197 protein-coding genes, 6 tRNA genes, 1 pseudogene and 2 riboswitches (2 of these 206 cut by a window edge) are annotated in these 230,686 nt (G+C 33.8%); of the genes and pseudogenes, 69 read left to right on the top strand and 135 right to left on the bottom strand.

Going from position 1 to position 230,686, the window contains the following annotated elements; all coding sequences use genetic code 11:
- The 12 genes from R6X41_RS01420 to R6X41_RS01365 form a co-directional block, all read right to left on the bottom strand.
- On the bottom strand, nucleotides 1-387 hold the 5' end (the start) of the coding sequence (locus R6X41_RS01420) for a homocysteine S-methyltransferase family protein (protein ID WP_318496873.1). 615 nt of this gene lie to the left of the window's left edge; the window shows 387 of its 1,002 coding nt (coding positions 1-387); the start codon lies at nucleotides 385-387; its stop codon lies beyond the left edge, outside the window.
- Between the two features lie 50 nt (nucleotides 388-437).
- Nucleotides 438-554: riboswitch (SAM riboswitch) on the bottom strand.
- Nucleotides 555-631: 77 nt separating this feature from the next.
- Nucleotides 632-1,525, bottom strand: coding sequence for a cysteine synthase CysM (gene cysM, locus R6X41_RS01415; RefSeq protein ID WP_318496872.1), 894 nt, complete (start codon nucleotides 1,523-1,525; stop codon nucleotides 632-634).
- Nucleotides 1,518-2,285: a serine O-acetyltransferase EpsC gene (gene epsC / locus R6X41_RS01410; RefSeq protein ID WP_318496871.1), complete on the bottom strand. Its 768-nt coding sequence runs from the start codon at nucleotides 2,283-2,285 to the stop codon at nucleotides 1,518-1,520. Before epsC ends, cysM begins: the two co-directional genes overlap by 8 nt.
- Before the next feature lie 91 nt (nucleotides 2,286-2,376).
- Complete coding sequence (locus R6X41_RS01405) at nucleotides 2,377-3,426, bottom strand: NAD(P)/FAD-dependent oxidoreductase (RefSeq protein ID WP_318496870.1); 1,050 nt, start codon at nucleotides 3,424-3,426, stop codon at nucleotides 2,377-2,379.
- A gap of 39 nt (nucleotides 3,427-3,465) precedes the next feature.
- Nucleotides 3,466-4,245: a uroporphyrinogen-III C-methyltransferase gene (gene cobA, locus R6X41_RS01400; protein WP_318496869.1), complete on the bottom strand. Its 780-nt coding sequence runs from the start codon at nucleotides 4,243-4,245 to the stop codon at nucleotides 3,466-3,468.
- On the bottom strand, nucleotides 4,232-6,340 hold the full coding sequence (locus tag R6X41_RS01395) for a HEPN domain-containing protein (RefSeq protein WP_318496868.1): 2,109 nt from the start codon (nucleotides 6,338-6,340) through the stop codon (nucleotides 4,232-4,234). The genes cobA and R6X41_RS01395 overlap by 14 nt, the downstream gene beginning before the upstream one ends.
- A 13-nt stretch (nucleotides 6,341-6,353) precedes the next feature.
- Nucleotides 6,354-6,980, bottom strand: coding sequence for a phosphoadenosine phosphosulfate reductase domain-containing protein (locus tag R6X41_RS01390; RefSeq protein WP_318496867.1), 627 nt, complete (start codon nucleotides 6,978-6,980; stop codon nucleotides 6,354-6,356).
- 111 nt (nucleotides 6,981-7,091) lie between these two features.
- The gene (locus R6X41_RS01385; protein WP_318496866.1) at nucleotides 7,092-7,499 is read right to left on the bottom strand and encodes an RrF2 family transcriptional regulator; all 408 of its coding nucleotides are present in this window, start codon (nucleotides 7,497-7,499) and stop codon (nucleotides 7,092-7,094) included.
- A gap of 26 nt (nucleotides 7,500-7,525) precedes the next feature.
- Nucleotides 7,526-8,692 carry a trans-sulfuration enzyme family protein gene (locus R6X41_RS01380; protein WP_318496865.1) on the bottom strand — a complete coding sequence of 389 codons (1,167 nt, stop codon included), beginning with the start codon at nucleotides 8,690-8,692 and terminating at the stop codon, nucleotides 7,526-7,528.
- A gap of 4 nt (nucleotides 8,693-8,696) precedes the next feature.
- Complete coding sequence (gene thrA, locus R6X41_RS01375) at nucleotides 8,697-12,098, bottom strand: bifunctional aspartate kinase/homoserine dehydrogenase I (RefSeq protein WP_318496864.1); 3,402 nt, start codon at nucleotides 12,096-12,098, stop codon at nucleotides 8,697-8,699.
- 58 nt (nucleotides 12,099-12,156) lie between these two features.
- On the bottom strand, nucleotides 12,157-13,434 hold the full coding sequence (locus tag R6X41_RS01370) for an O-acetylhomoserine aminocarboxypropyltransferase/cysteine synthase family protein (RefSeq protein WP_318496863.1): 1,278 nt from the start codon (nucleotides 13,432-13,434) through the stop codon (nucleotides 12,157-12,159).
- Nucleotides 13,435-13,552: 118 nt separating this feature from the next.
- Nucleotides 13,553-13,676: riboswitch (SAM riboswitch) on the bottom strand.
- A gap of 93 nt (nucleotides 13,677-13,769) precedes the next feature.
- Complete coding sequence (locus R6X41_RS01365) at nucleotides 13,770-15,317, bottom strand: hypothetical protein (protein ID WP_318496862.1); 1,548 nt, start codon at nucleotides 15,315-15,317, stop codon at nucleotides 13,770-13,772.
- Between the two features lie 147 nt (nucleotides 15,318-15,464).
- On the opposite strand from R6X41_RS01365, the gene R6X41_RS01360 reads away from it, so the two are divergent.
- The 4 genes from R6X41_RS01360 to leuB all read left to right on the top strand — a co-directional run bounded on the left by R6X41_RS01360 (nucleotide 15,465) and on the right by leuB (nucleotide 19,849).
- On the top strand, nucleotides 15,465-16,640 hold the full coding sequence (locus tag R6X41_RS01360) for a 2-isopropylmalate synthase (protein ID WP_318496861.1): 1,176 nt from the start codon (nucleotides 15,465-15,467) through the stop codon (nucleotides 16,638-16,640).
- A gap of 56 nt (nucleotides 16,641-16,696) precedes the next feature.
- Complete coding sequence (gene leuC, locus R6X41_RS01355; protein WP_318496860.1) at nucleotides 16,697-18,079, top strand: 3-isopropylmalate dehydratase large subunit; 1,383 nt, start codon at nucleotides 16,697-16,699, stop codon at nucleotides 18,077-18,079.
- Nucleotides 18,080-18,664, top strand: coding sequence for a 3-isopropylmalate dehydratase small subunit (gene leuD, locus R6X41_RS01350; RefSeq protein WP_318496859.1), 585 nt, complete (start codon nucleotides 18,080-18,082; stop codon nucleotides 18,662-18,664).
- Between the two features lie 66 nt (nucleotides 18,665-18,730).
- Entirely contained in the window at nucleotides 18,731-19,849 is a 1,119-nt protein-coding gene (leuB, locus tag R6X41_RS01345) for a 3-isopropylmalate dehydrogenase (protein WP_318496858.1), read from the top strand.
- A gap of 84 nt (nucleotides 19,850-19,933) precedes the next feature.
- Here the strand turns inward: leuB and azu are convergent, their stop codons facing one another.
- From azu to R6X41_RS01265, 16 genes are all read right to left on the bottom strand, one after another.
- Nucleotides 19,934-20,491 (bottom strand): azurin, encoded by a 558-nt coding sequence (azu, locus tag R6X41_RS01340; protein WP_318496857.1) that lies wholly within the window; start codon nucleotides 20,489-20,491, stop codon nucleotides 19,934-19,936.
- A 17-nt stretch (nucleotides 20,492-20,508) separates the two neighbouring features.
- Complete coding sequence (argH, locus tag R6X41_RS01335; RefSeq protein WP_318496856.1) at nucleotides 20,509-21,786, bottom strand: argininosuccinate lyase; 1,278 nt, start codon at nucleotides 21,784-21,786, stop codon at nucleotides 20,509-20,511.
- A gap of 44 nt (nucleotides 21,787-21,830) precedes the next feature.
- Nucleotides 21,831-22,895: a M20 family metallo-hydrolase gene (locus R6X41_RS01330; protein ID WP_318496855.1), complete on the bottom strand. Its 1,065-nt coding sequence runs from the start codon at nucleotides 22,893-22,895 to the stop codon at nucleotides 21,831-21,833.
- Nucleotides 22,895-23,671 carry an acetylglutamate kinase gene (gene argB / locus R6X41_RS01325; RefSeq protein WP_318496854.1) on the bottom strand — a complete coding sequence of 259 codons (777 nt, stop codon included), beginning with the start codon at nucleotides 23,669-23,671 and terminating at the stop codon, nucleotides 22,895-22,897. The genes R6X41_RS01330 and argB overlap by 1 nt, the downstream gene beginning before the upstream one ends.
- A 1-nt stretch (nucleotide 23,672) precedes the next feature.
- Nucleotides 23,673-24,608 carry an N-acetylornithine carbamoyltransferase gene (locus tag R6X41_RS01320; RefSeq protein ID WP_318496853.1) on the bottom strand — a complete coding sequence of 312 codons (936 nt, stop codon included), beginning with the start codon at nucleotides 24,606-24,608 and terminating at the stop codon, nucleotides 23,673-23,675.
- A 1-nt stretch (nucleotide 24,609) separates the two neighbouring features.
- A complete protein-coding gene (locus R6X41_RS01315) occupies nucleotides 24,610-25,737 on the bottom strand; it encodes an aspartate aminotransferase family protein (RefSeq protein ID WP_318496852.1) in 1,128 nt (375 codons plus the stop codon).
- Nucleotides 25,734-26,534: a pyrroline-5-carboxylate reductase gene (gene proC / locus R6X41_RS01310; protein WP_318496851.1), complete on the bottom strand. Its 801-nt coding sequence runs from the start codon at nucleotides 26,532-26,534 to the stop codon at nucleotides 25,734-25,736. The genes R6X41_RS01315 and proC overlap by 4 nt, the downstream gene beginning before the upstream one ends.
- A gap of 12 nt (nucleotides 26,535-26,546) precedes the next feature.
- Nucleotides 26,547-27,524 carry an N-acetyl-gamma-glutamyl-phosphate reductase gene (gene argC / locus R6X41_RS01305; RefSeq protein WP_318496850.1) on the bottom strand — a complete coding sequence of 326 codons (978 nt, stop codon included), beginning with the start codon at nucleotides 27,522-27,524 and terminating at the stop codon, nucleotides 26,547-26,549.
- Nucleotides 27,521-28,702 carry an argininosuccinate synthase gene (locus R6X41_RS01300; RefSeq protein WP_318496849.1) on the bottom strand — a complete coding sequence of 394 codons (1,182 nt, stop codon included), beginning with the start codon at nucleotides 28,700-28,702 and terminating at the stop codon, nucleotides 27,521-27,523. Before R6X41_RS01300 ends, argC begins: the two co-directional genes overlap by 4 nt.
- 32 nt (nucleotides 28,703-28,734) lie before the next feature.
- On the bottom strand, nucleotides 28,735-29,307 hold the full coding sequence (locus R6X41_RS01295) for a GNAT family N-acetyltransferase (RefSeq protein ID WP_318496848.1): 573 nt from the start codon (nucleotides 29,305-29,307) through the stop codon (nucleotides 28,735-28,737).
- 67 nt (nucleotides 29,308-29,374) lie between these two features.
- Nucleotides 29,375-29,992 carry a GNAT family N-acetyltransferase gene (locus R6X41_RS01290; protein WP_318496847.1) on the bottom strand — a complete coding sequence of 206 codons (618 nt, stop codon included), beginning with the start codon at nucleotides 29,990-29,992 and terminating at the stop codon, nucleotides 29,375-29,377.
- A gap of 513 nt (nucleotides 29,993-30,505) precedes the next feature.
- The gene (locus tag R6X41_RS01285; protein ID WP_318496846.1) at nucleotides 30,506-31,483 is read right to left on the bottom strand and encodes a ThuA domain-containing protein; all 978 of its coding nucleotides are present in this window, start codon (nucleotides 31,481-31,483) and stop codon (nucleotides 30,506-30,508) included.
- Nucleotides 31,484-31,498: 15 nt separating this feature from the next.
- Nucleotides 31,499-32,551 carry a sugar phosphate isomerase/epimerase family protein gene (locus tag R6X41_RS01280; RefSeq protein ID WP_318496845.1) on the bottom strand — a complete coding sequence of 351 codons (1,053 nt, stop codon included), beginning with the start codon at nucleotides 32,549-32,551 and terminating at the stop codon, nucleotides 31,499-31,501.
- A 130-nt stretch (nucleotides 32,552-32,681) separates the two neighbouring features.
- On the bottom strand, nucleotides 32,682-33,830 hold the full coding sequence (locus R6X41_RS01275) for a Gfo/Idh/MocA family protein (RefSeq protein WP_318496844.1): 1,149 nt from the start codon (nucleotides 33,828-33,830) through the stop codon (nucleotides 32,682-32,684).
- A 6-nt stretch (nucleotides 33,831-33,836) separates the two neighbouring features.
- Nucleotides 33,837-35,009, bottom strand: a complete 1,173-nt coding sequence (locus tag R6X41_RS01270) for an MFS transporter (RefSeq protein ID WP_318496843.1) — start codon at nucleotides 35,007-35,009, stop codon at nucleotides 33,837-33,839.
- A 189-nt stretch (nucleotides 35,010-35,198) separates the two neighbouring features.
- Nucleotides 35,199-36,230 (bottom strand): helix-turn-helix transcriptional regulator, encoded by a 1,032-nt coding sequence (locus R6X41_RS01265; protein WP_318496842.1) that lies wholly within the window; start codon nucleotides 36,228-36,230, stop codon nucleotides 35,199-35,201.
- Nucleotides 36,231-36,443: 213 nt separating this feature from the next.
- Between R6X41_RS01265 and R6X41_RS01260 the strand changes: the two genes are divergently transcribed.
- Complete coding sequence (locus R6X41_RS01260; protein ID WP_318496841.1) at nucleotides 36,444-39,266, top strand: TonB-dependent receptor; 2,823 nt, start codon at nucleotides 36,444-36,446, stop codon at nucleotides 39,264-39,266.
- A 414-nt stretch (nucleotides 39,267-39,680) separates the two neighbouring features.
- Here the strand turns inward: R6X41_RS01260 and R6X41_RS01255 are convergent, their stop codons facing one another.
- The 9 genes from R6X41_RS01255 to gltB form a co-directional block, all read right to left on the bottom strand.
- Nucleotides 39,681-41,912, bottom strand: a complete 2,232-nt coding sequence (locus R6X41_RS01255; RefSeq protein ID WP_318496840.1) for a DUF7133 domain-containing protein — start codon at nucleotides 41,910-41,912, stop codon at nucleotides 39,681-39,683.
- A gap of 445 nt (nucleotides 41,913-42,357) precedes the next feature.
- On the bottom strand, nucleotides 42,358-43,950 hold the full coding sequence (locus R6X41_RS01250) for an NADP-dependent glyceraldehyde-3-phosphate dehydrogenase (protein ID WP_318496839.1): 1,593 nt from the start codon (nucleotides 43,948-43,950) through the stop codon (nucleotides 42,358-42,360).
- Between the two features lie 77 nt (nucleotides 43,951-44,027).
- Nucleotides 44,028-45,293, bottom strand: coding sequence for a threonine ammonia-lyase IlvA (gene ilvA / locus R6X41_RS01245; RefSeq protein ID WP_318496838.1), 1,266 nt, complete (start codon nucleotides 45,291-45,293; stop codon nucleotides 44,028-44,030).
- Between the two features lie 31 nt (nucleotides 45,294-45,324).
- Nucleotides 45,325-46,803: a ketol-acid reductoisomerase gene (ilvC, locus tag R6X41_RS01240; RefSeq protein WP_318496837.1), complete on the bottom strand. Its 1,479-nt coding sequence runs from the start codon at nucleotides 46,801-46,803 to the stop codon at nucleotides 45,325-45,327.
- A 10-nt stretch (nucleotides 46,804-46,813) separates the two neighbouring features.
- A complete protein-coding gene (gene ilvN / locus R6X41_RS01235) occupies nucleotides 46,814-47,341 on the bottom strand; it encodes an acetolactate synthase small subunit (protein ID WP_318496836.1) in 528 nt (175 codons plus the stop codon).
- 2 nt (nucleotides 47,342-47,343) lie between these two features.
- On the bottom strand, nucleotides 47,344-49,077 hold the full coding sequence (ilvB, locus tag R6X41_RS01230) for a biosynthetic-type acetolactate synthase large subunit (protein ID WP_318496835.1): 1,734 nt from the start codon (nucleotides 49,075-49,077) through the stop codon (nucleotides 47,344-47,346).
- A gap of 9 nt (nucleotides 49,078-49,086) precedes the next feature.
- Nucleotides 49,087-50,772 (bottom strand): dihydroxy-acid dehydratase, encoded by a 1,686-nt coding sequence (gene ilvD / locus R6X41_RS01225; protein ID WP_318496834.1) that lies wholly within the window; start codon nucleotides 50,770-50,772, stop codon nucleotides 49,087-49,089.
- 515 nt (nucleotides 50,773-51,287) lie between these two features.
- Nucleotides 51,288-52,754 carry a glutamate synthase subunit beta gene (locus R6X41_RS01220; RefSeq protein ID WP_318496833.1) on the bottom strand — a complete coding sequence of 489 codons (1,467 nt, stop codon included), beginning with the start codon at nucleotides 52,752-52,754 and terminating at the stop codon, nucleotides 51,288-51,290.
- 5 nt (nucleotides 52,755-52,759) lie between these two features.
- Nucleotides 52,760-57,265, bottom strand: a complete 4,506-nt coding sequence (gene gltB / locus R6X41_RS01215) for a glutamate synthase large subunit (RefSeq protein ID WP_318496832.1) — start codon at nucleotides 57,263-57,265, stop codon at nucleotides 52,760-52,762.
- A gap of 452 nt (nucleotides 57,266-57,717) precedes the next feature.
- Here gltB and R6X41_RS01210 point away from each other — a divergent pair, with 452 nt between their 5' ends.
- The 6 genes from R6X41_RS01210 to R6X41_RS01185 all read left to right on the top strand — a co-directional run bounded on the left by R6X41_RS01210 (nucleotide 57,718) and on the right by R6X41_RS01185 (nucleotide 63,906).
- Nucleotides 57,718-58,776 carry an outer membrane beta-barrel protein gene (locus R6X41_RS01210; RefSeq protein ID WP_318496831.1) on the top strand — a complete coding sequence of 353 codons (1,059 nt, stop codon included), beginning with the start codon at nucleotides 57,718-57,720 and terminating at the stop codon, nucleotides 58,774-58,776.
- Nucleotides 58,777-58,848: 72 nt separating this feature from the next.
- Nucleotides 58,849-60,147, top strand: a complete 1,299-nt coding sequence (locus R6X41_RS01205) for an ammonium transporter (protein WP_412176249.1) — start codon at nucleotides 58,849-58,851, stop codon at nucleotides 60,145-60,147.
- A 123-nt stretch (nucleotides 60,148-60,270) separates the two neighbouring features.
- On the top strand, nucleotides 60,271-60,609 hold the full coding sequence (locus tag R6X41_RS01200; protein WP_318496830.1) for a P-II family nitrogen regulator: 339 nt from the start codon (nucleotides 60,271-60,273) through the stop codon (nucleotides 60,607-60,609).
- A gap of 20 nt (nucleotides 60,610-60,629) precedes the next feature.
- The gene (locus R6X41_RS01195; protein WP_318496829.1) at nucleotides 60,630-61,856 is read left to right on the top strand and encodes an ammonium transporter; all 1,227 of its coding nucleotides are present in this window, start codon (nucleotides 60,630-60,632) and stop codon (nucleotides 61,854-61,856) included.
- 238 nt (nucleotides 61,857-62,094) lie between these two features.
- Complete coding sequence (metK, locus tag R6X41_RS01190) at nucleotides 62,095-63,348, top strand: methionine adenosyltransferase (RefSeq protein WP_318496828.1); 1,254 nt, start codon at nucleotides 62,095-62,097, stop codon at nucleotides 63,346-63,348.
- A 111-nt stretch (nucleotides 63,349-63,459) separates the two neighbouring features.
- A complete protein-coding gene (locus R6X41_RS01185; RefSeq protein WP_318496827.1) occupies nucleotides 63,460-63,906 on the top strand; it encodes a hypothetical protein in 447 nt (148 codons plus the stop codon).
- A gap of 45 nt (nucleotides 63,907-63,951) precedes the next feature.
- Here the strand turns inward: R6X41_RS01185 and R6X41_RS01180 are convergent.
- The 3 genes from R6X41_RS01180 to R6X41_RS01170 all read right to left on the bottom strand — a co-directional run bounded on the left by R6X41_RS01180 (nucleotide 63,952) and on the right by R6X41_RS01170 (nucleotide 67,764).
- Nucleotides 63,952-64,033, bottom strand: a tRNA-Tyr gene (locus tag R6X41_RS01180).
- A 138-nt stretch (nucleotides 64,034-64,171) separates the two neighbouring features.
- On the bottom strand, nucleotides 64,172-66,877 hold the full coding sequence (locus tag R6X41_RS01175; RefSeq protein ID WP_318496826.1) for a carboxypeptidase-like regulatory domain-containing protein: 2,706 nt from the start codon (nucleotides 66,875-66,877) through the stop codon (nucleotides 64,172-64,174).
- A gap of 35 nt (nucleotides 66,878-66,912) precedes the next feature.
- A complete protein-coding gene (locus R6X41_RS01170; protein ID WP_318496825.1) occupies nucleotides 66,913-67,764 on the bottom strand; it encodes a GLPGLI family protein in 852 nt (283 codons plus the stop codon).
- A 168-nt stretch (nucleotides 67,765-67,932) separates the two neighbouring features.
- On the opposite strand from R6X41_RS01170, the gene R6X41_RS01165 reads away from it, so the two are divergent.
- Nucleotides 67,933-68,712, top strand: coding sequence for a ubiquitin-activating E1 family protein (locus R6X41_RS01165; RefSeq protein ID WP_318496824.1), 780 nt, complete (start codon nucleotides 67,933-67,935; stop codon nucleotides 68,710-68,712).
- Between the two features lie 3 nt (nucleotides 68,713-68,715).
- Nucleotides 68,716-69,333 carry a deoxynucleoside kinase gene (locus R6X41_RS01160; RefSeq protein WP_318496823.1) on the top strand — a complete coding sequence of 206 codons (618 nt, stop codon included), beginning with the start codon at nucleotides 68,716-68,718 and terminating at the stop codon, nucleotides 69,331-69,333.
- Between the two features lie 2 nt (nucleotides 69,334-69,335).
- Here R6X41_RS01160 and R6X41_RS01155 read toward each other — a convergent pair whose 3' ends face one another.
- From R6X41_RS01155 to R6X41_RS01135, 5 genes are all read right to left on the bottom strand, one after another.
- Complete coding sequence (locus R6X41_RS01155) at nucleotides 69,336-70,334, bottom strand: App1 family protein phosphatidate phosphatase (protein ID WP_318496822.1); 999 nt, start codon at nucleotides 70,332-70,334, stop codon at nucleotides 69,336-69,338.
- A 128-nt stretch (nucleotides 70,335-70,462) separates the two neighbouring features.
- Nucleotides 70,463-72,820, bottom strand: a complete 2,358-nt coding sequence (locus tag R6X41_RS01150; protein WP_318496821.1) for a sodium-translocating pyrophosphatase — start codon at nucleotides 72,818-72,820, stop codon at nucleotides 70,463-70,465.
- Between the two features lie 126 nt (nucleotides 72,821-72,946).
- Nucleotides 72,947-73,474, bottom strand: a complete 528-nt coding sequence (locus tag R6X41_RS01145; protein WP_318496820.1) for an inorganic diphosphatase — start codon at nucleotides 73,472-73,474, stop codon at nucleotides 72,947-72,949.
- A 109-nt stretch (nucleotides 73,475-73,583) separates the two neighbouring features.
- The gene (locus R6X41_RS01140; RefSeq protein WP_318496819.1) at nucleotides 73,584-76,076 is read right to left on the bottom strand and encodes a DUF5686 family protein; all 2,493 of its coding nucleotides are present in this window, start codon (nucleotides 76,074-76,076) and stop codon (nucleotides 73,584-73,586) included.
- Nucleotides 76,077-76,148: 72 nt separating this feature from the next.
- On the bottom strand, nucleotides 76,149-77,126 hold the full coding sequence (locus R6X41_RS01135) for a pyruvate dehydrogenase complex E1 component subunit beta (protein WP_318496818.1): 978 nt from the start codon (nucleotides 77,124-77,126) through the stop codon (nucleotides 76,149-76,151).
- 240 nt (nucleotides 77,127-77,366) lie between these two features.
- Between R6X41_RS01135 and R6X41_RS01130 the strand changes: the two genes are divergently transcribed.
- From R6X41_RS01130 to R6X41_RS01110, 5 genes are all read left to right on the top strand, one after another.
- Nucleotides 77,367-78,113 (top strand): electron transfer flavoprotein subunit beta/FixA family protein, encoded by a 747-nt coding sequence (locus R6X41_RS01130; RefSeq protein WP_318496817.1) that lies wholly within the window; start codon nucleotides 77,367-77,369, stop codon nucleotides 78,111-78,113.
- 128 nt (nucleotides 78,114-78,241) lie between these two features.
- Complete coding sequence (locus R6X41_RS01125; RefSeq protein ID WP_318496816.1) at nucleotides 78,242-79,204, top strand: electron transfer flavoprotein subunit alpha/FixB family protein; 963 nt, start codon at nucleotides 78,242-78,244, stop codon at nucleotides 79,202-79,204.
- Nucleotides 79,205-79,371: 167 nt separating this feature from the next.
- Complete coding sequence (locus R6X41_RS01120) at nucleotides 79,372-79,989, top strand: bifunctional nuclease family protein (protein ID WP_318496815.1); 618 nt, start codon at nucleotides 79,372-79,374, stop codon at nucleotides 79,987-79,989.
- Between the two features lie 16 nt (nucleotides 79,990-80,005).
- Nucleotides 80,006-81,721, top strand: coding sequence for a NupC/NupG family nucleoside CNT transporter (locus R6X41_RS01115; protein ID WP_318496814.1), 1,716 nt, complete (start codon nucleotides 80,006-80,008; stop codon nucleotides 81,719-81,721).
- Nucleotides 81,722-81,947: 226 nt separating this feature from the next.
- Nucleotides 81,948-82,772, top strand: a complete 825-nt coding sequence (locus R6X41_RS01110; protein WP_318496813.1) for a thymidylate synthase — start codon at nucleotides 81,948-81,950, stop codon at nucleotides 82,770-82,772.
- A 41-nt stretch (nucleotides 82,773-82,813) separates the two neighbouring features.
- Here R6X41_RS01110 and R6X41_RS01105 read toward each other — a convergent pair whose 3' ends face one another.
- Nucleotides 82,814-83,110 (bottom strand): isoamylase early set domain-containing protein, encoded by a 297-nt coding sequence (locus R6X41_RS01105; RefSeq protein WP_318496812.1) that lies wholly within the window; start codon nucleotides 83,108-83,110, stop codon nucleotides 82,814-82,816.
- Nucleotides 83,111-83,355: 245 nt separating this feature from the next.
- Here R6X41_RS01105 and R6X41_RS01100 point away from each other — a divergent pair, with 245 nt between their 5' ends.
- From R6X41_RS01100 to lspA, 5 genes are read left to right on the top strand one after another with little or no spacing between them, the layout of a single operon-like run.
- Nucleotides 83,356-84,270 (top strand): dihydrofolate reductase, encoded by a 915-nt coding sequence (locus tag R6X41_RS01100; RefSeq protein ID WP_318496811.1) that lies wholly within the window; start codon nucleotides 83,356-83,358, stop codon nucleotides 84,268-84,270.
- Nucleotides 84,271-84,316: 46 nt separating this feature from the next.
- Entirely contained in the window at nucleotides 84,317-85,876 is a 1,560-nt protein-coding gene (locus tag R6X41_RS01095; protein WP_318496810.1) for an NAD(P)/FAD-dependent oxidoreductase, read from the top strand.
- A gap of 13 nt (nucleotides 85,877-85,889) precedes the next feature.
- Complete coding sequence (locus R6X41_RS01090) at nucleotides 85,890-86,447, top strand: sugar O-acetyltransferase (RefSeq protein ID WP_318496809.1); 558 nt, start codon at nucleotides 85,890-85,892, stop codon at nucleotides 86,445-86,447.
- Nucleotides 86,448-86,506: 59 nt separating this feature from the next.
- A complete protein-coding gene (gene fabD / locus R6X41_RS01085) occupies nucleotides 86,507-87,403 on the top strand; it encodes an ACP S-malonyltransferase (protein WP_318496808.1) in 897 nt (298 codons plus the stop codon).
- Entirely contained in the window at nucleotides 87,403-87,903 is a 501-nt protein-coding gene (gene lspA, locus R6X41_RS01080; RefSeq protein WP_318496807.1) for a signal peptidase II, read from the top strand. Before fabD ends, lspA begins: the two co-directional genes overlap by 1 nt.
- Before the next feature lie 38 nt (nucleotides 87,904-87,941).
- Here lspA and R6X41_RS01075 read toward each other — a convergent pair whose 3' ends face one another.
- The 3 genes from R6X41_RS01075 to R6X41_RS01065 all read right to left on the bottom strand — a co-directional run bounded on the left by R6X41_RS01075 (nucleotide 87,942) and on the right by R6X41_RS01065 (nucleotide 90,524).
- The gene (locus R6X41_RS01075) at nucleotides 87,942-88,133 is read right to left on the bottom strand and encodes a hypothetical protein (protein ID WP_318496806.1); all 192 of its coding nucleotides are present in this window, start codon (nucleotides 88,131-88,133) and stop codon (nucleotides 87,942-87,944) included.
- A gap of 242 nt (nucleotides 88,134-88,375) precedes the next feature.
- Nucleotides 88,376-89,398: a UDP-glucose 4-epimerase GalE gene (gene galE, locus R6X41_RS01070; protein ID WP_318496805.1), complete on the bottom strand. Its 1,023-nt coding sequence runs from the start codon at nucleotides 89,396-89,398 to the stop codon at nucleotides 88,376-88,378.
- On the bottom strand, nucleotides 89,391-90,524 hold the full coding sequence (locus tag R6X41_RS01065; RefSeq protein ID WP_318496804.1) for a DegT/DnrJ/EryC1/StrS family aminotransferase: 1,134 nt from the start codon (nucleotides 90,522-90,524) through the stop codon (nucleotides 89,391-89,393). The genes galE and R6X41_RS01065 overlap by 8 nt, the downstream gene beginning before the upstream one ends.
- 156 nt (nucleotides 90,525-90,680) lie before the next feature.
- On the opposite strand from R6X41_RS01065, the gene R6X41_RS01060 reads away from it, so the two are divergent.
- Together R6X41_RS01060 and R6X41_RS01055 are read left to right on the top strand one after the other, a co-directional pair.
- A complete protein-coding gene (locus tag R6X41_RS01060) occupies nucleotides 90,681-91,916 on the top strand; it encodes a 3-deoxy-D-manno-octulosonic acid transferase (RefSeq protein ID WP_318496803.1) in 1,236 nt (411 codons plus the stop codon).
- Between the two features lie 115 nt (nucleotides 91,917-92,031).
- Nucleotides 92,032-92,424 (top strand): hypothetical protein, encoded by a 393-nt coding sequence (locus tag R6X41_RS01055; RefSeq protein WP_318496802.1) that lies wholly within the window; start codon nucleotides 92,032-92,034, stop codon nucleotides 92,422-92,424.
- 214 nt (nucleotides 92,425-92,638) lie between these two features.
- On the opposite strand, the gene R6X41_RS01050 is transcribed toward R6X41_RS01055, so the two are convergent.
- From R6X41_RS01050 to R6X41_RS01040, 3 genes are all read right to left on the bottom strand, one after another.
- A complete protein-coding gene (locus R6X41_RS01050) occupies nucleotides 92,639-93,091 on the bottom strand; it encodes a GNAT family N-acetyltransferase (protein WP_318496801.1) in 453 nt (150 codons plus the stop codon).
- 42 nt (nucleotides 93,092-93,133) lie between these two features.
- Nucleotides 93,134-94,123, bottom strand: a complete 990-nt coding sequence (mgrA, locus tag R6X41_RS01045; protein ID WP_318496800.1) for an L-glyceraldehyde 3-phosphate reductase — start codon at nucleotides 94,121-94,123, stop codon at nucleotides 93,134-93,136.
- A gap of 67 nt (nucleotides 94,124-94,190) precedes the next feature.
- Complete coding sequence (locus tag R6X41_RS01040) at nucleotides 94,191-96,440, bottom strand: transglycosylase domain-containing protein (RefSeq protein ID WP_318496799.1); 2,250 nt, start codon at nucleotides 96,438-96,440, stop codon at nucleotides 94,191-94,193.
- 591 nt (nucleotides 96,441-97,031) lie between these two features.
- On the opposite strand from R6X41_RS01040, the gene R6X41_RS01035 reads away from it, so the two are divergent.
- The 4 genes from R6X41_RS01035 (at nucleotide 97,032) to R6X41_RS01020 (ending at nucleotide 100,782) form a co-directional block, all read left to right on the top strand.
- Nucleotides 97,032-97,382 carry a DUF3302 domain-containing protein gene (locus tag R6X41_RS01035; protein WP_318496798.1) on the top strand — a complete coding sequence of 117 codons (351 nt, stop codon included), beginning with the start codon at nucleotides 97,032-97,034 and terminating at the stop codon, nucleotides 97,380-97,382.
- A gap of 2 nt (nucleotides 97,383-97,384) precedes the next feature.
- Nucleotides 97,385-98,515 carry an HlyD family secretion protein gene (locus R6X41_RS01030; RefSeq protein ID WP_318496797.1) on the top strand — a complete coding sequence of 377 codons (1,131 nt, stop codon included), beginning with the start codon at nucleotides 97,385-97,387 and terminating at the stop codon, nucleotides 98,513-98,515.
- Nucleotides 98,516-98,523: 8 nt separating this feature from the next.
- Nucleotides 98,524-100,020 carry a TolC family protein gene (locus R6X41_RS01025; RefSeq protein ID WP_318496796.1) on the top strand — a complete coding sequence of 499 codons (1,497 nt, stop codon included), beginning with the start codon at nucleotides 98,524-98,526 and terminating at the stop codon, nucleotides 100,018-100,020.
- Between the two features lie 276 nt (nucleotides 100,021-100,296).
- A complete protein-coding gene (locus R6X41_RS01020) occupies nucleotides 100,297-100,782 on the top strand; it encodes a YybH family protein (protein ID WP_318496795.1) in 486 nt (161 codons plus the stop codon).
- A 981-nt stretch (nucleotides 100,783-101,763) separates the two neighbouring features.
- Here the strand turns inward: R6X41_RS01020 and R6X41_RS01015 are convergent.
- Nucleotides 101,764-102,945 carry a hypothetical protein gene (locus tag R6X41_RS01015; protein ID WP_318496794.1) on the bottom strand — a complete coding sequence of 394 codons (1,182 nt, stop codon included), beginning with the start codon at nucleotides 102,943-102,945 and terminating at the stop codon, nucleotides 101,764-101,766.
- Between the two features lie 726 nt (nucleotides 102,946-103,671).
- Between R6X41_RS01015 and R6X41_RS01010 the strand changes: the two genes are divergently transcribed.
- Nucleotides 103,672-104,391, top strand: coding sequence for a 3-ketoacyl-ACP reductase (locus R6X41_RS01010; RefSeq protein ID WP_318496793.1), 720 nt, complete (start codon nucleotides 103,672-103,674; stop codon nucleotides 104,389-104,391).
- A gap of 249 nt (nucleotides 104,392-104,640) precedes the next feature.
- On the opposite strand, the gene R6X41_RS01005 is transcribed toward R6X41_RS01010, so the two are convergent.
- The 5 genes from R6X41_RS01005 to mutS form a co-directional block, all read right to left on the bottom strand.
- On the bottom strand, nucleotides 104,641-105,588 hold the full coding sequence (locus tag R6X41_RS01005) for a sugar phosphate isomerase/epimerase family protein (RefSeq protein WP_318496792.1): 948 nt from the start codon (nucleotides 105,586-105,588) through the stop codon (nucleotides 104,641-104,643).
- A 234-nt stretch (nucleotides 105,589-105,822) separates the two neighbouring features.
- Nucleotides 105,823-105,908 (bottom strand) — tRNA-Leu (locus R6X41_RS01000).
- Nucleotides 105,909-105,993: 85 nt separating this feature from the next.
- Nucleotides 105,994-106,079 (bottom strand) — tRNA-Leu (locus R6X41_RS00995).
- Nucleotides 106,080-106,116: 37 nt separating this feature from the next.
- Nucleotides 106,117-106,188 (bottom strand) — tRNA-Gly (locus R6X41_RS00990).
- Between the two features lie 131 nt (nucleotides 106,189-106,319).
- Nucleotides 106,320-108,941 (bottom strand): DNA mismatch repair protein MutS, encoded by a 2,622-nt coding sequence (gene mutS, locus R6X41_RS00985; protein WP_318496791.1) that lies wholly within the window; start codon nucleotides 108,939-108,941, stop codon nucleotides 106,320-106,322.
- Nucleotides 108,942-109,074: 133 nt separating this feature from the next.
- Here mutS and R6X41_RS00980 point away from each other — a divergent pair, with 133 nt between their 5' ends.
- Nucleotides 109,075-109,611 carry an RNA methyltransferase gene (locus tag R6X41_RS00980; protein WP_318496790.1) on the top strand — a complete coding sequence of 179 codons (537 nt, stop codon included), beginning with the start codon at nucleotides 109,075-109,077 and terminating at the stop codon, nucleotides 109,609-109,611.
- Here the strand turns inward: R6X41_RS00980 and folK are convergent.
- Entirely contained in the window at nucleotides 109,608-110,729 is a 1,122-nt protein-coding gene (gene folK / locus R6X41_RS00975) for a 2-amino-4-hydroxy-6-hydroxymethyldihydropteridine diphosphokinase (RefSeq protein ID WP_318496789.1), read from the bottom strand. The two genes, R6X41_RS00980 and folK, sit on opposite strands and share 4 nt — an antisense overlap.
- A 157-nt stretch (nucleotides 110,730-110,886) precedes the next feature.
- On the opposite strand from folK, the gene R6X41_RS00970 reads away from it, so the two are divergent.
- From R6X41_RS00970 to rpsU, 3 genes are all read left to right on the top strand, one after another.
- Entirely contained in the window at nucleotides 110,887-111,591 is a 705-nt protein-coding gene (locus tag R6X41_RS00970) for a queuosine precursor transporter (protein ID WP_318496788.1), read from the top strand.
- Nucleotides 111,592-111,730: 139 nt separating this feature from the next.
- On the top strand, nucleotides 111,731-112,594 hold the full coding sequence (locus tag R6X41_RS00965) for a sigma-70 family RNA polymerase sigma factor (protein WP_057777960.1): 864 nt from the start codon (nucleotides 111,731-111,733) through the stop codon (nucleotides 112,592-112,594).
- 41 nt (nucleotides 112,595-112,635) lie between these two features.
- Nucleotides 112,636-112,830, top strand: a complete 195-nt coding sequence (gene rpsU, locus R6X41_RS00960; RefSeq protein ID WP_318496787.1) for a 30S ribosomal protein S21 — start codon at nucleotides 112,636-112,638, stop codon at nucleotides 112,828-112,830.
- 66 nt (nucleotides 112,831-112,896) lie between these two features.
- On the opposite strand, the gene R6X41_RS00955 is transcribed toward rpsU, so the two are convergent.
- Nucleotides 112,897-113,691, bottom strand: a complete 795-nt coding sequence (locus R6X41_RS00955) for a DUF2797 domain-containing protein (RefSeq protein ID WP_318496786.1) — start codon at nucleotides 113,689-113,691, stop codon at nucleotides 112,897-112,899.
- Between the two features lie 41 nt (nucleotides 113,692-113,732).
- Here R6X41_RS00955 and R6X41_RS00950 point away from each other — a divergent pair, with 41 nt between their 5' ends.
- Nucleotides 113,733-115,250 (top strand): GH3 auxin-responsive promoter family protein, encoded by a 1,518-nt coding sequence (locus R6X41_RS00950; RefSeq protein ID WP_318496785.1) that lies wholly within the window; start codon nucleotides 113,733-113,735, stop codon nucleotides 115,248-115,250.
- Nucleotides 115,251-115,488: 238 nt separating this feature from the next.
- Here R6X41_RS00950 and clpX read toward each other — a convergent pair whose 3' ends face one another.
- From clpX to R6X41_RS00920, 6 genes are all read right to left on the bottom strand, one after another.
- The gene (gene clpX / locus R6X41_RS00945; RefSeq protein WP_318496784.1) at nucleotides 115,489-116,721 is read right to left on the bottom strand and encodes an ATP-dependent Clp protease ATP-binding subunit ClpX; all 1,233 of its coding nucleotides are present in this window, start codon (nucleotides 116,719-116,721) and stop codon (nucleotides 115,489-115,491) included.
- A 60-nt stretch (nucleotides 116,722-116,781) separates the two neighbouring features.
- On the bottom strand, nucleotides 116,782-117,456 hold the full coding sequence (gene clpP / locus R6X41_RS00940; protein WP_318496783.1) for an ATP-dependent Clp endopeptidase proteolytic subunit ClpP: 675 nt from the start codon (nucleotides 117,454-117,456) through the stop codon (nucleotides 116,782-116,784).
- A gap of 93 nt (nucleotides 117,457-117,549) precedes the next feature.
- Nucleotides 117,550-118,878, bottom strand: coding sequence for a trigger factor (gene tig, locus R6X41_RS00935; protein ID WP_318496782.1), 1,329 nt, complete (start codon nucleotides 118,876-118,878; stop codon nucleotides 117,550-117,552).
- Nucleotides 118,879-119,047: 169 nt separating this feature from the next.
- The gene (locus R6X41_RS00930; RefSeq protein WP_318496781.1) at nucleotides 119,048-119,389 is read right to left on the bottom strand and encodes a phage holin family protein; all 342 of its coding nucleotides are present in this window, start codon (nucleotides 119,387-119,389) and stop codon (nucleotides 119,048-119,050) included.
- 31 nt (nucleotides 119,390-119,420) lie between these two features.
- Nucleotides 119,421-120,185, bottom strand: a complete 765-nt coding sequence (locus R6X41_RS00925) for an alpha/beta fold hydrolase (RefSeq protein ID WP_318496780.1) — start codon at nucleotides 120,183-120,185, stop codon at nucleotides 119,421-119,423.
- A 21-nt stretch (nucleotides 120,186-120,206) separates the two neighbouring features.
- A complete protein-coding gene (locus tag R6X41_RS00920; RefSeq protein WP_318496779.1) occupies nucleotides 120,207-120,920 on the bottom strand; it encodes a pyridoxine 5'-phosphate synthase in 714 nt (237 codons plus the stop codon).
- 91 nt (nucleotides 120,921-121,011) lie between these two features.
- Here R6X41_RS00920 and R6X41_RS00915 point away from each other — a divergent pair, with 91 nt between their 5' ends.
- The 8 genes from R6X41_RS00915 to murI all read left to right on the top strand — a co-directional run bounded on the left by R6X41_RS00915 (nucleotide 121,012) and on the right by murI (nucleotide 129,272).
- Nucleotides 121,012-121,671, top strand: coding sequence for a CBS domain-containing protein (locus R6X41_RS00915; RefSeq protein ID WP_318496778.1), 660 nt, complete (start codon nucleotides 121,012-121,014; stop codon nucleotides 121,669-121,671).
- A gap of 2 nt (nucleotides 121,672-121,673) precedes the next feature.
- Nucleotides 121,674-122,558 (top strand): NAD kinase, encoded by an 885-nt coding sequence (locus tag R6X41_RS00910; protein ID WP_318496777.1) that lies wholly within the window; start codon nucleotides 121,674-121,676, stop codon nucleotides 122,556-122,558.
- 100 nt (nucleotides 122,559-122,658) lie between these two features.
- Entirely contained in the window at nucleotides 122,659-123,291 is a 633-nt protein-coding gene (gene porG, locus R6X41_RS00905; RefSeq protein WP_318496776.1) for a type IX secretion system protein PorG, read from the top strand.
- A gap of 59 nt (nucleotides 123,292-123,350) precedes the next feature.
- On the top strand, nucleotides 123,351-124,034 hold the full coding sequence (uppS, locus tag R6X41_RS00900) for an undecaprenyl pyrophosphate synthase (protein WP_318497032.1): 684 nt from the start codon (nucleotides 123,351-123,353) through the stop codon (nucleotides 124,032-124,034).
- Nucleotides 123,967-126,642, top strand: coding sequence for an outer membrane protein assembly factor BamA (bamA, locus tag R6X41_RS00895; protein WP_318496775.1), 2,676 nt, complete (start codon nucleotides 123,967-123,969; stop codon nucleotides 126,640-126,642). Before uppS ends, bamA begins: the two co-directional genes overlap by 68 nt.
- A gap of 169 nt (nucleotides 126,643-126,811) precedes the next feature.
- On the top strand, nucleotides 126,812-127,882 hold the full coding sequence (locus R6X41_RS00890; protein WP_318496774.1) for an OmpH/Skp family outer membrane protein: 1,071 nt from the start codon (nucleotides 126,812-126,814) through the stop codon (nucleotides 127,880-127,882).
- A gap of 34 nt (nucleotides 127,883-127,916) precedes the next feature.
- Nucleotides 127,917-128,426, top strand: a complete 510-nt coding sequence (locus R6X41_RS00885) for an OmpH/Skp family outer membrane protein (protein ID WP_318496773.1) — start codon at nucleotides 127,917-127,919, stop codon at nucleotides 128,424-128,426.
- Nucleotides 128,427-128,492: 66 nt separating this feature from the next.
- Nucleotides 128,493-129,272 carry a glutamate racemase gene (gene murI / locus R6X41_RS00880; protein ID WP_318496772.1) on the top strand — a complete coding sequence of 260 codons (780 nt, stop codon included), beginning with the start codon at nucleotides 128,493-128,495 and terminating at the stop codon, nucleotides 129,270-129,272.
- On the opposite strand, the gene R6X41_RS00875 is transcribed toward murI, so the two are convergent.
- Nucleotides 129,269-129,790 (bottom strand): gamma carbonic anhydrase family protein, encoded by a 522-nt coding sequence (locus tag R6X41_RS00875; protein WP_318497031.1) that lies wholly within the window; start codon nucleotides 129,788-129,790, stop codon nucleotides 129,269-129,271. The genes murI and R6X41_RS00875 overlap by 4 nt on opposite strands.
- Nucleotides 129,791-129,808: 18 nt before the next feature.
- Entirely contained in the window at nucleotides 129,809-130,810 is a 1,002-nt protein-coding gene (locus tag R6X41_RS00870; protein ID WP_318496771.1) for a PorP/SprF family type IX secretion system membrane protein, read from the bottom strand.
- Between the two features lie 292 nt (nucleotides 130,811-131,102).
- Here R6X41_RS00870 and R6X41_RS00865 point away from each other — a divergent pair, with 292 nt between their 5' ends.
- The 3 genes from R6X41_RS00865 to R6X41_RS00855 all read left to right on the top strand — a co-directional run bounded on the left by R6X41_RS00865 (nucleotide 131,103) and on the right by R6X41_RS00855 (nucleotide 133,256).
- Nucleotides 131,103-132,005, top strand: coding sequence for a NifU family protein (locus R6X41_RS00865; RefSeq protein WP_318496770.1), 903 nt, complete (start codon nucleotides 131,103-131,105; stop codon nucleotides 132,003-132,005).
- A gap of 75 nt (nucleotides 132,006-132,080) precedes the next feature.
- Nucleotides 132,081-132,281, top strand: coding sequence for a dodecin family protein (locus R6X41_RS00860; RefSeq protein ID WP_318496769.1), 201 nt, complete (start codon nucleotides 132,081-132,083; stop codon nucleotides 132,279-132,281).
- 159 nt (nucleotides 132,282-132,440) lie between these two features.
- Nucleotides 132,441-133,256, top strand: coding sequence for a mechanosensitive ion channel family protein (locus R6X41_RS00855; RefSeq protein WP_318496768.1), 816 nt, complete (start codon nucleotides 132,441-132,443; stop codon nucleotides 133,254-133,256).
- On the opposite strand, the gene tsaB is transcribed toward R6X41_RS00855, so the two are convergent.
- From tsaB to R6X41_RS00685, 34 genes and pseudogenes are all read right to left on the bottom strand, one after another.
- Nucleotides 133,257-133,931 carry a tRNA (adenosine(37)-N6)-threonylcarbamoyltransferase complex dimerization subunit type 1 TsaB gene (gene tsaB / locus R6X41_RS00850; RefSeq protein ID WP_318496767.1) on the bottom strand — a complete coding sequence of 225 codons (675 nt, stop codon included), beginning with the start codon at nucleotides 133,929-133,931 and terminating at the stop codon, nucleotides 133,257-133,259.
- A gap of 19 nt (nucleotides 133,932-133,950) precedes the next feature.
- Nucleotides 133,951-135,225, bottom strand: coding sequence for an efflux RND transporter periplasmic adaptor subunit (locus R6X41_RS00845; RefSeq protein WP_318496766.1), 1,275 nt, complete (start codon nucleotides 135,223-135,225; stop codon nucleotides 133,951-133,953).
- Between the two features lie 3 nt (nucleotides 135,226-135,228).
- Entirely contained in the window at nucleotides 135,229-136,581 is a 1,353-nt protein-coding gene (locus tag R6X41_RS00840; RefSeq protein ID WP_318496765.1) for a TolC family protein, read from the bottom strand.
- Between the two features lie 52 nt (nucleotides 136,582-136,633).
- Nucleotides 136,634-137,791, bottom strand: coding sequence for an efflux RND transporter periplasmic adaptor subunit (locus R6X41_RS00835; RefSeq protein ID WP_318496764.1), 1,158 nt, complete (start codon nucleotides 137,789-137,791; stop codon nucleotides 136,634-136,636).
- Between the two features lie 21 nt (nucleotides 137,792-137,812).
- Nucleotides 137,813-139,072 carry an ABC transporter permease gene (locus R6X41_RS00830; protein WP_318496763.1) on the bottom strand — a complete coding sequence of 420 codons (1,260 nt, stop codon included), beginning with the start codon at nucleotides 139,070-139,072 and terminating at the stop codon, nucleotides 137,813-137,815.
- 1 nt (nucleotide 139,073) lies between these two features.
- On the bottom strand, nucleotides 139,074-140,318 hold the full coding sequence (locus R6X41_RS00825) for an ABC transporter permease (RefSeq protein WP_318496762.1): 1,245 nt from the start codon (nucleotides 140,316-140,318) through the stop codon (nucleotides 139,074-139,076).
- Nucleotides 140,311-141,012 (bottom strand): ABC transporter ATP-binding protein, encoded by a 702-nt coding sequence (locus R6X41_RS00820; protein ID WP_318496761.1) that lies wholly within the window; start codon nucleotides 141,010-141,012, stop codon nucleotides 140,311-140,313. Before R6X41_RS00820 ends, R6X41_RS00825 begins: the two co-directional genes overlap by 8 nt.
- A gap of 131 nt (nucleotides 141,013-141,143) precedes the next feature.
- Entirely contained in the window at nucleotides 141,144-141,365 is a 222-nt protein-coding gene (locus R6X41_RS00815) for a hypothetical protein (RefSeq protein WP_318496760.1), read from the bottom strand.
- A complete protein-coding gene (locus R6X41_RS00810; RefSeq protein ID WP_318496759.1) occupies nucleotides 141,365-141,913 on the bottom strand; it encodes a DUF420 domain-containing protein in 549 nt (182 codons plus the stop codon). Before R6X41_RS00810 ends, R6X41_RS00815 begins: the two co-directional genes overlap by 1 nt.
- A complete protein-coding gene (locus R6X41_RS00805) occupies nucleotides 141,906-142,652 on the bottom strand; it encodes an SCO family protein (RefSeq protein ID WP_318496758.1) in 747 nt (248 codons plus the stop codon). Before R6X41_RS00805 ends, R6X41_RS00810 begins: the two co-directional genes overlap by 8 nt.
- Nucleotides 142,645-143,361, bottom strand: coding sequence for a hypothetical protein (locus R6X41_RS00800; RefSeq protein WP_318496757.1), 717 nt, complete (start codon nucleotides 143,359-143,361; stop codon nucleotides 142,645-142,647). Before R6X41_RS00800 ends, R6X41_RS00805 begins: the two co-directional genes overlap by 8 nt.
- 109 nt (nucleotides 143,362-143,470) lie before the next feature.
- Entirely contained in the window at nucleotides 143,471-143,851 is a 381-nt protein-coding gene (locus tag R6X41_RS00795) for a cytochrome C oxidase subunit IV family protein (RefSeq protein WP_318496756.1), read from the bottom strand.
- Nucleotides 143,852-143,875: 24 nt separating this feature from the next.
- Nucleotides 143,876-144,856 (bottom strand): cytochrome c oxidase subunit 3, encoded by a 981-nt coding sequence (locus R6X41_RS00790; RefSeq protein WP_318496755.1) that lies wholly within the window; start codon nucleotides 144,854-144,856, stop codon nucleotides 143,876-143,878.
- Nucleotides 144,857-144,900: 44 nt separating this feature from the next.
- Entirely contained in the window at nucleotides 144,901-145,482 is a 582-nt protein-coding gene (locus tag R6X41_RS00785) for a cytochrome c oxidase subunit 3 (protein ID WP_318496754.1), read from the bottom strand.
- Nucleotide 145,483: 1 nt separating this feature from the next.
- Entirely contained in the window at nucleotides 145,484-146,377 is an 894-nt protein-coding gene (cyoE, locus tag R6X41_RS00780) for a heme o synthase (protein WP_318496753.1), read from the bottom strand.
- 58 nt (nucleotides 146,378-146,435) lie between these two features.
- Nucleotides 146,436-148,547 carry a gliding motility protein RemB gene (locus tag R6X41_RS00775; RefSeq protein ID WP_318496752.1) on the bottom strand — a complete coding sequence of 704 codons (2,112 nt, stop codon included), beginning with the start codon at nucleotides 148,545-148,547 and terminating at the stop codon, nucleotides 146,436-146,438.
- 141 nt (nucleotides 148,548-148,688) lie between these two features.
- Entirely contained in the window at nucleotides 148,689-149,408 is a 720-nt protein-coding gene (locus R6X41_RS00770; RefSeq protein ID WP_318496751.1) for an energy transducer TonB, read from the bottom strand.
- 58 nt (nucleotides 149,409-149,466) lie between these two features.
- Entirely contained in the window at nucleotides 149,467-149,796 is a 330-nt protein-coding gene (locus tag R6X41_RS00765) for a VanZ family protein (protein ID WP_318496750.1), read from the bottom strand.
- A gap of 43 nt (nucleotides 149,797-149,839) precedes the next feature.
- A complete protein-coding gene (gcvH, locus tag R6X41_RS00760; protein WP_318496749.1) occupies nucleotides 149,840-150,220 on the bottom strand; it encodes a glycine cleavage system protein GcvH in 381 nt (126 codons plus the stop codon).
- Between the two features lie 66 nt (nucleotides 150,221-150,286).
- Nucleotides 150,287-157,468 carry a T9SS outer membrane translocon Sov/SprA gene (gene sov / locus R6X41_RS00755; protein ID WP_318496748.1) on the bottom strand — a complete coding sequence of 2,394 codons (7,182 nt, stop codon included), beginning with the start codon at nucleotides 157,466-157,468 and terminating at the stop codon, nucleotides 150,287-150,289.
- A gap of 6 nt (nucleotides 157,469-157,474) precedes the next feature.
- The gene (gene ruvA / locus R6X41_RS00750; protein ID WP_318496747.1) at nucleotides 157,475-158,056 is read right to left on the bottom strand and encodes a Holliday junction branch migration protein RuvA; all 582 of its coding nucleotides are present in this window, start codon (nucleotides 158,054-158,056) and stop codon (nucleotides 157,475-157,477) included.
- Between the two features lie 75 nt (nucleotides 158,057-158,131).
- Entirely contained in the window at nucleotides 158,132-160,405 is a 2,274-nt protein-coding gene (locus R6X41_RS00745) for an NADP-dependent malic enzyme (RefSeq protein WP_318496746.1), read from the bottom strand.
- Nucleotides 160,406-160,892: 487 nt separating this feature from the next.
- Nucleotides 160,893-161,798, bottom strand: a complete 906-nt coding sequence (locus tag R6X41_RS00740; RefSeq protein WP_318496745.1) for a hypothetical protein — start codon at nucleotides 161,796-161,798, stop codon at nucleotides 160,893-160,895.
- Nucleotides 161,799-161,861: 63 nt separating this feature from the next.
- Nucleotides 161,862-162,782 carry a tRNA epoxyqueuosine(34) reductase QueG gene (gene queG / locus R6X41_RS00735; protein WP_318496744.1) on the bottom strand — a complete coding sequence of 307 codons (921 nt, stop codon included), beginning with the start codon at nucleotides 162,780-162,782 and terminating at the stop codon, nucleotides 161,862-161,864.
- A 31-nt stretch (nucleotides 162,783-162,813) separates the two neighbouring features.
- The gene (gene ruvB / locus R6X41_RS00730; protein ID WP_318496743.1) at nucleotides 162,814-163,836 is read right to left on the bottom strand and encodes a Holliday junction branch migration DNA helicase RuvB; all 1,023 of its coding nucleotides are present in this window, start codon (nucleotides 163,834-163,836) and stop codon (nucleotides 162,814-162,816) included.
- 57 nt (nucleotides 163,837-163,893) lie between these two features.
- The gene (locus tag R6X41_RS00725; RefSeq protein WP_318496742.1) at nucleotides 163,894-164,709 is read right to left on the bottom strand and encodes a DNA/RNA non-specific endonuclease; all 816 of its coding nucleotides are present in this window, start codon (nucleotides 164,707-164,709) and stop codon (nucleotides 163,894-163,896) included.
- Between the two features lie 84 nt (nucleotides 164,710-164,793).
- A complete protein-coding gene (locus R6X41_RS00720) occupies nucleotides 164,794-166,587 on the bottom strand; it encodes a cytochrome c oxidase subunit I (protein ID WP_318496741.1) in 1,794 nt (597 codons plus the stop codon).
- Nucleotides 166,588-166,623: 36 nt separating this feature from the next.
- Nucleotides 166,624-167,697 (bottom strand): cytochrome c oxidase subunit II, encoded by a 1,074-nt coding sequence (locus R6X41_RS00715; RefSeq protein WP_318496740.1) that lies wholly within the window; start codon nucleotides 167,695-167,697, stop codon nucleotides 166,624-166,626.
- A gap of 46 nt (nucleotides 167,698-167,743) precedes the next feature.
- Nucleotides 167,744-169,099 carry a quinol:cytochrome C oxidoreductase gene (locus R6X41_RS00710; RefSeq protein WP_318496739.1) on the bottom strand — a complete coding sequence of 452 codons (1,356 nt, stop codon included), beginning with the start codon at nucleotides 169,097-169,099 and terminating at the stop codon, nucleotides 167,744-167,746.
- Between the two features lie 28 nt (nucleotides 169,100-169,127).
- The gene (locus R6X41_RS00705; RefSeq protein WP_318496738.1) at nucleotides 169,128-169,685 is read right to left on the bottom strand and encodes a c-type cytochrome; all 558 of its coding nucleotides are present in this window, start codon (nucleotides 169,683-169,685) and stop codon (nucleotides 169,128-169,130) included.
- A 9-nt stretch (nucleotides 169,686-169,694) separates the two neighbouring features.
- Complete coding sequence (locus R6X41_RS00700; RefSeq protein ID WP_318496737.1) at nucleotides 169,695-170,228, bottom strand: DUF3341 domain-containing protein; 534 nt, start codon at nucleotides 170,226-170,228, stop codon at nucleotides 169,695-169,697.
- 39 nt (nucleotides 170,229-170,267) lie between these two features.
- Nucleotides 170,268-171,689: pseudogene (nrfD, locus tag R6X41_RS00695) on the bottom strand (NrfD/PsrC family molybdoenzyme membrane anchor subunit); the annotation flags it as partial.
- A 30-nt stretch (nucleotides 171,690-171,719) separates the two neighbouring features.
- Entirely contained in the window at nucleotides 171,720-174,995 is a 3,276-nt protein-coding gene (locus R6X41_RS00690; protein ID WP_318496736.1) for a TAT-variant-translocated molybdopterin oxidoreductase, read from the bottom strand.
- 33 nt (nucleotides 174,996-175,028) lie between these two features.
- Entirely contained in the window at nucleotides 175,029-176,315 is a 1,287-nt protein-coding gene (locus tag R6X41_RS00685) for a c-type cytochrome (protein WP_318496735.1), read from the bottom strand.
- A 211-nt stretch (nucleotides 176,316-176,526) separates the two neighbouring features.
- On the opposite strand from R6X41_RS00685, the gene R6X41_RS00680 reads away from it, so the two are divergent.
- Nucleotides 176,527-176,922: an SPOR domain-containing protein gene (locus R6X41_RS00680; protein ID WP_318496734.1), complete on the top strand. Its 396-nt coding sequence runs from the start codon at nucleotides 176,527-176,529 to the stop codon at nucleotides 176,920-176,922.
- 59 nt (nucleotides 176,923-176,981) lie between these two features.
- On the opposite strand, the gene infB is transcribed toward R6X41_RS00680, so the two are convergent.
- The 3 genes from infB to rimP are packed head-to-tail and all read right to left on the bottom strand — an operon-like array spanning nucleotide 176,982 to nucleotide 181,685.
- Nucleotides 176,982-179,948 carry a translation initiation factor IF-2 gene (gene infB / locus R6X41_RS00675; protein ID WP_318496733.1) on the bottom strand — a complete coding sequence of 989 codons (2,967 nt, stop codon included), beginning with the start codon at nucleotides 179,946-179,948 and terminating at the stop codon, nucleotides 176,982-176,984.
- A 30-nt stretch (nucleotides 179,949-179,978) separates the two neighbouring features.
- Nucleotides 179,979-181,211 carry a transcription termination factor NusA gene (gene nusA, locus R6X41_RS00670; protein ID WP_318496732.1) on the bottom strand — a complete coding sequence of 411 codons (1,233 nt, stop codon included), beginning with the start codon at nucleotides 181,209-181,211 and terminating at the stop codon, nucleotides 179,979-179,981.
- Nucleotides 181,212-181,223: 12 nt separating this feature from the next.
- Nucleotides 181,224-181,685 (bottom strand): ribosome assembly cofactor RimP, encoded by a 462-nt coding sequence (gene rimP / locus R6X41_RS00665; protein WP_318496731.1) that lies wholly within the window; start codon nucleotides 181,683-181,685, stop codon nucleotides 181,224-181,226.
- Between the two features lie 155 nt (nucleotides 181,686-181,840).
- Between rimP and R6X41_RS00660 the strand changes: the two genes are divergently transcribed.
- On the top strand, nucleotides 181,841-182,668 hold the full coding sequence (locus R6X41_RS00660; protein ID WP_318496730.1) for a universal stress protein: 828 nt from the start codon (nucleotides 181,841-181,843) through the stop codon (nucleotides 182,666-182,668).
- A 222-nt stretch (nucleotides 182,669-182,890) separates the two neighbouring features.
- On the opposite strand, the gene R6X41_RS00655 is transcribed toward R6X41_RS00660, so the two are convergent.
- From R6X41_RS00655 to R6X41_RS00625, 7 genes are all read right to left on the bottom strand, one after another.
- Nucleotides 182,891-183,343, bottom strand: coding sequence for a hypothetical protein (locus tag R6X41_RS00655; RefSeq protein ID WP_318496729.1), 453 nt, complete (start codon nucleotides 183,341-183,343; stop codon nucleotides 182,891-182,893).
- Nucleotides 183,344-183,693: 350 nt separating this feature from the next.
- Nucleotides 183,694-183,767: transfer RNA gene (locus R6X41_RS00650), tRNA-Asp, on the bottom strand.
- A 460-nt stretch (nucleotides 183,768-184,227) separates the two neighbouring features.
- Nucleotides 184,228-184,301, bottom strand: a tRNA-Asp gene (locus R6X41_RS00645).
- Nucleotides 184,302-184,382: 81 nt separating this feature from the next.
- Nucleotides 184,383-185,312: a DUF58 domain-containing protein gene (locus tag R6X41_RS00640; RefSeq protein WP_318496728.1), complete on the bottom strand. Its 930-nt coding sequence runs from the start codon at nucleotides 185,310-185,312 to the stop codon at nucleotides 184,383-184,385.
- A gap of 245 nt (nucleotides 185,313-185,557) precedes the next feature.
- Nucleotides 185,558-185,875 carry a thioredoxin gene (trxA, locus tag R6X41_RS00635; protein WP_318496727.1) on the bottom strand — a complete coding sequence of 106 codons (318 nt, stop codon included), beginning with the start codon at nucleotides 185,873-185,875 and terminating at the stop codon, nucleotides 185,558-185,560.
- A gap of 131 nt (nucleotides 185,876-186,006) precedes the next feature.
- Nucleotides 186,007-190,395, bottom strand: coding sequence for a DNA polymerase III subunit alpha (dnaE, locus tag R6X41_RS00630; protein WP_318496726.1), 4,389 nt, complete (start codon nucleotides 190,393-190,395; stop codon nucleotides 186,007-186,009).
- Between the two features lie 138 nt (nucleotides 190,396-190,533).
- Nucleotides 190,534-191,028, bottom strand: coding sequence for a DUF6252 domain-containing protein (locus tag R6X41_RS00625; protein WP_318496725.1), 495 nt, complete (start codon nucleotides 191,026-191,028; stop codon nucleotides 190,534-190,536).
- A 150-nt stretch (nucleotides 191,029-191,178) separates the two neighbouring features.
- Here R6X41_RS00625 and R6X41_RS00620 point away from each other — a divergent pair, with 150 nt between their 5' ends.
- The 4 genes from R6X41_RS00620 (at nucleotide 191,179) to R6X41_RS00605 (ending at nucleotide 194,382) form a co-directional block, all read left to right on the top strand.
- Complete coding sequence (locus tag R6X41_RS00620; RefSeq protein WP_318496724.1) at nucleotides 191,179-191,703, top strand: 30S ribosomal protein S16; 525 nt, start codon at nucleotides 191,179-191,181, stop codon at nucleotides 191,701-191,703.
- A 65-nt stretch (nucleotides 191,704-191,768) separates the two neighbouring features.
- The gene (rimM, locus tag R6X41_RS00615; RefSeq protein WP_318496723.1) at nucleotides 191,769-192,299 is read left to right on the top strand and encodes a ribosome maturation factor RimM; all 531 of its coding nucleotides are present in this window, start codon (nucleotides 191,769-191,771) and stop codon (nucleotides 192,297-192,299) included.
- A 93-nt stretch (nucleotides 192,300-192,392) separates the two neighbouring features.
- Nucleotides 192,393-193,106, top strand: coding sequence for a tRNA1(Val) (adenine(37)-N6)-methyltransferase (locus R6X41_RS00610; protein ID WP_318496722.1), 714 nt, complete (start codon nucleotides 192,393-192,395; stop codon nucleotides 193,104-193,106).
- Between the two features lie 97 nt (nucleotides 193,107-193,203).
- Nucleotides 193,204-194,382 (top strand): acyl-CoA dehydrogenase family protein, encoded by a 1,179-nt coding sequence (locus R6X41_RS00605; RefSeq protein ID WP_318496721.1) that lies wholly within the window; start codon nucleotides 193,204-193,206, stop codon nucleotides 194,380-194,382.
- Nucleotides 194,383-194,644: 262 nt separating this feature from the next.
- Here R6X41_RS00605 and R6X41_RS00600 read toward each other — a convergent pair whose 3' ends face one another.
- From R6X41_RS00600 to trmB, 7 genes are all read right to left on the bottom strand, one after another.
- Nucleotides 194,645-194,980: a 2Fe-2S iron-sulfur cluster-binding family protein gene (locus tag R6X41_RS00600; protein WP_038532235.1), complete on the bottom strand. Its 336-nt coding sequence runs from the start codon at nucleotides 194,978-194,980 to the stop codon at nucleotides 194,645-194,647.
- A 62-nt stretch (nucleotides 194,981-195,042) separates the two neighbouring features.
- A complete protein-coding gene (locus R6X41_RS00595; RefSeq protein ID WP_318496720.1) occupies nucleotides 195,043-196,104 on the bottom strand; it encodes an NAD(P)/FAD-dependent oxidoreductase in 1,062 nt (353 codons plus the stop codon).
- Nucleotides 196,105-196,138: 34 nt separating this feature from the next.
- Nucleotides 196,139-196,378, bottom strand: a complete 240-nt coding sequence (locus tag R6X41_RS00590; protein WP_318496719.1) for a NifU family protein — start codon at nucleotides 196,376-196,378, stop codon at nucleotides 196,139-196,141.
- Nucleotides 196,379-196,381: 3 nt separating this feature from the next.
- On the bottom strand, nucleotides 196,382-197,518 hold the full coding sequence (locus R6X41_RS00585) for an Mrp/NBP35 family ATP-binding protein (protein ID WP_318496718.1): 1,137 nt from the start codon (nucleotides 197,516-197,518) through the stop codon (nucleotides 196,382-196,384).
- A 424-nt stretch (nucleotides 197,519-197,942) separates the two neighbouring features.
- The gene (locus R6X41_RS00580) at nucleotides 197,943-198,293 is read right to left on the bottom strand and encodes an MGMT family protein (protein WP_318496717.1); all 351 of its coding nucleotides are present in this window, start codon (nucleotides 198,291-198,293) and stop codon (nucleotides 197,943-197,945) included.
- Nucleotides 198,290-198,928: a LysE family translocator gene (locus R6X41_RS00575; RefSeq protein WP_318496716.1), complete on the bottom strand. Its 639-nt coding sequence runs from the start codon at nucleotides 198,926-198,928 to the stop codon at nucleotides 198,290-198,292. The genes R6X41_RS00580 and R6X41_RS00575 overlap by 4 nt, the downstream gene beginning before the upstream one ends.
- Nucleotides 198,929-198,931: 3 nt before the next feature.
- A complete protein-coding gene (gene trmB / locus R6X41_RS00570; protein ID WP_318496715.1) occupies nucleotides 198,932-199,606 on the bottom strand; it encodes a tRNA (guanosine(46)-N7)-methyltransferase TrmB in 675 nt (224 codons plus the stop codon).
- A 214-nt stretch (nucleotides 199,607-199,820) separates the two neighbouring features.
- Here trmB and R6X41_RS00565 point away from each other — a divergent pair, with 214 nt between their 5' ends.
- Nucleotides 199,821-200,867, top strand: coding sequence for a glycosyltransferase family protein (locus R6X41_RS00565; protein ID WP_318496714.1), 1,047 nt, complete (start codon nucleotides 199,821-199,823; stop codon nucleotides 200,865-200,867).
- Here R6X41_RS00565 and R6X41_RS00560 read toward each other — a convergent pair.
- Nucleotides 200,850-201,893: a sensor histidine kinase gene (locus R6X41_RS00560; RefSeq protein WP_318496713.1), complete on the bottom strand. Its 1,044-nt coding sequence runs from the start codon at nucleotides 201,891-201,893 to the stop codon at nucleotides 200,850-200,852. The two genes, R6X41_RS00565 and R6X41_RS00560, sit on opposite strands and share 18 nt — an antisense overlap.
- Nucleotides 201,893-202,567 carry a response regulator transcription factor gene (locus R6X41_RS00555; protein ID WP_318496712.1) on the bottom strand — a complete coding sequence of 225 codons (675 nt, stop codon included), beginning with the start codon at nucleotides 202,565-202,567 and terminating at the stop codon, nucleotides 201,893-201,895. Before R6X41_RS00555 ends, R6X41_RS00560 begins: the two co-directional genes overlap by 1 nt.
- 197 nt (nucleotides 202,568-202,764) lie before the next feature.
- On the opposite strand from R6X41_RS00555, the gene R6X41_RS00550 reads away from it, so the two are divergent.
- Entirely contained in the window at nucleotides 202,765-203,097 is a 333-nt protein-coding gene (locus R6X41_RS00550; RefSeq protein WP_318496711.1) for a T9SS type A sorting domain-containing protein, read from the top strand.
- Nucleotides 203,098-203,223: 126 nt separating this feature from the next.
- Nucleotides 203,224-204,204: a LuxE/PaaK family acyltransferase gene (locus R6X41_RS00545; protein WP_318496710.1), complete on the top strand. Its 981-nt coding sequence runs from the start codon at nucleotides 203,224-203,226 to the stop codon at nucleotides 204,202-204,204.
- Nucleotides 204,205-204,383: 179 nt separating this feature from the next.
- Here R6X41_RS00545 and tyrS read toward each other — a convergent pair whose 3' ends face one another.
- Complete coding sequence (gene tyrS, locus R6X41_RS00540; protein WP_318496709.1) at nucleotides 204,384-205,688, bottom strand: tyrosine--tRNA ligase; 1,305 nt, start codon at nucleotides 205,686-205,688, stop codon at nucleotides 204,384-204,386.
- A gap of 85 nt (nucleotides 205,689-205,773) precedes the next feature.
- Here tyrS and R6X41_RS00535 point away from each other — a divergent pair, with 85 nt between their 5' ends.
- Nucleotides 205,774-206,781, top strand: a complete 1,008-nt coding sequence (locus R6X41_RS00535) for an NAD-dependent epimerase/dehydratase family protein (protein WP_318496708.1) — start codon at nucleotides 205,774-205,776, stop codon at nucleotides 206,779-206,781.
- Here the strand turns inward: R6X41_RS00535 and R6X41_RS00530 are convergent.
- The 3 genes from R6X41_RS00530 to R6X41_RS00520 are packed head-to-tail and all read right to left on the bottom strand — an operon-like array spanning nucleotide 206,778 to nucleotide 209,327.
- Nucleotides 206,778-207,254, bottom strand: a complete 477-nt coding sequence (locus R6X41_RS00530) for a DUF4296 domain-containing protein (protein ID WP_318496707.1) — start codon at nucleotides 207,252-207,254, stop codon at nucleotides 206,778-206,780. The genes R6X41_RS00535 and R6X41_RS00530 overlap by 4 nt on opposite strands.
- Nucleotides 207,251-208,597: a dihydroorotase gene (locus R6X41_RS00525; RefSeq protein WP_318496706.1), complete on the bottom strand. Its 1,347-nt coding sequence runs from the start codon at nucleotides 208,595-208,597 to the stop codon at nucleotides 207,251-207,253. The genes R6X41_RS00530 and R6X41_RS00525 overlap by 4 nt, the downstream gene beginning before the upstream one ends.
- A gap of 13 nt (nucleotides 208,598-208,610) precedes the next feature.
- Nucleotides 208,611-209,327 (bottom strand): polyprenol monophosphomannose synthase, encoded by a 717-nt coding sequence (locus R6X41_RS00520; RefSeq protein ID WP_318496705.1) that lies wholly within the window; start codon nucleotides 209,325-209,327, stop codon nucleotides 208,611-208,613.
- 108 nt (nucleotides 209,328-209,435) lie between these two features.
- On the opposite strand from R6X41_RS00520, the gene R6X41_RS00515 reads away from it, so the two are divergent.
- Complete coding sequence (locus R6X41_RS00515) at nucleotides 209,436-210,083, top strand: DUF4271 domain-containing protein (protein WP_318496704.1); 648 nt, start codon at nucleotides 209,436-209,438, stop codon at nucleotides 210,081-210,083.
- A gap of 24 nt (nucleotides 210,084-210,107) precedes the next feature.
- Complete coding sequence (locus tag R6X41_RS00510) at nucleotides 210,108-210,857, top strand: uroporphyrinogen-III synthase (protein WP_318496703.1); 750 nt, start codon at nucleotides 210,108-210,110, stop codon at nucleotides 210,855-210,857.
- Nucleotides 210,858-210,941: 84 nt separating this feature from the next.
- Here the strand turns inward: R6X41_RS00510 and pckA are convergent, their stop codons facing one another.
- Both pckA and R6X41_RS00500 read right to left on the bottom strand, forming a co-directional pair.
- Nucleotides 210,942-212,558, bottom strand: coding sequence for a phosphoenolpyruvate carboxykinase (ATP) (gene pckA, locus R6X41_RS00505; RefSeq protein WP_318496702.1), 1,617 nt, complete (start codon nucleotides 212,556-212,558; stop codon nucleotides 210,942-210,944).
- A gap of 101 nt (nucleotides 212,559-212,659) precedes the next feature.
- Entirely contained in the window at nucleotides 212,660-213,055 is a 396-nt protein-coding gene (locus tag R6X41_RS00500) for a DUF423 domain-containing protein (RefSeq protein ID WP_318496701.1), read from the bottom strand.
- A 99-nt stretch (nucleotides 213,056-213,154) separates the two neighbouring features.
- Here R6X41_RS00500 and R6X41_RS00495 point away from each other — a divergent pair, with 99 nt between their 5' ends.
- The 3 genes from R6X41_RS00495 (at nucleotide 213,155) to R6X41_RS00485 (ending at nucleotide 215,761) form a co-directional block, all read left to right on the top strand.
- A complete protein-coding gene (locus tag R6X41_RS00495; RefSeq protein WP_318496700.1) occupies nucleotides 213,155-214,519 on the top strand; it encodes a saccharopine dehydrogenase family protein in 1,365 nt (454 codons plus the stop codon).
- A 64-nt stretch (nucleotides 214,520-214,583) separates the two neighbouring features.
- The gene (locus R6X41_RS00490) at nucleotides 214,584-215,054 is read left to right on the top strand and encodes an Lrp/AsnC ligand binding domain-containing protein (RefSeq protein ID WP_318496699.1); all 471 of its coding nucleotides are present in this window, start codon (nucleotides 214,584-214,586) and stop codon (nucleotides 215,052-215,054) included.
- A gap of 98 nt (nucleotides 215,055-215,152) precedes the next feature.
- Nucleotides 215,153-215,761, top strand: coding sequence for a superoxide dismutase family protein (locus tag R6X41_RS00485; protein WP_318496698.1), 609 nt, complete (start codon nucleotides 215,153-215,155; stop codon nucleotides 215,759-215,761).
- 211 nt (nucleotides 215,762-215,972) lie between these two features.
- Here R6X41_RS00485 and R6X41_RS00480 read toward each other — a convergent pair whose 3' ends face one another.
- The 3 genes from R6X41_RS00480 to R6X41_RS00470 all read right to left on the bottom strand — a co-directional run bounded on the left by R6X41_RS00480 (nucleotide 215,973) and on the right by R6X41_RS00470 (nucleotide 221,539).
- A complete protein-coding gene (locus R6X41_RS00480; RefSeq protein WP_318496697.1) occupies nucleotides 215,973-216,668 on the bottom strand; it encodes a zinc metallopeptidase in 696 nt (231 codons plus the stop codon).
- Nucleotides 216,669-216,749: 81 nt separating this feature from the next.
- Nucleotides 216,750-217,850: an alanine dehydrogenase gene (gene ald / locus R6X41_RS00475; RefSeq protein WP_318496696.1), complete on the bottom strand. Its 1,101-nt coding sequence runs from the start codon at nucleotides 217,848-217,850 to the stop codon at nucleotides 216,750-216,752.
- A gap of 176 nt (nucleotides 217,851-218,026) precedes the next feature.
- On the bottom strand, nucleotides 218,027-221,539 hold the full coding sequence (locus R6X41_RS00470; protein WP_318496695.1) for a DUF559 domain-containing protein: 3,513 nt from the start codon (nucleotides 221,537-221,539) through the stop codon (nucleotides 218,027-218,029).
- 126 nt (nucleotides 221,540-221,665) lie between these two features.
- Between R6X41_RS00470 and R6X41_RS00465 the strand changes: the two genes are divergently transcribed.
- From R6X41_RS00465 to R6X41_RS00440, 6 genes are all read left to right on the top strand, one after another.
- Nucleotides 221,666-222,544 (top strand): cell division protein FtsX, encoded by an 879-nt coding sequence (locus tag R6X41_RS00465; protein ID WP_318496694.1) that lies wholly within the window; start codon nucleotides 221,666-221,668, stop codon nucleotides 222,542-222,544.
- Nucleotides 222,545-222,548: 4 nt separating this feature from the next.
- Nucleotides 222,549-223,193 carry a hypothetical protein gene (locus R6X41_RS00460; protein ID WP_318496693.1) on the top strand — a complete coding sequence of 215 codons (645 nt, stop codon included), beginning with the start codon at nucleotides 222,549-222,551 and terminating at the stop codon, nucleotides 223,191-223,193.
- Nucleotides 223,194-223,275: 82 nt separating this feature from the next.
- Nucleotides 223,276-223,530, top strand: coding sequence for a DUF3098 domain-containing protein (locus R6X41_RS00455; RefSeq protein ID WP_318496692.1), 255 nt, complete (start codon nucleotides 223,276-223,278; stop codon nucleotides 223,528-223,530).
- Nucleotides 223,530-224,324, top strand: coding sequence for an undecaprenyl-diphosphate phosphatase (locus R6X41_RS00450; protein ID WP_318496691.1), 795 nt, complete (start codon nucleotides 223,530-223,532; stop codon nucleotides 224,322-224,324). Before R6X41_RS00455 ends, R6X41_RS00450 begins: the two co-directional genes overlap by 1 nt.
- A gap of 1 nt (nucleotide 224,325) precedes the next feature.
- Nucleotides 224,326-225,018 carry a tRNA pseudouridine(55) synthase TruB gene (gene truB / locus R6X41_RS00445; RefSeq protein ID WP_318496690.1) on the top strand — a complete coding sequence of 231 codons (693 nt, stop codon included), beginning with the start codon at nucleotides 224,326-224,328 and terminating at the stop codon, nucleotides 225,016-225,018.
- Between the two features lie 52 nt (nucleotides 225,019-225,070).
- A complete protein-coding gene (locus R6X41_RS00440; protein ID WP_318496689.1) occupies nucleotides 225,071-225,856 on the top strand; it encodes a hypothetical protein in 786 nt (261 codons plus the stop codon).
- Here the strand turns inward: R6X41_RS00440 and R6X41_RS00435 are convergent.
- Entirely contained in the window at nucleotides 225,853-226,473 is a 621-nt protein-coding gene (locus R6X41_RS00435; protein ID WP_318496688.1) for a thioredoxin family protein, read from the bottom strand. The two genes, R6X41_RS00440 and R6X41_RS00435, sit on opposite strands and share 4 nt — an antisense overlap.
- A 98-nt stretch (nucleotides 226,474-226,571) precedes the next feature.
- Here R6X41_RS00435 and R6X41_RS00430 point away from each other — a divergent pair, with 98 nt between their 5' ends.
- Nucleotides 226,572-227,135: a DNA-3-methyladenine glycosylase I gene (locus R6X41_RS00430; protein ID WP_318496687.1), complete on the top strand. Its 564-nt coding sequence runs from the start codon at nucleotides 226,572-226,574 to the stop codon at nucleotides 227,133-227,135.
- A 7-nt stretch (nucleotides 227,136-227,142) separates the two neighbouring features.
- On the opposite strand, the gene aat is transcribed toward R6X41_RS00430, so the two are convergent.
- From aat to R6X41_RS00415, 3 genes are all read right to left on the bottom strand, one after another.
- Nucleotides 227,143-227,766, bottom strand: a complete 624-nt coding sequence (aat, locus tag R6X41_RS00425) for a leucyl/phenylalanyl-tRNA--protein transferase (RefSeq protein WP_318496686.1) — start codon at nucleotides 227,764-227,766, stop codon at nucleotides 227,143-227,145.
- A gap of 103 nt (nucleotides 227,767-227,869) precedes the next feature.
- Complete coding sequence (locus tag R6X41_RS00420; protein WP_318496685.1) at nucleotides 227,870-228,244, bottom strand: DUF3127 domain-containing protein; 375 nt, start codon at nucleotides 228,242-228,244, stop codon at nucleotides 227,870-227,872.
- A gap of 45 nt (nucleotides 228,245-228,289) precedes the next feature.
- Complete coding sequence (locus R6X41_RS00415) at nucleotides 228,290-229,162, bottom strand: flavin reductase family protein (RefSeq protein WP_318496684.1); 873 nt, start codon at nucleotides 229,160-229,162, stop codon at nucleotides 228,290-228,292.
- 122 nt (nucleotides 229,163-229,284) lie between these two features.
- Here R6X41_RS00415 and R6X41_RS00410 point away from each other — a divergent pair, with 122 nt between their 5' ends.
- On the top strand, nucleotides 229,285-230,457 hold the full coding sequence (locus R6X41_RS00410; RefSeq protein ID WP_318496683.1) for a sensor histidine kinase: 1,173 nt from the start codon (nucleotides 229,285-229,287) through the stop codon (nucleotides 230,455-230,457).
- Here R6X41_RS00410 and R6X41_RS00405 read toward each other — a convergent pair whose 3' ends face one another.
- On the bottom strand, nucleotides 230,458-230,686 hold the 3' portion of the coding sequence (locus tag R6X41_RS00405; protein ID WP_318496682.1) for an HIT family protein. 161 nt of this gene lie beyond the right edge of the window; 229 of the gene's 390 nt are visible here — the last part of the coding sequence; the start codon falls outside the window, past its right edge — the gene reads right to left on this strand; its stop codon occupies nucleotides 230,458-230,460.

Genomic DNA, 230,686 nt, shown 5'->3' with positions numbered 1-230,686 from the left:
TATACTTCCAGCTACAAATCTTGGTTTATCTGGGTTTTCTTTCGTCATCTCTTCTGCAACTTGCTTTGCAATTCTAGCCGATTCGAAATTAAGTTCGTAAACTAAATCTTCCATGTTATAATCAGCCATTGCAATGGTTGTTCCCGAAAACGTATTGGTTTCAACAATATCTGCTCCTGCTTCGAAGTATTTACGATGAATATCTGCAATAGCTTGCGGTTGGGTTAACGACAATAAATCGTTATTTCCTTTTAAAGAAGACGGGTAATCTTTGAAGCGTTCACCTCTAAAATCGTCTTCAGAAAAATTATAACGTTGCAACATGGTACCCATAGCACCGTCGAGTACTAAAATACGTTCTTGTATGGCTTGATAAATATTTGACATTTTTGATGTTTTATATCAATATGTCATCAGGAAAGAAAGGGTTTTCTCTTGGGTTATCTGCCCCTTTGAAAATGGTTTCATTGAGTAGAATGTAGCACCTTCTTTAGTGTGGTAAAGGGTTGCTAAGGCTTCACCGGGTCTATCCCCTCTGCCTTTCGTGATAACGAATTAATATGGTTATGAACTAAGCTACAAATAAAAGTAATAAATCTTTATTATCCGCATTTTTGCAGCAAATATTATACTAATTCTCGAATAATGTAGACGATAAATAACGATCTCCACGATCGCAAATTATGGCGACTACAACTCCAGAATCTAAATTTTCTATAATTTTTAAAGCACTTGCTACAGAACCACCACTACTCATGCCTGCAAAAACGCCTTCTTCTTTGGCTAATCTTTGAGTCATCGTTTTGGCTTCTTCTTCACTAACCTCAACCACTTGGTCGACTTTAGTTTTATCGAAAATTTCTGGCAAATAGGCTTCTGGCCATTTACGTATGCCTGGTATTTTTGCACCATCAGTAGGCTGAGCACCTACGATCGTAATATTTTTATTTTTTTCTTTCAGAAATGTAGACATACCCATTATCGTTCCCGTTGTTCCCATTGCTGAGACAAAATGAGTGATTTCCCCATTTGTTGCTTCCCAAATTTCTGGTCCAGTGGTTTTATAATGTGCCTTCCAATTGTCCGGATTAGAAAACTGATTCAGCATAAAATAGCCTTTTTCTTCGTGTAACTTTATGGCGTAATCACGAGCACCTTCAATCCCAACGTCTTTAGAGGTTAAGATTAACTCAGCCCCATAAGCTCTCATCGTTTTTATACGTTCTTCAGTAGAATTTTCTGGCATTACAAGTACCATATTAACACCTAATAAAGGTGCTATAAATGCTAATGCAATTCCGGTATTTCCACTAGTCGCTTCAACTAAAGTATCTCCTTTTTTAATATCACCGCGTTTTAACGCTTCACTAATCATATTAAAAGCAGCTCTATCTTTTACACTCCCTCCTGGATTGTTACCTTCTAATTTAAGAAATAACTTAACCTTAAGATTATTATGTAAATGCGTAACTTCAACCAAAGGCGTATTTCCTATTTGATCTAAAATACCTCCTGATTTAATCATTTCTTCGCGGTCTAATATTAAATTCTTTTTGATATGTTACAATTGAACCTTGCGGCACTGAAACCGTAACACAAACATTAGCGCCAATTATACTATCTGCACCTATAACGACATCGCCCCCTAGAATAGTAGCGTTAGCATAAATAATAACATTATCTTCTATAGTTGGGTGACGTTTAGTGTTGAATAAACTCTTCTTAACCTGAACACCTCCTAAAGTTACCCCTTGATAAATCTTCACATTATTTTTAATTATAGATGTTTCTCCAATTACAATTCCGGTCGCATGATCTATAAAAAACGAATCGCCAATTTGAGCTCCAGGATGAATGTCTGTTCCCGTAATTCCGTGCGCATATTCACTCATCATTCTTGGGATAATTGGCACATTTAGTTCAGACAATTCATGACTTAAACGATAAATAGCGATAGCATAAAAACCTGGATAAGCTAAATACACTTCTTCCAAACTTTTTGCAGCAGGATCGTGTTGTTCTATAGCTACAGCATCTAAATCTAAACGACGTCTGATGCTTGGTAAATTAAACTTGAATGTTTCCCAAATTTCAAAAGCACTATCAATTTCTAGTTTTCTACCCATTTCTAAAAACAGGTTTTCTAAATGCTGTAATTCTGTGGCAGGCTCATCGTCGAACATCACATAAAACAAATGTTTTGTAAATGTTGCTATCGAATCTTTTAGTCTAACATTATATGTTTTTGAAACTAATTTATTTTGCAATTTTGTATCTTCAATCATAAAAAAAACGCCTTTATTTAAAATAAGAGTCGGAAAAATTTCAACTAATTTACAGTCTATTTTACAAAACGACTAATTTTAAAATCAGAATTTAAATAATAGCTTGAACAACTGCTTTTGGTGCTTCTTTTCGTGTCCCATCAAAACCATCAATACCACTTACAGTTGTATATTTAAGCACATACTTTTTCCCTGGATTAAGAATTTTATAAGCAGATTGACACATTAAAGTCGCTTCATGAAAACCACAAAGAATTAATTTTAATTTCCCTTCATACGTATTCACATCTCCAATAGCGAAGATTCCAGGTATATTGGTTTGATAATCTACAGTATTTACTTTAATTGCATTCTTTTCGATGTCTAATCCCCAGTTTCCGATAGGCCCTAATTTTGGAGACAATCCGAATAACGGAATAAAGAAATCTGTATCAATTTGAAACTCTTCTTCTCCTTTTTTAACGGTCACACCTTCGATGTGATTTTCTCCAACAACGCCAACAACTTCTGATGGTGTTACTAAGTTGATTTTTCCTAAAAGTTTTAATTCTTGAACTTTTTCTACTGAATCTAAAGCGCCACGGAATTCGTTACGTCTGTGAATAAGTGTTACTTCTGAAGCTATATCTGCTAAAAAGATACTCCAATCTAAAGCTGAATCTCCTCCGCCAGAAATCACGACACGTTTATTTCTATATTTTTCTGGATCTTTAATAAAGTAGTCTACACCGTAATCTTCATATTTTGTAATATTTTCAATCAATGGTTTTCTAGGTTCAAAAGACCCTAAACCACCAGCGATAGCTACAATTGGAGCTTGGTGACGCGTCCCTTTATTGGTCGTTACAATAAACGATCCATCTTCTTGTTTTTCGATAGTTTCAGCACGTTCACCTAAAGTAAATCCAGGTTTGAATTGTTTACCTTGTTCTAATAAGTTACCCGTTAAATCTCCAGCTAAAATTTCTGGAAATCCTGGAATATCGTATATCGGTTTTTTAGGATAAAGTTCTGAACATTGCCCACCAGCTTGTGGTAAAGCATCAATTAAATGACATTTTAATTTTAATAATCCTGCTTCAAACACAGTGAATAATCCTGTCGGTCCTGCCCCTATTATTAGTATATCTGTTTGTATCATTTTGATTAATTTTTTACTGAAATATGATTTTTTATTTTTTTAAAACACCGATTTTAACTCATGTAATTCGGTATTAATGCGATCTAAAGTTGTGCGTTCTTTTACAACTTCGCCAATAACAATTATAGCTGGAGAACTTAACCTCTGCTCGGCTACAATTTCTTGAATTGAATTAATGGTACCAATTCCTATTTTTTCGTTGGCATAAGTTCCATTTTGTATAATTGCTATCGGAAGATTGTGTTTGTTTTCATTTGAAAACAATTGCACAATTTCTGATAATTTACTCATCCCCATTAAGATTACGATTGTTGCAGACGATTTTGCTGCTAATGCAATATCACTAGAGATTTCGTGATTTTTAGTCGTTCCTGTTATTACCCAAAAACTTTCGGAAACTCCGCGTTTGGTTAAAGGAATACCTTGACTTGTTGGTACTGCTAGAGCGGACGACATTCCAGGAATAACATCTACTTTAAGGTGTTTTGATTTTGCATAATCGATTTCTTCTGCGCCTCTTCCAAAAACAAATGGATCTCCGCCTTTTAAACGAACCACATGACCAAAACTTTTTGCACGTTGTACAATAAGTTCATTAATTTGTTCTTGTTGATATGCGCAACACCCTTTACGTTTCCCAACAAAAATCACTTCCTTAGTGGGTGAAGCATATTTAAGTAAGTCAACATTTATAAGTGCGTCGTACAAGATAACATCTGCAGATTCTATGGCTTTAATTGCTTTAAGCGATATTAAATCTGGATCTCCCGGACCGGCACCTATTACCGTTAATTTTGGTATGTTGTTAGTTGTTTGCATGGACTAATTCGCGTGTTCTAAAAACGTCGATGGTGTTGAAAAAAGCTTTGGTTTGGTTAATATATGTGGTTGCAAATTCTTTATTTGGTTCGTTTTTATTAATCTCGTAAACGAAATCTGAAAAACTACCTTTTGTATCTAATGTGATTTTATTTGTCTCTATAAATGTCTCGTCAAACAAACTGATAATATTAGCTTGAGAATTAGTTTTCACATCTTCCGAAAGCAATAACGCTTTAGCGGCATTTACATTCGCTGTATACGCTGAGTAAATGGCATCTGCCCATTTATCTGTCGTTTCGAAAACATCCTGAGCTTTTTCTAATTTCTCTTTAGCTTCTAATAATAAAGTCGCCACTAAATCGATAATTACACCAGCACATTCTCCTACACCTACTTCTTGCTTATACTCTTCACTTGTTCCCCAGTCGATAAAATCGCTTGGTACTAAATTTTCAGTATCTGATAATGTGACTAAGAAATTATAAAAATATTTCTGTCCATCGCGACGGTCATAATATTCTAAAAACGATTCACCAGGATTTCCATGAGCTTCAAAATCGTCTAAAATTAAACGTAAAGCTTGCGGTCCTCTTTTAGATGGTAATTTGATTACTTTATCTGAAAAACGTCCTTCTCCATTTCCTAAAACACCTCCACCTAATAATACTTGTACTGCAGGAGCAACCAGTTTTTCTTTGGTACGAATAGACATCCCTTGAAAACCAATGTGTGCCATATTGTGTTGTCCACAAGCATTCATACAACCACTAATTTTTATAGCTATATCTTGATTATTGATGTATTGAGGATATTCTGAATATAATACACGTTCTAATTCATCGGCCATTCCTGTACTACTTGCAATACCTAAATTACATGTATCTGTTCCAGGACATGCGGTAATATCTGTAGCGGCATTATAACCTGCATCTACAAAATCTAAGGCTTTTAGTTCTTGATAAAAGAATGGTAATAATTCTGCTTTTACGTGACGAATTAATATGTTTTGTCTTAATGAAAAACGCAATTCATCGGCTGCATAATTTTTTATTAAAGCGGCTAATTTTCTTGCTTTATCCGTATAAAAATCACCCAATTTTATTTTTATTCCGATGGCATATAATCCCTCTTGTTTCTGAGGAATCACATTTAAAGCTCTCCAGCTATTATATGCATTCTTGTCTTCAATTGTAACTTGAGGCACAGCGATGTCAGCAATTAGAATAGCGTCTTCGTTAGCTTCAATATGAACTTCTTGATTTGATAACGCTTTTTGTTCAGCTTCAACTAATTCTAAAAATTTCTCTACACCATATTCTTTTATTAAGAACTTCATACGTGCTTTCATACGTTTAGCACGTTCACCATGACGGTCGAAAATTCGCAATACACTCTCTATTAAAGGAATGATTTTATATGTAGGTAAAAATTCGTAAATTAAGTCTGCACTTCTTGGTTGAGATCCTAAACCCCCTCCAAGTACCACTCTAAATCCGCGTTCTCCATCTTTAATTTTCGGAATAAATCCTAAATCGTGAATATAACTTAATGCAGTATCAGCATCTGATGATGAAAAAGACATTTTAAATTTACGTCCCATTTCTTGACAGATTGGGTTACGTAAAAAGAATTGAAATACAGCATGTGCATATGGTGTAACATCGAAAGGTTCGTTTACATCGATCCCCGCAGTTTCACTCGCTGTAACATTTCTTACGGTGTTACCACAAGCTTCACGCAATGTAATATCGTCTTGTTCTAACTGCGACCATAATTCTGGCGTATCATCTATACTTACGTAGTGAATTTGAATATCCTGACGTGTTGTAATATGTAATCTTCCCGTAGAAAAACGATCTGAAACATCAGAAATTCGCAACAATTGGTTCGACGTAACTTTACCGTAAGGCAATTTAATACGAATCATTTGTACACCTGGTTGACGTTGACCGTAAATACCACGAGCTAAACGTAAACTTCTAAAACTCTCATCTGTTAAACTCCCTTCATTGAATAATCGAATTTTTTTCTCTAATTCGATGATATCCTTTTCTACAACTGGGTTTTCTATTTCTGATCTAAAACTTTGCATGATTGATTCTCATTTATTGAAAGTGGATTCCACACTCTCTATTTTGTAAGGCTTTGGTTGGGTCAAAATAAAATTGATTTTTAGGAAGGTCCTGTTCTGCTATATAAGCATCTAAATCATCATCTGACCAATAATAAAAAGGACTAACTTTCAATACACCATCTTTACTCCAGCTTAAAATATCTTTGGATTTTCTATATTCTGTTTGTCTCACACGAATATTAGTAAACCATAGTTCTGGCGTTTGCTCGGCTAGAGCTCTCCTAAAAGGCTCTAGCTTTACAACTTCTGTAAATTCGGCATGTTTTGGGCTGGTTACGTCCGGGATTCCTATTGTCGCATCAATTACCGATTTACTCAACAAAGGCTCATATTTTTCAACTTTTAAATTGAATGTATTTATTAAATTATTAGCGTGCTCGTAAGTTTCTTGTGTATTAAATAATGTATCACACCAAATTACTTTAATGTCACTATCTTGTTTTGATATGGTACTTAACAACACTGCAGAATACACTCCAAAGCTTGTTGTTACTATTTTATTTTCTGTTAAAGCTAAAGCCCAATCAATAATTTCTTGAGGGGTTTTATCTTTTAATTCTTTATTCCAATATGAAATATCTATTGTACTATCCAACATAATTTCTTTTTTTACTTCTCTACTTCTGTTAACCCTATCGGTTTAGTAGATTATTCAACAAATGTATAAGATGTAATTAATATATCCAAACTTAAATTGAAAAAATATGAATTAAATTAAATCTGCTAACGACTTGTTATTGAAGATCTCAAGTGTTTTATCACGAACTTCTTCCATTAAAGTATGAACCCCACAAAGGGTTTCATCTGGACAATCGTCGCATTTTTCGTAGAAATTAAGACTCACGCAAGGCACCATAGCTATAGGCCCTTCTAATGTTCTCATAACTAAAGACATTTTAATATCTTTAGGTTCTTTAAGTAGATAATAGCCGCCATTTTTCCCTTTCTTAGATCCTAAAACTCCTATTTTTCTCAAGGTTAGCAATATACTTTCTAAGAATTTCTGTGAAATATTTTCACTCTTAGAAATAACACTAATCTGTACGGGCGTATTATTTTCTTGACGCGCTAAAAATAGGAGGGCTTTTAAGCCGTATTTGGTTTTTTTTGAAAGCATGGAGCAAATATACTGCTTTTTAAAATTTAATTTAAAGCCTGATTTAAATCATTAATAATATCGTCTGTGTGCTCTAAACCTACAGAAATACGAACCAATCCGTCTGTAATTCCTGTCTCCAACCTATCTTCTGTACTCAACTTACTATGTGTTGTAGATGCTGGATGTGTAACAATTGTACGAGTATCTCCTAAGTTTGCAGATAATGATAGTACTTTTATTTTATTTAAAAAAGCACGTCCGCCTTCTACGCCTCCTTTAACCTCGAAAGCAATAATATTTCCACCAAGTTTCATTTGTTTTTTTGCAATCTCGTACTGCGGATGTGATTTTAAAAACGGATACTTTACTAAAGACACATTTGCATGTCCCTCTAAAAATTCTGCAACTTTTAATGCATTTTCACAATGTTTATCGACACGAACAGCAAGGGTTTCTAAACTTTTAGACAACACCCAAGCATTAAATGGTGATAACGCGGGTCCTGTATTTCTAGAAAACAAATAAATCTCTCGTATTAAATCGGCACGACCTACTGCAACACCACCTAAAACACGACCCTGACCATCCATTAACTTGGTAGCCGAATGAATAACGATATCTGCTCCAAATTTAATTGGGTTTTGTAAATACGGTGTAGCGAAACAATTATCAATCACCAATAAGATATTATGCTTTTTAGCGATTGCGCCCAATATCTCTAAATCGATAATATCTACCGCCGGATTTGTTGGACTTTCAGCATATAAAATTTTTGTGTTTGGCTGAATTAAGCTTTCAATAGTATCGACATCATTAATATTAAAGTAAGTTGTTTCTATATTCCATTTTGGAAGGTATTTTGTAAACAACGTATGTGTAGATCCAAATACAGAACTTGCCGAAACAATATGATCGCCACTATTTAAAAGCGCCGCAAAAGTTGAAAACACAGCAGACATACCCGTTGCAAAAGCATAACCACTTTCTGCACCCTCCATTTTACACACTTTATCTACAAACTCCGAAGTGTTTGGATTTGTAAAACGGCTATAAATATTACGATCTTTTTCTTCTGTAAACGATGCACGCATATCTTCGGCATCTTCAAAAACAAAGCTTGAACTTAAATATAATGGTGTTGAATGTTCTAAAAACTGAGAACGTTCTGTTTGTGTTCTAATAGCTTCTGTTTCGAAATGATTATCTTTCATAATACTAATACGTGTTTTTTTCTGTTAATCTTAAAATATCTCCAAATACACCACGAGCGGTAACTGCTGCTCCTGCGCCTGCGCCTTGAATTACTACGGGCTGATCTCCGTAAGATTCGGTGTAAATTTCGAAAATTGAATCGGATCCTTTTAAAGATCCTAGAGGTGAACTTTCTGGCACCGATACTAATTTTACTTCTAACTTAGCTCCTTTTTCATCGGCTAAATCACCATGTAAATCACCTATATATCTTAAAACATGACCAGGTTTTTGTTCAGCTTTCATACTTTGATATAAAGCGTCCATTTCTGTAAACGACTTTAAAAAAGTATTAGCATTTATACTTCTTAAGTTTTCAGGAATTAAATTCTGAATATCTACATCTGTAATCTCGTTATGTAAATCGAGTTCTCTCGCCAAAATTAACAATTTTCTGGCAACATCGTTCCCACATAAGTCTTCTCTTGGATCGGGCTCTGTAAATCCTTTATCTACAGCTTCCTGTAACACCTTAGAAAACGGCTCATTTTTAAGTGAATAATTATTAAATAAATAACTTAAAGACCCTGAAAACACACCTCTAATTTTAGTGATGTTTTCTCCAGATAAATGCAAGAGTTTAATCGTATCAATCAATGGCAAACCTGCACCAACGTTCGTTTCGTACAGATAATTTTTCTGATTTTTAGCTAATACTTCTCGTAGTTTACTATAGAATTTAAAATCAATTGTATTTGCTATTTTGTTAGATGAAACAAGGTCGAAACCATGTTCTACTAACGGAATATAATTTGAAACAAAGGCCGCACTAGCTGTGTTATCAATCGCAATTAAATTTTCTAAATGATGCTTTTTAGTATATTCTACTAAACTTTCAAATGTATACTCTTTTCCTTTGTCCTGAAGTGTATCTCTCCAATTAGAATCGATTCCTTTTTTGTTGAAAAGGGCCTGTCTTGAATTCGCTATTGCAAAAATATTCAGTTTAATTCCTTTACGCTTTTCAATATCACCGGCCGAAGCAATAATCTGATCGATTAAGGTTCCGCCTACTAAACCATGACCAAAAATGGCCAAGTTTATCTTTTTAGATATCCCAAAAATCTCTCCATGAATTACATTTAAGGCTTTATGAAGTTGAGATTTTCTAACCACCAAACTCACATTTTCACCTGTAATAGTGTTATTAAAAAGTAATGGAACAATCTGATTTTTTATTAAGGCATTAAACGGTTTATGGAATGTGCTTAAATCCTGACCTACAATTGAAATCACAGCAACATCATCAATAATTCCAATTCTATTTACATCTTGCATATAGAAATCAGTCTCGAATTCACGTTCTAATGCCAATACCGCTTGAGACGCTTTATTAGCATCTACAACCAAACCTAAACCACGCTCAGACGATCCTTGCGAAATAATACTTACACTGATATCGTTTGCACTTAAGGTTTTAAACACTCGTGCATCGACACCAACTTTTCCTAACAACCCACGACCTTCTAAATTAATTAGAGCCACGTTATCTAAAACAGATAATGATCGAATCCCTTTAGAAGCTGTTTTTGCTGTAATTAAAGTCCCTTGATCTCCACTATTAAATGTATTTAAAATACGAAGTGAAATGTTTTTTTCCAATAACGGAATAATCGTCTTAGCATGTAAAACAGTTGCTCCAAAGTTTGCTAATTCGTTTGCTTCTGCAAACGATAATTCTTCAATCTTCTTCGCATCCGGAACTAAATCTGGGTTTGCCGTATAGATTCCGTTTACGTGTGTATAATTCTGTAATTCTTCAGCATCTAAAAAATTAGCTAAAAGTGCTGCAGAATAATTACTACCATTTCGACCTAAAGTCGTTGTTTTATTATCTTTATTAGAGGCGATAAATCCAGTAACGATATTTACAGTGTCTCCATTATATTTTTTAAAATGTTTTAATACATTTTCTTTAGACACTTTTGTGTTTGGCTGTGCATTACCATAGGTGTCGTCGGTTTTTATAAGAAACCTCGAATCTGTTGCATGGGCTTTTATACCGCGCTCGTTTAGCAATTTAGCAACGACTTTAACCGACATTAATTCGCCTTGTGCTAAAACTTCATCTTTAATTTTATTACTATAATCTCCTAACAATTTTACGCCTCCAAATACTTTATCTAATACAGAAAACGCTTCAGAAAAATCAATTTCTGGGCACGGCTCTGTCTGATATGCTTTAAACGTTTCTAAATCCTTTTTATAAGATTGATTGTTTTTGGCTTTAATTAAAATACGTTCTAACTCGTCTGTAGAAGCTCCTCTTGCCGAAAGTACAACAGCAATCTTTTCATCATTCTTAACTTTATTTTCAATAATATTAAGAACTGTTTCTAAACCTACACCATTCGCTAGAGACTTCCCTCCAAACTTCAGGACTTTCATGCGTTTATTCTTTAGTTCCGGTTTAAAAATGCCTTCTATTATCGTTTCTAATTGTTCGAATTCTATTAAAAAAGCATCGTGTCCATGATCGGAATGTATTTCGTTATAGGTTACATTTGGATGTGTAAGTGCTAATTTCTTTTGAGTTTCACGGTTTTCTTCAGCGGTAAAAAACAAATCAGAATCTACACCAACTATTGCAATATTAGATTTAATAACATCTAATACATTTACATCTTCCGGCCTACCTTTAGTAACATCAATTGTTCTTAATAATTGATTCATTAATTTATAAGCTGAAAGCTGAAAACGTTCTTGTAATTTATTTCCGTGGTGCAGCAACCAACTCTCTACATTAAAGATTTCTAAATCTTCATTTTTACTTCTATGAAAACGTTCTTTAAACGATTTTGGAGTTCTGTAGCACAACATGGCGTGCATACGCGCATCGTGAACGGGATTACTAGAATTGGTTAAAAACTGCTCTTGAATCTGGCAATTAGCAATCAGCCAATCCGTCGATTTCCAATCTGTAGCAACTACAATTAAATGTTCTGCTAAAGTTGGATTCATCACAGCCATTTCCCATGCAATTCCACCTCCTAATGATCCGCCAATCATAGCAAAGACCGAATCAATTTTCAATATTTTAAGCCCTTTTAAAAAGATATTTGCAATATCTCGAGCCACAAAATCTTTATAATTCTCTATGATAAATCCATCATAACCATTCCCCGGAATATTAAAAGATATTACGGTAAACTTCTTAGTATCTATAATTTTATTGTCGCCAATAAGATCACTCCACCAACCACCTTCACCAGCAACATTACTGTTACCTGTTAATGCATGATTTACCAAAACAATTGGCGCTTCGTGTAATGGCTGCCCAAACACTTCGTAAGAAAGTTTAAGAGGCAACTCGACACCGCTAATAGTTTTGTAATAATCTAAAGGAATAAATTGTAAATTTTTCATGTCGCAATATATAAAAGCTGTAATTTAAAAGGGCCTAAAATTAAAGAAACTGTTAAGCCTATTTAACGGCTTGGAATGCTTGTTTTAAATCGGATTTCAAATCTTCTAAGTCTTCAATTCCTACAGATAAACGCACTAAATCTTGTGAGACTCCTGACGCTGCTTGAGCGGCTTCGTCTAACTGCTGATGTGTTGTACTTGCAGGATGAATAATTAATGATTTTGTATCTCCTATATTTGCCAAAAGCGAGAATAATTGTGTTTTATCTGCAATCACTTTTGCCGCATTAAAACCACCTTTATGGCCAAAAGTAACCATTCCGCTTTGTCCATTTGGAAGATATTTATCTGCTAAAGTTTTGTAAGCACTACTTTCTAAACCTGGATAATTTACCCAAGTAATTTCGTCTTGTGCTTCTAACCATTGTGCTAATGCCAAAGCATTTTCACTATGTTTTTTTATACGTAATTCTAAAGTTTCTAAACCTTGAATAATTTGAAACGCGTTAAACGGACTTAAAGCACTACCATAATCACGTAATCCTTCAATTCTAACTTTCGCTATAAACGCTGCTTCTTTTAAAACTTCACTATATACTAAACCGTGATAGCCGGCAGAAGGCTCTGTAAATTCTGGGAATTTTCCGTTTGCCCAATTAAAAGTTCCTGCATCAATAACTGCACCTCCTAAACTTGTTCCGTTACCGTTAATATACTTTGTTAAAGAGTGAATTACAATATTTGCACCGTATTGAATTGGATTTAATAATGCTGGTGAAGCCACCGTATTATCTACAATTAATGGAACACCATTTGCTTTTGACACTTCAGCAATAGCTTCAATATCTAAAACATCTAATTTTGGGTTTCCAAGAGATTCTATAAAAACAGCTCTTGTATTATCTTGAATTGCTGCTTGAAAGTTTTCAGCCTCCGAAGGATCTACAAACGTAGTTGTAATACCATGTCTTGGTAGTGTAACTGCTAATAAATTGTAAGTCCCACCATACAAACTACTAGATGCCACAATATGGTCGCCAGCTCTTAAAAGAGTTAGTAAAGTTGTTGTAATAGCAGCCGTTCCTGATGCTGTAACTACAGCAGCTAAACCACCTTCGATTGCAGCTAAACGCTGTTCTAAAATATCGTTTGTTGGGTTGTTTAAACGGGTGTAAATGTAACCCGGTTCTGCTAATGCAAATAGATTTGCTGCATGATCTGAATCGTTAAAAACATACGATGACGTTTGGTAAATAGGCACGGCTCTTGTTCCTCCGTGTTTTGTAACATCATGTCCTGCGTGCAACGCTTGTGTTGCAAATTTTTGTGTACTCATTTTTCTTTCTTTTTGAGTTAATAAATTAAAACTAAAAGTCAAATGCACCAATAAGGCGTACTTAATAGAAAAATGTTAAAAAGAAAATAATACAAATTACTCTAGGAGTAATTTCGTTTAGTTATCTATCTAAATCGCCGATAAATGAATCGGTTTTTAAGTAGAATTTAGCACCTTCTTTATAAGTTAAAGGGTTGCTAAGGTTTCAGCGGGTCTAATCCCTCCACCTTTCTTGATAACATTTCAATAAGTTATTGAACTTTGTGAATGCAAATATTCAGTTAGAAAAGTTGATTTTCCAAATTATTTGAGACATATTTCTCAAATAATCTTTTTCACCCCTTATTTTCAGCTAAATATTTATCTTTTATAATTTGACCTACGGGCTTGTTTTCAATCTTACTTTCTAACCACGAAATAATGTCTAAATACAAAAATGCACGTTTTTCATAGGGATGATTTTCATATGTTTTTAATGTATCTCGCAACTGAATAAAAGCTCTTTTAATATCCTGTGGATAAACATCTTGAAGGCCTTTTATAAATTTTATCATTTCCTTTTGCACCTCATGAAGGTCATTCATTTTAATTAAAAATTTATACGTACTTCTTAATAAAGAATCGATGTGATAATCTAAACCAGCTTCGTAATGCGCTACTAAATTTAGAACCCTAGAGAAGCACAACAAATCTTCTCGCATAGACAACGTTTTATTCGAAATAATTTTATTTAAATAGAAAATACACTGTTTATTATTTCCCGCTCCAAAATACAAACTTGCGAATTTGTAATAGAAAATCATGGTGTGGTGTTCGTCTATTCTATTTGAAAACCGCTTTAAATCTGTTTCTATTTTAGGAATTAATTTCAAGCCTTCTTCGAACGTACCATCTATAAAATGCAAATTTACTTTATTTAAATTCAGATATAAAAAAGCTAAAGATTCTACATTTTCATCTCTCAAAAATGTTTTGTCGTTTACAATTTCTTCCAAACGCACTAAAGCATTTTCGAATTTATCTCTACTTCTTACAAAAAATAAAGCCTCCAACAAATAATTCTTTCCTTTTAAAAAGAATACGGGGTTTAGATTAATCATGTTTGGGTTATCGTAAAACAAATCCACCCATTTTGAAGCGTATTTATAACAATTTTTAAAATCTTGAGTTAGGAAACTATACCACAAATAAGCATTATACAACCATAATTTTTCCCTAAAACCTAAATCTTTTATTTGATATTTAGGAAGTCTTTTATAAAAGTAAGACGCTACTTGCTCGCCTTCTTCTTCATTTCTTACATAACCCGTTTTTAAGAAAATACCATATAATTGAAGCGACAAATTAGACAATTTACTAGCCACAACATTTAAGGCACTTAATTCTTTTGCCTGAATAGTAAGTTCGTCTGCTCGACCGCTTATACTTCGCGTTATATATTGAGATTCGATTAACTTTTCGAATTCCACAATTTCGAATGCCAAGTTTTTTTCTTCATTCTGAATTGCGAGTTCTTTAGATTTATCAAGAATCTTTAAACTCTGTTTATACAATCCTTTATGGTATAATATTGATGCAAAATCTAACTGCTCTCGAATTTGCGATCGGATATTTTGGTGAGATGGATTTAATTTTAAACTGATTAATATTTGTTTGTATAAATGTGCTTTAACATTCGCTAACTGTTGTTTTTTAACATCTCCATTTTTCAAAATAAAATCTTCGTCGTAAACAGACAATTTATCTAAAATATTAAATAAGTTTAAAAACTTAGAATCTGTATTTACCCCCAATCTTCCCACATACAGCTTAAACTGACGCTTTTCCGACTTGGTTAAGGACTTTACTAATAAAAACAAATTATCTTTTTGGTCTTTTATCATCAAATAAAAATAGTTCTAATATGTTGATATTCAGTTTTTTAAATATGTTTAAATGCTTTTAAACATCGTAAAACTACAATAATGAGGTGTAGGTTAACAAAAGTATAATATAAATTCGTAGAACAATAAGAAAATAAATTTAGATACATGTCACATTCTAACATTCAAATATTTGACACAACGTTACGCGATGGCGAACAAGTCCCAGGCTGCAAGTTAAACAAAGAGCAAAAAGTTATTATTGCTAAAAGACTTGATATCCTAGGAGTTGACGTTATTGAAGCAGGTTTTCCTGTGTCAAGTCCTGGAGATTTCGCTTCTGTAGAAGCCATTTCAAAAATCGTAAAGAATGCGACAGTTTGTGGTCTGACAAGATCTGTAGAAAATGATATTAAAGTTGCTGGTGAAGCTTTGCGTTATGCAAAAAGATCAAGAATTCATACAGGAATTGGAACATCAGATTCTCATATAAAATTCAAATTCAATTCTAACCGTGATGCCATCATCGAACGCGCTGTAAGAGCTGTGCGTTATGCTAAAACATTTACTGAAGATGTAGAGTTTTATGCTGAAGATGCTGGACGTACAGATAACGATTATTTAGCAAGAGTTTGCGAAGCAGTAATTGCTGCTGGAGCAACAGTATTAAATATTCCAGATACAACAGGATACTGTTTACCTAACGAATATGGTGCTAAAATAAAGTACTTAATGGAGAACGTTAAAGGAATTGAAAAAGCTATTTTATCTTGCCACTGCCACAACGATTTAGGATTAGCAACTGCAAATTCTATCGAGGGGGTTATTAATGGTGCAAGACAAATAGAATGTACTATTAATGGTATTGGTGAGCGTGCTGGAAATACAGCTTTAGAAGAAGTTGTTATGATTTTAAAGCAACACCCAACATTAAATTTAGATACAAACATAAATACCTCTTTATTATATAGTACGAGCCAAATGGTCTCTGAACATATGGGAATTTATACACAGCCAAACAAGGCTATCGTAGGAGCTAACGCTTTTGCTCACAGTTCTGGAATTCACCAAGACGGTGTGATTAAAAATCGTGAAACTTACGAGATTATAAATCCAAAAGATGTAGGTGTAACAGAATCTGCTATTGTTTTAACAGCAAGAAGTGGTAGAGCTGCTTTAGCATATAGAGCTAAGAATGTAGGCTACGAATTAACTAAATTACAATTAGATGTAGTTTACGCTAGTTTCTTAGATTTCGCTGATGTTAAAAAAGAAGTAAACGATTCTGATATTCATCAAATTATTGAAACAAGTAGCATTTACAATCAAATTATTTCAGCTTAAAATAATAAGCTTAAAGTCTATTTTTATATTTGTATGAAATAGCATAAACTTAAAAAATGAAAAAGACATTATTCGATAAAGTTTGGGATGCACATGTGGTAGATGCGATAGAAAACGGACCACAGATATTGTACATCGACAAACATTTAATACATGAAGTAACAAGCCCACAAGCTTTTAATGAGTTAAAAGACAGAGAAATTCCTGTGTTTAGACCAAACCAAATTGTGGCAACAGCAGATCATAATACACCAACAACAAATCAACATTTACCAATACAAGATACACTTTCTAGACATCAGCTTGAGCAGCTGTCAAAAAACTGTGCCGACAACGGAATCACACTATTTGAATTAGGTCACAAATACAATGGAATAGTGCACGTTATGTCACCCGAATTAGGAATCACACAACCTGGAATGACAATCGTGTGTGGGGATAGTCATACCTCCACGCATGGTGCATTTGGAACCATTGCCTTTGGAATTGGCACCAGTCAGGTTGCTCAAGTTTTTGCTAGTCAGTGTTTACTTTTAACGAAGCCTAAAAGCTTACGTGTTTCTGTAAATGGAAAATTAAAAAACGGAGTACTTCCTAAAGATGTTATTTTATATATTATCGCTAAATTAGGAACTAACGCCGGTACAGGATATTTCTGTGAATATGCTGGAGACGTTTTTGAAAATATGAGTATGGAAGGCCGTATGACGGTTTGCAATATGAGTATTGAAATGGGCGCTCGTGGCGGAATGATTGCTCCTGACCAAACTACTTTCGATTATGTTGAAGGTCGTGAATATGCTCCTAAAGGTGAAGATTTCACTAAAAAAGTTGCCTATTGGAAAACATTACCTACAGATGAAGGTGCTGAATTTGACAAAGAATATTTCTTCGACGCTGAAGATATTGAACCTATGGTAACATACGGAACAAACCCGGGTATGGGGATAAAAATAACAGAAAACATCCCTACACTTGACGATGCTTCTTTTGAAAAATCATTGAAATATATGAATTTCAAAAAAGGCGAATCTCTTATAAACAAACCTATTAATTTTGTCTTTATTGGTAGCTGTACCAACTCTAGAATCGAAGATTTTAGAGTGGCTGCACAATATATAAAAGGCAAACAAAAAGCACCAAATGTTACGGCCTGGTTAGTACCAGGAAGTAAATTGGTGGAAGCACAAATTATTGAAGAAGGCTTAAAAGACATTTTTACAAATGCCGGTTTCGAACTTCGCCAACCAGGATGTTCTGCCTGTTTAGCGATGAACGACGACAAAATTCCTCAAGACGAATATTGTGTATCTACATCAAATAGAAATTTTGAAGGTAGACAAGGTCAAGGTGCCAGAACTATTTTAGCAAGTCCGTTAGTCGCTGCAGCTACAGCGATAGAAGGAAAAATTATTGACATTACAAAACAATTAAACTAAATGGAAAAGTTTACAACATTTCAGTCTAGAGCCATTCCATTAGACATAGAAAACATAGATACAGATCAAATTATTCCTGCGCGTTTCTTAAAAGCAACAGACAGAGAGGGATTTGGAGATAATGTATTTAGAGATTGGAGATTCAATAAAAACGGGGATTTAAACGAAGATTTCCCTTTAAACGACACAACTTATCTTGGAAGAATTTTAGTAGCCGGAGATAATTTTGGTTGTGGTTCAAGTCGTGAACATGCTGCTTGGGCTATAGGAGATTACGGTTTTAAAGTAGTCGTTTCTAGTTTCTTTGCAGATATTTTTAAAGGTAATGCACTTAACAATGGGATTCTTCCAGTACAAGTTTCTCCTGCCTTTTTAAAAGAATTATTTAATCACATAACTGCTGACCCAGAAACAATAATTAGTGTAAATTTAGAAACTCAAACCATTTCTATAAAAGACACCGATTATTCAGAGCAATTTGATATCGATCCCTACAAAAAGACCTGTCTTATTAATGGTTACGACGATATTGATTATTTATTAAGTAAAAAAGAAGAGATTAAAGCTTTTGAAACTAAAGCTTAAAGTTATTACCCTATACGTTATAAATTAGTTGAGCAACTAACACTGCACAACTAAAAAATAATTTTTATGAAACTAAACATAGCAGTATTAGCAGGAGACGGAATTGGACCAGAAGTCACTGCGCAATCTATAAAAGTCCTTAAAGCAATTGCTTTAGAATACAATCATACCTTCAACTTTAAATATGCTCCTGTAGGTGCAATCGCAATAGATGAAACGGGTAATCCTTTACCAGAATCAACTTTAGAACTTTGTAAAAATAGCGATGCCTTATTATTTGGTGCTATTGGAGATCCTAAATACGATAACGACCCATCTGCAAAAGTACGCCCAGAACAAGGTTTACTTGCTTTAAGAAAATCTTTAGGGCTGTATGCAAATATAAGACCTGTTAAAGCATACGATGCACTTTTAAGCAAATCGCCGTTAAAAAAGGATATTATTAAAGGAACCGATATTACTATTTATCGCGAACTTACTGGTGGTATTTACTTTGGAAAAAAAGAAATTAGTGAAGACGGAAATTCTGCTTCAGATTTATGTGAGTATTCTCGTGTAGAAATAGAACGTGTTGCTCATTTAGCTTTTAAAGCTGCTCAGGCTCGCAAAAAAAAACTGACACTTATAGACAAGGCAAATGTTTTAGAAACGTCTCGTTTATGGCGTAAAGTGGTTACAGAAGTAGCTAAAAATTATAAAGATATAGAATTAGATTTCTTATTTATAGATAATGCAGCAATGCAAATGATTTTAAACCCAAAACAGTTTGATGTTATTTTAACGGAAAACATGTTTGGAGATATTATTAGTGATGAAGCGAGTGTTATTGGTGGATCTATCGGACTATTAGCTTCTGCTTCTATTGGAGATAAATATGCGATGTTCGAGCCTATTCATGGATCTTATCCACAGGCAACAAACAAAGGTATAGCAAACCCAATTGCTTCAATATTATCTGCGGCGATGTTATTAGAACATTTTGATTTAAATGATGAAGCTGATTTAATTAGAACTGCGGTAGACAAATCGTTAGCACTTCATATTACAACTCCAGATTTAAACTCTAAATACGACAATATTACAACAAGTAAAGTTGGTGATTTTATCGCTGATTTTATTAGTAACCCTAAAGATTCGAATCATAACTTTTCGAACATTCACTTAGGACAATCTACAATAATCTAAATTCCGTTTATTTTATTTAAAAGAAAAGCGTCTTAGTAATTTACTAAGACGCTTTTTTATTTTATAATATATATATTTTGGAATTTACTCTACAATAAACTTTCCTTTCATTAAAGCATAATGCCCAGGGAAACTACATAAAAAATCATAAGTTCCAACTTCAGGAGCATCAAACTCAATAACATCCATTTCTCCTCCACCAAGTAATTCAGTGTACACAATAACGTCTGCTGAATCTTCAGGAACATAATCATGATCTGCTGCAGAAGCTGCCTTAGATGCAAATGCAGCCATATCTACTCCATTATTTAGAAGCACAAAGTTATGACCCATTACATTTTTTGGCATTTTACCTGTATGCATCAGTGTTAATTTTACTTTCTGACCTTTTTTAACTTTAATTTCTTTCAAATCAAAAGTCATTTTATCGTCTCCATGTAACATAATCTCTACTACGCCATCATTAGCCGACTCTGCATCTACTACTTCAATGGTTTCAGTCATTTCTGTAGGTGTTGCTGTTTCTGTTATAACCTCAGATTCTGTTTCATAAGAAAAGCTTTTTTTCTTTTCTTCTTTTTCTCCACAATTTATAAAAACGACAGAAGACAACATTAATACTGTTAATTTTAGATATTTCATAATTTTGAATTTAATATTTATAATTTAGGAAATTTACGACTAATTTTATCTAATCCCAAATTGTGAATACTTCCTAAATGTGTGTGTTTTTTAGAATCGTCTGGGACATATGTTCCTGCCTCAACTTCGCCACCAATTTTCTTGTAAGCATCTCTAAACGACATACCATCGACCACTAAAGTATTTATATTATCTACAGTAAATAAGAATTTGTATTTATCGTCGTGTAAATCGATATCCTTTACTTTTATCTGAGAGATCGAGAAATTAAAAATGTCTAAAATGTTCTTGATATCCTCAAAAGCTTGGATGATATTTTCTTTTAATAACTGGTAATCTCTATGATATCCGCTAGGTAAATTATTAGTAATTAAAACCATCTCTGTTTGAAGGGCTTGGATCTTATTACATTTTCCTCGAATTAACTCAAACACATCCGGGTTCTTTTTGTGCGGCATAATACTACTTCCTGTGGTTAGCTCGTCTGGGAAAGTAATAAATCCAAAATTCTGACTCATATACAAACAAATATCCATTGCAAAACGTGCCAATGTATTCGCTAAACTTCCTAATGAAGCAGCAATCATACGCTCGCTTTTACCACGACTCATTTGTGCTGCAACCACATTATATTTTAATGTTTCAAAGCCCATTTCTTTAGTCGTAAATTCACGATCTATAGGAAAAGAACTTCCGTAACCTGCAGCAGATCCTAACGGATTCTGATCGGCAATTTTCTGTGCCGCTTGTACCATGTACACATCGTCAATCAAAAGTTCTGCATAGGCAGAGAACCAAAGACCGAAAGACGATGGCATAGCTACTTGTAAATGTGTGTAACCTGGAAGTAATTTCTCTTTATGAGTTTCGGCTAAACCTAAAAGCGTATCGAAAAATGTTTTTGTTTTATCCTGAACTACTTTTAATTCTTCTTTATAGTACAATTGAAGTGCCACTAAAACTTGATCGTTTCTAGAACGTGCGGTGTGGATTTTTTTTCCAACATCGCCTAACGTTTTCGTTAATTCGAATTCTATTTTAGAATGTACATCTTCAAATTCTTCTTCAATTACAAATGTTCCGTCTTCAATTTGAGATTCTAAAACATTTAATCCGCCAAGTAATTGTTGCAATTCTTCAGCAGTAATAATCTTTATACTTTCAAGCATTTTGGCGTGTGCTTTAGAAGCAATCACATCATACTTAGCAATATGTATATCTATTTCTCTATCGTTACCTACTGTAAACTGTTCTATTTTTTTATCTATTGAAAGACCTTTGTCCCAAAGTTTCATATGTATAGATTTTTATATTTTAGTTGAAGTTTCAACCTAAATAATTAAAGTATTTTTTCTAATAATTGAATATAAATTGCAACGCCCTCTTCTATTTCATTTAAATAAATAAATTCATCTGCAGAATGCGATCTTGTACTATCTCCAGGTCCTAATTTTAAAGACGAACAGGTTAACACCGATTGATCTGATAAGGTTGGCGAACCATAAGTTGTTCTTCCTATTTCTATACCGGCTTTTACCAATTCGTGATCTTTAGGAATTGAAGAGGAATTTAAACGTAAACTACGTGCTTTAATCTCTGAACAAGGAGCTTCGTTTACTAATATATCATTAATTTCAGTATTGGTATACTTGTCGTTTACACGTACATCTATTACCAATTCAACCTCCGCTGGAATCGCATTATGTTGCTTTCCTCCTTTTATTTGAGATACCGTCATTTTAACATCTCCAAGAGCTTCAGAAGGTCTTTCAAATTTATAATCCTTAAACCAGTTAAGCACCGAAATTGTATTATAAATAGCATTGTCATCATTAGGATGTGCTGAGTGACTTGGTGTTCCTTTAACTTTAGCATCAAAAACCACAAGACCTTTTTCGGCTACAGCCAAGTTCATTAAAGTGGGTTCTCCTACAATAGCAACATCTATCTTAGGAATAATAGACAACATGCTATTTAAACCATCTGGGCCGCTACTTTCTTCCTCGGCAGAAGCTACTAAAACCAAGTTGTATTTTAAGTTTGGTTTGTTATAAAAATAGGTAAATGTTGCGATTAAAGACACTAAGCATCCTCCGGCATCATTACTTCCTAAACCATATAATTTACCATCTTCTACAATCGCTTTTAACGGATCTTTTGTATAGCCATTATTTGGTTTTACCGTGTCGTGGTGCGAGTTTAAAAGCATGGTAGGCTTGCCTTCTGTAAAATCTGCATTAAGCGCCCATACATTATTTTTAGTTCGTGTATACGGAATATCTTTTTGCTTAAACCAAGCTTCTATAAGCTGTGCGGTTTTATCTTCCTCTGAAGAAAACGATTGTGTTTCTATCAGATTCTTAAGTAATGAAATGGCCTCCTCGGTTAATTGTTGCGTTGTCATTAGGCTTGAATGGTTGTATGTTTTGTTTTTTGATTAAATAGCATTTCTGGTTTTCCTAAACACACTTTAAAAACGTGATTGGAAATCGCATAAAAACAGTTGTCTAGTTTTGGTAGCATACCGTCCGTTATAACTCCCTCTGCTTTTAAAGTTGCGTAATTTTCGGTATTTATATGTTCAATTACAGAATTTGGATTATCTATGTCTAATAGTACACCGTCTTTCTCGAAGCAATAATAAAGTTCTACCTGATACAAGTCTGCAAAAGCAATCGCTAGTTCTGAGGTTACTGTATCTGCATTTGTATTTAACAATTGTCCGTTTTCGTCATGTGTTATAGCGCAGAATACGGGTGTAATATTATTTTCTAAAAGTACTTTAGGCACTTTAGTATTTACTTGCGTTACATCGCCTACAAATCCGTAATCTATAGTTTTTACCGGGCGTTTTTCTGAAACAATAGTATTCCCATCTGCCCCAGTAAACCCAACACTATTACAGTTATTGGCTTGTAATTGTGCGATTATATTTTTGTTGATTTTTCCGCCGTAAACCATCGTGATAATATCTAAAGTATCAGCATCGGTAATACGTCTTCCATCTACCATTTGCACCTCGATATTCATAGATTTAGCCATTTTAGTAGCTAATTTTCCTCCACCGTGTACTAATATCTTAGGACCTTCAAGCGTTGCGAATTGTTTTAAAAATACAGCTAAAGTGGTATCATAATCAATAATATTTCCTCCTATTTTAACAACTTTTAGTGTTTTCATATTATAGATTTTCTAAAATTCCTTTCATGACAATTTGAGCCGCATAGGTTCTATTATTCGCTTCTTTCATTACAATAGATTGATCGCTATCTAACACAGCATCTTCCACAATAACATTTCTACGAACTGGTAAACAATGCATAAATTTAGCATGACCCAACTTTTCTTTTGTAATCATCCAACTTGGATCTGTACTTAGTATCTTACCATAATCGGAATAACTACTCCAGTTTTTAGCATATACAAAATCGGCACCTTCTAATGCTTGTTCTTGATTGTGATTAATTGGCGTGTCTTTAGTGATATCCGGATTTAACTCGTAACCTTCGGGATGTGTAATGGTTAAATCTACATCCATTTTTATCATCATTTCTACAAATGAATTTGGTACAGCTTGAGGTAACGCCTTAGGATGTGGCGCCCAAGATAAAACTACTTTAGGTCGCGCTTTTTCCGATAATTCTGAAATTGTAATTGCATCTGCCAACGCTTGTAACGGATGCGCCGTAGCACTTTCCATATTTACAATGGGCACGGTTGCATACTTTTCAAAGCTCTTTATCACCATTTCGGCAGCGTCTCTTTCCTTGTCTATTAAACTAGGAAATGCACGCACAGCAATAATATCGGCATATTGCGAAATGACCTCAGCAGCTTCTTTAATATGCTCAGAAGTTCCAGCATTCATAATAGTTCCGTCTTCAAACTCTAAATTCCACGCGTCGTTTACATTCAGACTCATTACTTCCATTCCTAAATTTTTTGCTGCCTTTTCGGTACTTAACCGGGTCCGTAAACTCGAATTAAAAAACAACATCACTAAGGTTTTATTTTTTCCTAAATGTTTATGTTCGAATGGGTTCATTTTTAAAAGAATCGCTTCTTTTATGGTTTCTGAAAGATTTGATATATCTGAAATTTGCGTGTATTTTTTCATGCTAAGCTAATTCTGAGTTTAAGGCTTCAAAGAACGTGTCTAAGTGTTCTTTTTGAATCGTTAATGGCGGAAGTATTCTTAATAAATTAGGATTTTTTGCACTTCCTGTAAATATGTGATGGTCGAAAATAAGTTTTTTTCTAAGCTCTGAAATCGGAAAATCGAATTCTAAACCCAGCATTAAACCACGACCTTTAATTGATTTTAATTGTGGTATTTGATTTGCTTTCTCTATAAAGTAAGCTGAAATTTCTTTAGTATGCTCAAGTAAATTTTCAGCTTTAAGCACATCTAAAACTGCTATTGAAGCCGCACAAGCCAAATGATTTCCTCCAAAAGTCGTTCCTAATAATCCAAATCTTCCATTAATATCAGGATGTATTAAAATCCCACCTATTGGAAAACCATTCCCCATACCTTTTGCTAGAGAAATTATATCTGGTGTAATGTTGTGCTTTTGAAATGCGAAGAAATCTCCTGTTCTACCAAAACCCGATTGCACTTCGTCTGCAATAAAACAAGCATTATACGTTTTACATAATTTTTCAAGTCCTTGGTAGAACTCAGTCGTACTTTCGTCTAAACCTCCAACACCTTGAATAAACTCTATAATTACAGCGCAAACATCATTATTCTTTAAAGAGTTTTCTACACCTTCTAAATCTCCAAGTTCAAAAAAATCAACAGCTTGCTGTGCGTTTAAAGGCGCAACAATTTTAGGATTATCGGTAGCTGCAACGGCTGCAGAAGTTCTTCCGTGGAATCCATTTTTAAAGGCTATAATTTTAGATTTTTCATTATGAAAAGAAGCCAATTTTAATGCATTTTCATTTGCTTCTGCTCCTGAATTACATAAAAACAACTGATAGTCTTTACAGCCTGAAAAATCAGCTAATTCTGCTGCTAGTTGCTCTTGTAATGGATTCTGAATCGCATTACTATAAAACGCAATATCATTTAACTGACGTGTTAAACGGTCTACGTAAGTTGGGTGTGAATGCCCTATTGAAATTACAGCGTGACCGCCATATAAATCTAAATACTGAACGTTTTTATCGTCGTAAACAAAAACGCCTTTCGCTCTTACTGGGGTAATGTCGTAAAGCGGATATACTGGAAACAAACTCATATTTGTTCTTTTTTAATGTTGCTTATTTTATTGTAAGACGCCACCATACCTTGAATTAAAGAGGAACTTAATCCTTTATGTTCCATCTCGTTTAAACCTTCAATGGTACATCCTTTTGGCGTTGTTACTTTATCAATTTCTTCTTCTGGATGGTTTCCGCTTTGGATTAGCAAACTAGCTGCTCCTTCGCAGGTATGCATCGATAATTCTTGAGCGACTTCGGCATCAAAACCTAACTGAATTGCGGCTTGAGTTGTGGCGCGAATTAATCGCATCCAAAATGCAATTCCGCTTGCACAAACCACTGTTGCTGCTTGCATCTGATTTTCGGGAATAATTAACGTGTGTCCTAAACGGTTGAAAATAGCTTCGGCTATTTTAATGCGTTTCTCGCCTTGTTTGTTACTACAAATACACGTCATAGATTTACCTACGGCAATAGCTGTATTTGGCATTGCACGAATAACAAATTGATTCTCTCCAACAACACCTTCAATTCTAGGAATTAAAAACCCTGTTACTGTAGAAATCAAAACATGCTTATCTGTTAAATGAGGTGTAATTTCTCTCAAAACATTTTCAAAATGTGCAGGTTGAACTGCAAATATTAAAATGTCTGATTTTTTAACCGCTTCAATATTATCACTAGTTATAGTAACATTTGTATAACCATTAAGTTCTTCTAATGACTCTACATTTCTTTTGGTTAAATAAAGGGTAGTAAACGCATTATCGATAATTAAACCTTTTGCGATTGAATGCCCTAAATTTCCAGTTCCGATTATAGCAATTTTCATAATTCCAATGGTTTAGAAGTAAGTAGCTTTTAGTTGTACACCCTCAGTTTCTTCAAATCCAAACATTAAATTCATGTTCTGAACGGCTTGACCTGAAGCGCCTTTTAATAAATTATCAATAACACTTGTCACTAATAATTTATTGTTGTGTTTATGTAAATGTAGGATACATTTATTCGTATTTACCACTTGTTTTAAATGAATATCTTCATCTGAAACTACAGTAAATTTAGCGTCCTTGTAAAATGATTTATACAATGCTTTAGCATCTTCTAAAGTACCGTCGTATTTGGTATAAGCTGTAGCAAAAATTCCTCTAGAAAAATCACCTCGATTTGGCATGAAAATAATTTCAGAATTAAAATCACTTTGTAATTGATTAACCGATTGATTAATTTCTCCTAAATGCTGATGCGTAAAGGGTTTGTAATATGAAAAATTATTATCTCTCCATGTAAAATGCGTCGTTGCAGACAATGACGTTCCAGCCCCTGTTGCCCCTGTTACAGCATTAACATGAACATCGTCTTGAAACTTTCCGTCTGATGCCAATGGTAATAATGCTAACTGAATTGCAGTAGCAAAACATCCTGGATTTGCTAAATATTTAGCATTTACAATAGCTTCTTTATTCAATTCAGGAAGACCGTAAACAAATTGCATTCCGTTAAAATTAGAATCTGCTTCTAACCTAAAATCATTACTTAAATCGATGATTTTAGTCGTATCTGAAAAGCTGTTTTTTTCTAAAAACGCTGTAGAATTTCCATGTCCTAAACACAAGAATAATACATCTACATCTGAATTAATAGCATCTGTAAATTGTAAATCCGTAGAACCAATTAAATCTTGATGCACCTTACTTACTGGATTTCCAGCATTAGATGTACTGTAGATAAAATCGATATTTACCTGTGGATGATACATTAATATTCTAATTAATTCTCCTGCAGTATATCCTGCACCTCCAACAATTCCTGCTTGTATCATGATTTGTTATTTACGAGTTGATAAATCTTATTCTGATTTCCAAGTATTTTTATAAATCCTTTGGCGTCATCTGCTGTCCACCCTTTGTTTTCTTCACCATAACTCGCAAACGTAGAATTCATTAAATCGTGTTTAGACGAAATCCCATCTAATGAGAAGTGATAAGGTTTAAGTGTAACAACAACATCTCCGGTTACGTTTTCTTGACTACTTTGTAAAAATGCTTCCATATCGCGCATTACAGGATCTAAAAACTGACCTTCGTGTAAGTGCATTCCATAAAAACTAGACAAGTAATCTTTGTGTTGCATTTGCCATTTTGTAAGTGTGTGTTTTTCTAATAAATGGTGTGCTTTTACTGTAATTAAAGCTGCAGCAGCTTCAAAACCAACACGTCCTTTTATTCCAACAATAGTATCTCCTACATGAATATCTCTACCTATTGCGTATTTCGAAGCGATTTCATTTAAAGCTTCAATATTTTTTTCTGGGGTAGCTGTTGTTCCGTTAAAAGCGACAAATTCACCTTTCCTGAAAGTTAACGTTACTTTTTGCTCGTCTGTTTTTTCTAACTGAGACGGATATGCTTCACTAGGTAATGGTTTTTCTGAAGTTAATGTTTCTTCACCACCAACACTTGTTCCCCATAATCCTTTATTAACAGAGTATCTTGATTTTGCCCAAGACATATCGATACCATTAGCAACTAAATAATCGATTTCTGTTTGTCGTGCTAATTTTTGGTCTCTAATAGGCGTAATAATCTCAATTTCTGGTGCAAGGATTTGAAAAATCATATCGAAACGCACTTGGTCGTTTCCAGCGCCTGTACTACCATGAGCAATATATTGTGCGTCAATACTTTTTGCGTATTCTACAATTTCAATCGCTTGAATAATACGTTCTGCACTCACAGATAATGGATATGTATTGTTTTTTAAAACATTTCCGAAAATTAAGTACTTTACTACTTTCTGGTAAAATGTAGCAACTGCATCAATATTTTTATATGTAGTAACGCCCATTTTATAAGCGTTACTCTCTATATGTTTAATTTCTTCTTTAGTAAAACCGCCGGTGTTTACACTTACTGCATGAACATCGTACTCCTTTGATAAACTTACTGCACAGTAAGAAGTATCTAAACCACCACTGTATGCTATTACTAATTTTTTCATTTTACTATAATTTATTATAACTTAATTACTCTTTATTTTATTTGACCTATTTCGTTCGCAAAACAGGTATTCATATAATATCTAAAATTTAATTCGTCTCGTAATTTTCCTAATTTTTCAAATTCTTGTACTAAAACAACAGACATTTTAGATAATGTTACGTGGGTCATACCTAATAATTCGTTGTAATAATGAACTTTAGGTGTTTGTGAAATTGAAATAAGGAACGTATCGCTAAAATACTCGGTCAATCTAGCCATTAATAACAAACCAAGGTTATATTGTCTGTAGCTATTATCGACCCATAAGGATGTGCGTTCATAAACTAAATGGTCCTTGACCTTATGCTCATGAACAAAGATATGCCCATAAATTTCATTATCTTTTTTCAAAATAAAACATCCATTTTCAACACGTTTTTTAAGCATTTCTACACTCACAAAATACAACGTAGACAATGCTTTGGACCGCTCTGAAATTATTTCTAACGACCTATTAGAAAGCCTATAAACCAATTTTATTTCTATGCCTTCTAATTCACAAAAATTTTCGGCTTGCGCAATCACACGATCAATTCCTATGTCTGAATCTACTATTGTATTCATTTTTATTTTTGATACTGCTTTCTTTGTCAAACCTAATTTCCTTTACGATTACTAAACTAAACCGACATTACTTATTTTCTTTTTTAAGAAACAAATGTTCCTTTATACTTTTTAACCTTTGAAATACTTTTGATTTTACAGGTTTCTGATCTTTTGGAGGTTGTTTATCTGGATCGTATAACATCCCTGTACATAAACACATTTTTTGTTCTGTACGCTGCAAAACATCATAATTCTTACAGGTTTGACAGCCATTCCAAAAGGTTTGATCGTCTGTTAACTCGGAGAATGTTACAGGTTTATATCCTAAATCTGAGTTCATTTTCATTACAGGTAATCCTGTAGTAATACTAAAAACCTTAGCTTTTGGAAACTTTGAAATTGAATGATTGAAAATTTTATGTTTAATTTCTCTTGCTAATCCTCTATTTCTAAAATCTGGATGTACTATTAAACCTGAGTTGGCAACAAATTTCCCATGTCCCCAAGCTTCTATGTAGCAGAAGCCGGCAAATTTACCGTCTTCTAAAGCGATAACGGCATTTCCATTTATTATTCTTGCAATAACATACTCAGGCGTTCTTTTCGCAATCCCAGTACCTCTTACTTTAGCAGAATCTGCTATAGTTTCACAAATAATTTCGGCATAAATAGTATGCGACTTGTCCGCAATAACAATTTCCATATCTTAAACTTGTATTGAATGTCTTTAACTCCATTTTCTCGATAGCTGAACTGGACTCACCTAGTTCAATAAAATTACACATACCCTTACGGGCGACGGGAAAAAACACGGCGCATAGGATTCTTGCTAACTAATAAGTTAACTTTGTTTAAATATACTATGAAAAAAATTTTGGACACTATGAAAAAATTAAAATTACGTACTAACTTGCTTAAATGAAGATTAAAAGCGGCGGCGAGGTGCACTTGCGGGCAACCTGCGGAACACGTAACGTATATTATTTTTTAAATTTTCCATGTTGTAAAGCTATAATTTAAATTTGAAATGAGCAACATCAAACATTCGTTTTTTGCTAAAAATTATTGATTATGTTGCTTTTACATACTTTTATTTAAAATAATTCAAAATTTAATACATAAACTACATTATAGAAAATAAAAACCCTCTAAAACATTCAATTTTAGAGGATTCGTAATATATCGTAAATTTTATATACAACCTATACCATATAGATTACTCTTTATAAGTAAAACTACGTTTAGAGACTTCTGTTGTCGTTGGAAAATCACTTGGAATTTCTATTTGAGTCACTTCTCCTGTTGCAGCCCATTCAACACCTCTAATTAAAAGTGTAATAAATCCAACAGATTCTAAAGCATCGACATCATGACCTAAAGTGGTATGAAAGATTCTTCCTTTTTTATAATCTATAGTCATAACCACAGGTTCTTTTTGTTCTAAAGTCGGATCTTTTAATGTCGTTACAGCCGTAGACAGTATAGTAACATTATTTGCAGGCCCTCTTAGTAAAGCATAACATTCATCGTTTGCATGTAACCACTCCTTAGGCAAACCATTAGTAATGGGATGTTCTTCATTGTATGTTGTTACTACAAAATCTTCGCGCTTTCCATGTTTCCCTCCAGGTCCTGGGGTATAATCTTTTTTAGGCTTATTGTTTTCATCAATATATAAATAAGGCCCATCTTTTTCTGTACGATTGCCCCATCCGCCAATACCAATCATTTCATTGTAAGCGACCCAATTAGGAAAAGAATTATCTGCCGCGTGTACACTTACAAAACCTCCGCCGTTAGCGATATATTTTTCGAAATTTTGTTGTGTTTTTTCCGGCCAAGGAGCAGCGTTATATCCGAAATTAGAAATAACAACATCATATTTTGAAAATTTAGGATTGAAATCAGGGTCTGTTTTTGGCTCACCTTCTACACCAGATTGCACATCGGCATAGGCCAACCAACCTTTATATTTCTCACTTTTGTATAAAAACTTTGTTCGTGCAATATCAACAGTAAACATTCCTGTTTCCTCTAAATATTGTTTCATCATAATAGTGGACTTTGGCCACACATCATGATTATTCTGCCCATCAACAATGAGTACTTTTATTTTGCGATTCGGTTCATTAATACCATACGATTGTGACATAACACAAAGACTAAAAAGCAATAAAACGATATGTTTTTTCATAATACACTGAATAAATTAAATTCCTAAAATACTTTTTAAATACTTTTCATCAGGTTTCGCTCCTGCAAAATCATCGAAACTACGCTCTGCAGCTTCAATAATATGTTTCTGAATAAATGGAGCACCTTCTCTTGCGCCCTGATCTGACGATTTTATACAACACTCCCATTCCATAACAGCCCAAACATCGCAATCGTATTTTGTTAATTTTGTAAAAATACTTTTGAAATCAACCTGACCATCACCTAAAGATCTAAAGCGACCTGCGCGGTCTTGCCAATCGGAATATCCGCCATAAACACCTTGTTTACCTGACATATTAAATTCGGCATCTTTTACATGAAACGACTTAATGCGTTCGTGATAATAATCGATGAATTTTAAATAATCTAACTGCTGAAGCACAAAATGACTAGGATCGTAAAGAATATTAGCGCGTTTATGATTTCCTGTTGCTTCTAAAAAACGCTCGAACGTCACCCCATCGTGTAAGTCTTCACCCGGATGAAGTTCATAACAAACATCCACACCTTGTTCATCAAAATGATTTAAAATAGGCAACCAACGTTTTGCTAATTCTTCAAATCCCATTTCTACTAAACCTTGCGGACGTTGAGGCCACGGATATACGGTATGCCATAATAAGGCTCCAGAAAATGTCGCATGAGATTTTAATCCTAAACGACCACTGGCCGTTCCTGATTTTTTAACAAAATCTATAGCCCATTCTGTTCTGGCTTTTGGATTATTTTTATAAGCATCGGGGGCGAAACCATCAAACATGGTATTGTACGCTGGGTTTACAGCAACCAATTGCCCTTGTAAATGTGTTGATAATTCTGTAATTTCTAAACCATAAGAATTTACTTTTCCTTTAAGCTCATCACAATACGTCTGACTTTCTGCAGCCTTTTCAATATCGATTAATCCGGTTTCCCAGGTTGGAATCTGAATCCCTTTATAACCTAGATCTGCCGACCATTTACATAAATTATCTAAAGTATTGAATGGCGCTTCACTTCCTGCGAATTGTGCTAAAAATATTGCGGGTCCTTTTATTGTTTTCATATTTTATCTTGTATTTTTTTGGCGTTACCCAAGGGTCAGGCTTTCTCTACTCGCTCCCTTCCGTTGGTCGGGGAGCTCAAACATACCGTTCAATCCTTAACGCAGCATCCGCCAATAGTAGTTTATAACGTTATTCCATTTTTGTCCAAGCTGCATTATTCTTATCACTTTCTACAGCGGCATATATAAATTGCATGCCACGAATACCATCTTTAGCGGTTGGATAATCCGGTTTCTCAATAGTTTCACCCTCTAAAACAGCCATAACATGCGTTGCAAAATTTTTATAAATAGTCGCAAAAGCTTCTAAATACCCTTCCGGATGTCCTGCTGGAATACGCGATACGTTTAGAGCTTCTTCGTATAAATCATTTCCATTTGGCGTAAATACTTTTACAGGTTCTTCAAGCCAATGTGTAATTAATTGATTTGGATTTTCCTGTTGCCACTCCAAACTTCCTTTTTCACCATAGACTTTAATCGCTAAATTATTCTCTTCGCCTAATGCTATTTGCGAAATAGACATAGTACCATTTGCACCATTATTCATCCGAAGTAATAAATTTCCATCATCGTCTAAAACACGTCCTTCTCCAAAAGTCCCTAAATCGGCTGCAAGTTCTTCAATTTCTAATCCGGTAATATATTCAGCTAAATTTCCGGCATGTGTACCAATATCTCCTAAAGCACCACCAATACCAGATTTCGTAGGATCTACACGCCAAGAGGCCTGTTTCTGTCCTGTTTGTTCCACTGCTGTAGACAACCACCCTTGAAGATATTGTACTTGTATTTTTCTAATTTTTCCTAAATCGCCTTTAGTAACCATAGCTCTCGCCTGTTTTACCATAGCATATCCCGTATAATTATGTGTAAGCGCGAAAAGTTTACCGCTTTTTTCAATTATAGTTTCTAACGCAATGGCTTCATCTAAAGTTAACGTCATTGGCTTATCGCATACCACATTAAAACCATGTTCTAACGCTAGTTTTGCAGGTGCAAAATGCATGTGATTTGGTGTAACTATAGACACAAAATCCATACGTTCGCCTTCAGGTAATTCTTTTTCTTTAAGAATCATCTCTTCAAAACTACCGTAACATCTATCTTCTGGAAGATATAATGCTTTTCCAGACGCTTTTGATTTTTCTGCATTACTACTAAAAGCTCCACAAACCAAATCAATCATTCCATCAATAGCCGCAGCTTTTCTATGTACATCTCCAATAAATGATCCGGTTCCGCCACCAATCATTCCCATTCTTAATTTTCTTGCCATAATAAATTATGCTTGTTCTATTTTATTTCGTTTTTTCATGTAAATATTCAATCCTAAAAATGCTACAATTAAAATAGCAGGTAAAATTGACATTGTTCTTAAGGCTTCTACAGCATTAGCATCGTCCATTAACTTTCCCATAATTGGCAATACTAATGACACCGAAAACATTCCTGCTCCACCCATTATTGAAAGCCCTAAAGCTCCAGTCTCAGGTAAATATTCTGCTACAAAACCTAACATTGTTGGCCAGAAAAATGTAACGCCAACTGCAAAAACTGCTGCTGCTACAAACGTCATTCCTCCTGTAGTTATGGTTAACAACCACAAACCGATAAACGTAAAAATTGCAGAATATAATAACATCCCCGAAGGTTGTAATTTATGAACAACCGGTCCTGCAAACAGTCGACCTAATGCCATAATTCCATTTATAAATGCTAAGACCAAGAGCGGCACAGCTACCGATTCTTTTAAAAGTGATTCTATACGTTGCGTAGTTCCTAACTCTGATGCCGCAGTTAACAACATACAAAACACCATAAAAAGGAACAATGGATTACCTATACTTTTAAACATTTTTTTATTGCTAACTCCCATTTGAACACGCTCGGTTACTGGAAATTTTTGTCCGTAAAATAATGCGGCATATAACACTAATGGAATAAATAAAGTACCCACCATGATTTGCCAACTTAAGCCTAAAACATCCATAATTAACCAGCCCACAATGGAACCAATAACGATTCCTCCAGGAAACCAAACATGAAATCTGTTTAGCATTTTTGTTTTTTCGTTGGTATACATTGAAGCAATCATAGGGTTTAGTGCTGCTTCTACCATACCATTACCAATACCAACAAATAGAGTTGCGAGAAATAAAGACGTCATAGAATCGGCCATAATAGTCCAAACTATTCCAACTGTATGCATAATAAAGGCGATCCACGTAATTTTTTTAATGCCGAGAAAATCTACAAGTGGTCCTCCAAAAATCATGGCTAGCGTAAATCCAAAAAAAGCAGGTGTAAAAGCATATCCTATTTGTTCTAGCGTTAATCCCACACCTTCAGGTCCAAAAACGGTTTCTAATCGTGCGCGAATAGCAAAGGTCATGGCCGTTGTAATCAAGGCCAAACAACTCCCCAGAAAGAGTCGATTCTTATTAATGTTTTCCATTTTAAAAATTAGTTACGGTGGTTTGTTTGTAAAAAATTAGAAGAATAATTTTTTACAAACATCCAATAACATCAACACGAAATGGTGTGCATTTAAAAAATTGGAAATAAAACTATTTTAATAATTTCTATCTAGTGAAAATAGAACATAGATTCTGAAAAGAGGTGTATATTTATTCAGTGAAATATTTTAAACACATTCCGTGTTTTCTACGACGTACTTTAACCTATAGACATTAGGCGAACATTTTTCATGTTTTTTAAATACGGTAGCGAAGTATTGACTTGTTGCAAAACCACAAGTATACGCAATATCAGCAATGGTTAACTCGTTATTTTCTTGAAGAATTTTTTTAGACAAATCTAGACGCTTCATAGTTAAATAACGCATAGGCGTTACATTTGTTAAACGTTTACAATGATGCGTAAATCGTGTAACTCCAACACCTGCAGACTCAGCCATAAGTTCTACTGTCCAATTTTCGGATAAATTATTCACTAATTCGTCTAAAAAGAATTTCACACTTCGAGAACTATCCGTTAATTTCTCATCTAAAACAACATCATCGGTATTTAATAAGTCCAGCAATAAAATCAATAGATAATTAATTAATAACCTAATTCTAGAGGCATTACTACCATTATCGTCCGTATCAATCGCTTTATTAATGCGAACAAAACAATCTCTTACCTTTTGATCGGTTTTCCAAATGGATTTTTCATTCTGTCTCAAAATTGCAGTCAACCGATGTAAATCTTTCGGCACCAAAGTAATCCACTCCGGCCAAACCCATTCTTGATGCGGCCTACGAACCCCTAAATCGATAATTACCCAATAAAATTTTCCCATACCAATATGCGGATTCCCAACTTTATGAGCTTCCCAAGGGCGTGTTATTGTTAAATGATTTGGTGTAAGTAAAACTTCCTTATTTTCCTGAGAGTAAGGCATACTACCAGATTCTAGGAAATGAAATTCGAGCCCTTCATTTCGGTGCCAATCTAAACCCCAATCTTGTGGTTCGTTGGCATCCCAATATCCAATACTATTAAGACCTAAAGTATTTTCGTCCAGTCTGTCGCCAGGATACGTATGTCTAGCTAGTGCTTTAAATTTTATCTTTTTTCGATAAAAAGCATCAATTAATGGCAAACAAGTATCGGCATGATATACAACGCCGTAAGCTTCATAAGGCTCGATATTTATTTTGTTTACTTTCACTGAAATTATTTAAACATAAGGACTACGCAAAATACATCTTTTTTGCTAATTAAAAATTTTCGTTACGTTAAAATCAGAAATAGCTATTCCAAACTCTTTAGTTAACTGAAACTGTATGAATTCTTTCAGTGACTTTATATAAACAGAAATACTCGCTAATTTTATAAATTTGTGTTTAATTACAACAAATGACCTTTTTTTACGCCCTAAATTATGAATACATTTAAATGTCTAGTATCTTTTTTGATGCTAACTCAAACATTTTTAATACACGCCCAATCTTCAATAAGCGGAACTGTTTCAGATGTCAAGAACCACCCCATACCAGATGCTACAGTAATTATAAATGCCACACCAAACATATACAGCATAACAGATTCTGAAGGCAAATTTACTCTTAATCGTATTCCTTCGGGAAATTATACTTTAAACATTTCCCACTTAGGCTTTAAACCCATTAAAGACAAAATTGAGATTGGAACAGACAATTTGGTCTTTTCGTTCATATTAGAACCCGATTTACTGAACTTACACACCGTAATAATAACTGGAAATTTCACTCCTAGGGATCAGCTAGAAACTAGCGCTTCAGTAAGCATACTAGATTCTAAACAAATACAGCAAGTGTATCCGAGAGGCACTGCCAATTTACTTAAAAACATACCTGGTACCTTTGCAGATGCATCGGCTGGAGAAGTGTTTGCTAAAGTATATACACGCGGAATTTCTGCTTCTGCTGAAGATGATATGGGTTGGTATTACGTCTCTTTACAAGAAGACGGACTACCTGTTAGCCTAGTACAACACTCGTATTACAACCCAGGTATTTTTAATCGTGTAGATTTAACAACGGCTAAAGTTGAAGCCTTAAACGGCGGGAGCTCGTCTATAGCCGCTATGAATGCTCCTGGTGGTATCTATAATTTTATCTCTAGAAATTCTACGGAAGAATTAAATGGTGAAATTCAACTTCAGACTGGTATCCAAGGTGAAGGCAATATGCTATATAGAATAGATGGCGTTTTAGGTGGCGCATTAGGTAACAATTGGTTTTTTAATGCTGGCGGACATTACAAATATGATGATGGTGCAAGAAACACCGATTTTCCATTTAGTAAAGGTGGGCAGTATAAATTTAACCTTACCAAAGAAAACTCTCGTGGGTATTTTAAACTTTACGGAAAATATCTTAACGATTATACGAACAGATATAACGGTGTTGCTGCTACTGATTGGGAAAATCCGACAGCAGCTTATGGACAAGACTTTAATTCGACCGCTTTATTAATGCCTAGCTTTAATTCTAAAATTCCTGATGGTCGCTATCTTGCAGAAGGTGGTACAAATAACTTCAATCCATCTAATGGAGTTCATGCTACAGATCTTGCTATTGGATTCGATTTATTACAAAATTTAGGTAATGATTGGTCTATTACAAACAATATGAAGTTTTCTTCAAAAAGTGCGAATTGGCAAACTGCCATAAGCAATGCATTTGTTTCTATTAGCGACCCAACAGCCTATTATTTGGTAAGCAACGGAAATCCTTTTCCTGTTGGCCAAATTGTTTTTAGAAATGCAAACTCAGGAACAGAGTTAGCTAGAATAGATAATAGCGGTATTTTTACTGGTGATCCAGCGCAATATTTAACCGATGGCACATTACCAAATGATGCTATTATGGGAACATCTACTTGGTATAAGGATAACGAAGCCAATGAATTTATGCAACAATTAACCCTAACAAAAACATGGAATACTAACGCGTTGAATTTAGGTTTTTCAACTGGCTTCTCAGACACATCTGTATTTACACAAGGAAGTTTTGCTTTTTCGACTTACGAAAATAATCCGCAGATGTTACAGGTTACTTTAGAAAACCCGGGAGAGCCTGTTATGGCATTATCCGACGAATATGGCGTCAGTAATTATGGCGCCTTATTTTTTACAAATAGTCGTGCTAAAATTAGTCAGATAGCAGCTTATGTAAATGATCGCTGGGAAATTTCAGATCATTTACAACTGGATTTAGGGCTTCGTTTTGAATCGATTACCCAAAAAGGAAGTAACGATCGCTATGCTCCGTTTACACAAAATGGTGGTTTAGATCAGAACGAAAATACAGCTTACGACAATAATATTTTAGCCCCAACCGGAGAGCAAGACACTTTTAATTACAACTATAGTTATTGGTCTTATTCCTTAGGCTTAAATTATAGATTGACTGATGATGCATCCTTGTTCGGGCGATTATCAAAAGGAAATAAAGCTCCAGAATTAAACTACTATTTTAATAATTTCGCAAATGTACCCATCAACCAAGCTGGTGAAATTCAAAAAATAAATCAGGTTGAAATTGGTCTAAAATCTATTCTCAAGGATTTTTCTTTTACTAGCACTTTATTTTGGAGTAAGTTAAGCAATATTGGCAGCTCTAATTTTGAATTTGATGGCGACACTAGCAGTATTTTCTATACACCTATTCAGTACAACTCATCGCAAACTTTAGGTTTAGAATGGGAAACCGTATACACACCCTTCCAAAATTTTGCATTTAGATTTAATGGGGTTTTACAAAACCCAAAAGCGACTGAATGGACTGTTTACGATGCAGGTGGAACAGTAGACAGCACCGATGATACGACTACAGATTACTCTGGAAACATATTGCCCTTTAATCCGAAACTCATGTTTAATTTCGCTATTGAATTTAATAGAAACAAAGTATCCTCATTTATAAAATGGCGCTATATAGGAAAACGTCAGGCCAATGTTGCCAATGCTTTTCAACTTGATGCATACAGTATTTTTGATGCTGGTTTCGGATATATTATAACTAAAAATTTAAGTGCCAATCTATTAATGACTAACCTTTTTAACTCTTATGGTTTTGCGAATTTCATGGGAGCTAACACATTTGGAGCTAATGCTAATGGTGTAACTACAGATTTTATTAATAACAACCCTGATGCTAGCTTTATAGTTATTCCTATTTTACCACGAGCGACTTTACTTCAGTTAAATTATATATTTTAAGACAATCGAGTCCTAACCGATTAATCTCTTTAAAAAAAAGCGTGACGCTGCTGACTTTATGGAATTACTTGTGCTGAGGGAGGTACTTTTTCTACATAAGCTGAATTTTGTTTTTTGGGTTGGCCTATCGAAAATTTATCGTGAAATTTGAAGAGAAAGTATCGTAAAATTTAAAGCTGTTTGAGCCAAACGTATGTTTCTATATTGCTGATCTTTAGTAGCGAGTTCTTTAAATTTAGATAGTGAACGAAAAATTTAGATAAAAGTTCGTAAGCCTAGATTTTTTTGGTTCGTTTTTTTATTAATGAAAAAAATGAACATATAATTATATTTAGGACACGATTAGTTTTAAGAGTGACATTAAACAAAAAAAGTTGGATTTTCCTCCAACTTTTTTTGTAAATATATTCTAAATTACTTTTCGTTTTCCAGTTCTTCTAAAGTCCAGTAATCTACGCGATCTTTAGATTCAGCTCTTGCTTCCCTTACTACTCTTTTGTGAACAGAACTTTCATCATTCATCGCTCTAACATAACTTAAAACGTTAGCGATCCATTCGTCACTATTTGTGTCAAGTGCCATCATTATACCATAATCAACACCATCAATAGGACCAACGAGACCATTTAATAAAATTTTACTCAGTCTCTTCTTATCCCCAATTACACGTTCACTACCTATTAAAGAAGGCGCTATAAAAACACCATCTTCTGTCCCTATACCTTTTAAATCTGCTCCATGACAGGTAATACACAATTGCTTGTAGGAATCGTAACCTTTATAAATACTTTTCTTTTCATTAACATCTCTAGCCGAAATTCTATTTTTTAATTGCTCTAGTTCAGAATCATCTTTCTTCAAACTTTCTGTTACAGAATGTGAAATAATTTCATGATCTGCATATTCAATATTAATTGCATTTAATATTTCAGTTGCTTTTTCATCCTTACTATATCGTAAACTTAAAGCTATCTGATTTACAACATCTACATCAGGATCAGAAGTTAAATTTTCTAAATTCAAAAGAATATCTGCATCACCTGCTTTTAAGAAGCTTTCACTTAACCTAATAGCAGTCACTCGTACCCTTGGATCTTCGTCTGATAATTTTTCTACAATTAATGTTTTATCAACATTGCCCAAACCTTCTAAAGTCCATAATGCAGTTACACGCTCAATACCAAAATCTTGATCACTATTAAACCAGCCATCCCAAAACGATTCGTTATCTCTTGCCAAAGCTTGTAATTCTGGAATTACAGATTGATCGTCTTTTAATATGATTAATTTCTGAGCTGTATTTCTATACCAACCATTTGGATGCCCTAAATATTCAATAAGTTCTGAAGCCTGTTTCCCTATAAGATTAGGTTTGCCATCTGGCTCAATATCTTCGTGAACAATTCGGTAAATTCGTCCTTTCCCAATATTTTTATCTAAGCCTTTACGCACAATTACGGGACGCAAAGTACTTCCTTCTCTCGTCCAATTACTCTCTTGAATAATTCCGCGATACATATCGACTACGTACAATGCACCATCTGGTCCTGTTTTAGCTTGTGTAGGTCTGAAATTTAAATCTGTAGATGCCATAAATTCGGCTTGGTCGTAAGCATTATACAACACACGTTTTCCATCTTCCACCTTAACTTTAGCGCGACGAATTAAACGTCCAACGGGTTCTGGTATAAATAAATCACCATAAGTTGAAGGTGGTAATTTATGTCCTTTAAAAATTTCCTGACCCGCGACACCGGTGAAGTGATTCAACGTATTATCTTCACGTAATCGTTTTGGACCACCCTCTACATCTGGAGTTCCAACAATTGGCCACGGTTCCATAAAATCTTCTGAAAGACGCCCCTCAGGATTATAATCTCCATAAACAGCTGGTTGCTGAAATCCGTAAGCCGGGTTTTCGCTACCTGCTGAAGAGTAGTACATCACACCCATATCGTCTTGCGTTAATCCCCATTGACCGCTAGGCATATTATCTAAAGAATCTACAATAACTTCATTCTTTTTAAATTTGAAACGTACCGGATTGTAAGTGGTGTACACCCAATTATCCAAATTCCAAATTAATCCACTTTGCTGATGTTCTAAATTTCCACCACGACGATCTGGATTATAGTATACACGCTCTTTTTTATCGGCAACACCATCTCCATCGGTATCTTTATAACTCCATAAATCGTATGAATAGGTTTCGTTTACAATTAACTCATTTTCTAACGGAAGAATCATTCTTGGTAGCATTAAGCTATCAATAAACACCGTGCTTTTATCCATTACACCATCGCCATCTAAATCTTCTAATAATTTAATTTTACTTACAGGTAGGTTGGTTCCAGTACCATCAACATCCTGCATATAGGTATTCATTTCGGCCACATACATACGTCCGTTTCCATCCCAAGCTATAGTAATTGGCTCGTCAATCATAGGCTCGCTTGCAACAAGTTCGACCTTGTAACCTTCGGGTAAATAAAAGGTTTTTAAACTCTCCTCTGGAGATAGAAAATCGGCAGCTGCCTCTCTAACTATTTCTGGCTTTTCGTATATTTTATCGACATATTCTTTTTTCTTACAGTTAAAAAAAGATAATAAAACAAGAAGTGAAACGCTAATTTTTTTAATTCTCATGTAATAGTTTGTTTGTTTGTTTGTTTGTTTGTTTGTTTGTTTGTTTGTTTATAAAAAATACAGGAATTAACTTCCTAATGCATCACGATTATAATAAAGATAAATCTCTGTAATTTACTACTAATTTTAAGGATTTATCTGGCCTAATACATTAAACAACCTCATTTCTACTGTTTTGACAGTAACTTAAAAGACGCTTTATAGCTTAGTCAATTTTTTGGTTAGAAGAATTGAGGTTAACCAATCATTAAAATAATGGTCCAAAAATCTTCTTCCTATTTAAGATGATATTTTCGTTTAAATTACACCACTACAGTTTATGGCAAAACCAAATATATACATATAAAGGCTTATAATAGTACAGAATTTTTCAGTGAAGAAAATTGTACTATTATAAGCCTTTATATAAAAGTGTTTTTAATAAAAAATTATAAGTGTTACCTACTTATAATATATAATCGGTACTGATAAAATTAGATGCTTTGGTATCAAGCAGCTCATTTAAAATAGCATTATTATAAGTATTATCTTTTGAAGCTACAAACGTTCTAATAGAGAATGATCTTAAAGCATCGTGTACACTTAATGTTCCTACAGCAGAATCTTTACGTCCTGTAAACGGGTATACATCCGGTCCACGTTGGCATGAACTGTTTAAGTTAACACGGCATACTAAATTCACTAATGTATCTATTAAGGGTGCTAATGTTTTTACATTCTGACCAAAGACACTTACTTGTTGACCATAATTAGATTCTGCCATATCATGTAATGGCTCTTGTATATCTTTAAAAGGCAAAATAGGAACTACAGGTCCAAATTGTTCTTCTTGGAATACACGCATGTCTTTGTTCACAGGGTATAGCACGGCAGGAAAGATATAATTCTCGGTTGTTCTTCCTCCTTTTTCATTTAAAATAGTTGCGCCTTTTTCTAAAGCATCATCTATTAATTCTTGAATATAGGCTGGTTTTCCTGGTTCAGGAAGCGGTGTTAATTTTGCTCCTTTATCCCACGGATTACCAAATTGAAGCGCATCTACTCTAGCAGCGAAACGTTTATTAAACTCTTCGATAATATTTTCGTGTACGTACAATATTTTCAATGCTGTACAACGTTGCCCGTTAAAAGACAATGTTCCAGCAATACATTCATCTATGGTTAAATCTAAATCTGCATCCTGTAAAACAATTGCTGGGTTTTTAGCTTCTAAACCTAAAACTAAACGCAATCTGTTTTGTCTTGGATGACTTTCTTGAAGTGCATTTGCAGATGTACTATTTCCTATTAAAGCAAGAACATCTACATTTCCCGTTTCCATTATTGGCGTTGCAACTACACGGCCTCGACCATAAATAATATTTACAACACCTGTAGGAAAACTATTTTGAAACGCTTCTAACAATGGCGTCATTAATAACACACCATGTTTTGCGGGTTTAAAGATTACTGTATTTCCCATAATAATGGCAGGGATTAACAGCGCAAACGTTTCATTTAATGGGTAATTATAAGGCCCTAAACACAATACAACACCTAAAGCACCACGTCTGATATGTGCATAAACACCATCGTGTTTTTCGAATTTTGCACTATCTCGATCTAATTGTTTGTATTCTTCTAGGGTATCGTAAATATAATCTACTGTTCTATCAAACTCCTTTTCAGAATCTGGCAGACTTTTACCAATTTCCCACATTAGTAATTTCACAACTTCTTCTCGCTTGGTTTTCATTTGTTCTACAAACTTTTCCATGCAAGCGATACGATCGATTACCTTCATTGTTGGCCATTCTCCTTGCCCTTTTCCGTAGGCTTCACTCGCGGCATTTAAAGCTTCTAAAGCTTGTTCTTTTCCTAATTGCGGAATTTTACCAAGTAGTGTTGGCTTATATTCTGGAGTTGATGAAATTGAAGAATATACATTTGCTGTATCTCCAGTCCATTTTTTCAATTCTCCTCCTACTAAATATGTATTTTGATTAATTTGATTTGTAATTTTATATTGATCCGGAATCTCTAAAAAAGATGTGTGCATAATATAATTTTGAATTTACAGTTAGAATTTAAATATACCGTTTTAATCGCATTTAGTAGTTTACATAAAAGTTAAGCTTATACTAAAAACTGAAACAGTTCTGGATTATCGTTTAAATAATCTCCATAAAAGTTTTTGGTTTTCATCTTAGTTATTAACGGTCCTAAATCTTTAGACGATTTAAGTTCTATACCAACTACCGCCGAACCGTTTTCACGATTGGTTTTTTTAGCATATTGAAAATAAGTGATATCGTCGTTAGGTCCTAAAATTTCGGCTAGAAATTCTTTTAAAGCGCCTGCACGTTGCGGGAATTTTACTATAAAATAGTGCTTTAAATTGGTATATAACAAAGCACGTTCTTTAATTTCTTCAGTTCTAGTAATGTCGTTATTACTTCCACTAATGACACAAACCACATTTTTACCTTTAATCTCTTCCGCATAAAAATCCAGCGCAGCAATACTTAATGCTCCTGCTGGTTCTACAACAATTGCATCTTTGTTATATAATTCTAAAATGGTTTCGCAGACCTTTCCTTCTGGAACCGTAATCATATCATCTAAATTCTGTTTACAAATAGCAAACGTTCTGTCTCCTACTTTTTTAACAGCAGCACCATCGACAAAATTCTCGATGGTTTTTAATTCTGTATTATATCCGTTTTTAATAGATGTTTTCATAGAAGGTGCGCCTTGTGGCTCGACCCCTATAATTTTTGTATCTGGAGATAATTGTTTAAATACGGTAGACAAGCCTGAAGCTAATCCGCCACCTCCAACGGGAACAAAAACATAATCTAAAGGCGCATCAATCTGACTTAAAATTTCAAGACCAATAGTTGCCTGCCCTTCAATAACTTTTTTATCGTTAAACGGATGAATAAATGTTTTATTTAAACGTTCACATTCTAACATAGATGCATGGTATGCATCATCGTAAGAGTCACCTACCAAAACAATTTCAGTAAATTCTTCTCCAAACATTTTTACCTGCTCAATTTTCTGATTTGGTGTTGGAGAAGGCATAAAAATAGTACCTTTTATCTTTAACAATTTACATGATAGTGCCACACCTTGAGCGTGGTTACCTGCACTTGCACAAACAATACCGTTTTTCATTTGTTCTTCAGTCAAAGCGGACATCCTATTGTATGCCCCTCTAATTTTATAAGAACGGACTAATTGTAAATCTTCTCGTTTAAAGAGAATATTAGCACCATAACGTTTAGAGTATTGTAAGTTTTGAGTTAAAGGCGTAGTAACAGCAACCGACTTTAAACGTTCGGCTGCTGCTTGTACTGCTTTTAAACTTGGAAAATATGTTTTGTTTTCAGTTTGCATAATTGTGTTAGGCTAACACTAAAGCGGATTATTATGCTTCAGTTTTTATTGTTTTCATTGCAGTCATTGCTGTTCTTAACGATTTTCCAATCGCCTCAATAGGATGATTCCTAATAGCATCATTTACTGCAATTAATTCAATATTATCAACCTCGTTAGATGTTGAGTAAGGCTTACCAATAACATCAGTTTTAATATCTTTCATGAAATCTACTAACATTGGTTTTGCTGCATGGTCGAATAAATAACACCCGTATTCTGCGGTATCAGAAATTACACGGTTCATTTCGTAAAGTTTCTTTCTTGCAATTGTATTTGCAATTAATGGTAATTCGTGAAGTGATTCGTAGTATGCAGATTCGGCAACGATTCCTGCACTTACCATAGTTTCGAAAGCTAATTCTACCCCAGATTTAACAATAGCAACCATAAGCACACCATTATCAAAATATTCTTGTTCTGAGATTTTATCTGAAGTCAGTTTCGTTTTTTCGAATGCTGTTTCTCCAGTAGCTTCTCTCCAAGTTAATAAGTTAATATCGTCGTTAGCCCAGTCTTCCATCATAGTTTGAGAGAAATGACCAGAGATAATATCGTCCATATGCTTTTCGAATAACGGACGTAAAATATCTTTTAATTCTTCAGATAATTTGTATGCTTTAATTTTAGCTGGATTAGATAAACGGTCCATCATGGTTGTAATACCACCATGCTTTAACGCTTCTGTTACAGTTTCCCAACCATATTGAATTAATTTAGCAGCATAACCTGGCTCTACGCCTTCTTCAACCATTTTGTCGAAACATAAGATAGATCCAGTTTGTAACGCACCACATAAAATAGTTTGTTCACCCATTAAATCACTCTTAACCTCAGCAATAAAAGAAGACATTAAAACTCCTGCTCTATCTCCTCCTGTTGCAACTGCATAAGCTTTAGCCTGAGCTAAACCTTTTCCTTCTGGATCGTTTTCTGGATGCACAGCTATTAATGTTGGTACACCAAATCCTCTTTTATATTCTTCACGAACCTCTGTCCCTGGACATTTTGGAGCCACCATTATTACTGTTAAATCTTCACGTACTTGAGTACCTTCTTCAACAATATTAAAACCATGAGAATACGATAACGTTGCACCTTTTTTCATTAAAGGCATAATCGTTTCTACAACATTTGTATGTTGCTTATCTGGCGTTAAGTTTAATACCAAATCTGCAGTTGGAATTAATTCTTCGTAAGTCCCAACAGTAAAGTTGTTTTCTGAAGCATTAAGGAAAGATGTACGCTTTTCTTTAATTGCTGCCGCACGTAAAGCATAAGAAATGTCTAATCCAGAATCTCTCATGTTTAAACCTTGATTTAATCCTTGTGCGCCACACCCTACAATGACGATTTTTTTACCTTTTAATGCATTTACACCATCTTCAAATTCTGAAGATGCCATAAAACGACATTGTGATAATTGCTCTAATTGGTTTCTTAATGATAAGGTGTTAAAATAATTTGCCATTTTGTTTAAATTAATTAAATGCTACTAGCATTTGTGATATTTTCATTTCTTCTTTAGTTACTGCAATGCGTCCTGAACGTACAAATTGCATAATGCCATAGGCACTAAAATCGCGATATAATTGTTCGATTTCGTTTCTTTTTCCTGATTTTTCAAGCACAAAAAACTCTTTATTAACCGTTACAATTCTTGCATTGCTTTCTTTTATTATATTCTGAATTTCGCGTTCTTCAAACAACAAATCAGATTTTAATTTAAACATGCAAGACTCCTGATAAATTGTTTCTTCGTCTGTATGATAGTAAGCCTTTATAACTTCGACTTGCTTTTCTATCTGACCAAGAATTTTCTTCATACGATCCTCTTCAAGGTTTACCACAATAGTAAATCTTGATACGCCTTCAATTTCTGAAATAGACGTATTTAAGCTTTCAATATTTATATGCCTTCTTTGAAAGATTGCTGAAATTCTATTCAAAAGACCAATATTATTCTCGGTATAAATCGAGATTGTATATATGTTTCTATTATCTTCCATAATTAACTTAATCTAATTTCTGAAACTGATGCTCCTGTTGGTATCATTGGGAAAACGTTACCTTCTTTTTCTACACATACCTCTAAGAAATAAGCACCATCATGAGCCATCATTTCGGCAACTGCATCTGCTAATTCTTCACGCTTTGTAACACGTCTAGCTTCTATATAATAACCTTTTGCTATTGCTACAAAGTTAGGATTTGTCATTTCGGTAGACGCATAACGTTTATCGAAAAACAACTGTTGCCATTGGCGAACCATACCTAAAAACTCGTTGTTTAATACTACAATTTTTACAGCTGTTTTTTGTTGAAAGATAGTTCCTAATTCTTGAATATTCATTTGGAAACCACCATCACCAATAATAGCAACTACATCGCGATCTGGTGCTGCCATTTTCGCTCCAATAGCAGCTGGTAAAGCAAAGCCCATTGTTCCTAAACCTCCAGAAGTAATGTTACTTTTTGTTTTGTTGAATTTCGCATAACGACATGCAATCATCTGGTGCTGACCAACATCTGAAACGATAGCAGCATCACCTTTAGACTGTATATTTATCTGATTTATAACCTCACCCATGGTTAAACCTTCTTTGACTGGGTGCAAATCATCTTTAATTACTTTCTCAAACTCAATAGCATATAAGTCTTTAAACTTTTGATGCCACTCTGGATGTAAATTTTCATTTAAAAGAGGAAGTAATTCAGCTAAACTCAACTTAGAATTTCCAAGAACAGCAACATCCGTTTTTACGTTTTTATCAACTTCAGCAGGATCTATTTCAAAATGAATCACTTTCGCTTGCTTTGCATAGGTTGCTAAATTTCCAGTTACACGATCATCGAAACGCATACCGATAGCAATTAACACATCACACTCGTTGGTTAACATATTTGGAGCATAATTTCCATGCATTCCAACCATTCCAATATTTAAAGGATGTTCTGTTGGTATTGCTGATGCGCCTAATATAGTCCAAGCTGAAGGAATTCCTGCTTTTTCTATAACTGCTTTTAATTCTGCTTCAGCTTTTCCAAGAATAACACCTTGTCCCCAAACAATCATAGGCTTTTTAGCTCTATTAATTAAGTCTGCGGCTTTCTGTACAGCCTCACTATCTATTTTGCAAGAGGCTTTATAACTACGTACCGAAGTACATTTTTCGTATTTAAAATCAAACTCTTCAAACTGAGCATCTTTTGTTATATCTACAAGTACAGGTCCTGGTCTTCCGCTTCTTGCAATGTAAAAAGCTTTAGCCATAACCTCAGGAATATCTGATGCTTTTGTAATTTGAACATTCCATTTAGTAACCGGTGTAGAAATACCTACAATATCAGTTTCCTGAAATGCATCGCTTCCTAATAAATGCGAAGCGACTTGACCTGTAATACACACGACAGGTGTCGAATCTATTTGCGCATCTGCAATACCCGTAACCAAATTGGTAGCTCCTGGTCCAGAGGTTGCAATTGCGACCCCTACTTTTCCAGAAATACGTGCATAACCTTGAGCCGCATGTGCAGCACCTTGTTCATGACGCGTTAAGACGTGATGAATTTGATCTCTATATTTATAAAGTTCATCATAAACAGGCATTATAGCTCCTCCTGGATATCCATAAAGAATCTCAACACCTTCAGCTAACAAACATTTAATGATAGCCTCGCTACCAGAAATACGTACTGTTTTTTCTGTAGCGGTCTTTGTTGTTTTTACTGTTTCAGTATTCATAGTAAAAAATTAAAATTCATCAGTCACACATCCTTTTGATGCAGACGATACTGTTTTCGCGTATTTATATAATACTCCTCTTTCTGCTTTCAATTTTGGAGCAACCCAATTTGCTCTTCTTTTAGCCAATAACTCTTCAGAAATTTCAATATCAATGGTATTGTTTTCAGCATCGATAAAGATAATATCTCCATTTTCGACTAAAGCAATATTTCCACCATCTTGAGCTTCTGGAGCCACGTGACCTACAACAAAACCATGCGAACCTCCGGAAAAACGACCGTCGGTAATCATCGCGACATCTTTTCCTAAACCTGCTCCCATTATAGATGATGTTGGTTTTAGCATTTCTGGCATTCCTGGCGCACCTTTTGGTCCTTCGTAACGAATTATGATCACATCACCTTTCTTTACTTTACCATTCTTAATACCTTCATTAACTTCGGTTTCACTATTAAATACATTAGCTGTTCCTTTAAACGAAAGCCCTTCTTTTCCTGTGATTTTTGCAACCGCACCTTCTGTAGCTAAGTTCCCGAAAAGGATACGAATGTGTCCTGTTTCTTTAATTGGCTTATCAAGTGTTCTTATAATATCTTGTCCGTCTATTAAATTCGGAACATCCTTTAAGTTTTCAGCAAGTGTTTTTCCTGTTACTGTTAAACAATCGCCATGAAGCAAATCGTTTTCTAACATATATTTTAACACACCTGGAATACCACCTACACCATGTAAATCTTCCATAGAATATTTACCACTCGGCTTTAAATCTGCCAATAAAGGTGTATTATCACTAATACGTTTAAAATCTTGTAATGTAAAATCTATTTTCGCTGCCTTAGCAATTGCTAAAAAGTGAAGTACAGCATTTGTAGAACCTCCTAAAACAGTTACCAATCTAAACGCATTTTCTAACGCATCTTTAGATACGATGTCTGAAGGTTTAATATCATTTTCTAATAAATAGCGTAAAGCCTCGCCAGCTTTCACACATTCTTTTTCTTTTAAATTATCATGTCCTACTGCAGGATTAGAAGAATTGAAAGGTAAGGACATACCTAAAGCTTCAATCGCAGACGCCATAGTATTTGCGGTATACATCCCACCACAAGCACCAGCTCCTGGACACGCTTTATGAACAACTTCTTTAAATTCTGAATCGTCTATAGTTCCAGCAACTTTTTTCCCATAAGCTTCAAAGGCAGAAATAATATCGAGTTTTTCACCTTTATGGCAACCTGAAGCAATTGTCCCTCCATAGACCAAAATTGAAGGCCTATTTAAACGCAACATTGCCATTAAGGCACCTGGCATATTTTTATCGCAACCTACAACTGTTACTAATCCGTCGTAGCTCATTCCTTCTACAACAGCTTCTATAGAATCTGCGATAATATCTCTAGACACTAATGAATAACGCATTCCTGGGGTACCGTTAGATATCCCGTCGCTAATACCAATTGTATTAAAAATTAGTCCAACTAAATCGGCATTTTGCGTTCCTTTCTTAACATGTGTCGCTAAATCATTAAGATGCATATTACAAGGGTTTCCTTCGTATCCCGTACTTGCTATACCAATAAATGGTTTTTGCAAATCTTCGTCTGTTAAACCGATAGCATGCAACATTGCTTGAGCAGCAGGTAAAGAAGGATCTTGAGTGACCGCGTAACTATACTTTTTTAAGTTTTTCATATGTTTTTAAAAGCTTTTGCTCTAATTCTATTTCCTTTGAGAGCGCTAAATTAATTTTTTGTCGTTTTTTAACGAATTTACCCTAGTACATATAGACTAAACTCATCCCTAATAATACATATATAAAAACATGAATACCAGCACTTTAAATCCATTTATATATGACGTTCAATTTCTTCTTTTTATGATAAAATATTCGGCTTTTTAACGAATAATCTTCAAATCAAGAAAACAAGCCCTTTAGAGTACTACTTTATTGAATTTTTAAGCTTAAAATGAGTACTTAAAATCATTATAATTCAGGCATATTATTGAAACAAAAAAGCCTCCCCAAAAAGGAAGGCTTTAATTTTATTTTATAATAAATACACTTCCATATTATCCTTGCGAGCGAATCACAACGACACTAATAGACGTAATATTTACTAGGATGTTTTTCATATATGTTTCAAATATCTAAATTCTTAGACTAACAACCTATAAAAAATTTAAATATTTAACAATTTTAGTTCGAATTAAACTCTAGGTAAATCAATTCCTGTTTTAAGAGGTAAATTTGATTCTCCCATTAAGTACTTATCTACATAATAAGCAGCTTGTCTTCCTTCTGAAATTGCCCATACAATTAACGATTGTCCACGACGCATATCTCCGGCCACAAAAATTCCGGGCACGTTAGACATATAATCGTTTGTATCTGCTTTAATATTGGTTCTAAAATCCATTTCTAGACCTAATTGTTCTGGAAGTGTTTTTTCAGATCCTGTAAATCCTAAAGCTAACAATGCTAATTCACAATCCCATGTTTTTTCAGTTCCTGGAAGCTCCTTTAATTGCGGACGCTCTCCTGCCTTGAAAATCCATTCAACTTCTGCAGTTACTAGACCTTTTAAATTACCGTTTTCATCTCCTAAAAATTCTTTAGTCGAAATACTGAAGAAACGCTCTACACCTTCTTTATGAGATGTACTTGTACGTAACTTCATTGGCCAATATGGCCAAGGCTGATTTGCGGGTCTTCCAACTGTAGGCTTGTCTAAAATTTCGAAATTAGTAACCGATGTTGCACCGTGACGATTAGACGTTCCAATACAATCCGATCCAGTATCTCCACCACCAATAACAATAACATTCTTGTCTGTAGCTAAAATTTCTTTTTCAAACTCTTTAGTTCCGCTTACACGTTTATTGTTCTGCTTTAAGAAATCCATAGCCTGAACAACTCCATTTAATTCTGCTCCTGGAATTGGCATGCCACGTCTTACCGTTGCACCACCACATAACACGACAGCATCAAAGTCTTTTTTAAGTTGCTCAGAATCAACATTTACACCAACATGTGCGTTCGTTTTAAATGTTATTCCTTCTTCTTCCATCACTTTAACACGGCGGTCTATAATTTGTTTTTCCAATTTAAAATCTGGAATTCCGTAACGTAATAAACCACCAACTTTGTCGTCTCTTTCAAAAAGCGTCACTAAATGACCTGCGCGATTTAATTGCTGTGCAGCTGCTAAACCAGAAGGTCCACCACCAATAACTGCTACTTTTTTACCAGTACGGTTTTTTGGAGGACGTGCAACAACCCAACCTTCTTTAAAGGCTGTTTCGACTATTTGTTTTTCAATATTTTCAATAGTTACAGGATCTTCGTTAATACCTAACACGCATGCTTCTTCGCAAGGTGCAGGACAAAGTCTACCTGTAAACTCTGGAAAATTATTTGTAGAGTGTAAAATTGCCGCAGCTTCTTTCCACTTTCCTTTATATACTTTATCGTTAAAATCTGGAATTAAATTACCAAGTGGGCAACCACTATGACAAAATGGAATTCCACAATCCATACAACGCGCACCCTGATCCTTCATATGAGGCTCTGATAAAGGAATTGTAAATTCTTTATAGTCCTTAATACGATCTTCTATTGGTTCGTACCCTTCAACTTCACGGTTATATTCTAAAAATCCTGTTATTTTTCCCATAATATCTATTGCGTTACAAGGTTTTCTTGTTCTAATTTAATTAAAGCTTGCTTATATTCTTCTGGTAAAACCTTGATAAACTTAGGCAAGTATTGTTCCCATTGTTCTAAAATACGTTGTGCTAACGGACTTAAAGTAGCGTTATAATGATTTTCAATTAACGTCTTTAATATGGTTATATCTTCTTCTAAAACTACAGGGTCTAAGTTTAGCGCTTCAGAATTACAATTGTTTCTAAATGTATTTTTAGCATCTAAAACAAAAGCAATACCACCACTCATACCTGCACCAAAGTTTCTACCAACTTCTCCAAGAACAACTGAGACTCCACCTGTCATGTATTCACAACCGTGATCTCCAATACCTTCTACTACCGCATGAGCTCCTGAGTTTCTTACGCAGAAACGCTCTCCAGCTTTACCGTTAATATAAACCTCTCCAGCTGTTGCACCGTATAAGGTTACGTTTCCTGTAATAACGTTGTCTTCTGGAATAATAGTCGCTCTTTCCGGAACTTTAATAACCAGTTTTGCACCAGATAAACCTTTTCCTAAATAATCGTTAGTGTTTCCATTAACAATCATAGTTAAACCTTTTGTTGCAAAAGCTCCAAAACTCTGTCCTGCAGATCCTGTAAAGTTTAAGTTAAGTGTATTTTCTGGTAAACCTTGAGCGCCGTAAATTTTCGAAATTTCGTTACTGATAACAGCTCCTACTGCACGATCTATGTTTGTTATTTTAAAATCTAAATATGTTTTTTCCTTACGGAATAATGCTGGATGCGCTTTATTAATAATTTCGAAATCTAAATGACTTTCTAAATTATGTTCTTGCTTTTCAGTATTATATAATTTTACGTAAGGCTCTGTTTTTACTTTATGTAATATAGGTGTTAAATCTATTCCTGAAGCTTTATAATGTTCAATAGCTTGGTTACGATCTAATTTTTGAGATTGTCCAACCATTTCGTTAATGGTTCTAAACCCTAATTGCGCCATAATTTCTCTTAATTCTTGAGCTACAAAATACATATAGTTTACAACGTGTTCTGGCTTCCCTTTGAATTTTTTACGTAATTCTGGGTTTTGAGTTGCGATACCTACTGGACATGTATTTAAATGACATACACGCATCATGATACAACCTGAAGCAACTAATGGTGCCGTTGCGAAACCAAATTCTTCAGCTCCTAATAAACATGCAATAGCAACATCACGACCTGTTTTTAATTGACCATCACATTCTAAAACAATACGATTTCTTAAATCGTTCATTACTAAAGTTTGTTGTGCTTCAGCAATTCCTAATTCCCATGGTAAACCACAGTGTTTTAAAGATGTTAATGGAGATGCTCCTGTACCACCATCGAAACCTGAAACTAAAATAACATCGGCTTTTGCTTTTGCAACACCGGCTGCTACTGTTCCAACCCCTACTTCTGATACTAATTTTACGTTAATTCTAGCTTCTCTGTTAGCCGATTTTAAATCGTATATTAATTGAGATAAATCTTCAATTGAATAAATATCGTGATGCGGTGGTGGCGAAATTAATCCTACATAAGGTGTCGAGTTACGAGTTTTTGCAATGGAAGGATTCACTTTCGGCCCAGGTAATTGTCCACCTTCTCCAGGTTTCGCACCTTGTGCCATTTTAATTTGAATCTCTTTTGCACTTGTAAGGTAATTAGATGTTACTCCAAAACGCCCCGAAGCGACTTGCTTAATTGCACTGTTTTTCCAATCTCCATCAGGATCTTTATAAAAACGCTCTTGATCTTCTCCACCTTCACCAGAATTACTTTTTCCACCAATACGGTTCATCGCAATGGCTAAATTCTCATGGGCTTCTTTACTAATAGATCCGTAAGACATCGCTCCCGTTTTAAAACGTTTTACGATTTCTGTCCAAGGTTCTACCTCTTCTATAGAAATTGGATCGTAGTTTGTAAATTCAAACAATCCACGAATAGTCATTAAATCTTTAGATTGATCGTTTACAAGATCTGCATATTCTTTGTACGTCGATTTTTTATTAGTACGAACAGATTCTTGTAATTTTGCAACAGTTAACGGATTAAATAAGTGTTTCTCTCCGTTTCTTCTCCATCTGTATTGTCCACCAATTTCTACATCTAAATTAGCATCTACTTCACGTACTTTATATGCATTTTCGTGACGTTTAGAAATTTCTTTTTCAATTTCATTTAAACCAATACCCTGAATACGTGTTGCAGTTGTTGGGAAATACTTTTCTACAACCTTAGTATTAATACCAATACATTCGAAAAGTTGAGAACCACGGTAAGAATTCAAAGTAGAGATTCCTATTTTGTTCATCACCTTTAAGATTCCTTTTCCAACTGCTACATTATAATTTATAATTGCTTGTTCGAAATCTAATCCTGTAATATCCTGTGATTCTAATTGTTGTTCTACAATTTCGTTAACCATATATGGGTTAATAGCACTTGCTCCATAACCAAATAATAATGCAAAGTGATGCACCTCACGTGGTTCTGCAGATTCTATTATTAAACTAATCTGAGAGCGTTTACCTCTTTTATATAATGCATGGTTAACATAAGAACAAGCCAATAGTGCTGGAATTGGCGCTTTAATTTTACCTACATTTCTATCTGAAAGAATAATAATATTTGTTCCAGAATCGATAGCTTTTTCTGCTGTATCAACAATAGCTTCTAAACGATCTTCAAGACCATTTACTCCTTTAGACACATCGTATAAAATTGATATTGATGTTACTTGATAGTCTGGACTCTTATCGTGATGTTTTATTTTATCTAAATCCTGCTTAGAAATTACAGGGTTTTGAATTTTTAGTTTGCGACAATGAAACTCATTAATTTCAAAAATGTTAGTATCACTTCCTAATGTTAAACTAATATCTGTAATTAATTCTTCACGAATACCATCTAACGGAGGGTTCGTTACTTGTGCGAATAACTGTTTAAAGTAGTTGTAAATTAATTGTGGACGCTGAGACAAAACAGCAATTGGTGTATCGCTACCCATAGAACCTATTGGTTCTTTTCCGCCTTGCGCCATTGGCTGAATAATTGTATTTAAATCTTCTTGAGTATATCCAAAAACACTTTGTCTTACTCCTAAATCTTCTTCTTCATGAATTACAGGGTCTGTACTATAAGGAATATCTTTTAAGTGAATTAAGTTTTTATCTAACCACTTTCTATACGGATGCCTACTTGCAATCTCTTCTTTAATTTCTTCATCGTTAATAATACGACCTTCGTCCATATTAACTAAGAACATTTTTCCTGGCTCTAAACGTCCATGGAATTTAATGTTTTCTGGCTCTATGTCTACAACTCCTGTTTCTGAAGACATAATTACAAAATCATCTTTTGTAACAGTATATCGAGATGGACGCAAACCGTTTCTATCCAATACTGCACCAATATAACTACCGTCAGTAAACGGAATAGAAGCAGGACCATCCCAAGGCTCCATTAAACATGAGTTAAATTCGTAGAATGCTTTTTTAGCATCAGACATGGTATTGTTCTTCTCCCATGCTTCTGGCACTAACATCATCATTACTTCTGGTAAAGAACGACCAGTCATTAATAACAATTCAACCACCATATCCATAGAAGCTGAATCTGACTTTCCTTTTAATATGGTAGGAATAACACGTTTAATATCGTCTCCGAACCATTCGCTTTCCATAATTTCTTCACGAGAAAACATACGAGAAACATTTCCTCTTAATGTATTAATCTCACCATTGTGACACATATAACGGAAAGGCTGAGCCAAATCCCATGTTGGAAATGTATTGGTAGAGAAACGCTGATGTACTAAAGCTAGTTTAGCATCTAAAAGCGGATTTAATAAATCTAAATAATATTCTTTAATATCTTCAGGCATTAATAGACCTTTATATATTATCGTCTTGGTTGATAAACTTGGAAAATAAAAGAAAGACGATTCAGATAATTTTGAATTATATACGGTATGCTCAGCAATCTTTCTTGCAGAAAATAATTTTAAATTGAATTCAAAATCAGTTTGCTCAGGATTATTTTTACCAACAAACACTTGCTTGATAAAAGGTTCGCTAGCTGCAGCAATTTTCCCTATAACATTATTATTTACTGGTGCATTACGCCAACCTATTAATTTAAGCCCTTGTTCTGCAATACATTTCTCGAAGGTATCGATACAATACTCACGCTGATTTTGTTTTTTAGGCAAGAACATGTTACTTACCGCATAATCTCCACGAGCAGGCAATTCGAAATCGCAATACTTTACAAAGAAGTCATGAGGTATATCTATTAAAATTCCTGCACCATCTCCTGTTTTACCATCTGCACTTACAGCTCCTCTATGTTCCAGTTTCACTAAAATCTCTAGTGCTTTATGGATAATATCGTTAGATCTACTTCCGGTTAAACTACATATAAATCCCGCCCCACAATTGTCGTGTTCAAATTCTGGCAAATACAGCCCCTGTTTCTTCAACATAATCATTAATATTTTAGTTAATTTTTGCTACTAGCAAGCACTAATATAGCAGTATACTTATTACCGTAATAATCGAAATTAAATTTTTATGACATTATAGGTATACTTAAACTTTTATTTTCTTTTTGTAATTATTTAGGGATGTAATTTACGAATTCATTACCGTTTACAAGTCACAAAAACGCAACAATATTAATAATAAGTAAAACTCTTCTTAACACTAACATAATTTGAATGCATTTTATTCACGAAAATCAACATTTACTTCAAATTACATCAAAAGCCATTTTGTAAAATTCTGTTTTTTTATTTAAAAAACAATATACCCTCATTTTTTATGGGGTAAAAATGATTTAATCATAAAAATAATCAATCAACCCCTATTTTTTTGTGGGTGTAAATACTTTTTACTTAGATTTGACCCGATTATTAACTCATCAAACCATTTTAATATGAAGAAAATTTTTACATTCGCCCTTATTTTTGCCTCTATCAGCATTTATGCTCAAGACATTGTTGTTGTTGAAGAAGTAGAATCCGAAAAAATCATTGATTTAAAGAAATTTAGTTTTAGCGGTAGTGTTGATACCTATTTCAGAACAAATATTGGAGCCCCTGATATTGAAGGAGTAGCTCCAGGAACATCTTTTGCTAACCTTCCAGGATTTGCTTTAGGTATGGCAAACGTAATAGCATCTTACGACGGTGAAAAAGTTGGATTCGTAGCAGATTTAGTTTACGGACCAAGAGGGACAGACGCTACTTTTATGTCGCCAATGTATTCTGCAACTGGAGACATTATCAATCAACTTTATGTTTACTGGAATGTAACTGACAATGTTACAGTAACAATGGGTAACTTTAACACCTTCTTAGGTTACGAAGTTATTTCTCCAGTAGGAAACTTTAACTACAGTACATCTTACTTATTCTCTTACGGCCCATTTAGCCATACAGGTCTTAAAGCAGATTTTACTTTATCTGACGACTTTAGCTTAATGTTAGGTGTTTTCAACCAAACAGACATGACAGAATTTAACCCAACAGGGAAATATTCTTTTGGAGCTCAATTAGGTTATAAAGGACAATACTTAAACTTTTTAACAGATGATGGTGCTTTCGAAATTGACTATACTGGTGGATTTAATTTAACTGATACCTTTTACTTAGGACTAAACGCCGCTTACTACGATAATGATGGTAATAATTTTGCAGGTGTAGATCTTTACCCTCAATATACATTTAGCGACAGTTTTGCTTTAGGTTTAAGAGCTGAATACTTTACTCAAGAAGGCGAAATGAGTGCCATAGGAACACCTGTTGGACCAGACATGGATTCTAATGTTTTTGCTGCTACATTAACAGGTAGTTTCAGCATTAAAAGCTTAACAATCAAGCCAGAACTTAGAATTGATAGTGCTTCTGAAGACTCTGCATACTTCTTAAATGATGATATGATGCCAACAAAGAGTTTAAGCTCTTTCGTTCTTGCAGCGATATATGCATTCTAAATAAAAGTGTAAATATTAAAAGACAGCCACGTCTTATTTTCACTAACTACTAACCCTAATATTTTATATCATATGATGTTACTTTTAAATACCGTTTCCGCAGTTCAAGATGCTGCAGCTGTTGCAGCTTCCATTAAGGACGATATGGGAATGCTTTGGATGGTTATTGCCGCTATCTTAGTGTTCTTCATGCAAGCAGGTTTCTTTTTAGTAGAATCTGGAATGACAGATTCGAAAAATGCAGTAAACATAGCCATGAAGAATTTCTTGGATGTTGCTGTAGGTTCTTTAGCCTTTTGGTTTATAGGATACTCTTTAATGTATGGAGCAGATGTTTCTGGCGGTGGATATTTTCACTGGAGTGGATTCATTTTCTCTCAAGGACCCGCAGATTTATTCTTCCAAACTGTATTTGCCGCAACAGCAGCAACTATTGTTTCTGGAGCAATTGCCGGACGTACAAAATATACAACTTATGCAATCTTTAGTATTGTTTTAACCGCTTTAATTTACCCAATCGCAGGTGGATGGGAATGGAACGGTGGATGGCTAAATGCAGAATGGATGCCAGCAGAATTTATTGACTTTGCAGGATCATCTATTGTGCACTCTCTAGGAGGATGGGCAGCTTTAGTTGCGGCTTGGATGGTAGGTCCAAGAATAGGGAAATTCCTTGACGGAAAACCTATGGAAATGCACGGACACAACCAAATGTATGCTACTTTGGGAGTATTTATCCTTTGGTTAGGATGGTTCGGTTTTAATGGTGGTTCTCAATTAGCTTGGGGTGGAGCAGATGCTGTAGCCGCTTCTCAAGTTATTTTAGTAACAAACTTAGCCGCTTCAGCTGGAGCATTAAGTGCACTATTATTTACTTGGATTAAAAACGGAAAACCAAATTTAGCGATGACATTAAACGGAGCGCTTGCTGGTTTAGTAAGTATCACTGCTGGTTGTGGTAACATGACAGAAGTAGGATCTATATTAGCTGGTCTAATTGGCGGTATTCTTGTTGTATTATCTATTGGTTTTGTAGAAAAAACATTAAAAATTGATGATGTAGTTGGTGCTGTATCTGTTCACGGTGTAGCCGGTGTATGGGGAACTTTAGTAGTTGGACTATGGGGTGTAGACGGAGAAGCTGGAATTGGACTATTTAATGGTGGTGGAATTTCACAATTAGCTGCTCAAGGTATAGGTGTTTTAGCTTATGCATTCTGGGGAGTTGTATTATCGTTTATATTCTTAACTATAATAAAGAAATTATTTGGAGGCTTAAGAGTAAGTGAAGAAGAAGAAATAGCAGGTCTTGATATTTCTGAACACGGATCTATTGCTTACCATGGAAAAAGAAATAGGGAACTAGAATAAAATTAAGTACCTTTTCATAAAACTAATTAAGATGCCTTGTACCAACAAGGCATCTTTTTAACGCAAATTAGAATTCAATTATTACAAATTCAAATTAACTAAAATGATAAACCTTAATTGATTATGAAAAAAATAGAAGCAATTATTAGAAAATCTAAATTCTCTGAAGTAAAAAAAGCACTTCACGAAATTGGTGTTAATTTTTTCTCTTACTGGGATGTTACTGGACTCGGAAATGAAAAAACAGGACATGTTTACAGAGGTGTTAGTTATAGCACTAGCGACATTCAACGTAGATATCTTTCTATCGTAGTGAATGACGACTTTGCAGAAACCACAGTTCAAGCCATTATTAAATCTGCTAGTACAGGAGATGTAGGAGACGGAAAAATATTCGTATCAGACGTTACCGAATGTTACCGAATTAGAACGGGAGAAAAAGGAGGAGAAACATTAAAATAATTAACTAAAAAACTTAAATAATGGAAATTTTAACTATCAATAATGTATGGATGATGATCTGTACAGCTCTTGTTTTCTTTATGCACCTTGGTTTTGCATTATTAGAAATAGGATTAACACGACAAAAAAACACATTAAACATACTTTTTAAAAACGTCTTTATCGTTACAATTGGTCTTTTACTATATTGCTTAGTAGGATTTAATTTAATGTATCCAGGAGAATTTAATGGCTTTTTCGGATTCGCAGGATTCGGATTAGATTCACCTCTTACTGCAGATGGCGGATTAGATTTAGCTTATAACGAAGGCTACACATATTGGACAGATTTCTTATTCCAAGGTATGTTCGCAGCAACTGCAGCAACAATTGTTTCTGGAGCTGTAGCTGAACGTATGAAAATTGTACCTTTTATGATTTTCGCTATTATATACGTAGGTTTCGTTTACCCAGTTGCCGGATCTTGGAAATGGGGTGGCGGATTTTTAGATGGATTAGGATTTTACGATTTCGCTGGCTCTACTTTAGTACACTCTGTTGGTGGATGGGCTGCTGTTGTAGCTGTTTGTTTATTAGGCCCGCGTATTGGTAAATTTAAAGACGGAAAACCTCAAGCGATTCCAGGACATAATATCCCATTAGCTACGGCAGGTGTATTAATACTTTGGTTAGGTTGGTTTGGTTTTAACGGTGGTTCTGTATTATCTGCAGATCCTGCTTTAACGTCATTAACTTTAGTTACAACCTGTTTAGCTGCTGCTGCTGGTGGTGTTGTTTGTATGTTAGTATCTACTGCAATGTACAAAAACCTAGATTTAACTATGTTCTTAAACGGTATCCTTGGAGGATTAGTTGGTATTACTGCTGGAGCAGACCAAATGAGTCCTACAGATGCAATTATTATTGGAGCAATTGCAGGAGCAATAATTGTATTTGCTGTTAGTTTTGTAGACAAATTAAGATTAGATGATCCTGTTGGAGCTATCGCAGTACACTTAATTTGTGGTATTTGGGGTACTTTAGCTGTTGGTCTTTTTGGTAACTTAGCCGGAATGGATCAATTTGTAAGTCAATTAATAGGAGTTGCATGTTATGCTGCATTCTGTATAACAACATCTTTCATTATTATTTACACCCTTAAGAAAACGATAGGAATACGTGTTTCTGAAAGAGAAGAATTAGAAGGCTTAGACGCTCATGAACATGGGATGGATGCCTATCCTGATTTTAGATTGAACGAACATTAAACGCAAGTTTTTATAACATATCAAAAAGCCTTTAGAACATGTTTCTAAAGGCTTTTTACTTTTTTAAGGTTTATTAACAACTAGTTATTTTGATTTCCTAATATTATATGTACTTTTGCCATCTAATAACGAGGAAAGATTTGACTGATTGCAACCTCCATAAAAAATGCTAAAGGACAGTGCATACTTCCTGAGACGTTTTCGTCAAATCCCCTCCATATTTAATTTAAATTAGATTATGGCATATTTATTTACCTCCGAAAGTGTGTCCGAAGGACACCCAGACAAAGTTGCAGATCAAATAAGCGACGCTTTAATAGATAATTTCTTAGCATTCGACCCGGATTCTAAAGTGGCTTGCGAAACATTAGTAACGACGGGACAAGTTGTTCTTGCTGGCGAAGTAAAATCTAAAATATATTTAGATGTTCAGAAAATCGCAAGAGATACTATTAACAAAATTGGTTATACCAAAAGTGAATACATGTTCGATGGAAATTCCTGCGGAGTTTTCTCTGCAATCCACGAACAATCAGACGATATTAGCAGAGGTGTAGACAGAGAAACTAAGGAACAACAAGGCGCTGGAGACCAAGGAATGATGTTTGGTTACGCAACTAACGAAACAGAAAACTACATGCCTTTAGCATTAGATTTATCTCATACCTTATTAAAAGAATTAGCAGAATTAAGACGCGAAAACAAAGACATTACCTATTTACGTCCAGATTCCAAAAGTCAGGTTACTATTGAATATAGCGACGACAACGTACCACAACGTATAGAAGCCATTGTAATTTCTACACAACACGACGATTTCGCAACAGACGATGTAATGTTAGCAAAGATTCGTGAGGATATTATTACCATTTTAATTCCACGTGTAATAGCTAAATTACCTGAACACCTTCAGGATTTATTTAGCGATGATATTAAATACCATATAAACCCTACTGGGAAATTTGTAATTGGAGGACCTCACGGAGACACAGGGTTAACCGGTCGTAAAATTATAGTAGATACTTACGGTGGAAAAGGTGCTCATGGTGGTGGTGCTTTCTCTGGAAAGGATCCTAGTAAAGTAGACCGTAGTGCTGCTTATGCAACAAGACATATTGCAAAAAATTTAGTCGCTGCAGGTGTTTGTGAAGAAGTTTTAGTTCAGATATCTTACGCTATTGGTGTTGTAGAGCCAATGGGGATTTACGTAAACACTTACGGAACCTGCCCTTTTAACATGACCGATGGCGAAATTGCACGTAAAGTAACAGCCATATTCGACATGCGTCCATCTGCGATAGAGGAACGTTTAAAATTACGTCAGCCTATATACAGTGAAACCGCTGCTTATGGCCATATGGGAAGACAAAACGAAACAGTTACTAAAACCTTCACCCAACCAAATGGAGAGCCCGTAACCTTAGATGTAGAACTATTTACTTGGGAAAAATTAGATTATGTAGATTTAGTTAAAGCTGCATTTAGTTTATAACATAAATATAATCTTAATAAAAAAAGCCGTTTTCTTAACCGAAAATGGCTTTTTTTATTAATTTATCGCTGATTTTTATAACTGAATATAGTCCCAAGATATACACGACTTATGAAACATCTATTCTTTATTTTAATTTGCATCACTTTAGCACTTCAAAGCTGTGATGATAACTGCGGAGACTGCTTTACACCTCCTACCTCATTTATATTTGAATTACTTGATGAAACAAGCGGAGAAAACGTATTTACTAACGGAACTTACAACCCAGAAAACATTACCATTACAAATACCTTAGATGAGGATTCTAAGGTTGAATTTACTTTTATAGAGGAAGACAACCTCAACTTAATTAATATTTACTCAGTGGGATGGAAAACCGAAATTGTAAATTTGGAAATCAAAATTGAAAATCAGATCATTTTCAACCTATATGTTGCTGCGGAACGCAAGTCTGAAAACTGTTGTAGTTTTACTACATTTAACGAAATAACAATAGAAAATGCAAACCATACATTAGATAATAAATCAGGGGTCTATACAATACTAGTACCTTAAAAAAATATAGACATAAAAAAAGCAAGCTATAAAAGCTTGCTTTTGTGGGGAGAGTAGGATTCGAACCTACGAAGACGTAGTCAGCAGATTTACAGTCTGCCCTCGTTGGCCGCTTGAGTATCTCCCCAAAACCGGTGGCAAATATATTACTTTTTTTAAAGTTTCAAATATAAATTTCAACCTTTTTTTATAAATAAATATTAGCTTCTGAAAATCAACAATTAAGAACTTAAATTTATTTTACTTCACTCTAGTTTTTCATCAATTAAAGCGAATAAATAGCTCTTAACGTTACATATCTTGGCTGAATATAGTAATCTGTCGCTCTTACAGAGATATCATCTGCACTACTCTGACTTTGTGTTTCGGTGTCTAATAAGTTTGTCGCTTTCAATTCGAACTCCCATTTACTATCTTTATCCTTTCTATATGCTAAAGATGCATTCCAGAATTCGTAGTTGTTTATTGGACCTTCTTCGTCGCTAAAATTATTATATGTATAATCCGTTTTAAAGGTTAATACTTTCCATATTAAAGCATTGAATTCGGCACTAGGTGAAGATGTAAAGAACTTCGTTCGCGTTTGCCCCTGATCGTTGTCTTGAATACTATAATTATAACCAATCTCGAAATTTGGTGCTTCTCTAAAATTTGAACTGACACCTAATCCGTAATTTTGGGTATAGTTTTCGTTTACAGATCTCACATCTTGAATAAACTGATTGAATTTAGAATAGTTAAATCTAGCACTTGCCGATGTTTTAAATTTCCCAAATTGTCTTTGATAACGTCCGCTAGCCGATACAGTCTCGTCTGCATAATCCGAATTAAAAGGTGAGTTAGATCGTATTACACTTTCAAAATTTGTTATATTTCTAATCTTGTCAATACTTTTATTATAACTAACATTAGCATAAACATTGGTGTAATTAAACATATTAAAGCTGGAATACGCCAAACGTACGGCATGAGAAATGGCATTATCTAAAGCATCATTTCCGTTAAAAAAGGAATTGTAATTATTCATTACCAAACCTTCAGCTAATTGTGTAACATCTGTAAATTGCGTTTGCATACTATAATTAAAAACCAATTGCTCACTTTTTTTAAGCTGAAGACGAACATCTAAATCTGGAAGGATTTTAAAGAAATCATTATTATAATCAACTCCAAACTGCTCATTATTGCTACTATAAGCATGTACCGAAGCTCCGGGAGCAAATGTAAACATCCCCGCTTTTAATGTATAATGTAAACCAACATACACATCAGAAAACGAATATTGAATATCGTTTACAGACAATCCATTATTTATGGTTGGCGTAGGATTGAAAGTAGATCCATCATCTAAAGTTTGAAATATATTAGAATTAAAGTTCTGATAACTATAAATGGTTCCGAGTGTAATATTTATATTACTCTTAGAATTTAATACATTATAGTAATCTGCTTTAGCATCAATCTGATTAGATTTTACACGTTTATCTTGATTCACATTATAATCAATCTGCATATTATTTAAACCCAAAGCATCTGCAGCATCTTCATAGGTGCTTTTTTGTTCAATTAAAGCATTGTAAAACGGATCTTCGTCTTGCCATAAATGTTGCGCATAAAAGGCGAAAATATGTTTCTCACTTAAGGTATAATAGTAATTTATATTTTGATTTATACTAAACGGACTTGAAGATTCGTACTGCAAAGTTTGCCCTAAAACAGAAGATACTTCTGATTGATTTTGAGACTCTTTAGACACTCTTCCCATAATATCGTAATCTAACTGATTGTCGGTATTAGGCTTATACCCTACACTTAATTTCAACATACCCAAATCGCTATTTTGGGTGGTGTTACTCTCAGTAATTTCGTCTGGCACACCTAAATCTGTATTGGTATATATAATACTATTATCGATTTGCATGTCTATTATACTACTAGAAAAAATAGCAAAACCACTAAAATCTAATGCTTCATTTGGGGAATAACTAAAGTTTGCTGCACCAAATTTGGTATTAATATCTTTAGCTCTATTATTCTGAAGTGTCGCAAACCCTAAACTATTACCTCCTAAATCTATGTTTGTTCCACTTTTACTACTCGGTGCTCTAAAACCACCAGTAAAGTTGAAATAATCTCGTCGTGAAAATGCAATTTCTCCTATATTATTTAAATCTCCAATAAGGTTAATACTGTATTTCGGACTGTAATAAAATAATTTAGGTTGAAAAACATATAAGCCATCTTCGTTCGCAATTCCTGCTCCTCCAGTAATATCTCCAAACCAGAAGTTCTTTTTCCCTTCTTTTAGTTTAATGTTAATAGCAACATTATCTTGATTATTGGTTACCCCACTTAATTGCCCTATTTCAGCAAAGTTTTTTAAAACCTCTATTTTATCTATCGCACTGGAAGGAATATTTTTTGTCGCCAATTTAGAATCACCATCAAAAAAATCTTTACCATCAATCATAACCTTGCTTACCACATTACCTTCTACTTCAATCTCTCCATCGTCGTTAACCTCTAGACCAGGTAATTTTTTAAGGATATCTTCAAGTTTACGCTCGGTTCCATTTTTAAAAGAATCTGCATTATATATTATAGTATCTCCTTTAACGGTAACTGGCATTTCGTAAATTAATTCTACCTCATCTAACGTATTATCGCTATTTAAAGAAAATGTTTTGTAAACATTTTTATCCGTAGTCTCTAATTTAATTTGCTCCGTTTTCATTCCAATATAACTCACTTGAATATTATAGTTTGAGTTTTTGGAAAGTGATAATTTATATTCACCTTCAGGATTCGTAATCCCATACGATTCCAAGGATTGACTTTCCGTATTTATCGCGATAATGTTGGCAAGCTCCAACGGATTACCAATGCTGTCTTTAACAACACCTTCAAATTTTAATTGACCAAAACTTAAATTAGCAGCCAAAAGCAACAGTATGATTAAACCTTTTTTCATTGTATGATTATTTCTAATTTAAAATACTATTACACTTATCTTCTACCTCCGCCACCACCTGATCCACGATTACCACGTAATTCTTGCATTTCGGCAATCTTTTCTTTTACAATTTTGTCGTATTCTTCTTGTGTAACTTCTTTTCCTTTTTTAGGAGCTTTAATCTCGTCGTTGTCTTTAGAATTCAACACTATTTTTGAACATAAAATAGTCGTTCTATCTGCATTAACTTCTAGTATTAACCCAGGTAACCCCCAGTAATCTCCAGGCCCTTGGTTTACCGGAATTTGAGGAGTATACCAAGCCGTTACCGTAATCTCTTTAGGTGCAACCGGTTCTTCTTTTTTAGCGTCATTATCTTCAGCCCTTCTTGGACCTCTAAAACTAGTTGCAGCTGTTTCACTTGCAAGTTTTACAGCTGTAGCTTTAAAACATGTATATTGTCCAATTTGCTTCGTTTCATTTTCCATTTTCCAAGCCAATTTTGGTAAACTATCTTTTATAAGAAATTGCTTTCCAAAAAACTCTTGATCAACAAGAACTTCATTTGTTTTTATGTTTTTGTATTGTGGTCCAGGAGACATATCTACACCTCTAAAACCTCTACCACCTCCAGTTGATGGTGCGGCTAGTTTTTCTTCTTCTTTATATATAGATTCAGAGCGGTTAAACGATAAAATGTATGATTTTTCCAACATCGATTTCATACTCTCAGCAATACGCTTTTTCTGCTCTTCACTCATTTGTCTATCTCCAAAATCGGGCATATCTGCCGTCGTTTTAGATTCGTAGTGTGCTTTTCCTTGAAAATCTGATTGTGCTAAAAGAGGCATTGAAAATGTGGTGACTAAACACACCAAAAACATTTTAAAGACTGTTGATTTCATATCTGTTTTAATTAATTGTGGTTAACTTGTTTTTATAAGACTCTCGTTTTTAGAATTCGTTTAATGATTCTTCATTCTTTTTTAATTATTTTATTATCAATTCAATTTTACAACATACATCTTGAAGGATTGTTTAAAATAATCGGACTAATTTTGTACTTTTCACTTATGAAATTCATACTATACGCTTTCTTGTTTTCGACTGTATTTATGCATGGACAAATAGCTATTGAAGCAACTTTTAAATCTTCAAAACCGCTTGATGTTACTACTTTTGTTGATATAGACGATTTAGAAACCACGTATTATATCAGGCAGAACGATTTTTCTAAACAAACTTCAGAACGCACTTTACATTACTCAAATCTTCAATTAGGAAGGATTAGCCAGACCAATACATTTAATGCGATGCGCTTGAATTTATTTTACTCCAATTTTAACACTGTCATTATTTTAGATAATCGCTTAGCTGAAATTTTTAAAATTGATTTCAACACCATAACTCCTTATAGAAATCCTTCGTTTATAAGTACCGGTTACGATACAACGTTGTGGCTATTTAACGACAATAACCAACAATTAGAGCTTTACGATTATAAAACAAATACACTAAGAGCAGCAACAGCTCCTATTAGCAATGTGGTTTTAGATATTGTGAGCAACTATAATTGGTGTTGGCTACTTACAAAAGATTATATTTATCAGTATAATTACGTGGGATCTTTAATTCAAAAAATTAAAAATGAAGGCTTCACAAAACTCGAAGAAAGCAATGAAAATTTAGTGCTTCAGAAGGAAAACGAGTTATTCTATTTAAAAAAAGAGACCTCAAACTTTATCAAAATAAACTTACCGGATTTATTAATAAAACAGTTTCTGCTTACCAATGAAACCTTGTATATTTACGACTTGAAAAATCTGAATCAATTCCATTTAAAAACACCTTAGACTATGCATGTAGCAATTGCCGGAAATATTGGCGCTGGAAAAACAACGCTAACCAAATTACTTGCTAAACATTTTAAATGGGAAGCGCAATTAGAAGATGTTGTAGACAACCCATATTTGGACGATTTTTACAACCAAATGGAACGTTGGAGTTTTAATTTACAAGTTTACTTTTTAAATAGTCGTTTCAGACAAGTACTGCAAATTAGAAAAAGCGGGAAAGATATTATTCAAGACCGAACAATTTACGAAGACGCTCACATTTTTGCACCCAATTTACATGCCATGGGTTTAATGACGAATCGTGATTTTGAGAATTACCGCTCACTTTTTGATTTAATGGAAACCCTTGTACAGGGTCCTGATTTATTAATCTACTTAAGAAGTTCTATCCCTAATTTAGTGGGACAAATTCAGAAACGTGGTCGCGATTATGAAAACTCGATTAGTATAGATTATTTAAGCCGTCTTAACGAACGTTACGAAGCTTGGATTCATGGATATGATAAAGGAAAATTACTAATTATTGATGTTGATAATTTGGATTTCGTAGATAACCCAGAAGATTTAGGTTACGTTATAAATAGAATTGATGCTGAAATAAACGGTTTATTCGAATAAATTTATTGTATAAATCCGCTGCGTTTTGCATGATCTATTGCTTCTTTACTAGAATGCACTAATAATGCTGGAGTTGTTTTATACGCATCGAATATTCCTTTTACACGTAGCATTTTTTCTTTATGTCCAACGCATCGTAAATAAATAGCCAAAATACGTTTGGGGTATAATTCTGCGATTTCTATATAAATATCGGCATCGTGTTCTCCACTATCACCAATAAGTATAAAATTTAATTCGGGATACATTTTAAGAATGTTTATAATTTCCTTCTGCTTTTGAGGTTTTTCGTTTGCCTTTTTTTTCATAAAAATCGTATTCATACTTCGCAGTAAAATAGGACCTTTAGGAAAATCGTTTGCTTTTAGAAAAAACTTTAAATAACGGTACAAATTCCACGGACTATGGCTGACATAAAAAATAGGATTTGCATTTGTTCCAGAAATCCCGCGATGTAACATATGATAAAAAGCTGCTGCTCCTTCTAAAGGAATTCGTTTAAAAGCACCTTTAAAAAAGGTGTTTATAAATACGCGCCATTTTAATATTGAAGCCACGCCGGTATGTATAATAGTATCGTCTATATCGCTAATTACACCAAAAGAAGCTGTTTGCGATGGAATTAGAATTTCGGCAGGAAAACGGTTTGCATTAGTGATTTCGCGCTTAATATTTACATCGCTATATGAGGCGATAATTTGCAACCAACCTTCATTATTGGTTAATTCGTTTAGATTTTGAAGTGTTTCTTCAGATTTAAAATAGCCATGAGAATCTGTTTTTACCTTTAAGACTTTATCATTTGGCAAGCGCAAATTCAATTCGACATCTTTTATTTCATCACTTTCAAATCGCTTATACGTATTTATTAAAAGTTTGAACAACCCCTTTTGTTCCAAATCTATAGTTTCATCTTCCAAAGCGCGGCCGCGTAGATAAAAATGCGAGCTGCTACCATAACTTTGAAACGCTATTATTTGTAAAGGATCTTTTTTAAACATTTTCAATTTTAAAAAAATATAGTGTAAAAATATCGGATTATTACAAATCTAAGCATAAAAATCAATTAAAAAAACCGTCTAAAAATCACTTTCTAGACGGTTCTGTATTCACTTTATTTAGTATCTATCTATTTTTTACGCATAAATTGATTGACATCAGTTCCTTCGTAAGTTTTAGTTTCAATTACTTCTTCTCCATTTACTATTTTTACTGTAGTAACTTCAGCAATTTTCTCACCAGTTTCATCTATACTTATCTGAACTTCATTTCTGATTTGTTGAACCATTTCAGTAGGGTTTGATAAAGCATCTTCATTATAACTTGTAAGATCGTCTACACTTAATGCAATACTAGGAGCGATAACTAAAGCCACTACCGACATTAATTTTAATAAAATATTTAAAGAAGGTCCTGAAGTATCTTTAAAAGGATCTCCAACAGTGTCTCCTACAACAGCAGCTTTATGTGCTTCTGTACCTTTTTTCCCTTGTTCTTCGATAGTTTTCTTAGCATTATCCCAAGCACCACCAGCATTAGATTGAAAGATAGCCATAAGCACACCACAAGTTGTTACACCTGCAAGAAGACCACCAAGCATTTCTGCACCACCAATAAATCCAACAGCAACAGGCACTGCGATAGCTAATAAACCTGGTAATACCATTTCTTTAATAGATGCTTTAGTAGAAATATCTATACATTTTCCATAATCTGCAACACCATCAGCTTTATCGAAAATAGCACGATCTTCTACAGAAGCTTTGGTCATATCAGAATCATACTTACGCATTACAGCTAATGCCGCTTTTAATTCTGGAATGTCTCTAAATTGACGACGAACTTCTTCAATCATTGCCATAGCGGCACGACCAACAGCATTCATAGATAAAGCAGAGAAAACAAATGGCAACATACCCCCAACTAAAAGTCCAGCCATAATATTTGGTTGAGACACATCGATAGCCGTTACATTTGCTGTTTTCATAAAGGCTGCAAAAAGAGCTAAAGCGGTTAAGGCTGCAGATGCAATTGCAAATCCTTTTCCAACAGCTGCAGTTGTATTACCAACAGCATCTAATTTGTCTGTACGTTCACGTACTTCTTTTGGTAATTCAGCCATTTCTGCAATACCACCAGCATTATCACAAATGGGACCATAAGCATCTACTGCTAATTGAATTCCTGTATTCGCTAACATTCCTACGGCTGCGATAGCAATACCATATAATCCAGCATAATGATGTGACACCATAATTGCTGCAGCAATTAACAAAATAGGAATCATTGTAGACATCATTCCTACTCCTAATCCTGCAATAATATTTGTGGCAGCTCCAGTATCTGATTGTTTTACTATAGACATTACTGGCTTTTTACCTGTAGCCGTATAATATTCTGTTATTTTACCCACACCTAAACCTGCAACTAAACCTGCTATTGTTGCCCAAAAGACCCCCATAGCACCAAAAGGTAATAACGCTGTGGCTGTTTCTGGAATCAAAGCATTAATTATAAAATAGGAAGCTATCACCATTAATCCAGCCGAACCGAATTCTCCAATATTTAATGCTGTTTGTGGATCTCCTCCATCTTTTACTTTTACAAAAAACGTACCTAATATAGACATTATAATACCTACAGCTCCAAGCACTAAAGGCAAGTATACAGCTCCTAAACCATCAAAGTCTGGAGTAAGAATAAAAGCACCTAATACCATAGTACCAATAATTGAACCTACATAAGATTCGAATAAATCGGCTCCCATACCAGCAACATCTCCAACATTGTCTCCAACATTATCTGCAATTGTTGCAGGGTTTAACGGGTGATCTTCGGGAATACCAGCTTCTACTTTACCTACTAAATCGGCACCAACATCGGCAGCTTTTGTATAAATACCTCCACCAACACGGGCAAATAAAGCAATAGATGAAGCACCTAAAGAGAATCCTGAAAGTACATTTAATACCATTGCTAAGTTTTCTGCACCAGGCCATAAGCTTTGATATAACATGAATAAACCACTTAAGCCTAAAATCCCTAGTCCTACAACCCCTAAGCCCATTACAGCACCTCCAGCAAAAGCAACTTCTAATGCTCTCCCTAAAGATGTTCTTGCAGCTTGTGTCGTTCTAACATTTGCTTTGGTAGCTACTCTCATCCCTATGAATCCTGCAAGTGCAGAACAGATAGCTCCTACTATAAAAGATACTGCTACCATCCAATGGGAAATATGTACACTTCCATCTGTACCGTATTCTGCGTTACCTTTAAATAATAACAAGACAGCTACGGCAGCTACAAAAATGGACAACACTTTGTATTCTGCTTTTAAGAATGCCATAGCTCCATCGGCTATATTTTTAGCAATACGCGACATTTTCTCGTCGCCTTCTTCTTGTTTAGAAACCCATCCACTTTTCAGAAAAACGAAAATTAACGCGACGATTCCGAATAATGGCAAAAACTTTATTAAATATTCCATAATTCAATTTTTATTTGTAAAAAAATGTTAATAATTTATATCCGTATAAAATTACCGAAATAAATAATACAAAAAAACCACATTTGTCAGTTTAAATGTGGTTTTTAATATTTTTTTAAAAATAAATTAGATTTTGAAATCTCCGCGTTCTTTATGTTCGCTTTTATTGTAACGTTCTACACATTCGTGATAAACTTTTACAGCAGATTTTGCATCGCTCCATCCTCCTGTATCTACTTTCTTTTCTTCTAAATCTTTATACACTTGGAAAAAATGCTCAATTTCTTTTAATCTGTGTGGATTTAAATCTGAAATATCATTTTTATTATTCCAAATAGGATCTGAAACAGGTACACAGATAATTTTTTCATCAGGTCCTTTTTCATCCGTCATATGAAAAACTCCGATAGGTCTAACTTCCATTACCGTCATTGGGTATGTTGGTTGGTGTCCTAATACTAGAACATCTAATGGATCTTTATCTAATGCTAAAGTTTCTGGAATAAAACCATAATCTCCAGGGTACATCATTGAAGAAAACAACATTCTATCGAATCTAATTTTATGTAATTTAAAATCGTATTCGTATTTGTTTCTACTTCCTTTAGGAATTTCGATTAAAACATCGAAAGTTTCTTGTTTTTCGTGACTCATATTAACTGTGTTTAGTGAAGGTAAATGTACTGAACCCTATAATTATAGACAACCTAAAAAGGAATTGATTTCGTATAATCCTAATTATAACGTTGTAAATTAATAATAATTAAAAATAAAAACCAAAACTACCTGTTACACCAAAATCACGCGCATCAGGGTTTTCTAGGTAATTTCCTCTAAAGTTGAAATCTATTCTTAATACTTTAAAAATATTTCCAATTCCAACACTGTATTCATAATATATTTTATCGCTAGGTGCACGATATGTTACATTTGAAGCATTCAGCTCAATATTTTGTTCTGAAATATCTCCCCAAACCCCTCTTAGCCCAATAATTTCTCTTAAGTTTAACTTACGAAGGAATGGAATTCTAGAAAATAACCGACCATTAAAATTGTGTTCCATATGTGCGGATACATAAGTATCTGTAATAAACTCATAGTAATTTAATTGGGAGAAGGTGTTATAAATAGAAAAGTATGCTTGGTTTCCCGGCACGATACTTAATAAACCTAAAGGCACTTCTCCAAAGGTTTTTCCTGCTTCAACCGTAGTTAATAATCTTCCAAAACCACCTACTTGCCAAGGTTGTGTATACGAAAATTGAACCTTAGTATAATCGAAATCACTATTCAATAAATTTTTCTCTCCTTGACTGACTTGTGCAAACAGAGTTGCAAAATCATCGTTTGCTCGTGCACGCTCTACACCATACCCCGTCATACGTCTATTAGGAAAATAGGTAACAGATAAAGCGGTTTCAAATTGTGTTACTTCCGAGGCTATTTCTGTATGCGTATCGTCTGTATAATAATCTAAATTAAATGTTTCTGAAGCAGAACTTAACGTTCTAAAATCTGCACCTAATCTAAATACGACATTTTTTATAGGTTCGAATTCAAAAGCTAAACTGGTAAGTTCGATGTTCGATAATTTGTCGTTTGTTCCTTTTGCAAATAATGCAGATGATGCTAAACTACGTCCTAAGACATCTGTAGACGTTGTTAAACTTGCTCCTATTTGTTCAATATCTTTTCTATGTCCTCCAGAAATTATAAATCGATTTTTTTTATCGATTAACCATTTTCCTGAAATACCGTATTTTATCTCTTTATCCTTAAACCCATAAGCACCAAAACCTTCCAATCTCCAGGGGTCATTAGGTCCAAAATACGTTCTTCCTCCAGCCCGAATTCGAACACCTTCAACATCATTGTATCCGAAGGTAGAAAATATAGGTCCATAATCTATATTTAGCTTATCCATTTCAACATAACCTGAAGCCAAAATAGTTCCTGCACTATACAGGCGCTTAAATTTTTTAACGGTTTGCAACGTGTCTAGCATTTTATAAACACCTTTTTCGTCTTTACTTAAAGTCTCTAATCTATTGGCTTCCCAAAAATCATCATCTCTATTATAAGTGTCTTCGTTATATTCTAAAACCTGCTCGCCGTAAAAATCGTCTACATGTGGTTTATCAAACATATAATTATCATAAAGTGTAGTACGTTTACCGTAAACACCTCGAGCTTTTTCCTTTTTCTTAAGTGCAAAATCCGACATAAAATAGTCGCGTTTTATAAGAAATATGGAATCGTTAAGCACTTCAAATTCCTGCTCGATATAAATTTCTTTTACCCAATTTATATTTGCACTTTTTGAAGATTGCATATTAATTTTTTTGATGGCAAACGTAGAATCATTCACCCAAAAATCACCTTTAAACGTCAGTTCATTTTTTCGGCGTGGATAATATATAATATTATAACACCATTTATTATCTATAAACGCACTATCGGATAAAACATAGTTATATGTATTAATTCCTGTTTTCGATAGCGGACTCACAAAACTTTTATCGAAGAATTTTAGGTAATTATCGTACACATCGTACTGCGAGTACAAGTCTTTAATAAAATCTAAAATAAATTGATTGTTACTAAAACCCGACATTTTATTACCTTTTAGAACCTCACGTTCTTTAGATGTAATATTATTTCCATAAATTTCGCTTACAGATTCATTTACAAAAATAGGCAGATACGTTTTCCCTGTGACGTTAGACGTGTCTACAGATTCAAAAATAAACTCCATCCCTTTAAAGATTTTGCTTGTAACTAAAGCGCTATCTATGGTATTTAAATCGAATTCTATTTTTTCGTATTTATCGTATTCGTACTGATCGAATTGTCTAAGACCATTTTTTCTTTTATGTTCCCATATTTTTCTCAAAATATCGATCGCAGGATTATTCTTTTTGGGTTGTTTCCCTGCTACAATTACCACTTGGTCTAATTGTGCAGTTTCTTCCTCTAGGACAACTTGTAAATTGTAATTTATTTTTTTGGATAGTGGACTATCTATGGTTAGATAACCAATAAATGAAATGGTAAGTGTTTCCCAATCGGAATCTGATTCCATATAGAATTTACCATCTTCGTTGGTGATGGTTCCTTGAGAAGAACCTTTAAAAATAACGTTGGCGTATGCTATAGGTTCGTTATTTTCGTCAAAGACATAGCCACTAACTTTTGTCTGAGCGATTACGGATATGCATCCGAAGATAAATAATACGAGGCTAAGTTTTAAATTCATAGTTAAAAAAAAACTTCATCAGCAAGAAATCATGTTGATGAAGTTTTAATTATGCAATATATATTATGTGACTTATTTATACATTACCTTTTTAACAGCCTTAATAACATCATTGCTGTTAGGTAACCATTCTGCTAATAATTCAGGAGAATATGGCGCAGGAGTATCTGCTGTATTAATTTTTACAATAGGTGCGTCTAAATAATCGAATGCTTGAGATTGTACTTGGTATGTAATTTCTGTAGATACATTTCCGAATGGCCAAGCTTCTTCTAAAATAACCAATCTGTTTGTTTTCTTAACCGATTTTAAAACGGCATTTATATCTAATGGACGAACTGTACGTAAGTCGATAATTTCACAAGAGATACCCTCTTTAGCTAATTCATCTGCAGCTTTGTAAGCCTCTTTAATGATTTTACCAAAAGATACAATCGTAACATCTGTACCTTCACGTTTAATATCGGCAACACCAATAGGAAGAACATATTCTCCATCCGGCACTTCACCTTTATCTCCGTACATCTGCTCACTTTCCATAAAAATTACTGGATCGTCATCGCGAATTGCAGCTTTTAATAGACCTTTAGCATCGTACACATTAGATGGTACAATAACTTTTAGACCTGGAGTGTTTGCAAACCAGCTTTCGAAAGCTTGAGAATGCGTAGCACCTAATTGTCCAGCAGAACCTGTAGGCCCTCTAAATACGATTGGACATTTAAACTGCCCACCAGACATTTGTCTAATTTTTGCGGCATTATTTATAATTTGATCAATTCCTACTAACGAAAAGTTGAAGGTCATGTATTCTACGATTGGCCTGTTACCAGTCATAGTTGAACCTACAGCTATACCTGCAAAACCAAGCTCTGCAATTGGTGTATCGATAACACGTTTTGCACCAAACTCGTCTAACATTCCTTTTGATGCTTTGTAAGCACCGTTGTATTCAGCAACTTCTTCACCCATTAAGTAAATGCTCTCATCTCTGCGCATTTCCTCACTCATGGCTTCACAAATCGCTTCTCTGAATTGAATTGTTCTCATGTATCATATTTTATAAGACCACAAAAATAGCAATAAATGCAAAACTTTCTATAAAAGAATTCTTATTAATTTATTAAATCGAAAATTAAAATCGTAAAAACGTTTGTTTAAGCTAAAAAATGCAATGAAAAATATTAAAAATTGTTAATTTGTTATGCATGCATAACAAAATTAAAATAAAATTCAATAACTTCGTAATCAGATAAAACTATACTTATTATATTATAACAAACAAATATTATGAAAATATTAGTGTGTATTAGTCACGTACCAGATACGACTTCAAAAATAAATTTTGCAGAAGGAGATACTAAATTCGATACCAATGGCGTACAATTTATAATAAACCCCAACGACGAATATGGTTTAACTCGCGCGATGTGGTTTAAAGAAAAACAAGGAGCTAGTGTAGATGTTGTTAATGTTGGAGGTCCTGAAACCGAACCTACCTTACGTAAAGCCCTTGCACTTGGTGCAGATGGAGCAATTCGTGTGAACACACCTGCTTTAGACGGATATGCTGTTGCAGAACAGTTAGCAAAAGTAGTTAAAGATGGAGCTTACGATTTGGTTATTGCCGGTCGTGAATCTATAGATTATAATGGAGGCATGGTACCAGGTATGCTTGCTGGATTAACAGGTGCAAATTTTATAAATACTTGTATTAGCTTAGACATTGATGGCACAAATGTAAAAGCTGTTCGTGAAATTGACGGCGGAAAAGAAACGGTTACAACATCTTTACCTTTAGTTGTAGGCGCACAAAAAGGTTTAGTTCAGGATAATGATTTACGTATTCCTAATATGAGAGGTATTATGATGGCACGTAAAAAACCATTAACTATTATAGAGCCTATTGATGCTTCAACTGAAACTGTTTCGGTGAAATTTGAAAAACCGACCCCTAAAGGAGCAGTGACTCTGGTGTCTCCAGATAATTTAGACGAGTTAGTTCGTTTGCTTCACAACGAAGCCAAGGTTATTTAATGAGCCTTCCAAAACCCTCCAACAGAAGGGAACTATTAAGAAGTAATGCGCTTAAATATAACATTAACCCTCTCTAAAGTCTACTCTATTTGAAAGCGACTAAGGAGATGAAAAAAAATCAAAACAATATGTCAGTTTTAGTATATACAGAATCAGAACAAGGTACATTTAAAAAAGTTGCTTTCGAAGTAGCTTCATACGCCAGAGCTGTTGCCGACCAATTAGGCACAACAGTTACTGCGGTTTCCATAAATGCTGAAGACCCTTCAGTTTTAGGAACCTATGGTGTAACCAAAGTATTAAATATTAAAGAAGCTAAGTTAGATGCTTTTAACGCAAAATCTTATGCCGATGTTATAAACCAAGCTGCTGCAGAAGAAGGTTCTGAAGTTGTTATTGTAAGCTCTAGCGCAGACAGTAAATATTTAGCACCATTATTAGCCATTGAGTTAAAAGCAGGTTATGCTTCTAACGTAGTTGCGGCACCTTCTAACATATCTCCTTTTACGGTAAAACGCACAGCATTCACAAATAAAGCGTTTAACGAAACAAGCATTAGTACAGATATAAAATTAGTTGGATTATCTAAAAATTCTTTCGGAATTAAGGAAAATGAAACACTTGCTGAAGTGACACATTATTCACCTACAATTTTAGAAAACGGCGTACATGTAGAGTCTATAGACAAAGCCACAGACAAAGTAACTATTGCAGATGCAGAAATTGTAGTTTCTGGTGGTCGCGGATTGAAAGGACCTGAAAACTGGGGTATGGTTGAAGAATTAGCCGACGTTTTAGGTGCTGCAACAGCATGTTCTAAACCGGTTTCAGACCTAGGATGGAGACCTCATGGAGAGCATGTGGGACAAACAGGTAAACCTGTAGCTGCAAATTTATATATCGCAATTGGAATTTCTGGAGCTATCCAACATTTAGCAGGAATTAACGCATCAAAAGTAAAAGTAGTGATCAATACAGATCCTGAAGCACCTTTTTTTAAAGCTGCAGATTATGGCGTAGTTGGCGATGCCTTTGAAGTCGTACCAGCTCTTATCGAAAAATTAAAAGCTTTTAAAGCGCAAAATGCTTAATATTTTTTAACTTGTAGTAATTAAAAGACTGTTTAAAAGACAATTAGCATTCATATTTAAATTTAAATTTAAAGGAGTTCGCTAATTTCCATTCTTCTATTTGAATAAAAAACTTAGAATAGGTTTGGTAAAGTCCTAATTTAAACAGTCTTTTGTGTTTTTAAATTATGAGTTTAGTTAGACTTAATATAAAAGGTATTTCATACAGCCAAACGCAAAATGGCGCTTATGCTTTAATACTCAATGAGGTGGACGGTGATCGCAAATTACCCATCGTTATTGGGGCATTCGAAGCACAATCTATTGCCATAGCTCTAGAAAAAGAGATTAGGCCTCCACGACCATTAACCCACGACTTATTTAAAAATTTTTCCGATAGATTTGATATTACTGTTAAACAGGTAATCATTCATAAATTGGTAGATGGCGTATTTTATTCTAGTTTAATTTGCGAGCGCGATAAGATTGAAGAAATTATAGATGCAAGAACAAGCGATGCCATTGCATTAGCCCTACGTTTCCAAGCACCTATTTTTACATATAAAAATATTTTGGATAAAGCAGGAATTTACTTAAAAGTGAATCCTGAAAACAAAGACGAAACATCCCAAAACGAAGATGTTTTAGTTGAAGATTTAGTCGCAGAAGAATTTGAAATTCCATCAAATAAAGATGCTTTTAAAGGTAAAACTTTAGATGAATTAAATCAGTTACTATCAGAAGCAGTTAATAATGAAGATTATGAAAAAGCTGCCAAAATTCGAGACGAAATCTCGAAACGATAAAGACCCCATAAAACGTATGAAACACCTTTTATTTGCCTTTGCTCTCATTTTTTCTGGATTATTATCAGGCGCCCAAGCGCAAAACATAGAAAAACTATGGAAGATAGACCAACTTCAAACTAAAATTGAAGATTCTACCCAAACCGCAAATAAAACTTTTGAATCTCTAAACTTACAAGATGGAGAATTCAATATTACGTTTAAAGACCAAAATGCAATACAATCTTCTGGAGATTATATGCTTCATAATAATTTGTTGGTCTTTTATTATAATGCTCCTAACGATGATATTCAACACTATAAAATTTCTGAATTAACAGATTCTACTTTAGTGTTTTCTGAAAAACAAAATACCTATACATTTACAACGCCTCTATCTGTTTCACCAAGTGCTATAGCTACAACTCAAGAAGATGCAATTATCCCAAGTCAAGGATTTTCAACAAAAAGCTTACTCCGCGGTTTACTTGGTATGTTTGTTTTATTGCTAATTAGTTATTTATTAAGTCATAATAGGAAAGCCATCAATTGGAAAACGATTGGAGCCGGACTTAGTGCACAAGCGATACTTGCAATTGGTGTTTTAAAAATAGGATTTGTACAAGATGCTTTTGAATTCGTTGGAAAAATATTTGTCAAAATCTTAGAATTCACCCAAGCGGGTAGTCAGTTTCTCTTGGGAGATATGATGAACGTTGAAAGCTTTGGTTTTATATTTGTATTTCAAATTTTACCTACAATTATATTCTTTTCAGCCTTAACATCAGTCTTATTTTACCTAGGTGTTATTCAAGTTGTCGTAAAAGGATTAGCCTGGATTTTAACAAAATTACTTGGTATCTCTGGAGCAGAAAGTTTAAGTGTAGCCGGAAACATCTTCTTAGGTCAAACTGAAGCACCATTAATGATTAAAGCGTATTTAGAACGCATGACTAAGTCAGAAATACTCCTCGTTATGGTTGGTGGTATGGCCACTGTTGCCGGTGGTGTTTTGGCTGCTTACATTGGATTTTTAGGAGGTGAAGACCAAGAATTAAAAATATTTTACGCAAAACACTTACTAACAGCATCTGTTATGGCGGCTCCTGGTGCTATTGTAATTTCAAAATTATTATATCCACAACAAGAAAAAATTAAAGCTGAAGTAGAAGTCTCTCAAGAACATATTGGTTCTAATATTTTAGATGCCATTGCAAACGGAACTACAGAAGGATTAAAACTAGCTGCCAATGTTGGTGCTATGCTATTGGTTTTTGTTGCTTTTATTGCGATGATAAATTATGGTTTTGGAAAGTTAGGAATGCTGGGTGGATTTAACGAATGGATTGCCAGTAACACACCTTATAAAGCGTTCTCTTTAGAATTTATTTTAGGCTATTTATTCTCTCCTTTAATGTGGATTATTGGTGTGGCAAAACAAGATATGGCACTTATGGGCCAGTTACTAGGAATAAAACTTGCCGCAAGTGAATTTGTAGGCTACATACAGTTAGCCGAACTAAAAAACATAGCAAATCCTATTCATTTTAAATTTGAAAAATCTATAATCATGGCAACGTACATGCTATGTGGTTTCGCTAATTTCGCTTCTATTGGTATTCAAATTGGTGGAATCGGATCTTTAGCTCCAGGCAAAAGAAAAACCCTTTCAGAATTTGGTATTCGAGCCTTAATAGGAGGAACAATTGCGTCTTTATTATCGGCTACAATTGCGGGTATGATTATCGGGTAACAACTTATTTCTGCGAAAGCAGGAATCTCTCTTGGTATTGGAGGCTAAATCTCAAGTAAGAGAAATTAAATATATAATCCATTCTAAGGAAATACTGCAATATTGTAGGCTTAAAATTAGGATAATATCTTTTTTTTAAAACTCGCATTTACCTAAATTTGCACTCCATCATTTTTCAAATAATTTTCACCCATAAATAAGATTCCTGCCTACGCAGGAAATGATTATGAAACAATATTTAGACCTTATAAATCACGTATTAGAAACAGGAAACGAAAAAGGCGATCGTACAGGAACGGGAACAAAAAGTGTTTTTGGCTACCAGATGCGATTCGATTTAAGTGAAGGTTTCCCTATGGTAACGACCAAAAAACTGCATTTAAAATCTATTATTTATGAATTGCTTTGGTTTTTAAAAGGGGATACCAATATAAATTATTTAACCGAAAATGGTGTAAAAATCTGGAATGATTGGGCAGATGAAAATGGAGATTTAGGACCTGTTTATGGCCACCAATGGCGTAATTGGAATAGTGATGAAATTGATCAAATTAAGGAAGTTGTAGAAACCTTAAAAACAAACCCGAATAGTAGGCGCATGCTTGTTTCTGCATGGAACCCTTCAGTTTTGCCAGATAATTCTAAATCGTTTAGCGAGAATGTAGAAAACGGAAAAGCAGCACTTCCACCGTGTCATGCATTTTTTCAGTTTTATGTAGCCGACGGGAAATTATCGTGTCAACTGTATCAGCGTAGTGCAGACATCTTTTTAGGTGTACCTTTCAATATTGCATCTTATGCATTATTTACTATGATGATGGCACAAGTTTGCGGTTACCAAGCAGGTGATTTTATTCACACATTTGGAGATGCACACATATATAGTAACCATTTTGAACAAGTAAAACTACAATTAAGTAGAGACCCAAAACCGTTACCAAAAATGATATTAAATCCAGATATAAAGGATATCTTCGATTTTAAATTCGAAGATTTCAGTTTAGTCGATTATAATCCGCACCCGCATATAAAAGGAGCCGTAGCAATATAAATTAATAGGCGTTTCTTAATTAAGAAACGCCTATTTAAATATTACACTTTTAATATGCTATTTTCTGCTCCTGCGAAATCATTCCATACTTGACCGTCTGCATCAGTTTCGTTTAGAAACTCACCATCTACCAAATATCTAAATTCGTATGATGTATCGGCATCTAAACTTACTACACCTTTAAACGTTCCGTTTTTCAACTTTTTTAAAGGAGTTGCTTTAGTATCCCATTCATTAAAAGATCCAACTACTGTTACTTCTTCTGCACCTTCAGCAGGTACTGTAAAAGTTACTTTACAAACTGGTTTGCTTTTTAAATATTGCTTTGAAATTGCCATATATATATTATTTTTGAAAGTATAAAAGTAATAAACAATTAGCTATCTTCCACCTAATAATCACCTCTAAAACAAATAATTATGATTTCCTTAAAAAAGAAATAAATAAAACTTAATGTTCTAAATTATAATCTTATTTTTTTACTTATTATTAAACTTATAATACTCAAATTAATATCATTTTTATAAAAACTTCTAAAATTGAGGTAGAAATAGTACTTTTACTCTACTAACAATTTCAACTTATGTTCGGTAATAAAAAAAGCATCCCTCAAATAGATAAAGAGCAATTAGAGCTTATTAAACATGCTCAAGAACGTATTAAGCAGAAAAAAAGATTATACACACATTTTATCTTATTTCTAATTGGTTCGGTAGCAGTAATTGTAACAAATCTAGGACTTCATATTGGAGAAACCTTTAGACCTTTAAATATAGATTGGTTTGTGTTTGTTATTGGCTTTTGGTTATTAATTTTAATCTATCATGCTTTTAACGTTTTTGTTATTAATCAGTTTATGGGCTCTAGTTGGCAACAAGAACAATTAGATATACTTGTTGCTAAACAAAAAGAAGGTATCGAAAAATTAAAAACAAAACTCCCAGCTCCAGCTTTAGAACCAACGATTAAGCCCGTTGTCTTAGAAGAAAAAAAAAAACTAACTAATAAGCGAAATCTTACCCTTATTGTAGCCGCATCAGAAAACAATGCTATTGGAAAAGACAATCAATTAATTTGGCATTTACGAGACGATTTACAACGCTTTAAATCTTTAACTTCTGGGCATTGTATTATTATGGGACGTAAGACGTTTGAAAGTTTTCCGAAACCATTACCAAATCGCACCCATATAGTTATTACTACTCAACAAAAATACAAGGTTCCACACGGCGTAATCGTGGTTCATAATATGGCAGATGCTTTAGATGCCGCTTTAGAGGACAAATACCCGTTTGTTATTGGTGGTGGCGAAATTTACAAACAAGCACTTCCTTTTTCTAATAAAATTGAATTGACTCGTGTACACGATACTTTTGAGGCCGACACACACTTCCCTGAACTAGATTTTACAGAGTGGAAAGAAATTCAAAATATCTATCATCCAAAAAACGAAGAAAACGACCATGCTTTCTCGTTTATGACCTACGAACGGATTTAATAATCTTTGCAAGTTGGTTGTTTACAAATTTCTGTAAATTTGCAACATGATAAAAGAAATTCAGCTTCGCGTTTCTCTTGTAGAGGAATCTAAATTCCAAGATACTCTCTTGTGGAAATCTGCTAAAATGTTAGATCTTCAAAAGGAAAAAATTTCTGGTATAAAAGTGCTTCGAAAATCTATCGACGCTAGAAAACCTGCGATAATTTTCAATTATAAAGTAGCTGTTTATATTAACGAGCCACTTCCAGAAACCTCATCATATACTTTCGATTATAAGGACGTTTCTAAAGCAAAACCCGTACACATTATTGGGTTTGGACCTGCTGGAATGTATGCTGCTCTGCGCTGTATAGAATTAGGTTTTAAACCTATTGTTTTAGAACGCGGTAAAAATGTGCAAGACAGACGTCGCGATTTAAAAGCTATAAATCAGGATCATTTTGTAAATGAAGATTCTAATTATTGCTTTGGTGAAGGTGGAGCAGGAACCTATTCCGACGGAAAATTATATACACGTAGTTTAAAGCGTGGAGATGTACGTCGTATATTCGAAAACTTAGTATTTCACGGTGCTACCGATCAGATTCTTGTTGATGCTCATCCACATATCGGAACGAATAAACTCCCAAAAGTGGTTACAAACATTCGTGAAACCATTTTAAAACATGGTGGAGAGGTACATTTTGAAACACGTGTTACAGATTTTACGATTACAAATAATAAAATTCAAGCCATTCAATTGTTAAATGGAGAAGAATTAACAGCAAATCGTGTGATTCTTGCAACAGGGCATTCGGCTCGAGATATTTTCTATTTACTAGATAAAAAGAAGGTCGTTATTGAAGCTAAATCTTTTGCCATGGGCGTTCGTGTAGAGCATCCGCAACACATTATAGACTCTATTCAATACCATTGTACTGGAGACCGAAGCGAATTATTGCCAGCAGCAGCCTACAGTTTGGTTCAGCAAGTAAATGGTCGTGGTGTCTATTCTTTTTGTATGTGTCCCGGTGGATTTATAGTTCCTGCAGCGACAGCTAACGGAGAAATTGTGGTTAACGGAATGTCGCCTTCAAAACGAAATAACGAGTTTGCTAATTCAGGTATTGTAGTCGAAATTAATGCTGACACAGATTTATATAAATACGAACAATTTGGAGCTCTTAAAGCCCTAGAATATCAAAAAGATTTAGAGAAATTAGCCTTTACTTCTGGAGGACGAAGCCAAGTGGCACCTGCACAACGTTTAACCGATTTTGTTGAAGGAAGATTATCTTCAGATTTAAATTCGACTTCATATCAACCTGGTATAAAAAGCGTACCTCTACATTCCTTACTTCCTAAATTAATAGGAAAGAGTTTACGTAAAGGTTTTGAATCCTTCGGACAAAAAATGAAAGGCTATTATACTGCTGAAGCGAATGTAATAGGTGTAGAATCTAGAACCTCATCGCCTGTTAGTATTCCTAGAAACGATAAATTAGAACACCCTCAAATTGAAGGATTATTTCCTTGTGGAGAAGGTGGCGGATATGCTGGAGGTATTGTTTCTGCAGCGATGGACGGTGAACGCTGTGCAGAAGCTGCAATAATAGGATTGTAATAAATTTCAAAATATGACTGAAAGAGAAAAAATGTTAGCTGGCGAATTGTATCGTCCATCAGATCCTGATTTAACTCAAGAACGGTTGCAAGCACGATTACTTTTCCAGAAAGCCAATAGTTTACCCGAAGACTTAAAAAAGGAACGTGATGCTATATTTAATGAATTATTAGATGCTGGTGAAAATTTATGGATAGAACCACCTTTCTATTGCGATTATGGCTCGAATATTAAAGCAGGAAAAAACCTGTTTATGAATTATAATTGCTGTATTCTAGATGTTGGTTTGGTTACCATTGGAGACCATGTTATGTTTGCTCCAAACGTGCAAATATATGCAGCAACTCATCCTATTACTGCCGAACTTAGAAATAGTGGTCAAGAATTAGGTCAGTCTATTACTATCGGAAATAATGTATGGATTGGAGGTAATAGCACAATTTGTCCTGGAGTTACTCTGGGTAATAATGTTGTGGTTGGTGCTGGATCTGTAGTCACAAAAAGTTTTCCAGACAATGTTGTTATAGCGGGTAATCCTGCTAAAATGATTAAAACCATTGATAATAGCTAGCTTAACAAGAATTAAAAATCTAAATTTTATTCTTATTTTTACATTTCAAAATTAAAACTATGAACGCATATATATTTCCAGGACAAGGCGCACAATTCCCAGGAATGGGCTTAGACCTTTACGAAAAATCTAAAGACGCACAAGAATTATTTGAACAAGCTAATTCTATATTAAATTTTCCTATAACAGATATCATGTTTGAAGGTACAGCCGAAGATCTTAAACAAACTAAGGTAACACAACCCGCTATCTTTTTACACTCTGTAATTTTAGCTAAAGTTTTAGGAGACAGCTTTAAACCAGATTTAGTAGCAGGACACTCTTTAGGGGAATTCTCGGCATTAGTTGCTGCAGGTGCTTTAACCTTTAAAGATGGTCTAAAATTAGTTTCGCAACGTGCTCTCGCTATGCAAAAAGCCTGTGAATTAGCACCTAGCACAATGGCTGCTGTTTTAGGTTTGGAAGATAGTGTGGTAGAAGATATTTGTAAATCTATAGACGGTGTTGTTGTTGCTGCTAATTATAACTGCCCAGGACAATTAGTTATTTCTGGTGAAACTGTGGCTGTAGAAAAAGCCTGTGAAGCCTTAAAAGCTGCTGGCGCAAAACGAGCGCTATTGCTACCTGTTGGAGGTGCATTCCACTCACCAATGATGGAGCCTGCTCGCGAAGAATTGGCTGCTGCAATTGAAGCCACTACATTTAGCAAGCCAAGTTGCCCAATCTATCAAAATGTGACTGCTACTGCAGTAACAGATGAAAATGAAATAAAAGCAAACTTAATTTCTCAATTAACATCTCCTGTACGTTGGACACAATCTGTTCAGCAAATGATTGCTGATGGTACAACACATTTCACTGAAGTTGGCCCAGGAAAAGTATTACAAGGTTTGGTTAAAAAAATTGACAAAACAGCTGAAACAGCTTCTGCAACTATTGAAACAGTTTCAAATTAATGAAGATTTCTAGAACTCAATTCATTTTAGGTTTAATTGCCATAAACATAGCTCTCGATCAGATTTCAAAATTTTTGGTTAGAGCTTATGTCACACCCTATGAAACTACAGAATTAATTGGCAATGCATTTATCTTGACCAATGTAGAAAACTCTGGTGCTTTTTTAAGTTTAGGAAGTGATTTAAATCCGACTTTAAAAAGTATTTTTCTTCTTATTCTTCCTATCGCTGTTTTAGGATATGTTACGTATTATATATTAACGCAAAAGAATTTAGACAAATATTCGGTTGTAGGTTTTTCTTGCATCATTGGTGGAGGGATCGCTAATGTTTACGACCGTATTTTATATGGTTCTGTAACAGATTTCTTCCACATAGATTTAGGAGGGATTTTTAGAACCGGTGTTTTTAATATTGCCGATATGTCTGTAATGTTAGGTATGGGACTACTCCTCTATTCTAATTACATCACTAGCAAAAAATCAAAACAAACTGCATAAAAAAAAGCTTCAAGAAATAAACTTGAAGCTTTTTTTTATTAGGCTTGTAAGAGACAATCCTCACAATCTTTTATTTCTCCGTAATACGTTTCTCTGTATTTGTGTAGTGTTCTAATAGGTATATTAAGAAATAACATTTTAATATACGTTACTTTGGTTTGTAAGACTCCCATTTTTTTGGTAAATCTAGCTTCATTTTTAGTTTCCCTCTTTACTGTAATCAATTTCATAATATCATATTTCATTATAACACAAAGATACTTAAAGGAATATCCAAAACCTAGACGACTTCCGTTTACCCTATCATTTAACTATAGAATTACATTTTTATCAGCCTAATTAAGTATACGTTAAAAATATCTCATTAAAAATCGCCTAGACATCGAGAGAAACATCTTACTACCACATATAAAAAAACCTTCTTTACAGCACTTGATAAAGAAGGTTTTCACTAAAATTAACACTACTTAATTTAACTTTTTCTAATTTTTTGTTCCCATTTCCAAGCAGATCTCATGGCATCATCTAAAGTTAATTGAGATTTCCATCCCAACTCATCGTTAGCTTTTTCTGTATTTGCATACGCTGAAACAATATCACCAATTCTGCGTGGTGCCATTTTATAATTTAGTTTTTCTCCTGAAACACGTTCGAAAGCATGTATCACTTCTAAAACAGAACTTCCTGTTCCTGTTCCTAAATTAAACACTTCAAAATTAGATTTGTTTTTATCTCCTAATAATCGTTTTAATGCAATTACATGAGCCTTAGCTAAATCTACAACATGAATATAATCACGAACACATGTTCCATCTGCCGTAGGATAATCGTCTCCAAAAACAGATAACTGCTTACGTAATCCTACAGCTGTTTGAGTTATAAAAGGAACTAAATTTTGAGGCACTCCAATTGGTAATTCACCAATTAATGCCGTTTCATGAGCCCCAATTGGATTAAAATAACGTAATGCAATCGCCTTTAAATTAGGAATAACTTTACAGCTATCTTTTATAATCTCTTCACCTATTTGTTTTGTATTTCCATAAGGAGACTCTGCAGGTTTTATAGGTGCATTTTCAGTTATTGGCAACTCATCTGCTTGTCCATAAACAGTACAAGACGAGCTAAAAATAAAGTTAGCATATTTTAATTTATCGAGTTCTTGCAACACATAAACCAAAGTATTTATGTTGTTTTCGTAATACAAAAGTGGCTTTTCAACACTTTCCCCAACGGCTTTACTCGCGGCAAAATGAATAACACCTTTTACATCACTATGGGTTTTAAAGAATTTCTGAACAGCTTGTTTATCTCTTAAATCAAGTTCTTCAAAAATAGGCTCCTTTCCTGTAACTCCAGTAATTCCTTTTAACACATCGCGAGATGAATTTGAAAGGTTATCAATAATTACGACTTCATAGCCTTCATTTTGAAGTTCTACAACAGTATGAGACCCTATAAAACCAAGCCCACCAGTAACTAATATTTTATCCATTGATAAATGCTTTTACTTTTGTTGTTATAAATTCAATTTGATCGTCGTCTAGCTCTGTATGCATTGGCAAAGAGATAACTTCTTTTACCAATTGATTTGTGACTTTAAAATCGTCTTCGTTATATCGTGAATCTTTATATGCTTTTTGGCTGTGCAAAGGAATTGGATAATACACACCGCAAGGGATATCGTTTTCATTTAAAAACTTAGCTAAACCATCGCGATCAACACCGGTTACTTTAAGTGTATATTGGTGAAACACGTGATTGTCTTCGGCACCATTTCTAAAAGGAATTACAATATGTTTTTCATCTTTAAAAGCGGCATCATACTTATTTGCAGCATCAATTCTTGCTTTATTATAAGTATCTAGGTTTGGTAATTTCACACCTAAGACAGCAGCTTGAATTGCATCTAAACGTGAATTTACTCCCACAACATCATGATGGTAACGTTCGTACATTCCGTGATTAACAATCCCACGAATAGTATGTGCTAATTCATCATTATTGGTAAAAATGGCTCCACCATCTCCATAACAACCTAAATTTTTAGAAGGAAAAAATGATGTTGCAGACACATCTCCTATTGTTCCTGCTTTTACTTTTGTACCATCTTTATAAGTGTAATTTGCTCCAATTGCTTGCGCATTATCTTCAATTACAAATAAATTATTGGCTTTAGCAATCTCCATTATATCCTCCATATTTGCACACTGTCCGAATAAATGAACAGGTACTATAGCCTTTGTTTTTGGAGTAATTGCATTTTTAATGGCATCTACATCTATATTGAACGTATCTGGATCAACATCAACCAAAACAGGAGTTAATTGCAATAACGCAATAACTTCAACAGTTGCAGCAAATGTGAAATCTGTAGTAATAACTTCATCTCCAGGTTTTAAACCTAACCCCATCATTGCGATTTGTAACGCGTCTGTACCGTTCGCACACGGGATTACATGTTTTACACCTAAATACTCTTCTAAGTTTTTCTGAAATTCGTGAACCTTTGGTCCGTTTACAAATGCTGTGGTTTCTAAGACCTCTTGAATAGAATCATTTACAACATCCTTTATTCTAGCATATTGACTTTTTAAGTCAACCATTTGAATTTTTCTCATTTGAAAGAAATTAAAGTCCACTACATCAAAGTATATGAACCATGAATATTAATAAATCCGTTTGGAACATTAAGCTAACGAAATTACAAAAATCAGGAACGTTAACCAATCAAATTATGCCAAAGAAATCCTATTTTTGCGTCAAAGCAATTTAATTTGAGAATTATATACAATATCGGCATATTCCTAGCGAATTATTCACTTCAGGCTATTGGCTTCTTTAATTTAAAAATTAAATCGGGTGTGTTAGGTCGACGTGAAACATTCGATAAATTAAAGCAAAGCATATCGGCTAACGATAAGACACTCTGGTTTCATTGTGCTTCTTTAGGCGAGTATGAACAAGGACTACCTGTGTTTTCAGAACTAAAAAAAAGGTATCCAAACCATAAGGTCGTCTTATCCTTTTTTTCACCATCGGGATACGAAATTAGGAAGAACTCTCCTATTGCAGATTGTGTTGTCTATCTCCCTTTAGATTCCGAACGCAATGCCAAAACATTTCTAGAATTAGTACATCCAGAACTTACCGTATTTGTAAAATATGATATTTGGCCGAATATTTTAAATGAATTAAAACGCAGACACGGAAAAGCAATTTTAATTTCAGCACTATTTAGAAAAGAACAAACCTTCTTTAAATCTTATGGTACTTTTATGAGGCAGGCATTATTTGCATTCGAACATATTTTTACTCAAGATGAAGTTTCAAAACAACTGCTTCAATCTATAAATTATACTACCGTTAGTGTTTCTGGAGATACCCGTTTCGATCGTGTAACCAATCAATTAAGTATTGATAATTCTTTGGCTTTTATTGCTGAATTTAAAAACAATAAATTATGTTTTGTTTCAGGAAGTACTTGGCCAGACGATGAAAAATTACTCGTTAGCTACATCAATAATGAAGCTTCAAAAGATGTGAAATTTATTATTGCTCCACATAATATTAAGCCCAATCAGATCAATCAGCTTAAAAATAGTTTAAATGTAGAAACAGTTTTGTTTTCAGAAAAAGACAGTAAAGATATATCGACTGCTCAAGTTTTTATAATTGATACCATTGGCATTTTAACCAAAATTTACAACTACGCCAACATTGCATATATTGGTGGAGCTGTTGGGAATACTGGACTTCATAACACTCTAGAAGCCGCCGTTTTTGGAGTTCCTATTATTATTGGCAGCAACTACCAGAAATTTCCTGAGGCTAAAGATTTAATTGCAAATCAAGGCATGTTTTCAATTAAAAATCAAACGGAATTAAACGAAATCATTAATAAGCTTGTAAATAATTCAGAATTTAGAGAAACTTCTGGAGCTAAAAATGCTACTTATATTAAAGACAACACTGGAGCCGTAAACATAATTACCCGATATATAACGAGTTAAATATACTGAATAGTGTTTTTTATATTAATTGTTAAAAAAATTAACATTTAAAATATTATGATTAACTAGAAGTTAGTAACTTGCTACCCTAAAAAATTAACAAAACACTAATATTATGAAAAAAGTTATTTTAAGCGCTGCACTTGTGTTTGCTTTAGGAACAACATTCACATCTTGTAGAGATGCAAAAGAAAAATCTGAAGATGCTGGTGATTCTATAGAAAATGCAGCTGATGAAGCTGGTCATGCTATTGAAGATACTGCTGATGATTCTGCAGATGCTATAGACCATGCTGCAACTAAGACTGGTGAAGCTATTGATGATGCTGCTGACGCTACTGGAGACGCAGTTAAAGATGCTGTAGACGCTACAGGAGACGCTATCGACGATGCTGCAGATGCAACTGGTAACGCAATAGACGATGCAGCTCACGCTGTTGAAGGTGCTGCAAAAGACACAAAAAAAGCTGTTGAAAAAACGGCTAAAGATGTAAAAGATGCTATCTAATTAAACGAATTAGAATTTCATTTATAAAAAAAATCCTTGTAAAATTTACAAGGATTTTTTTTATTTATCTATTTGATATTTATAAGCTTTTAAAGCATATTCAGAATCAAGTACCTTTCCTAATAGGATTTCACTTTTTACCTCCTAATGTTCTATTTAATTTTCAGAAATTTCTCTACTGCTTTATTAATAGTTATACTGTACAAATGACGATCTAATTTATTAGCTTTTCAAAACACCTACTATTTTCCACTTCTGCATATTGTCCATAATTAGGAATTAAAACATATCCATTTTTTTCATAAAGACGTATCGCTTCAGGTTGTTTCATCCCTGTTTCCAAAATACATTTTTTATAAGACAAATCGGAAGTCCATTTTTCTAATTCAGACAATACCAAAGATGCTATTCCTTTACCCCTCTCTTTCTCTAAAGTGAACATCCGTTTAACTTCCATAGTATTTTTATCGTATGGCTTTATGGCTCCACAACTAATAGCAAGGTCGTGTTCATAAGCAATAACAACATGTTTAATTTTATCTACAGTATTAAATTGCGCGTAAAAAGAATGATCTTCTCCATCTCTTTCTGCTAAATCAGAATCTAGATATTGTACAAGTTCAATAAAATCCTTATTCTCAGAATTCGTTCTTACTATTTTTATCATTGGATTTCATTTTTAACTTATTAAAACAAGCTGCCTAAAAAACTATCCTTTTAAAACAACCTCAATAGCTTCTAATTCTGAAGTTGAAAAGTCAAGATTTTTTAAGGCTCCTAAATTATCAATTAATTGTTTTTCACTACTCACACCAACCAAAACAGAAGTAATTCTATCGTCTTTTAACAACCAAGACACAGCCATTTGAGCTAAACTTTGGTTACGATTTTCGGCTATGTCATTTAACTTAACAACTTTATTAATTACATCTTGAGTAACCGTTTCTTTCTGAAGAAATCCGGTAGATTTTGCCGCTCTGGAGTTTTCAGGAATACCTTTAATATATTTATTAGTTAGAAGTCCTTGTGCTAAAGGCGAAAATGCAATCGCTCCAATACCTTCATCTCCTAAAACGTCTAACAAACCATCTTCCGCCCAACGGTCGAACATACTATATCGTGGCTGATGAATTAAACACGGCGTACCCAATTCCTTTAAAATTCTTGAAGCTTTTAATGTATCTTCTGCATTATAATTAGAGACTCCAACATATAAGGCTTTTCCTTGACGCACAATTAAATCTAAGGCCGTCATGGTTTCCTCCAAAGGTGTGTTCGGATCTGGGCGATGATGATAAAACACATCGACATAATCCAGATCCATGCGCTTTAAACTTTGGTCTAAACTAGATACCAAATATTTTTTAGAACCCCAATCTCCATAAGGCCCCGGCCACATACCATACCCTGCTTTAGTAGATATAATAAGTTCATCTCGATACGGCAAGAAACTAGCTTTTAAAATTTTTCCAAAATTACTTTCTGCACTTCCTGGAGGCGGCCCATAATTATTCGCTAAATCGAAATGAGTAATACCATTATCGAAAGCTGTGTGCAACATTTGTTTTCCGTTTTCAATCGTGTCTACATCTCCGAAATTATGCCATAAACCCAAAGAAATAGGAGGTAAAACAATTCCGCTTTTGCCACATCTTCTGTAAGACATGTCTTTATATCTATTCTCGTTTGCTTGATACATTATATTCTATTTAATTCAACTAGGTTTCAAAAATATGAAATAATTACCCGGCAATGTCTAAATGAATTTACTCACCGAATGCTTTCTCCTTTTCCTGTTTTCCGAATAAACGCTTAAAGAACCCATCACGTTTATCTGAATTACAATCTAGAGCTTCCAAAACGGCTTCTGAAGGTGTTTCAAAACTCGCTTTTGTAACACCATTGAAATCACTATTTTTATTTAATTGAGTCACAAAATTAGCTACTATTGGCAAAGCAGAATTCGCACCCTGACCTATTGCCGTACTGCTAAATCCAATACGATGATCGTCGTTTCCAACCCAAGAACCCATGACTAAATTTGGAGTAATCCCCATAAACCAACCATCGCGATTATCTTGTGTCGTTCCTGTTTTTCCAGCCATAGCATTTGGTAAATTATATGTTGAACGGATGCGTTTTGCAGTGCCTTCGTTTACCGTTGCTTTCATAAACTCTATCATGGTTTGGCGCGTATTTTCGGAAAATGCAGGCCTCATAGGAGTCGACGGTTTATATTCGTACAAAACAGTACCATCTTTATCTTCAATTTTTTCAATAAAATAAGGTTTGGAAGGAATACTTTGGTTAACATAACTAGTATAAGCCGATGTTAATTCTATAAGCGATAATTCTGCAGTTCCTAATGCTAAAGATGGCACATCAGGCAATTCTGAAGTCACACCCATTTTACGTGCTTGATTAATAACAGCAGGTATGCCAACTACATCCAACACTTTTACAGCAATAGTATTTATAGATTGGCTCAACGCTTTTTCTAATGAATAATTCATATGCGGATCTGCTTCATCTTTCGATGCGTTTGATGGCGTCCAACCTTCCTCGTTGGTATATGTTACTTCCTTAACCGAAATATATGTGCACGGATCCATACCAGATTCTAATGCTGCAGTGTATACAAAAGGCTTAAACGTAGAACCTACTTGTCGTTTACCCATAGACACATGGTCGTACTTAAAATGTTCAAAATTAATACCGCCAACATAGGCTCTAATTGCTCCCGATTGTGGTTCTAAAGCTATAAATCCGGCATTTAAGAACTTTAAGTAATACTTTAAACTATCTATTGTCGATACTGAAACAATGGTATCTCCCTCGTAACTAAAAAGAGGTTGTTTACGCTTTTTAGATAGAGAATCCATGATTTGGGATTCTGATAATTTCTTTTCCTTTAATCGTTTATATTCTGGTAATTTTTGAACTAATTCCTTAATTAATGATTCGTCTTTTATCCAAGGCGCATTAGCTCCATATGCTTTTTCGTATTGATTTTGCAAACGCTCCATGTGATTGGTCATGCCTTTTTGAGCATATTCTTGCATGGTATTATCTAAAGTAGTTGTGATTTTCAAACCATCTTTATACAAATCGAAAGCACTTCCTGTGTTGTCATTAATGCTATCTAAAATATAAGACACGTGTTTACGTACGTTTTCACGGAAATAAGGTGCTAAACCTTCATTATATGTAAACTTATGATAATCTATTTCTACAGGATAATCACTTACTTTTGAACGTGTCGCTTCATCAATATAACCGTATTTTACCATTTGTTGCAAAACGACATCGCGTCGTAATTGACTGCGTTCTGGAAATAATCGCGGATTATAACTATGATTTGCTTTTAATGTTCCTACTAAAGTGGAGGCTTCAGATAAACTAAGATTTTTAGTTGTCGTGTTAAAAAACCGTTGTGCAGCACTTTCTATTCCAAATGTATTTTCACTAAACGGCACCGTATTTAAATACAACGCAACAATGTCGTTTTTATCGTAAACATCTTCAATTCGCGTTGCTATAATCATTTCCTTAATTTTGTTTACAGGCATCGATAACAACCAATAATTTTCTCTTCCATAAAGGTTTTTAGCCAATTGTTGTGTTATCGTACTTCCTCCACCGGCAGAATCATCTTGAAGCAACACACTTTTAAAAAACACTCTAAAAAAACTTTGATAATCGATACCTCCATGTTCGTAAAAACGCGCGTCTTCAGTTGCGACCAAACCATTTACAAGGTATTCTGGCAAATCGTTAAAACTTATGATACTTCTATCGAATACAAAATATTTACCAAGTAAATCTCCATTATGATCTAAAATCAGACTTGCTTCAGCTTGTTTTAAATCAGATAAATCAGCTTTTGAAGGTATTTTCCCCCACAACCCAAAATAAATACTTCCTATAAAAAGCAGTAATAAAACAATTCCTAAAGCCAATAACTTAAACAATATAGCGAACCAGCTTCTCTTTTTACTTCTCGTGTCTTTTTTCAATTTTACCTTTTAATATGTCTTTGTTTATTCAAATTAAAATTTATCTAAAACAAAGTCAATCGTTTCCTTTTGTAAAGCTATGGAAGAACAATCAAATTTCAAACAAAATTTATATTCTGATTTAATGAATCACACAGTTACAACCTTAATACTTCGTTTTAATTTGTTTGATTTAAGACTACAACGTAAGATCATTATAAATATATCCAATCACTTTTAAAACACAAACAATACCTATATATGCGAGTATGTTTTCTTACAGCATAGACAAATCACTTCATAAAGTAAAGCCATATTTTAAATACTAATCTGTTTTAAATTAGATCGCTTAAAGTAAAAATCGATTCATAAATCATCTAAAAAGCTATATTTTCAATCGATGTAAATTGAGAATAACAGTTATAAACCATTTAAAACAGACCTGTAGAAGCTATTGTTACAGCTATTTTCATATATTTATAGCCTAATAGATTTAACAAATTATTGGCAATCTTTTAAAACATAACATAACTAGACTTTAATTTTTCAAATTACGAAAACGTATTAGCTATTATAACAACTATAAATTTTAAACAACCTATCTAGTCATACATGAAAATCAAGTATATATCATTATTTCTCATTGTTAGCATATTTATTATGATTGTCGCTGGCATTTATATGATTCACACCTACCCAGGCAAGGTCGCAGCCAAAAGAAAACATCCGCAGTTAAAAGCGATCGAAGTAACCTCTCTTACGGGTTTAATCTTTTTTCCACTTTGGATTTTTGCTCTTATATGGGCCCATTCGAATGCCGTACTAGGAAATCTTTATAATACAGGAGATGGAATTCTAGATGCAGATGAACCAAATACTAAAGCAGAAAAATTAGCTATAGACACCTCTACTGAAGAACAAGTACCTGCAACGAAAAATCAAAAACCAACAGATAATTTATAAACATGGAAGTCGTTGTAACTATTGCTTATTATTTCTTTATACGAATGATATTTGTTGATTTTAAATGGTTGAAATTCAATATGTTTTGGCAATTTATTGTCTTTGGAATATATCTAGCTGCTGTATTAACAGAGGTTGTTGGATTAGGACAATACACACCTTATAGCGAAACTACTTATGTGCAAGCATATGTTATTCCTATGGCGCCAGAATATGGTGGAATTTTAAAAAAGGTACACGTAAAATCGAATGTTCAGGTAAAAAAAGGAGACACCTTATTTCAGATGGATCCTTCGGAATTCCAGTATCGCGTAAATGAAATGGAAGCAAAACTATCTGCTTCAGGAACCAATGTTTCTATTTTAAGTGAGCAAGTCGCTGAAGCTAGAGCTGAAATTTCCATATCGCAAGCTGCTTTAAAAACAGCTAAAATGGAATATGAACAAATATTAAAAGCTTCTAAACAAAATGCGGTAGCTCAAATAACTGTCGAACAATATGCCATTAATGTAGAGAATTCAAAAGCTCAACTTACACGAAACCAAGCTGCTTTAAACAGCAATTTGTTAGCCTATGAGTCTGAAACTTCTGGACAACCAACAGACATTGCCGAAGCCATTGCTAATTTAGAGAAGGCCAAATATAACTTAACCCAAACAGCTATTCTAGCACCCTCTAATGGTTATGTTACATATTTACAAATACATCCTGGTAGTTTCATTAGAATGAAGCAGCCTATTATGACCTTTGTGAGTACAGACGAATATTGGCTACTTACTCAATATACTCAATTTGGTGTCCAACATGTGGAACCTGGAGATATTTGTGATATTGCACTTAGAATGTATCCTGGAGAAATTTTCTCAGGTCAAGTTGAAGAGATTTATTGGAGTAGCGGAAATGCACAAGGTGAAATCGGAGGACGCATCCCTACTGAAAATGAAATTCAGCCTGCAAACACTTTTATGGTCCGTATAAAAGTTAACGAAAAAGAAGGCTTTCCGTTACGTTTTGGAGCTAGTGGAATTTCAGCTATTTACACAAAAAACGCTATAGATGTTGTCATATTTTTACGTCAACTTGAAATTCAGAGCGAAAGCTTCCTTAATTACATTTATAACCCATTTAGATAAAAAATTTAATGAATTCGAACTCGAATTTTTCTTTCAAACAGTATTGGGTTACCCTTTTTTCTATAGCTCTTTTTGGAATGGTTTTATTGTTTCAAGGTTGTAAAGCTGTGGGTCCAGATTACACGACCCCAATTGATCCTGTACCCAACGCATGGGATTTAAAAATTCAATCTAAACTTGTAAAAGAACCTAAATCTGATTTAGAAAACTGGTGGACATTATTTAATGATCCTATTTTAAATGCCCTTATTGAGAAAGCAAAGTCACAAAATAGAAATTTAAAAATAGCCTATTCAAGAGTTATAGAAGCACGTACAGAAATGAGTGGTGTTTCGGGAGCTAAACTACCAAGTCTTGAAACATCTGCTAGTGTAGGTGTTGAAAAGCAAAGTGATTTAGGAAGTTTAAAACCGCTAGCACCTGCAAATGGTTTTAAACCCCAAGGTATTTTTCAGCAAGGGTTTAGTTCGTCTTGGGAAATAGACGTATTTGGTCGTGTACGTCGCTCGATGGAAGCTGCCAATTATGCTTATGAAACTTCGATTCAAGACTATTACGATGTTATGACTGTACTTTTAGCAGATGTAGCAATTAATTATCTAGATCTTAGATCTAAACAACAACAAAGGGTTAATACTGAAAAAAATGTTATTGCTCAAGAAGAATCTTTAACCTTAACGGAAGTCATGTTTAATTCAGGAATAAGTTCCTATTTAGATGTCGTACAAGCTAAATCTAATTTATTAGAAACCAAATCTCAGATTCCTGATTATAAGTTAGGAGAATACAAAGCTATAAACAAATTGTCTCAGTTATTGGGCACAACATACGATAGTTTAGGAATTGATTTATATGAAATTGGTAAAATTCCAATGGGTAACACCAATTTTAATGTGGGATTACCAACAGATTTATTGAGACAGCGACCAGATATTAGAGCAGCCGAACTTAATATTGCAATGAACAATGCTAAAATAGGTGTTTCAACCGCCGATTTATATCCTACATTTTCATTAGGTGGTTTTTTTGGTTTTGATTCTCAGGATGCAGGAAACTTGTTTTCGGTACCGGGCATGAACTGGGGTCTTTCGTTACCAATAAGTTGGCAAATTTTTAATAGAAAGCAAATCAAGGCTAATATTGCAATCAATGAGCAACAAACACAACAAGCCTTATTAAACTATGAAAACACCGTATTGAAGGCATATATTGAAGTGGAGGATTTATTGGTTTCATTACACATGAATCAAGAAAAATACAAATTCATTTCGGAAGCAGTAGGCCAAACTGAAGAAGCGGTAGGATTAGTAAAAATACAATACGACACTCAAATTACCGATTTTCAAAATGTACTAGATACTCAGCGTTCTCTTTTTCGACAACAAAATCAAAAAGTAACTTCAGAAACAGATATTGTTATCAACCTCATCAAACTATACAAGGCTCTTGGTGGTGGTTGGACTATACAAGAAGAAGTTATCACTATTAATACAAATAAAGAATAAGCAGACTACAATAGTAGATACATCTAATTATTCCTAGAGTATTTTAACAAATTTGTCATTCTAAAAACATAACTCTGCATATTGGCGAGTATAAAATCCATCACTAAGAAAGAAGGTTTCACACTAAAAAATACCGCATAAAAAACACCTGACGATAATTACTTATAAAGTAATTTTAAAACATTTTGAAGGTAAATAAATGTTAGTCAAATATATTGCTGATTTTATATTACTTTTGACATAACAATAAAATCATTTTTTTAATAAAGGATAATTATGAAAAACATATTTGTAAAAGGAATCATAGTAGGCTGTATCGCCTTATTAATGACTTCTTGTAATACTAATAATGAAAATCCAACTTCAGTATCAATTGATAAAGAACAAATAAAAAAAGATATTCAAGCAAGGGAAAACCAATTTTCTGAAATTTATAATAGTGGAGAACTTAAAAACATAGGTTATTATGCTGATGATGCTGTGACTTTTTATCAAAACAGTACACCTATTAGAAACAAAGAAGATCGTTTGAAATTTTTAAAATTAGATTTAGCGTCTAATAGTAACAAAATTTCATTCACTACTCTTGAAGTATTTCCTTCTGAAAGTGGACTTCAAGTTTTGGAATTAGGTTATTATTCTGTAGTTGATTCTACAAATACAGCAATTAATACAGGAAATTACATGAGCCTTTTTGAAAAAAGAGACGGACAATATGTATGTCTTAGAGATATGAGTGCATCTGACATGCCACTTGACTAGCGCTATAAACAATACTGATTATTAAGTGTTAATGATAAAAGCTGAACAATGATCTCATTGTTCAGCTTTTTGATTTATATACTGTTTCTTTTTAATTTTTCTGCTGAAGTAACAATAAATCCCTGATTATCTATTTCGCTTGATCAAATCTTCCTATTTGCCTTATCAACGAGTAATTCATTAGAGAAAATTTTGGCAACTTATTGCTGGTCTTTAAAGAGTTTACACACTCGTATTAGTGACTGCTTTAAGGTTTAGACACTCATTAATTACCCCGAAGTACGTTTGTTAAGATATCAAGGCTCCCTTCTCACAAACCTAATTTTCACATCAAGTTAAAGCCGTTTCTATTCCTTTGTTTCAGGCTAAGATAGAACTTAGTCATCTATACAAAAAAGGACTTTGGTTCGCTTAGATTATGAGTTCCTAATTAGCTCAAGCACAAAAGGAGAATCCATTGTCTGTTTTAGCTCGTTTGATACATCTTCTTTCTGTAACTTTATTTTACTCAGTTTTTAGTGTTTTCTTATTAATCGTGTCCTAAATAATATTATATGTTCATTTTTTTCATTGATAAAAAAACCCTTCGACTTCGCTCTGGATAAACCAAGCCAAAAAAATCTAGGCTTACGAACTTTTATCTAAATTTTTCGTTCAGTATCTAAATTTAAAGAACTCGCTACTAAAAATCAATAATATAGAAACATAGGTTTAGCTCAAACAGCTTTAAATTTCGCGATACTTTCTCTTCAAATTTTACGATAAATTTTCGATAGGCCAACCCAAAAAACAAAATTCAACTTATGTAGAAAAAGTACCTCCCTCAGCGCAAGTAATTTAATAAAGTCAGTACAGGTCAATCTTTTTTAAAAAAGAGATTAATCGTTTAGGACGCTATTGATTTTAAGACATGACATAAAAAAAAGCCTACTTCATTTGAAATAGACTCTTTTTTTTATCACTTTATACTTTAATGAAATTTTATCTTAACCTTCCTTGGCTTGCACGAACTGAACTTGTAGCAGAACGAGATGAAGACCCCATGTTTCTAGATGCAGACGATCTATTCAAATTAGATGTGGTAGCACGGCTAGTTGTTGTTCTATTGGTCGTTGCACTTGTTGCTCTACTATTATTATTTAAGGTCGTCGCCCTATTAGTAGTTGTTGTCGTCGGTCTGCTATTGGTTGTCGAAGCTCTATTTGAGTTTCTAGACTGTGTGTTCGACGCGTTCGTTGAAGCCCTGTTATAAGTAGAAGCTCCATTGGATACACGTGCATTCTGTGAAGTTGTAGGACGCGAACCACCTTGTCCAGACGTTTTGAAATTTCCATTTCTAATATTATTATTTACGGTCGCAGAAGTGTTTCTTTTATTGTTATTATAATTATTATACGTCTTACTGTTATTAATATTTACAGTGGTATGGCCTGGATGACCACCACCTGGATGTCCTCCTCCTGGAGGTCGACCATAATAACCACCATGATAACCACCATGGTTATGCCAATGATTATGTCTATATATACCAATACTTACCACAGCCCATGGTCTCCAATACGGCGGATAAAAACCATAATAATATGTTGGATAATAAGGCACATATACAGGCGAATATACGTATTGCACTATTGGAGCCGATTGTACTACCACTATTTTAGTCGAAGCCTCAACATTTACGGTTACAGGATTACTCCCTACATAAGCCGGATTTGCAGTTACTGATTCTCTAGCTTCGGAAAGAGGCTCGATAACATAATCTGCTCCGTACAATGCCTTATCTCCTATAATCTGCATTGAAACCTTTCCTGCCGAATCTTTAGCTACTATAATAACAGCAACATCCTGAGTTTCCTTTGAACTTACTAAATCTTGAAGAATAAATAAAAAATCTTCACCGTCTTGCTCGGTTACTACTTTGATAAAATCAACCTTTCCATCATTATTTAAATCTAAATTGACGATGCCATCTTTTTCATCATTTAAAGATTTTTCAAAATCTTCAATGGTCTTTGACTTTTGAAAAAGGTCTAATACCGCATAAAGATCTAAGTCATCTCCTGGCAAACCTAATAAGGGCTGTTCTGTCTCTGATTGAGAAAAAGCAGAAAAGCTAACTAAACTAATCGCTAGCAGGATAATTGATAAATATCTTGTTTTCATATTATAATTTTATTTATTCCTCATAAAAATGAGAACTTGAATTATTGTTATAGTCTGAATTATTGTGGATTACAAGTATTCAAAAAACCTAAAAACTAAATAATAATGATTCTGTTTTCACAAATATACTCGATTTGACTTTATATCTCATTTATTTGTGTTTTGCTTTTTATAAAGGTTTTCTTTACTATTTCATTGAGTCTAAACAATAACTGTTCCAAAACTAAATTCCCTTATTAATCCACAAAAAAACATAGTCGTATATAAGCAGTCATTTCGCTTTCTCATATTCGTATTACACAAGCTATGAGATATATCCATTAAAGCAAAGCAGACATAAAAACCAAGTAGTTTTTATCAATATAAAAAAGCATTTAGTATGTTCAGAGCTTTATCGACCTTATCACAAACAAGTTATTTCTTCAGAAGATTTAGATGTGTTTTTAATTATGAAAAAAGAAAATGTAGCTGATCTAAAACTTACGAAGCAATTCAGAATAATAAAAATGAAAAAAATAATTTAGGTTACTTAGGCAAGATAGTTACTCAAAATAATCGAATCTAACAGAATTTAAAATCTTGCTCGCTTACGTTTGATGACCTTAAAATAAACTAAGAACGATACCATTCCCAACTAGATTTTGTAATTTAGCCTTAAATAGATAAAGCTAATTGTGTAGTAGTATCATCTTTAATATTACACCGAATTTATAAAAGAAAAGAGACATGACAAATTTGAAAAGTAAAAAAGCCATTATCACTGGAGGTGGTAGAGGATTAGGAAAAGCGACAGCCATAGCATTTGCAAAAGAAGGTGTTGATGTGGCTATTACAGGAAGAAATGAAGCCGTTTTAAAAGAAACAGTTGCCGAATTGAAAGCTCTAGGCGTTAACGCGATTTATTCAGTATTTGATGTTGGTAATTACGAAGAAGTAAAAACGGGAATTAAAGCTATTATAGATACCCTTGGCGGTATTGATATCTTAGTAAATAATGCCGGAATCGCTGCTTTTGGAACATTAAATGATATGGAAGTTAACCAATGGAGCCAGATTATTCAAACAAATGTTATGGGTATGTATTACGTAACCAAAGCGGTTTTACCTCACTTAATAAATCAAAATGAAGGTGACATTATTAATGTATCCTCGACAGCAGGATTAAGCGGAAACGCAACGACATCTGCGTATTCTGCATCTAAATTCGCTGTTATTGGAATGTCGGAATCCCTAATGAAGGAAGTCCGTAAAAACAATATAAGAGTGTGCACTTTAACACCAAGCACCATAGCATCTGATATGTCTGTAGAATTAGGTATCGCAAATAAAGATTCTGAAGATAGTGTTTTGCAACCTGAAGATTTTGCCGAATTAATAATTGCAGGTTTAAAATTACCAAGAAGAGCAATGCTTAAAAGCGCTGCCTTATGGTCTACAAACCCATAATTTAGAAGGATATAAACCGAAAAAGGATCAGAACAATTTAGCGCTGCAACAAAAGATTATTTGCAAAAACTGTTCAGGTTTGAAACTAATAAACAAAAATGTTCCTGAGATATTATTTCGAAGGAACATTTTTTATTAAACAGTTCTCGCAATTGCCGTTTTATTTAGCACCCTTTTTTATAAAAGAAAACGGAAAGCCTTTCAATAATAACCAATCACAAAAATCATGAGTTTACAAATTAAGCGCACCTAAGATGCTTTCCAAATCTTACGAATCGTATTTAGATCTTTCTTCATCGCATCATAGACCACTTTTTTATCTACTGTAAGAGAGGTACTTCCTTTTTCTGCTCCACCCAATGGATATTCTAAATGCAGTGATACTGGCGGGTTCAAACCATAACCTTTCAATAATTTAAAATAAGTTGTAAAATCTACCATGCCTTCACCTATCGGCACATTTATAGGCTGCCATTTTCCATTTTGTTGGCCCCATTTAAAATCCTTTAAAACAATGACTTTTATACTCTTTTGAAGCAATTCTAAGCCGTTTTCCCACGACAAACCGCCTTCGACTAATGCATGTCGAATATCGTACTGAGCTCCAAAATATTTAGGATTCACCGTTTCTAACAACTTATAAACCTCCCAATAAGACCCTCCAACACTGCGTCCCGCATGATTTTGATAACAACCAATTATATTATACTCTTGATTAAGAATACTTAGTGCATGCGTTTGCTTTTGGTAGTGTGCCAAAGATTCTGTAAAAGAAATACCATCTATATATTTAAACCAATTTGTTCTATAAAAAGACACATCATTATCCCCAGCCGTTTTAATAATATCCACATCTAAAGGATTGGTAACCCCTTCAATACTTGTCGTAATCATTTTACAGGTACTCCCCCCTTTTTTCAGATCCTGAATAGCAATAGGAAGATTTGTTTTTACATTTTCAGGAAGTACATGTCCATTTGGTCTCACCGTTAAATCGACACCATTAAAGCCCAATTCTGAAGCTATTTGTCCAGTTTCCTTATAATCTAAAAATTGCAAATGTTTGGAGAATATGCTAACATCTAATTCCTCTGACGGCAGGAACTCATTACCTATAGAAAAAGGCATACCCATTAATGGAAGGCTCGACGCTACTACAGTTGTCTTTTTTATAAAATCTCTTCTGGATAAGCTCATATTAGGTTATGATAATTAGTTTCTGAAGTCAATGTTTAATGAAGAAAAGATACATCTTTTAATTCTAATTTCCGAAAATGAATATGTTGAATCTTTTAGAATTCAAAAAATTAAAATGTGATTAAGAGGATAGACAACATGACGTTCGCGTTAGATTCTGAAACAAATTCAGAATGACGCCATGTTTAGATATTGAACAAAAAAAAGCCTCTATCTTTCGATAAAGGCTTATTGTACTGAAAGCGGGACTTGAACCCGCACGGGCATTACTACCCATTGGATTTTAAGTCCAACGTGTCTACCAATTCCACCATTTCAGCATGGTATAAATTTTTATAATACAGTCTATATAAAAGAACTACAATTTGTAATAAAAAAGCCTCTATCTTTCGATAAAGGCTTTAGTACTGAAAGCGGGACTTGAACCCGCACGGGCATTACTACCCATTGGATTTTAAGTCCAACGTGTCTACCAATTCCACCATTTCAGCATTTGGTATATTTTTTTGAAAAATCAAAACAGTATAGAGCGAAAGACGGGATTTGAACCCGCGACCCCCACCTTGGCAAGGTGATGCTCTACCCCTGAGCTACTTTCGCGTAGTCTTTTAATGAACGTCGCAACATTGCTATTGCGGATGCAAATTTAGAACTTTTCTTGGTATCTCAAAGCTTTTTTAAAAAAAAATTCAAACTATTTTTCAAACTACTGAAAATCAATATTAAATAATTTAACTTTTTAAAGTTTTGGTCGGTTTTACTAGCATTCTTTTAATTTCATTAAGCTTCATAAGTGCTTCTACGGGAGTTAAGGTATCGATATCTATATTCACGATTTCCTCTTTAATGTTTTCTAATAACGGATCGTCTAAATTAAAAAAGCTTAATTGTAAATCGTCAGACAGGGTTTTGACCTTATCCGTAAGTTCTTCGCTAGAATGCGATTTCTCCAATTTCTTTAATATCGCATTCGCACGATTTAAGACTTGCTGTGGCATTCCTGCCATTTTAGCTACATGAATACCAAAACTATGCTCACTACCGCCTTCAACAAGTTTCCTTAAGAATAACACATTGTCTTTTAATTCCTTTACAGAAACATTAAAATTCTTAATTCTTGGAAAGGTTTCCGTCATTTCATTTAACTCATGATAATGCGTCGCAAATAAGGTTTTAGCTTTTGCAGGATGCTCGTGTAAATATTCACTAATCGCCCAAGCAATAGAAATCCCATCGTAGGTACTGGTTCCTCTTCCTATTTCATCTAACAATACCAAACTACGTTCAGACATATTATTAAGGATAGAAGCCGTTTCGTTCATTTCGACCATAAATGTAGATTCTCCCATCGATATATTATCGCTCGCTCCTACTCGAGTAAATATTTTATCGACCACACCTATTCTAGCCGATTTTGCAGGTACAAAACTTCCAATTTGTGCCAAGAGCACAATAAGTGCGGTTTGACGTAAAATAGCCGATTTACCAGACATGTTTGGCCCCGTAATCATAATAATTTGCTGAGTCGAACGGTCTAAAAACACATCGTTAGCAATATAAGGTTCCCCAATTGGTAATTGCTTTTCAATAACTGGATGGCGCCCTTCAATAATTTCTAAATCGAAAGTATCGTCTAATACAGGATATACATAATTATTATCGGTTGCCAATTGTGCAAATCCGCATAAACAATCTAATTGCCCTATTAAAAATGCATTTTGCTGTACCGGTTTAATATACTGACTCAACCAAGCCACTAAATCTCCAAACAACTTTTGTTCGATAGCTAAAATACGTTCTTCAGCTCCTAAAATTTTAGATTCATATTCTTTTAATTCTTCAGTAATATAGCGCTCTGCACTTACTAAGGTTTGCTTTCTAATCCACTCTTCTGGGACTTTATCTTTATGTGTGTTTCGTACCTCTATATAATAACCGAACACATTATTAGACGCTATTTTTAAAGATGTAATCCCAGTGCGTTTGCTTTCGCGTTCCAACATCTTATCTAAATAATTCTTTCCTGAAGTCGACAAGCCTCGAAGCTCATCCAACTCAGCCGAAAATCCTTCAGCAATCGTATGTCCTTTTAAGACATTTACAGGCGCTTCTTCATTTAAAGTCTCTTTAATTTTGGCACGCAACACATCGCAACTTTGTAATTTATCGCCTATAATCTTTAAGGCATCGTTAGAAGATTGAGAAGCCAACCCTTTTATGGGTACAATCGCTTCTAATGAATTTTTAAGTTGAATAACCTCACGCGGACTCACCTTTGCTGTAGCCACTTTTGAGATTAAGCGTTCTAAATCGCCTATATGTTTTATATGCTGACGCGTCTTCTGGTGAGTTTCTTTTTCTTTAGTTAAGAAATCGACTACCTCATGACGTTGCTTTATTTTTTCAGCATCTTTTAAAGGTAAAGCCAACCATCGTTTTAATAAACGTCCGCCCATTGGCGAAATGGTTTTGTCTATAATATGTAATAGTGTAACTGCATTGTTATTGGTCGAATTATACAATTCTAAATTCCGCATGGTAAAACGGTCCATCCATACATAATCATCTTCTGCGATACGCGAAATAGATGTAATATGTTCTAATTTATTATGCTGAGTTTCTCCTAAATAATGCAGTACAGATCCCGATGCAATAATTCCTTCTTCTAAATTTTCAACTCCAAAACCTTTTAATGTTTTCGTATTAAAATGTTTCAATAAGGTTTCATTTGTATAATCGGTTTGATACACCCAGTCTTCTAAATAAAACACATGATAGTCGTCTCCGAAAGCATCTTTAAACGTTTTACGCTTCTGTTTAGAGACTAAGATCTCACTCGGATTAAAATTCTGGAGTATCTTATCAATATATTCTTCGTTCCCCTGAGAGGTTAGAAATTCGCCTGTAGAAATATCTAAAAATGAAATCCCGATATTAATTTTCCCAAAATGCACCGCACACAAAAAGTTATTCGATTTCGATTTTAAAACCTCATCGTTTAACGATACACCTGGCGTAATTAATTCGGTAACACCACGTTTTACAATGGTTTTAGTTTGTTTTGGATCTTCCAACTGATCGCAAATGGCAACACGTTCGCCTGCTTTTACTAATTTCGGCAAATAGGTGTTTATAGAATGATGCGGAAATCCAGCTAATTCTATTTCACTTTCGCTTCCTGCACCACGCTTTGTTAAGGTAATGTCTAGAATACCTGCGGCCTTAATAGCGTCTGAACCAAAGGTTTCATAAAAATCGCCCACACGAAATAATAACAAAGCATCAGGATACTTTGCTTTAATCGCATTATACTGTTTCATTAACGGCGTTTCTTTTTTCGTTTTTTTTGCCAAGGGTAAGACGTTTTAAATGTTATTTTTGCATTCTAAATACCGTTGCAATGTAACCATAATTTGATTTTTTTGAAAATATGTATCCACCTATTCAGAAAATCAATATAATTAAAGAATACAGAAACTTAATAGTATGCGTAAATTAAAAAATTCCGAGTTAGACCGATTGAGTGTTGAAGATTTTAAAGACACGAAAAAGACACCGCTTATTATCGTTTTGGATAACATTAGAAGTTTAAACAATATTGGTTCGGTATTTAGAACGAGTGATGCGTTTTTAATTGAAAAAATTTACCTCTGCGGCATTACTGCAACGCCTCCACATAAAGACATACACAAAACAGCTTTAGGAAGTACAGAAACTGTAGCTTGGGAACATGCTGAACACACTTTAGATGTTGTTAAAAAATTACAAGCTAAAAATGTAAAAGTACTAAGTATTGAACAAGCAGAAAACGCAACCATGCTTGATGAATTTACTCCTGAAGCAGACACAACTTACGCCTTAGTCTTTGGAAATGAAGTAAAAGGAGTTACTCAAGATGTGGTTTCTAAAAGTGATATGGTAATTGAAATCCCACAATTCGGCACCAAACATTCGTTAAACATTTCGGTAAGTGCAGGTATTGTAATTTGGGATGTATTTAGTAAAATGAAGGCATCAAACTAAGATTGAATCAATTTTAAAATCGTTAAATAATCGGCGCGATTAGACACAAAATCCATATTGGAAATATCTATAATTTTGACTTTTAATTCTGTTTGATTTTTTAGAAATTCTAGATATCCTAAATTGATTTTATTAAGATAGTCGTCTTCAATGTGTTGCTCGTAATCACGACCTCGTTTTTTAATATTTTGCTGAAGACGTTCTGTATTTTGATACAAATACACGTATAAATCGGGCTTTGCAATTTCTTTATACATGATATAGAATAACTTTCTATAGAGTTTAAACTCGTCTTCTTGAAGTGTAATTCTAGAGAAAATCAATGATTTAAACACATCGTAATCGCTTACAATAAAGTCTTTAAATAAATCGAGCTGAGATAAATCGTCTGAAATTTGTTGGTAACGATCGGCTAGAAAAGACATTTCTAAGGGAAACGCATAACGTGGCGCATCTTCGTAGAATTTAGGTAAAAACGGATTATCTGCAAAACGTTCTAAAACTAGCTTGGCGTTAAAATCTTCAGATATTTTTGTTGCTAAACTTGTTTTTCCCGCACCAATATTTCCTTCAATAGCAATAAAATTTTGTTGAGAAAAATTAAAAGCAGATATCGGATTTTCTAAGGTCTCACTTATCGGATTCAATTCACTTATATCTTCACAATCATTTAATAACATCTTTACAGTTTGCTTAAATACAGGATGTTCCACTTTAGATGCAATATCATTTAAAGGTAATATTACAAATCGGCGTTTTTGCATTTCTGGATGTGGTACGTTTAGCAAATCGGTATTGATAATTTCATCTTCAAAAAAGATGATATCCAAATCTATTACACGTGCTTCGTAACCTGCACCTTCAGTTCGAGTTCTCCCTAAACATGTTTCAATATCTAGTAAATGCAACATAACTTCATCTGGCTGAAGCTCTGTTTTAACAATTAAGCACGCATTTAAAAACTCCTCACTTTCAAATCCAAAAGCTGGAGACGTATACACTTTCGAAATATTATCGACAGTTCCAACAATTTCAAAAATGCGATTAATAGCCTTTTGTAAATGTTGCAATCGGTTTCCTTTGTTGCTTCCTATAGATATGTAAACGTGTTTTGCCATGAACTAAAATATGGGCAAATTAAAGAAAAGTAATTTACTTAAACTTGCATTTCACTATTAAAGAATGATAAAAATTCGACTTGAAATCTGAGACTTTTATATCTGAAAATGTAATTTTGAAATTAAATATGTAGGTTTGTTTTTGAAATTTTTAGAAATGAACCAAAAGAGCATTTTTTTAGCACATCGTATCTACCTATTACTAGGTGCTTTATTCATGACATCTTTAGTGGTTTCGAATCTTATATTTCAAAAATTTTTTTATTGGTACCCTTTTAACCTCTCTATTTTTGGAGCAAATCTGTTCGAAGTGTCGGTGGGCATCCTTCCTTACCCTATCACGTTTTTAATTACAGATTTAATAAGTGAGATTTATGGTAAAAAAGCAGCCAATCAGATTGTCGTTACTGGAATTTTCGCCTCCGTCTTTTCGATGTCTATTATTTATGTTTCTGATATCGTTCCGGCAACTTCTTGGTCTCCTGTAAACGATTCTAAATTTACGAGTGTATTTGGAGGAACTGCAATTGCAGTTTTAGCGAGTATGATGGCCTATTTATTTGCTCAGTTTATAGATATTCAGATTTATCACTACTGGAAAACCGTCACTAAAGGGAAACATTTGTGGTTGCGCAACAATTTTTCCACTTTTTTATCACAATTTATCGACACTTTCACCGTTTTATTGCTACTTTGTTTTTTTGGTAAACTAGAATGGACTAAATTTGCCGGGTTATTAATCAGCGGATTTCTATTTAAGGTCTTAATGGCTTTATTTGATACTCCGTTTTTATATTTAGGCGTTTATCTATTTAGAAAACGTTTCGATCTAAAAGTGAACGATGAAATACAACTTTATTAGGCATGAAATTTGCTCTATAGAGGTGTATTTATGTGAAATTAGCTTAAATATTCATTTTTAATGGATTAAGCGACGTTTTATTAGGATTTGTTAAAAATTCGTTTATATTGATAGATACGCATTAAACTAAAACAGATACATGAGGCAATTAAAGATTACAAAGCAAGTAACGAACAGGGAATCTAAATCGTTAGACAAGTACTTACAAGACATAAGTAAAATGCCACTAATTACAGCTGAAGAAGAAGTTGAATTAGCGCAGCGTATACGTGAAGGAGACCAAGTAGCTTTAGATAAATTAACAACATCTAATTTACGATTTGTAGTTTCTGTTGCAAAACAATACCAAAACCAAGGTTTAACGTTACCCGATTTAATTAATGAAGGTAATGCTGGTTTAGTAAAAGCAGCTAAGCGTTTTGATGAAACACGTGGGTTTAAGTTTATTTCTTATGCCGTATGGTGGATTCGTCAAGCTATCTTACAAGCTTTAGCAGAACAATCTAGAATTGTAAGATTGCCATTAAACAAAATTGGTTCTATTAACAAAATTAATAAAGCCTATTCATTTCTAGAACAATCGCATGAGCGTCCGCCAAGTGCAGACGAAATTGCAAACGAATTAGACATGACAGTAAGCGAAGTTAAGCAGTCTCTAAAAAATTCTGGTCGTCATCTTTCTATGGATGCACCATTAAAAGAAGGAGAAACGTCTAGCTTATACGATGTTGTGAAGTCTGGTGAATCACCAAATCCTGACAACAACTTAATGTATGAGTCGTTAAATCTTGAAATTAACAGAGCATTAGACACTTTATCTCCTAGAGAAAGTGATGTATTGCGTTTATTTTTCGGATTGAGTAATGAAGCACCAATGAGTTTAGACGAAATTGGAGAAACATTCGATTTAACTCGCGAGCGTGTTAGACAAATTAAAGAAAAAGGAATTAGACGCTTACGTCATAGTTCTAAAAACAAAATATTGAAAACTTATTTAGGATAATCCTGAAAATATATTAATAATTACTTAAAACCAGAATTTAGATGCTTAAAATTATAGTAAAAGAAGGCGAGCAAATCGATCGCGCCCTTAAACGTTACAAGAGAAAACACAGAAACGTAAAGGTGATGCAAAACTTAAGAGAAAATCAGTTTTTCACAAAGCCTTCAGTTAAGAAAAGAAGAGAAAATCAAAAAGCGGCTTATATCCAAAACTTGAGAGATCAAGAAGATATTTAATTGTCGACTTTATATAAAGAAAAAAACACGCTTCAGATATTATATCTATAGCGTGTTTTTTCAGTTTTAATCTATGCTAATAGACACATACATCCCTTCGTTACTCCGAATATTAAAAACAGTGTCGTCTTCAAAAATAAGATACTGTCCTTTTATACCTTTTAACACTCCTGAGTATTCGAGCATTTTTTCAATATTCAATGATTTTGGTTTTATTGGATATCGAAGTACCGGAAACTCGATTTCTGTCTCTGAATTGGAATCGATAAAATAGGGCTGTGCTTCTTCAGGAATATAAGCTTTCAACTTGTCTCTCCACTCTACTAAGTTTTCATCTTCAACTTCATTTTTAAGCATGGTACGCCAGTTGGTTTTATCGGACACATAGTCCTTTAATGCGACTTCGGTTATTCCTGCCAAATATCTATTCGGAACCTCAACAATTTCTATCGCCTCATGAGCACCTTGGTCAATCCATCGTGTTGGCACTTGTCCCTTTCGCGTCACACCAACTTTTACTTTACCAGAATTTGCTAAATACACAATATGAGGTTGTAATTGCACTTTCTTTTCGAATGCTAAATCACGATCTTCTTCATCTAAATGTGCTTTGCTTAATTCTGGTTTCATAATCCAATCGGCAGCCTGAGGCACTTCAAAAAAACAGCTTTTACAAAACCCTTGTCTATATATTTTTTTATCTAATCCACAATTCAAACATTGATACTTTATGAATTTAATATTTAAAGTTTTATTTAGTAACTGATTCATATTTATGAAGTCAGAATCAAATACTAAATAATATTGAATAGGTTTGGCATATTCGGTTTCCATTTTTGTTAGAACACCCTCGTAAGTCATAAAAAAAGTATTATTTTTAATTCTTTAAAGATAATGTAAATATGTCAATTACTATAGTAAACTCAATAGCCTCGTGGTTTCTGAAAAAAAGATTTCATCAAATCGATTTATTTCTGAAATACCCGAATGAAGTACAACAAGAGTTACTTTTAAATCTAATTTACACTGCTAAAGACACTAAAATTGGCAGACAACACGAATTTGGTTCCATAAAAAACTATAGAACGTTTGCAGAGCGTGTTCCCATATCTACATACGAAGATTATCAAGATTTAATTGAGCGTTCTCGTACTGGTGAAGACAACATTTTTTGGCCTTCACATATAAAATGGTTCGCAAAATCTAGCGGAACTACAAATGCAAAAAGCAAATTTATTCCTGTGAGTACAGAATCTTTAGAAGATTGCCATTACGCTGCAGGAAAAGATATGCTTTGCATGTACCTAAACAATAATGAAAATTCTCAGCTCTTTACAGGGAAAGGACTTCGTCTTGGCGGAAGCAAAGAATTATATAAAGAAAATGGTACTGTTTATGGTGACTTATCGGCCATTTTAATTGAGAACATGCCGTTTTGGGCAGAGTTTAGTAGCACACCGAGCAATAAGATTTCGTTAATGAGCGATTGGGAAATTAAAATGCAAGCCATTGTAGACGAAACTATAATGGAAAATGTTACAAGCTTAGCCGGAGTACCTTCTTGGATGTTGGTATTACTAAATAATGTATTAGAAACTACTGGAAAAGGTAACTTATACGACGTTTGGCCCAACTTAGAAGTCTACTTTCATGGCGGTGTAAGTTTTACACCCTATGCCGATCAATACAAAAAGATACTTCCAAACAACGGATTTAAATATTACGAAATTTATAATGCCTCGGAAGGATTCTTTGCAATACAAGATCAAAACGATTCTAAAGAATTACTATTGATGTTAGATTATGGTATTTTCTATGAATTTATTCCGATGGACACTTATGGAACACTTGATCAAAAAATTATTCCATTAAGCGAAGTTGAACTCAAAAAGAATTACGCCTTAGTAATCACTACAAATGCAGGACTTTGGCGCTATAAAATTGGAGATACGGTAAGATTTACTTCTATTTTACCATATAGAATAAAAGTTTCAGGACGAACTAAACACCATATAAATGTTTTTGGTGAAGAATTAATTATTGAAAATGCTGAAGATGCTTTAAAAAAGGTTTGCAAACGCACCAAGGCTGAAATCGTAGATTACACGGCCGCTCCTATTTTTATGAAAGTTAAAGAAAAAGGTGCACATGAGTGGATTATAGAATTTAAAAAAGCTCCAGAAGATCTTGATTACTTTATAGAACTTTTAGACAATGCCTTAAAAGCATTAAATTCTGACTATGAAGCCAAGCGTTACAACAACCTGACATTAAATAAACCGACTATACACATCGGGAGACAAAATCTTTTTTACGATTGGTTAAAGCAACATAATAAATTAGGCGGTCAACATAAAATTCCTCGACTTTCTAACTCCAGAGAGTATATGGACGAACTTCTTATTTTAAATGCGAATTAATCATTTGAAATTCAATAGTTAAAAGATGACAAACTAGTCAGTTTATCGTTGATTCGTATACATATGTCTAAAAATTTGTTTTATTTTTTTTTAATCCTAAGATTCAGTATACATTTACGGAGCTATTAATCGAAATCTGTTTAAATACAGTATGTTGCAATTTATTTATGGCAACCAAAATAAAAAAAACCACTCAATTGAGTGGTTTTTTTTATTTTATAAACAATTTCAAAACGTATTAAGACACTGCTTTTAGCTTTTTAACTGCTGTTTTATTCAATTTACTCTCGGTATACGCTTTTGTAACCCTTAGTTCCTTTTCATCACTCCCTGGAAGCTCAAACATCGCATCGGTTAGAACATCTTCACATAACGAACGTAATCCACGAGCTCCTAACTTATATTCTATCGCTTTTTCAACAATAAAATCTAATGCACCATCCGTGATATGAAAGGCAATGCCGTCCATTTCGAATAACTTTTCATATTGTTTAATAATTGCATTTTTAGGTTCTGTAAGAATTGCTCTTAACGTCTTAGTATCTAAAGGATCCATATAGGTTAATACAGGTAAACGCCCGATGATTTCAGGAATTAACCCGAAGTCTTTTAAATCCTTAGGAATAATATATTGTAACAAGTGGTTGCGATCTATTACATCATCAGATTTCGAAGCACTATACCCTACTGCTTGCATATTTAAACGCTTAGAAATGTTACGTTCAATACCATCAAAAGCACCACCAGCAATAAATAAAATGTTTTCTGTATTCACTTCAATAAACTTTTGGTCTGGATGCTTACGTCCTCCTTTTGGCGGTACATTAACAACGGTTCCCTCTAAAAGTTTTAGTAAAGCCTGTTGTACACCTTCTCCAGATACATCTCTCGTTATTGAAGGATTATCGCTTTTACGTGCAATTTTATCAATCTCATCTATAAAAACAATTCCTTTTTCAGCTTTTTCGAGACTATAATCTGCGGCTTGCAACAAACGTGTTAAAATACTTTCAACATCTTCTCCAACGTAACCTGCTTCAGTTAAAACTGTAGCATCTACAATAGCTAAAGGCACGTTTAACATTTTAGCAATGGTTTTAGCCATTAATGTTTTACCTGTACCTGTTTGCCCAACCATCATAATATTACTTTTCTGTATTTCAATATCGTCTTTCGATGGAGATTGTAATAAGCGTTTGTAATGGTTATAAACTGCAACAGACATTACCTTTTTAGTCATATCTTGACCAATAATGTACTCGTCTAAAAATTCTTTAATTTGAACAGGTTTACGCAACATTAATTCTGCAGACAAATCGCTATTGTCTGTTTGTTTAGATTCCTCTACAACAATGCCGTGTGCTTGTTCGATACAACGATCGCATATATGCGCATCTAAACCTGCTATTAATAAACTAGTCTCAGGTTTTTTTCTTCCACAAAACGAACATTCTAATTCTTCCTTTGCCATAAATCTTTTTTAGTTTCACTTTTAAATATTAGCGAAATGCTATTATTTTTTTGAATTATATTAGCTTCTCACTAATATTTCATCAATCATACCGTACTCTTTTGCTTTATCCGCTTTCATCCAGTAATCACGATCACTATCTGCATATACTTTGTCGTAATCTTGACCAGAATGCTTACTAATAATCTTATATAATTCCTCTTTCAATATTAAAATTTCACGAGCTGTAATTTCAATATCACTAGCTTGTCCTTGTGCTCCTCCTAGAGGTTGGTGAATCATAACACGTGAATGTGTTAAACCACTACGTTTCCCCTTAGCACCTGCACATAATAAAACAGCTCCCATAGATGCTGCCATACCAGTACAAATTGTTGCAACATCTGGCTTAATAAACTGCATGGTATCGTAAATACCTAAGCCTGCATATACACTTCCTCCTGGAGAGTTAATGTAAATTTGGATATCTTTATTAGCATCTGTGCTTTCTAAGAACAACAATTGTGCCTGAATAATGTTTGCCACTTGGTCGTTAATTCCTGTACCCATAAATATGATACGATCCATCATTAAACGTGAAAACACATCCATTGACACAGCATTCATTTGGCGCTCTTCAATAATGTTTGGGGTTAAATTTGTAGGATACATGCTGCCAATAATTTGATTGTAGTATGTACTGCTAATCCCTTGATCTTTTATAGCGAATTTTTCGAACTCTTTTCCGTAATTCATAATGTTATTTAAATTTAAATAATGAATAAAATAGGCGCTGAATAACACCTATTCAACGCCTAAATATAATGATTATTCTTTAAAACAGTAGACTTATTTGTCTCCGTAAACTTCTTTAACAAAGTTTTCGTAAGTCACTTCTTTTACTTCTAAATTTGCTTTTTCTTTATAAACTTCTAATAGCTTTTGGCTAACGATTTGTTCAGAAATACGACGTGCTTCTTCTTGATTACCAAGTACACGTGCAGCGATGCCTTCTAATTCTTCTTCTGAAGGATTTAATTGACCAAATTGAGCCATTTGAGCTCTAATCATGGTTTTTGCATGACCTTTAATATCATCCATAGTAATTTGGATGTTATTAGCCGTAATTAATTTTCCTTCGATTAATTGGTAACGCATACTTTTTTCAGACTTTTCAAACTCTTCTTTTGCAGCGGCATCATCTACAGGAGTTTCTCCTGAGGCTTGAATCCATTTTTGTAAGAATTCTGATGGTAAATCGAATTTAGTATTGTCTACTAAATATTCAGTTACATCATTTAAAAGTTTTTGATCTGCTTGTTGCACGAATTGCTTTTCAGCATCTTCTTTAATCTTTTCTTTTAATTCTGAAACAGATTTTAAAGTTCCTTCTCCAAATAATTTATCGAATAACTCTTGATCTAAATCTGCAGACTCACGTTTATTTATTTCAGTAATTGTGAATGTTACTTCAATATCTAAATCATGAATTTCTTCGTGAGATATTTTTAAAGCATGCATTAAATCGTGGTCGTCTGTATAAAGACCTTTAGTTTTTAACGTGATAACGTCTCCTACTTTAGAGCCAACAAATTTCTTTGAATTTGTTTTCCCTTTAAGCTTGTCTAAAGTTAAAGTTAAGGTGTTTTCTATTTCTTTCTCTTCGTTTTTAAAAGTTCCAGTAATTTCACTGTCATCTTCTACAACGTCTTGAAGTATTAATTTTCCATATTGTTGTTGGATACGCTCAATCTGCTCGTCGATCATTTTATCGTCTGCAACAATATTATATTGAGTAATTGCTTTATCACCTTTTAATTCAACATCGAATTGTGGAGTTAACCCTAATTCAAATTCAAAAGAAAATGCTTCAGATTCCCAATCAATTCCTTCTTGAGCTTTAGGAAGTGGTTGTCCTAAGACATCCAATTTTTCTTCAGTTAAATATTTATTTAAAGCGTCTTGTAATAATTTATTTACTTCTTCTACCAATACAGATTTACCATATTGCTTTTTAACCATTCCCATTGGAACATGTCCTTTTCTAAAACCAGGAATGTTAGCTGTTTTGCGGTAATCTGTTAAGATTTTTTCTACTTTATCGCTATAATCTTCTTTAGCAATATCAACTTTTACTACAGCATTTAATGCATCGATGTTCTCTCTTGTAATATTCATTTTAAATGATATAAAACCCAGATTGGGCATTTAACATAAGTTTCTGTTCTAATTTTCTAACATAAAAGCACAGATTCTCCTTGATTTTTCTAATTAAAAACGGGCTGCAAAAATAAAACATTTTTACAACCCTACAAAGTTTTTAACGTCTTGTATTTCAGACTATTTTTCAATCCTCTCCCACAATACTGTATATTATAGATTGAAGTATGGTTAGTAATATACTAAAGAGTATCCCCGACCAAATAGAATCTACAAAAAAACCACCAACTAAATATCCAGCAAGCAAAATGATTAATCCGTTAATAACGAATAAAAACAAACCTAAGGTTACCACAGTAACAGGAAAAGTTAATATCGTTAAGATTGGTTTTACCAAAAAATTCAAAACAGCTAAAACCAAGGCTACTATTATAGCCGTCCCATAACTATCTACATGTATACCTGATAAAATATTAGACAATAATACAACGATTAACGCTGTTAAAAGAAATTTAATGATTTGTTTCATATTAATAATTTTCAACTAATTTACAGATTATTTATGAAATAAATTGCAACACCTCATTGTAAAAATCTTCTGGATTTTCTGCATGCAACCAATGTCCAGCATTTTTAATAGTTACAATAATCGCTTTAGGAAAATGTGCTTTTATAATACTTTCGTCTTGGAATGAAATGTATTCTGATTTATCTCCTCGAAGAAATAATGTATCTCCCTCGAATCTTGCATGTAATGGCAACGGTTCTCCAACTTCTGAAACATTTTCTGTTAAAGCTTCAACATTTATACGTAGCCCTAATTGTCCTTTTTCTACCCAATATAAATTCTTCAGTAAAAACTGACGTGTTCCAAAATCTGAAACATATTGTGCTAATTCTTTATCTGCCGCACCTCTTGTTTTAATCTTCGAAAAATCTAAAGCGCTTAATCCGTTTAAAATCGCATCGTGATGCACTGGATAAAAGCGTGGTGAAATATCTGCCACAAGCAATTTCGACACATATTCAGGATATTTAGTAGCGAATAACATTGCTGTCTTCCCTCCCATAGAATGCCCTAAAAGCACGATGTTTTTTAAATTATTTGTATCGCAATAGTCTTTTAAATCTTCTACTAAAAGTTCGTAACTAAAATCGTCACTATGAAAGCTTCTCCCGTGGTTACGTTGATCTAAAAGATGTACCTGAAAATTATTTTCGCTAAACTTCGAACCTAAAGTTTTCCAGTTATCACTCATTCCTAAAAACCCATGAAGAATAATAAACGGCTTACCTTCTCCTAATATATTAGCATATAATTGCATTACTTTCTGTTTTTTGAAAAATTATTTCAGTTTATTTAAATACATATTCACAACGTTTTCAATCCCTAGGTACAAACTTTCCGAAATTAAAGCGTGACCTATAGAAACCTCTAATAAACCAGGAATATTATCTTTAAAAAATTTAATATTATCTAATGATAAATCGTGACCGGCATTTATACCCAAACCTAAACGCTCTGCCAAAACAGCACATTCTGTATATGGTAAAATACTTTTAGAATTTCCTAAACCGAATTGATGCGCAAATGCTTCTGTATATAATTCAATTCTATCTGTTCCTATTTCTTTAGCACCTTCTATTTGCTTTAAATCGGGGTCTACAAAAATAGACGTACGAATATTGTTACGTTTACACTCTTCAACAATATCTATTAAAAAATCTTTATGCTTAATTGTATCCCATCCTGCATTAGATGTAATCGCATCGTCTCCATCGGGGACTAAAGTAACTTGAGTAGGTTTTATTTCTAAAACCATATCCATAAACTTTTTAATAGGATTTCCTTCAATATTATATTCGGTATACACTTCCGGTTTTAAATCGAATGCATCTTGGTAACGTATATGACGCTCGTCTGGTCGTGGATGAATGGTTACACCTTCGGCACCATAACGTTGAACATCTTTAGCAAATTGAACAACATTTGGAAAATCGCCGCCTCGAGAATTTCTTAGCGTTGCTATTTTATTAATATTTACACTTAATTTTGTCATGAATCCTATTTTAATAAAGCAAAAATACAAAGTAGAACAGGCTTATTGTACTATTTTTTAATTAATTTGCACACATATAAATTAGGATAAAATGAATCTTTCCGAATATATTATAAATGATATAAAACCGTTAAGTACGGCCGATAAAATTAGCGATATGCAATTGCTTTTTAATCAGCTTACCTACACACACATTCCTATTAATAATCCGGACAATACCTATATAGGTTGTCTTTCGGAAACAGATGTGTATTGTTTTGAAAGAGACAAATTTATTAAAGACTACGCTTATGCTGCTGAAGGCTTTTTTGTTCGCGAAGATGCCATTTGGTTAGATGTTTTAGAAACTTTTGCCCAGAACTCTTCTAATATTATGCCTGTTTTAAATGCCAATAATGAGTATTTAGGTTATTACGAGCTGAATGATATAATTACATTATTTAACCAAACTCCATTTTTTGCCGAAGATGGAGGGACTTTAGTTATCGAAAAAGGAATAGACGATTATTCGTTTAGTGAGATTTCTCAAATTGTAGAATCTAATAACGGAAAATTATTAGGTGCCTTTATTTCAAAAATGGAAAACGGATTAGTTCAATTCACTTTAAAAATAGGAAACACAAGTCTAAACGAAGTTATTCAAACTTTTAGACGCTATAATTACAGTATTATTTCTGGACATGAAGACGATAGTTATATTGAAAACCTCAAAGAACGATCGGATTATTTAAATAAATATCTAAACATGTAAGTATGAAAATAGCCATTTTCGGACAATTCTATCATAAAAATTCTGATGTTCCTGTTGAAATTTTACTCAGACATCTCTTAAAAAAGAATGCTGATATCCATATTGAGCGTAACTTTTTTGATTTAATTCATAATGAAATAGAAGACGATCAAAAATATAATGTATTCAAAACGTTTGATACTTTAGATCCTTCTTTCGACCTATTAATAAGTATTGGCGGCGACGGTACTATATTAAGAGCAGTAACCTATATAAAAGATTTAGGCATTCCTATTGTTGGTATTAATGCTGGCCGATTAGGATTTCTAGCAACTATTCCAAAAGAATATATAGAAAAAGCGATAGACGATATTTTAAATGGAAACTATAAAATTTCAGAACGCAGTTTACTAACAATAACAACGTCTCCTGAAAATAAGGATATTAAAAACATGAATTTCGCTTTAAACGAAATTGCAGTTAGCAGAAAGGATACAACTTCTATGATTACTGTTGAAACCTTTTTAAACAATGAATATTTAACGTCCTATTGGAGCGACGGCCTTATAGTATCGACACCAACAGGATCTACAGGGTATTCTTTAAGTTGTGGTGGTCCTGTAATTACTCCAGACACGAACAGCTTAGTATTAACACCCATAGCACCTCATAATTTAAATGCAAGACCTTTAGTTATAACCGATTCTACAGAAATTAAATTAAAAATTAGCGGACGTGAGAACACCTACTTAGTGTCTTTAGATTCTAGAATTGCTACTATTAATAACGAAACGGTATTAACAATTAAAAAAGCCGACTTTAAAATTAAAATGATAGAGTTATTAGACGAAAGCTTTCTAAATACCCTTAGAAAAAAACTATTGTGGGGAGAAGATAAACGTAACTAAACAATAATATAGCGCAATTTCAGTTTTTACACTAAGACAAATTAATTCAATTTGTCTTAGTGCTTGTCTTATTTGTTATATTTGCAAACTTTAAAACTTTATGAAGTATATAATCGTACTTATTATAAATCTTTTTTGCCTACAGCTTAGTTATTCACAAATACACGAATTTGGTGTATTTATAGGTGGAAGTAGTTTAATTGGGGATGTTAGCGAACCCCAAATCACTCCTAATCAATTAGCATTAGGAGGTTTGTATAAATGGAACAAGACTTCCAGATATTCTTGGAGAATATCTGGGATAATTTCAGAATTTCAAACAACCGAAGATAAGGCGTCAAAGACTGTTGGTGAAATATCTGCAGGATTGGAATTCAATTTTTTTGAATTCGATTTACATCATTCAGGAATTACACAAACACCTTATTTATATACAGGTTTAAGTACCATTATGTATAAGGACGAAAGTTTAAATAATAAATTGGCTTTAGGAATACCAATAACCTTTGGTTATAAGTTCAGAATTAGTCAATCTTTTATTTTAGGAGCAGAGATTGGAGCGCGATATACATTTACGGATAATTTAGATGGAAGTAATTATATTGACAACACAAACCCTGATGCTCCTATAGATTATAGCTTTGGAAATTTAAACAATAACGACTGGTATGTATTTACAGGAATTACAGTAACTTACACTTTTGGTAGAAACCCTTGTTATTGCATTAATTAAAACACATTTTGAAAGAAAAAATTAATACAGATAGATTACCCAAACACATTGCCATTATTATGGACGGTAATGGACGTTGGGCAAAACAAAAAGGGTTCCTACGAGCTATTGGCCATGAAAACGGAACAAAATCTGTTAAAGACACCGTAGAAACTTGTGCAGAATTAGGTGTAGAAAATCTTACATTGTACGCCTTTTCTACAGAGAATTGGAATCGTCCTAAATTAGAAGTAGACACTTTAATGAAGCTTTTGGTCAGCTCTTTAAAAAAAGAAATCAAAACACTTCAAGACAACAATATTAAATTAAATGCAATAGGGAATTTAACAGCTTTACCTAAAAAAGTATGTAAAGAGTTGCAAGAAGTTATTACAAAAACCGAAAACAATTCTAGAATGATCCTGACATTAGCTTTAAGCTACGGCTCTAGAGAAGAATTAATTTCGGCAGTTAAAGAAATAAGTAATAAAGTTAAAAATAATATAATTTCTTCAGAAAGTATTGACGAATCGGTTATAAATAAGCATCTTTACACGCAAAATTTACCGGACGTAGATTTGCTTATACGCACTAGCGGCGAACAACGAATAAGCAATTTCTTACTATGGCAAATAGCCTATGCCGAGCTATATTTTACAGATGTACTTTGGCCAGATTTTACTAAGCAACATTTGTATGATGCTATTATTGATTATCAAAAAAGAGAACGCCGTTTTGGAAAAACAAGTGAACAACTTAGCTAATTCATTATCATTGAAAACATATTTACCATTTATTTTTATTTTACTTTTTTCATTAACAACGACTTACGTTAATGCTCAGGTTGGACAACCAACTGGAGAAAAATATACTATCGCAGAAATTACAGTTTCTGGAAGTTCTAGCTTTAGCGAGCAAACAATTGTAACATATTCTGGGCTTAGAAAAGGGTCCATTATATTAATTCCTGGAGAAGAAATTAGTGAAGCCATTAAAAAGCTTTGGAAATCTGGATTATTTAGCGATATTGAAATTTACATTAAAGATGTACACGACAATGTTGCCAGTTTAGAAATACATTTATACGATTTACCTACATTAGATAATTTAAAAATTACAGGTGTTAAGAAAAGTAAATTCGACGAAATAATCGAAGACAACAATCTTAACGAAGGTGTAAAAGTTACAGAAAACTTAATTACAACTACAAAAAACTACTTAGAGTCTAAGTATAAGAAAGACGGTTTCTACAACACTAAAGTGAATATTAATGTTATACCTGTTATAGATTCTTTAGATTCTAAACCTGGTGTAAACATGGTAGTATCTATAGACACAGGTAAGAAAGTTAAAATTGAAGCCATAAACTTTGAAGGCAATACCGTTCTAACAGATAAACAATTACTCGCTAGTATGAAAGAAACTAAGGAGAAAATGTTTGTACGTGTATGGAAACGTTCTAAATTTATTGAAGCAGATTACAAAACAGATTTGGTTAGTGTTATAGACACTTATAAAGAAAACGGTTATAGAGATGCCCGTATTCTTTCCGACAATATTGTTGTTAACAACGACGAGACCATTTCAATTAATATTGATATAGAAGAAGGCGCTAAATATACTTTTGGTAAAATTGATTTTATAGGAAACACAGTTTATACAGACGAGTATTTAACTACCATATTACGTGTACGTCCAGGCGAAACCTATAATGGTGTATTATTAGAAAAAGGAATTGCCGATGATTCTAGACCAGACGGTAACGACATAACCAACTTATACCAAAACAACGGATATTTATTCTCTACAATTGATGCTGTAGAAACAAATGCTGATGGGAATGTTATAGATATGCAAATTAGAATTTCCGAAGGTAAGCCAGTATACTTTAATGAAGTATCGGTAGTTGGAAACGAAAAAACAAACGATCATGTAATTTACCGTGAAATACGAACGCGTCCGGGCGAATTGTACAGTAAAGCAAATGTTGTTAGAACCGTTCGTGAATTAAGTCAGTTAGGATTTTTCGATGCAGAACAAATATCTCCAAACTTTAACAATCCTAATCCTAATGAAGGGACTATAGATATGGAATATGAAGTTGTAGAAACGGGTTCCAGCCAAATCGAACTACAAGGTGGTTACGGAGGTGGAGGTTTCATTGGAACTTTAGGGCTTTCATTTAACAACTTTTCATTAAAAAATATTTTCAATAAAGAAGCCTATACTCCATTACCAATGGGAGATGGACAACAACTAGCGTTACGTTTACAAGCCAGTCAGTTTTATAGAACGTATAGTTTCTCGTTTTCTGAGCCATGGATGGGTGGAAAAAAACCAGTACAATTTTCTACATCTATATCTTACTCTAATCAATTTTTATACGATTCGACAACAGGTAAAGCAGATCAAGACAGACGTTTTAATATTCTAGGAGTTACGGTTGGTTTAGCCAAACGTTTAACAGTACCAGATGATTTCTTTACATTATCTCAAGCCGTTAGTTATCAGCATTACAACCTTAAAAACTATAGCACAGGATTATTTACATTTTCTGAAGGATATTCAAACAGTTTAGCTTACACCATAGGTTTAACGAGAAACAACACTTGGAACGATCCTGTTTTCCCTTTAGGAGGATCTAATTTTAATGTAAGTGCTAAATTATCTTTACCATATTCTTTATTTAATGGTGTAGATTATGAAGCATTACAAGAAGAGCGTTTAGAAGAAGAAGTTATATTTAATGATCCAGACTCGTCTGTTTCTGCTCAAAATGCAGCTTACCAACGTATGGGAGAAATTGATCAAATACGATTTAATTGGTTAGAATTTTATAAAGTTCAATTTAAAGGAGAATGGTACCAAAGCATTATTGGTAAATTAGTCTTAAAACCAACTGTAGAATTTGGTTACTTAGGTGCTTATAACCAAGCTAGAGGTGTTATTCCTTTCGAACGTTTCTTTTTAGGAGGTGATGGTTTAGGAAGTTATAGTTTAGATGGTAGAGAGGCCGTTGCATTACGTGGTTATCCGAACCAATCTATTCAGCCTGTAAATATATATGGAGAACCAACAGATGATGGTGCTGCGATTTATAACAAGTTCTCTTTAGAACTACGTTACCCAATTACTTTAGAAGCGTCTGCAAAAATATATGCACTTACCTTTGTAGAAGGTGGTGCCGCTTTTAACACCTTTAGAGACTATAACCCATTCCAATTAAAACGTTCTGCCGGTGCAGGTTTACGTGTATTTATGCCTGCCTTTGGTTTATTAGGTATTGATTTTGGTTACGGATTTGATCCGTTACCAGGACAAACTCAGCCTAATGGTTGGGAAACTCACTTTATTATTGGACAACAATTTTAATTTGGCATGATATTTTCTATAAAACATTATGTATTTAATTCATGATTTAAAAGCTATAAAGTTAAAATTTGTTAAGTTTGGAAACTTTAATTCAGGAAGTGACAGAATAATTTAATTCATCTGTCGTTTGTAAAGTTTAGCAGTTAATAATTTTATTAAAATGAAACAGATGAAAATACACGTTCTTTTTTTAATGACTGTAGTTGGTTTACTAAGTTTTACTTCACATGCACAACGTGGAGTAAGAATTGGTTATATTGATACAGAATATATTTTAGAACATATTCCTGAATACCAAGAAGCCACTTCTCAATTAGACGAAAAAGTAAAACGTTGGAAAGCAGATATCGATTTAAAGTTAACCGATATTGCTCAAAAACGAAAAGACTTAAGTAACGAAAAAGCGCTTTTAACTAAAGAGCTTTATGAAGAACGTAAGGAAGACATTGATTTCGAAGAAAAAGAAGTTTTAGATCATCAACAAAAACGGTTTGGTCCAAATGGGGATTTAATGCTTCAGAAAGAACGATTAATTCAGCCTATTCAAGATCAAATATTTTCGGCTGTACAAGATATATCTGCAAATAAACAATATGATTTTATTTTCGATAAATCCTCGGATTTAGTTATGTTGTATTCTGCCGAACGTTACGATATTAGCGAACTGGTTTTAAGAAGTATTAATAGAACCTCTAAACGCCAACAAGCACAATCTAAAGAACAACGTAAAGCCGCAGAGAACGAAGATATTGTTCCAGACTATAATCCAGAATTAGAAGCTAGAGAAAAAGCGCAAGAAGATAAACTTTTACAACGCGAACAACTTGAAGAGGAACGTCGTAAAGAAATATTAGATGAAAGAGCAAAAAATAAGCAAGAAGCTCTAGATAGAAGACAAAAAGTTCTTGACGACCGTGAAGTTGCTAAACAAGAAAAACTAGAAGCACGAAATAAAGGTGTAGAAAATTCAGAAAATATTGATACATTAGCGCCCTCTGAGGAAAGTTTAGAAAATAGTAATGCTACAGCACCTACTGAATACGATTTAGAAACAAAGACAGAAGTAGAATCTGAACCTAAAACTAAGGAAGAATTAGATGCGGAGCGTAAAGAACAAAAATTAAGAGATCGTGAAGCACGAGAACAAGAATTAGAAGCACGTAAGCAACGAATTCTTGAGGAACGTGAGAAAGCAAAACAAGAACGTGAAGCACTAGAAAATAGTACAAATAATAATTAACTAAAATTTATAACACAAATTTAATACTTTAAAAATGAAACAAATTAAAACACTTTTAATAGCAACAGCTTTATTTATTGGCGCATCATCTTTTGTACAAGCACAAAGTAAAATTGCACATATTAATACTCAAGAATTAGTTTCTTCAATGCCAGAAATGAAATCTGCACAAGCACAAATGGAGAAATTAGGAAAAACCTATGAGGCTGATATTAAAAATATGGCAACTGAACTTGATACTAAAGTAAAGCAATACGACGCTGAGTCTGCTACAAAAACTCAAGAAGAAAATGCTAAACGTGTTCAAGAGGTACAAACAATGGAACAAAACATCCGTCAGTACCAACAACAAGCACAAAAAGATATGCAACAAAAAGAAGTAGATTTATTAAAGCCTATTACAGAAAGAGCTAAAGCTGCTATATTAAAAGTTGCAAGAGCACAAGGTTTTCAATATGTATTAGATGCTTCGCAAGGTGGTGGTGTTATCATGGCCGATGGAACTGATTTATTAGTATCTGTTAAAAAAGAATTAGGTTTCTAATTTAACAACGTTAAGAATATTAAAAAAGCTGCTTTTTATAAAGCGGCTTTTTTTATTTTTGGAATTATGAGTACACAACCAATTGGCATATTCGATTCTGGTGTAGGAGGCACTTCCGTTTTTAAAGAAATAGAAGCGCTCCTTCCTAATGAAAATACCATCTATTTAGCCGATAGTGCTAATGCCCCTTATGGTAACAAATCTCCTGAAGATATCCTTCAATTAAGCATTAAAAATACGGAGTTCCTTTTAAGCCTTAATTGTAAACTTATTGTTGTCGCCTGTAATACTGCAACTACAAATGCTATAACTGCACTAAGAAACGCTTATAACATTCCATTTGTAGGTATAGAACCTGCTATTAAACCTGCCTCTTTAAACAGTAAAACAAGAGCTGTTGGTATATTAGCTACAAAAGGGACCCTAAGCAGTGAATTATTTCACAATACAACAAATTTATACAGAAATGATGTTCAGGTTATAGAACAAATTGGCGAAGGAATTGTGCCTCTAATTGAAGCAGGAAAAACGTTAAGTAACGAAATGAAGGTATTACTTAAAACCCACCTAAAACCTATGATAGATGCTAACATAGACTATTTGGTTTTAGGATGTACCCACTACCCTTATCTGCTCCCTTTACTTTTAGAGATGTTACCAAAACATGTAAAAATTATAGATTCTGGGGAGGCTGTTGCACGACAAACTAAATTGGTGTTAACGCAACAAAATATATTAAATACACAAACAACTTCAGCAAAACACCAGTTTTATACTAATGCTTCTACTGAAGTTATGTATGATCTTTTAAATAAAAAATACTTAGTAGAATTTCTGAGGTTCTAATTTTCTTCTTTATACCAACTAGAATATTTCACATAGTTGTCTGCTATTCTATTTATTTCACCAGAAATTAATTCCTCACTAATATCTTTTACTTTCTTAGCAGGAACACCTGCATAAATACTACCAGATTTAACAATCGTATTTTTGGTGACAACCGCACCTGCAGCAATAATAGAATTACTTTCTATAATACAATCGTCCATTACAATACTACCCATGCCTATTAAAACATTATCGTGAATAGTACAACCATGCACTAAAGCATTATGCCCAATAGACACATTATTACCAATTGTAGTTGGAGATTTTTGATAGGTAGCATGAATAACTGCTCCATCTTGAACATTTACTTTATCTCCCATTTTAATAAAATGAACATCACCTCTTAATACTGCGTTATACCAAATACTACAATTTTTTCCCATGCTTACTTCTCCCACTATAGTGGCATTTTCTGCAATAAAACAATCGTCTGGAATTTGTGGAGTGTGTCCGTTTACGGATTTAATAATCATAATATAAATTTTAATACAAAGTTACTTAACTGAAGGGCAATCGCACTGATATTTAATCTTTCTACAATTAAAATTATAACCTAAAGAAAACATATGAAATCCACCATTATTCAACACTACAGCATTCGCTTGATAACTATACGTATAAGCAAAAACAAATTGTTTATAATTAAATCCTACCAAAGGGGATATATATTGTGACTTTTGCTCGCTCTCGCCGGAACCGTCTAAATATTTTGTACCATCTAAACTTTGTCTGTAGGAAATACCGAAATACATCTTGGCTTTTTCAAAATCTTGGTACATTTTTAAATTGAAATCTAAAGTCGTTGCATTTGTACCTTCTTCGTACTGAGCTAAAATTGAAGGCTCTAAAGACAAACCCTCACGTTTCATATCGAATACATTCCCGACAGCAAATATGTACCGTCTTAAATTGTTCGTTATTTCAATATCATTATTAATACCATCATTTTTCAAAACATTCTTAACTGTAGCATGCAGGTATGCATTTACAAAATGATAAGACATACCAAAATCTATATTAAAATTGGTAGAACTTTGTTGAATTCCTGAAATAATGGGATCAAAACCAGCAGATAAGAATTCTGATTCGTCTAATCTATATTGTATAAAACCAGCACTTAAACCAAAAGACAACATATTTAAATCAATCTCATTTCTAGAAAACATTAAATGGTGGGCATAAGTTACATAACCTCCATTTTGTGAATGGTAACCATTCTTATCGGAATATAAAATGGCTCCAACTGCAGAAGGAGAATCTCCTATTCTACTATTTACACTCGCTGTCATTAATCTAGGAGCATCATCTTGCCCTACCCATTGCTGTCTAGAAGTCAATCGAAATTTTGCGCAATTAGCTACACCGGCCATCGATGGAAAAATTAAATAATAATTATCTGTTAAGTAGTCTGAATAAATGGGTAATCCTTCTTGGGCATTACACAAAGGTGTTATCATTAAAAAAAAAAGAAGTAGTCTAGAAATCCTAAAACTCATGTTGTTAATATAGTTAGCTATTAGTACAAGTGGACGTTATATATTTCCTTTAGGGAGATAGAAATATGTATTTCCAAATAAATTAAACAATCATCTCAACTCGAATTTTACGAATTACTGTATTATGACCGCGTTTAATTTGCAATTAAATCATTTTAAATAGATAAACCTTACAAAAATTATATTATTACAAAATTTAATAAAAAAAATGTTCTTTTTAACACCCCTTAATTTAAGACTTATTACTACATAACTGAAATTTAGTTTTATTATTTTTGTAAAAATTTTTAAAATGAAAACATTTAGTGTTACTGTACAAGAAACTACCAATCCAGCTATAATAAAATTTGAATTAAATCAATTTATAACCAAATATCAAAGTTTTGAGTTTCAAAATATAGACGAAGCGAAAAACTCACCTTTAGCTCAGCAATTATTTTACTTACCATTTGTTAAAAAAGTGTATATCTCGGCAAATTTTATAGCTGTAGAACGTTTTAACATTGTAGAATGGGCTGATGTCCAAAAAGAAGTTGCTACGCAAATAGAAGATTACTTAAATAATGACGGTGTTATCGTATTAGAAGATACCAAACCAAAGAAATCGGCAGTTACGGTTTATGCAGAAAGTACGCCAAATCCAGCGGTACAGAAGTTTGTAGCAAACAAAAAACTGGTAGCAGCTATGTTTGAATTCACATCTATAGACGAAGCCAAACTATCTCCTTTAGCATCAGAATTATTCCATTTTCCATTTGTTAAAAGTATTTTTATAGACGAGAATTACGTCTCCATAACAAAGTATGATGTTGCTGAATGGGAAGATATCACATTAGATTTACGTGAATTTATACGCGGTTTTATAGAACAAGGTAAAGACGTTGTTCTTCCTGAGGCAACTGAAACATTAGGAAAGACAACACCACAAATCGATGAAAATTTTGAAGCATTAGACGATATTTCAAAAGAAATTATAAATATTTTAGAAGAATACATTAAACCTGCAGTAGCAAGTGACGGTGGAAATATTCAATTTCAATCCTATGATGCAAATACCAAGACTGTAAAAGTTATTCTTCAAGGTGCTTGTAGCGGATGTCCTTCTTCAACTTTTACTTTAAAAAACGGAATTGAAAACATGCTGAAAGAAATGCTAAAAGACAAAGTAGAAGTTGTAGAAGCAATAAACGGATAACACATTTTAACAATTCATTATCAGACTTTTAATCAGACAATTTGTAACTTTATATAAATCAATAAAATTATAATTATGTCTATATTAAAAGTTATTGAAGTGTTATCGAGTTCTGATACAAGTTGGGAAGATGCAACTAAAAAAGCTGTAAAAGAAGCTTCCAAAACAGTGAAAAATATTAAATCTGTTTACGTAAAAGAACAAAGCGTAACCGTTAAAGACGGTGAATTGAATCAGTTTAGAGTAAACTTAAAAATTACATTTGAAATCAGTTAATGATATTCAAATATAATTTCTAAAAAAAACGCACAACTTTAATTAAAGTTGTGCGTTTTTTTTAACTAAACTTAAAATATTAATTTTTTCAACTAGAAAGAACATGTATTTTGCTCAGTTTTTTTAGTTTTGTATTATAAAAATTAATTATCATAAAATATGGATTTAGAAAACATTGACACAGAAAAGTGGGTTGAATTAGGCCTAGAATACGGATTAAAAATTATTGGAGCAATATTAATTTGGATTATTGGTTCTTGGATTATTAATAAATTAAGAAAGACTTCAACGAAAATAATGGCCAAAGGTGGCTATGACGAAAGCTTGCAAGGTTTTTTATCTAACCTAATTAATTGGGGGTTAAAAATATTATTAATTATCACAATTTTGGGAACTTTAGGCATTCCTACGACATCGTTTGCTGCCATTATTGCTGCTGCCGGTTTAGCCATTGGTTTAGCTTTACAAGGCTCACTTGCTAACTTTGCTGGAGGCGTATTAATTTTATTATTTAAACCTTTTAAAGTTGGAGATTACATCACAGGAAGTGGTGAATCTGGAACTGTAAAAGAAATTAAAATATTCACTACCACATTATCAACCCCTCAAAATCGTAAGGTTATAGTTCCTAACGGACCATTATCTAATAGTAATATTACAAATTATAGTGCTAACGATTTAATTCGTTTAGACATGGTTGTGGGTGTGAGCTACGATGATGATATTAAGAAAACTAAGGAAGTTTTAATGAACGTTTTAACATCTAATCCTAAAGTTTTAAAAGATCCTGCACCTATGGTAGCCGTTAACGAACTAGCAGACAGCTCTGTAAACTTTGTAGTTAGAGGTTGGGTTAAAAACGCAGACTACTGGACAGTTCATTTCGAAAACACAGAAACTATTAAATTAGACCTTGATGCAGCTGGAATTGAAATTCCTTATCCACATTCTGTTGAAATACAAAAACAAGGTTAATTATTTAGCTTTCGGCTTTAGAGCCACAAAATCTTTTAGATAATAAGGTTCAAAATAAGCGACATCTTCGGTGTCGCTTTTTTTGTACTTCAAATCGGCTAAAGCTCCCATTTCTCTTGCTGAAGGCAATTTATCTTCTACAAATATGGCATTCGGGTGATTAATAATGGTTTTCGTTTTTTCTACACCATTACCCACAAAATACACTTTTCCTTGTTCTAGATAAAATTCATAAGAATGTTCATCTAAAATTTCGGCTTTAATCTCGCGTATTTCTTTATAGTTAGCATCAAAAACCGAAGCATATACTTCCATACGTCGTGCATCTAACATAGGCACAATTACACCTTCTGTTGTTTTTACTTGATAGGCTAGCGCTTCTAAAGTCGACACCGAAATTAAAGGCTTATCTAAAGCAAAGCAGAGACCTTTTGCCGCAGAAACTCCAATTCTTAAACCGGTATAAGAACCAGGGCCTTTACTAATGGCTATGGCATCTAATTGCGATGTTTTAATATTATTTTCGTCTAATAATGCTTTAATATAAACGTGAAGTCTTTCGGCATGCGAATAGCCTTTATCATTATCTTCTTTTAAAGCAAAAGTCTCACCATCCTTAGATAATGAGACCGAACAGTTTGTTGTTGCTGTTTCTATATTTAATAGTAATGCCACTGTATATGATTCCTTTAAATTACTCTTCTGTTTTACTTTCTTCTGTTTTTAAACCAACCTTATCTCCGCTTTTAAGCGTTTTGGTTACCATATTGTAAGGGCCTATAATCACTAGATCACCTTCTTTTAATCCTGAAATAATTTCAATATTAGAATTATCTTGAATTCCAGTTTTAACAACTCTTAGCTTAGCAAGTTCTCCATCTTTTACAAAAACACATTCAAATTTTTCTGTTGAAGACGAGATCTCTTTTGGTGTCTCCGTTTTAGAGGTTGTGGTATCGTTTTTAATAACAATAGCACTAATTGGCACGCCTATAATATCTTTACGCTTCTTAGTAATAATATCTACTGTAGCTGTCATTCCAGGACGGAAAGGCGAAAACGATTTTGGTTTACCGACTACTAAATCTTGATAAGATTCTTCTAGAATTCTAACCTTTACTTTAAAATTAGTGACTTGGTCTGAAGTTAATGTTCCATCTGCAGAATTTGCAATTTCAGTAACAACACCTTTAAATTCTTTTTTCAAGTAGGCGTCGACTTCAACAATTGTAGAATCTCCAATATTAACTTTAACAATATCATTTTCATTTACATCAACCTCAACTTCCATGTTATTTAAGTTGGCAACACGCATAATTTCGGTACCAGCCATTTGCTGAGTTCCGACAACACGCTCTCCCAATTCTGCATCTAACTTAGAAATTGTTCCGCTCATTGGCGAAAAAATAGTTGTTCTGTTTAAATTATCGTTTGCTTCATTAACAGTCGCTCCGGCACTTTGCACATTATAATATGCAGAAGATTTTGACGCTTCGGCAACTTCATAACCTGAAATAGCTTTATCCCAATCTGCTTTAGAAATTATACCTTTATCGAATAACGTTTTATTCCTTTCGTAGCTTGCTTTAGCTTCCTTTAAAGATGCTTGAGCCTGATCTAAACCTGCTTTTGCATTCTGTAGTGTCGCTTGCGAACGATTTAAACTAGATTGATAAATATCTGGATTAATCTTAACTAGCAAATCTCCTTTTTTAATTTCCTGACCTTCACGTACAGGTAATTCGATAATTTCTCCAGAGACTTCACTAGATAATTTAACTTCTATTTCTGGTTGAATTTTACCTGTTGCAGAAACGGTTTCAATAATAGTTAATGTTGAAAGCTCTTTAGTTTCTACTTCCTTAAAATTTGCTTGCTTACCAAACCAACCTGCTTTCTTTCCGAAGACAAGCAACGCGAGAAGCACTACAATTATTGAAATAATAAGAATTAACTTTTTCTTGTTCATGGTTTAGTTGTAATTTATTTGATCGATTGGAATTCCGAAATAGAATTCTAAAACTTTTATTTTAAAAATATATTCGTATTTAGTTCTAACGACATCAGATTGTGCATTTTCAAAATTAATTGACGCCTGACTAAAATCGAAAGCATTTGTTAATCCTACTGTATAACGCTCTTCTGCATACTCGAAAGCTAACTTTCTAGCTTCAGCAGTTTGCGTTGCAGCTTCGTAAGATTTTCTTGCATTTTTAGCATCGTTATATGCTTGGTATACTTGCGATTCTAAATCTAAATTTGCTTGCTCTAATAAATATTGAGAGCGTTCTACATTTACCTGGCTGCGTCTTACATTATTTCTTACAGCTAAACCATTAAAAATAGGTACACTAAGTTGTACTCCAAAAGATGTTCCATCAAAGGTAGATAACTGATCCATAAAACCCATCTCATTACCCGTTATAGGATCGACTGTTGTACTTGCCCAACGTGTACTATATCCCATATAAGCACTTAATTGAGGATAATATTGTGTTTTTGTAAGTTCTAAATCCTTTTCTGCTAATTGTAAATTAGACTCTGCTACTTTAACATCGTAAACTTCTTCTTTAGCTTTAGCAATAATGGTTGAAGCATCTTCATCTAAAATAGAATCAGGGAATAAACCATAATCTGCATCTGCAATATCAAAAGTCTTATAATCTTCAATTTGTAATAATTGAGCCAAGCCTATTTTTGAAATAAACAAATCATTTTCGGCTGCTATAATTTGTTGTATTTGGGTTGCATCTGTCGCTTTTATTTCTAACATATCACCTTGTGGTAATACTCCTGCATCTACCAATTCCTTGGTACGCTCCAAATTCTCTTTAGTAATTTTGTTCTGCGATTCTAAAACTTTAATTTGTTCTTTATTGTATAAAATTTGAACAAAAGCATTAGCAACAAAAATTGAAATATCGTCCTTCATTTTATCTAATTGATATTGTGAAGCAATGCTATTTATTTTTGAACGTTGTAATCTTTTCCAGTTTTCTAACCCTGAAAATAAATTAATTCCGGTATTTACACCACCATTTGCAGATTGAAACGTTTGATTCTCGAACTGATTTGTAGCCGGGTTAATGTTAGCCCCTGTATTAATACTAAACGATGTGTTCGCATTTAATGTAGGCAAAAAGTTCATTACCGCTTGCGATTTATCAATATCCGCCAATTTGGTATCTAATTCCGATTGCTTAATGGAAATATTATTCTCTAACGCATAATTTACGCAGGCTTCGATAGTCCATTGCTTATTATCTTGTGCGTAAATAGATATTACGCTAAAAAGAAAAAAGCCTAAAAGTGTTATTTTTTTCATAATTACATTATCAGTCTAAAAATAGTTAAAAGTGTTACACACAATTGTTAATTTATTGAGCATATTTTGGAGTTCCTTGAATTTGATTCCAAACTTTAATTTTATCATCCTTCGAAATTCCGCTTATTACTTGTACAAAAATCCCGTCGCTAATTCCTAACTCCACATCCTTTCTAACGAATTTTTGATCGCCCTCTTCCACTTCTACAAAAGGTAGTTTCGTTTTATCATCGTATTGCACCAAGGCTTCTTTTATTGCTAAAACATTTTCTACTTTCTCTAAAATAATTGACGCATTAGCACTTAATCCTGCACGGATAAAGGTATCGTCCATCTTTTTTAGACTTCCTTTAATTTCAAATTGAATAGCCCCATTTTCCTCTACACCTTGTGGTGCTATATAATCTAAGATTGCATCAAATTTCTTGTTTTCAATAGCTCCTATGGTTATTTCTAATGGTAAGTCTTCTTTAATTTTCCCTACTTCACTTTCATCAACCTTTCCTTCAAAAATCATTTTACTAACATCGGCTAAGGACGCAATCGAGGTTCCCTCATTAAAGTTATTCGCTTCAATAACTTGGTTTCCTGCTTTGACTGGCACATCTAAGACCATACCAGAAACGGTAGATCTAATTAATGTTTGTGCAATATTACCTAATCCAGAAGTGGTTCCTGTTTTTATAATATCGAAATTTTGTTTTGCAGACGTTACATTTATTTGGGCTTGTGCAACAGCTTGTTTAGTTTGTAAATAGGTGTTTTTAATTCCTTCAAAATCATTTTCTGAAATCACGCCTTTATCAAACAATGTTTTTTGTCTTTGATAATTAGACTCTTGAGTTTCTAAATTAATTTTTGCTGTTTGTAAAGCTGTTTCATTAGATGAGATGCTGTTTTTTGCACTCGTTAAAGAAGAAACATTTGGGATAACACGAATTTTGGCAATTAAATCGCCTGATTTCACATATTCACCAGCTTCAATATAAATCTCTTCGATTACACCAGATATGTTTGGTTTAATAAGCACTTCCTCTTTCGGAACAATTTTACCAGTGGCCACTGTTTTTACAATAATAGTTTGCTCTACCGGTACATCTGTAGTGTAGGTAATTGGATCTTCCTGATTTTTCTTCCATAAATAAAACAGAGATATTGCAAAAATTACAACAATTAGGATTAATACGATTACGGTTGATGTTCTTTTCATGTATGTTAATTCTTTACTTTTTTAATCAATTCTTAACGCGTCTACGGGTTTCATTTTTGTGGCACTATTTGCAGGAATTAATCCCGCTAATAATCCAGATACAACTAATATAAATAAGGCTGTAAATACTACCGACATGCTTACGCTTGGGTTTGCAAAGTTATCTACAGGACCATTATTATCTAAAATATAATTCATTATCCAAATCACTCCGGCAGCAAACGAAATACCTACCATACCAGAAGCTATAGTTAGGAGTAAACTCTCTTGTAAAATTTGTGATTTTATACTCCAAGGTGTTGCCCCCAAAGCACGACGAACTCCAATCTCTTTGGTACGTTCTTTAACCACAATAAGCATGATATTACTAATACCAATAATACCAGACATTAAAACCAGTGCGCCTACAAAATAGCCTACAAAACCTAATATTGAGAATAACCCATTTACACGACCAAAGGCTTCAGATAAATCAAAATTCCCGATGGCTCTATCGTCATTAGGATCAATTGTATGTCTAGACTTAATAATATCGAAAATTCTAGGTTTCAAGTCTGTAATACTTATACCGTCTTGACCAGTAATTGCCATCCAACCCACATCGTCACCACTATTAAAGGCTTGACCAAACGCTGTGAATGGCACATAAATAGTATTTGCATCCTCTTCTTGATCGCCTTGTGAATTGCTTGCTTTAAACGTACCAACCACCATAAAGTTTACACCATTGATTTTAATATACGTTCCTAGCGCATCTTCATCTTTATCATAAAGTCCTTTAATAACATCAGTCCCAATAACACAAGATTTACGATTGGCATTTATATCTGAATAACTTATAAAACGCCCACTGGTAATATCCATAGGTTGTTGATTTATATATTCCGGATAATCGCCATACACTTGAAAAGCACCTGCTTTTGTGCCTCGAGTAACATTATTTGCACCATTATAATCGCCTAATTGCAATCTTGGTGACACATATTTAAGTTCTGGAATTTGTGCTTTTAAGGCTTCAACATCTGCTAACTTATAATTAAATCTTCTTCCTTTTGGTAACCCTTTGTACGAAATTGAAGTCTGCTGTGTCCACATAAACATGGAGTTTGTTGCAAAATTTCCAAAATCGGCAGTAACACCATTTCGTAATCCGTTAGTTAGCGCCAATAACAAAACCAAAATTGCAATCCCCCAAAAAACACCAAAAGCAGTTAAAAAAGTTCTAAACTTATTTGCACTTAAGGCTTCCAATATTTCATCCCATCTGTCTTTACTAAACATACTATTCGTCTCTTAAAGCTATTATTGGTTTTATTTGTGCCGCACGATACGCTGGAAAAAAACCTGCTAAAGCACCTGCAAGTACCAGAATAAAAACTGTAGCTATAGCTGTATTAAAATCTACTTGAGGATATTTTATAAAATCACTTTCTATTAAAGGACCTACAATTTCTAACAAACCGAGTCCGAGAATTAATCCAAATAATCCTGAAAACATGGTTACAAAAATCGATTCTTGAAGAATCATCCCCACAATAGACATCGGTTGTGCTCCTAATGCTTTTCGTATTCCAATTTCCTTGGTACGCTCTTTTACGATAATAAGCATAATGTTTCCTACCCCTACTACACCAGCTATTATTGTACCTATACCAACAAACCAAAATACTCCTGAAATAGTCGCAATAAGCGAATAAATTTTCTTAGCTTCTTCCATCGTATTATACACACGAATGGCATTTGTATCTTCTGGAGATACGATATGTTTTTGTTGTAAATCGTTTAACATGGCAGCTGTAATCGCTTCAGACTCTGCGACTGCGGTATTAAAATCATCAGACATTTTAATGGTAAACATCATATTTCTTATGGTATCTGCACCATTAAATGCACGCTGTGCAGATGCTAATGGTAGAAAGACTTTACTCTCATCGCGCTCACCTCCCGGATCGAAAAAGACACCAACAACCTTATAACTAATACCGTAGATAGAAATTTCTTTATTGATAGGATCTTCATCTTTAAACAAATCCTTTTTTACACGATTACCGATAACAGCCACTTTTTTAGCACCTTCTACATCAGAATAATTAATAAAACGTCCTTGCCCGATATCTGCATTTTCTATATACTGATTACCAGGAAGAATACCTTGAATTCTATAACTACCAGATTCATTTTTATAGTTTACTAATCCTCCCCAAATCGTATAAAAGGATGATTTATGTTCAATATTATCGGCGTATTTTGTAGATAGCGTATTGAAGTCGTTATTTTTAAATTGAATTTCACGCCCTGGATTTAAACCTTTGTATTCCTTGGTTGTTGTACCAGATCTAAGACTAATTAAATTAGATGCATCACGCTCAAACTGAGACGTTACTCCATTTTGAATGCCTTTACTGAAACCCAATAAAATAACTAAAATAAAAATACCAGAAGCCACAGAAAGTCCCGTAAGGAACGTTCTTAACTTATTCATTCTTAAGGTTTCAAATATTTCTTGCCAGCGTTCAATATCAAACATTTGTTATCGCTCTAACTTGTTCAACCTTGGTATCATTAATAATTAAGCCATCTTTTAAATTCACAATACGCTTAGTCATTTGTGCTATATCTGGCTCGTGAGTTACAATTAGAATGGTTTTTCCTTCTTCATTAATACCTTGAATAAGATCCATAACTTCGTACGATGTTTTGGTATCTAATGCACCAGTAGGTTCATCGGCTAAAAGCACTTTTGGATCACTAGCTAAAGCTCTTGCAATGGCTACACGTTGTTTTTGACCTCCAGACATTTCGTTTGGCAAATGGTGAGACCAATCTGCTAAACCTACTTTTTCTAAATAATGCGCTGCTTTTTCAATACGCTCTTTTCGTTTCATACCTTGGTAGTATAAAGGCATTGCAACATTGTCTAAAGCAGATTTGTAATTTATTAAATTGAAGGATTGAAATATAAATCCTAAGAATTTATTTCGGTAGTTCGCGGCAATCTTTTCGTTTAAATTTTTAATCGGAAAACCGTCTAGTGTATAACTACCAGAATCGGCTTCATCAAGCATGCCTAGAATATTAAGTAACGTAGATTTACCAGATCCAGAAGACCCCATTATGGAAACGAGTTCACCTTCTTTCACACTAAAATTTATCCCTTTTAACACATGAAGTGTATTATTCCCCATGTGATAAGATTTATGTAAATCGTTAATTTCAATCATATTAGCTAGCTTATTGATTGCAATGTTAAACAAAACCCAAAACATTATATACTAAAAAACTGTTAAGGGTTTGGTATATACAACCATTATTAAGACTACTCTATTTGCAAATTGTTACAGTAATAGGCAAATTATTTTTTAGTTCGGAAGAATTTTAAATACATCGCATAACTTATCCCAGCAATTAAAATGTAGGGAACAGCCATTAAATACACAATACCGTCATTTATTCCTTTTGCTGTGCCTTGGCCATCTTCTGTTTCTAAAACAGCTCTACACATGGCGCATTGCGCTTCTGCAGTAAAACTAAAAGCTAAAACTAAAATCAATAAAATGAAGTATGCTTTTTTCATTAGAAATTATAATAAGGAGAAATTAAAAGATACACTATAACACCGGTTACGGCAACATATAACCACAATGGAAATGTGATTTTAGCAATTTTTCTATGGCGTACAATATCGTTTGTTATACCTCGAACATAAGTTATTAAAACAAATGGAATTACAATAATTGATAAAATGATGTGTGTAATTAATATAAAATAGTAGATGTATTTTATAGCACCTTCTCCACCAAATGTTGTAGAATCACTTGTCATATGATAGGATACATACATCACCAAAAACAAAACGGATAGCGATATTGCTATTTTTATTAGCAACTCGTGTCGTTTTACATTTTTCTTTTTAATCGCTAAAAAAGCCATAATTAAAACTACGGCGGTTAAAGCGTTTGTAGCGGCATAAATAGGAGGCAAAAATCCTAACGGTTCTACATCTGGAATTTTGACACCAAATAGAATTGCAACTGCAACTGGAATTACAATAGATAAAACTACAATCCATTTATTGTATTTAGCAGCCTTTTCGGTATTTACGATGTATTCTGAATTATTCATTTAATAGTTTTTTAATATCTTCTTTAAGCATGCTTATCTCTTCTTCTTCACCTTCTTCATCATACTTATCCTTTTCTGTAATGGTTCCTCTATAATAGATTTTAGGATTACCGTACTGATCTGTTCTAGATCTTATAAATCCGTTTTTATCTATTAAAGCAAAGTTTCCTGAATGTTCAAACCCACCGGATGCCGCTTGATCTTCTGCGGTATACAAATTGAAACCAAGATTCGCTAAATTATAAATAGCATCGCGATCTCCTGTCATTAAATTCCAATTCGGATTGGTAATCTTATATTTTTCTGCGTAAGCTTTTAAAACCTCAGGTGTATCGTGACTTGGGTTTATGGTAAAAGAAGCTACTCCAAAATTATCTATCGATTTAAAACGCTCCTGAATTTGAACCAAATTCTGATTCATTATTGGACAAATGGTTGGACAGGTTGTAAAGAAAAATTCAACAACATATACTTTTCCTAAATAGTCGGTATTAGAAATGGTTTTTCCGTCCTGATTTGTAAAACTAAATTCAGGTACTTTTTTAGCGTCACCGTTAATCTCTAGAAACATTAATTTATCATCACTAGAAAAATGATTATCTGGCGTATTGCTCATTCTGTCACTACGCGTCACATCACCATTTTTAATTCTATCTACTATTTTAGGAACAAAAATAATTCCGAAAACTAAAATAATAAAGGCAATACCTATGTACGAATAATTTGTTTTACTACTCATCTGTTCCTTTTAAATCGTTTGCTCTTCTGGATGTGGAATCGAAATTTCCTTTACGTTTTTGGCGATACTCTGTAAATAGAATTCTTACATCTTCGCTCATTTTATTTTTTATATCTGCTACTTTTATAGCATCGTATGAGAACTTAGAATAAGCCGCAGTTTGATTCGCCAACTCATTATCGCTTCTATCGTCAAAACGCCCTCTTAAATTTAATTCTTTATCTATAATAAAAACATCGTCGGTTGCAAAATTGGCATCTAACGTATCAGGCACATTTAAACTGTTGTAAACGGCATGTATTGCATTTGGAGACCCGTATATGAAATGCCAATACTTAAGCTCTTCATACTGCATTAATTCTATTTTTAATTCCTTGGCTTCTGCTTCGGAACCTTCTGGAAGTATAATTACAATTTGAAAGGTTTTAAAACCTTTAAATTTATCGTAGACTAGTTCTTTTAAATTTAAAGCTGTAGTGCTTTTTTCTAGCGGATGTTTCCCGAAGAATCCAACTACTGTTAAATGATCTTCAAGAAGAATGTCATCATCAGTATCTGAAGTAAAACCGTTAAGGTCTGTAACATTAGAGTTTAAAATATCTAATGTATTATAATGATGTTCTGCGGGATACAAAAACAATAAAAAGGTTACTGGAAGGAAAAACAAGATACCGATTACCGCGTTTCTTTTTATTCGTTTTGCATTCATAAATTGGGATTTGAGTAAAAACTTGAAATCAAATTTCTAATATCGTGCAAAAATAAAAAAGACGGTTTAATAAACCGCCTTTATACTTTGATTTAACACTAAAAGTGTGTTAAAAGTCGTGTGTTATGTATCCAGATGAATATACACCTTCGATATATGATCCTTCTTTTAATAATATAAAAGTTAAATAACAGATTAAGAATATTGTTGTCCAAACAACAGCACGTCTTAATCCCGGAGCTTCGTCTCTCATGTGCATGAAATCCCAAGTAATGTAATATGCTTTAACAATGGTTAAAATGATGAAAATCCAGTTTAAAATTTTCATTCCAGCAAAATACCCCATTAAGAAACCTGGCTTGTAAATACCTAAAACAACTTCTACAGCTGTAATTAAAGATAACAAAATTAATACACCCCAGATTTTATTGGTGTTGGACTTAAATTTAATTGCCCCTCTAAATATTTCTAATTTATGTGCGTGTGCCATTTTTTTGAAAATTATATCTTAATATTAAACTAGGTAGAAGAATGTAAATACAAACACCCAAACTAAATCTACAAAGTGCCAATACAGTCCAACTTTTTCGACCATCTCGTAATTCTTTCTTCTTTCGTAAGTTCCAACAATAACATTAAAGAAAATGATAATATTTAAAATTACACCCGAAAGTACGTGAAAACCGTGGAATCCTGTGATAAAGAAAAAGAAGTCTGCAAAAATAGGCTTACCATATTCGTTTACAACAAGGTTTGCACCTTGCACAACTAATTTTCCATTAGCTTCTAACTGTCTTAAAGATTCAGATCTTGATAATACTGTTTTATGTCCTTCTGCTGTTAAAAGCTCTGTTCTAACTAAAATGTTATCATTCGCTTTTAAACCGTTGACAACTTCGTTAACTGTATATGCAGGAAGCGTACTCTCGTCTACAAACCAAAGTCCATCTTTATTTTCATGTTGTATTCTAACGTTATGATCTGAAACTGCAAAATCGCTAATTGCAACGCGATTTCCATCGGTATCTACAAATTGAAGTAAATTACCAGAGCGAGTTTGTACTGCACCATATTCGCCAGTAATAAATGTTTTCCATTCCCAAGCTTGAGAGCCAACGAAAATTAAACCACCAATAATGGTTAAAAACATATAAATAGTTACTTTTTGTTTGTTTAAATGATGTCCTGCATCTACAGCAAGTACCATAGTAACAGACGACATAATTAAGACAAATGTCATAAAAGCAACATAAATCATTGGTAAATCCTGACCATGCAAAAATGGAACGTGCGTGAACACCTCATCTGCAATAGGCCATGAATCGATAAATTTAAATCTTGAAAATCCGTAGGCTGCTAAAAAGCCTGTGAAAGTTAAGGCATCGGAAACGATGAAAAACCACATCATCATTTTACCATAACTTACGCGAAGTGGTTCGTTACCACCTCCCCAAGTTTTACCTTCTGTTCCAGTATTTACAACTGTAGTATTCATATTAATTATTTGGTTTTATGGTTAGTCAAAAATATACAAATTATTTATTTAAAGAAATATAAAAACAAAAAGAGGTAAACCCATAGGAAATCTACGAAATGCCAGAATGTCGCAGCGAGTTCAAACCCGAGCATATTCGTAGGACTATACTTTTGTTTAAAATGATTATAAATTACAACAATTAGGCAAATTAGCCCAACAATTACGTGTAGAATATGCATTACAGCGATAACATACACATAAGACATGGTTATATTACTCGTTGGCCCGGTAAAATTATACCCTTGTTCTATAATTTCTTTGAACCCTACGAACTGATTAAAAATAAATGCAATCCCTAGACCTAAAGTCACGAATAATAGTAAAGTTGTGGCTTGTCTACTTCCATTTTTAAGTGCTTGTTTAGCAAAATAGAAAGACACACTACTTAATAAAATTAAAATTGTACTAATTAAAAATGCTTGCGGCAGTTGAAAATCTGTTAACCAATCTGGTCGTTGACTACTTACAATAAATGCACTTGTCCACCCTGCAAAAGACATGATTAAGGAAATAATTCCGAACCAAAGCATGACTTTTTTTGCTCTGTTTGTTTTTTCTTCTATTGTACCTTCCGTTAAATCCATATTATCTTAAAAATTTATCTAGTACGTAAATAATTTGAATTAGTGTAATATACGACACACTTGCCAACATTAACTGTTTTGCTGCTTGGGCCGTCATTTTCTTAAATAAAACAATGGCGTAATATAGCATTACTAATCCGAATAAGAATACTATTACGGCTGCTAATGGTGTTAAAAACAATCGTCCAGTAACTCCAAATGCTGGTATAATGGATACTAGAATGGTCCAAACGGTATACAATATAATTTGTACCGCTGTTCCTTTATCTCGTTTCCCTGTTGGCAGCATGAAAAAACCACCTTTTTTGTAATCGTCGAATAAAAACCAACCTATTGCCCAAAAATGTGGGAATTGCCAGAAAAATTGCCACATAAACAATACGCCTGGTTCTATACCAAAATTATTTGTGGCTGCAACCCAACCTAACATAAACGGTATAGCGCCTGGAATTGCTCCAACAAATACCGATAAAGGTGTTTTTGTTTTTAAAGGTGTGTACACACAGGTATAAATAAATATGGAAATCGCCCCAAACATCGCTGTTTTAGGGTTAATTGTATATAAAACGACAAGACCTGAAATTGTAAATATAGTTGCTATTATAAACGCTGTATTTACAGACATTCTTCCTGCTGGTACGGGACGATCTTTAGTCCGATCCATTAAAGCATCTAAATCTTTCTCTATAATTTGATTATATGCGTTAGAAGCACCAACCATAAAGTAACCTCCAAAGGCTAATAATACCAAGGTTTTAAAATCTACAGTATCAACGCCAAGTAGGTATCCAGTAATTGAAGAAAACACCACGCTTAAAGACAAGCGCATCTTTGTGATTTCTTTAAAATCTGAAATTAAGGAATGTGTCTTTACAGACTTTTGTGTACTACTCAAGGTTTGGATTGCTTATCGCATTAATTAAAGTGCGCAAATATACTTTGAAAAGTTAATTCTACAAATCAAAATACCAATTAAATAGATCACTTCGTAATCCGACTGTAAACCAAACCGTACTACTGTTATAAGTTGTTGCTGTTGTGGCATCTGGATTAAAATTTCTGTAACTAATATTAGTAAATAATTTTAAATTTGTTGCAGGATTAATTAGATATCCCGCTTGAACTTCTGCATTTACTGTTTTTGTTTTTATCCCCTGCCCTATTTTAACACCCGAATCATATGGTCTATCGTTATAATCTCTGTAAATATCACCTCCATAACTATAACTATCCTCCGCTGTATCATAATCTATTCCTCTAACACCAAAGATTAATTTACCGTCTGCAAACCAACGCTTATAATTGTAACGCCCTATTAATATGAATTCTCTAAAATTAGCACCCCAAAGATGAGCAATAGGTTGATTATAATTTCCATAATTTAAGATAATAGTATTATGAGAATAGGTATACGGACGCACTTGATTATATTCTGCTTGCAGCATTAAGTTATCAACTTTAAAGGCATTATAATATTTGTACCCTAACTGATATCCGAATTTATTTTTCCAACTCTGATCGCCTGCAGAAACATGACCGGTAGAAAACTCATCAATTATAAACTGACCGTAAAAATTCATATTATCGTTCAGTTTATATTTCGAAGTAAATCCTAAGATAGCATTTCCTGCGCCTTGACCTGTTTGAAACTCTACAGCTCTTAAAAATATTATCGGATTTAAATAACTCACATCAAAACCTCTATCATTTGTATCTGCCCAAATTACGGACTCAAATAATCCAATATTAAGACGTTTGCTTACATTTAAACTTAAATAATGGCTAGACATATACTTTGTAAAGTAGGTTTTATCTACAGTTACTTCTGGGCGCACATCTTTAAACCAAGACCACGTACTAGTATACTTAAGCTTCCAAAAAGACACATTAACTTTTAAAAATGGAGTTGGCACAGAGACATCACTCACTAATAATGAACGGTAACCATCTCCTATAAAGTTTTTACCTTGACCGAATTGTAAGTTTAAGAATTCTGCAGGGGAATACGACATATAAGCTTCGGCAACTGGATAATCGAAAGCATCGTCATTGTATGCTTTTGCAATACCGCGTCCAGGCACTATTGCGGGATCCGAACCTGCCGGATTCAAACTTTCTGCATAGGTATTGTAATACTGAGCAAACCGACCTTGACTTTCGTAAAATGACGTGTAAAAAGTAAAATGTTTTCCAAAACCTCCTTGAAAAACAATTCCTCTCGTATTGTTGTAAGTATAATTAAAATCTGCTTCGGTATCTTTCCCTACTTGTAAATCGAAAACAGGATCTAGTAAAAACCAATAGTTTTCACCTTCTACTTCAGCGAGGTGTTCGTTCCAGAATTTCCTCCCTAACCAAGTAGATACATCCTTCTTTGTTTTTTCTTGTTCAGCTTCAAAATCGTAATAATTATCAACATCCGCATACAATAACGGTTTAGATGCAGTATGACTATTTGTTCCGACCAAATTAATATTCCTATCAAACTTAGCGTAATAACTATGGCTAAGTGGAATATTGAGCGTGCTCTTGAATTGTTTTTTAGTATTGAATTTAACTGATTTATTAATACTATCTAATTCGTTTTTAACACGACTATCTATAGGGTTTACTGCTGCTACCGGGGTTGCAACTTGTGTTTGCTCTGGATATGGAGTTAAAGGAATACCTATAGTTACTGAATATTGTTTAAATATTGGGTTCCCGTTATAGGTTGCTGGTTTAATATTAGGAAGCAAACTAAATATACGCCTTGCTTCTTCTTGAAGTGAATTGTATACGGCATCTGTATACAATACTTTAAAGTGACCTGCTTTATCAACTTCAAACAGAACAACAAGATTCCCTGTATAATGATCACTAACCACCTCTTCTGGCATTTTAAACGCATCATACACAAAGTTGTAAACAGTTTTATCGAAACACGCCTGAAGGTCTTTAAAAGCAGTGGAATCGCATTGTTTAAAAACTGGAGGTTTCTCGTAAAAATCGGAGTCTAATTGTGATTGTTGTGCAAACTGCAATAGTGGTATAATAAGCAGTAGCATTACAATTAATCTTTTCATATAAAAATAACGGCTGATAGTTGAGGCTCGAAAGGTACTATTTTTTTAATTACACTAAAATTAAAAAAATCCATAGCAATAAAGCAAAAAAAAATCCCGATACAATTGTATCGGGATTTAAATATATAAACAATATTAAATTTAATCTTGTACTTGGAATACAATAGGAAGTGAGTAAGGTACAATTACCGCTTTTCCACGTTGCATACCTGGCTTCATTTTTGGTAATTTATTAATTACACGAGAAGCTTCTTCTTCTAATTTTGGATGCGGTGCTCTAGCACGTACACCAACAATATCTCCTTTTTTATCAATTTTAAAGATAACGTTAATACGTTGTCTTCCTGATAATCCTAATTCACCAGCTAAATCTGTATTAAAGTTTTTACCTACGAATTTTGATATTTTTTCAGACATACACTTTTTCTTCGCTTCGTTGTTTCCACTTTCACAACCAGGAAAAACAGGTACGTTTTCAATAATTGAGAAAGGAACCTCTACATCTTCTTCTATTTCCTCTACTTGTACGTCTTCAACTTCTGCAATTTCTTCTTCTTGACTTGTTTCTGTAGACTCAATTATAGTTTCTTCAACCTCAGCCTCATCTTTTACAACTTCAATAACTTCTGGAGCAGCAGGTGGTGGTGGTGGTGGTGGTGGTGTTTTTATTTGTTCTGTAATTAAAACTTCTTCTTCAAATTCTTCATCCATATTAACCATACCAATATCGATGGCCTCTTTATCGTAAGTTTTGAAATTAATTGCAAAATTGGTTAAGGCTAACATCATTGCTAAACCAATTGCAAAGTATAATGCACTGTTACGTGCAACGTTTGCTTTAGGGTTTTTCTTAGGTTCCATAAATATATTGTTTTCAAGAATGCTAAAATAACCATTTATTTGGCAAAAAAGCAAACGTTTATATTAATTTAAATTTAGTTTTATTCTTAATCGTTAAAATTAAGAGCATTAAAATTACACCAGCACTATTTGCTAAGATGTCTAAAACATCAAACTGGCGGGTTTCTGTTAAACTACCTTGAAGGTATTCTATTAATACTCCGAAACTTATTGACACTAATCCCGTTGTTAGTAGTGCTTTGGTTAATGGCCACTTATAACCATGTTTGAATACCATATACCATACTAAACACAACAAACAGTATGCCAGAAAATGAAACACTTTATCGCTATTCTTTGGGCTTCCTTTGGTAATATTACCTAAATTAACTAAACTTAGAGTAGCCAAAGCACTTGTATATAAAATTGCGACGGGTATTAGTAACCGTTTTTTAAGCACCAACTAATGATTTATAATCCTGATCAGACAATAATGTATCTAATTCTGCTGGGTTGTTAAATTTTAATTTAATCATCCAACCATCTCTATACGGATCAGAATTTACTAATTCTGGTTGATCTTCTAACCTATCGTTAAATTCAATAATCTCTCCAGATAGAGGTAAAAATAAGTCTGAAACTGTTTTTACAGCTTCAACTGTTCCAAAAACCTCTTCGATATTTAAAGTTTCATCCAAAGTTTCAACTTCAACATAAACAATATCTCCTAACTCGCTTTGCGCGAAATCAGTAATACCTATGGTAGCAACGTCGCCTTCAATTAGAACCCACTCGTGGTCTTTTGTGTACTTTAATTCTGCTGGAATATTCATTATTTTATATTTAAATTAGGTTTAACAAATGTATTTATTCAAGTCCGAATATCAAACTTAAATGATCTAATTACCAAAATTATAACGCATAGTTAATCCAGTACTTAATGTAGTTTGTGGAAATGCGGTAGATATTGCATATTTAGAAAACGCATAATCGAAATAAAATATGGCAGATAGATTTTTACTAAAGGCATAATCTGCTGTGTATTTTAATCCCCAGATGGTTTGACCTGAGGTTACTTGATTATTATCTAAATCTAAATATCTAATTATGGTTTTATTCTCTCTTAACGACAAATCTGCTTTCATGTTAATATCACTAACAATGGTTTTAGTTGGACCAGCTAGTTTAGATTTCATTCGTACATCTTTTATTCTATAACCTAAACCTATAATATATTCGAATCCTGAAATTTCTGTCATTAAATTATTATCGAAACTTAAAGAAAGCAATCTATCTTTTCTAAGTTCTGCTAGGACTTTAATAGAGTTTTTCATTTCGAAATCTATACGAATTAGCGGACTAAACATTTCTGTTAAGTTAATATTACTATATAGATTTTCATTTTTATAATCGCCAGACTGATTCAACACATCGGCGGGTTGTTCGGAATAATCTAATGTGTAATTTATCGAATTATAATCTAAATTGGTAGTAAACTGATTAATAGTATATGTTGAACGATATCCATGACTTAAAGAGAATCTTCTGAAATTCTGTTGAAACCATGCCATTTTCATGAATCCTGTATATTTTAAATCCCAGTTTGGCAACGGCATACTTCTAAAAGCCCCCAAGCTCTCTTCTTCTGCATTTTTTCCTTGATAGGCAGACAAGAATGAGGGCAATAGCACTGCCTGACTAGTTTTTCCGAAACCTAAAGCATAACCGGTTATGTCTCCATCTTCAAAGTTATCTGGATTAGACATGTCCACACCTGCATTCTGTGCCAATCGTCTAGACACGGTTAATCTATTTGCACTAAAATCATTAAATGCCTGAGAACCTGCTTCATCACTTTTCTCGAAAGCGGTTTTAATTATTATGCTCGAAATACTAAAATTACCGTAAGAATTTGGTGTTAATGCCTGGTATTGGTAATCGTTATTTATTTGATTTATAACGTAATTTTCAGTAAAACTTTCAGAATATAATCGGTTGAAAATTAAATCAATTTTTAAATCATTTACGGGTTCTAAATTTGCAGAAATATCTAATTGTGTATTATGCGTTTCTGTATATTGTTCGTTAAAATCTGGATATAATGTTAACCATCCATTGCTTGCAGCTAATTCTCTAACATTGTCTTGAATCCCTAAAGTATAACCAAAAGTTGGCTTTACCGTTCCTAAAAATCCTGGCGTTTGTAAATAACCTGGCAGATAGGTACCGCTACTTTCCTGGTAATTAAGCTGAATACGTTTTACCATAGTAACCAAATCGATTCCGGCATTTACCCACCCATTACTTTTGCTACTTGGTTGTGGTGTATTTGCATTCCCATTACGTTGTGATGCTTTTCTGCCTACTGGTTTTTTAACTAACCCTAAAAATTTGTAGAGCTTGTTCATATCCATAGTTGTATTCAGATTATTTATGTTCGCATTTTGCACGGTGTTTCCTAAATCGTACGTCTGCCCATCTACTTCTAAATCGCCATATAAATCAGATCCTTTTTGCCATTGAAAATCTCCGGTGTAGGAATATGATGCTTGTAAAAAGCTTAAAAAAGGAATCTTATATAAAGGTAATTCATAATTAATTCCTAGTTGTTGGTACTGACTGTTTGGGGATCCCATATCGAAGAATCCATTCCATACATTTAAATTAGGATCTTGTTCCCCGTTTATAATGTTATCCTGAAAATAGTTTCTTACAATATTATTCTTAGACGTTGTAAAATTAACTTGGAGCGCACGTGTAATATTATAACTAAAGGTATACTGAAAATCGAACGTGTAATTACGACGATATAAATCTTCTAAACCAATGTTACCCTGAGTAAGTTCGACTTCTCTGAAGCGTTGTTTATTAAAATTTCTTAAAATATTTGAACTCACCGTAAATGTTGTTGGCAAATAATTGAAGTTAAAATCTTTTAAAATTTTCCAATATTTACCAGTAAAAATAGAATCGTTTTTCTTGAAAGGTTCAATAGATTTTGGTGTAAAATTATAGGCATAATTAGCCCCCAATCTTACTGTTTCATCTAATGAATTTTGAATTTCGAAATCACGGTGTTCTACTTTATTAAACGAATAGTTAAGAGTAAAGTTTTCCACATCGTAAAAACGTGGTTTCGATTCGGTCGTTCTAATTTTTCTTACACCAATAAAATTGATGCTTTTCCTCTTGGTATAATTTTCATTGACATTTAAAACAGAATCTTTATTATTCGTATTATCTAAAATAGCATCCAATTCTAAATCCTGATAATATTCATCGTATTTAGGTGTAATAGTTTCTTCGCTTTGCCCAAAATTAAACGGTACTTGTACACCCCACTTTTTAGGTAGTAATTGTCCTAAATTTACGTTAGTTACTAAATCATATTGCACAACATCTTCTAAACTACGTTCACTTGGACCTTGTTCTATCGTCCCAAATCCAGCTGTACTTTGTCTTCCAGTAGCACTAACGCTTGCAAAATCGGCAATATTACTATCCATACTTAATATTGCTGCCCAACCTCCATCGTTATCCATATCGGATAAACGTAATTCGTCAAACCAAAACACACCACATTGTTCGTTAGATGCTCCGTTTTTTATACCTAGCATTAACGTTCTAACATCTCCAAAATTCGGATTTCCTTTTATTCCAATACGTTGTTGTCCTAAAACATACCCACTATATTGATCGGTTACTAAGTTTAAATCGGTTCCTACAACATCATAAAACGTAGGGTCTTCGTTTGCCAAAGTTCCATTTGCTAATCCTATAGATTTAATTTGTTGAAGCAAATCTATCGCTAAGTCAATTTCATTTTCTTCTGGCCAAAGTTCATCTCTAGACGTGCCTTCACTTACTTTTAAAGGAACTTCAATTTGATAATAATTCTGAGTGATATCGTTTCCTATCCGAATAAAGGCAACAGGATAATCGTGTAATCCCGAAACACCATTGTCTTCGGCGTGTACAAACATGCGCAGACGTTTATATTGGCGCATATCTAAACTAATATTTTTATAAACACCTCTAGAATCCTCTTCTTCTAAACGGCAAACGTTTACCACTAACGATTGCTCGTTTTGCTGTATAATAGTGTTGTTATTGTATAACTCTTCTGGTTCTACACCTGGAGGCGATTGGTAAATTCCATCGTTCTCTAACGTACTAATAACACCAACAGAAAATTCAGTTTCCGGATCGTCAGGCGTAACATCGTTATCATCTAAAGCCAAAGTATAACGTCTCCAGTCACTTCTTACCAAATCTAAAGTTCCAAAACGGAATACCGTAGGTTCTTTAAAATCTTTAACATACATACGGGCAAAACGTACCGATCTTAAATCGCTAATACCACCAACAGGTATTGCTCTATCACTAGAAACAGGAACTCTAAATTGGTACCATCTTACATTTATAGTTTGCCCATTTGGTAATAATCTTGGTTCTATTTTAATATCTTTAATATAATCTCCTAACGGATTTGAAGCTGGAATATTTCCTAAATCACTAGAGTCGTCCGGTAGGTTTTGAGGTGTTAAATCTAATTCGTATTCGTAATAACTATCAATCGTGTTCATGGTATTATCACGATTAATATCTTCCACATCTGGTTGTGTTGTAGAGCCTCTATCTGTATCTGTAAAGGTTTCTGGAGAGTTACCTTCTACACCATTGTAATATTTATAACGTTGAAAAATATCACCAGTTGTATTTAAATAGTATATATAATTATCGTTTGATGGATCTGGTCCAAAATCAATTCCGAATACCACACCTTCTTCGGTATCGTTATAACCATCGTAACCAATATCTTGATTTGTTCGTTCTGTACCTTCTGTATCGAAAGCATAAACTAAAGATTGATTTTGGGGTACAACAGTTCCCCATTCTGTAGTTGGTAATAATGAAGAATTTCCATCTTTTGGTAATCCATTCTCATATTGCTTTCTACCATCTTTAATAATATCTTCAGAAATATTTCCTAAGTTAAAGATTAACTTCCCTCCAGGGTTTGATTCGTTATCCTGAAATGGATCTTGTAACCAAAACTCGATATATTCAACATTGGCTTGTTCAAAATCGGTAGACGTTAATGCTCTAGTAATCCCCGCCCAACTTTCTTCTGGATTTGGAATAAAACCACTTTTTGTATTTGGATCGAAGTTATAAGGACCTCTTTCTTCCGGGTAATAAGCTAAATCTAAGGTATTTAATACGGTAGATTGCCCTTGTGCAATATCTTGTTCTGGAAATAATTCTTGTATAAATACACGACTTGTATATAAGCCAGACATTTCGTTGTCGGACATGTCTGACGGACGCTGACTAGAATAGAAAATAGGGTCGATTATATACCAGTTTAACATGGCACGTTGATAACCATTTTGAATTCCGTTTTGGTCTGCGCTGGGATTTATTGCCGTATTTAATCCTAAAGGTCTACTCGATAGAAACCAAGGTTGCTGTGCCTTTAAAGAAATAGAATTCTGAGACCCATCAAAATCATCTATATAAGCGGTAGATTCCCCATCAAAATCAGTTCCTTTTGGAGCGCCAGGTTTTAAATACGCAAACTCTCCACTAACAGAAAGATTAGACGGCACATCGGTATCTATATTCGGCAATTTATTAACTAAACGCGTTAAAAACGGTACCTCGGTAGAATAGTTTCCATTTAATCCAAGAATCGTATTGTTTATGGGTTCTGAATTATAGTTTGCTTTTTGAGTTATTGGCCGTTCATTTAAACTTAACAAAGTAGCTCCCAAAACAAATTTATCGCTAAACTGATGTTCTACATTTACTGCCATAAAACGTTTGGTTTGCTGTCCAAACACCGAGTTATTTTCAGTTGAAACTTGTATGGGTGTATTTGAAGCTTTTAAAGCTTCATCTAAAATCTGAACTTGACCTAACTGATAATTTACAGTATAATCTATACCTTCTACTAAAACTCTACCACCGGCGGTAACTGTAACAGATCCTCTAGGAACATTGAAGGCTCCAATAGAAATCCCCTCGCCTCCTGTAGATTTATAATTCCCTTTTAATTGAAATTTATTTTTGTCGGCATAATCTAAAGCCTTTGTTTTGGTAACCGCATACAACTCATTAAATACATATTTTTGCTGATTCGCGTTATATGAATTTGGGTCGTCATAATCTTCAAATTCTGTAGGTATATCTAATACATCGAATAAATATCGACCAAAAGGTTCTGTTTTTGTGAATATAATTTTTCCGTTTGAAGAAATTACAGTGATGCCATCTACATAATCGAAAAAACCATCTCCACCAACCTGAGGATCGCCATTATAATTTAATTTATCGAAGTTAAATAATCGTAATAAAGGCACTTCTTGAATAGATTCCCCTTCGAAAGTTGTTCCAAAATCTCCATTTACTGGATTTATATAATTTAAAGGAGAAGCTTCTGTATAAAATATATTTAATTTAAAATCTTCCTGACTTAATTGATACGCTCCCGTATCATAAATGTTTTTCATCATCAGTTGCCAAATCGGCTCATTTACATTTGTGATTGGGCTTTTAAGTAGTTTTAAAATTAAGCTATTATTGGTAACTACTGTTTGCGAATCGTCACTTTCACTTACATCTGTAGCATCAATACCATCGTTTGCGAATTCTCCAACTTGATATACTTTTCCTCCAACGGTAAACTGAAAAGCTACAGCTAGTATTTCATCACTATTTAATCGCTGATTTAAGGAAATATATCCCAATTGTGAATTTAAAAGATATTCTGAGCCTTGAACTAATTTTTTAGCATTTTCAAGTTTCCCATAATCGTTTCCTTCACTTGTTCCTGGAACCAAAATTCCAGATTGCACCGTTGCAATATCTCTTACTGCCGATGTTAATTGCGAATTCGCCTGTCCTATTATCAAAGGATCGTAAGCATTATTTCCATTATCTGGATACGCACTAGGACTTGCAAAAACATTAACTGCAGAACCTATTAATAGAGGATTTGATTCTCCTAAATCCTGAAAACCGACTATATTCCTAACATTATCCGTAGTATTAGTTCTGTTGGTAATCCAAGCTTCAATACGGGTAATTTGAATATTTGTATTTATAAAAGGGTAATTTATAAGAGAGGCATTAAATTTTTCTCTAAAATATTGTGCTAAGAAAAAGTGACGATTCTCATCATAATCTCTAGCAAATAATTCAAACTCTTCTAAAGTCCCACCTCCTTGTGCAACAACCGTATTTGTCTCCGATTTTTGTTCAGAAAATACTGCCGTTACCGTTGTTTTACCAAATTTTAATTCTGTTTTTACACCAAATAAACTTTGTGCCCCAGAAATTAACGTACTATTTAAGGGCATACTTATATTACCAACTTCAATTTTCTGAATAATATCATCTTCCGTTGGTGTGTAATCCAATTTTATTAAGTTCTGAAAATCGAATGTAGACTGGGTATCATAATTGGCAGTTACTTGTAAACGAGTCCCGACCTTACCAAGCAAACTTAGACTAATACGCTGATCGAAATCGAAACTAAAATTACTTCTATTACTAGGTGAAAATGCTGGATTATCTTGTTTTGAAAATAACACACCTAAATCCATTTCTACAGAACCTTGCGGAATAACTTCAATAGTACTTCCTCCAAAAATAGATTCAAAAAGGCCAGATTTTACATAAAATTCGGGAAGTAAATTTTTCTTTCCTTCTTCTGCTCCTGCCTTTTTTCCATCGAAAGCATTAATTTTTTGCTTGTAATACGATTTTAAATTTTCGGCTTGCACCAACTCTTCAAACTCTGATGGTGTTAAAATAATAGGATAATTAATATTGAATTCGCCAACAGATTCTGTATAAATATAGCGATCTGTAAAGGCATCGTAAGTATATCTTGAAACAATACTTATAGGATTAGCCATGTTTATACGACCTAAACTATGACCCGTCTTAATACTATCTTGTGCTGCTATTGGTACTGCTTGAGCAAATGCGCTTGCACTTACTAAAAACAGAACAAAACAAACAGCATATGTTTTTATTGTGAAATTAATAGCGTTAAAGTGAGTTGTATTCAAAATCTATTATAAATTTTTTAAAGCTTGTTTTATGATGGTTTCTACAGATGCATCTGGATCTGCCTTAACAATTTTATCGACAGCGCGCTCTGCTTGTTTCTTAACAAAACCAAGAACTTCTAAAGCAGATAACGCTTCATCTTTGTTGGTATTGTTTGTAGACATAGAAACTTCATCAATATCGTAAATCTTTAAAACTTTATCTTTTAAGTCTATTATAACTCGTTGTGCTGTTTTTATACCAATTCCTTTTATGGATTGAATTAAAGCAACATCTTCTTTAGCGATACCTTCACGCACTTGTTTAGGTGTTAACGACGATAACATAGTACGTGCCGTTCCTGCACCAATACCACTTACAGAAATAAGTAACTTAAACATATCGCGTTCTGCAATAGAAGAAAACCCATACAAGGTATGGGAATCTTCTTTCACTAAAAGTTGAGTAAATAATTTTATATGTTCCTGATCAGGAATTTGTGAATATGTGTGAAGAGAAATGTTTAAAAAATAGCCCACACCATTACAGTCTATAACGACATCGGTGGGGTTCTTTTCTACCAATTTCCCATGTATATGTGAAATCATTAGCTAATTTTGTTATAATTCCAAATGTAACATTTTTTTTCACATTTTAAATCATTGTCTTCTAAGCATTGCTAATTAACGTTTTCCCTTTTGTTGTGCATCTACAACTGCAATAGCTGTCATGTTCACAATTTCGTCTACACTAGACCCTAATTGTAAAATATGAACGGGTTTGCGCATCCCTAACATTATTGGTCCAATAGACTCTGCATTATTCAACACTTTCAACATTTTATAAGTGATGTTTGCTGCATCTAAATTCGGGAATATTAAAGTATTTACTTTCTTTCCTGCTAATTTAGAGAATGGAAAAATTTCTTTAAGCAAATCACTATTTAGGGCAAAATCAGTTTGTACTTCTCCATCTACAATTAAGTTTGGATATTGTCTATGTAAAAACGAAACGGCTTCACGTATTTTCGCAGCACCTTCATTATTTGAGGATCCAAAATTTGAATACGACGTCATTGCGATTACAGGTTCTAAACCAAACATTTTTACCGCCTGAGCCGTCATTCTTGCAATGGTTGCTAAATCTTTTGCTGATGGGTTTATGTTGATTGCGGTATCACTTAAAAACATTGGTCCGCGTTGTGTCATCATGAGGTTAGTAGTTGCTACACGAGTTGCCCCTTTAGCCATACCAATAACTTCTAACATGGGTTTCACTACTGTAGGATAAGCTCTAGAGAACCCTGAAATTAAGGCATCTGCATCGCCTTCGTTAACCATCATTGCAGCGAAATAATTACGCTCACGCATTAAACTTTCTGCAGAATATAATGAAACTCCTCTACGTTTACGTTGCTCCCAATAGACTTTTGCATAACGCTTTTTACGTTCTTCCTCTTGATCGGATTTTGGATCGATAATTTCAACTTCAGCATCAAACTCAATCTCATCCATAAGTTCCTGAATAGTTTCACGACGACCCAATAAAATAGGAATTGCGATTCCTTCTTCAAGTGCAATTTGAGCAGCTTTTAAAACTTCAATTTTATCAGCTTCAGCAAAAACCACACGTTTAGGATTCATTTTAGCACGGTTAAATAATAATTTTATCAATTTATTATCTGTACCTAAACGGCCTTCTAGCTCTGTTACGTAAGCTTCCCAATTTAAAATAGGTTCTTTTGCAACACCACTTTCCATAGCTGCTCTAGCTACGGCTGGTGGAATTTTAGCGATTAACCTTGGATCGAATGGTTTTGGAATAATATATTCTTTACCGAAAGTTAAACGCGTTTCGCCATAAGCGATATTTACTTGTTCTGGAACAGGTTCTTTAGTCAATTCGGCTATAGCAATAACTGCTGCCATCTTCATTTCTTCGTTAATTTTTGTAGCACGAACATCTAAAGCTCCTCTAAAAATAAAAGGGAATCCCAGTACATTATTAACTTGATTAGGATGGTCGCTACGTCCTGTAGCCATAATAATATCGTCTCTAGTATCTATCGCTAGTTGGTATTCTATCTCTGGATCTGGGTTTGCCATAGCGAATACAATAGGGTTAGCTGCCATAACTAACAACATGGCTGGAGTAACAACGTCTGCCATAGATAAACCAATAAATACATCGGCATCTTGCATGGCATCTGATAATGTATGTAAATCGCGATCTGTAGCAAATTCTGCTTTCTCTGAAGTTAAAGTATCACGATCCTGACGAATAACACCTTTACTATCGCACATTACAATATTCTCGCGTCTTGCTCCAAAAGCTTGATATAGACGTGTACATGAAATAGCTGCTGCTCCTGCACCACTAATAACTATTTTAACGTCTTCAATTTTCTTTTCAGTAATTTCTAAAGCATTAATTAGGGCTGCAGCCGAAATAATTGCTGTTCCATGCTGGTCGTCGTGCATTACTGGAATATCCAATTCTGCTTTTAAACGACGCTCGATTTCAAAAGCTTCAGGAGCTTTTATATCCTCTAAGTTAATTCCTCCAAACGTTGGAGAAATCATTTTAACTGTTTGGATAAATTCTTCAACATTTTCAGTATCAACTTCAATATCGAACACATCGATATCTGCGAAAATCTTAAACAACAATCCTTTACCTTCCATTACTGGTTTTGAGGCTTCTGGACCAATATTACCTAACCCTAAAACGGCTGTACCATTAGAAATTACGGCAACCAAATTTCCTTTGGTTGTATATTTATATACGTTGTCTTTGTTTTTTGCTATTTCTAGGCAAGGCTCTGCTACTCCTGGCGAATAAGCCAAAGCTAAGTCTCTTTGGGTAGCATATTTTTTGGTTGGAACGACTTTTATTTTACCAGGTGTTGGCTTGGCATGATATATTAGTGCTTCTCTTCTCTTGCTTTGTTTGCTCATAATTAAAATCATTGTTGACAAACAAATGTAAGTATCCTATGTGTTAAACTCTAATCTAATTTTTACGAAAACGATATAGTTTTATTAATTTATCAATATATAAGCCTATGAATAAAAATACTGATATTTAATTAACAATAATTGCAAAACACTTAAAAAAACCAATTCAAATCAGACTGGTAGATGTTGTGCGTTTTACATAAAAATATTAAAATACATCAAGAAAATATTTTAAAAGACAACTTTACAAGCTGTTTTTATCCTATTAATTAAATAGAAATGTAAATTAAAAAATGGTGCGTTAAGCGGTTTCGCAAATTAGTTTCAAGGAGATATATCCCCACTTAGGATTTCCTTTTTAAGTGTATAGGAGTAGATCTTTTTACTCCATAATGTTAGTTGAAGTAAAAACCTAAAAAAACAAAAAGCCTTAGTATATACAATGTAAATACTAAGGCTTTTTGTTTTTATAATTGATTATCTAAGCCTAATTATTTAAGACTTTAGCGCCTTCTGGTTTAGAAAAGAAATTATCTTCTACAGTAGGAGAAAAACTCATATCAGTAATAATTATATCTGTAACATACTCTCCTAATCCATCTTTACCATCGGCAGACATATAGGTTTTAAAGCCAGTTGCTAAAACAATACCATCTACAGTAGTTGTACCTTGAACAACAGTTATTTTTTCTGGAGTATGTCCACCATTTGGAAAATACTCTGTATAAGAAACAATGTATTTAAAAGCATCAACCAAATTTGTTTGTGCATTTATATACAAAATATAATAATCGTCTGGAGCAGATCCAATACCTGCATCATAAGTCGCTTTAACAACTTTATGTAATTCACCTTTAAATTCTTGCTCTGGTAATAACTCTAAGTTTACACCTTCTCCATCTAACACAAAAGGTTGTCCAGAGAAATACAATGGTGTTAACGCCCAAAACTGAGTATCGTAAGTAAACGACGTACTATCTTTAGCTTTTATCCAAGCTTCTTTTCCATCCCATCCATACATATCCGACGGATCTGAAATGCTGTTATGTCGCGCTTTATTACTCCACGTATCTATGGTTTGATAAGAATCTCTAACACCTTTACCACTTAATGGTTGGTAATCAAAATGCATAGAAAAATAGCCATTAGAATACCACTGCTCTAAACCACCATGAGCTTCTAGTGCACTCCATAACACCTTACCTGCTTCAGTAGCATTAAGTCTTTTATTTGCTGCCTCTACTCTTTTTTGAATCCAAGAATCTGGAATATTGTATTCTGAATTAATAGTTTGAATTTCTGTATCAACTATGGATTCTTGTTTGCTAGTCTCTTTACAAGCCACAAAACTTAGTACTAAAAATAAACCTAGGAGTTTATATGTTATCTTCATTATATCTTTGTTTAATTAATTAGGTCGTTTTAGACTTCTAAACTTTCAAAAAACAGAAGAAAATTATGGTAAAAAGTCAATATTGCGCTTTAGGCCTGTAAACTTGGTGCGTTTTACAGCCGATTTTCTAAAAAGTTCATAAAAAACATCTTCGGTAATTTCTATCCAATCTTTTTTAGTCATGCTTAACAAATCTGGATGTGGATTAAAAAGTGGTTCGTTGTGAGGTTTCGAAAATCGATTCCATGGACACACATCTTGACAGATATCGCAACCAAACATCCAATCTTCAAACTTCCCTTTTTCAGTTTTTGGAAGCTGATCTTTTAATTCAATTGTAAAATAGGAAATGCATTTACTGCCATCTACAACATAAGGTTCTGTAATAGCCTCTGTAGGACAGGCATCGATGCATTTTGTGCATGTTCCGCAATGGTCTGTGGTAATTCCATCGTAGTCTAGCTCTAAATCTATAATAAGTTCGGCAATAAAATAAAAAGACCCGACTTGCTGTGTTAGTAAATTACTGTGTTTCCCTATCCAACCTAAACCAGATTTTGCTGCCCAAGCTTTATCTAGAACAGGAGCAGAGTCTACAAAAGCACGACCGTGAACCTCGCCAATTTCTGATTGAATGGTGTGAAGAAATTCTTTGAGTTTATCCTTAATTATAAAATGATAATCTGTGCCGTAAGCATATTTTGAAAGTTGAAACGTATCAGCTTTCTGAAGGTCGTGTGGAAAATAATTCAACAGTAATGAAACTACAGATTTTGAACCTTCGACTAATTTAGTTGGATCTAAACGTTTATCAAAATGATTCTCCATGTACTGCATTTGTCCATGAGAATTATTTTTAAGATAACGTTCTAAACGCGGCGCTTCAACTTCTAAAAATTCTGATTTACTAATCCCACAAGACAAAAAACCGAGGCGCTTGGCTTCGGTTTTTATAAGATTTGTATATGTAGTTCTATTATTCATGCAAATACAAGTTGTAATTGAGTTTAGTTATCTAAAACAATCCACCTTGAACAGTACCTTTTGTACGACCTAAATGAAGGTAAGCAGCTTCGGTAACTTCACGACCACGAGGAGTTCGCATAATAAACCCTTGCTGAATTAAAAAGGGTTCGTAAACTTCTTCAATAGTTTCGGCACTTTCACTTACAGCTGTTGCCAAAGTTGTAATACCAACAGGGCCACCTTTAAATTTATCAATAATAGTTGTTAAAATCTTATTATCCATTTCATCTAAACCATGGGCATCGACATTTAATGCTTTAAGTCCGTATTGAGCAATGGCTAGATCGATAGAACCGTTTCCTTTAATTTCTGCAAAATCACGAATACGACGCAACAACGCATTTGCAATACGAGGTGTTCCACGACTTCTACCAGCAATTTCTATAGCAGCCTCGATATCCATAGGAACATTTAAAATTTCTGAACTACGCTGTACTATAGTCGATAATAATTCGGTTGAATAATATTGTAGTCGGCTACTAATACCAAAACGGGCACGCATTGGCGCCGTTAATAAACCAGATCGTGTAGTCGCACCTATAAGCGTAAATGGATTTAAATGAATTTGAACGGTTCTGGCATTTGGACCAGATTCAATCATAATATCTATTTTATAATCTTCCATAGCCGAATATAAATACTCTTCAACAATAGGACTTAATCTGTGGATTTCGTCAATGAATAACACATCTCTTTCATCCAAATTAGTAAGTAATCCCGCTAAATCACCTGGTTTGTCTAAAACAGGACCTGAGGTCACTTTTATTCCAACACCCAATTCATTAGCCAGAATATGTGCTAAAGTTGTTTTACCAAGTCCTGGAGGGCCATGAAACAGTGTATGATCTAGTGCATCACCACGACGATTTGATGCTTCAACAAAAATGCTAAGATTCTCTAAAACCTGATCTTGACCAGCAAAATCATCGAATGATAAGGGTCTTAATGCTTTTTCAACATCTACCTCTTCTGGTGAGAAATTATCTTTCTCTGGATTCAAGTTTTCGTTCATAATTTATAAAAAAACAAAGTAAATCATTATTTAAGTCGATTGAAAGAAATAGAACAATTATCTAAAACGCCAACCGCTAGTATTCACGCTAGACTCTAATTTATGCTCTAGTGTATCATCTAATTTTGGAAAAAAATTAATACCCGTTTCTGCTTCAATCTGATCTACAGAAACCACATAACTTTTAAGAGGCTGATTTAAATTCGGTTTATTTGGAATTAAAAAAGCGATCATTTTAGATGAATCTCCATTGTCCTTAAAGATAATCTTATAAAAATAATTAGGCACAGAAACCGAATCTTTTCCAATAGTTTTTAAATCATCTCTTAAAACACCTCCAGTTACCACATAAACATCGTTATAAGATTTTGCCCAAGAACGTACTGTTTTCTCTAAATCATTCCAAATGCCTGCATTAAAATTATGATTTTGAGGCGAAATATTACTCGTTAAAAAGGTTTCATTATAAGAGTCTACAGATTTTTTTCGATCACCTGCTGGACATAAATGACCTTTATCGTATCCTGAATTTTTAAAACTTCTCCAATCTGCAGATTTGGTTTTTACTGCTTTATCTTCACTAAAGTATGGCCTTTTTCGCTGCGTGGATACTATATCTGATTTCTGTAAAAGATAAGCAACCCATTCTGCTTGCTCATGTTTTTCATTATAAGACAACGTATAATCGTTATGAAAAACAATAGCACCTGTAGTTGAAGTTGGCAAATAATAAGCATTTTCTTTTTTATCTCGAAAATCTACTTCAGGATAAGATGTTTCAATAGAATTAGATTCATCAGTTTTTAAATACTGTTCATAAGCAAAAACCCCAATAATTAAAAAAATAGCAATGATGGAAAAAAACTTCTTCATATTATAATTAACGAATCTAAAATATACAGAAAAAGCCTTTTCAAACAATATGAAAAGGCTTTTTATTATGTTAATGAATTACTATTAATGATGTAATTCTTTTTCTCCTTCTTTCATAGGAACATTCTGTGGAACGAAATCCACATCATGCTCTGGGTTACTATAATCGTAAGCCCAACGGTAAACAACAGGAAGTTCTCCTGGCCAGTTTCCGTGAATATGCTCTACAGGAGTAGTCCACTCTAAAGTAGTCGATCTCCATGGATTCTGTGTTGCTTTTTTACCAATAAAGATACTAGCAAAGAAATTATATATGAATACAATTTGGAACACTGCTCCAATAATAGCAAATATTGTTATTACTTTATTCACATCTGCTAAATCATCGAATAATGGGAAATTAGAGTTTGTATAATAACGTCTTGGTAAACCAGCCATACCTATAAAGTGCATTGGAAAAAATACCCCGTAAGCACAAACTGCCGTTACCCAGAAGTGAATATAACCTAAGTTCTTATTCATCATACGTCCGAACATTTTAGGGTACCAATGGTAAACCCCTGCAAACATTCCGTAAAGCGCAGATATACCCATTACTAAGTGGAAGTGAGCAATAACAAAATATGTATCGTGAACGTTAATATCTAAAGCACTATCTCCTAAAATAATCCCTGTTAAACCACCCGTAATAAAGGTAGAAACGAAACCAATAGAGAATAGCATTGCAGTGTTCATTTGTATGTTACCTTTCCAGATTGTAGTAATCCAGTTGAAAGCTTTTACAGCAGAAGGAATCGCAATTAATAAAGTTGTAAATGTAAATACAGAACCTAAGAACGGATTCATACCAGACACAAACATATGGTGACCCCATACAATAGTTGAAAGGAATGCAATAGCCAAAATTGAAGCAATCATTGCACGGTAACCAAAAATAGGTTTACGTGAATTGGCAGCCATAACTTCGGAAACTAATCCCATTGCAGGTAAAATTACAATGTATACCTCAGGGTGACCTAAGAACCAAAATAAGTGTTCGAATAATACAGGAGAACCACCTTGGTAATGTAAAACTTCACCTTGAATAAATATATCTGATAAGAAGAATGATGTTCCAAAACTTCTATCCATAATTAGTAATAAAGCAGCAGATAATAATACTGGGAAAGACACTACACCAATTATAGCTGTTACAAAGAACGCCCAAATTGTAAGTGGAAGTCTAGTCATAGACATTCCTTTTGTACGTAAATTTATTACAGTTACTATGTAATTTAACGAACCTAATAAAGATGATGCAATAAATAATGCCATAGATACTAACCAAAGTGTCATACCCATACCAGAACCACTAGATGCCATTGGTAAAGCAGATAACGGTGGATATATTGTCCAACCTGCTGCTGCTGGTCCTGCCTCGACAAATAAAGACGATAACATAACGATACTAGATAAGAAAAATAACCAATAAGACACCATATTTAGGAATCCTGAGGCCATATCTCGTGCACCTATTTGCAATGGAATTAATAAGTTACTAAACGTACCACTTAAACCTGCTGTTAATACAAAGAATACCATTATGGTACCATGAATTGTTACTAATGCTAAATAAATATCTGCATCCATAACACCTCCTGGAGCCCACTTTCCTAATAATGCTTCAAATAACACATTAGGTTCTTCTGGCCAAGCGATTTGCATACGGAACATAATAGACATAAGGACTCCAATAATCCCCATAAAAACTCCAGTAATCAAATATTGTTTAGAGATCATTTTATGATCTGTACTAAATATATATTTGGTTATAAAAGTTTGTTTATGATGATGTCCGTGGTCGTCGTCGTGAGCGTGAGTATCTGCGTGTGCTGACATAATCTATTTTCGGTTTTTTAAGTCTTGTTGATTGAATTAATTTACTACTAACGAATTTTTGAAAATCTTTTGCTCTTTAATCCAAGCATCATATTCTTCTTGAGTTACCACAATAATTTTCATTTGCATATTATAGTGCGATTTTCCACAAATCTTATTACACAATAATAAATAATCAAACTCATATGGGTCTAAAGCGTCTTCACCTTTAGCAACTAAATCTTTACTGTTTTCTACTCTAATTTCGTTAATACGTTTTACTTTTTTGGTCATTTCAGGAGTCTGACGCATTTCGGCAGTAGTAACTGTAGGCGTAAATCCAAATTGTGTTACCATACCAGGAACACAGTTCATTTGTGCTCTGAAGTGAGGCATGTAAGCCGAGTGTAATACATCCTGAGAACGCATTTTAAATAATACAGGTTTACCAACAGGTAAATACAATTCTGAAGTGATAATATCGTCTTGCGCATTAGGATCAGATTCATCTAAACCTAAGATGTTAGCTTTATCGATATCAATTAATCTAACATTCGCTTTACCTAATGTATTATCATTACCACCGTATCTTGCTTTCCAGTTAAACTGTTGTGCGTATAATTCGACTATTAATGGATCATCATCTTCATTAACATTCATTATACTTGTCCAAGTAAATAATCCGTAGATAATTAAACCTGCTAAAGTGATTACAGGAATTATAGTCCAAATCATTTCTAAGGTATTGTTATCTGCAAAAAATAACGCTTTACGACCTTTTTCACCTTTGTATTTAAAAGCGAAATAATGAAGTAAAAATTGAGTTATGGTTTGCACTACAAAAATAAGGACTAAAGAGATAATCATAAGATTATCAATTTCAGGACCATGTGCAGAAGCTGAATTTGATAATAAAGGTAAATCTCCCCATTTAACAAAACATACTATTGTAATGATATAAATGAAGGCCAAGAATGCTATCATTAAATAGGCATTGATGGTATTATCTTTATCTGTAGCAACTTGATTGTTTTCGGATAACCCAATTTGAGCCAAATCGAAAATCTTAACCATCTGCCAGATGGCTATTGTTATAAATACTAAAACTAAAATTATAAATAAAGCAGTCATACTGGTTGTTGTTGGTCTTTATATGTTACTGTAACTTCGTCGTTAATTAATAATGGAAATTTTCACTTTCCTTAACTAAAGGATTACGTTTTACTAGTAATGGTGCTTTAGTTAATGCTGTAAAAACTACAAATATAAACAATCCAGCAAATAATAGTACTGAACTTATTTCAGGAATTCCTATAAACCATCTATCTCCAACGGTTGCAGGCATAATCATTGTGAAAATATCTACATAGTGTCCGAATAAAATCACTAAACCTGCCATTACAACGAACCAAGGTAAACGTTTGTATGCGCTATTCATTAAGATTAAGAACGGAAAGATAAAGTTTAAAAGAACCATACCAAAGAATGGTAAGTTATAATCCTCTATACGTGTTATGAAATATGTTACTTCTTCAGGAATGTTTGAATACCAAATAAGCATGAATTGAGAAAACCATAAATATGTCCAGAAAATACTAAAACCAAACATGAATTTCGCTAAATCATGAATATGACTATCGTTAACCAATGGTAATAAACCTTTAGATTTTAAATAAATAGTTACTAATGCAATAACTGTTACGGCACTTACTATCATACTAGAAAAAACATACCATCCAAATAATGTAGAGAACCAGTGTGGGTCTACACTCATTACCCAATCCCAAGACATAATAGATTCTGAATAGATAAAGAATACTAAAAAGGCAGCAGAGATACGGAAGTTTTTCTTGAAATATCGGTTATCATCAGCATTGTCTTGAGCAATCGAGAATTTACGAGAAAAGTGTCTGTAAGCACACCAACCAGCGATAAATATTAAACCTCTAAAAGCAAACCATCCTATATTCAACCAACTTTCTTTTCCTTGTAATAATTTATCGTGAGCTACTACTTCTGGATCCATCCAAACAAATATGTTGTAATGTCCAATTGTACCAGATGCAACGGCAATTAAAAGAACGATTAAAGAACCCGGTAATAAATAAGCCGTAATTCCTTCCATAACTCTGAAAAGTACTGGCGACCATCCTGCTTGAGACGCATATTGAATAGCATAAAAAGCTAAAGCACCTAAAGCAATCATCATAAAAAAGAAAGCGGCTACATATAATGCAGACCACGGTCTATTTGCTAATTGATGTTGTACGTGTTCTGCATGTGCATCTCCATGATGTGCATCTGCTTCTTCGCCGTGTGCTGATGTTTCTGCATGTGTATCGTGAGATTCTGTTGCTGTAACTTGAGCAACATCGTGATCACCACCACCATGATGTGCAGATTCTTCAGCTAGCATGATTTTTACTTCATCTAAAGATTTATGAGACGACATAAAACCATATACTACCCCTAAAAATCCGATGATTATTAGAGCGAAAGAAAATGTTCTTAATTTATTTGAAAGTGTGTACATATCTATATATAATCTTTATCTAATCGACTTACTTTTCTAAATCTGCTTTTAGTTGCATAACATAAGCAGCTACTTGCCAACGTTCATCTTCTAACAATTGATTGTTATAAGAACCCATGGTATTTTTTCCGTAATAAATAGTAAAATAAACACTACCCTCTGTAATACTACGTGCTACGTCGTCGTATTTAGGAACTCCTAGTATTTTTTCTCTTTTTACTAATGTACCTTGTCCGTCTCCTTTAGTACCATGACAAATTCCACAATAAATATCGTATAATTCTTTACCGCTCTTCGCGTCAATTAAAGTTGAATCTAATGGATTCTTTAAGTTCTGTTTTGCAAAATCGTAACCTTCAATAGTATTAGGTATTTCGAAAGGCATATGCCCTCTAGCTACACTACCTACTGCAGGTAATTGAGCTTCTACACCGTTTCTAAAGGCATCACTTTCCATATATGTTTCGTAACCTACAGGTGCATACATGTTCGGCATAAACTGATAGTTTGGCCTACCGTTTTCTTGACAAGACACTGCAGATATTAAAACTACGGCTATTGCAAATATTTTTATTAAGCTTTTCATCTGTATGTATTAATGGGCTTTATCTACTAAGTTAATTTCTACTGCTCCTGTACTTTTTAACATTTCAGCAATTTCTGCTTCATTGTTATTATTTACAGAGATTTCCATTAAAAAATGATCATCAGTAGTTCTTGGGTCTGGATTTTCAGCGTCTTTGAAAGGCCACATTCTGCTACGTAAGTAAAATGTAATTACCATTAAGTGGGCTGCAAAAAACACGGTAAGTTCAAACATAATAGGTACGAACGATGGCATGTTTTCTAAATAACTAAAACTTGGTTTTCCACCAATATCTTGTGGCCAATCTTCAATCATAATGAAATTCATCATAACTGTTGCCACGATTAAACCAATACATCCATAAATAAAAGCGGTGATTGCCAAACGTGTTGGCGCTAATCCCATGGCTTTATCTAGTCCGTGAACCGGAAAAGGTGTATATACTTCTTCTATATGATGTTTTGCTAAACGCACGTCTTTAACGGCAGCCATTAAAACATCGTCGTCTGTATAAATAGCGTGAATAACTTTTGAAGATTCCATATGCTACTTTTAGTGTTTTGAATTATTAACTGAGGTTCCAGAAGTTCTAGAATCCGCACCTGTACCTACTAAACTATCTCCTCGTTCTCTAATATTTTTATAATATTCTCCTGAAGACTTTAAAATTGTCTTCACTTCTGCTTGTGCAATTACAGGGAATGTTCTTGCATATAATAAGAATAATACAAAGAAGAATCCTATAGTTCCAATAAATATTCCAATATCTACAAATGTAGGAGAGAACATTGTCCATGATGATGGTAAGTAATCTCTGTGTAACGATGTAACAATAATTACAAAACGTTCGAACCACATCCCTATGTTTACCACAATCGAGATAAAGAAAGAGAACATAATACTTGTTCTTAATTTCTTGAACCACATAAATTGTGGAGAGAACACATTAAAACTCATCATACACCAGTATGCCCACCAGTAAGGTCCTGTTGCTCTGTTTAAGAATGCATATTGTTCATATTCTACACCAGAATACCAAGCAATAAATAATTCAGTAATATAAGCTACACCAACTATAGAACCTGTAATCATAATTACAATGTTCATTAATTCGATATGTTGTACTGTAATATAGTCTTCTAAATTACACACCTTTCTCATAATAATAAGAAGTGTGTTTACCATAGCAAATCCTGAGAATACCGCACCTGCGACAAAGTAAGGAGGAAAAATGGTAGTATGCCATCCTGGAATTACCGAAGTTGCAAAGTCAAACGATACAATAGTATGCACCGAAAGTACAAGTGGTGTTGCTAAACCTGCAAGAACCAAAGATACTTCTTCGAAACGTTGCCAGTCTTTTGCTCTACCAGACCAACCAAAACTTAAGATTGAATAAATACGTTTTTGGAAAGGCTTAACAGCTCTATCTCTTAACATCGCAAAATCTGGTAATAAACCTGTCCACCAGAATACTAATGATACAGATAAATACGTTGAAATTGCAAATACATCCCAAAGTAATGGTGAGTTAAAATTTACCCATAACGAACCAAATTGGTTTGGAATTGGTAATACCCAGTATCCTAACCATGGACGACCCATGTGAATAATTGGGAATAAACCTGCTTGAAAAACCGCAAAAATTGTCATGGCTTCTGCAGAACGGTTAATTGCCATTCTCCATTTCTGACGGAATAATAAAAGTACTGCAGAAATTAATGTCCCTGCGTGACCAATACCTACCCACCATACAAAGTTGGTAATATCCCAAGCCCAACCTACGGTTTTATTTAAACCCCAAGTTCCAATACCAGTTGATATTGTGTATAATATACATCCTATTCCCCAAAGGAAAGCAATTAAGGAAATAGAAAAAACTATATACCATAATTTATTTGCTTTTCCTTCTACAGGTCGTGCGACATCCACAGTTACATCGTGGTACGACTTTTGTCCTGTAACTAAAGGTCTTCTAATAGGTGCTTCGTAATGAGACGCCATATCCTTATCTAATTATTTCTTGATTCGTTATTATGCTCCTGTTGTATTTCTCACTTTTGTCTGATAAATCACATTAGGTTTTGTCCCAACGTGTTCTAACAAGTGATACATACGATTATCTTCTTTAAGGTGTGCTACCTTACTTTCTTTGTCATTAACATCTCCAAACACCATCGCTCCACTACTACAAGCTGTAGAACAAGCGGTTTGGAATTCACCGTCTTTAACAGGACGTCCATCACGTTTAGCATCAAGAATAGTTTTCTGTGTCATTTGAATACACATAGAACATTTTTCCATAACACCACGAGAGCGTACTACTACATCTGGGTTTAATACCATACGTCCTAAGTCATCATTCATATAGTAATCAAATTCATCATTACCATTGTATAAGAACCAGTTAAAACGACGTACTTTATACGGACAGTTATTTGCACAGTAACGTGTACCAACACACCTGTTATATGCCATGTGATTTTGCCCTTGACGACTGTGTGATGTTGCCGCTACTGGACAAACAGTCTCACAAGGAGCATGATTACAATGCTGACACATTACTGGTTGGAAAGCAACTTGTGGATTTTCTGAAGGATCTTCCAATTCTCCAAATTCACTTAATGTACTTACTAATCCTGAAATATTATCTTTCTTTTCATCATCACCTTCGAAAGTTTCCTCAGATGAATAATATCTATCGATACGTAACCAGTGCATATCACGGCTTCGACGAATTTCACTCTTACCTACTACAGGAACGTTGTTCTCTGCATGACAAGCAATAACACATGCACCACAACCTGTACACGCATTTAAGTCGATTGATAAGTTAAAGTGATGTCCTATTGAACGATCAAACTCTTCCCACAAATCTACATCCGGAGAATCAACCGGTGTATCAACATGGTTTAATGATACCATTGCCATTGGATTCCACTCTTGCTTATCTTTAGTGTTAAAGATCTCTAAAGTCGTTTCCTTAATAATATCTCCACGTCCCATTAACGTGTTTTGTAATTGCACACAAGCAAACTCATGTTCACCTGCGACAGCACTTACGCTTACATTTTGAATGGTATTAAAGTTTTGGTATAAACCAAATGCATTTACACCTGTTTGCATTTCATCTTTTAATCCAGCAGTTCTACCATAACCAAATGATAAACCTACAGAACCTTTAGCCTGACCTGGTTGGATAAGAACAGGAACTTGCTCTAGTGTTACGCCATTTACGGTTACACTAGCATAACTTCCGTTTAAACCACCATTAGCTACATTTCTATTTATTAAACCTAATGCTTCTGCATCGGCTTTAGAAACCGTTAAATAATTATCCCAAGATGTTCTTGTAATTGGATCAGGAAATTCTTGTAACCATGGGTTGTTGGCTTGTTGTCCATCTCCCATACCTACTTTAGAATACAATACTAATTCTAAACCTTCAGATTTTGCTGATGCCACTAATGCTGAAGCAGCTGCTGTTCCTGAAATTTCATTAATAGTAAACCCTTTACTTACTCCTACTACAGTTCCGTTAGATACCGTTTTAGTTGAAGTTGTAGTTATATCTCCTTCTTTATCTTCATCTTTAATACCAACTCCTACAGCAACATCATGAATAATGCCTCCTGCCCAAGTTCTATCTTTACCTACTTCTACAGTTGTATTAGTCGTTTCAATAGTTTTATTAGATACACCATTAACTAATGCTCCAACAGAAGTAGCAGTAAATGAACCATCGTGAATCGCTTGATTGAAAGATTCACCACCTAAAATACTAGAATTCCATGTCTCTTTAATATAATCATGATAAGAAGCTGTACTTCCTGTCCAGAATAATAAAGCTTCCTGAAATTGTTTTGTATCGAATAACGGACGAATGGTTGGCTGCGTTAACGCATAATGTCCGTCTTTTAATTCTACATCACCCCAAGATTCTAAATAGTGAGGAGCTGCACCTAAATATTCTGTTTGAGAACCTGTTTCATCCGATTTCATCGAGAATGTAACAGCTAATTCTGTTTTCTTTAATCCTTCTGCAAATTCTGCTGCGTTAGGTAAGCTATATAATGGATTAACTCCACTCATAATAATACCACCAATACGACCAGCATTCATATCTGCTACTAATTGCGCAACTTCCTTATCGTTACCTTGTCTAATTAAAACAGGTACTTCTGGATTGAACGCTTTACTACGTAATGCAGCATTAATTTCTAAAACTAAAGCTTGTGCATTTACATCTTGTATTCCTGTAACAACTACACCTGCACTACCCGATTTTTTAAGCTGATCTGCTGCTTTTTTAACTGCTGCATCAATATGTTCTGGCAATGTTCCAGAAACTGAACTGCCAACGATATAACCATATAATTTGGCTAAAGCTACTTTTTGTTGACTAGGAGTTGAAGGTACACGTTTATCTGCATTAGCCCCACTTAAAGACATATTTGCTTCAAACTGATAATGACGAGACATTTTACCGGCTTTAGGAATACGACCTACAGAGTATCCTGCTTCATAACCACCACCTTGCCAATCGCCAATAAAATCTGCTCCAAAAGACACAATAGTATCTGCTTGTTCGAAATTATAACTCGCTAAAGCACGTCGGCCATATTTTGCTTGGTAAGCGTCTAAAGCAGCAGATTCTGAAATTGAATCATACACTACGTGACGAACATTACCGTATTTTTCTTTGAATGTATTTATTAATCTTTCTGTAGAAGGACTAGCAAATGTTTGAGTTAACAATACGATTTCTTTACCTGCACCACTTAAATTAGATAATTTAGAAGCTATCTCAGTATTAAAATTATTCCACGAAACAGGATTACCTCCTTTTAATGGACCTTGAACTCTTAAACTATCATACAATCCTAATACCGAAGCATTCACTCTTGCATTAGCATTTCCGTTAGTTTTAGCTAAGGAATTACTCTCAATTTTAATAGGACGACCTTCTCGTGTTTTAACTAAAACACTAGCAAAATCAAAACCATCTGCTATAGTTGTCGCATAATAATTTGCAACACCAGGAATAATTTGTTCCGGCTGTACGACATAAGGAATCGATTTAATAACTGGTCCTTCACAAGCTGCAAGCGATGCGGCTGCTGTACTAAAACCAACATATTTTAAGAAATCTCTTCGACTAGTAGAAGATGATTCAAGCGTTGCTTTATCACCTAAAAACTCGTCTGTAGGTATTTCCTGAACAAATTCGTTTTGTTTTAGCGCCTCAACAATAGAGCTATTTTCGTTTAGCTCTTCAACACTTTTCCAGTATTTCTTGTTTGATGACATATTGTATAATTGAATTACTTCTTAAATAAATTATTAATAATGACACTTACCACATTCTAAAGCACCCATTTGCGCAGCTGTAAGCTCCTCAACACCGTACTTTTTAGATAATTCTTCGTGGATTTTTGTATAGTAATCGTTGTCTTTAACTTTTACGTTTGTATCTCTGTGACAGTTAATACACCATCCCATTGTTAATGGCGCATACTGATACATAACTTCCATTTCTTCTACAGGACCATGACAAGTCTGACACTCTACACCTGCAACAGTTACGTGTTGTGAGTGATTAAAGTAAGCGAAATCCGGAAGATTATGAATTCTCACCCATTTAACGGGTTGAGTTTCTCCTGTATATTTTTGTTCTACATCGTCCCAACCAACAGCTTTATACAACTTTTGAATTTCACCATCGTAAAACTCTTTGCTGTGTTCTGGCGTGCCTGTACTTTCTGCTACTTCATAAATAGACTTATGACAGTTCATACACACATTTAATGATGGAATTCCTGATGTTTTACTAACTCTAGCTGAAGAGTGACAGTATTTACAATCAATACCATTATCACCTGCATGAATTTTATGAGAATAATGAATTGGTTGCACTGGTTGATATCCTTGATCTACTCCAACCTGCATCATATAACCATAAGCGTAGTAAGCTCCAACTAAAAGCAACAACACAACAGTTACTAACACTAAGAATTGATTTTTAGCAAATGCTTTCCAAATTGGCAAACGCGAAGATGCTTCGACTTCAATACCTTTAGCTTCTGCAAAACGATTTAATGTCTGACGCACTAATATTAATGCCATTGCCAATAATGCAAACAACAAAACGAATGCACCTAAAATAATTTTATTAGAAATACCATCACCTTCACCACTTGCTTTTGAAGCACCTGCAGCAGCAGCTTGAGGTACCGGAGCAGCTTTTTGTTCAGCTGTGTAGGCTAAAATATTATCTATATCCTCATCTGATAATTGAGGAAATGCTGTCATCGGAACATTATTGTACTCACTAAAGATTTTATTAGCGTAAGCGTCTCCAGACTTAACAAGTCCTGAACTGTTACGAATCCAAGCATGGATCCAATCTTTGTCAACGCCCTCTTCACTTAAACGCACTTCGATATCACGTAGCGCAGGTCCTGTCATTTTTTTATCTAATTGGTGACATGCTGCACAATTAGAGTTAAACAATGCTTTTCCTTTAGCCGGGTCGTCTTGAGCCGAAAGAGAGGTTGTAAACGCAAGTAAAATAACTATAGCTAAACGAAAGATGTTTTTGCTTAATTTACGGTGAATCACCTGTTTCATATTGTTGGTTGAATTAACTTCTTAACTTTGGTATAATCTCTTCACCTAAAACAGATGAAAAAACAGTCATAAAATTTGGAACAAAAATAACATTAAAAGTGGATTCAGAAAACGTTAGAGAAGTGTTAAGAGTAATTTAGATGAGTTCTAAATAAAAAATCATAATATCTTTACGCGAAATACTTTTACATTTGCACCAAATAACTTGAAAATGAAATTATTGAAAATAAAGCTTATTGCATTCACTGGTTTTTGTGTATTAACGCTAACTACAAAAACTTTTGCTCAACAAGGTAATGTGACCATTAATCAAAATGATAAGATTATAAAACTTCTTGATATAAAGAAGGAAATGGACAAAGATGAGAATGCTACAGACCGTTTTAAGGTACAAATCTATTCTGGTAACCGCGCAACTGCAGAAGAGTGGCTAGCGAAGTATAAAGGCCAATTCGACCAATGGGAAGCGACTTTAGTTTACGAAACTCCAAATTACAAAATCTGGATTGGAAGTTACAGAACGCGTCTAGAAGCAGATCGTGCTCTTAGAGAAATAAAAGAAAAATATCCTAATGGATTTATCTTTCAACCAAAAGCTAAAAATTAAATTGTATTGCATAAAAAAGGCGACCAAATGGTCGCCTTTTTTTGTACTCGTATTAAAATCTATTTAAGTTTCTTTTTCACTTCTACTTCGTGGAATGATTCAATTACATCGCCTTCTTTAATATCATTGTAGTTTTTAATTTGCATACCACAATCATACCCTTTAGACACTTCTTTAACATCATCTTTAAATCGTTTAAGCGACGCTAATACTCCAGTGTAAACAACTACACCATCTCTAATTAAACGCACTCCTGAAGTTCTGATGATTTTACCGTTTGTAACCATACAACCTGCAATACTTCCGATTTTAGATACTTTAAAGATTTCTCTAATCTCTGCTGTACCTGAAATTTCTTCTTTAAGTTCTGGAGATAACATACCTTCCATCGCATCTTTAAGATCATTAATAGCATCGTAGATAATTGAATATGTACGGATGTCTATTTCTTCCTTATCTGCCATAGTTCTGGCATTACCCATAGGTCTTACATTAAATCCTATAATAACAGCATCTGATGCAGACGCTAATAATACATCACTTTCTGTAATGGCTCCAACACCTTTATGAATAATATTAACTTGAATTTCTTCAGTCGTTAATTTCTGGAATGAATCTGTTAATGCTTCAACAGAACCATCTACATCACCTTTAAGGATAATATTCAATTCTTGGAAATCTCCTAATGCAATACGACGACCAATTTCATCTAAAGTAATATGACGTTGTGTACGTACAGATTGCTCACGTTGTAATTGAGCACGTTTTGTTGCAATTCGTTTTGCCTCACGTTCGTCTTCAAATACATTGAATTTATCCCCGGCTTGTGGTGCACCATCTAAACCTAAAATTGATACTGGTGTACTTGGTCCTGCAACTTTAACTTCTTTTCCTCGCTCATCATGCATGGCTTTTATTTTACCACTGTTTTTACCAGCTAGTACATAATCACCAATATTTAATGTTCCTGCTTGAACAAGAATCGTTGATACATAACCACGACCTTTATCTAAGAAAGCTTCTACTACTGTTCCTGAAGCAAATTTATTTGGATTTGCTTTAAGCTCTAATAATTCAGCTTCAAGTAATACTTTTTCTAATAATTCTTTTACTCCTGTTCCTACTTTTGCAGAAATATCGTGAGATTGTATTTTACCACCCCAGTCTTCTACTAATAAGTTCATTTGTGCTAGACGTTCTTTAATCCTTTCTGGATTAGCTGCTGGTCTATCTATTTTGTTAATCGCAAATATAATTGGCACACCCGCTGCTTGAGCATGGGCAATCGCTTCTTTTGTTTGCGGCATAATATCATCATCGGCAGCTACAACAATAATTGCTAAATCGGTAATTTGAGCTCCACGTGCACGCATGGCTGTAAAGGCCTCGTGACCTGGTGTATCTAAGAAAGCGATTTTTTGTCCGCCTTCTAACTGAACTCCGTAAGCACCTATATGCTGTGTAATTCCTCCTGATTCTCCTGCAATTACATTTTCCTTACGGATGTAATCTAGTAATGAAGTTTTACCGTGATCTACGTGACCCATTACCGTAATAATTGGTGCGCGTTCTACTAAATCTTCTGGTCTATCTTCTACTACTTCTATATTGTCTTCAAGATCTGAAGTTACAAACTCTACTTGGAAACCAAATTCGTCTGCAACAATAGTAAGCGTTTCAGCATCTAAACGTTGGTTCATTGTAACCATCATACCTAACGACATACAAGCCGAGATAATTTGTGTTACTGAAACATCCATCATAGTGGCTACTTCACTCGCAGTAACAAATTCTGTTACTTTTAAGATTTTGCTTTCTACTTCTTGTTGATCAAGATCTTTCTGACTTTGTTCTCTGTGATGATCTCTTTTATCTCTACGATATTTAGCACCTTTACCTTTACTAGATTTACCTTGAAGTTTTTCTAAGGTTTCTCTAACTTGTTTTTGTACATCTGCTTCGCTAGGTTCTTCCTTAACTAAAGGACGTCTAACTTGTCCTGGTCCACCTGGTTTTTTACCTTTATAACGATCGTTAGCAGGTCGTGATGGTCCACCTGTAGTACCTCCACCTGGCTTAGTATTCGTAGATTTATTATCGCCGGGTTTACTTATACGACGACGTTTTCTTTTAGCATTATCTGCTCCAGGTTTAACTACTGGTTTCTTTTTAGGCTTATTAAACTGAGATAAATCTATCTTTTCCCCAGCAATTTTTGGCCCTGAAAGTTTTTGATATTGCGTTTTTAAATGTTCTTCTTCAGGTGGTTTCACCTCTTCTGATTTTGGAACTTCGGCTTTTGGAGCTTCTTTTTTTACTGGCTGAGTTGCTTTTGGCGCTTCTGCTTTCTTAACCTCTTGAACAGGTTTTGGAGAAATATGAGTTGGTTTAGCAGGTCTTGAATGAGGAGTAAAAGGTTTTGGCTTGTGTTCTACTTTTGGAGTATTTTGAACTTTAGCTACTTCCTGCTTAACAACAGGCTTTTCTTCTTTCTTCTCTGGTATCGGCTCAGCTTTTACAACTGGCTTTTCCTCCTTCTTAACTTCAGCTTTAACCTCGTCAGCTTTAACCACTTCAACTTTTGGAGTTTCTACTTTAGGTTTAGCTACTTCAGCTTTTGGCTGAATAGGTTCTTCCTTTTTCTCCACAGGCTTAGAAACTTCTTTCGGTTTTGCATCTAAATCGATCTTACCTACTTGTTTTGGGCCTGAAATTGGTGATTTGGCTTTTACTACAGCTTGCTCCTTCTTAGCTTCTTCTTTCTGTTTAGCTTCAAGTTCACGGTCACGTTGCTCACGTAAGGCTTCTTTTTCCTTCAGCTTTGCTTCACTTACTTCCTGAGAGGCCACCTTCTTATTCGCATCTGTTTGAAATTCGCCAGAAAGCACGTTGTAAACTTCCTGAGAAATTTTAGTAGTAGGACGCTTATCGATGTCGATGCCTTTAGATTCTAAAAAATCTACTGCACGATCGATAGAGATGTTTAACTCACGTAAAACTTTATTTAATCTTGTTGTTTCAGCCATAAATTGCCTTTAATATACTCCAAATATAAGTTATTCTTCAAACTCTTCTCTAAGAATTCTAATAACTTCGTTAATAGTTTCTTCTTCTAAATCGGTTCTTTTCACTAAATCTTCAACATCTTGTTCAAGAACACTTTTCGCTGTATCAAGCCCAGCTTTGCTTAACTCATCAATAATCCACTTATCAATTTCATCAGAAAATTCTGTTAATTCAACATCTTCTTCTGCACCTTCTCTAAACACATCTATCTCATAACCAGTTAATTGACCAGCTAATCTAATATTATGTCCACCACGTCCAATGGCTTTACTTACTTCTTCAGGCTTTAAAATAACTTCTGCACGTTTGTTTTCTTCATCAATTTTGATTGAAGTCACTTTTGCTGGACTTAACGCTCTAGTGATGTACAATTGAAGGTTATTAGTATAATTGATAACATCTATATTTTCGTTACCTAATTCACGAACTATGCCATGAATTCTAGACCCTTTCATACCTACACAGGCACCAACGGGATCTATTCTATCATCATAAGAATCTACAGCTACTTTTGCTTTTTCACCTGGAATTCTTACTACATTTTTAACAGAAATTAATCCGTCAAAAACTTCAGGAATTTCTTGCTCAAATAATTTTTCTAAGAATAAAGGAGATGTACGCGACATAATAATTGCCGGCTTGCTTCCTTTTAATTCTACATTTTCAATTATCCCTCTTACATTATCTCCTTTACGGAAGAAATCTGATGGGATTTGTTTTTCTTTTGGTAAAATGATTTCGTTTCCTTCATCATCTAACAAAATTACAGCTCTATGACGAATATGATGTACTTCTGCTGTATAAATTTCTCCAATTAAATCTTTAAATTGCTTATAGATATTGGTATTATCATGTTCGTGTATTTTAGAAATTAAATTCTGACGTAATGCTAAAATAGCACGACGACCTAAATCTATTAACTTAACTTCTTCAGACACATCTTCTCCAACTTCAAAATCAGGCTCGATTTTACGAGCAGCACTTAATGAAATTTCTTGATTAGGTTCTTCTACTTCACCATCTGCAACAACAATACGGTTTCTCCATATTTCTAAATCACCTTTATCTGGGTTTATAATAATATCAAAATTATCATCGTCTCCAAATTTTTTCTTTAAGGCGTTTCTAAAAACATCTTCTAAAATCGCCATTAACGTTACACGATCTATTAATTTATCGTCCTTAAATTCTGAAAAAGAATCAATTAACGCAAGATTTTCCATAACTCTTTTGAATTAAAATTTAATCATCACTTTCGCTTCTACAATATCGTTATAAGAAATATTCGCTTTTTTCTGAACAGTAACTTTACCTTTACCTACTGGTTTAGGCTCTCTAGCTTTCCATTCTAAAACTATTTCGTCTTCATTAGCGTCTACCAAAACAGCCTCAATAGTGTCTGTTTGCGTTTTAACCTCTAGTGTTCTTCCTATATTTTTAATAAATTGTCTGCTTTGCAACAAAGGAGACGCTGCACCTGCCGACATAACTTCAAGTGAAAAATCTTGTTCTTCTCTATCTAAATTATGGTCTATAGCTTTACTAATAAACATACAATCCTCAACACTCACACCCTCGTCTCCATCAACAATAACCTTAATCGTATTGTCTTCGGATATAACTAAACTTATCAAAAACAAATCATTTCGTTCTTGTAAGGCGTTTTCTAATAAATTCTCAATAGTTGTTCTAAACATTTTTTAGTATAAAAAGAGGGGACTCTGTCCCCTCGTATATTCTTTTTTCTTACAACGGGGCAAATATACAATTTTTTTATTGACAATGACAAGCTTTCAAATATCAATTTTTATCCGTATTTTTATATGGTTACTTAACTACAAAAAATACTCTTATGAAACGCCTATTAGTCCCAACAGATTTTTCTAAACAAGCTGAATTTGCTACCAAAGTAGCTGCCAAAATTGCTAAGATGCATAATTGTGAAATTTTCTTTTTACACATGGTTGAGCTTCCTATTGCCGAATTAGATAAAATGACTCCATCTTATAGCGAAATTCCTGAAGCTTTATTCTTTATGAAACTTGCAGCCAAACGTTTTAATGAAGTTCTAGCCAAAGATTATTTAGAAGGTATTACGATACACCATTCCATAAAAACCAATTCAACTTTCTCTGGAATTAATGATACAGCCAAAGAATTAGATATCGATATGATAATAATGGGGTCTCACGGAGCATCAGGTTTTAAAGAAATATTTATAGGGTCGAATACCGAAAAAGTGGTTCGCACATCTAATGTTCCTGTATTGGTCATTAAAGATAACGGTCAAGAATTTAAATCGGACGACATTGTATTTGCTTCAGACTTTCAATTTAATAGCATGCACACCTACAAACAAGCTGTGAAATTTGCTAAAAAATTCGACTCAAAGATTCATTTATTATTAGTAAACACACCTAACAATTTCTCATCGACCATCGATGCAGAAAAACGCATCCAAAGTTTTATTTCCGATTCCGACTTTACAAATTACACCATAAACATCTATAATGATGATACCGTTGAAAAAGGCATACTAAACTTTTCACAAGGTATTAATGCTGATATCATAGGTATAAGCACAACTGGCAGACAAGGTCTAGCACATTTCTTTAACGGAAGTATAAGCGAAGACATCGTGAATCATGCCATTAGACCTGTAATTACATTTAAAATTTAAAGTAAAAAAGCATTTTTGTTTTAAAGCTCCTAATCATCTTATGGTTAGGAGCTTTTTGTATTAATAGGTAAAACTAATATAAATTACGTTTAATGTGGTCCAAATCTACATTAACTACCACTTTGGAAAACATTATATTTAATTTGAAATTTTTATTTTTGTTTGACATAAAAAAAAGCCACCTAATTTAGGTGACTTTTAAGATATATTAAAAAAGAAATATTACTCTCCAATTAACGGTAAAGCTTCTTGCAACACTTGATCTGTTGAAGTTTGCACATAACGCTCAAATTGCAAAAACTGAGAAGCTGTCTTTGCTCCTAATGCTTTCTTTACTTTTTTGTAATACTTTTTTTGAAGTTTCTCACTCTTAGATCTAATTGAAAAAGATTCTTTTACAATAGCATCGGCTTGATCGTCGGTTAACGACTCATATTGCACAATGTATTTCTCTAAAAGAGATAAACGGCTATTCGATATACTATTACTCTCTAAAGCATATTCGTCATAAATTGTTTCAAAGGTCATTGCCTTTACAGCATCTAAATCTAAGAATTCAGCTAAAACTGTTTTCTTTTCAGAATTAAATAAATCTTTAAAAGCATCCAATTCTGCATTCTGAGCAGATAACTGGAACGCACATAAAACAGTTAGCACTAGTAATATTTTCTTCATTTTAATCTAATTTTTAAGTTATTGATTTAATAGTATAACGAAGATATCATATTATTAACTAAAAGAAAATTGAAAATTTAATTAAGATTTAGTATTCTTTCTATATAAATTAACCGCCTTTTGGAGATTGACCTCAGAAAACGTAATGAAGACACTTAGTAGTACCTAGTTCAGAACCAAAACACCCTAAAACAAAAAAAGCATCCCGATTTTCATAAGCATGAAAAAAGGAAAGCCTTTCATTGGTTTAACAACTTAAACCTTAGATAAACGCTAGGCTTATCTAAACAACACAACTACTTTTATTGCAAAAAAAAAGCTCCAATTGCTTGGAGCTTTTAGCAATATTGCGGTCTGGACGGGATTCGAACCCGCGACCCCCTGCGTGACAGGCAGGTATTCTAACCAGCTGAACTACCAGACCGTTGCGTTATTGCGAGTGCAAATATACATCCCTTTTTTAATTATTAAACTATAATTAGTAATATTTTTTATTCTTTATTATTTAGATGTCACACGATTATTACTCATCTCTAAAAACCTTCAACTTTTAAACCTGACCCTTAGATAATTGGTGTCTAAATAATTTTCATAAAGCACAATTAAAAAAAATAAGAAATATTGAATTCTTTGTTTTAGACAACCTATTATTATACTTAAACACAATAATTGATATTGATTTTAATAGAAATTAAGCTTAAATTAGATTTGAAACACCCTAAAATAAAAAAAGCATCCCGATTTTCATAAACATGAAAAAAGGAAAGCCTTTCATTGGTTTAACAACTTAAACCTTTAGATAAACTCTAGGCTTATCTAAACAACACAACTACTTTTTATTGCAAAAAAAAAGCCCCAATTGCTTGGAGCTTTTAGCAATATTGCGGTCTGGACGGGATTCGAACCCGCGACCCCCTGCGTGACAGGCAGGTATTCTAACCAGCTGAACTACCAGACCGTTGCGTTATTGCGAGTGCAAATATACACCCCTTTCTGAAATACACAAATAAAAATTAAACTTTTTTTAGAGTATTTTTTTTTACAAAAACTTAGACCGTTCTACCATAAAGGTAGTCAATATGTTATCGAAATTTTTATTCATATCTGCCTCCACATATTTTATTCTGTATTGTGCGCATTTTAGTTTTAATGCTTCAAAATACTTTAAAATTTCCCTTTCATAATTCTCTTTTATAGTCTCAGCATACACATTTATATGTGCACCCGTCTCGACATCTACAAATCGCTTAGGCGTATTGTCGAAATTAAAATGCATTTCTTTGTCTTTATCAAACACATGAAACAATACTACTTCGTGTTTATTATATTTTAAATGACGTAACGCTTCAAACAATTCGTCTTGTTTTACAGAATCCTGAAACATATCAGTAAACAAAACAATTAGCGACCGTTTATGAAGCTTCTCTGCAACATGATGTAAATAGGTATATGTATCTGTAGTTTTTGCTTTGGGCTTAGAAGCAACCACACGCTCTAATTCATTTAATAACATATGGTGATGCCTATCACTTCCCTTTTCAGGTGCATAATAATCGTATGCATTACTATATACACTTAAGCCTACGGCATCCCGCTGACGTTTTAAAATATGCATTATAGATGCTGAGGCTAAAGCTGAAAAGGCAATTTTATTTAATGTATTTAAAGTGAAATTTTGAAAATCTGGATAATGCATAGAACTGCTGTTGTCTATTATAAGGTGACAACGTAAATTGGTTTCTTCGTCGTAGCGCTTTGTATACAATTTATCGGTTTTAGCAAAAAGCTTCCAATCGATATGTTTTGTACTTTCACCTTGATTATAAATTTTATGCTCGGCAAATTCAGACGAAAACCCATGAAAGGGACTTTTATGCATTCCTGCAATAAATCCTTCAACAACCTGTTTGGCCAACAGTTCTAGATTAACAAATCCACCTACATGTTGTAATTCTTCTTTTAAATCCATGAATTGCTTTTAATACCAGTTATTTATTGAAATTATCATAAAATATAATGCTGAATTCATCCTGTATTCAAATTAGAAAAACAAGGCATAACCTAAGTCACTTTTTCTTTTTGCAATGAAGAAGGAAGGAAAAAGAGCCTTTTATTCTGATAATTTTTATTAGTAAATGATATATTCTTCCTAAAAATAAAAAAGGTTTAGCACTAAGCCAAACCTTTAATTACATGTTATATGTTTTAATGCTATTACAAAAGCTTATCGATAGCGTCTGTATAAGATTTTTTAGGAGCTACACCTACCTGACGTTCTACAACTTCTCCGTTTTGAAACACCAAAACAGTTGGAATGTTACGTACACCATATTTAGAAGCAAAATCTTGATTTGCATCAACATCTACTTTACCTACTACAGCTTTACCTTCGTATTCTTTACTAATTTCATCAATGATTGGTCCTACCATACGGCAAGGTCCACACCAAGCAGCCCAAAAATCTACTACTACAGGTTTGTCACTTTTTAAAACAGTTTCTTCAAAATTCGCGTCTGTTATTTCTAATGCCATTATATTATATTTTAAAAGTTCTACTTCTTATTATGCAAAATTAGTCAAAAATTTTACTAAACCTTACATGCTGACTATTTGTTTTATTTATTGCCTAATTGTCGTAATTGATGATTTCTTTTCAAGCTGAATTAATTCAATTTATAAAAAACCTCTTGTTCATCTAAAGCAAGTAATAATTCTTGCGAAATGGTTATTTTCTGCTTTCTGCTTACCATAGGAAGCTTTACTTTATCGTCTTGATCATACACCAAGAAATTTAGCAATTTTGTTCCTATATGCGCATCTAACAACTGTTTTAAATCTACTATTTTAGTATCTGTTAGATTTTTAATATTAAGTTGAATAGATAATTTTTTAGCATATTGATCCATAACATCGTGCAACAACTGAAAGCTATTGAACTGAATTCGTGGATCGCTTTTCTTTCCTGTATCTTTATTTACCCACCCTTCACGAACAAAGGTTTTTACATGAACGAAGCTATTTACCACAAAAAAGTGTCTGAATTTCAAATAATCTTCCCCAAATATTCTGAATTCATAACTATCAAAATAATCATCTATTGTGAATAATGCCCAACCTTTCCCTTGCTTACTTACACGGTGTTGTACATCGGTAACAACACCTCCAAAAGTCAATTCAGCATTTAAACAGGTTTCCAAATTCCTGAACATACTTAGGTTCGCATTACAGAAACTTTTCATTTCAATCTTAAAATCATCTAGCGGATGTCCCGAAATATAGATTCCAACAACTTCCTTTTCTCTTGCTAGTTTCTCCATGTTCCCCCATTCGTCTGCTGGCGGCACTAAAGGTTCTTCTATTTGCACATCACTGGCTGCTCCAAACAAACTAACTTGAGCAGAATTTTCATTCTCCTGATGCTTATTTCCGTATTTAACTGCTTTTTCTAAAAATGTAATACCGTCGCCATCATCGTAAAAATATTGTGCACGATGTGTATCTAAAAAACAGTCGAAACCTCCTGCAAGAGCCAGATTTTCAAAAGCTTTTTTATTAGCAGCACGTAAATCGATACGTTTAGCTAAATCAAAAATAGATTTATAATGACCATCCTTTTCCCTATTGTTTACAATTGTCATTACAGCACCATGACCAACACCTTTTACAGCTCCCATTCCGAAACGCACTGCATAATTGTCGTTTACAGAAAACTTATAAAACGATTCGTTTACATCGGGTCCAAGCACATCTAACTTCATACGCTTACATTCTTCCATAAAGAAGGTGACCTGCTTAATATCGTTCATATTATTCGACAATACAGCAGCCATATATTCTGCAGGATAATGTGCTTTTAAGTACGCAGTCTGATACGCAATCCAAGCATAACACGTAGAGTGCGACTTGTTAAAGGCATAACTTGCAAAGGCTTCCCAATCTTTCCAAATTTTCTCTAATTTCTTAGCATCATGTCCTTTTGCACTCGCCTGATCAATAAATTTAGGCTTCATTTTATCGAGTACAGCAATTTGCTTTTTACCCATCGCCTTACGCAAAACATCGGCTTCACCTTTAGTAAAATCTGCCAATTTTTGCGACAAAAGCATTACTTGCTCCTGATATACTGTAATTCCATAAGTTTCCTTTAAGTACTCTTCCATCGCTGGTAAATCGTACTCAATTTCTTCTTCCCCGTGCTTTCTTTTAATAAAACTCGGAATATATTCCATTGGTCCAGGTCTATACAAGGCGTTCATGGCAATAAGGTCATCAAAAACCGTTGGTTTTAATGACTGCATGTGCTTTTGCATTCCGGGAGATTCGTATTGAAACACGCCTACCGTTTCCCCACGCTGGAACAATTCGTATGTTTTAATATCGTCTAAAGGAAAATTCTCTGGATCGAGAACGATGTCATGTTTCGCTTTTACAATTTTTACCGTGTCCTTAATAAGGGTTAATGTTTTTAACCCCAAAAAGTCCATTTTTAACAAACCCGCATCTTCCACTACCGAGTTATCGAATTGCGTCACATATAAATCCGAATCCTTAGCCAAAGCAACCGGTACGAATTTGGTAATATCGTCTGGAGTAATAATTACACCACAGGCATGAATCCCTGTATTTCTAACAGAACCTTCTAAGCGTCTGGCTAGGTTTAAGGTTTCAGCTTCAAGATTATTTCCTTCTGCAAGACTTATAAGTTCATGTACTTTTTCTAAATCTTCTGCTCTAAATTTTTCTTTTAATCCTTTCTCATCTAAGCCAAATATTTTATTCAACTTAGACATATTCGGAATCAACTTCGCAATTCTATCTGCCTCAAAAAGTGGTAAATCTAAAACACGAGCCGTATCTCGAATAGATGACTTTGCTGCCATAGTACCATATGTGATAATCTGGGCCACCTGATTACTTCCATATTTTTTGATAACATAATCCATAACTCGACTTCGACCTTCATCATCGAAATCAATATCAATATCGGGCATGCTTACACGATCGGGATTTAAGAAACGCTCGAAAAGCAGATTGTACAGCATCGGGTCTATATTGGTAATCCATAAGCAATACGCAACCACCGAACCTGCTGCAGATCCACGACCTGGACCAACCGATACATCCATTTTTCGGGCTTCTCGAATAAAATCTTCTACAATCAAGAAATACCCTGGATATCCCGTTTTTTCAATAACTGAAAGCTCAAAATCTAAACGCTCTATAACTTCTTCTGAAAGTTCTTCGCCATAACGGATTTTCGCTCCTTTATATGTAATATGTTTTAGAAATGCATTTTCACCACGCTTCCCGCCATCTGCATTATCTTCAGCAAACTGAAATTCTTCAGGAATATCGAATTTAGGTAATAATACATTTCGTGCTAATTCGTAAATTTCAATTTTATCTACAACTTCTTGAATGTTACTAATCGCCTCAGGAATATCTTTAAAAAGGGCCTTCATATCGTCTGAAGACTTAAAATAATATTCTTGATTTGGCATACCATAACGGTAACCTCTACCACGACCTATTGGTGTAGCTTGTTTTTCTCCATCGCGTACACATAGCAAAATATCGTGTGCGTTGGAATCTTTTTGGTCTATATAATAGGTGTTGTTAGATGCAATTAATTTAACGTCATGTTTCTTTGAGAACTCTATCAACACAGGATTTACACGATTTTCATCTTCCTGATTATGACGCATTAACTCGATATACAGATCGTCTCCAAACTGTTCCTTCCACCAAATTAAGGCTTCTTCAGCTTGTTTTTCACCAACATTAAGCACCTTACTTGGCACTTCACCATATAAATTCCCTGTTAAAACAATAAGATCGTCCTTATACTGTTCTATCAGTTTTTTATCAACTCTTGGCACATAATAAAAACCATCTGTAAATGCAGCAGACGATAATTTTGCCAGATTATGATATCCATTTTTATTCTTTGCAATTAAAACAACTTGATACCCATTGTCTTTTCTTGTTTTATCTAAATGATTCTCGCAAACAAAAAATTCGCAACCTAAAATAGGCTTCATTTCATTTAGCTCAGGCTTTCTTCCAGCCGCTATAGATTCTTCATTTTTAGCCTGAACCCCTTTGTTATGATTTATAACTGCTCTTACAAAGTGAAAAGCCCCCATCATATTGGCATGATCGGTAAGAGCGACACCAATCATATTTCGCTTGGCTGCAGCTCCCACTAAATCGGGAATACTTATAGTTGATTGTAATACCGAAAATTGCGAATGGTTATGTAGATGCGCAAAATTAACCTCTGATAACTCTGAAATATTTTGTTTGATTTCAGCTGCTGAAAGATCTGTCGCTTGCGCTTTTTGTAAGCGTTCGTTAATTTTAGCACTCGCCTTTTTTAAGTTGATATGTTTTAAACCAATCAACTGAATTTCTTGCGGATTCGCTTTATTGAAACGCTCGTAATAATCTGGCTGAACATCTAAAGCTTCTACCGTAAATTGTTTTCTTCTAACCAATTCAAAGAAACAACGTGTTGTTGCTTCCACATCGGCAGTTGCATTATGCGCTTCTCCAAATGGTTTGTTAAACAAAAACTGATGCAGTTCTGTTAACGTTGGCAATTTAAACTTACCTCCACGACCTCCAGGAATCTGACATAGTTTTGCAGTAATCTCGGTACATGTATCTAAAACAGGAAGTTCTTGCAACTGGTTAGCAACATCCTCTCTAAAGAATTCTGCACCCATAATATTAAGGTCGAATCCTACATTTTGACCAACAACAAACTTCGTTTTACTAAGCGCGACATTGAACTTCTCTAAAACTTCTGCCAACGAGATTCCTTGTTCCTCGGCAAGCTCTGTTGAAATACCGTGAATTTTTTCGGCATCGTAAGGAATATTAAACCCTTCTGGCTTGACCAAATAATCTTGATGTTCTACACAATTTCCAAGCTCGTCATGCAACTGCCATGCAATTTGTATACATCTTGGCCAGTTATCTGTATCGCTAATTGGTGCATTCCAACGCTTTGGCAAACCTGTTGTTTCGGTATCGAATATTAAGTACATAAAATCTGTTGTGCTAAAAAATGAGGAGGTTAAAATTAAGAATAATTATGGGTTATCCGACAGAGATTCATATCCTTTTATAAACAAAAAAAAAGCAACACGACGTGCTGCTTTAAATAATCGATATTTAGATACGGCTTATTCCGTTACTAATGGAACCTGATAAAACACACCTTGATTAAAATTAACTTTATTCACTCCTGTCGAATCATAAGCAGTAAACCAAAATTCACCACTTACATAGCCTTCGCTATTATTTATTTCTATAATGTTTACTTCCCCTTCAGAATAAGAGACAAGACTTTCATCTATATTAGGAGTTTCAGGATTATCTACTGCACTATATAATGTAGAATATATAGTGCCCTCTGCATCTTTATATATTGCTTTCGAAGTTTTCGCTACACCTAATGTATCTAAACCTGTACTATTAGTAATTTCGAGTGTGATTATTTCGGCATTAACACGACTTGAAATAGTCAAAATCCCAGATGTACTTATAGCTTCTTGCGAGAGTGATTTCCATAGCACTCCATCTTTACTTGCTTGGAATGCTGGATAATTAAACTCTACATCGTCTCCGCAAGCCGTAAATAATAAACAGACTAAAAATACAGTACAACACGTTCTCATTATTTATTTTTTTTATCGTTAACAATTCAAAAATAAACTAAAATATGCATAGCGTTTCATTTTAAATTAAGTTACTGAGAATTAAAAATTTATAGTATCTTTGCACCCTTATTAATAACAGAGGTCGAGAACCTCAAATAATTAATTATTATGCCAGTAAAAATTAGATTACAAAGACATGGTAAAAAAGGGAAACCTTTTTACTGGATCGTTGCAGCTGATGCAAGATCAAAAAGAGACGGTAAATACTTAGAAAAATTAGGTATCTACAATCCAAACACAAACCCTGCAACTATCGAGTTAGATGTAAACGGTGCTGTAACATGGTTACAAAACGGTGCACAACCTACAGATACTGCAAAAGCAATTTTATCTTACAAAGGTGCAATGCTTAAAAATCACCTTGCTGGTGGTGTTAGAAAAGGTGCTTTAACTGAAGAGCAAGCAGAAGCTAAATTTACTGCTTGGTTAGAAGAAAAAACTGGTAAAGTTGATTCTAAAAAAGATGGTTTAGCACAAGCTGATGCTGATACTAAAGCAAAAGCTTTAGATGCAGAAAAAGCTGTTAATGATGCAAGAACTGCTGCTGCCGCTGAGGCTGAAGCTGAAGTAAAAGCTGCAGAAGCTGCTGCTAACGCTGAAACTGTAGAAGAAACTTCTAACGAAGAGGAATAAAAAATTAATTTTTTATACTTTTAAACCTGACAACTAGTTGTCAGGTTTTTTTTATTTAAAATATTATGAAAAAAGAAGAATGTTTCTTTCTAGGAAAGATTGTAAAAAAGTACAGCTTTAAAGGTGAACTACTTATAAAATTAGACACCGATGAACCTGAATTATTCGAAGACATGGATTCTGTGTTTATCGATTTACGAAATAATTTAGTCCCTTTTTTTATTGAATCATCACAACTTCATAAATCGGAATTATTACGTATTAAGTTTGAAGATGTCGATACAGAAGCAGATGCCGATGCTTTAATGAAATCAGATTTATATTTACCTCTAGATTTTTTACCAGAACTAGAAGGCAACAAATTCTATTTTCACGAAATTATAGGTTTTACTGTCGAAGACCTTAATTTCGGAAAAGTAGGAATTGTAAAAGCAATTAACGATTCTACCTCTCAAGCACTTTTTGAAATAGATCGTGATGGAATTGAAATATTAATTCCGATGAACGACGAGTTTATTTCTAAAGTAGATAAACCCAACAAAACCATTTTTGTAGAAACTCCTGAAGGATTAATAGATTTATATTTGGAAGAATAAATAGCATTCCGAAACTAAGTGAGGAATCTCTTTATTTATAAAAATGATTCTTCAGTCGTACTTCCTTCTGAATGATACAATTCAAAATTTTATATGAGTAAACCATTTAAATTCAAAGAATTCGCCATAAATCAAGACCGTTGCGCCATGAAAATTGGTACCGACGCCGTGTTACTTGGTGCGTGGGCAAGTTTAGACCATAATCCATTTTCTATTCTTGATATCGGTGCAGGAACGGGAGTTATTGCTACAATGTTGGCTCAGCGAAGTTATGCAGAGCTCATAGATGCTATCGAAATTGATGACGATGCTTACGAACAATGTGTTGATAATTTTGAAGTGTCCCCTTGGGCAGACCGCTTATTTTGTTATCATGCATCATTAGAAGAATTTGTAGATGAAATTGAAGACGAATACGATCTCATTATTTCAAATCCACCATTTTATTCTGAAGACTATAAAACCGACAACGAACAACGTGATATAGCACGTTTCTCAGACGCACTTCCGTTTGATCATTTAATTGATAGTGCTTCTAAATTATTATCAGATCACGGTACCTTTTGTTTAATTGTACCTTTTAAAGAAGAAGAAAACATTATCGTTTTAGCTTCAAAAGCCGACCTATTTCCGAGTAAAATTCTTCATGTAAAAGGCAATCCAGATTCAGACATAAAGCGCAGTTTAATGCAGTTTTCATTCACTAAAACTGATGTTGAAATAAAAGAGCTTATTATAGAAACAGAACGTCATCAGTACACAGAAGACTATATTAACCTGACCAAAGATTTCTATTTAAAGATGTAATGTTTTGCTGAGTAATCGTTAAATTTGAGAGATTAGACTTAAGATTATTCAATAAAAGACAAAAGCAAACTGCTTTTATCTAAAAAACATTAGCGGTATGAAACCAGATCTTTTTGAAGCACCAGATTATTACAATCTAGACGATTTATTATCCGATGAACACAAATTGGTTCGTGATGCGGCTAGAGCTTGGGTAAAACGTGACGTCTCGCCCATAATTGAAGAGTATGCACAGAAATCAGAATTTCCTAAACAAATTATAAATGGTCTCGCCGAAATTGGAGCTTTTGGCCCTTATATTCCAGTAGAATATGGTGGCGCCGGATTAGATCAAATTTCGTATGGCTTAATCATGCAAGAAATAGAACGTGGCGATTCAGGTATTCGTAGTACAGCTTCGGTACAATCATCCTTAGTGATGTATCCCATCTGGAAATACGGTAACGAAGCGCAACGCCAGAAATATTTGCCAAAATTGGCGAGTGGTGAATGGATAGGCTGTTTTGGATTAACAGAGCCAGACCATGGCTCTAATCCGTCGGGAATGACTACCAACTTTAAAGATATGGGAGATCATTACCTTTTAAACGGTGCCAAAATGTGGATTTCTAATGCGCCTTTTGCTCAAGTAGCAGTGGTTTGGGCAAAAGACGAATCTGGTCGTATACACGGTTTGCTTGTAGAACGTGGTATGGAAGGCTTTACAACACCAGAAACACATAACAAATGGTCACTTCGTGCTTCTGCAACTGGAGAGTTAATTTTCGATAATGTAAAAATTCCTAAAGAAAATTTATTACCAAATAAATCAGGATTGGGAGCACCACTGGGATGCTTAGATTCCGCACGTTATGGTATTGCTTGGGGAGCCATTGGAGCGGCAATGGATTGTTACGACACCGCTTTACGTTATAGTAAAGAACGGGTGCAGTTTGGTAAACCTATTGGACAGTTTCAACTTCAGCAGAAAAAATTAGCCGAAATGATAACTGAAATCACCAAAGCCCAATTATTAACTTGGCGTTTGGGGGTATTGAAAAATGAAAACAGAGCAACATCTGCTCAAATTTCTATGGCAAAGCGAAATAATGTAGATATGGCAATAACCATTGCTCGTAATGCAAGACAAATGCTTGGAGGCATGGGAATAACAGGCGAATACAGTATTATGCGCCATTCTATGAATCTTGAAAGTGTAATTACTTACGAGGGCACTCACGATATTCATCTTTTAATAACGGGATTAGACATTACGGGATTGAGTGCTTTTAAATAAGGTTTCATCAATCGTTCTAACAATCTAGGTTGGCTAATTATAGATTAGATCAAACCAACTTAACGTTTCATTTAACTCTCATAATTAAACATGTTTCAGTCTCTCACTTCTATTACAATACCTTACCTCTAAGTGAGACCTTGAACTGAATTCAAGGTGACGGGAGTAATTCAATTTAGAATCTAAACAAAAAAACACCTTTAATTGTCAAAATATCGACATATTAAAGGTGTTTTATATTCTAATTTAGATAAAAAAGTTTCTAACTCTCAGGAGCAAGCGTCACGATCAATCCTTCCATTTCTGGTGTCATTTGAATTTGACATCCTAAACGACTATTATCTTTTACGTTAAACGCTTCAGAAAGCATGGCCTCTTCATCGTCTTGCATTTCGGGTAATTCGGTATCAGATTCCACATAACATTGACAAGATGCACACATAGCCATACCGCCACAGACACCAATAGTACCTTCTGGAGCTAGCTCGTAAGAACGCACCACTTCCATTAAATTCATTGCCATATCTGTAGGTGCGACAACGTCGTGTGTTACCCCATCTCTATCTGTAATCTTTATATTTATATCTTGCTCTTCCATAGCTTGTACTTACTCGATTGGTTGATTAATAAAACGTCGAGCAAAACTACACTTTTATTTTTTTAATTAATAGCCTTAACTACAGCTTTTGGAGATTCTTTTCTAGAACCATCAAAACCATCAATACCACTTACGGTAGTATACTTAAGAACGTATTTTTTACCTGGATTAATAATCTTATACGCAGCCTGACACATTAAAGTTGCCTCGTGGAACCCACATAAAATAAGTTTCAACTTTCCAGGATAAGTATTTACATCACCAATGGCAAAAATCCCCGGGATGTTGGTTTGGTAATCTAATGCATTATCTACTTTAATGGCATTCTTCTCTATTTCAAGTCCCCAGTTTCCTATCGGACCTAATTTTGGAGACAAACCAAATAAAGGAATAAAATGATCGGCTTCTACTATAAATTCTTTCTCGATATGTTGAGATTGAGCAACTACAACGCCTTCTACTTTACCATTACCAATAACATTGACAACTTCGGCAGGTGTAATTAAGGTGATTTTCCCTTTTGATTTTAATTCTTGTACTTTTTCAACAGAATCTAAAGCACCACGGAATTCATTTCTTCTGTGAATTAAAGTCACTTCTGAAGCAATGTCTGCTAAAAATATACTCCAATCTAAAGCAGAGTCTCCTCCTCCAGAAATCACAACACGCTTATCGCGGTATACTTCTGGATCTTTAATAAAGTAATCTACACCATTATCTTCAAAAGAAGCAATATTACTAATTAAGGGTTTCCTTGGCTCAAAACTTCCTAAACCACCAGCAATTGCAACTATTGGCGCTTGGTGTTTTGTACCTTTGTTTGTAGTTACAATAAACGAACCGTCTTCTTGTTTTTCAATTGTTTCAGCACGTTCTCCCATTGTAAAACCAGGTTCAAATTGCTTAGATTGTTCTAAAAGGTTTTTGGTTAAATCTCCGGCTAGAATTTCTGGAAAACCAGGAATATCGTAAATCGGTTTTTTAGGATATAACTCTGAGCATTGTCCGCCAGCTTGAGGCAAAGCATCAATTAAATGACACTTTAATTTTAATAATCCAGCTTCAAAAACGGTAAATAATCCAGTTGGGCCAGCCCCAATAATTAGGATGTCTGTTTTAATCATCTATAATTCTCTTCTAAAAAGTATTACTACTTTTTTATTCTACATTTATCACTTGCTCAATTTGTGGTGCGTACTTTTTAATAGTCATTTCTACACCCGACTTTAAAGTCATTTGGTTTACACTGCAACCCACGCAGGCACCTTCAAGCTGTACACGAACAAATTTATCGTCTTCTATAGAAATTAGAGAAATATCTCCTCCATCACTTTGCAAAAACGGACGGATTTCATCTAACGCTTTCTCTACATTTAATCTTATTTCTTCTGAAGTCATAACTTATTTTTTAACTGATGAGCAACCAGCCATCGTCGTAATTTTAATTGCTTCTGTTGGAGGTAAATCAACATTTCTTTTCACTACTTCTTCCACTACATTTTGTGTAATTTTCTCGAAAGATTTCTCTAAAACAGTAGCTGTTTGTAATGCAGCTGGATGACCAATATCCCCTGCTTCACGTATACTTTGCACCAATGGTAACTCTCCTAAAAATGGTACATTTAAATCTTCGGCTAGGTTCTTAGCTCCGGATTCACCAAAAATATAATATTTATTTTCCGGCAATTCCTCTGGTGTAAAATACGCCATGTTTTCAATTATTCCTAACACAGGCACATTTATACTCTCCTGTTGGAACATTGCAACACCTTTTTTAGCATCTGCTAAAGCCACCTTTTGTGGTGTACTTACAACAACAGCACCTGTAATAGGTAAAGATTGCATGATACTTAAATGGATATCTCCAGTTCCAGGTGGTAAATCTAATAACAGAAAATCAAGTTCTCCCCAATGTGCATCGAAAATCATTTGATTTAAAGCTTTGGCTGCCATTGGACCTCTCCAAACAACTGCCTGATCTGGCTTCGTAAAAAAGCCAATAGATAATATTTTAACACCATAATTCTCTACCGGTTTCATTTTAGGTTTTCCATCTATAGTAACCGACAAAGGGCGTTCATTTTCAATATCGAACATAATTGGCATTGAAGGACCATAAATATCTGCATCTAAGACACCTACTTTAAATCCCATTTTTGCTAAGGTAACAGCCAAGTTTGCTGTTACTGTAGATTTCCCTACACCTCCTTTACCTGACGCTACTGCAACTATATTTTTAATTCCAGGAATTTGTTTTCCCTTAATTTCATTTTTAGGTTTTGCAGCAGGAGCTTCAACTTTTAAATTCACTGTAATTTTAGCTTTCGCATAAACTAAATCGTGAATGGTTTTTAAAATATCAACTTCAGTTCTTTTTTTTGCTTGTAAACTTGGGTTTGTAATGGTAATATCTACAACAACTTCATCACCAAAAACTATTACATTTTTAACAGCTCCACTATCAACCATATTTTGCCCTTCACCAGGAACGGTAATGGTCTGTAATGCTTTAAAAATATCTTCTTTTTGTATCTTCATTTTAATATATTATTTGTGAAATTATAAAGCTAGAGAAGCTTTTAGAAGAGCTAATAATGAAACCCTTACATTATTTTCAGAAATTATTTATTTAGATTAATTCTAAGTCACAAATATACTGTGAATTGTTTAGAAATTGAAGTACTTAATTAGCAAAAATATGTTAATTACATGTCCTACTTTCAAGACACTCTGAAAATCCTTGAAAAGTCAAAATAGGCCATTGACAAACAATTTTATACTTTAAACCGGAATCGACTTAGTTTATAACCCTTAGCTAGTTTAACTTAGGTTATTTATTGACTGAGATTTTTAATTTTAGAATTAAGCTCGCACTTTTTAAGTCTAAAAATCTAATCGTGTTTGAAGAATATGAATTAGATCTAAATGTATGCTTGAAGTTTTATTAGAGCTATATTACATCCTATCTGTTTTCATTAGAATCCAATGATTCATTAGGATCCCAATAATGAGCTTCCAAGTTTTCAACTTGATTATTTTTCACTTTAACACCTTCGTTTTCTAGCAATTGCTGCATAAGATTAGTGCCATCAAAATGAAATTTACCAGTAAGTAAACCGTTTCTGTTTACCACGCGGTGAGCAGGAACATCGTTCATATTATGAGATGCATTCATGGCATATCCAACAATTCTTGCACTTTTAGCCGCTCCCAAATAACGTGCTATAGCACCATAATTAGTCACTTTTCCAAAAGGTATTTGTTTAACGACTTCGTAAACCCGTTCGAAAAAATGAAGCGTTTCGGGTTTCATAACATTTCTTTTATCACATGAACTAAAGTAGCAAAAGCAACAATTGCTGTAATAGAACCTATTAATCTATTCATGTTTTTTTGAGATTTAAATCGCTTACTTTCAATTTTATCAAAAAAGAACATATACACATAGAGCATTACAAAAGAGCCTGTAGCTGCACCAAAAACGTATGCTAAAATATCTGTTTGCTCGAAAGTTAACCAACCAATGGAGGCGAATGTAACACTCATATAAGCCTGAAACGGAATAGGAAACATATTCAAAGCAGACATAAGTATACCTTGAAAAAATCTGCTTTTTTTACTTCTAACTTCTGGAGTTTTATTAGTACCAATATCACCATCTCCTTTGGCTATAAAAAAGAAATACACAGAAATTAATATAAAAAGAACCAATGCTACACGTTGCAAAACATCTACAACATCGGAATGTTGAGTTAGATATCTAGCAAAAATTACGGCTATAAAAGTTTGAACTAAAACAATTACACAGGCACCAATAGAAAACACGACACCTCGCGTATGACCTTCTTTTAAGCTGATTTTTGCAGCTGTCATATTTAAGAGACCTGGTGGAATAACCCCCACCAGAGACACAATAAATCCTAAAAAGAAAATCAGTGTAATATTCAAAATCTATTTAATTTTAAATCTAATGTAAGTTATAGCTTTCCCTTTTACTAAATACTGAGACTCGTAAAAAGTTTGTATTTCGGTAACCTCTTCTGGACTTCCTTCTTGTTTATAAACATCGTGATTTGCATATAAAACCTCATGACCTTCGCCATGTAGCAAACCTAAAGTATATCCATGCATAAACTCACTATCGGTTTTTAAATTCACAACACCATCTGGTTTTAAAATACTTTTATATTTCTGAAGAAACTCAGTATTAGTCATTCTATGCTTAGTACGCTTATATTTAATTTGCGGATCTGGAAACGTAATCCAAATTTCGTCTACTTCCCCTTGAGCAAATGCGTGTTGTATCAATTCAATTTGGGTTCTTAAAAAAGCAACATTTGGAATCCCCTCTTCAACTGCTGTTTTTGCACCTCTCCAAAAACGAGCTCCTTTAATATCGATACCAATAAAATTCTTATTGGGGAATTTTTGAGCTAACCCAACCGAATATTCACCTTTCCCACAACCTAATTCTAGAACTAGAGGATTGTCGTTTTTAAATACTTTCTCGTTCCAATGTCCTTTTAAATCAAATTCCGAATCGACCAATTCTTCACGACTTGGCTGAAACACATTGTTAAAAGTTTCATTTTCTCTAAATCGCTTAAGTTTGTTTTTGCTCCCCACTTTAAAAAATTTTACATATAAAATAGCTGCAAAAATACGGCAGACAGTTTTTACTTTACAATTTTTTTGCCTTTAGTTTTTAAATTTAATAATTTATAAAGGGTTTTATAAGGATTTAGACATATTAGATTGAAACAATTTATGGATATTTAAGAATTCTTTAAATTTAAAGAAAGACATATTAGTTTACCTAAAGAGTTGATCTCGCTTTTTTATGAAAAAACGAATACTTATTGCACCTTTAAATTGGGGTTTAGGCCATGCCACACGATGCATCCCTATTATAAACCAATTGATTATACACAATTTCACCCCTGTAATTGCTAGCGATGGTATTGCTTTGGCGCTTTTAAAAAAAGAATTTCCTACCGTTGAAACGATTGAACTTCCTGCTTACGATGTGACTTATGCAAAAAAAGGGCATTTTTTTAAACTGAAGCTTTTAAAAGATTCTCCTAAACTTATTAAGGCGATTAAAGCTGAAAAAAGAGCAACTAAAGATATTATTGAAACCCATAATATTGATGGCATTATTTCTGACAATAGGCTTGGTGTACACAGCAAAAAAATTCCTTCGGTTTTTATAACGCATCAACTGCAAGTTTTAAGTGGCAATACGACTTGGTTAAGCACCAAAATGCATCAGCGTGTAATAGAAAAATTTAATCAATGTTGGGTGCCAGACCATGAAAATGAACCTAGTTTAAGTGGTAAATTAGGACACATGAAAGGCATTGAAATTCCGCTTAAATATTTAGGCCCATTAAGCCGTTTTGAAAGAAAAGATCTTGAAATCACTTACGATATTATGATTCTACTTTCTGGACCAGAACCTCAACGCACACTTTTAGAAGTTCAGCTTTTAAAAACATTTAAAACGGATTCTCGACGTATTTTATGCGTTCGTGGTGTTATTGAAAATGAACAAACAAAAACCGTTATAGACAATATTACGGTTTACAATTTTATGGCTAGTCAACAATTAGAAGATGCTTTAAACGCCAGTAAATCTGTACTTTGCCGCTCTGGATATACAACCGTTATGGATTTATCTGTTTTAGGAAAAAAAGCTTTTTTTATCCCTACTCCTGGACAGTTTGAACAAGAATATTTAGCCGAACGATTAGATGAATTGGGATTTGTCCCTTATTGTAAACAGGATGATTTTACGATGGACAAATTGGATAATATTCAATATTACGATGGATTAAACGGACTAAACACTAAAGTAGATTTTAAAGATTTATTTAGTCTTTTCTAAGGTAAATGAAAATTCACTACCGACACCAAAATCACTTTCAACATAAATTTTTTCGTCGTGAGCTTCGATAATATGTTTTACAATAGCTAACCCTAAACCAGAACCACCTTCTTTTCTCGATCCGCTTTTATCGACACGATAAAAACGTTCGAACAAACGGGGAATATGATTTTGAGTAATACCTTCTCCATTATCGGTAACCCGAACGATAACCTTATTTTTAATTAGATTTTCTATACTAACTTCTGTAGTTCCTTTATCGTGACCATATTTAATAGAGTTTACAACTAGATTACTCAGCACTTGTTGGATGCGTTCTTTATCGGCTTTTACGTAAATTGGGCCAGCATAATCTCTATCAAAAGTTAAAGTAATGCGCTTTTTGGCAGCCTTCATTTCAAACATTTCAAACACATTTGAAACCAGTTCTACAACATCAAACTTTTCAATCTCCAGACTTAAATCACCAACTTCTAGTTTGGTAATCATATCTAAATCATTAACAATAAAAATTAAACGTTCCACACCTTTACTTGCGCGATCTAAATATTTTTCACGAATATTTACATCATTCATAGCACCATCAAGCAGCGTTAAAATATAACCTTGAACAGTAAAAAGTGGCGTTTTTAATTCATGAGAAACATTACCTAAAAACTCTTTTCTATATTCTTCACGAACATGCAAAGTTTCTATCTCCATCTTTTTATCTCTAGCATACTTATCAATTTCTTGAGTAAGTGTTGCCATATCTGTAGTAATTGGTTTTTTACGAAGACTTGTAGATTCTAACAAAGTTAAATCGTCGTATATTTTTTTTACTCTCTTGTATATAAAAAGCTCTACTCGATATTGAATAATAACGAAACAACCTAAAAAACAGATTAGCATAAAAGCTAATACATGTAAAGTATTTACTGTATGAAATAAGAATAAATAGAGACTTAACAAGCTTGTTACTAGTAGCGTTGAATACATTGCCGTTTTATAAGCAAACTTGTATGTTTTTTTAATTTTCTTTGGCATTAATCAACAAACTTATAACCTACACCTTTTACCGTTTTAAAACACTCATCTCCAATTTTTTCTCTTAGCTTACGAATGTGAACATCGATAGTTCGACCACCAACAACAACTTCGTTACCCCAAACTTTATCTAATATTTCTTCGCGTTTAAATACTTTTCCTGGCTTAGATGCTAATAAAGATAAGAGTTCGAATTCTTTTCTTGGCAATACAATTTCTTCACCTTTCAGAACGATTTTATACTCGTCTCTATTAATGACTAAATCCCCTATTCTAACGATAGATTCGTTTACAGATTCTTCTTTTAATCGTCTTAATAATGCTTTTACTTTACTTATTAAAACTTTAGGTTTTATAGGTTTAGTAATATAATCGTCGGCACCTGCATCAAATCCAGCAACTTGAGAATAGTCTTCGCCTCTAGCTGTTAAAAACGTAATTATCGTGTCCTTTAATTCAGGATTATTTCTGATTTGTTCGCAAGCTTCAATACCATCCATTTCCGGCATCATTACATCCATAATGATAAGTTGTGGTTTCTCTTTCTTTGCTTTCTTTACGGCTTCAATTCCGTTTTCAGCAGTAATAACTTCATAACCTTCAGAAGACAAATTATAGCCTACAATTTCTAAAATATCCGGCTCATCATCAACCAACAAAATCTTTATGTTCATTTTTACTTTATTAAAATGTTATTTAATCTTCAAAGATAAAATATATAACAATCATTTATAGGAAACTATTTATTAATAACAATAACGTAACCTGAATCTTACACTATAATAATTTAAGTGTAATAAAACTACTGTTTAACAATTTTTGGTCTAGAGTTTGTTGTGCAATTGCTATCTTTACACATTAATTTAATTCGATGATAAAAAACTACTTACTTACACTATTTTGTTTTTCTTTGTTTTTTATAGTATCGTTTACTGCACAAGCACAAGCAGTAGATAAAGATATGAATCAAAACATTGAAGAACTTTCTATATACCCCAATCCGGTGAGTAATGGGAAGCTTTATATTGTAACAAAAAAGAACCTTACTAAAGAGATCGAAATTTTTAATGTTTTAGGAAAATCTATTCTCCAAACGACTCTTTTTGGTAAAGAAATGAATATCTCTAAATTAAATGCTGGGATTTACATTATTAAAATTAAAGAAAATAATATTTCTACAACTCGAAAACTCGTAGTTCGATAACGCAGGTTTTATAGAAATATTGTAATCAAAATTAAAGATTATTTTATTGAACACATATTAAAAGCATTGCTATTGGCGATGCTTTTTTATTTTACCTATTTTTGCTCTTGTTTTTACATCTTAACTATGATTGATACTCAGGCTATTTTTAATATTAAAACGGAAGACCAATTTAATACGCAAGCATTAAAAGTATTTCAGTTTCAGTTTGAAAATAATCGCACATATAGATCGTTTTGCGACTTACTTTACATACATCCTAGCGATATTAAACATTACAAAGATATTCCTTTTTTACCGATAGAATTTTTCAAAACACGAGAGATATTAAGTTCTAAATCTAATATTCAATGTACATTTTCTAGTAGCGGAACCACAGGAAGCATTACCAGTAAACATTTGGTAACCGATGTTTCTATTTACGAAGACAGTTTTAGAAAAGGCTTTACCGAAGCCTATGGAAACATTAAAGATTATGTTGTTTTAGCATTGTTGCCGTCTTATCTAGAACGCAATGGGTCGTCTCTAATATACATGGTTAACGATATGATTAACCAATCGAATCATACTGAAAGCGGATTTTATTTAAATAATTTATCGGAATTGAAATCGAAATTAATCGATTTAGATTTACGCGGACAAAAGGTTCTTTTAATAGGTGTTTCTTTTGCGTTATTAGATTTGGTTGAAGCCCATCAGTTTCAATTAAAACACACTATTATTATGGAAACTGGAGGAATGAAAGGCAGACGCAAAGAGCTTATTAGAGCAGAGCTGCACGACATTTTAAAAACAGGATTTGGTGTAAACGAAATCCATAGCGAATATGGCATGACGGAATTATTAAGTCAGGGCTATTCTAAAGGTCATGGTATTTTTAATTGTCCGCCATGGATGAAGATTTTAACTAGAGATCCCGAAGATGCACTTACTATTCAAACTGAAGGAAAAACAGGTGGTATTAATGTTATAGATTTGGCGAATATAAATTCTTGTTCTTTTATAGCGACTCAAGATTTAGGGAAAATTACTGGAAAAAATGCCTTTGAAGTGATTGGACGTTTCGATAATTCTGATATTCGAGGCTGTAACTTAATGGCACTATAAAGCCTTATTCAAGATATGAAATTTAACATATTTTTCACAGAACATACTGAAAGTAAACGAATTAAATAGCGACTATCCTTGTACTTCCTACTCTTTAGAAATATTCAAAGAGAGGTTGGTTTTTAATGGTTAGTTGGTTTTTTTGAAGCCGGATTAAATATAATCCGGCTTCATTATTTTTAAACCACTTTTATAATATAAGTATTACGCTTTCCTTTATTAATAATGATATAGCTATCGTTTATTAAATCGTCTGCGCTTAATTTATAATCTTCTTTTACCTTCTCTTTATTTATTGAAACTGCATTTTCTTTTAAAGCACGTCTTGCTTCACTATTAGATGCTAAGAAATTAGTCTTTGCTGAAAGTACAGCAATCATATCTGTATCTTCAAGTTCTGCTTTAGTAATTTCTGCCATTGGCACACCTTCAAAAACATCTAAAAATGTTTTTTCATCTAAGGTTTTAATATCTGCTTTAAACGATTTTGAAAATAAAATATTCGATGCTTTTTCGGCATTTTCAAACTCTTCTTTAGAATGCACAAACGTCGTTAATTCTTCAGCTAATCGTTTTTGTAATATTCTTAAATGTGGCGTTTCTTTATGTTCAGTAATTAAAGCTTCAACAGTCGCTTTATCTAAAAACGTAAAGATCTTAATGTATTTTTCAGCATCTTCATCAGTCGTGTTTAACCAAAACTGGTAGAATTTGTATACAGATGTTTTATCGGTATCTAACCATACATTTCCACCTTCAGTCTTACCAAACTTAGTACCATCGGCTTTTGTAATTAACGGACAAGTCATCGCATAAGCTTTAGCTTCTACACCAGGATTCATACGTCTTACTAACTCGGTTCCGGTAGTAATATTTCCCCATTGGTCGCTACCTCCCATCTGTAACACACAGTTGTAGTGTTTATGTAAGTGGTAAAAATCGTAGCCTTGAATTAATTGGTATGTAAACTCTGTAAACGACATCCCGATACTCCCTTCTTCTCCAGAAAAACGTTTTTTTACCGAGTCTTTAGCCATCATGTAGTTTACGGTAATACGTTTACCAACATCACGAGCAAAATCGATAAAAGAAAAATCTTTCATCCAATCGTAATTATTCACCAATACAGGTGCATTTGCTGCTGTTGAATCGAAATTTAAAAATCGAGATAACACACTTTTAATTCCGGCAACATTCTTTGCTAAGGCTACTTCGTCCAATAAATTACGCTCGTCACTTTTCCCTGAAGGATCTCCAATCATTCCTGTTGCTCCACCTACTAAAGCCATAGGTTTGTGACCTGCTTTTTCTAAATGAACCAAAATAATAATTGGAACTAAACTTCCAATATGTAAAGAATCTGAAGTAGGATCGAAGCCAATATAGGCTGTTGTCATTTCTTTCTTTAATTGATCTTCGGTTCCTGGCATGATATCATGCACCAGACCTCTCCAAGTTAATTCTTCAACAAAATTTCCAGTCATTAGTTCTAAATTTTAATAATCTCCTGCAAAGATAAAAATCGTAGTATAATTACCCCTATATTAAATAATTCTTTACCTTAGTTTTATGATTTTAGTTACAGGAGGCACAGGACTTGTTGGTTCGCATCTACTTTACAGATTAGCAAGCAACAACAATAAAATAAGAGCAATTTACAGATCGGAAGAAAAACTTGATATCGTAAAAAAAGTCTTTTCTTATTATACAACTGAAGTAGACGCCCTTTTTAATCGTATTGAATGGATTAAGGCCGACCTACTAAACATACCTGATTTGACGGAAGCTTTTAAGGATATTACCCATGTGTATCACAGTGCTGCTTTAGTCTCTTTTGAACCTGACAAATACCCGGATTTAAAGCGGACAAACACTCATGGCACAGCCAATATTGTAAATTTATGTTTGGCTTTTAATATTAAGAAATTGTGTTATGTAAGCACTATTGCAACTTTAGGAAAAACGCTAAACGACGATCCAATTACCGAAGACACATATTGGAATCCAGAAGGAGACAACAACGTATATGCTATTACTAAATATGGTGCAGAAATGGAAGTTTGGAGAGGTACTCAAGAAGGTTTGGATGCAGTTATTGTAAATCCAGGTGTTATTTTAGGAAGTGGTATCTGGAGCCATGGAAGCGGAAATTTCTTTAAACGCGTCTACAAAAACTTGAAATATTACACGAACGGCGTTACTGGTTTTGTTGCTGTTGAAGATGTTATAAACATAATGATAGCTTTAATGGCTTCCGAAGTAAAAAATGAACGTTATATTTTAGTCTCAGAAAACTGGAGTTTTAAACAGTTTTTACAAACTATTGCCACTCATTTAGGTGTTAGTCTTCCTACAAAAGAAGTGCAATCTTGGCAAGCAGAATTGGGTTGGAGATTAGATTGGTTGCGTAATAAAACTACCGGAAAAAGACGCATCTTAAGCAAACAGATGGCACAAACTATCAATTCAAAATCGACTTATAATGCTAATAAAATAACAGCTCTTTTACATTACAATTGGATGCCTATAGAAGACAGTATAAATGCTATTTCAAAACAATTTAAATCTGATAATTAATTATTTTTTGGTAATGGCAAACCTTCTGTTTTTAAGTTTTTTGACACTTTCAATCTATCGTCTTTAATTTTAGGCTTCAACGAATTTTCTATTGAGTCTTGCTTTTTCTTTTGGGCTTCAGCTTCTTCTTTTTCTATATTAAATAGCTCCTTAAGTTGCGTTAAACTATCATTCACTTTTACGTAAAGTGCTTCGTATTCATCTATATTGTAAGCATAATACTCGTTACTTTCAGCGAGCATAAGACTGTCTATACCATACTTATCGTAAATTAGAGATTGTAACGAAACACCGTTCTTTTCCAGCGCGTTTTTATCGATTCCTTTACTTGCAGTAAGCAGACTCATATCAATAATAACCTTAACCATCTTATCTTTTGAAATCAGATCTTTAGGCTTTTCTGGTTTCTTAACTTGATGACAAGACGCGACGCTAAACACTATTATTATTACTAAAACTAAACGCTTCATCATCTATTAAAAGTTAAACGTTTTGCTGCTTTAACGTCATTAAATTTGAAATTTTGATATACCAATTCGCCATTTAAAAACGTGTGAGTAATTCGTGATTTAAAAGTAGTTCCTTCAAACGGAGACCATTGACATTTATATAAAATATTTTCTTTTTTTACGGTCCAAGGATTATTTAAATCGACTAAAACTAAATCGGCAAAATATCCAACTTTTATAAAACCTCTTTTTTCAACTTGAAATAAAATAGCAGGATTATGACACATTTTTTCGACTACTTTTTCAATAGAAATTTTACCTCGATGATGCATTTCTAACATCGCAGGTAAAGCATGTTGCACTAAAGGCCCTCCTGAAGGTGCTTTAGTATAAATGTTTTGTTTTTCTTCCAATGTATGTGGAGCATGATCTGTAGCCACAACATCTATTCTACCATCTAAAAGTGCATCCCAAAGTTGATCGCGATCTTTTTCAGTTTTAACTGCTGGATTCCATTTTATAAACGTTCCTTTTTTCTCGTAATCGGCATCTGTAAACCATAAATGGTGGATACAAACTTCGGCAGTAATTTTCTTATCCTTTAAAGGAATTTTGTTTGAAAATAATTTTGTTTCCTTACCTGTAGACAGGTGAAATACATGTAATCTTGCACCCGTTTTCTTTGCCAATTCAATCGCTTTAGAAGATGATAAATAACAAGCTTCTTCGCTACGTATTTCTGGATGATACTTAATTGGAATATCTTCTCCGTATTTTTCTTTAAAGGCTTCAAAATTAGTTTTTATCGTCTCTTCGTCTTCACAATGTACAGCGATTAACATTTTTACTTTCGAAAATATTTCTTCTAGAACCTTCGGATTATCGACTAACATATTCCCTGTAGACGATCCCAAAAAGAGTTTTAAAGCAGCTACATTTTTAGCATCTACTTTTAAAACTTCATCTAAATTATCGTTAGTACCTCCAAACATAAACGAATAATTAGCATAAGATGTTTCTGCTGCGATAGCGAATTTCTCTTCTAATTTCTCGATAGTTGTAGTTTGAGGAATCGTATTTGGCATTTCTATAAACGAGGTGATACCACCAGCAATTGCAGCTCTAGATTCGGTTTCAATATTAGCTTTTTCAGTTAAACCAGGTTCTCTAAAATGGACTTGATCGTCTATTACGCCAGGTAATACATATTTCCCTTCTGCATCAAAAACCTGTACATCTGAAGATTTTGCGCTAATAGAATCGCCTATTTCTTTAATGAATTCGCCTTCAATTAAAATATCGCCTTCAAAAATGCTGCCTTCATTTACAATCTTGGCGTTCTTAATTAGTACTTGTTTTGGTTGCATAATATTGCTGTCTTTAAAATATACTTTTCAGTTTCATTGAAATTACTCCAAAAATGGCTTCCGAAATAATTCCTGAACTTAATTTTGATTCTCCTTTAGTTCTATCAGTAAAAATAACTGGAACTTCTTTAATTATAAATTTTTTAATATAAGCTTTAAATTTCATTTCAATTTGAAACGCATATCCTACAAACTTAATCTTATCTAAATTTATGGTCTCTAAAACTTCCCGTTTATAACACACAAATCCTGCTGTTGTATCGTGAATTTTCATTCCTGTAATAACACGCACATATTTAGATGCCATGTACGACATTAATACCCGGCTCATTGGCCAATTTACTACATTTACTCCTTTTACATATCGCGATCCGATAGATAAATCTGCACCATCTTTTGCACATGCATCGTACAAATGCACTAAATCCTTGGGATTATGAGAAAAATCCGCATCCATTTCGAAAATATATTGATATGCGTGTTTTAAACACCATTTAAATCCGTGAATGTAGGCTGTTCCTAAACCTGATTTACCTTGCCTAACTTCTATAAACAACCGTTTTGGGAATTCCGTTTGTAATTCTTTAACTTTTAAGGCGGTTAAATCTGGCGAATTATCATCGACAACCAGAACATCAAAGTCCTTTTCTTGTGAAAACACAGCCCTAATAATGGCTTCGATATTCTCAATCTCGTTATATGTAGGGATAATGACTATAGAGTCTCTCACTTATAATTGCTATTAAGTTTACAAATGTACATTATTTCACAATTTATTTTTTTTAAATATTCCTTAATAATTCAATGTGGCTATTATTATTTTAAATAATTTTGGGCCATGCTTCGAGAAGTTACATCTAACGAAATATTTACCATTTTAATAATGGTTGGATTGATTTGTATTACAATTGCTAAAATTGCATATACGATTAGATTTAACGATTTCTCTGCAATTTTAGCCAACTCGAAATATTTAAACATTTATTCTCGCGAACAAAGATTTCTAGACAAGTTTGATGCGTTACTTTTTTCAAACTTTATTATCTCCATAGCGATTTTTATCAGTATCTGTTACAAAGTCTTACTTGCAGATGTAAAATTAGATCCCGATATTATTCTTAAATTTATACTAGGTATAAGTGTTTTTTTAATTATAAAAGCGCTTTTCGAACGGCTAATTGCAAGCCTGTTTAATATAGATGATGTTATTGATAATTACATCTTTCAGAAAACAAGTTATAAAAATTTCTTTGGTATGTTACTCATCCCAGTAAATGCCATTTTAATTTACAGCATAACACCTTCAAAAACAATTTTATATGTTGTTTTATCGGTATTATTGGTTCTTTTAACTATAAGTTTGAGCACATCATTAAAACGTTATCAAAAGTTAATAAAATCGAACCTTTTTTATTTTATTTTGTATCTTTGCACTCTCGAAATCGCACCCTATGTTATTTTGTACAAATTTGTTACGGTAAACTAGAGGTCATCTTAATAAAAAGTGCTTATGAAAGTGAAAACAATTTTAGTCTCTCAACCAGAACCTAAAATAGAAAATTCCCCGTATTTTGATCTTCAAGAAAAGCAAAAAGTAAAAATTGATTTCCGCCCTTTTATACATGTTGAAGGGGTTCCTGCGAAAGAAATTAGACAGCAAAAAGTAGACCTTAATAACTACACTGCTATTATTTTAACGAGCCGTAATGCAGTAGATCATTTTTTTAGAGTTGCTGAAGAAATGCGTTTTAAAGTTCCAGATTCATTGAAATATTTCTGTCAGTCTGAAGCTGTTGCGTATTACCTTCAAAAATATGTGGTTTATAGAAAACGAAAAATATATGTTGGTAAACGTACATTTTCCGAGCTAACGCCTTTAATTAAAAAATATAAAGACGAGAAATTTTTACTTCCTGCTTCAGATAAATTAAAACCTGAAGTTCCAGAAATTTTAAACGGTTTAAATATCAACTGGAAGGAAGCTGTTTTTTACAAAACTGTAATTAGTGATTTATCAGATTTAGCTAACGTATCTTATGATATTTTGGTATTCTTTAGTCCTTCTGGAATTGATTCATTATTCCATAACTTCCCCGAGTTTAAGCAAAACGAAACCCGAATTGCTGTCTTTGGAAACACGACTATTAAAGCTGTTGAAGAAAAAGGCTTACGTGTAGATATTTCTGCGCCAACGCCAGAAACACCATCTATGACTATGGCTTTAGATAAATATATAGATAAAACGAATAAAGGAAAATAAATAATTTTCTATTATATACAAGAAAGGCGATTCATAAACTGAATCGCCTTTTTTTTGTTTAATACTAATTGGCACTTTAGACTTCTATGGATTGTAACGTTGTGGACCTCCACGTCTAATTTCCTCGCTTGCTATGCTTTCAAACTGTTTGAAATTTATTCTAAATGCATTCGATAATTTAAATGCTGTAGTATAATAAGCTTCATCGTTGTTCCAAGTTGCTCTCGGACTTAATACCGATGTAGGAACACCTGGACACGTTCTTGGTTGTGCGACTCCAAACACAGAGTGAATATGATAATCGTGGTGATTATATAATCCTAAATCTCCATTTAAAACGGCATTAATCATAGCACGTGTGTATTTTAATTTCATTCGTGTACCAACACCATAAGCACCTCCGGTCCATCCTGTATTTACAAGCCAAACGTTTACACCAGCGTCTTTCATTTTCTTACTTAACATTTCTGCATATTTTGCAGGATGCAACGGCATGAATGGCGCTCCAAAACAAGCAGAGAACGATGGTTGTGGTTCTTTTACTCCAGCTTCTGTTCCTGCTACTTTTGCAGTGTAACCAGATATAAAATGATATGCAGCTTGTGCTGGTGTTAATTTTGATATTGGCGGAATCACTCCAAAAGCATCTGCTGTTAAGAAAAATATATTTTTAGGATTTTCTCCTATAGATGGCACTTGTATATTTTTAATAAAATCTATAGGATAACTAACACGTGTATTTTGAGTGATAGAAGTGTCTGCAAAATCTACATGTCCTTCTTTATCTAATACAACATTTTCTAAGATAGAACCGCGCTTAATTGCATTATAGATATCTGGTTCATTTTCTTTACATAAGTTAATCACTTTTGCATAACATCCGCCTTCAAAATTAAAAACGGTATTTTCATTGGTCCAACCATGTTCGTCATCTCCTATTAAACGACGGTTTGGATCTGCGGATAGTGTTGTTTTTCCTGTTCCAGAAAGTCCGAAGAAAATAGCTGTATCCCCTTTTTCTCCAACATTCGCACTACAATGCATTGGTAGTGTATTTTTAAATACCGGTAAAATAAAATTTAAAGCAGAGAAGATTCCTTTTTTAATTTCACCTGTATATCCCGTTCCACCTATTAATACAATTTTTTTTGTAAAATTTAATATTGCAAAATTATGCTGACGCGTACCATCCACTTTCGGGTCTGCCATAAATCCTGGCGCATTTACTATAGTCCACTCTGCATTAAAATCTTTCAATTCATCTTCAGTAGGTCTTAAAAACATGTTATGCGCAAACATATTTGCCCAAGGATGCTCGTTTATCACGCGAATATTCATTTTGTAATTAGGATCTGCACACGCATAACTATCTCTTACAAAAACTTCTTTATTAGACAAATAATCTGTGACCTTGTCGTACAAAGCATCAAACGTTTTAGATTCTATAGGAATATTTACGTCTCCCCACCACACCTTATCTTTAGTAATATCGTCTTTAACAATAAAACGATCTTTTGGAGACCGTCCCGTAAATTCTCCAGTATTTACTGCTAATGCTCCCGAAGAAGCCTCTACACCCTGACCTTTTTCAATAGTCAGATCCTGCAATTCATCTGAAGATAGTTGATACTTTACTTTCGCATTTTTAATTCCGTAAGATTCCAACGAAATCGTTTTCGTAATTTGAATGTTGTTCATCATGATAATGTTGTTTTACTGTACAAATATCAAAAATTTATTTCAAAAAATAGACAATAAAATTCAATATTTGCTATTTTAGACTTCAATTATATTCAATTTATTTAATTATTATTACTATTTAAATTAAAAAATGATAATATCATAATTATCCAGCCTATTATCATTAGCAACCCTCCAACAGGCGTTATAAAGCCAATTGCCTTAAAATCGAATCCTGTTAGTACATTTGTCGCCAAACCATATATGGATCCAGAAAACAGAATAACACCACCTACAACAAAATAAAAAATTAATGCTTTTTTTGCTTTCGGAATTAAAGTTGTTCCGCCAACAAATAATAAAAGCAATGCATGATACATTTGGTATCTCACGCCTGTTTCGAATGTTTGAATAGATTCTAACGAGATTAAAGATTTCAATCCGTGTGCTGCAAAAGCACCAACAACTACACTTAATAAACCTAAAACACCACCAGTAATTACTATTTTTTTATCCATATAAAATTAATTTTCGAAGATTTCACACTTTCATTTTAGTACATTTATAAAAACACACCATTTTAAGTTACATTGTTAAACTAGTTAACTCAGATTATTATGCGAAACATTCTAGTCATAGGCTCCGGAAAATCGACTTCTTATTTAATTTGGTATTTATTAGATAAATCTGAAACCGAAAAGTTGCATATTACTATTGCTGACATAGCTTTAGAACATGCTAAAAAACTAATTAAAAACCATCCTAATGCGACTACTATAAAGTTCGACATTTTTGATGACACTACACGTAAAAAAGCCATAAAAAACGCAGATATTATTATATCAATGCTTCCTGCTAGATTCCACATTGAAGTCGCCAAAGATTGCTTAAATTTTGACAAAAATTTAGTAACAGCATCTTACATTAGTGACGACATGCAAGCTCTAAATGAGTTAGTTACAAAAAAAAACTTGGTTTTTATGAACGAAATTGGTGTAGACCCTGGCATTGACCATATGAGTGCCATGCAGGTAATAGATCGCATTCGTTCTAAAGGCGGAAACATGATCCTTTTTGAATCATTTACAGGCGGTTTAGTGGCTCCGGAAAACGATACCAACCTATGGAACTACAAGTTTACATGGAACCCTAGAAACGTAGTTATTGCTGGCCAAGGCGGAGTTGCTAAATTTGTTCAGGAAAACACTTATAAATACATTCCCTATAACCGTTTATTTAGGCGTACAGAATTTTTAGAAGTCGACGGTTATGGTCGATTTGAGGCGTATGCTAATCGCGATTCTTTAAAGTACCAAAGCGTTTATGGGTTAGATACTGTTAAAACGTTGTATCGAGGTACCATAAGACGTGTTGGTTTTAGTCGTGCTTGGAATATTTTTGTCCAACTGGGTATGACAGACGATAGTTATATTATGGAAGATAGCGAGCATTTGAGTTATCGTGATTTTGTAAATGCTTTTTTACCATATAGTCCGTCAGATTCTGTGGAGTTAAAATTTAGACATCAATTAAAAATTGATCAAGATGATGTGGTTTGGAATAAATTTTTAGAATTAGATATTTTCAATCCGAATAAAAAGATCAACCTTCAAAAAGCAACTCCAGCTCAGATTCTTGAACACATTTTAATGGAAAGTTGGACGTTAGCAGAAAAAGACAAAGACATGATTGTGATGTATCATAAATTTGGATATGAATTAAACGGAAAGAACCATCAAATAGATTCGACTATGGTTACTAAAGGTGAAAACCAAACCTACACCGCCATGGCAAAAACAGTAGGATTACCAGTTGCGATTGCAACATTAGCTATCCTGAATAAAAAAATCACGACACCAGGCGTCCAAAGACCAATTACGAAAGAAGTTTATACACCTATTTTAAAAGAGCTTGAGAGCTTCGATATTAAATTCACAGAAAAGGAAGTTCCATATTTAGGTTACAATCCATTAATTCTTTAACATAAATAGTTTCAGTTTAAAACTCTTTAGCTACTTTTATATTCTAATTTAGAATAAACGGGATATGAAAGCTACAAATCAGAATATTGAAATTGACGGTATCGACAAGGAAATTCTTCGTGCTTTAATGCATGATGCGAGAACTCCTATTTTAGAGATTGCCAGAGGTGTTGGTATTTCGGGTGCAGCCATACATCAGCGGTTGCGAAAATTAGAGAAATCGGGATTAATATCTGGTTCTAAATTCACTATAAATCCGAAAATATTAGGATATACAACCATGGCGTTTATTGGAATATATTTAGATAAGGCCATGAGTAACCCTGAGGCTGTTAAACAATTAAAAAAAATCCCAGAAGTTATAGAATGTCATTATACCACAGGAAACTGGAGTATTTTTATTAAAATATTATGCCGTGATAACGAACATTTAATGCAATTACTAAACAAAGACATTCAATCTATTTCAGGAGTTTCTAGGACAGAAACATTCATTTCCCTCCAACAACAAATCGATCGTCAGATTCCGATATAATCTATTAACTATGATATGAGTTAATCTTAGATGTGTTTCCATCAATTTCTATAGTATTGATTTTATAATTTCACCGTAAATAATTAAAAATCAACACTATGAAAACTTACAAAACATTCTTAATTGCAATATGCCTAGTAGGTCTTGTATCTTGCGATAATAAAAAGAAGGAAAGCAATCCAATGTCAGATCCAACACATACCCCAAATAAAGAAAGCGTTATTGATAATGCAGATAGTGAAGACATGGACAATACGATTCAAATCAAGGTTGTTATGGAAGCAAAAAGCGACAGTAAAGTATCAGGAACGATTGTTTTTACAGAAGTTGATAACTCTGTGAATATGCTAGGAGAACTTCATGGTTTAAAACCAAATACGGTACACGCCATTCATTTACATGAAACAGCAGACTGTTCTGCTCATGATGCGAAGTCATCTGGAGGACACTGGAATCCTACAAACTCTAAACATGGTAAATGGGGAGATGTTCAAGGATATCACCGTGGAGACATTGGTAATTTCACATCAGATGAAAATGGAAATGCTACTGTTACTTTTGAAACAGATGAATGGGCTATAACTTCTCAAGATACAACCAGAATCATTACAGGTCGAGGAATTATTATACATGAAGGTAAAGACGACTTTACAACACAACCAACTGGTGACGCAGGAAAACGCATCGCTTGTGGTGCTATTAAATAGATGAAGAATAAAGAGTGCTTCGTTTTAAGAAATACAAGTATCTAGACACGATTCTACCTTTCTCTTTACAAGTCTCTTAAAAAACTTTACGTTTCTATTTTGAGTCTTTTAATAAAAGTCAAAATGGATAATACAAAGACACTAATAATACAAAATAAAAAGGGGTCAGATTTAAAAAAATCTGACCCCTTTACTATTCTAATAATTTAATTTAATTTCTATTTCCTAAAATCTGCATAGCCCAATATAATAATGACGCTAATGCACCTATAGCAGCAACTAAATACGTACGTGCTGCCCATTTTAAAGCATCTTCAGCTCCATCATATTCATTTGGCGCTAACATGTTTTTATTTTTCAACCAAGCTAAAGCACGATTACTCGCATCGTATTCTACAGGTAATGTTATAAAACTAAAGATAGTCGCCATACCCATCATAATTAAACCTACAATAGATACCCAGAATCCCATTCCTGCACCAGATGCTGCTCCTAAAATTAAACCACCAATAACTAACCATTGCGACATTTTAGACGATATACTAACAATAGGTACCAATTGAGAACGCATAGTTAACCAACTATACGCTTGTGCATGTTGTACTGCGTGACCGCATTCGTGAGCCGCAACTGCTGCCGCTGCTGCATTAGCTTCAGAATATACCGGTTCACTTAAATTTACGGTTTTGGTTCTTGGATCGTAATGATCTGATAAATGTCCTGGTGTAGACACCACTTTAACATCACGAATACCATTGTCTGCTAACATTTTTTCAGCAATTTCTTTCCCAGTCATTCCATTACGTAAATGAACTTTAGAATAGGTCTTAAATTTAGACTTAAGCTTGTTGCTAACCAACCAGCTTACTAAAGCAATAACACCAATAAGTATATAATATGTAAACATTCTTTTAAATTTTGAAAGATTAAATTTACTATAATATATCAAATAATGAGCCAAAATCTGATTAAGAAATTTTGTCAGTTGTTAGGCGTATTTTGTTCCCCAACCAAAAGCATCATTAATTTCGCTATACACAATCTCGCCTCCAACGATATTCAATCCTTTTTGTAATGCTGCATCTTCCGCACAGGCTTGCGCCCAACCTTTGTTAGCTAATTTCAATACAAACGGTAGAGTTACGTTTGTTAATGCCAAAGTAGATGTGTAAGGCACAGCTCCGGGCATATTAGCCACACAATAATGTACAATATCGTCTATAATAAAAGTAGGATCTTCGTGAGTTGTGGCTTTTGTGGTTTCCATACATCCGCCTTGATCTACTGCAACATCGACTAAAACAGTCCCTGGTCTCATTAATTTCAACATATCTCGGGTGATTAATTTAGGCGCTTTTCCTCCTTTTAGTAAGACACCACCAATAATTAAATCGTGAGTTTGAATGTGTTTTCTAATATTATACACACTAGAATATTCTGTAACCACATGGCTTGGCATAATATCGTTTACATATCGTAATCGTTTCATATTAACATCCATAATCGTAACATGGGCACCTAAGCCTGAAGCCATTTTAGCTGCCTGAACACCAACAACACCTGCACCTAAAATTAATACTTTCCCTGGCGAAACTCCAGGAACTCCACCTAACAAAATACCACGTCCTTTAATGGGTTTTTCTAAATATTTAGCGCCTTGTTGTATTGACATACGTCCCGCAACTTCAGACATTGGCGTTAATAATGGTAACGTCCCATCGTCGTCTTCTACGGTTTCGTAAGCAATACAAACTGCATTACTTTTAAGCATCGCCAGAGTTAATGCTTCGCTTGATGCAAAATGGAAATACGTAAATACAATCTGTTGTGGCTGAATTAAGGCATATTCTTCTTGGATAGGCTCCTTTACTTTTACAATCATTTCGCTGGATATATAAACAGCTTCTATGGTTTCTAAAATGACAGCACCTACTTCTTGATACACATCGTCGAAAAACCCACTACCATCTCCTGCTGTAGATTGCACATAAACGGTATGACCTTGATTAACTAATTCGAAAACTCCAGCCGGTGTCATACCTACCCGATTTTCGTTATTCTTAATTTCCTTTGGAATGCCTATTTTCATAATTACAGATTTTTTGTGTTATAAATTTGGCTATTTTCTGATACTTCTACAAATTAATAGTACTGAATATCAAATTATTACACATACCAAAATCACCCCTATTATTATAGAGGTGATTATATATATTTCTAAAAAAATGTATTGAAAATTTCTGAATTCGAAAACCCAAATTTAGACTATCCTACAATATTGATAATCTTTCCAGGCACGACAATTACTTTTTTAGGTGTACGCCCTTGTAATTGCTCTTGTGTTTTTTCGTTAGCCATTACTATTTTTTCGATTTCGTCTTTACCTAAATCTAAAGATAACTCTAATGTGAAACGTGTTTTTCCGTTAAAAGAAATTGGGTACACTTTACTGCTTTCCACTAAATGACTCCCGTCGAATATTGGGAAAGGTGTTTCAGAAATCCCTTTGTAATCTTTTGGTAGCTCTTCTACTTTTATTAACTTGTTAAAATAAATACAAGCATATAGATGTTCTGCAACGTGTGGCGCATATGGTGATAATAAAACCAAGAATGGTTCTAGCACTGCTTTACTCACACATTTCTGAGCGTTGAATTCATTTACAGCAATCATAAAAGTAGATACTGAAGTATTGAATGAGAAATTCTCGATATCTTCTTCTACCTTCTTAATCGTTTTATGAAGTGTTTTTAAATTGTCTTTTGTTGGTTCTGCATCGGTAACATTTACAGCAGCTTCACCAATATATAATTTCCATAATTTTTTAAGAAAACCATGTACGCCAGTAATTCCTGCTGTATTCCAAGGTTTAGCTTGTTCTAAAGGCCCTAAGAACATTTCGTACAATCTTAAACTGTCTGCACCATAATCAACACAAATTTGGTCTGGATTAACGACGTTGTATTTAGATTTTGACATTTTTTCAACCTCGCGACCTACTTTGTAAACATCATTATCACCTTCAATTACTCCTCCTTTTTCTCCAATAAAAATTGCATTTTCATAGTCCCTACCAAATTCACCATCTGTTTTCAATGACTCAATATCTAATATATCTGAAGAGTCAACATATTTAACATTTATGTGCTTTGGATTTATCTGACTAGTAAAAAGAGTAACATCTTCAACACTCAAGTTTTCAAATAACTCCTTTCTTTCAGGAAAATCTTTTATTAAAAATTTAATTAATGAATCAAAAGATTTTTCTACAACTACATGAGCTACAGACTCTTCAAATTTTCCCGAATCACTATATTTTGAACTTACGTAGAAATTTGGAATTAATCCATTTGGAACAAATGTTCTAACTTCTAACTTTTTGATATAAAAGAAAGGCAATACGTTATAAGCAAAAGCACTAGTACCCAAAATCATCCCTTGATTGATTAGCTTTTTGAAAGGCTCTTCAATATTAACAAATCCGCGATCTTTTAAAAATTTCACCCAGAATCGAGAATATAATAAGTGACCAGTAGCATGCTCGCTACCACCAATATATAAATCTACGCTTTCCCAATAGTTAAGCGCATCTTCACTTGCAAATACATCGCCTCGTTTTGAAGCCTCTTCCATATAACGGAAGAAATACCAAGAGCTTCCCGCCCAACCTGGCATCGTGTTCAATTCTAAAGGAAAAACATTCTCATTATCGATTAAATCGTTTGAGACTACTTCCGCCTTGAGGCGGTCCCAAGCCCAAACATCGGCACGACCTAAAGGCGGCTCTCCAGTTTCTGTTGGTAAATATTTTTCTACTTCTGGCAAACGGATTGGTAAATGCTCAGTTGCAATCATTTGTGGTTTTCCATTCACATAATATACAGGAAATGGCTCTCCCCAATACCGCTGACGACTAAAAACGGCATCCCGTAAACGGTAATTTGTTTTTCCTTCACCTTGTCCGAGAGCTTCCAATGCTTCAATGGCTTTTGGCGACGCTTCTTTATAAGACAAGCCGTTTAAGAAATCACTATTCGCAAGTTTCGTATTTCCTTTTTCAGCAAAAGCTGCTTCAGAAATATCAACACCTTCAAAAATATTTGGAATTTCAATATCAAAATGCTTAGCGAAATCGTAATCACGTTGGTCACCACAAGGAACCGCCATAACAGCACCTGTTCCATAGCTTGCCAATACGTAATCTCCAATCCAAATGGCAACAGGTTCTTTTGTAAATGGATGCTCGGCATATGCTCCTGTAAATACACCCGAAATGGTTTTTACATCGGCCATACGTTCGCGTTCACTACGTTTAGCTGTTTTTTCAATATACGCGTCTACAGCATCTTTTTGGTCTGCGGTTACAATTTTAGCTACTAATTCGTGTTCTGGCGCTAAGGTCATGAAACTTACTCCAAAAATAGTGTCAGGGCGTGTGGTAAAGACAGAGATCCCCCCAGCCCCCGAAGGGGTAGCTTGCTCACTCGAATGTGATTCTCTTTGAGAAAGCTCATTTTGAATTTTTTCTAGAACATTTTCTATATCTCTAAGAATCTCATTGTTTCTAAATCGTAAAACTTTATATCCTTTAGATTCTAAAACCAAAGTTCTTTCAGCATCCGCCTCTAACTGTGAATTATGAATTTCACCATCGGCTTCTATCACCAACTTTTTAGACAAACAAACAAAATCAACAATAAAATCTTCTATTAAATGCTGTTGTCTGAATTTAGATTCTAATTTTTTCCCTTTTAAACATTGCCACAAAGCAGATTCTGCAGAAGTAGGATTCGCACGCATTTCTTTAGCGCGTTCAATTAATAAATGAGAATTATTCCCTCCAGTCATATAACCAGCACGTATATCAGAACCTGCTGTCTCTTCCCCTTTGGGGAAGGATAGGATGGGGAACGTTACACTTGCTCCAACAGATTTCCCTATCCAGTTACGCTGACTTTCCTTCAAAGAGTCTGTCCAATCAATTGTATTTAAACCTTGAAGCAAACGTTCTGCATAGGCAGAAATTCGCATACTCCATTGTGTCATTTTTTTACGCACTACAGGGTGTCCGCCACGTTCAGACACGCCGTTTACAATCTCGTCGTTTGCTAAAACCGTTCCTAATGCAGGACACCAGTTCACTTCTGTTTCAGCTAAATATGTTAATCTATATTGTAATAAAATATCTTGTTTTTGTTCAGACGAAAATGAATTCCATGCTTCTGCAGTAAAAGGTTCGATATTATCATCGCAAACCGCGTTTACCGTTGCGTTTCCTTCAGCAGAAAAAATAGCTTCTAAAGTTGAAATATCTTCAGCCTTCCCTGAATCGTTATTAAACCAAGAATTGAACAATTGCACAAAAATCCATTGTGTCCATTTATAATATTCCGGATTCGACGTACGGACTTCGCGAGACCAATCGAAAGAAAATCCAATTTGATCTAACTGACGACGATAGGTTGCGATATTGGTTTCGGTAGTAATCGCAGGATGCTGCCCTGTCTGAATCGCATATTGCTCTGCCGGTAAACCAAAACTATCGTATCCTTGCGGATGCAAAACGTTAAATCCTTTATGGCGTTTGTAGCGCGCATAAATATCTGAAGCAATATATCCTAACGGATGCCCAACGTGTAATCCAGCTCCAGAAGGATAAGGAAACATATCGAGAATGTAATATTTAGGTTTTTCAGATTGATTTTTGGCTTGAAACGTTTTGTGTTCTGCCCAATAGTGTTGCCATTTGGCTTCTATGTCGTTGAAATTATATTTCATGATGTCGTATTCCGCTTAATAAAGGCGCAAATTTAAGGTTATTATAACAATGTTGAAAGTTTAAACGTTGTTATCCTTAATGAAATAGATTTCTTTTATATTTTTACAGACAAATTCACCTTAACTATGAGCTCATCTTTTGAAAATTATCAAAAACGCCGATTAATATCGTCTTATTTTTCTGTGGTGTTGAGTATTGCTTTAGTCTTATTTTTACTTGGTTTACTGGGCATGCTCGTGTTAAACACAAAAAAAGTTGCCGACCATTTTAAAGAGCAAGTAGTCGTTACCATTTACTTAAAAGATACAGCTAAAGAGGTTGAAACGAAACAGCTTGAAAAAAGCTTATCGATGTCAGATTACGTAAAAACTACCGAGTATGTTTCTAAAGAACAAGCGGCAGAATTTATGAAAGCTGAAAACGGTGAAGATTTCATGAATTTCTTAGGGTATAATCCATTGCAAAATTCTATCGATGTGCATTTAAAAGCAGATTTTGTAACCTCGGAACAATTAAAAATTATTTCTGATGAAGCACTAGCAAAAACATTTGTGGACGAAGTGAGATACGATAACGATTTGGTAAACTTAATGAACGACAACGTTAAACGCATAAGTTTCTGGATTTTAGTGGTGAGCGGTGTTTTTACTTTAATTGCTGTACTGTTAATTAATAGTTCGATTAGACTTTCGGTTTACTCAAAACGATTCACAATAAAAACCATGCAAATGGTTGGTGCTACTAAGCATTTTATTAGAAAACCTTTTGTTTGGAAAAGTGTAAAACTTGGTATTATTGGTGCTATTTTAGCATTAATTGGCATGGCTATCGTGTTCTATTATTTAAATGAAACATTCCCAGATTTACAATTATTAAACAACCCAATTCTAGTAGGAGGTTTATTTTTAACCATTTTTATTTTAGGAATTTTAATTACGTGGATCAGTACTTTTATAGCCACTCAACGTTTCTTAAATTTAAAAACTGATCAATTATATTATTAATACTATGATGAAATCAATGTGCTTAGCACTCCTTATTTTATGTGTAATTAGCTGTAAAAAAGAAGTTAAAAATTTACCTGAAGATTTTGATTTTGGTGAAACTAAAGACAACGTATATATCAATCCTTATTTTGGATTAACGTTTGAATACCCTTCAGATTGGTCTTTGCAATCAAAGCACGATATAAAAGCCATTACAGATACAGGTGAAAAGTATTTAGCAAGAGAAAACACAAAAATGGGTTCTATTTTGAAGGCTTCACAAATTAACACAGCTTATTTATTTTCCATTTTCAGACATCCTTTAAAATCAACACAAGACTATAATGCGTCTTTAAGTGTTATCGCCGAAAATATTGCAGGAAACCCTGAAATTATGCGTGGTCGTGATTATTTATTTAATTCTAAAGAATTATTAAAGCAAACCCCCGCACAATATGAATTTGAAGAAGGCTTCGATACAAAAATTATTGATGGTGATACTTTTGATATATTAAGAGCCAAAGCGAGTTATGGCAGACATAATGTAGAACAAGAATTCTTTTGTATTGTACGTCATGGCTTTAGTTTGTCTTTTATATTATCATACACCAATGGAGAAGAAAAAGCGGCCTTATACAAGATTATAAACTCTATAGAATTCGAGTAATTTAAGTTTGCTTTAAGGATTCTTTTTAAATAAAACCGTTAATTTGCAGTGCTTTTAAAGCCAATGCATTATTAAAATACACATGGGAGAACAAAAACAAAAAAATCTTGAAAAAGGTGAATTTATCTTCGGAAAGAAAAACTATAAATTTATGCTTATCGGACTTGGCATTATTGCGCTAGGTTTCATTTTAATGTCCGGTGGTGGTAGCGACGACCCAAATGTTTTTAGTCCAGATATTTTTAGTTTCAGAAGAATACGATTAGCACCAACACTAATTTTAATCGGATTCGGATTTCAGATTTATGCTATTCTTTTAAATCCGAATAAGAAATAATGGAAACTATAGATGCAATTATCCTTGGTATTATTCAAGGTCTTACTGAGTTTTTACCAGTATCCTCTAGCGGACATTTAGAAATCGGAAAAGCAATTTTAGGCGATCATTCTGTACCCGAAGAAAGTTTATTATTTACAGTTGTACTTCATTTTGCAACGGCTTTAAGCACCATGGTTATTTTTAGAAAAGATATTTTAAGTCTTATAAAAGGTGCCTTAAAATTTGAATGGAACGACGATTTGCAATTCATTTCTAAAATTGCTCTTTCTATGATTCCTGCTGTTATTATAGGGTTATTTTTCGAAGAACAATTAGAATCTCTTTTTGGTGGAAATTTACTTTTAGTAGGCGCCATGTTACTCGTTACAGCCATATTACTTTTTCTTGCAGACAAAGCTAAAAGCACAGGAAAACCGGTAACTTTTAAAGATGCTTTTATCATTGGTATTTCGCAAGCTATTGCTATGTTACCAGGTATTTCAAGATCTGGAGCTACAATATCCACATCGGTTTTACTTGGAAACGACAAGACTAAAGCGGCACGTTTTTCATTTTTAATGGTGGTGCCTTTAATTTTTGGAAAAATTGCTAAAGATATTTTAGGTGGTGAATTAAATATAGAAAGTACAAATATTACGGCTCTTTCTGCAGGATTTATTGCGGCATTTGTTTGCGGACTTTTCGCTTGTACTTGGATGATTGCTTTGGTTAAGAAAAGTAAATTATCATATTTTGCCTACTATTGTGCTATTGTTGGTTTCATCGCTATCGGCTATTCCCTTCTTTATTAATATGAAAACAGTAGACGATTACTTAGACGGTCAAGTTTTATTAATTGACAAACCTTTACATTGGACCTCTTTTCAGGCCGTAAACAAACTGCGTTGGGAAATCCGTCGTACTTTCGACATTAAAAAAATTAAAGTTGGACATGCAGGAACTTTAGATCCTTTAGCAACTGGACTTTTAGTGATTTGCACTGGTAAAATGACCAAGCAAATCGATACGTTTCAAGGTCAGATAAAGGAATATACGGGAACCATTGTTTTAGGAGGCACAACGCCGTCTTTCGATTTAGAAACTGAAATTAATGAAACCTTTCCTACAGCACATATTACTGATGAATTAATACATGAAGCCACAAAACAATTTATTGGAGACATTGAACAATATCCACCCGTGTTTTCTGCAATTAAAAAAGACGGCAAACGTCTATATGAGTTTGCAAGAGCTGGTGAGACAGTCGAAATTAAACCTAGAACGATTCATATAGCAGAATTCGAGATAACGAATATTTCTGAAAATAAAGTAGAATTTAGAGTGGTTTGCAGCAAAGGAACTTACATTCGCTCTTTAGCAAACGACTTCGGAAAAGCATTACATTCAGGGGCTCATTTATCGGCACTAAGACGCACAAAAATTGGAGATTTCAATATAAACGACGCCTTAAGTCCTGAACAGTTTATAGCTGAATTAAACGGCTAAAACTTCAGGAAATACGTATATTAGTTTTGATTACACCCAATACCTACTTTTCTTGAAATTAATAGATACACATAAAGCCGCTTTAATAACTGCACTAATTGCAGGAATAGTTTTGCTTACGGTGTTTAACATGCATCTCACACAACACGCTTCTTTAATTACTGAAACCTTCTACGAAATGGAACCTGAGCGAGAAACCGCAAAGGAATTAGAACAAAAACAGCTTACCGAAGAATCCAAACAAGCAAAAACCGAAACAAATCAAGCATTTAACGAAACACAAGACAACAAACGTTTTGCTAAAGCATATAACCCTATTGCACCTCCAAAAGATTACGAGAATTCTAGATTAACACAAACCGAAGACATTACAGAAGCAGAAGAGGAACTAGAAGATACAAATTCAGATTCTGAAGAAAGCAATTCAGATGCCGACGAATTATCATCCTTCAATAGTGTAAATAGTATTTTAAAAGCAAGCACTCAAAAAAAGAGTAAATCAAACGCTTCTAACGGAAATAATTCTAGTAGTACAATGGCTATGAATGCATCCACTAATAAAAATAGTAGCGTGCATTATTCTCTTGTAGACAGAACCCATAAATATTTACCAATACCCATTTATTTGTGTGAAGCTAGTGGAAAAATCGTAATTAATATTACTGTAAGTGCTGCTGGAGACGTTGTAGATACGCGTGTAAACACTTCTTCCACTTCAAAAAACGAGTGCTTAATTGGCAGTGCCCTAGAGTACGCCAAAAAAGCACGTTTTAGTTCAGATGCATCGAAATCCTCCCAATTAGGTTCTATTACATTTTATTTTGATGGCAAAGATTAAGCTTCTAATAATGCTATTAAATCTGTAATTGTATTCTGCCCTTTATCTAAGTTATACCACGTTTGTAAAGACTCTTTAAATTCAGGAGTTAATACACCGTGTTCTGCTTTATAATCTGCAACAAATTTTGTTGCCACTGTCGGTCTTGGTCCAAATGTATTTACAACGTCTCCAGTCGTATTATCTATCATAATTAATTTCGGAATTGATTTCCCGCCGTTAGTTAAAAACATATTCATTAAGACCTCATTGGCATCACGAAGCACGACTTTAAAGTCGATATTTTCATTCAATTCTGAAACTTTATTAATTACTGGCATCACATGCGCAGCATCTCCACACCAGCTTTCAGCAATTACCAACCATGTTACATCACCTTTAAAATTTTGAATAGCTTCTGTAGCAACTTCAGTTATTTTAAGTGTTTTATCCCAACGCTTCATTCTGCTTTCGTTCACTTTTGTATATCCTACCAAATCTTCGGTTTGATTGTGCCCTGTTGTACCTCCAGTTTTAGATAACTCTTTAACTAAAACTCTAAAATCTTGATAAGACATTGCATTCTCTAAACTCTTTTGAATGATTTCGTTCTTAACTATACTGCGCGTTACTTCCATGAGATTTTTTATTAATTACCTGACAAATTTAATCCTTAAATGTATTTTTTTTGGTAACTGTTGTTACATTAGTAGTTTTAAATTTTAAACCTTACAAAATGGAAAAACACAGATGTGGTTGGTGTAAAAACGACGATTTATATGAAGCGTACCACGACTTAGAATGGGGTGTACCAGTAAAAGATGATGCGACATTATTTGAGTTTTTAATTCTTGAAACCTTCCAAGCTGGCTTAAGTTGGATTACAATTCTTAAAAAAAGAGAAAATTTCAGAGCTGCTTTAGATCATTTCGACTATAAAAAAATTGCTAATTATCCGCAATCTAAACTTGATGCTTTAGCCCAAGATGCAGGCATTGTTAGAAATAAACTTAAAATAAAAGCAACGGTAAGTAATGCGCAATCCTTCCTTAAAATTCAAGACCAATTTGGAAGTTTTAGTACCTATATCTGGAACTTTGTAGATGGTAATCCAATAAAAAACAAAGTTCAGAATTATAAAGAAGCACCAGCGAATACACCTTTGAGTGATGCGATTAGTAAAGACTTAAAAAAACGCGGATTTAAATTTGTGGGATCAACAGTAATATATGCACACATGCAGGCAACTGGAATGGTTAACGACCATGAAGTAAATTGTTTCCGATATAAGGAAGTTTAAAATCGGATTACAGATATTGTAAATATGTATCTCTTGGAATGTCTCTTCCTCCAAGACTTTCCAAATGATATGTATGAACCTGACAGTCTATAACTTTATAATTGGTATTTTGTACGAAGGTGATAAATGCCGCTTTACTGGCGTTACTTACTTTAGAGAACATACTTTCTCCACAAAACACATCGTTTCCTAAATCCAAACCATAAAACCCGCCAACTAACGTATCGTTTTCCCAAACCTCTACAGATTTTGCAAAACCCATTTTGTGAAGTTCTATATAGGATTCAGTCATATTTTTGGTAATCCAAGTACCGCTTTGACCATTGCGTTTAATTTCGGCGCAAGCCTTTATAACTTCAGGAAAAGCTTGATTTATAGTAACTGTAAAATTACAATTGCGAAGTACTTGTCTCATACTTTTAGAAATTCTTAGTTCTTCCGGATACAAAACAAAACGAGGATCTGGCGACCACCATAAAATAGAATTATCGTCCTCAAACCAAGGAAAAATACCTCGTTTATAAGCCAGCAATAACCGATCTGTAGACAAGTCGCCGCCGACGGCAATAATGCCCTCGCTAGTCGCTTCCTTAATATCTGGAAATTCTATTTTAGATTTTAAAAATTTCATACTCCTAATTTATAAAAAAGAATCAACACCCTAATAAAAAAAACCCCAACATCGTAAGATATTGAGGTTAATCACACTTTGAATTAGTCATAGTATACCCTTACTAGAAAGGTAAATCATCGTGATCGTCTTCATTTAAGCTAGACGCTGGTTCGAAAGCGTCTGCAGGTGGTCCTTGAGGAACTGCTCCTGAAGCTGCATCTTGTACGGCTTCAATTCTCCAACCTTGAATTGAGTTAAAATACTTGGTTTCTCCTTGTGGATTAACCCAATCTCTACCTCTTAAATTAATACTCACTTTTACGTTTTGTCCTACACTGAAATTGTTTAGTAAATCTGTTTTATCTTGAACAAACTCTACTAATATATGTTGAGGATACTGCTCTTCTGTTGTTACAACTAACTCTCTTTTTCTAAATCCATTACTCCCAAAAGTTTGGGTTTCACTTACCATTTTTACTTTTCCTTGTACTTCCATTACATTTAATTTTCTATTATAAAAACTCTCTTATTTTTTAATCTCTTAAGTCAATAACACTTTCCAAGCACTGTCTACGTCTCCGTAGCTTAAAAATTTATGCGCTAATTTATGCTTTTCTCTTAATGTATTTACATTTTTTATACTCGGGTAACGTTCGCCTTGCTCAACAATAAAAGCATGTACATCTTCTAACGATGGTAAAGCTTCAATATTACCCAACATACCTAAATCATTTCCAGTTAAAATCATACTATTCTTAACCGCTTCAGGCAAATTATCTACACCAATTCCTAACTTCGACGAAGGTTTTGGTATTTTAAAAAATCCCATTTTGGCACGCGTATAATAATCTTCTCCAGCACGAGAAACCAAATCTAATCGTTCCTGATTTATCGTTTTATCTGCATTCAAAATTTCTGCTGCTAAATGTATTTTAACAACTTCACAAATCACCAAATTTCCAGCACCACCTTGATCTCCTAATGCTACAATCTCGTTCACTTTACATTCAAATTGAACAGGAGCTTCACCTACACGACATGGTTTTACAATATCAGATTTTAACATTGTTAAACCTGCTTTATCAAACTCATTTACATCTTTCGCATATTCTGTACTACTTAAAGACATCTGATAAACTAAGTCGTAATTTACAACATTAATTACAACCTCTTTTGTAGATTCTACATTTAACAACGTATGTTTAACAGAATTATCACGTCCACGTCTAACTGGCGAAAATACTAAAATTGGCGGATTTGCGCTAAATACATTAAAAAAACTAAAAGGTGCTAAATTCTGATTTCCATCGGCATCTATAGTACTAGCAAAAGCGATAGGCCTTGGAGCGACTGCGCTTACCAAATACCCATATAATTCACCTGTTGTTAGATCTTTAGGCTCGAATGAAATCATTATGTGAATTTTAATTTTTTACAAAGGTAACTAATCTATCAATTAACAAAAAATGATTTGAACACTTGATCGCACAATATTATTAACAGATTTGCATTATATTACCACTAAAAATAAATTTCATGCTTTTTACCAAACATAAAAACCTCATCCGTTGGATATTTATCGGATTTTCGTTTGTTATTGTCTCCCTTATTTTATGGAATACCTATATGTTTTTTCAGAGTTTTAAAGCTGAAGAACGTATAAAAATGGAGAATTGGTCTGCTGCGCAACGCGATTTAATTAAAAGCACCAATTTAGATGGAGATATAGGTGAGTTACCGCTTCAAATTTTACAAAGCAACACCACGACTCCAATGATTATGGTGGATTTAGATGGTAATATAGAGCATAATAATTTAGATGATAAAAAAGCCAAAAACAGTGCTTACGTAAAGGATCTTATTTTAGCATTTGAAATAGAAAATAGTCCTTTAGAAATTATTTACGACGGTAGAGTTTTAAACACCTTATACTACGGAAATTCACCACTATTAAATAAACTAAAATACTATCCTATTGCTTTTGTACTTATACTCGTTCTTTTTGCAGGACTTGTGTATGTATTTTATCGAAGTACAAAAATTGCGACACAAAACAAATTATGGTCTGGGATGGCTAAAGAGACTGCACATCAGATTGGAACTCCCTTATCCTCTTTAATTGGTTGGGCTGAAATTTTAAAAATTGAGAATGTAAACCCCGAGTATATAAAGGAGATAGAAAAAGATATTAGCAGACTTGAAACTATTACCGAACGTTTTAGCAAAATAGGATCTGTCCCAACACTTGAAAAAGCCGATGTTGTTAGAGAAACTATAGAGTCTTACGATTATTTAAAAACACGTACTTCTAAATTAATCGATTTTAGCATCGATGTCCCCGATACAGAAATTCCTGTACAACTTAACACACAACTGTATAGTTGGACAATAGAAAATTTGGTTAAGAATGCAATAGACGCAATGAAAGGGCGAGGAAAATTATCTGTGGTAATTCTACCAAGTGAAAATGATGTGAAAATAAATATTACCGATACAGGAAAGGGACTAACAAAATCTCAATTTAACCGTATTTTCGAACCTGGATTTACAACCAAAAAGCGAGGTTGGGGTTTAGGTTTATCTTTAGCTCGACGTATTGTCGAGGATTTTCATGGAGGAAAAATTCGTGTGTTACAATCGGAAGTTGGCAAAGGTACAACGATGCAAATTGTATTAAAACGACACAAGGAACTAGAGCAAAAAGCCTAATTACAATGCAGCATTAATCGCATTTGCAATCTTTTGAAGCTCTTCTTTAGATACGTTTGTTTTTTGTGAAAAGCTAGCATCTTCCATCGTATTTAAAGGAATTAAATGCACGTGTGCATGCGGTACTTCAAGACCTATAACCGTCATACCAACACGATTGCAAGGCACTACTTTTTCGATAGCTATTGCTACTTGTTTAGAAAAACGCATTAAACCTATATAGAGTTCA

Source organism: Formosa sejongensis (assembly GCF_033447105.1).
Lineage (GTDB): Bacteria > Bacteroidota > Bacteroidia > Flavobacteriales > Flavobacteriaceae > Formosa.
The sequence above is the reverse complement of the archived record's forward strand: the minus strand, read 5'-3'. Positions and strand labels throughout refer to the sequence as shown.

What these genes read in the sequence shown, in the direction of transcription:
- R6X41_RS00545 (WP_318496710.1), top strand. Translation starts at nt 203,224, where the DNA reads ATGATTGATACTCAGGCTATTTTTAATATTAAAACGGAAGACCAATTT.
- R6X41_RS01210 (WP_318496831.1), top strand. Translation starts at nt 57,718, where the DNA reads ATGAAGAAAATTTTTACATTCGCCCTTATTTTTGCCTCTATCAGCATT.
- R6X41_RS00885 (WP_318496773.1), top strand. Translation starts at nt 127,917, where the DNA reads ATGAAACAAATTAAAACACTTTTAATAGCAACAGCTTTATTTATTGGC.
- R6X41_RS01370 (WP_318496863.1), bottom strand. Translation starts at nt 13,434, where the DNA reads ATGAGTACACAAAAATTTGCAACACAAGCGTTGCACGCAGGACATGAT.
- rimM (WP_318496723.1), top strand. Translation starts at nt 191,769, where the DNA reads ATGAAAAAAGAAGAATGTTTCTTTCTAGGAAAGATTGTAAAAAAGTAC.
- R6X41_RS00910 (WP_318496777.1), top strand. Translation starts at nt 121,674, where the DNA reads ATGAAAATAGCCATTTTCGGACAATTCTATCATAAAAATTCTGATGTT.
- leuC (WP_318496860.1), top strand. Translation starts at nt 16,697, where the DNA reads ATGAAAAAGACATTATTCGATAAAGTTTGGGATGCACATGTGGTAGAT.
- ilvD (WP_318496834.1), bottom strand. Translation starts at nt 50,772, where the DNA reads ATGAAAAACTTAAAAAAGTATAGTTACGCGGTCACTCAAGATCCTTCT.
- galE (WP_318496805.1), bottom strand. Translation starts at nt 89,398, where the DNA reads ATGGATAAAATATTAGTTACTGGTGGGCTTGGTTTTATAGGGTCTCAT.
- R6X41_RS00815 (WP_318496760.1), bottom strand. Translation starts at nt 141,365, where the DNA reads ATGAAAAAAGCATACTTCATTTTATTGATTTTAGTTTTAGCTTTTAGT.
- R6X41_RS00965 (WP_057777960.1), top strand. Translation starts at nt 111,731, where the DNA reads ATGAGGCAATTAAAGATTACAAAGCAAGTAACGAACAGGGAATCTAAA.
- R6X41_RS00710 (WP_318496739.1), bottom strand. Translation starts at nt 169,099, where the DNA reads ATGTACACACTTTCAAATAAATTAAGAACATTTTCTTTCGCTCTAATA.
- R6X41_RS01065 (WP_318496804.1), bottom strand. Translation starts at nt 90,524, where the DNA reads ATGAGAAAAATTCAAATGGTTGACTTAAAAAGTCAATATGCTAGAATA.
- ruvB (WP_318496743.1), bottom strand. Translation starts at nt 163,836, where the DNA reads ATGAACGAAAACTTGAATCCAGAGAAAGATAATTTCTCACCAGAAGAG.
- R6X41_RS00535 (WP_318496708.1), top strand. Translation starts at nt 205,774, where the DNA reads ATGATTTTAGTTACAGGAGGCACAGGACTTGTTGGTTCGCATCTACTT.
- R6X41_RS00865 (WP_318496770.1), top strand. Translation starts at nt 131,103, where the DNA reads ATGAAAACATTTAGTGTTACTGTACAAGAAACTACCAATCCAGCTATA.
- R6X41_RS00485 (WP_318496698.1), top strand. Translation starts at nt 215,153, where the DNA reads ATGAAAACTTACAAAACATTCTTAATTGCAATATGCCTAGTAGGTCTT.
- ilvC (WP_318496837.1), bottom strand. Translation starts at nt 46,803, where the DNA reads ATGGCAAATTATTTTAACACCTTATCATTAAGAAACCAATTAGAGCAA.
- R6X41_RS00565 (WP_318496714.1), top strand. Translation starts at nt 199,821, where the DNA reads ATGAAAAAACGAATACTTATTGCACCTTTAAATTGGGGTTTAGGCCAT.
- R6X41_RS01165 (WP_318496824.1), top strand. Translation starts at nt 67,933, where the DNA reads ATGAAATTCATACTATACGCTTTCTTGTTTTCGACTGTATTTATGCAT.
- R6X41_RS00555 (WP_318496712.1), bottom strand. Translation starts at nt 202,567, where the DNA reads ATGAACATAAAGATTTTGTTGGTTGATGATGAGCCGGATATTTTAGAA.
- R6X41_RS00770 (WP_318496751.1), bottom strand. Translation starts at nt 149,408, where the DNA reads ATGGAACCTAAGAAAAACCCTAAAGCAAACGTTGCACGTAACAGTGCA.
- proC (WP_318496851.1), bottom strand. Translation starts at nt 26,534, where the DNA reads ATGAAAATTGCTATAATCGGAACTGGAAATTTAGGGCATTCAATCGCA.
- argC (WP_318496850.1), bottom strand. Translation starts at nt 27,524, where the DNA reads ATGATACAAGCAGGAATTGTTGGAGGTGCAGGATATACTGCAGGAGAA.
- R6X41_RS00930 (WP_318496781.1), bottom strand. Translation starts at nt 119,389, where the DNA reads ATGAAACAAATCATTAAATTTCTTTTAACAGCGTTAATCGTTGTATTA.
- R6X41_RS00705 (WP_318496738.1), bottom strand. Translation starts at nt 169,685, where the DNA reads ATGAAAAGCTTAATAAAAATATTTGCAATAGCCGTAGTTTTAATATCT.
- R6X41_RS01140 (WP_318496819.1), bottom strand. Translation starts at nt 76,076, where the DNA reads ATGAATTTAAAACTTAGCCTCGTATTATTTATCTTCGGATGCATATCC.
- R6X41_RS00510 (WP_318496703.1), top strand. Translation starts at nt 210,108, where the DNA reads ATGAAAGTGAAAACAATTTTAGTCTCTCAACCAGAACCTAAAATAGAA.
- R6X41_RS00950 (WP_318496785.1), top strand. Translation starts at nt 113,733, where the DNA reads ATGTCAATTACTATAGTAAACTCAATAGCCTCGTGGTTTCTGAAAAAA.
- gcvH (WP_318496749.1), bottom strand. Translation starts at nt 150,220, where the DNA reads ATGAATATTCCAGCAGAATTAAAGTACACAAAAGACCACGAGTGGGTT.
- R6X41_RS01200 (WP_318496830.1), top strand. Translation starts at nt 60,271, where the DNA reads ATGAAAAAAATAGAAGCAATTATTAGAAAATCTAAATTCTCTGAAGTA.
- R6X41_RS00720 (WP_318496741.1), bottom strand. Translation starts at nt 166,587, where the DNA reads ATGTCAGCACACGCAGATACTCACGCTCACGACGACGACCACGGACAT.
- R6X41_RS01295 (WP_318496848.1), bottom strand. Translation starts at nt 29,307, where the DNA reads ATGAATACAATAGTAGATTCAGACATAGGAATTGATCGTGTGATTGCG.
- R6X41_RS00550 (WP_318496711.1), top strand. Translation starts at nt 202,765, where the DNA reads ATGATAAAAAACTACTTACTTACACTATTTTGTTTTTCTTTGTTTTTT.
- ilvN (WP_318496836.1), bottom strand. Translation starts at nt 47,341, where the DNA reads ATGGAAGATAATAGAAACATATATACAATCTCGATTTATACCGAGAAT.
- R6X41_RS00820 (WP_318496761.1), bottom strand. Translation starts at nt 141,012, where the DNA reads ATGATTGAAATTAACGATTTACATAAATCTTATCACATGGGGAATAAT.
- leuD (WP_318496859.1), top strand. Translation starts at nt 18,080, where the DNA reads ATGGAAAAGTTTACAACATTTCAGTCTAGAGCCATTCCATTAGACATA.
- cobA (WP_318496869.1), bottom strand. Translation starts at nt 4,245, where the DNA reads ATGCAAACAACTAACAACATACCAAAATTAACGGTAATAGGTGCCGGT.
- R6X41_RS00700 (WP_318496737.1), bottom strand. Translation starts at nt 170,228, where the DNA reads ATGGAATCTTCAAAAGTTATTCACGCTATTTATACAGACGACGATGTT.
- clpX (WP_318496784.1), bottom strand. Translation starts at nt 116,721, where the DNA reads ATGGCAAAGGAAGAATTAGAATGTTCGTTTTGTGGAAGAAAAAAACCT.
- R6X41_RS00795 (WP_318496756.1), bottom strand. Translation starts at nt 143,851, where the DNA reads ATGGCACACGCACATAAATTAGAAATATTTAGAGGGGCAATTAAATTT.
- R6X41_RS00980 (WP_318496790.1), top strand. Translation starts at nt 109,075, where the DNA reads ATGCGTAAATTAAAAAATTCCGAGTTAGACCGATTGAGTGTTGAAGAT.
- R6X41_RS00610 (WP_318496722.1), top strand. Translation starts at nt 192,393, where the DNA reads ATGAGTAAACCATTTAAATTCAAAGAATTCGCCATAAATCAAGACCGT.
- R6X41_RS01100 (WP_318496811.1), top strand. Translation starts at nt 83,356, where the DNA reads ATGTTCGGTAATAAAAAAAGCATCCCTCAAATAGATAAAGAGCAATTA.
- R6X41_RS00840 (WP_318496765.1), bottom strand. Translation starts at nt 136,581, where the DNA reads ATGAAAAAAATAACACTTTTAGGCTTTTTTCTTTTTAGCGTAATATCT.
- R6X41_RS00585 (WP_318496718.1), bottom strand. Translation starts at nt 197,518, where the DNA reads ATGAAGATACAAAAAGAAGATATTTTTAAAGCATTACAGACCATTACC.
- R6X41_RS01155 (WP_318496822.1), bottom strand. Translation starts at nt 70,334, where the DNA reads ATGTTTAAAAAAGATCCTTTACAAATAATAGCGTTTCAAAGTTATGGT.
- porG (WP_318496776.1), top strand. Translation starts at nt 122,659, where the DNA reads ATGAAGTATATAATCGTACTTATTATAAATCTTTTTTGCCTACAGCTT.
- R6X41_RS01135 (WP_318496818.1), bottom strand. Translation starts at nt 77,126, where the DNA reads ATGAGAACAATTCAATTCAGAGAAGCGATTTGTGAAGCCATGAGTGAG.
- dnaE (WP_318496726.1), bottom strand. Translation starts at nt 190,395, where the DNA reads ATGTACTTAATATTCGATACCGAAACAACAGGTTTGCCAAAGCGTTGG.
- R6X41_RS01005 (WP_318496792.1), bottom strand. Translation starts at nt 105,588, where the DNA reads ATGAGCTTATCCAGAAGAGATTTTATAAAAAAGACAACTGTAGTAGCG.
- R6X41_RS00480 (WP_318496697.1), bottom strand. Translation starts at nt 216,668, where the DNA reads ATGTTTACATATTATATACTTATTGGTGTTATTGCTTTAGTAAGCTGG.
- ruvA (WP_318496747.1), bottom strand. Translation starts at nt 158,056, where the DNA reads ATGATTTCACATATACATGGGAAATTGGTAGAAAAGAACCCCACCGAT.
- R6X41_RS01025 (WP_318496796.1), top strand. Translation starts at nt 98,524, where the DNA reads ATGAATTCGAACTCGAATTTTTCTTTCAAACAGTATTGGGTTACCCTT.
- R6X41_RS00410 (WP_318496683.1), top strand. Translation starts at nt 229,285, where the DNA reads ATGCTTTTTACCAAACATAAAAACCTCATCCGTTGGATATTTATCGGA.
- R6X41_RS01365 (WP_318496862.1), bottom strand. Translation starts at nt 15,317, where the DNA reads ATGATAAAAGACCAAAAAGATAATTTGTTTTTATTAGTAAAGTCCTTA.
- R6X41_RS01385 (WP_318496866.1), bottom strand. Translation starts at nt 7,499, where the DNA reads ATGCTTTCAAAAAAAACCAAATACGGCTTAAAAGCCCTCCTATTTTTA.
- R6X41_RS01255 (WP_318496840.1), bottom strand. Translation starts at nt 41,912, where the DNA reads ATGAGAATTAAAAAAATTAGCGTTTCACTTCTTGTTTTATTATCTTTT.
- R6X41_RS01250 (WP_318496839.1), bottom strand. Translation starts at nt 43,950, where the DNA reads ATGCACACATCTTTTTTAGAGATTCCGGATCAATATAAAATTACAAAT.
- truB (WP_318496690.1), top strand. Translation starts at nt 224,326, where the DNA reads ATGAAAACAGTAGACGATTACTTAGACGGTCAAGTTTTATTAATTGAC.
- R6X41_RS00500 (WP_318496701.1), bottom strand. Translation starts at nt 213,055, where the DNA reads ATGGATAAAAAAATAGTAATTACTGGTGGTGTTTTAGGTTTATTAAGT.
- R6X41_RS00855 (WP_318496768.1), top strand. Translation starts at nt 132,441, where the DNA reads ATGGATTTAGAAAACATTGACACAGAAAAGTGGGTTGAATTAGGCCTA.
- tig (WP_318496782.1), bottom strand. Translation starts at nt 118,878, where the DNA reads ATGAATATTACAAGAGAGAACATCGATGCATTAAATGCTGTAGTAAAA.
- R6X41_RS00800 (WP_318496757.1), bottom strand. Translation starts at nt 143,361, where the DNA reads ATGAATGCAAAACGAATAAAAAGAAACGCGGTAATCGGTATCTTGTTT.
- R6X41_RS00790 (WP_318496755.1), bottom strand. Translation starts at nt 144,856, where the DNA reads ATGAATACTACAGTTGTAAATACTGGAACAGAAGGTAAAACTTGGGGA.
- R6X41_RS00825 (WP_318496762.1), bottom strand. Translation starts at nt 140,318, where the DNA reads ATGTTTGATATTGAACGCTGGCAAGAAATATTTGAAACCTTAAGAATG.
- epsC (WP_318496871.1), bottom strand. Translation starts at nt 2,285, where the DNA reads ATGATTGAAGATACAAAATTGCAAAATAAATTAGTTTCAAAAACATAT.
- R6X41_RS01105 (WP_318496812.1), bottom strand. Translation starts at nt 83,110, where the DNA reads ATGGCAATTTCAAAGCAATATTTAAAAAGCAAACCAGTTTGTAAAGTA.
- rpsU (WP_318496787.1), top strand. Translation starts at nt 112,636, where the DNA reads ATGCTTAAAATTATAGTAAAAGAAGGCGAGCAAATCGATCGCGCCCTT.
- murI (WP_318496772.1), top strand. Translation starts at nt 128,493, where the DNA reads ATGAGTACACAACCAATTGGCATATTCGATTCTGGTGTAGGAGGCACT.
- R6X41_RS01020 (WP_318496795.1), top strand. Translation starts at nt 100,297, where the DNA reads ATGAAAAACATATTTGTAAAAGGAATCATAGTAGGCTGTATCGCCTTA.
- R6X41_RS01120 (WP_318496815.1), top strand. Translation starts at nt 79,372, where the DNA reads ATGAGTTTAGTTAGACTTAATATAAAAGGTATTTCATACAGCCAAACG.
- cysM (WP_318496872.1), bottom strand. Translation starts at nt 1,525, where the DNA reads ATGATTAAATCAGGAGGTATTTTAGATCAAATAGGAAATACGCCTTTG.
- R6X41_RS01360 (WP_318496861.1), top strand. Translation starts at nt 15,465, where the DNA reads ATGTCACATTCTAACATTCAAATATTTGACACAACGTTACGCGATGGC.
- R6X41_RS00625 (WP_318496725.1), bottom strand. Translation starts at nt 191,028, where the DNA reads ATGAGAACGTGTTGTACTGTATTTTTAGTCTGTTTATTATTTACGGCT.
- R6X41_RS01150 (WP_318496821.1), bottom strand. Translation starts at nt 72,820, where the DNA reads ATGGAATATTTAATAAAGTTTTTGCCATTATTCGGAATCGTCGCGTTA.
- mgrA (WP_318496800.1), bottom strand. Translation starts at nt 94,123, where the DNA reads ATGTATCAAGCAAACGAGAATAGATATAAAGACATGTCTTACAGAAGA.
- R6X41_RS00740 (WP_318496745.1), bottom strand. Translation starts at nt 161,798, where the DNA reads ATGAAGATAACATATAAACTCCTAGGTTTATTTTTAGTACTAAGTTTT.
- argH (WP_318496856.1), bottom strand. Translation starts at nt 21,786, where the DNA reads ATGAAACTTTGGGACAAAGGTCTTTCAATAGATAAAAAAATAGAACAG.
- R6X41_RS01090 (WP_318496809.1), top strand. Translation starts at nt 85,890, where the DNA reads ATGACTGAAAGAGAAAAAATGTTAGCTGGCGAATTGTATCGTCCATCA.
- R6X41_RS01285 (WP_318496846.1), bottom strand. Translation starts at nt 31,483, where the DNA reads ATGAAAAAACATATCGTTTTATTGCTTTTTAGTCTTTGTGTTATGTCA.
- fabD (WP_318496808.1), top strand. Translation starts at nt 86,507, where the DNA reads ATGAACGCATATATATTTCCAGGACAAGGCGCACAATTCCCAGGAATG.
- azu (WP_318496857.1), bottom strand. Translation starts at nt 20,491, where the DNA reads ATGAAATATCTAAAATTAACAGTATTAATGTTGTCTTCTGTCGTTTTT.
- ilvB (WP_318496835.1), bottom strand. Translation starts at nt 49,077, where the DNA reads ATGAATACTGAAACAGTAAAAACAACAAAGACCGCTACAGAAAAAACA.
- R6X41_RS01055 (WP_318496802.1), top strand. Translation starts at nt 92,032, where the DNA reads ATGAAAAAAGTTATTTTAAGCGCTGCACTTGTGTTTGCTTTAGGAACA.
- R6X41_RS00620 (WP_318496724.1), top strand. Translation starts at nt 191,179, where the DNA reads ATGCCAGTAAAAATTAGATTACAAAGACATGGTAAAAAAGGGAAACCT.
- R6X41_RS01170 (WP_318496825.1), bottom strand. Translation starts at nt 67,764, where the DNA reads ATGAAATCAACAGTCTTTAAAATGTTTTTGGTGTGTTTAGTCACCACA.
- R6X41_RS00725 (WP_318496742.1), bottom strand. Translation starts at nt 164,709, where the DNA reads ATGAAGAAGTTTTTTTCCATCATTGCTATTTTTTTAATTATTGGGGTT.
- R6X41_RS01195 (WP_318496829.1), top strand. Translation starts at nt 60,630, where the DNA reads ATGGAAATTTTAACTATCAATAATGTATGGATGATGATCTGTACAGCT.
- R6X41_RS01395 (WP_318496868.1), bottom strand. Translation starts at nt 6,340, where the DNA reads ATGCAAAGTTTTAGATCAGAAATAGAAAACCCAGTTGTAGAAAAGGAT.
- leuB (WP_318496858.1), top strand. Translation starts at nt 18,731, where the DNA reads ATGAAACTAAACATAGCAGTATTAGCAGGAGACGGAATTGGACCAGAA.
- R6X41_RS00655 (WP_318496729.1), bottom strand. Translation starts at nt 183,343, where the DNA reads ATGAAGAAAATATTACTAGTGCTAACTGTTTTATGTGCGTTCCAGTTA.
- metK (WP_318496828.1), top strand. Translation starts at nt 62,095, where the DNA reads ATGGCATATTTATTTACCTCCGAAAGTGTGTCCGAAGGACACCCAGAC.
- R6X41_RS01015 (WP_318496794.1), bottom strand. Translation starts at nt 102,945, where the DNA reads ATGAAAACAAGATATTTATCAATTATCCTGCTAGCGATTAGTTTAGTT.
- R6X41_RS01035 (WP_318496798.1), top strand. Translation starts at nt 97,032, where the DNA reads ATGAAAATCAAGTATATATCATTATTTCTCATTGTTAGCATATTTATT.
- R6X41_RS01110 (WP_318496813.1), top strand. Translation starts at nt 81,948, where the DNA reads ATGAAACAATATTTAGACCTTATAAATCACGTATTAGAAACAGGAAAC.
- R6X41_RS00415 (WP_318496684.1), bottom strand. Translation starts at nt 229,162, where the DNA reads ATGATTTCATTCGAGCCTAAAGATCTAACAACAGGTGAATTATATGGG.
- R6X41_RS00455 (WP_318496692.1), top strand. Translation starts at nt 223,276, where the DNA reads ATGGGAGAACAAAAACAAAAAAATCTTGAAAAAGGTGAATTTATCTTC.
- R6X41_RS00595 (WP_318496720.1), bottom strand. Translation starts at nt 196,104, where the DNA reads ATGATTAAAACAGACATCCTAATTATTGGGGCTGGCCCAACTGGATTA.
- R6X41_RS01145 (WP_318496820.1), bottom strand. Translation starts at nt 73,474, where the DNA reads ATGAGTCACGAAAAACAAGAAACTTTCGATGTTTTAATCGAAATTCCT.
- R6X41_RS00660 (WP_318496730.1), top strand. Translation starts at nt 181,841, where the DNA reads ATGAAACGCCTATTAGTCCCAACAGATTTTTCTAAACAAGCTGAATTT.
- R6X41_RS01125 (WP_318496816.1), top strand. Translation starts at nt 78,242, where the DNA reads ATGTCAGTTTTAGTATATACAGAATCAGAACAAGGTACATTTAAAAAA.
- R6X41_RS00870 (WP_318496771.1), bottom strand. Translation starts at nt 130,810, where the DNA reads ATGAGTTTTAGGATTTCTAGACTACTTCTTTTTTTTTTAATGATAACA.
- R6X41_RS01160 (WP_318496823.1), top strand. Translation starts at nt 68,716, where the DNA reads ATGCATGTAGCAATTGCCGGAAATATTGGCGCTGGAAAAACAACGCTA.
- R6X41_RS00690 (WP_318496736.1), bottom strand. Translation starts at nt 174,995, where the DNA reads ATGTCATCAAACAAGAAATACTGGAAAAGTGTTGAAGAGCTAAACGAA.
- R6X41_RS01280 (WP_318496845.1), bottom strand. Translation starts at nt 32,551, where the DNA reads ATGAAAACAATAAAAGGACCCGCAATATTTTTAGCACAATTCGCAGGA.
- rimP (WP_318496731.1), bottom strand. Translation starts at nt 181,685, where the DNA reads ATGTTTAGAACAACTATTGAGAATTTATTAGAAAACGCCTTACAAGAA.
- R6X41_RS00460 (WP_318496693.1), top strand. Translation starts at nt 222,549, where the DNA reads ATGATGAAATCAATGTGCTTAGCACTCCTTATTTTATGTGTAATTAGC.
- folK (WP_318496789.1), bottom strand. Translation starts at nt 110,729, where the DNA reads ATGGCAAAACACGTTTACATATCTATAGGAAGCAACAAAGGAAACCGA.
- R6X41_RS00775 (WP_318496752.1), bottom strand. Translation starts at nt 148,547, where the DNA reads ATGAAAAGATTAATTGTAATGCTACTGCTTATTATACCACTATTGCAG.
- R6X41_RS01115 (WP_318496814.1), top strand. Translation starts at nt 80,006, where the DNA reads ATGAAACACCTTTTATTTGCCTTTGCTCTCATTTTTTCTGGATTATTA.
- R6X41_RS01290 (WP_318496847.1), bottom strand. Translation starts at nt 29,992, where the DNA reads ATGGAAATTGTTATTGCGGACAAGTCGCATACTATTTATGCCGAAATT.
- R6X41_RS01030 (WP_318496797.1), top strand. Translation starts at nt 97,385, where the DNA reads ATGGAAGTCGTTGTAACTATTGCTTATTATTTCTTTATACGAATGATA.
- R6X41_RS00495 (WP_318496700.1), top strand. Translation starts at nt 213,155, where the DNA reads ATGCGAAACATTCTAGTCATAGGCTCCGGAAAATCGACTTCTTATTTA.
- clpP (WP_318496783.1), bottom strand. Translation starts at nt 117,456, where the DNA reads ATGAATTACGGAAAAGAGTTCGAAAAATTCGCTATAAAAGATCAAGGG.
- R6X41_RS01260 (WP_318496841.1), top strand. Translation starts at nt 36,444, where the DNA reads ATGAATACATTTAAATGTCTAGTATCTTTTTTGATGCTAACTCAAACA.
- pckA (WP_318496702.1), bottom strand. Translation starts at nt 212,558, where the DNA reads ATGATGAACAACATTCAAATTACGAAAACGATTTCGTTGGAATCTTAC.
- R6X41_RS01330 (WP_318496855.1), bottom strand. Translation starts at nt 22,895, where the DNA reads ATGACAACGCAACAATTAACCGAGGAGGCCATTTCATTACTTAAGAAT.
- R6X41_RS00600 (WP_038532235.1), bottom strand. Translation starts at nt 194,980, where the DNA reads ATGGAAGAGCAAGATATAAATATAAAGATTACAGATAGAGATGGGGTA.
- R6X41_RS00715 (WP_318496740.1), bottom strand. Translation starts at nt 167,697, where the DNA reads ATGACTGCTTTATTTATAATTTTAGTTTTAGTATTTATAACAATAGCC.
- ilvA (WP_318496838.1), bottom strand. Translation starts at nt 45,293, where the DNA reads ATGCAAACTGAAAACAAAACATATTTTCCAAGTTTAAAAGCAGTACAA.
- R6X41_RS00970 (WP_318496788.1), top strand. Translation starts at nt 110,887, where the DNA reads ATGAACCAAAAGAGCATTTTTTTAGCACATCGTATCTACCTATTACTA.
- R6X41_RS01405 (WP_318496870.1), bottom strand. Translation starts at nt 3,426, where the DNA reads ATGATACAAACAGATATACTAATAATAGGGGCAGGACCGACAGGATTA.
- aat (WP_318496686.1), bottom strand. Translation starts at nt 227,766, where the DNA reads ATGAAATTTTTAAAATCTAAAATAGAATTTCCAGATATTAAGGAAGCG.
- R6X41_RS00685 (WP_318496735.1), bottom strand. Translation starts at nt 176,315, where the DNA reads ATGAAACAGGTGATTCACCGTAAATTAAGCAAAAACATCTTTCGTTTA.
- R6X41_RS00680 (WP_318496734.1), top strand. Translation starts at nt 176,527, where the DNA reads ATGAAATTATTGAAAATAAAGCTTATTGCATTCACTGGTTTTTGTGTA.
- R6X41_RS01185 (WP_318496827.1), top strand. Translation starts at nt 63,460, where the DNA reads ATGAAACATCTATTCTTTATTTTAATTTGCATCACTTTAGCACTTCAA.
- R6X41_RS00745 (WP_318496746.1), bottom strand. Translation starts at nt 160,405, where the DNA reads ATGAGCAAACAAAGCAAGAGAAGAGAAGCACTAATATATCATGCCAAG.
- queG (WP_318496744.1), bottom strand. Translation starts at nt 162,782, where the DNA reads ATGAATAATAGAACTACATATACAAATCTTATAAAAACCGAAGCCAAG.
- R6X41_RS00845 (WP_318496766.1), bottom strand. Translation starts at nt 135,225, where the DNA reads ATGAACAAGAAAAAGTTAATTCTTATTATTTCAATAATTGTAGTGCTT.
- R6X41_RS01095 (WP_318496810.1), top strand. Translation starts at nt 84,317, where the DNA reads ATGATAAAAGAAATTCAGCTTCGCGTTTCTCTTGTAGAGGAATCTAAA.
- lspA (WP_318496807.1), top strand. Translation starts at nt 87,403, where the DNA reads ATGAAGATTTCTAGAACTCAATTCATTTTAGGTTTAATTGCCATAAAC.
- R6X41_RS00465 (WP_318496694.1), top strand. Translation starts at nt 221,666, where the DNA reads ATGAGCTCATCTTTTGAAAATTATCAAAAACGCCGATTAATATCGTCT.
- R6X41_RS00830 (WP_318496763.1), bottom strand. Translation starts at nt 139,072, where the DNA reads ATGTTTAGTAAAGACAGATGGGATGAAATATTGGAAGCCTTAAGTGCA.
- R6X41_RS00515 (WP_318496704.1), top strand. Translation starts at nt 209,436, where the DNA reads ATGCTTCGAGAAGTTACATCTAACGAAATATTTACCATTTTAATAATG.
- R6X41_RS00450 (WP_318496691.1), top strand. Translation starts at nt 223,530, where the DNA reads ATGGAAACTATAGATGCAATTATCCTTGGTATTATTCAAGGTCTTACT.
- R6X41_RS00530 (WP_318496707.1), bottom strand. Translation starts at nt 207,254, where the DNA reads ATGATGAAGCGTTTAGTTTTAGTAATAATAATAGTGTTTAGCGTCGCG.
- R6X41_RS00605 (WP_318496721.1), top strand. Translation starts at nt 193,204, where the DNA reads ATGAAACCAGATCTTTTTGAAGCACCAGATTATTACAATCTAGACGAT.
- uppS (WP_318497032.1), top strand. Translation starts at nt 123,351, where the DNA reads ATGGACGGTAATGGACGTTGGGCAAAACAAAAAGGGTTCCTACGAGCT.
- R6X41_RS00470 (WP_318496695.1), bottom strand. Translation starts at nt 221,539, where the DNA reads ATGAAATATAATTTCAACGACATAGAAGCCAAATGGCAACACTATTGG.
- R6X41_RS00835 (WP_318496764.1), bottom strand. Translation starts at nt 137,791, where the DNA reads ATGAAAAGAACATCAACCGTAATCGTATTAATCCTAATTGTTGTAATT.
- R6X41_RS00580 (WP_318496717.1), bottom strand. Translation starts at nt 198,293, where the DNA reads ATGAAACCCGAAACGCTTCATTTTTTCGAACGGGTTTACGAAGTCGTT.
- R6X41_RS01205 (WP_412176249.1), top strand. Translation starts at nt 58,849, where the DNA reads ATGATGTTACTTTTAAATACCGTTTCCGCAGTTCAAGATGCTGCAGCT.
- R6X41_RS00420 (WP_318496685.1), bottom strand. Translation starts at nt 228,244, where the DNA reads ATGGAAGTACAAGGAAAAGTAAAAATGGTAAGTGAAACCCAAACTTTT.
- R6X41_RS01300 (WP_318496849.1), bottom strand. Translation starts at nt 28,702, where the DNA reads ATGAAAAAATTAGTAATAGCATACAGTGGTGGTTTAGATACTTCTTAC.
- infB (WP_318496733.1), bottom strand. Translation starts at nt 179,948, where the DNA reads ATGGCTGAAACAACAAGATTAAATAAAGTTTTACGTGAGTTAAACATC.
- R6X41_RS00860 (WP_318496769.1), top strand. Translation starts at nt 132,081, where the DNA reads ATGTCTATATTAAAAGTTATTGAAGTGTTATCGAGTTCTGATACAAGT.
- R6X41_RS00925 (WP_318496780.1), bottom strand. Translation starts at nt 120,185, where the DNA reads ATGCAATTATATGCTAATATATTAGGAGAAGGTAAGCCGTTTATTATT.
- R6X41_RS01315 (WP_318496852.1), bottom strand. Translation starts at nt 25,737, where the DNA reads ATGAGTTTGTTTCCAGTATATCCGCTTTACGACATTACCCCAGTAAGA.
- R6X41_RS01275 (WP_318496844.1), bottom strand. Translation starts at nt 33,830, where the DNA reads ATGGCAAGAAAATTAAGAATGGGAATGATTGGTGGCGGAACCGGATCA.
- bamA (WP_318496775.1), top strand. Translation starts at nt 123,967, where the DNA reads ATGATGCTATTATTGATTATCAAAAAAGAGAACGCCGTTTTGGAAAAA.
- R6X41_RS00525 (WP_318496706.1), bottom strand. Translation starts at nt 208,597, where the DNA reads ATGCAACCAAAACAAGTACTAATTAAGAACGCCAAGATTGTAAATGAA.
- R6X41_RS00430 (WP_318496687.1), top strand. Translation starts at nt 226,572, where the DNA reads ATGGAAAAACACAGATGTGGTTGGTGTAAAAACGACGATTTATATGAA.
- R6X41_RS00810 (WP_318496759.1), bottom strand. Translation starts at nt 141,913, where the DNA reads ATGAATAATTCAGAATACATCGTAAATACCGAAAAGGCTGCTAAATAC.
- tyrS (WP_318496709.1), bottom strand. Translation starts at nt 205,688, where the DNA reads ATGACTGGAAATTTTGTTGAAGAATTAACTTGGAGAGGTCTGGTGCAT.
- R6X41_RS01175 (WP_318496826.1), bottom strand. Translation starts at nt 66,877, where the DNA reads ATGAAAAAAGGTTTAATCATACTGTTGCTTTTGGCTGCTAATTTAAGT.
- R6X41_RS00920 (WP_318496779.1), bottom strand. Translation starts at nt 120,920, where the DNA reads ATGACAAAATTAAGTGTAAATATTAATAAAATAGCAACGCTAAGAAAT.
- R6X41_RS01270 (WP_318496843.1), bottom strand. Translation starts at nt 35,009, where the DNA reads ATGGAAAACATTAATAAGAATCGACTCTTTCTGGGGAGTTGTTTGGCC.
- R6X41_RS00805 (WP_318496758.1), bottom strand. Translation starts at nt 142,652, where the DNA reads ATGAGTAGTAAAACAAATTATTCGTACATAGGTATTGCCTTTATTATT.
- R6X41_RS00490 (WP_318496699.1), top strand. Translation starts at nt 214,584, where the DNA reads ATGAAAGCTACAAATCAGAATATTGAAATTGACGGTATCGACAAGGAA.
- R6X41_RS00915 (WP_318496778.1), top strand. Translation starts at nt 121,012, where the DNA reads ATGAATCTTTCCGAATATATTATAAATGATATAAAACCGTTAAGTACG.
- R6X41_RS01130 (WP_318496817.1), top strand. Translation starts at nt 77,367, where the DNA reads ATGAAAATATTAGTGTGTATTAGTCACGTACCAGATACGACTTCAAAA.
- R6X41_RS00560 (WP_318496713.1), bottom strand. Translation starts at nt 201,893, where the DNA reads ATGCCAAAGAAAATTAAAAAAACATACAAGTTTGCTTATAAAACGGCA.
- argB (WP_318496854.1), bottom strand. Translation starts at nt 23,671, where the DNA reads ATGAAAACACTAAAAGTTGTTAAAATAGGAGGAAATATTATTGATTAT.
- R6X41_RS00785 (WP_318496754.1), bottom strand. Translation starts at nt 145,482, where the DNA reads ATGGATTTAACGGAAGGTACAATAGAAGAAAAAACAAACAGAGCAAAA.
- R6X41_RS00590 (WP_318496719.1), bottom strand. Translation starts at nt 196,378, where the DNA reads ATGACTTCAGAAGAAATAAGATTAAATGTAGAGAAAGCGTTAGATGAA.
- R6X41_RS00955 (WP_318496786.1), bottom strand. Translation starts at nt 113,691, where the DNA reads ATGACTTACGAGGGTGTTCTAACAAAAATGGAAACCGAATATGCCAAA.
- trxA (WP_318496727.1), bottom strand. Translation starts at nt 185,875, where the DNA reads ATGGCATTAGAAATAACAGACGCGAATTTTGAAGAAACTGTTTTAAAA.
- R6X41_RS01010 (WP_318496793.1), top strand. Translation starts at nt 103,672, where the DNA reads ATGACAAATTTGAAAAGTAAAAAAGCCATTATCACTGGAGGTGGTAGA.
- R6X41_RS01075 (WP_318496806.1), bottom strand. Translation starts at nt 88,133, where the DNA reads ATGAAATTGATTACAGTAAAGAGGGAAACTAAAAATGAAGCTAGATTT.
- R6X41_RS00435 (WP_318496688.1), bottom strand. Translation starts at nt 226,473, where the DNA reads ATGGAAGTAACGCGCAGTATAGTTAAGAACGAAATCATTCAAAAGAGT.
- nusA (WP_318496732.1), bottom strand. Translation starts at nt 181,211, where the DNA reads ATGGAAAATCTTGCGTTAATTGATTCTTTTTCAGAATTTAAGGACGAT.
- R6X41_RS01050 (WP_318496801.1), bottom strand. Translation starts at nt 93,091, where the DNA reads ATGATAAAAATAGTAAGAACGAATTCTGAGAATAAGGATTTTATTGAA.
- R6X41_RS01220 (WP_318496833.1), bottom strand. Translation starts at nt 52,754, where the DNA reads ATGGGAAAAATAACAGGATTTTTAGAATATAACCGTGAAGTTGAAGGG.
- R6X41_RS00640 (WP_318496728.1), bottom strand. Translation starts at nt 185,312, where the DNA reads ATGGATTTAAAAGAAGAATTACAACATGTAGGTGGATTTGTTAATCTA.
- ald (WP_318496696.1), bottom strand. Translation starts at nt 217,850, where the DNA reads ATGAAAATAGGCATTCCAAAGGAAATTAAGAATAACGAAAATCGGGTA.
- gltB (WP_318496832.1), bottom strand. Translation starts at nt 57,265, where the DNA reads ATGTTGAAGAAACAGGGGCTGTATTTGCCAGAATTTGAACACGACAAT.
- R6X41_RS01380 (WP_318496865.1), bottom strand. Translation starts at nt 8,692, where the DNA reads ATGAAAGATAATCATTTCGAAACAGAAGCTATTAGAACACAAACAGAA.
- R6X41_RS01390 (WP_318496867.1), bottom strand. Translation starts at nt 6,980, where the DNA reads ATGTTGGATAGTACAATAGATATTTCATATTGGAATAAAGAATTAAAA.
- R6X41_RS01320 (WP_318496853.1), bottom strand. Translation starts at nt 24,608, where the DNA reads ATGAAAAAATACACGCAAATTTCAGATATATCAAATCTTTCAGAAACC.
- thrA (WP_318496864.1), bottom strand. Translation starts at nt 12,098, where the DNA reads ATGAAAAATTTACAATTTATTCCTTTAGATTATTACAAAACTATTAGC.
- R6X41_RS00890 (WP_318496774.1), top strand. Translation starts at nt 126,812, where the DNA reads ATGAAAATACACGTTCTTTTTTTAATGACTGTAGTTGGTTTACTAAGT.